Below are 230,686 nucleotides of genomic sequence, written 5' to 3'. Positions count from 1 at the left end.
GGGCACCCACAAATGGCACGGAGTTGCACCCAACGATGAACAATTGGCACGTGCCTTGGAACAGTTGGAGGAAACTCTTGGTGACTATTGATTAACTACGTGCGAATAGCAAAGACATATTTTTTACTGATAATAGGACTCTTTATCCTGAGTTCTTCTCATGCCCAATCGGGTGATGAGCCACTTACGCGGCTGCTGTTTATTTACGATGCGTCCAATTCCATGAACGGATCCTGGAACAACGGTCAAAAACACAATGTGGCTCAGCGCTTATTGGCTCAGGCTGTTGACAGTCTAAAAAAGACGCCTAACCTGCAAATGGCTTTGCGGGTGTATGGACACCAGAAGTATTACCGCAACGGACAAGATTGTAACGACACCAAGCTGGAGGTTCCTTTTTCGGCCAATAGCGGTGAGAATATCAAAAAGCGACTTTCAGAAATACGGCCTAAGGGAACTACTCCCATTGCCATGACCCTCGAAAAGGCTGCCGGAGACTTTCCTCCTTGTGCCAGTTGCAGAAACATCATTATCCTTATTACCGATGGTATAGAAGAATGTGGTGGTGATCCCTGTACGATTTCCATGAAATTGCAGCGCCAGGGCATCATTCTAAAACCTTTTGTGATTGGTATTGGTATGGACATGGGATTTACCAAGTCCTTTGAGTGTATGGGAACCTTCTACAACGCGACCGATGAGGCTTCCTTCCAAAATGTATTGGGTGTGGTTATTTCTCAAGCCTTAAATAAAACCACGGCCCAGGTAAACCTGATTGATGCAGGAGGGCACGCTTCAGAAACTGAAGTTGGTGTTACGCTATACGATCATTTTACCGGGAACATCCTTTACAATTTCGTTCATACGATGAACGCTAAAGGTGTACCGGACACATTGGATATTGAGCCTTCTTTTACCTATGATTTGGTGGCCCATACGATTCCTCCAGCTCGAGCGGATAGCTTAATTATGTTGCCAGGTAAGCATAATATTTTGGCCGTTGACGCGCCACAAGGTTTCCTGGAAATTAAAGCCAAAGGATTCTCTAACAAGACACCGATTCAAGCCATTGTCAGAAAGCATGGAGAAAACAAAACCTTGCACGTTCAGAACTTGAACACCAAGGTGAAATACCTAACCGGGTTCTATGATATTGAACTCTTAACCACTCCCAGAATTTACCTCAACGACATTGCCATAAGCCAGAGCCACACCACCACTCTTGACATACCTAATCCAGGACTATTTTCCCTTACCCTAAATTCCAGAATTTACGGGGCCATTTACCAAGACAAAGACGGCGAAATGGTTTGGGTAAAAAACCTCGATTCCGATCAAACCCGACAAAGTTTTTACCTCCAACCCGGTGATTACGTCGTGCTATACCGACCATCAGAAGCCAGAAGTACCTGGTTTACTAAAGAGAAAAAATTTACTATCAAAATCGGAAGTTCTACATCCCTTAATCTTTGACCATGATCAAATACGTTAATACTGGAAACAAAGACACCCGATCCGGATTCGGAGCCGGACTTTCTGCCCTGGGCAAATCCAATCCTAATGTGGTAGCCTTGTGTGCTGACCTTACCGGATCTCTAAAAATGGACGCCTTTGCTGCAGATCACCCCGATCGTTTTTACGAAGTGGGTATTGCTGAGGCCAACATGATGGGGATCGCTGCGGGCCTTACCGTAGGTGGCAAAATTCCATTTACCGGAACCTTTGCTAACTTCTCTACCGGACGGGTTTATGATCAGATTCGTCAAAGTATTGCTTACTCCGGAAAGAATGTAAAAATCTGCGCTTCACACGCCGGACTTACTTTGGGAGAAGATGGGGCTACCCACCAAATTTTGGAAGACATTGGTTTGATGCGTATGCTTCCGGGCATGACGGTAATCAATCCATGTGACTTTAACCAAACGAAGGCTGCCACTGAAGCTATTGCTGAAATGGAAGGCCCGGTATACTTGCGATTTGGTCGCCCAAAGGTGCCAAACTTTACTCCGGAAGATCAAAAATTTGAAATTGGAAAAGCGGTGATGCTTAATCCGGGTAGAGATGTTACCATCATCGCTACTGGCCATTTGGTATGGAAAGCATTGGAAGCTGGTGAGTACTTAGCTCAGAATGGTGTAGATGCTGAAATCATCAACATTCACACGATTAAACCATTGGACGAGGCTGCCATTTTGGAATCGGTTAGAAAAACCCGCTGTGTAGTGACTGCCGAAGAGCATCAACTAAATGGTGGATTGGGAGATGCTGTTGCTCAGCTTCTATCTCGTAAAAATCCTGTTCCATTAGAAATGGTTGGTGTGAACGATAGCTTTGGAGAAAGCGGAAAACCAGAAGAATTGATGGTGAAGTACGGATGTGATACCAAAGACGTAATTCAAGCCGCACAAAACGTATTGGAGCGCAAATAGATCGCTTCACATAACCCAAATAAAAAAGCCCTGGATGCAAATGCAAACAGGGCTTTTTTTATGCTGTAAACTTTGGAATCTTATTCCGCCGTAGTCGTTTCGGTGTTACCTTCCATTTCAGTTTCTTCAGAACCCATTTCGGTTTCTTCGCCTTCCGAAGATTCGGTTTCTGATTTGCTTGGTGTGTAGTCAGAAAGCAATACGCCATTAGCCATAAACAAGTAGCTTACTTCTGGCTCAGTAATAGCGGCAATTTCTTCTTCGCTTTTTCCTGCATCCTCAGCGTAGTGACGCAATTCCTCAACAGGAACTGTCTTTTTGTATGCGCGACCTTGCATCAAGGCAGTGCTTCCTTCGCTATCCAATGGAACGAAAAATCCGTAATCCTTGAACTTAACGAAGATCTCTTGGTCATCACCCAGATCTACTTTCATCCAGCAGCCTTTCTTTTGGCAGCAAGAGTTGATCTTTCCTGAAATCAAAACGTCTTCCACGGTATCCATTTCAGCCAATTGGCTCATTAGATCACCACCAGCAGTCACTTGATCGATTACAATCTCTTCTCCAAAGGAAGCTGGAGTAGGCTCAGCAGTGGCCGTTTCAGTTTGTGTTTCAGGGGTAGTTGTAGCTTCTTGTTCGGCTTGTTGGTTTCCGCTGCAGTTCCAGAACAGCACTACCAAAAGCAATAAACCGGTAATTCTCATTGTTTTCATTTTTAGGATTACAAAGGTAATTTTTCTAAGGAGTTCCTACAGTGACTTGTCTCACGCTAAAAAGCAAGGATCACAAACTCCGTTCTTCTGTTCTTAGAGCGTCCTTGCTCGGTTTGATTCGAAGCCACGGGTTTGGTATCTCCAAAGCCCTTAAAAGTGAGGCGTTGGGGAGTTACTCCTTTTTCCTCCAGGTATTCTTTTACCGAAAAGGCACGGTCTGCGGATAGAGCGAGATTATCGGAGGATGCACCCACGTTGTCAGTGTGACCATGGATGGCAATTTTTACCTGCTTGTTTTCTATGAGGTATTCCGCAAAATCATCCAAAATGACCATGGATCGTTCTGAAATATCGGAGGAGTTGGTTTCGTAATGAAGGTCTTTTAGAGGATAGGTTCCTCCTTTCTTGTTCTTGTCAACCGGTACATCCATTTTTTGAACCACAGGTTCCCCTGGTTCTTTAACGAGCTCCTCTTCCTGCTCTTCCGGAGTTTCAATAATTCTGGAGTTGTAGGCTACATTTTCTCCTTCCACCTTCATGATCACCTTGTCGCCTGGCTTCACCGTCATTACAGCTGCAAAGGACCCATCATTAGAATCCAATTCGAATTCGTTGACATCACGGCTGGTCATGTTCTTTAACTGGATCTTCGTAGGGTGAGAATCCGATGACTTTTGATCCACCTTTCCCTTTACCAAAACCACCTGATCGGGCTGGGCTTCTTTATACAGCTCAAAGGAGAGTACATTCAGACGAGTTCGTTTGTTTTCTAAATGATCGGAGGCGAAGTATACCTTCTTACCATCCGTGCTTACCACCAAGCCGTGTTCATCCTCATCGGTGTTGATCGGATGTCCCAGATTTTTGGGCTGTTCCCATTTACCATCGTCGCCTTGACGGACGTAATAGATATCGTATCCACCAAATCCGAGGTGTCCTTGAGAAGAGAAATAAAGTGTTTTAGAATCCGTGTGAATGAAGGGCGATTTGTCGTTTCCTTCTGTATTAATAGGAGCACCAAGGTTCGTGGCCATACCCCAAGTTCCGTCCGCCTTACGTTCCGATTGATAGATGTCAATCTGCTGGCTTCCTTCCCGCCAGGAGGCAAAATACAGGTGTCGGCCATCGGCACTAATCGAAGGTTGCGATTCCCAGCCGTCAGGTGTATTGATATTGGGGCCCATGTTTTCGGGTTCCGTCCAATACCACTCCTCTTTATGCGTCTCCGGGTTCATACCCAACACGTAGTTCGACTGGTAGATGTCGCAGTTTTTCACCATTTTCTGCTGAGTCTTGCTAAAGTAAGGCGTACAGATGGTGATGTAGATATGACGGTTGTTCAAGGAGATACTTACTCCACCGTAATTGATGTTTTCATCGGTATTAAAGGGCGCCGGCATCGGTTCTCCCTTGTTGTATTTCCCATCGCTCACATATTCTGAACGGGTAAAACGTTCGATTTGCTTAATGGATTCGCTCTGGTAAATCTGATTCTTATCCTTGGTGTGATCCTCCCATCTACGCGTAAAGAATAACCACTCGTTGTCGGGTGACAACAGCGGTAAATACTCGTCCGCCTCATTGGTAGAAATATCTCGTACTACCTTCGGGTCAAAGGGAACGGGATTGGCGTATGCTTCTTTGTAAAAACGAGCCGTCTTCAGATCTTCCTGACAGAGTTCAACCAGTTCTTCATGATCCCTGGAATAAGCCTTATCGTCTTCAGAAGAAAAATTGACAAAACCTTCGTAATAGGTTACCGCTTTGTCGTACTTCTTATTGGAGTAGTAGATCTGCCCCAATTCGTAGTAGATTTTGGCTTTGTATTCCGGGCAAAGCTCCACCACCTTTTCGTAGTAGGGTGCCACTGCCATATAGCCTCCACCCCGTTGCTTGGCACGGCCCATGGCCAACTTACCCATAAGCATATTCGCAGCAGCGTAATCTTCGTCAATTTCCAGGGCTTCCCTGAGGTAAGCCATTCTTTTTTGTTCGGGGAGTTTTCGGTCCTTGGCCTTATCAAAAAGTTTCTTGGCCTTATCACTCACATCCTGGTCACAGTCTTCTTGAGCAGATAGGGATAGCGTACAAATTACTAATCCAATCCAACACAAATACTTGATATTCCTCTTAGCCATAATCCTCTTCCAACCTCAAAAAGTCGGGCAAATTAGATCAAAACGATTACCTGAAGAAAATTATTTCCCAAATAATTTCTTGAGTTCCTTACCTGCTTTTTTCTTCGCCTCTTCTTCGGCTTGTTTCTTCAATTTGTCTGCTTCTTCCTGAGCCTTTTTCTCAGCTTCCTTTTTCAGTTTATCGGCTTCTTCCTGAGCCTTTTTCTCAGCCTCTTCTTTGAGCTTATCCGCTTCCTCACGAGCTCGCTTTTCGGCTTCTTTCTTGGCTTCCTCTTTCAGCTTATTCAGCTCTTCTTTGGCCTGTTGTTTCAGCTGATCTGATACCTTATCGCTTCCGGCTCCTTCCATATCACCAAACTTGGGCAACACTTTAGGTTTGTCTACCGTACCGGTGATGGCCAAATCTACCTTGATGGTCTCACCCATACTCAAATTCGATCCCGTTCCTTGATTGATGGATGCCAAGGCACTGTTTAAAGCTCCGGCTCCAGCTCCCAAAGAAGAAGTAGGGATTTCGGTTTTCACGACATAATCCAAGGTCTGATCAAACCCATTGGATCCGCTCACATTGGCTTGCAGGTCACCCAATTTCACATCGAAGGGCTCTACAAAGACACGACCATCGCGAAACTCGTAGCTGATGTTTACGTCTTCCAAGACCAAGTCCTTTAGGTCCTCATTCTTCAACAAATCTGCCGCCTTGGTCAATACATCCGAATCTTTGATACGAACACCATGGGTTTGCAAATCTCCCCCACCGGTTATCGTTTCATCGATAGGCTCCATTTTCTGATCCAATGCACATACCAATTTCATCTTAGTACTAATCGCTCCAGTCGCATTCTCAGCAATTGGCGCCATCTTCTCCACCGTATTGAAGGTGTTGAACGTTTGGGGCAAATCAAAACGACGTATGCCCAGGAAGAAATCAACGGTAGGACGCGTAGGATTCGTGGTCTCGTAATACCCATTCATGGTCAACTCGCCACCCAACATTTTCATATCCAGGTTATCCATCGATAGCTTTTGATCGCGTAGGGTAATTTTTCCGTTCATGTCCTCCATCACAAGGTTGTCATAAAGTACTTTCTTAAAGTTTGACACCAACTCAAAATCAAGGTTGGCCGGAATTTCTTCTACCTGATTAGAAGTATCAGCAGCCATACTCTCCGCTACATCGTCATTCTCAGCAGAACCATCCTCTCCCGCAGGCTCTCGGGACTCACCATCGCCTTGGTTCTCATCCTCCGGTCCAGACAATTCATCCAAATCCAAAAGATTCGAATTAACCGTAAGTCCACCACTCAAAAGCGACTCGTTGAAGTAATAAGGCAAGTAATTACCTACCCAACCGCTGGCCAGGATATCACTCTTACCCAATTGGCAATCGAAGGTTTCCAGAGTCAACTTTTGGGGAGTGAACTCCAAATCCGTGTGATTGATTTTTACGGGATAACCAAGGGTAGGGTCGTTGTATACAATCCCTTCCATGATCAAAGCACCTTTGGCATCAAAGTTTTCGTAATCCTCAGCCTCGAGCGTAGACATCTTTCCAGCGAAATGGATGTCGGCGTCTATCTTTCCTTCGTACGACATTCCTGAATCAGCAGGCATCACATCCTTCAAAGTAGCCAAATCCACATGAGCCATCAAGTTTCCCTTGACATCGGCATCGCTTATCGGGGTAACCACCCGAGCATTCAAATCGATCGGGTTTCCACCTAAGTCCACATAAAACTGGCGTAGGTCAATTTCCAAATCATCCATTACACCGGTTGGATTAGCGGCATGAAGATCTATAGCAATGTTTTCGGCGGATTTGGGAAGATCAGGATACTTAAAACGGCCATCCGTCACCTTAAGGTCAACCAAGAAGGCAGGAAGTTGCTCGCCTTTCATGGCTCCTTTTGCATAACCACCCAAGGCCAGGTTACCCGAAGTTTCCACCTGCTCAAAATCGGTTAGGTATACTGCTGGGACCAAGGAAAGAAGACTTCTAAAGCTTGTTTTTTCCGTGTTAAAGGTCAGGTCCATTTCCACCGTTTCAGAATCAGGTAGTGCTACGTACCCATCAAAGTGGAGCATCAAGTCGTTGATTCCAAAGTGGTTTTCCTGAAACGTGTATTTGTTATTGGCTTGGTCGATTTCAGAATCGAATTTGATATCCAGATTCGCCTTCTTTAAGTAGCGCACTCCACCAGCCTTAGCCGTAAGTTCCTTAATGGTAGTTGTGGTTGCCAAAGAAATCAAGTCTCCATTGATGGCAGCACTTCCCTCATGGGTCAAGTTTACTATTTCCGCGTAAACATCGCCAGGTTTATCATCGTAAATCACATTTATATTGCGCAAATAGTAACTCTGAACAGAAAGAGCAAAAGGCTCTCCCCCTTCCGATGATTCCTCTTCTTCCACTTCTTCTTCCTCCTGTGCTTCGGTAGGAGCAGACGAAGGCTTGGCAATATCATAGTTGGCCAGAGTATCTTCATTCACCTTCACATGGAAGTAAGCATCCGAAATACCGAAAGACTTCACTTCTATCTGATCTCCGCTGATCACCTTCATAAAATCCAGGCGAGTTTCAATTTGTCCGATTTCCACCAAAGTGATTCCATCAAACTCACCTTTGCCGGACACTTTAATGCCGTTTAGCTCCAACTTAAAATCCGGAAACGTACTGATCAAGGAAAGGTCCAGATCCGCCAATTCCACCTTGGCGTCTACATTTTCATCAATTTGTTCTTGGATAATCTCCGCAATCTTCCCTTTGAAGATAAAAGGCAAGAGGATCAATAAGAGGAGTAAAATGAATAGGGTAGCTCCGGTAATTTTGAGCAGCTTTTTCATGAATAAGCGGGTATTTCAATTTTGACTAATAACTACAAAAACTGAACCGATAAAATTAGGCTTTACAGCAGAAGTAAACGAATGTTTTTTAGAAACATTACGTCGCTTTTGGAAGATCTTTAAAATCATCCATTTTCTCTACGAATTTGAGGGCAATTGGTTTGGGTTTTCAAATCGGAATCCCAATTTACACCTTCACCATCCTTCCTAAATACATTAACCCATCAACTTCCATACAGATCAGTCGATAACTGATTTCCTCTCCGTCACAATCAAATACAACTAAAGCCATGTAACCAGTGAGGTTGGGTTGGGAGATGTCCCTTTTGAAGTCGTGTTTTTTAATGACCACAGACTCGTATTTATTCATGGCTCTGATAAAAGCATAAACGGTCTGATTCCAATTATTTAATCGCATCTCAATAAGGGGAAGATCTTGAGATAAGGACTCTCTTTCTTTTTCCGGTATTGTGGAAAGAAAAATTTCAGCATTAATTAGAATGTCTTTCAACTTCTCTTCGACCTTTATTCCCAAGGTCAATGTACTCAGGAAATTATCTATAATGGCCTTATCATTTTTTAAAGTCGGTTCACCTATATAAGATATCCTATTTAGGACTTTACAAAGGAAATTTAGCGGCTCATGATTTTGGGTAGGCCCGAATGTCTGAAATGTATAATACTGGTTTTCGTAGAATCCAATGGCCGCAGACAGAGCCAATGTATCCCTCTTTTCATTTTCAAAAATCCAGTTAACCAAATAAAACTGGTTACCTCCTGCTCCAAGAACACTGTCCTGTCGACTTATCTCCCTAAGCCCGTTAATTGGTTTATTGGAAAATTGATTTTCCAATATTTCTTTAGCGCTTCTATTTTCATAATTGTAATCCAAGGTGATGGACAATCGGCGTGTCGATTTCCCTTGATCAGAAGTTTCGTACTGCATAATTTGCAACTCAAACTCATCACTTGAGTTCACTCCCATCATAGTGTCGATACAAATGGAAAGGTTCCAATCACTTTTTTTTATCACATGAAAACAATCGTTGTTTACCTGACCTGCACAATCAAAGAATAACAGCGCAAATAGGAACAGAAAAAGTCCTTTCATTGTTTTATTTAGGGTATTTAGACTGATCGATTTTCACCGAATGTTTGACCTTTAGTAACCAAATAAGATGGCCATGCCCCATCGTCAATTGGGTCGGAAGTAGTTGATCTAATCCTCCACCGGATTCAATTCACCTTCGCCTTTGGCGATAACCGTACACACAGTAGCATCTCCGGTTACATTAACCACCGTGCGGCACATATCCAGAATACGGTCTACGGGAAGGATGATGGCAATCCAGGCGGGATTCAAGCCAACGGATGATAATACCACCATCAGCATGATGACACCGGCACTGGGAACGGCAGCGGAACCAATGGAAGCCAAGGTGGCGGTAAGAATGATAGTTAATTGTTGTACGAAATCAAGCTCTACCATGTGAATTTGGGCCAGGAACAATACGGCTATGGTCTGGTACAAACTGGTGCCATCCATGTTAACGGTAGCCCCAATCGGAAGAACAAAGCTGGATACGTTTTTAGATACTCCTACCCTTTCTTCTACACATTCCATGGTAACGGGTAAGGTTGCGGCACTGGAACTGGTGGAAAAGGCCAGGAATTGCGCCGGGCTAATTTTTCGAAGAAATTCGGTGTACTTGGCGATTCCAAGTAGCTTGATGATTACCGGATAAAAGCCAAATATCATAAGAACCAAGGCTACAAATACGGTTAAGGAATAACTTCCTAAACTGATAAAGAGCTCGGCAACCTCAGCTGGTGTCTCAGCCATTTTGGTGATCACACCAGCCATAAGGGCAAACACAAAAAAGGGAGCAGCCTGCATAACGAGATCAACCATTTTAAGGAAGACCTGATTTAATCCTTCAAAAAAGTTGATGACGGGCTTGGCCGTGTTTTCCGGAATCATCACCAAACAGATTCCAAAAAAGATCGCAAAAAAGATCACCTGGAGCATCAGGCGATTGTCGGAAATGGAGATGACGATATTGGATGGCACCATGTCTACCAAAAAACGAAGTGGTCCTTCGTCCTTACGGCTTTTCAGGCTTTCCATCTTGCCTTCCACCTTTTTATCCATATCCGTTGCCATGGAGGCCCGATCAGCATCGCTAAGAAGGTGGCTATATTGGGGATCGTTCAAGTAACTTTTACCGTCGAGAATGGCGACGTTATTTTCAGTGGCCCATTGCTCATAGCTAATTCGGTTTTTGACGCGTTGTTCCTCATCCATGAACTTACCCGGCTGCACAATATTCCCGAACAACAAACCAACGACCACGGCGGTAACCGTTGTGATTAAGTAAATTCCCAATGTTCGACCACCAATGCGTCCCAAACGCCCAACATCCTTCAATCCTGACACCCCGCTAATGATGGAAAACAGCACCAGAGGAACGGCGATGAACTTGAGCATTCGAATGAAGATATCACCAAATGGACTAATCCAATCCCGAGTAAGCCAGTTCAAACCCAAGGAGCTTGATATAAAGGACCAAATAATACCGACAACTAAGCCGATGATAATCTTAACGTATAGTGGTAAATTCTTCATGCTTCAAGTTTATTGGTTCGGGCCATTAAGCTAAAATCGGCCAGTACGAGCGCTGCCATGGCTTCTACAATGGGAACGGCTCTCGGAACTACACAAGGGTCATGGCGTCCTTGAATTTCCAAGGTTTTGCTTTCTCCCTGAGCGTTGACGGTTTGTTGTTGTTTTTTGATGGAGGCCGTAGGTTTAAAGGCTACTCGAGCCAATAGGTCCATTCCATTGGACAAGCCACCTTGAACTCCGCCAGAATGATTGGTCTTGGTACTCACCTGACCATCTTCCATTACGAAAGCATCGTTGTGCTCGGACCCTTTAATGGATGCTGCGGAAAAACCACTACCAAATTCAACACCTTTAGTGGCATTGATTGAGAATAAGGCCTGTCCCAATACAGCGTGTAGCTTTTCAAAAACGGGCTCTCCCCATCCGGTAGGGAGTCCTTCCACGACCAATGAGATGATTCCTCCAAGAGAATCTCCCGCATCACGAGCTGCTTCAATTTCAGCTTCCATTAAGGCCGAAGACTTGGCATCTGGGCAACGAGAGAGGAAATGATCAACTTCTTCCAGGTTTAATTCGGAATGGTTTTTAGACAGGCTCACGCTTCCAATTTGAGAAACATAGGCCCGAATCCGAACTCCATGATGCTGTAGCAATTGACGAGCAATGGCTCCACCTACCACCCAATTGGCAGTCTCACGGGCCGAAGACCTTCCTCCACCGCGGTGATCGCGAATACCAAATTTTTGATCGTAGGTATAATCAGCATGCGATGGGCGGTAAACCTTTTCCAGATCACTGTAATCTTTGGAGCGCTTGTCTTCATTGCGAAGTATGAAGCCAATAGGTGTACCCAGGGTTGTTCCATCCATGATTCCGGACAGAAATTCTACTTGATCCGATTCCTTTCTGGGAGTGGTTAATGCCGATTGTCCAGGCTTTCGTCGATCGAGCTCTTTTTGAATGGCATCCATATCCAAAACCAATCCGGAAGGGCAACCGTCAATTACTCCTCCAATGGCTTTTCCGTGCGATTCTCCAAACGTGCTCAACCGGAATAACTTACCTAAACTATTACCAGCCATGCGGACAAAAGTAATTTTCTTGACCATTGAATCACCCAACTTTTTAGAAACGCTCAACGTTTATATAGCAAACAACCAAGATTTGAGAGAAGATAAAGGAAGTAGTTGGAGCCGGAAAATCGTTAAGACGGTGTTGTATTATGACGCTTTGAACCTCATGGTTCCTTTGCGCATGCTGGCCTTGGAGTGGTCCGATCACAAGTCGATGGATCCGGAACTGTTGCAAGCCTTGAAGCAGCTGACCAAAGAAAAGATCTTGTTTCATGAAAACGATCAGTACGGTTTATACGGCCGTCAAGAGGAATTACTGCCCGCACCCGAAGATTCTTACCCTCGATTTTTGAACTTTCATCGGATAGTTTGGAAGTTCGTCGCAGGTTTCGGATTTACGGATGCCATCTATTACCTCCCTTCCTGGTTTAAAGGAGCCGGTGAAGAAGATGCGGTAATCATCCAATTCTCGGAAGGTACTCACCCTAAAAAAGCGCGTCGCATTTGTCGCTACCTACACTCCATAACCGGAGTAAATTACCTTGGGTATTACCGCAACGAGCCATTCCGTGAAAATGCGCTGAGCGCTTTTGTATTGAATGCCTTGATTCCTGTGTTTAGCCCCGAAAAATTGCAGCTTTTGCGTCAAAACAATTTCTGGCACCGGGAATACCAGACCCAAATTCCTGGGGACGATAAACTGTTGATCAAACCTTGGCTCGGCGATCGGAGCAAAACCGATGACAACCTCTTCAAAGGACGATTCATGTCCGATCATTCATTCCTGACTTTTGTGGAAAGTCTGCATCACCGTCTTCGCTTCGAAGAAATGTTCGAAAAGCGAATGGACTACTATAACCAGTGGTTAAAACGACGAATTGATGACGCTCAGCAGAAGAATCGGATTGTTTAATCCAGTAAGCTTTATTTCCATTCGATTTTTCTGAATTGATTTAATAGCTGAATCCTTTATGGATTTAAAAAATCAATAGGGTTTAGATAAAACATCTTTTTCCAGCCCTGTCTATCACCATCCCATCTCCATATATAAGGCACTGGTGTCACAATGGAGTAATGCAAATGAGCAGGCTTACCTTTTGCATTGCCACTTGAGCCCACCGATCCAATGGTTTCCCCATTTTTTACTAAACCCCATTTCCGGGTTTGGATGTCCTTTAAATGCGCATAGTAATGGAGCCTCCATTTAGGGCCGAGAATTAAAACCACATTACCTCCCATTTTTATCTTTCCGGTGTACAATACAATTCCACTGGTTGAAGAATTCAACACCGTTCCCTCGGAAGCAAAAATGTCCACTCCTTTATGGGTTACAGATTTCCCCCAAGGGTAATACCAAAAAGAATCTTTGTGGTAGTCTGATTTGGTAGCGCCTTCAACAGGCATCGATAAATTTTGCGGAATCAAATATCCGATCAACAAAACAGCGAGGAATACTAAACCCGCTTTGTATCTTTTTTTCATTGGCCTTACAGTTAGTTAGCGGCTTCTTTGAATAAATGACGAATTGTCAAATTCAAATTAAACCATCCACTAAATTAATCAGAAGGAAAACAATATTTTTGGGCACACTTCGTATTGAGGTCAACTATGCGCATTCTGTTTGTATTTCTGATGTTTTTTGCCACCACGGCACACGCCCAAATAGGCGGAAATTCAGCGGCGGCCTTTCTTTCCATTCCTGTTGCTGCACGTCCTGCTGCGATGGGTGGTTCGGCCATTGGCTTTAAAGACACCGACGTCAACCTGGTTTATGATAATCCGGCTAATCTGGATACGCTTTTAGACAATCAGCTGGCTCTTAATTACATCAACTTTATTGGAGATATCAATGCCGGAAACGTTTACTATGCCCGTCGCATGGGCAATGGTGCCTTAGGGGTTGGCCTCCAGTTTATGAGTTACGGAAAATTTGATCACACGGAAGCCAATGGTCAGGTTGTGGGTCAGTTCACCGCAGGAGATTATGCCCTTAATGTGGGCTGGGGTCGTTCTTTTGACTCCATTTGGTCGGTTGGAGCCAACGTAAAAATGATCTACTCCACCTACGCCGACTACCGTCAATTTGGAGTGGGTGTGGATGTGGGTGGTAGCTATTGGAGCCGCGACCGAAACTTTAGCGCCGGAATCGTCATGAAGGATTTGGGAACGATGTTGACCAAAAACGATGCTGGAAATCGCGAAAATCTTCCCTGGAACGTTTCCATTGGAATTAGCGAGAAAATCCCGAAGGCTCCCCTCCGTTTTTTCTTTCAATACCACCACTTAGAAAAATGGGATTTAGGTTCTAATGATCCGGACTACCGGGGGAAAGAAAAAATAGATCCGAAAACGGGTGAAACCAGCAAACGTAAATTTTCGACGGACAACTTCTTTAGACACGTGGTTTTTGGAGGCGAAATCATTCCCCACAAAAACATGTACGTCACCATCGCTTACAATTTCCGCCGCCATAGAGAGCTGTCACCAACTGCCCGAAGCGGATTAAGCGGAATGTCTTTTGGTGCCGGTATTAAGATTAAGCGGTTGCGCTTTCAATACACCCTGGCCTCCTATCATTTGGGAGGAAATTCACACCACATTGGTGTCTCTACCAGTCTCAATGAGTACCTTCGCAAACTATAATGGATGCGAAAATTAATATTGCCGTTGACGGATTCTCTTCCTGCGGTAAAAGTACCCTGGCCAAAGCCTTGGCCAAAGAGTTAAACTACGCTTTTATTGATACCGGAGCTATGTATCGTGCGGTTACGTTGTATGCCTACCGCCAAGGTTGGTTTGATAACGATACCCTAAATCGCGATGCTCTGGTAGCTGCGTTGGACGAAATTCAGATTCGATTTGCTTTTAATCCAGAGCGTGGTGCTTCGGATGTGCTGCTGAATGGCGAAGACGTAGAGCAAGAGATTCGGACCATGGAAGTATCCAAACGAGTGAGTCCGGTAGCCACGGTAAAAGAAGTTCGCCAAAAGCTGGTAGCGCTGCAACAGGAAATGGGTCGAGAAAAAGGCGTGGTAATGGATGGCCGTGATATTGGGACGGTCGTTTTTCCGGATGCTGAATTGAAGATTTTCATGACGGCAAACAAAGAGGTTCGCGTACAAAGAAGATTCCAGGAATTAACCCGTAAAGGCCTCTCTCCTACTCGCGAAGAAGTAAGAGAAAACCTGGAGGAACGTGACCGAATCGATACAACCAGAAAGGAAGATCCTTTACGCCAGGCTGAAGATGCTTTGGTATTGGACAATTCAGCGCTTACTCCAGACGAACAATTGAAGCTTGCCCTCAATTGGGCCCATGAAAGAATGGGAGTAGCTGAGCCCGAATAGGATCAGGCTCTCAATTTTTTGAAGGTGTAATTGGAAAATTCTTATTCGCTGAATAGCGAATCCACAAACTCGGTGCGATTGAAAACCTGGAGATCATCCATTTTCTCTCCAATCCCGATGTATTTCACCGGAATCTTAAACTGATCGCTAATTCCGATTACTACACCACCCTTTGCCGTTCCGTCTAACTTGGTCAAAGCAAGAGCACTCACTTCAGTGGCTTTGGTAAATTGCTTGGCCTGTTCAATGGCATTTTGCCCGGTAGAAGCATCCAAAACCAAAAGGATTTCGTGAGGCGCATCCGGCACCACTTTAGTCATAACCTTTTTAATCTTGGTAAGCTCGTTCATAAGATTCACCTTGTTGTGCAATCTTCCGGCAGTATCTACGATCACCACGTCAGCGTCACTGGATACCGCACTCTGTAAGGTATCGAAGGCCACCGAAGCGGGATCTGATCCCATTCCCTGGCTTACTACAGGAACATCTACCCGGTCACCCCAGATTTTGATTTGATCCACAGCTGCGGCCCGGAAAGTATCCGAGGCACCTAAAACTACTTTCTTACCTGACTTCTTAAACTGATAGGCCAGTTTTCCGATAGTTGTGGTTTTACCTACCCCATTTACACCAACCACCATAATGACATAGGGTGATTTGTTTTCAGGAATGGTAAACTCCGTAGCGTCAGCGTTGTTGCTGTCTTCAAGGAGGCCAGCGATCTCTTCTTTAAGAATGCGGTTGAGTTCGTTTGCATTGAGGTATTTATCCCGAGCAACCCGCTCTTCAATCCGCTCAATGATCCGAATGGTGGTATTAACTCCTACATCAGAGGTAACGAGAATCTCTTCCAGATTATCAAGTACCTCATCGTCCACCTTGGATTTACCAACAACAGCACGAGAAATCTTGGAGAAAACACTTTGTCTCGATTTCTCCAATCCCTTGTCGAGATCTTCCTTTTTCTTCTTCGAAAACAGTCCAAAAATTCCCATAGGCCGAAATTTGTGAAAGAGGCGCTAAATTAATTCAATCTTTTAATCTGGAATGGGTTAAAAAAGCACAATGCTCAAAGTTGGTACTGTAACCCATAAAAAAACCCATATGCCGACGAATCATGCATATGGGTTTAACGTATCGTTAGAAAGAGTTCCTTACTTCTTCAGGAAATCTTGTACTTTATCTTTAGGTACGATTTCTTCTTTAAATGCGTAGGCACCGGTTTTATCCGATTTAACCATTTTAATCACTTTGGTAAAATCCTTAGCACCTTTCTTTTGCAGACCTGCAACCGTTTTCTTTGCCATGACTTATCGTATTACTTAATTTCTTTGTGTACGGTGTATTTTTTCAAAATCGGGTTGTACTTTTTCAATTCAATCCGATCTGGAGTATTCTTGCGGTTCTTGGTTGTAATGTAACGAGACGTTCCTGGCATACCGCTGTTCTTGTGCTCAGTACACTCCATAATTACCTGAACTCTATTTCCTTTCTTTGCCATCTTATTTCCTTTTCGTTTCTTCTAAAAAACGGTTTGCAAAAGTAGAAAAAAATATCAATCTACTCCCTACAAATTATCAATTTTCCAAAAGTATCTTTTCAATCTCGAGCATTTTGTCTTCCGTAAAGTGCCCTGACTCGCTCAATACAACCTTTCCATTAGGATCGATAAGGAATATGTAGGGTTTGGACGGATCCTTCAAATGCAGTGCTTTTTCGTAGGGCTCCAAGTCTCCTTTGTAGAACAATACGTAAGGAAAGATCTCTTCATCACTTTCTGCTTCCATTCTCTTCATCACATTGTCCATCGCCCCTTTTTTGGTTCCGGTGAACATGGGAATGAAATAGACATTGATATCATACAAACCATCCATCATTCCAGATTTCAGGATAAACTTGTTGTAACAAGGGTTCACCCAGGTTTCAAAAGCCTCTTCTGCCTTTCGACTCCAGGACATTCCTACGAGCGCATATTTCCCTTGAAGGGCTTTAGGCAACTCAATTACCTTTCCTTTAACGGTTTGTCCTGTTAATTCAGGGAATTGACTTCCTTCCTGTGCTCCTGCAAAGAGGGTACACATCAATAATCCGAATATTCCAATGGTTTTTCTCATCCTGTCTATTTACCCTATTGAAACGAGCAAAGTGCTCTTGAATTATAGCTCAGCTTCAGCCATTTTTTTTTCAGTGCGCCCTGGATAAACTTGAAGAGCTGCGGCCAAAGTTTCAACTGCATTCACCAAGTGATCTTTTTCCAAAACGTAGGCCAATCGAACTTGCTGGCGTCCAGGTTCCGGATCCGAGTAAAAACCGGTGGCTGGAGCCATCATTACCGTTTGCCCGTTGTGATCGAAGCTCTCCAAAATCCACTGACAAAAACGATCTACATCATCCACTGGCAATTCAGCAATGGCGTAGAAGGCGCCTTTGGGCATTGGACAGCGAACTCCTGGAATTTCATTCAAAGCGTTTACCATCACATTACGACGCTCCACGTATTCGCTAATCACATCGTCAAAATAGGACTGAGGAGTATTCAATGCTTCTTCACTGGCCACCTGTCCGTAGGTTGGAGGACTTAGCCGAGCCTGAGCAAACTTCATCACGGTATCCAATACCTCTTGATTGCGGGTAACCAAAGCTCCCACTCGAGCTCCACACATGCTGTAGCGCTTAGAAACAGAGTCTACCATTATCGCGTTCTGCTCTAACCCTTCCAAATTCATGATGGAATGGTGCTCGGCACCATCATAGCAGAATTCACGGTATACCTCATCGGCAAACAAGAACAAGTCATGCTCAAGAACAATTTTTCTCAAATGCTCCAACTCTTCTTTCGAGTATAGATAACCCGTTGGGTTTCCAGGGTTACAAATCAAAATACCCTTGGTGCGTGGAGTAATTTTCTTTTCGAATTCGCTGATCGGAGGAAGAGCAAATCCACTTTCTATATCCGCCGTAATAGGAACAACCTTTACCCCTGCACCGGTGGAAAAACCGTTGTAGTTGGCGTAGAAAGGTTCTGGAATAATGACCTCATCACCTGGGTCAAAACAACTCATAAAACCAAATAGAAGGGCTTCAGAGCCCCCTGTTGTTACGATAACCTGGTTGTGATCGATGCCGATACCCAAGTTGTTGTAATAGTTTGCCAATCCTTTACGGTAGGATTCAAACCCAGCTGAGTGGGAATACTCCACTACCTTCAATTCGGTTTCCCGCATTTTTTTCCTGACATTTTCAGGAGTTTCAATATCGGGCTGACCGATGTTCAGGTGATAAACTGTTTTTCCAGCTGACTTCGCTGCTTCGGCGAAGGGAACCAACTTCCTGATCGGTGAAGCCGGCATGTTCTGACCTTTATTCGAAATATGTGGCATCGAGCAAAAAAATTTTGGGCGTCAAAGGTAGCGATAAATGTCGTTTTTCCTTTACTCCAATATCCTATTCACTCTCAGGGAATTCGGCAGTAGCAGAAAAGGTAAAAATCTCGTTTTGGGCAACTCCTTCAAACTCAAAATCAACCTTCAGTTTACCAGTCACTTGGTAGGTATTACCTTCGGTTCTATTGATTTTTAAACCCAGCACATCACAGGGGTTATGTCTCCAGCCAAGGTAAATTGAGCACTCTATTTCCGGATGAGATTGCTGGCTAAGCTCACAACCATCCAGATCTCGGGGATTGGATAGTTGAAGGTTTAATTGATCTATATGCAGTTCGGTTTCCTCGGGTTGTTCCACATAGTCGATTCCTGAGTCAAAGGCCTCGATCGGAAAAGTGAGGTGATGGTACAAGGTTTTGGGTAGATTAATACTTTCATTTTCAAACCAGTTCATTTGCACCGTCCCCTTCCCTATCCGGGCTTTCTTTTGTAGGCCTACTTTAGGCAGTTCTTCCTCGGAATTTCCGAATAGCTTTTTGAAAAAAGAAAACTTCATGGGTGCGCTTCTTAGTACATGGTGTTGGGGTTTGCCGACTTTTCTGGAATTTGCTGAATTGCATCCCAGTGCTCACAAATCTTGCCCTGATCATCGAATCGGAAAAAATCCATCGTCACATATTGGTCATTACCTGGCCAGGTTTGATGGGTATGTAACGCTACCAAATCCCCTTCAGCAATGCACCGAACAAATTCAATGGACTTTTCCGGGTACTCTCGCTGCATCCGATCAAAGTAGTCGATAAAACCCTGCAACCCATCTGCTACGTCCGGGTTGTGCTGAATATACTGATCACCTACATAGAGCTCAACGGCCCTGGCCGGGTTTCCTTCATAGGCCATTTGATAAAAGGCAATGGCATTCTTTTTATTCTTTGATAAATCCATCATCATTTCAGTTTCTTAGTGGCATTGCAAGCAGAATTCTACCCGCTCGTTTTGCTCATCGTAAAAGGCATAGATCAAACCTACATCACCCCACATGAAACCGGCATTGTCATCTGAGTCTATTTGAAAAAGTAATTTCATCGGCTTACCCTCAGAATCTTTGGGCGTGCTTTCTCCTTGCACCCAATTGGGGTAACCGCCTAATTGACTTTGGTAGTCCGTATCGCCTATTAACTTTTCTACGGTATCCTGATAAGCTTGCCAAGGTTCATCATCGTTAATCTGGCAAGAAAGATCCGAAGCCTTTGGCCCAAACACATCAATGCCCTCCCAATCGGGTAAAGTTTGAACTGTTTCAAACTTGAGGGCACAATAATGAGGGGCTTCTTTTCCAGCTGGAACGGCCTGTTCGATTTCCTTTTCCGGATTGATCTCCCTATAGATCCTAACCAACCACCCGTCATTATCTGTATCCCAAGGAAATTCCTCCCAATCGTAAAAAAACTGAATCAACTTAACGCTCTTCGGAAGTTCCAATCCATCCTCATTCCAAATCTGAAATATGAATTGAAGGGGTTCTCCTTTTTTAGTTTCAGGCCATTCCCGACCTTGTTCAAAATAGGGATGTCCACCAACATGAGACAGGTGTCTGGAGTCTTGGGGAGGTCGAGAGGGTTTCTGAATATCGATACGAGTGGTGCGACGAATGAGCGGTTTTATCCATTCTTCCAATTGCGCCAATTGCGCCTGTTTTTCCTCGTTAGTCGAAGCTCCGGAAGGCTTCGGGCGCTGGGTCGATTTGAATAGTCTTTTCCAAATGCTCATATTGGTTTTTCGAAGTTAGAATTTTAATGCCATGGTCCTTCATTTTACTTCTAAATAATCAGGGATAAAAAAGTGATTTTATTTCAGAACGATCATTCCAATATTTTTCTACATTTGTTCCGGAACGATCATTCCAAAATAAATTAAAACGAAAAAACATGAGAAACTTAAATGGAAAAATCGCTGTTGTAACCGGAGGAAACAGCGGTATTGGTTATGCCTCCGCTCAGGAGTTAAAAGAAAATGGAGCAACCGTTATCATCACCGGACGCTCTCCGGAAAAAGTAGCCACTGCAGCTAACGATTTAGGTGTTGAAGGCCTGGTGGCCGATGTAAGTGATTTGAAAGCCATCGATCAACTGGTGGAGCAAGTTCAAAACAAGCACGGAAAAATTGACATCCTTTTTGTGAATGCAGGGGTTTTCATTCCCACACCGGTAGGAGCTATTTCTGAAGACATATACGACCACCAAATGAGCATTAACCTGAAGGGTGCCATCTTTACAACGGAAAAGTTTCTGCCCATTATCAATGATGGAGGTGCCATCATCAACCTTTCTTCGGTTAATGCTTATACTGGGATGCCTAACACAGCCGTTTACGCAGCTACCAAAGCCGCTCTAAATTCTTATACGCGCACCGCTGCCACCGAATTAGCTCCACGTCACATCCGGATCAATTCGGTTAACCCGGGTCCGGTTACCACTCCCATTTTTGGTAAAACGGGCATGGCGGAAGACCAGCTCAACGGATTTGCTGAAGCCATTCAAAATCGAGTTCCGCTCAAGCGTTTTGGACAACCTACCGACATTGCTAAACTGGTGGCTTTTCTGGCCTCAGAAGATGCGTCTTTCATCACGGGTAGTGAGTACAATATTGATGGTGGAATTAACGTCAATCCATTGTTGGCTTAAACTTCGCCCTTGTAGCGCGGTATAGTATGAATATATTTGGGGGTTGGTTTCGGTCAACCCTCATTTTTATTGCATGCCAAGAGTAAAGACATTTAACGAAGAAGATGTTCTGGAAAGAGCCATGATTCTTTTTTGGGAAAAGGGCTATTACGCCACGTCCATGCAAGAACTGGTGCTACGCACGGGAATTAACCGGGCGAGTCTCTACGACACTTTTGGCGGCAAGGAAGAACTGTTTAATCGGGTTTTTAATCGCTACCGTGAATCCAGTCGAGTCCGGGTCATCGAACACCTCAAGCGTTTTCCGACGGTGAAAGAAGGATTCCTTCAATTGTTCGAAAATGCGGTAGATGAAACTTTGGCCGATGAAAAGAAGAAGGGCTGTTTTGCAGTCAACACGGCTTCAGGACTATTACCTGGAGATGAAAAAATGCGAGACGTTTTAAAGGAAAACAAACTTCAGTTTGAAGAAGTCTTTTACAACCATTTGAAAACCGGTGTTGACAGTGGAGAAATAGCCCCTGAAAAAGATCTCCATGAAATGGCCTCGCTCATCTTCATATTATACAGCGGCATTCGGGTTACCGCCAAAATGAATCCGGATAAAGAATCCATGATGGCAGCCATTCGCAAGGGACTGGAATTTCTAGATTAAGCCCCCCTTTCAATTTAAGTTTCAACCCCGCCTTGTTAAAGCATAATTCAACCTTTTCCATTCCCCAATCACCGTACATTTTATTGTTTACAATCTAAATCGGGCAGTTCGCAAAGAATCTCAAGCTTCTCGGAAAAATCCAAAGTGGGATAAATTTTAAAAACTGATTTTTAAGCTATTATCAACTAATAATAGCATTTATGATCAATTTAAAAACTTTTTTGACGGGAGTTCTTGGGCTGTTAGCCACTAGTGGATTTGCCCAATGGAATATTAATGGTAACACTGTTAGCCCAGGTGATTACATCGGAACCAACAACAACGAACCTTTTCTTTTTTATACCTGGGATCCAGGTGCAGGCTCTGCGGTAGAAAGAGCACGAATAGACAACAACGGTAAACTCGGGGTGGCAACTACATCCCCGCGATCGCAAGTAGAATCTGTTTCGGGTGAATTTATCGGTGTTACCGGTGAAATGAATGGCGGAAAAATCGAGTCAACCGATTATCCGGATAACGAGAGAATTACCTCTTCCGGCTTCGGTGATCCCGCTGCTGGAATGATCGGAGTTTATGGTAGAGGAATTGAAAATCACATGGACGCCGAAGGAACTCCCATTGGGGTTTACGGATTTTCCAGAACCAATACAGGAGAGCGACCATCAACCATTGGAGTGGTGGGCTATTCGCGCGGTGGAAGTGTTTTCAGCATTGGCGTTAAGGGGTTGACTTTTCCCGGAGCCGATTACAACACCAACCGAATGGGTGTTTTGGGCCAATCGATTACCAACAGCGGATTCGGAATTCAGATTGGAGTTCGCGGAGATGCTTCAGGAGCAGCTCAAAACATTGGCGTGCATGGTGAATCCAGCACCGGACCAAACGATTGGGCGGGCCACTTCATTGGCCGGGTTTTAGGAACAGGTGGTTTCCATACCGTATCCGATGCTCGTTTAAAAAACAACTATTCGGAGCTTACTAACATGTCGGAATTATTGATGGCTCTCACCCCTATGCAATACGACTACCGCACGGATGAGTATCCTAACCTTCATTTAAAAGAAGGCCGCCAATATGGTTTCATCGCTCAAGACCTGCAAGAAGTATTTCCTGAAATGGTGACTACCACAAAGATTTTGACAAGTGACAACCATTCAGATAAAGTAACCCCATCCGAAGAGGAATTTCTTACCGTTGACTATTTGAGTATGGTACCTGTATTGGTAAAAGCCTTTCAAGAACAACAAAAGGAAATTGAAGAACTGAAAACAGAAATAGCTCAAAAAACAAGCGAGATCGAAGCGTTGCAAGATGCCTCCAAGAGCACCGATGAATCACAACTTCTTCAAATATCTTCACCAAATACGCAATCAGAAGTTCTGGTTTATCCTAATCCAGCAAATGACTATTTGGTGATTGAATGGGAAGAAAATGAAGTTTCCAAGGTGGTTCTTCATACACTTTCTGGAAAAATTTTGATGACCGAAACCGTTTCCGGATTGCAGCATGAGTTAAACACCTCTTCCCTATCCAACGGTGTTTATGCCATTTCTTTGTTTGCTAAGGACCAATCTGCCGGCACTCAAATGATTATGATTCAGCACTAAGGTTGAATAGAACTCTATCAAAAAAAGGCTCCTCATAGATGTGTGGAGCCTTTTTTATTCGGTCAAAAGGTCTGTTTTCCAAACCTCACTTCGTACTTTCAAACTGAAATATTAAAGCACAAAAAAACCGCCCCAAAACCTAAAAGGTTTGCGAAGGGCGGTTTCGTTCTAATTAAAATTATTGCTCCTTAGTTCGTAGGAGCCATGCTGCCGCTATTATTGACGGGGCCGCATTTTGTGGCTTAGGAGAAATATTTCCCTTAATCCGAATTACGATACTACCGTTATTGATGTTGGTAGCGTTACAAGTAATGGTCACAGACTTGTTAATTGGACCAATACGGTTTGAGTCATATTTTACACGGATAGTAGAAGACTTTCCAGGAGCGATTGGCTCACGTGGCCAGCTTGGTACAGTACATCCACAAGATCCTCTTGAGTTAGAGATAATCAAAGGTTCGTTACCTGTGTTGGTGAATACAAATTCGTAAACTGCAGGGTCACCTTGAACGAGCTCACCAAAATCGTGCACTTCTTTTTCAAATTCTACTTTGGGTCCGCTCTCGAGGTTGAGTTGCGCCTGTGCTCCGAAGAAGGTAGCCAACATAAGCGCTAAGGTCATTGTAATACTTTTCATTGTTCGTCTTTTTAGATTCGCTAACAAATGTAGGAATACCTCTCGGTTGTTAAGCAGCTTTAACAAATCATTAACGGCGCTTCCTAAAAAGGACCAAATCCCCTGTGCGTAAGGCGAGAACGAGGACGGAAGTCAGAACGAAGACGGGGACGAGGACGAAGAAATCGGACTCGAGTATACCTCGTTCTCGAATCTCGTCCTCGAACCTGACCTCTAGGTTTTAACCAGTAAATAAATAAGCTACTTTTGCACCCTTTAATTCAAGAACCGAAACAGTTAAAAAACCATGAATATACCGAGTGTTTACGACCCGAAGCAGGTGGAGGAAAAATGGTACGAACATTGGGAAAAGGAAGGATTCTTTCATTCCGAACCCGATCAACGTGAAGCTTATAGCATCGTCATACCCCCTCCAAACGTCACCGGTGTATTGCACATGGGACACATGCTGAACAACACGATTCAGGATGTTTTGATTCGTCGCGCACGTATGCAAGGCAAAAATGCCTGCTGGGTGCCTGGAACTGACCATGCTTCTATTGCTACCGAAAACAAGGTAATCGGCATGTTGGCTGAACAAGGTATTCGCAAAGAGGATATTGGTCGTGAAAAATTCCTGGAGCACGCCTGGGAATGGAAGGAAAAATACGGGGGTATCATCCTGAAGCAGTTGCGCAAATTAGGTGCTTCCTGCGATTGGGAACGTACCCGCTTTACCATGGAAGAGGACTTGAGCCAGGCGGTTCAGGAAACCTTTGTGGAGCTTTACAACAAAGGATTGATTTACCGCGGAGCCCGTATGGTAAACTGGGATCCGGAGCGATTGACGGCGGTAAGCGATGAAGAGGTAATCTACGAAGAGGTGGAGTCTAAACTCTACCACGTTCGCTATCCTATTCAAGGAACGGATGAATTTGTAACGATTGCAACGACTCGTCCAGAGACCATTTTGGCGGATACGGCCATCTGCGTTAACCCGGAAGATGAGCGCTACCAGCACCTAATTGGTAAAACGGCTGTGGTACCGATGGTGAATCGTGAGATTCCAATCATTGCCGACGAGTACGTAACCATGGAGTTTGGAACAGGTTGCTTGAAGGTAACTCCTGCCCATGATGAAAATGACTACAACCTCGGAATTAAGCACAATCTCGAGGTAATCGATATTATTGATGATCACGGAAAGCTGAATGAAAAAGCAGGTTTCTTCATTGGAGAAGATCGCTTTGACGCCCGTGACCTGATGGCCAAGGAACTGGATAAACTGGGCTTGCTTGCCAAAGTGGAAGGCTACCAAAACAAGGTGGGTCTTTCTGAGCGTTCGAAAGCGGTTATTGAGCCTAAGCTCTCTACCCAGTGGTTCTGTAAAATGAAAGACCTGGCTGGTCCTGCATTGGAATCGGTACTTAGCGGAGATATCCAATTCCACCCTAAGAAGTTTGAAAACGTTTACCGCCACTGGTTGGAAAATGTTCAGGACTGGTGTATTTCCCGTCAACTTTGGTGGGGACAACAAATCCCGGCTTATTACGCACCTGATGGAAGTTACGCCGTAGCCTTGACGGCTGAAGAAGCACTGACTAAACTTCAGGAGAAAAATCCTGAGTTAACCCTTGATCAAATCCGTCAGGATGATGATGTGGTGGATACCTGGTTCTCATCCTGGTTGTGGCCGATCAGTGTATTCGATGGATTTAAAGATCCAAACAACGCCGATTACAACTACTACTACCCTACTTCTACTCTGGTTACGGGTCACGATATCATCTTTTTCTGGGTGGCTCGTATGATCATGGCCGGAATCGAATTCAAAGGCAAAATTCCATTCAAGGATGTGTACTTCACCGGAATGGTTCGCGATAAGCAACGCCGCAAAATGTCCAAATCTTTGGGTAATTCACCTGATGCTCTTGAACTGATTGAGAAATACGGTGCCGATGGAGTTCGCGTTGGTCTATTGATGTCTTCTCCAGCTGGAGGAGATCTTCTGTTTGACAACTCTTTGTGTGAGCAAGGAAGCAAGTTCGCCAATAAAATCTGGAACGCCCTCCGCCTGATTCGCGGATGGGAAGTAACGGACGAAAGAGAACAAAGCGTAGCCGTTAAGCAGGCTAACGAATGGTTTGATAGCCGCTTCAACGAAGTATTGAACGAAGTAAATCAGCAGTTTGACCAGTTCCGTTTGTCTGAAGCATTAACGGCCATCTACCGTTTGATTTGGACCGATTTCTGTTCCTGGTACCTGGAGTGTATCAAACCAGGCTATCAGCAGCCCATTGATCGCGCATCCTACAACCAGGCTATCGAACAACTGGAGAAATGTATGCGTTTGCTCCACCCGTTTATGCCTTTCTTAACGGAAGAAGTATGGCATCAAATCACTGATCGTGAGAACCAGGATTGTGTGGTTATCAATGCCTGGCCAGAAGCAGGACCGGTAAATGAAGAGCTCAACAAGCACTTCGCTGCCATGACGGATGTAACCTCTGAAATCCGGACTTTCCGCAAAAAACAAAACCTGGCATCGCACAAACCACTTTCCTTGTTTGTTAAGGCAGACAAATTGCCTGAAGTGAACGAATTGCTGGCTAAGCTCAATAACCTCGAAACGATGGAAGCCCAATCAGAATCTCCTGAAAAGGCCTTCACCTTTGTATCCGGTGCCTTGGAATACGCCATCCCGATGGAAGGAGCCGTAGACCTGGAAGCTGAATTAGCCAAAATTGAAAGCGAACTCGGCTATGCCCGTGGATTCTTGAAATCGGTGGAGAAGAAATTGAGCAACGAACGCTTTGTTCAAAACGCTCCCGAGCAAGTAGTGGCCAGCGAACGCAAAAAGCAGGCCGATGCTCAAGCAAAAATTGAAGCATTGGAAGCCCAGATGGCTTCCCTAAAGAAATAAACTTAACCTCCCATGCAAAAGGAAGACATTCTCAACCGGGCTCAGAAATGGCTGGCACCGGAATTTGACGAAAATACACGTACCGAAGTTCAACAACTGATCGATCAAGACCCAAGTGGATTGGCCGAAGCCTTTCACCAGGATCTGGAATTTGGAACAGGTGGACTTCGTGGCATTATGGGTGTTGGCACCAATCGGATCAATCAATACACGATTGGAATGGCTACCCAAGGCCTGGCTAACTATCTACTCGAAGTATTTGGTGGCCGTGACTCGATCAAAGTGGCTATTGCCCACGATTCGAGAAACCGAAGCGAAGAATTTGCGCGGACCGCTGCCGAGATTATGGCCGCCAACGGCATTCATGCTTACCTCTACGATTCATTGCGCCCTACTCCTCAGTTATCATTTACCATTCGTGAATACGAATGTGTATCTGGAATTGTAATCACAGCGTCTCACAATCCGAAAGAATACAACGGCTACAAAGTATACTTTGATGACGGTGGTCAATTAGTACCTCCTCATGATAAAAAGGTGATTGAAGAGGTTCGGAAGATTGATTCTCCGGAACAAGTGAAGACTGATTTTGACGATTCTAAAATCGAATACCTGGGCGAAGAAGCCGATCAGCGCTACCACAATCAAATCATCAAACGGGCCATTAATCAAGAAGACTCTGATCTGAAAATCGTCTATACTCCAATCCACGGAACAGGAATTAAAGGAGTACCTGAAATTTTGGATCAATTGGGCTACCAGCATGTGTTCGTACCTGCTGAACAAGCCGTACCAGACGGGAACTTCCCTACGGTTCAATCTCCGAATCCGGAAGAACCTGCTGCCTTGGCCCTGGCCCTCGAATTGGCCGAAAAACAAGGAGCTGACTTGGTTCTTGGAACGGATCCTGATAGCGACCGGGTAGGTATTGCAGTTAGAAACGACAAAGGAGAGTTTATCCTGCTCAACGGTAACCAGACTGCAGCTCTGTTAACCGAGTACATGATCAGTTTGTACAAAGGTCTGGAAGAAGAACAATTGCCGCTCTACATTGCCAAAACCATTGTGACTTCTGAATTACTTCGCTCTATCGCCGATGCTCACGAGGTAAATTGCTACGACACGCTAACTGGATTTAAGTGGATCGCTGAAATGATTCGCCAGAAAGAAGGCAAAGAATTCTTCGTATTTGGTGGAGAGGAAAGCTACGGTTACCTCATGGGTGACTTTGTTCGCGATAAGGATGCTGTAGTTTCTGTAGTCATGATTTGCGAGATGGCTGCTCAAGCCCGCAAAAAAGGAAGTTCCCTCTACCAGGAATTGATTCGTATCTACCAGGATTACGACTTCTACAAAGAGCGCCTGCTTTCCATTACGCGAAAAGGTATTTCGGGAGCTGAAGAAATTCGCCAGATGATGAGCAACTTTCGGGACAACACTCCATCTGATTTGGGTGGACTAAAAGTAGCCGAAGTTCGGGATTACCAATCCTCTACGGCTCGTAAAGTTGACTCCGGTGAGGAGAATAGCATTGATTTACCCGCTTCCAACGTAATGCAATTTGTATTGGAAGATGGTAGTTTGGTTACGGCCCGTCCATCCGGTACTGAGCCCAAAATCAAATTTTACATCAGCGTAAAAGGCTCCCTGAGCAAAAACGATAACTTTGAGGAAGTGAACGGTAAACTGGAGGAAAAACTGGACTCCATACTGAGCGATCTGAAAAGCCGATGAAAAAAGTGAAACGCATTCTCCTCTTGGTACTTCTGGTAGTACTGAGCATTTCGATCTACGTCGTTTTCTTTTATAACTACAGTGAGGGTTACCGCGTGGGAACCGTCATTAAAATGAGTAAAAGAGGAATGATTTTTAAGACCATCGAAGGGCAATTGCACACCGGAGGAATCACCTCTGGACAAGAAGGTGACCCAGCGAGTTCCATTTGGGATTTTTCAGTTCATAAATCCGATACAGCGGTCATTGGAAAAATTGAGAGCGCTGTGGATAATGGTAAGCCAGTGAAACTCTACTACCGAGAAAAACTGTATCAATGGGCATTTTTTGGCGACACCAAATACTTCATCGAAAAAGTGGAACCCATCGAGGCTTCGCACTAATTCTATTCCTCCTACTGAGTTTTAGCGCCTGGTCGCAATCTCCGAGTGAGGTGACCCGCTTCAACCAGCAACGCATTCTGATCAATCAGGGTGGTATGGGTGTTTTGGGCGGATGGTCTCTGGCCAATTTTGCCATTGGCGGTTATGGAATGGCAACTACCACAGGAAAGGAACAATACTTTCACGGAATGAATGTGTTTTGGAATGTGGTCAATGCAACGATTTCATTCCCAGCTTTAATTCGGCACACCCGAATGGATTTGAACCAGGAAAACTGGGCCGAGGCTCAAGCGGCTAACCGAAAAAATGAGCGGGTCTTTTTAATCAATGGTGGCCTCGATATCCTTTACATGGGAAGCGGTGCCTTGATGGTTGGATTAGCGGATCAGACCCAAAACCAGGACCTGTTTCAGGGTTTTGGAGAATCCTTTATTCTACAGGGCGCCTTCCTATTCGTATTTGATTTGGGGATGTGGGCCATCCTGCGTGGGCACCGCAAGGGACACGAGAACAAATGGAGTCAACGCCTGGGGTTATTTCCGGGTGGCATAAGGTATCGTATAGGTTAGACAGGTTTCCTGGTACTTCAATTGTCCATTCTAACTTGGAATGGAATGAACCCGACCCAAAATCCAAGCCTGTTTGCTTGCCGGAATTTTGAGTGTACTCATTAATGTCGTTGGGGCTTTTGATTTGGCCTACATTTGGGAAAACCTTCGTGGATTGCAAGTTGGCTATGAAATCTTGGAAGACTTCATTTTGTGAATTAAGTTTAAGAAATATTGGACTTCTCCCAATTGTTTTTTGCTGGCTTCTATTTCCCTTCACTGCACACCCTCAAGGCGAACAAAACCTTTCACCAAAAGCCAAGAAATACCTACAGGAATTCTTCGAAATAGCCGAACAAAACTCCCTGCTACGCGATTCGGTCAACTGGCCTGAATTCAGAGAGTTTGTGTATTCCAAGGCAGTTAATGCGCAGAGTCTAAAAGACTGTTACAAACCCATTGAATGGGGACTGGCCTATATTCAGGATGGACATAGTTTTTTTCTGGGCGCCGAAAGGAGTAAAGAGGTCTTGGGCCTAAGCACCGATTCCTTGAAAGAAACCACCGGCCCGATTCGTATTCCCGGCCCTTCTCCAACCGGTGAAGTGAAGGACGAAATTGGGATCATCAAAATTCCCTGGTTTATCAGCGGAGATCGCCGCATCTGCCAGCATTTTGCCGATACGCTTCAAGAAGTAGTAAAAAGCCTCGATAGCCACAGCTTGAAGGGATGGATCATTGATTTAAGAGAAAACGGTGGTGGGTATAATTGGCCAATGCATGCTGGAATAAGCGCTCTATACGAAGAAGACACGGTGGGTTATTACCTGTATCCCGATGGGCATTCCACTCCCTGGATTCTAAAAAACGGAGTTTACGATCAAGGTGATCCCGAAGATGGTGGAGTGAGTCATCCCTATCGCTTGAAAAACCAATACCTGCCAATCGCCATTTTGCTCAGCGCTGAAACAGCCAGCTCTGGAGAAACGCTGGTGGTTTCTTTTCTCGGATCCCATCGGGTGAAAACTTTTGGAGAAGCTACCAAAGGCGCCACCACAGGAAACGATGTCTTTATCCTGTCGGATGGCTCTCACCTTTTTCTCTCTACCTGTCGATTTGCGGATCGAAATGGCCGAGCTTACTTCGGACCTATTCAGCCCGACATCCCAACAGATGACTCTGCCGAATTTGATTCAATCAATAGCTTGGAGCGAGCCGTTGAATGGGTTCAAAGCCTTAATTAACAGGCTGGTGTAGTTCTTGCATATCGCATTCAAAAAAACAATCATGAAACGTGATCTACGCACCCTGGGTCATCCTCTTTTCCTAATCAGCTTGTCTCTTTTGATCTTAAATGATTGGGTTTTAAAAACAGCCTGGTCTCATCCCATCACCGGGAAACTCTCCGATTTTGCCGGACTCTTTGCCTTTCCCTTTTTCTTCAGTGCACTGTTTCCCGCCTACCGCAAAGGAGTTCACCTTGCAAGCGTACTTCTTTTTGTGTGGTGGAAATCGCCGTTGGCGGATTCATTTATTGCCACCTTTCAGGCCTGGAGCATTCCAATGCACCGAACACCGGATTATACCGATTTGATAGCTCTTCTAAGTGTGGGTTTTTCTTATTATTTGTTTCGATCGGAATGGCGAGTCGTTCTTCCCAAACTGGCCTTAGGTATTCTTTTAGCCGTCAGTAGTTTTTCTTTTTTGGCCACTTCGGTTGCGCCCCATTACAGGTACATGGCAATGGTTCCGATGTTGCAGATTTACCATTTCAACTTTTCGAAACGGGAGTTGATCTATCGGTTAAATATGGTTCAATTGAAACGGGTACAACGCCTGGAATATGGCCACCTCGATTTTAACCAAGAAAAAAATGGATTCTATTACCCGGATACTTCTCAAACTATGGTCGTTCTGATTGATTACGAATCTGTAAAAGATCAAGACTCGGTGAAGTATGAATCAGCTGCTTCCAAGTTTCTTATTGTGGGCGATAGCCTTCATTCTCAAATTGTGTTACAAGAGATTAAACTGGATGTTGTCCCTCTCCATCAAGGCAAAGCCGAAGAATGGTCGGTAACCCAATTTGAAAAACAGATCATTCGAAAAATCGAGAAGTACTAAGACCTTCTTATTCAATCTTTAAAAAAAACTTGCCTTCGTAAAGTTGTATATACAACTCTTGATTATATTTGAACCATGGAAAAGCAAGAAGACTACCCCTTGTTGGCTGATTTGGATCCAACGATTTGTCTTTCCAACAAAATGAGGAAGTGCAACAGAATCGTGGCCAACTTGTTTCGAAAGCATCTTCAGCCCTTTGGTTTAAGCAATAGCCAACTCACCCTTCTCTTTGTCATTCACAAAGCCCCAGAAGTCAACCAGAAGAAGCTGGCGGACGTGTTGATCATGGAAAAGTCGACCGTGAATCGCAACCTGCAGCGATTGCTCGACCATAATTGGGTGGCCAAGCAGAGCGATCAAACCTTTGAACTCACCGAAACCGGAAAGGCCCTGGTGGAAGAGATCATTCCACACTGGCAGGCAGCCATGACAGAAATACGAGCCATATTGCAAGAAGATGGAGAAAGTGCGCTGGATTTGGTTCTAAAAAAGTTGACCCCCTAGAAAACACAACTTCATGATACTTTCATTTATCTCTCGACACGACTTCCTCGAACTCGCCTTTTACGGATTGTTTGTATTCCTGCTCTGGCTTATTGTTAAAAACGCGTTGCTCGCCTTCGACAATGTAGGATATGACGGAATCGAAAAAAGAAAACGCATTCTGCGATTCCTCGGAGTCCTTGCTATGTGGCTTATTTACATTGGATTACTTAGCGCCTCAGGATTCCTAAACAACCTCGAATTACCTCCCCGTTTCCCCTTGCTCATAATACTGCCCTTGTTTATCGCCTCGGGAGTTTTTCTTTGGAAGTACAAAAGGCATCCTGCCCTTCATGCTTTGCCCATTCATCATGCGGTAGGCTACCAGTCCTTCCGAATATTCATTGAGGTGGTTTTCTATGGCATGTTTCTGGAAGGCGTCCTCCCCATAGTAGTAACCTTTGAAGGATACAATATGGACATCCTGATCGGTATAAGTGCTCCAATCGTGGCCCTTTTGGTCCACAAAAAATGGATTTCCCGCCCTCTATTAATTCTATGGAACATCGCTGGGATTGCCGTGGTTTTAAATGCAGCATTCACCTTTGTCACTTCGTTTTACTTCCCATCTGTTTGGGGCGAAGAACAATCCATGATTTCCAGCGAATTTGCGACCTTTCCGTATCTATTGCTTCCTGGATTCTTTATGCCTTCTGCCATATTCGTACACCTGTTTTCACTGGTTCAATTGACGTCATCACCTCGAAATTAGACGGTATCAAAACCTTAACTTTGGGCTATGCTACAAGCCCAATTTGAAGAACTAATCAGTCCCTACACTCAGTCTCAATCGCTGAAGGATCAGCTTTGGATGGAAATAGATGCTGCCTGCGGATCCTCCAAAAGGCACTACCATAACCTAAGTCATTTGGAGCAACTTATGAGTCAGTTACAGCCCATTCGCGAACAGATTCACGACTGGCCCACCCTGCTCTTCACCTTGTTTTACCATGACTTGGTTTATCGAACACACCGGAAAGACAACGAAGAGCAAAGCGCCTTGATGGCCGAAAAAAGAATGCATTCCCTGGGCGTTTCGTTTGAGAGTATTGAAAAATGTAAGCATCAAATTCGATGCACACAATCTCACGAGCCCAGTGATTCGGACACCAACTTCTTCACCGATGCAGACTTAAGTATTTTGGGTAGTTCCCTGGAACGATATGAACTCTATACCCAACAGATTCGAAAAGAGTATCAGCTCTACCCTGATTTGCTCTACAAGCCCGGACGTAAAAAGGTGTTGGCGCATTTTTTGGAAATGGACAGAATCTACAAAACAGACTATTTTTACCAAAAATTCGAGGATCGGTGCCGTCAAAATTTAAAATGGGAGTTGGATTCGCTAAGCTGATAAGCCGTAAAGCGCTTTTAGGAATTACCGGTGTGTGCCTATTGTTGGCATCTGCCCTATTTCAACCCGTTAAGGCTCAAGAACAAAACGCTCCATTCCAGCAGGATTTTTGGGAAAAGTACGTACGTCCCTTTGTGGATGGCGATCGGCAAGAACTGGACACCCTGATCCATTTTCCCCTGGAAGGAGATTGGGGCTATATCATGAAATTGGAGAAGGATCCACCCGAGTGGAATAAGGAAGATTTTTACTCAAATTACTCCTTGCTTTTCAACGAGCGGATCAAAGAAATAATACTCAAAAAGGGCTACGACGAAGTGCATATCCACGATTGGAAAAACGGCCCTCAAGAAGTGGTTTATTCCATTGGCTGGCACGACTATGGCTTCGAATCGCAAATACTACTCCGCTATCGAAAAGTGGATCACAAATGGCTATTGACCCAGATTCAGGGAGCGGGCTAACGGACAACAGGCATTGAACGAAATACCAGGCTTGTTGTACGGATAAGAAACTCAACACATTTCCGATATGATAAGACTTTCGATTATTCTCGCCCTGTTCTCTCCCCTACTATTGACCGGACAAAAAACCGCCCCGGAGAACTATCCCGAATACCAACTGGTAGCAGAAAAATTCTACAGCAAATATTCCATCAAGGAGTACCCGGAACATTCTGCAGCTCGATTTGAAAAAAGACCAACGGGCTGGCAAGTAGCCATTCTGGATCACTCCAATCAATCTCAGGTGGTGGATGAATTCCTTTTTTGGAGTCGAAAATCAGGCAAGTTTCAAAAACTTAAACTGCCCAAAGTGGAAGATGAATCTGAGAACGAAAAAGCCCTACAGCAATCCTTAGCCTCCTGGGGGAATCGTTACTACTCCATCTGCCCATTTTACGGCTACCCGGGCTGGGACATGGATATGATACTGCATTACGGAAACCTCACTACCATTCAAGACACCACCCGTTATGCCTTGGGAAGAGCCTATTCTTCCTATGCCAGCAACTTACTCAACAGCAACACGGGAATGGCCATTCCAGAAAAGCAGTTTAAACTAAAGGATGGCCCCAACAGCCTCTCTCCTGAGCAACTGGCAGAATACCGCAAATACCAACACAAAGCGGTGGAGCATTTTGAAATATTGGCCCAAAAGAATCCAGATTTTAAAACCATTGTTGGCCCTATTGGAGTGAAGGCTTCTAATGAACGGTTAACGGCCTACCTCGATTTAAGTATCTATCAAAATGAAGAAGAGGCTAAGAAGGAAATTAAATCAGGACTGTATTCAGACTTCTACATTTCCATGGCCAAAAACTACCTCAACTCCTGTGCGCCCAACGCCATCCTTCTCACCAACGGAGACAACGACACCTACCCTCTACTCTACGTTCAAGCTCAGTATGGTATTCGTACCGATGTAATGGTGGCCAACTTGAGTCTTTTGAACACCAACCGCTATATAGAGCATTTGCGACGAGGAGTGATGGATGCCCCCGGTCTTGCTCTTAATCTGAAGAAAGAAGAATTGGAAGGGACTAAGCGTCAGGTCGTGATGTTAAAGAGCGAATCCGACGAACCTATGAGCGCTGACGAAGCCCTGGCCTTTATTCGCGACGATAGTCATACCATAGGAGAAGGAAGTTTTAAATACGCCTACCTTCCTACAAAGCAGCTTTATCTGAATACCCCAGAAGGCAAAATAAACTGGGAAGTGGACCAGCGCTATTTCTTGAGAAACCATTTGATACTCTTAGATCTATTGGCTCAAGGCAATCAGAACCGTCCTATCTACTTTGGAGTGACGAATAATTCGAAAAGCTTCTTCGGCCTCGACGACTACTTGAAAATGGAAGGCATGGCCTACCGTCTGAGTCATTCTAAAGCAGACATCGACGATAAACAAACCGGTGCGGTTGATCTGGATGTGATGTACAACAACGTCACCGAAAAATTTGATTGGAACTGGGAAACCGATTTTGGAATTAACGAAAAAATGATGGGTATGAATTACCGCTATCACTTCATCCGGCTTTCTAGCGAACTAATCGCTGCAGAGCAAGATGATAAAGCTTTGGAGATATTGGATCTATCTCTGGCCGTATTGCCTGATGCGTCTATGCCATACGATGTTTATCAAATCCCTTTAATCGCCAACTACTATCGAATTGGTGAATTTGACAAAGGAAATAAAGTGGCGCTCAAGCTCATCGACAACCTGAACAACTCGATTGACAACTTTGACGATATACCGAACAAAAGGCCAGAAAACTATTCCCAAATTTCAAAAGATCAGTTGCGGGAATTGGCCGAAAAATACGATCAGCAGGAAGTGCTGTCCGCTCTTTAGTAGCAACCATTCATCGTAAAGAATTCCCATCTCAAGGTTTAAATATCTTGGATGGGAATTTTCATTTTCACCCAGTTCATGGAATTGTTTACTTTTCAATTTCAAAGTACACTACCATGAAGATTAACCAATTAGTTTCCACCAGCCTTTTTCTTGGAATCATGCTCGTATTCGTTTCTTGTCAATCCGATGAGGACACATCGAATCAGCGCAAAATGGATTATACGGACTATACCCGGCATCAATTCAAAAAAATGGGCCTGGAGATTAAACTCCCGAAGACTTACACGTCCTTCGAATACGGAGATGAAATGCTCGATTCGCTCAACCAGGCCAATGCCCAGGAAGGGAAAAGAGATCCAATGCGAGCCTATTTACTTGCGAGCATCTATGCTCAAAAAGAAAACAAATTGGAAATGTTCGTCAATCACGAAAGTGAGAACCAACTGGCCATTACCGAATTGCCTTATACACCAATCGAACCCAAATTAGGCGGACAACTGGTGGGTTATTACAAATCCAATTTAGAGGCCATCAACCGCCAATCCGGTCAGCAATTTGAACTGGTGGAAAAGAACATGATCGTCGGAGGCAAAATAAACTACATGCGATTTGTAGTCACCGGCAACGACTTCTCGATACAAACTTACCTGATCACCCGGGGTATGAAAACCTGGAGAATGGAACACCTGGGTACAGACGATTTGGATTACGAAGCCGTATTGAGTAGCATTCGAATCGTAAAATCTCCTTAAATGCCAGGCACCACTCCTCTCTACCGCAAATTGGGCATTAAACCCAATATGGTTCTGCAACTGCTTAATGCCCCGAAGGAGTACTGGCTCTTTTTTGAGGATGTACCCGAAGGAATTGCTCAGGAAGATGAGGATGCCCCAGGCCTATTTGAAATGGTTCACTTGTTCTGCCAAACTGAAGCTGAATTGCTCCAATGGGGAAAAGTTGGTATGGATAGAATCACCAAGCATGGAATGCTTTGGGTAAGTTGGCCCAAGAAAACATCAACCCTGTTTCAAGGCCTCAATCCAAATCAGGTTAGGGGACATTTAAGGGGCCTAGGGTTAATCGATGTTAAAGTTTGCGCTTTAACCGAAGATTGGACGGCTGTAAAGTTCATGTACCGCAAAGAAAACCGATAAGGAATACTACCTTTGAAGCAGTCAGGACAGCAACATTTTATGAAGTACCCTTTTATTGCGCTCGTTGCGAGCCTTTTGTTATTTGCATCCTGTTCCAACTCCGAACCTGAGGCATCCGCACCGGTTCTGCCAGAACCTTTACCCAATTCTTTCCAAAGCGATTATCTCATCATTGAGCCTTTATCGGAAAACTGCTGGTTGCATACCTCGTACATCGACCTGGAGAATATAGGTCCCTTTCCTTGTAATGGCCTGATCTACATCCATGAGGAAGAAGCCCTTGTTTTTGATACGCCTTTGGATGATTCAGCTGCCGTTCAACTAATTAGGTGGGTTGAGACTGCCCGGAAGGCTCAAATTAAACACGTAGTCGCTACGCATCACCATGAAGACTGTTTGGGAAGTTTAGACGTTTTCCATCAAGCAGGCATTCCGTCATACGGACATGTAAAATGCCTGGCACTGGCCGAAAAGGATAGCGCTACTCCACCTCAACTCGGAATCGGGAAACAACACTTTTTAGTCATAGGAGGAGATTCCGTTGAAATTCGCTTTCCTGGTGAAGGACATTCCATAGACAATTTGGTGGGCTGGGTTCCCTCTCAGAAAGTTCTATTTGGCGGCTGTTTGGTAAAATCGGATGAAGCTTCAAAAGGCTATCTCGGCGATGCCAATCTCGATACTTGGTCAAACACCATTAAATGGGTGAAAAAGGAATTTCCGGAAGCCGAAATCGTGGTTCCTGGCCACGGCGAACCAGGCGGGCCAAAGCTACTGGACTATACCGCAAGCCTCTTTCAACAGGATACCTTGTCCTTAGACGACCGATGGGGCCCCGAGGCCACAAGTGACAGAACCGTTATGGATTTTGGAACATTTACGGTGAAACTCGAAGGAAAATTCGAAAAAGCGCCTTACACATTTAAAGACACGGTTGAGCTGTGGGAAGATGTGGGCTGGTACATTACCTCCCGCCGCCTGTGGGCTGAATCGAACGATCCGAATGACCGATTTGAATTTAGAGCACTGGTTCGTCATTCTCTTATTGAGCAGTATCAATACATTCCTGGAGACTACCCATCAACTAAGGAATACTATGCCTGGGAGAAAAACCGGGTAAAATGGGAAGGGTTCTCTGACTATGCTTTTATGAAAGATAGCTTACCAGGCGTGTGGGTTATTCCTTACATCAATTGCATTCCGTACAAGGGCAGAGATCACGGCCCCTTTAGCCTTGCACTCAAGGAACAGAAAAACCTGAGAGACACCTTTGTTCACTATAGCGACGAAGGAGGAATGAATACCTCAACCTTTGTCTACAAGGAGAAACCCTGTTACTACCAGATTCCCTACTCGATTCTTAAGGTAACCCGAATCCAAGGCGACATCCGAGAGCATAAGTACATCCGGGTTGTGCACAGTTACGGATGCTAAACATCTGATAAGCAGCTAAAAAATTCTAACTTTCTCCTGCGATGATTCTCAAAAAGCGATTCATTCAGGTTGTTGTGCTGGCTCTGACTTCAGGGGCTATCCTCACCTTTACAGGAGATTTTTCATGGCACCACTGGCCCATTCTGATCTTGCTGTTGATCGTGGGCATTCCCTATTACTTTGACCTTGGCAAAGGATTGATCATTGCTCCCATTACCGCCAGCATTACGCTACTTGCCATAATATTCAAGTTTATGCATTGGCCAGGTGCAGGACCCGCTGGAATTGTGGCTACGTTTTTATTCGGCTTTGTCTATTCCCCCCTTTTCTACCTAAAAGCACAGCGATCTGCTCCATTGTGGCTTCGGTTACTGGGTTTGTTGTGCCTACCCATTCTTTCCGCCGGATGGATATTCAAAGTTCAACATTGGGTTGGAGCTTCTATTCTACTTGTGGCAGCATTGTGTACAGGTGCTCTTTTTCTCATAATTCTGTTCATAGCCGGGTACCACAAGCAGCTCAAATTTACCCGGAATGACATCATGGTTCACCTGATTTTTTTCTCGCTGGCATCCATTGTACTTATCAATACCAATGTTTGGATCAAGGTGGCTCCAAACTATTTTAAGCTTTACGATCACAGTCTTCAGGAATTGCACGAATCCAGGGAGGAAGCTGAACTGCTTAGTCGAATTTACAAGGAACCACTTCAAAACAGTCACTACTATTCCAGGTATGTTGACATCACTGAAGTCATTCAAAATTTGAAAAAAGAATACACTCGAGCCCTTTCCTCTGAGCTTGGTGTTAAGCCCATTCAGTTAGACAGCATGTTGCGCAACGATTGGATGTATTCGCCGAATACCTACAAAACTATTTCCCACGGCTTCTATTACAGTTCCTTTGATCCATCAGAAATGGAATGGCACCAACCCGATTTCAGCCTACAATTGTCTAATTGGGTTGAAAATGAATCGAAGTCTTCCTGGAATGATTTTGCCAGCCAAAGTCAGGTCCTTAATCCCAACAATCGGGTCACCTTTCCTAAAGTAGATGCGGAGAAAGAATGGGAAGATGCCTGGTTCGCTCATGCTAGTCCCTTTGAAACCTACGCGTTTTTGAATACGCTGGAATCCTTTCACCACGAATGGTTTATGCTAAGATTGCTTCGGGAACAAATCAATCATGATGAGAAAATGGGTATTCAGGAATTAATAAAAAGGGAGAAGGATTTGAAGGCATCCCTAATTCATGCCGGGCGTTCCTACTACTTTTACAACGATCCCTTTATGGCCGTCCTCGTAGTCCTTCTATTGCTTTTTGTAATCTACCTATCGGCTGCTCCTAAAATTGTTTCAGATCGCTGGTTTCATGCCATCACCTTTATGCTCTTTGTCCTCATATTTGAGTACATCCTGTTTCTCACCATGCCTTATTGGGAAAGTAAGTTTGGCAATCAAATATTAATCTTATTCGCCCTCAACGCCATCATGGCTTTGCTCCTTGTTCCGGTCCACAATTACTTCGAAGATGTTCTTAGAAAGCGAGTTACCCGTGAAAAAGATGATTTTGCTCAAGTTTCGCCCAATAACTCGTCTTCGGATGATGGAAATAGCGAGGAGAAAACCTAATTTTATTCCCAGCACCGTCCGCCTAACGGCATGAACTACAAAGCCATCAATCTATGGGAGAGCATCTTCAGAGGAATCTAAACAGCAAAGAACAACGAGGTCGATTCATCAAACATTTGCTCTACGATATTGAGGCCCTGGAACACATGCTTAATGAGGGACTCATTGAAAACGACAAAATCAGAATTGGTGCTGAACAGGAATTTTGCCTTGTCACCCGCAACTGGAGGCCTTCCAAAGCCGCTGACAAGGTTTTACAATCGTTAAATGATCCCCACTTCACAACAGAGCTTGCCCGGTATAACCTGGAAATCAATCTGGACCCCATTGAACTCAAAGGCGATAGTTTTAGAAAGGTAGAGAATCAATTAAATTCCCTTCTTCACCAAGCCCGAAAAGTGGCTAAGAAGCACAATACAAGGGTAGTATTGACAGGCATTCTACCTACGATCAGCAAGAATGAATTGGCCTTGGATTACATGACACCGCTTCTTCGCTACCAGGCGATCAATGAGCGGATGAAGGAACTACGGGGCAAAGATTTTGAATTACACCTTCGGGGAGTGGATGAATTGACCATCAAACACGACTCCGTACTTTTCGAGGCTTGTAATACGAGTTTTCAGATGCACCTTCAGGTCACTCCAGAAGACTTTATTTCCAGCTACAACTGGGCTCAGGCCATTTCTGGACCTGTTTTGGGAATTTCCACCAATTCCCCCTACTTCTGGGTCGGGAACTCTGGAGCGAAACCCGCATTGCTCTTTTCCAACAAAGTATTGATACCCGGAGTTCTTCTTATGCGCTTAAAGACCAGCAAGCCCGGGTAACCTTTGGGCAGAACTGGGCCCAGGGAAGCATTGCTGAAATCTTTAAAAACGACATTTCACAATACCCCGTCATACTAGCCAAAGACATCGAAGTGGATTCCATGGAAGTCATTCGCAATGGTGAAGTACCCAAACTACCCGCCTTATCGCTGTATAACGGAACCGTGTACCATTGGAACCGTGCTTGCTATGGAGTGGGTGGAGGAAAACCTCACTTAAGAATTGAGAATCGTTACATTCCTTCAGGCCCAACAACGCTTGATGAGATGGCCAATTTTGCCTTTTGGGTTGGATTGATGAAAGGCCGCCCGGCTGAAATGGACGACCTAACCACTCAAATGGACTTTCGAGAGGCCAAATCCAATTTTATCAAAGCCGCACGAACCGGAAAGAACTCTGTACTCCACTGGATGGGGAAACCCATATCCGTAAGAGACCTTGTTATGCGAGAACTGCTGCCCATTGCCCATGCCGGATTGGGTAAAATGGAAATTGATCGCGAAGACCGAGAGCGATTGCTTCGAATTATAGAAAGCAGGGCTCAACATCAAACAGGTAGTCAATGGATAGTGAAGAGCTACGCGGGACTTTGTAAGAAAATGAAACAGGATGATGCACTACTCACCCTGACCCGCAACCTGTATGAAAATGAGAATAGCGGTAAGCCCATTCACGAGTGGGAACCCCTGGAAGAATCTCCTCAGATCAATCCTGCGGCTCGCCGGGTTGGACACATCATGTCTACCCAACTATTTACGGTTAATCAGGGCGATCATGCAGAATTAGCGACGAGCATCATGAAATGGAAGGATATTCATCACGTGCCAGTTGAAGATAACTCCCGAAATTTGTGTGGTCTACTCACGTGGACGCACATGAAAAAATTTCAGGCCCAAGATTCGGAAACCCCTACTATTGTAGCCGATATTATGGCCAAGAAATTGATCACCGTTCAACCTGAAACGGAAATTAAAAAGGCAATTCGACTCATGAAAAAACACGAGATCGGTTGCTTGCCAGTAGTTCATGAAGAACACCTGGTTGGAATCATCACGATTGAGGATGTAATTCCATTTGACCATGAATAAAGTGATAGAGGAACCCATTCAGGAATTGACAACACAGCAAGATCGCATCATAGGCCACATACAGGGAAAGAAACCTGGCCCTACCCTACTTTTTTTTGGTGGAATTCACGGCAATGAGCCCAGTGGAGTACTCGCCCTTCAAACGGTGCTCAAAGAGCTCCAAAACTCTTCCATCGAATTTGCAGGAAACAGTTATGCCATAGCTGGAAATCTCTGGGCCCTTCAACAAAATGTTCGATACGACAAAGAAGATCTAAACCGCTTGTGGACGGCAGAAAACATTGCTCACATTGAGCGGGGCGACTGGCCTATGATCAACAATGATCGAAAGGAATTGGTCGATATTTACCGTTTGATTCAATCGATTTTAGAGCAAGAAGAAGGGCCGTTCTACTTCATCGACCTACATACTACATCAAGTGAAACGATCCCCTTCATTACCATTAACGATAGTTTACTCAACCGAAAATTTACCGGAGAGTTTCCCGTACCTGTAATATTGGGAATTGAAGAATACCTGGATGGTCCCCTGTTAAGTTATATCAATGAACTGGGCTATGTAGCCTTTGCCTTTGAAGCTGGGAAACACGAGGACCCGGTATCCGTTGAGCGTCATAAAGCTTTTGTTTACCTCTCGATGGTAAGAGCTGGATTTCTGGAAGAAAAAGATATCGATTTTCGTCACTACTTCGAGCTATTGGCCGGTGTATCGGTTGGATCCCGAAATATGTATGAAATCTTCTTTCGGTATTGGATTCAAGATGACGAGCAGTTTACCATGCAACCTGGATTTGTAAATTTTCAGCGGATCTCTAAAGGCACCCTATTAGCCCAAAGCAATGGTCAACCGATTCATGCCAGTTATTCAGCCCGGGTATTTATGCCCTTGTACCAAAGCCAAGGTCGCGACGGATTTTTTGCCATACGTCCCATACCTGCTTTGTTTTTAAAGGCCTCGATCTACCTGCGTAAATTTAAGTTTGATCAATTCTTGACATGGCTGCCGGGTATTCGGTGGTCCAATGACAAGAAGGACACCCTCATCGTGAATAAACGTATCACCCGATTTCTGGCTCGTGAAATCTTTCACTTATTGGGCTATCGAAGCAGACGAAGAGATCGGGATCATTGGATTATGAGTGCTCGGGAAGCCGCCTCCAGAGATGATGAATACCGAGGTTCCAGATGGATGAAATAGTTTCCTACTTTCGAAGGCCAGAACAAACTACTTACATCCTATAGTCCAAACATGATAATCAACTCTATTCATTGGAACCTTGACCCTGAATTGATCAACCTTTTCGGGATTTCCATCCGTTATTATGGATTGTTTTTTGCCAGTGGAATCATTCTCTGTCTTTATCTATTGGGCAAGCTATTCAAGGCCGAGGGTATTCCCGCCGGGAATTTGGATAAACTGGCCATCTATGGCATTTTAGGAGTTATCCTAGGAGCACGACTGGGGCATTGTTTGTTCTACGAAGCATCCTATTATTTATCCCATCCAATTGAAATGCTCCTTCCTATTCGATTCACTCCGGATGGAGCCATCCAATTTACCGGCTATCGCGGACTGGCCAGTCACGGTGGTGTATTAGGTGTATTAATTGCTCTTTACATCTATTCCCGAAAGACCAAACATGCCATGATCGACGCCCTCGATCTGATTGCGGTGACGGCAGGATTCACCCTGGGCTTTATTCGCCTTGGAAACTTTATGAATTCTGAAATTATAGGTATGCCTACTAACCTGCCTTGGGGTGTTGTTTTTGAGCGAATAGACGAAATACCCAGACACCCAGCCCAGTTATACGAGGCCTTTTCTTACCTGCTCATCGGTACTTTAATGCTGATGCTGTACACTAAAAAACGGGATAAACTTAAAAATGGCTTTCTATTTGGACTAACCACCGTCCTGTTTTTCACCGCCCGATTCCTGATCGAATTCGTAAAAGAAAATCAAGTTGGATTCGAGCAAAACCTCACCTTCAATATGGGTCAATTGCTTAGCCTCCCCTACATCGCAATAGGCGTTGGATTTATGATCTACGGGTTATGGAAAACCAACAAGAGCCAATCCTCTTCAGAAAAAACGATTTAAGGCTTTTGCCCTAATTCAAATGCGAAGTGAGTTATTCGAAAAACTGCTGATAAGTACCTAAATGGTGGACCAACTTTTTTCCTGCCTCCTCGCGTTCTTCCACCTCTTCTGATTGCATCCGTTTCAGCAAATCCTTCATAGGGATTAAGTAGTTGTGCAACTGATTGTGGGCTTCACCCGTCATGGTGCAATTCTTAAAAATACCGGTAAATTCTTCCTCAAGCGAAGCGTTCAATTCCGAGCAGGCTTCTGTATTCTCCCAATCTGCGAAATCGGCGATAAGGGCATTCATGTTGGCAATTCCAGAAGTCGTTTCAGCATTTGCCGACCAGCGAGCTCCATCGTTTAGTTGTACTCCAGATTCTGCTGAGTGCTCATGGGAAGATTCATGATGCTCGTGGCCATGAGCTGCTTCTTTATTGGCATCATGAGAATGACCATGATCGTTGTGTCCGTCACCACAAGAGCTAAGAAAAAAAACGGCTACCAAAACACTTGCCGAAAGAGATAAGGGCTTAAACATATTTGTCGATTTAGAAGGCAAAGCTAAACTCTGTAGCTGAATGAACCTTCTATTCGCTGGGAGTTATTTTAAGGAATGAAAAAGCGTTCCCTTAAAACCTACCTGTACGCAGTAACCTTATCCATTTTTACGCTGGTGAATGTCGTGGCCTTCAACCAGGCTTGGCACTTTACCCACTTCCAACCCAAGGCCACGAAAAAAACGAAAAAGCCGGAAGAACTATCCACCGTTCAAAAAGTAGCCGTGCTCCTCACTGGAATAGAAAACCCGAAGCCTACGAATGATCGTTTTCCAGATCTTCCGTATGAAACAATCACTTATTCCTCCCACGAGCATCAGTTATCCGCTTGGATTATTCCTCACGAAGAATCTTCACCGGTTGTCGTTCTCTTTCATGGATACACAGGCAAAAAATCAGACCTACTGGACGAAGCTCTGGAGTTCTACAAATTGGGCTATACCACTGTGTTGGTCGACTTTTTTGGTTCGGGTAATTCGGATGGCGAGCGATGCACACTAGGTTATCTGGAGGCTGAGGATGTCAAGAACACGTGCATCACTTTGGATTCCCTGGGTTTTCCCGCTCCCATTCTATACGGTCAATCCATGGGCGCTGTCGCCATTATGAGGGCCGTTGCCGAATGCGAAGTAAAGCCTCAAGCTCTCATTCTGGAAAGTCCCTATCACACCCTTCGCAACACGGTAAAAAGCCGATTTGAAATTATGGGGGCTCCCACATTCGTATTACCCGAGTTATTGGTCTTCTGGGGTGGAGTTCAAAATAGGTTTAATGGATTTAAGTTGAACACGGAGGAATATGCCATATCCATATCCTGCCCCACCTTGATCCTTCAAGGTACCAAAGATCACCGCGCAGGAATAAAAACGGGCCATATCATTCAGCAGAATATTCAAGGCCATTCCCGGCTGGTGGAATTGGAAGCGGCCCATCAATCGCTGCTCAACCTACAGGGTAACCGCTGGAGAAATGAAGTTGATCTCTTTTTGAACCCCCTATTCAAAACTGATAAAACTCAAGCCCAAAGCTCACATCCGTCTTAGTTTTTGCCTCTTGACCCTTGTAATTTTGCTTCGCAAAATGCCTCTGAAGGGAACACGGCAGGCAAACCAAAAGCTCTAAGGAGCAAACTAAATGGTACGCTCCCTTCAAATCATTTAAAAGAGTAGTTGATGATGTACGCTTATTGGAAGAAACTGTCTCAGGAAACATTGAGAAACAGAGTGTTTGAAGGATTAAAGCAAAACGTAAATTACAGCGAGGAAAACATTTTGGGAATCCCCGCTTCCTTTTTGGATAGTAAGGTCTTCTCCCAAGATGAATTCTTTTTGAAGGACGCCCCTTTTATCTCCACCCTGGTTCAAAATCCCAACCACATCGGCTGCCACACTCTGGAGGCCTCCGAAAACTACTTTAGCGGTACTCAGGCCATCGAACAAGAACTGATTGAATTATGTGCAATCGATATTCTTCAGGCCGAGCCCAACTCAGTAGACGGTTATGTAGCATCAGGAGGAACAGAAGCCAACATTCAGGCTCTTTGGATTTACCGCAACTACTTTTTAAGAGAATCCAAGGCCGACCCCAAGGAAATTGCCATTCTGTGCAGTACCGATAGTCACTATTCGATGAACAAAGGGGGCAACTTGCTTTCACTGGATTTAATTCAGGTACAACCCGATGATGAAACTCGTCTCATTACCCGTGAAGGATTAAGAGCTGCTTTGAAGAGTGCCCAAGCTCAAGGGAAATCAAAGTTTATCGTAGTTTGCAATATGATGACTACCATGTTTGGATCCGTTGACCCAGTGGACCTTTATGTGGAAGAGTTAGAAGCCATTGGAGCAGAATTCAAAATACATGTTGACGGAGCTTTCGGCGGGTTTTACTATCCTTTTTCCCACGAAAGCTCTTCGTTAACCTTTGCGCATCCCCACATCACCTCCTTTACCCTCGATGCCCACAAAATGGCTCAGGCACCTTATGGCACAGGGATATTCCTCGTTCGGAAAAACCATATGAATTATGCCAACACCCAAGCCAGTTATGTGCATGGGGATGATTGCACCCTCATCGGAAGTAGATCCGGTGCCAATGCCATTGCAGTATGGATGATTTTGATGAAAAATGGGCCCTTTGGCTGGAAGGAAAAAATATTCCTCCTTCAAAAAAGAACAGAGTGGATGTCCAAGCAACTGGATGAACTCCAGGTTTCGTACTACCGTAACCCCTACTCCAATATCATCACCATACGTCAGGAATATGTGCCTGCTGATATTGCTCACAAATTTGGGTTAGTACCTGATAATCATGCCGACCCAAAATGGTTTAAGATTGTGATTATGGAACATGTCACCATTGAAAAACTCATTCCATTGGTAGAAGATTTGAAGACCATATTACCCGTCCCTTCTTAATTCATACCCCTTAGTGCCAACAACTTAAGGTCCATCAAACCGAATCATGGTCAATCAGGCACAAAAGTTGCTTGATGGAAAGCAATTCTTGGTCACACCCAAAGCAATTGACCCATGGTTCGAGTTTCATTCAGCGCCCTTTTTGTAGGAATTGCCCTTCTATTTGGAGGCTGCGACAGACCCCAACTGAATGGGCATTACCATCTGATTTGGAACAAGAACAGTGAGGTTTTCCAAACCTGGAATATTCAGCATAACCGGGTTGTATTTAACCAGGACTTTTGCGACCCTGAAACCGAGGGTTGTTCGGCCTCGCATATCCAGTTTGATGGGGATAGTATTCTGGTGAATCCTTGGGTGGACATGGCCTACAATTGGCGGTACGAACGTCAACAAGACGGTTCTCTTTGGATGATCCATAAGGACGACACCTTCTATCTGCATCCCCACGGCAACTGCCAATCTGTAGAAACCTATTTCCAAGAAAGAACGGCTCCTTATCTGGATTCCTTTCAACTACCGGATACAACAGCCATGGGTGCTGCAGCCTTACCCGGTACTTTTGAAACAGAAGTTATTGTAGGAATAAAAGAAAACCATCCGGTTATCCTTTATAACGGGCACCCTGTGCAAACCGATGAAAGAGGCTTAATTCGCCTGCCCAAAGTCAATGAGGCCCCCATTTGGCTCCATGTCGATCAGCGCCTCCCTATCCATCAAGTCATTCCAATTCTGAGGGAAATGTACTTCCAGAATTTCGCCATTCAAATAAGCTCCAGTCGAGTGATTGATAACAACGAGCAAATTCAGCTCTTCCCGAGACATCTTCGTGGATTTACGCAAGGTGCAGATGGTATCCATCACATGATGATATGTGACTACTGCGACTCAACTTCTTCCTTGCTTCCGGATACGTCGCTAATCCTTTCCTGGATTCGCCCCAATTACTACAGTATCCAGGGAAGAGAACTCAACTTAGGAAAGGTTAGAAACCAAATAATCGATTTCTTAAGCGCTTCAGAACCGGAGAAAACCTGCGGAATTCAAGTTGAGTTTCCAGGTGAACTTTCCTGGAATCAATACCTAAAGTGGGTAGATGAATGGTTCTGGATTCAACAGGAAATTCAGGATATCGCTCACTACCGGGGAGAAGACCTTCCGCCTAAAGAACGCCTCAAGCATCAACGAGAACTTCGACCTCCGGGATCGGCAGGGGAGCGTCTTGCAGTAATCGTGGAGGAAATCATTTTGCCTCCCACTCAACAACAGTCTAAAACACCCTAAATCATGAAATACAGATTAATCGTACTCCTGGCATTGTTACCTTATCTCGGATTAGCTGATTGCACCGGAGACGGATTCTGGGTATATCCAGCCGATGGAATTCTGCGTGAAGATGGTTGGATAATGATCGAAGGATATGCTGAGTCGCGAAGAATGATCGACTCCATAAACGCCAGTTATCAACTCACTTTAGAAAGCGAAGGGCACCAGGTGAAGATGCAAGTCATGGCCCATTACAGGGGTCAATATTCTCTGGATCAGGTTTTGGTAAAACCCATGGAGAAATTGAAAGTGAATGAGACCTATACCTTGCATATTGCCACGAGTAAGGGTGAAAAGATTCGCAACCTATCCCATTTTAATCCGAGAACCGATGAATACGAGCCCTTGCAATGGACGGTAGAAAAATCTCCGGTAAATCGAATGCCATCGTGGCCGCAGAAACCCAAATGGGCGAAGCATGAAGTGAACTGGTATGGCTGCGGTCCTGCTGTATACACCGTTTTTGATTTAGGCTACTTAAATAAAGGGACCTGGGTGAAGGTGGAATTGGTAGAACTGGAAACCCAAACCAAGAGCGAATTCTACCTACGTGTAAATCCACGCGATGGCCTCCTATATATAGGTCACGGAATGTGTTCCGGAGCCTTTAACTTTAAACAAAAGCATGGCTATAAGGTCCGTTTTGGACTTTTGAGCTACTCGGGAGTTGCCCACGACAAACGATCGAGGTGGATTACTTTCAGCAGTCCCTTTGACCAGGTGGGTTCGGAGTTTTAGTGAGAACTTCGGTGGTTCGGGTCAAGCAGATTCATTACCGTTTTCACCGGATTGAAAGTGCTTTCTGGCACCTCAACAAATCGCGTCAACCAGCCATCCATAGAACCATTCCATAGGCCCGGTAATTCCATGGCACGAATGGGTTCGCCCGCATGTGATTTTTCGGCGATAAATCCGGTTTCGTCATTTCTAAAGGCAAACAAGTCAAAAGGGTTGCCGTCAACATCCCGAATCCAGCATACCAAGTCAACCGGGTTAAAATGCGTAGAACTTTCCAGAATGCTTTTTTGAGCCGGATTCGATAAATCAATTTGAGATTTTTCTACAATTTGGAGATTAGCAACTCCGTCTTTGTTTTTCACCCAAAATGGGCCTCCGCCTGGAGCACCGGTATTCACCACCATTCCACCAATTCGGATTGGACGATTCAAAAATTGAATAGCCTCTTCTACCGACTTTACCTCATGCCCAAACTCCGTTCGGATATACTCCGCCGCCGTTTCGAGAGTTCCCTCCTGCTTCAAGGCCTTGAGTTGTTCGTGGATTTGAGTTTTCCATTCGATAAGTAAACCGGCCAAGGCTTCTTTATACGTCAGAATTTGACAAGCCTCCGGATCTGCAGCCACATTATCGATGTTTTTGATGAACACCAATTCTGCTTCCAGATTATTCAGGTTTTGTAAAAGCGCTCCGTGTCCGGCCGGACGATACAATTCGTTTCCACTGGCTAAAATAACCGGTGTATTATCAGGATTTACCGCCAGCAAGTCCGTTGACTTGTCCTGGGTAGAAAATTCGAGTTGAAATTGATGCGTATCTCCCAACCGATTGGAAATAACTTGAGTGATCTCCTGAATGGATTGTTGATGTTCTGGAGAAATAGTAAAGTGAAGACGTACCGAAGGATTCGAGCCAGCATATTCAATTCCTTCCTTGAAATGTTCTTCCAACGCCGTTACCGCCTGATTCTCGTTTCGGTGAAAGGTGATCAAGGCCTTAGGCAAAGATCCATAGTTCAAGCCCTCCTTGTCTAAAACCAACTCCAATACTGCCAATTCTGCCGCTCCATCCTTAGCTATTGGCCAATCGAGCCCCTGTTCCTGCAGGAGTGACTGCAATTCCGGGTAAAAGGGAAACTCAACCAATTTATCCAAGAAGACTCGGGCATCGTTTTGTGCATCCAACGATTGTCCCGGGTGATCCTGAAGAAATTGCATGCCTTCAAAAAGAGCTTTAAACATACGGGAGGCCGCCCCAGATGCCGGAGTAAACTTGATCCAGTCCAAGGCTGAACGTTCGGCCGCAAATACTTGCGCCAACCGTGCTCTTTCCTGCTCATCCAATTGTTCAATTCCATCACCAGGAATAGCCGCTCTATCCAATTGGATGGCGGGAATTCCATTCCTATACCATTTCAGTTGTTCTTCTCGATTCATTCGGTTTGATACACGCAGTTGGGTCATCATTTTTTCAGGTGGCCAAAAATAAGGATTCAAGCATGCGTTTGATTTTTTTCGGGTTAAAGTGCTATTATATTATTTGAATATTGGGGTTATCGACTCATTATTATACATTAGCCGCGTTTTATTTCAATTGCCAAATGGCCATTAAGGCCGGATTCCGAAAGAACCTATGAAAAAATCATTCCTGTTTTTAGGTGGATTGTTTGCCCTTTTTTCTTGCACCAGTCCAACGGATAATTCAGATCAGACAGATGTTTCCGATAACACAACAGATAGTACTATGATTCGCTTCGATGATGTTCACTCCTTCTCCAAACCGGAAGAAGCCAAAATTACCCACCTTCAATGGACGGCAGAGGTGAATTTCGACCAAGAAATTATTTCAGGGGTAGCCCAATACAAAGTTGACCTGGCTCCAAATGCCTCAGAGATCATTTTGGATACCAAAAATGATATGAAGGTTTTGAAAACCTGGCTAAATGAAAACGAAGAAGTTGAGTTTACTCTCAAGGAAGCTCAACCCTTTTTAGGTAGAGCCTTGCACATTCCGGTAAAAGCTGGAACTCAAACGGTAAGCATCCAATACGAAACATCGCCAGACGCTGAGGCTTTGCAATGGCTAAACGCTCAACAAACGGCCGATAAAAAAGCGCCCTTCCTGTTCACGCAGTCTCAAGCCATTTTGGCCCGTTCCTGGATTCCAATTCAGGATGGCCCTGGTATTCGTTTTACTTATTCAGCTGATGTAACTGTTCCGAACAATCTATTGGCTTTGATGAGTGCTGAGAATCCACGCGAAAAGAGTGCGAATGGTAAGTACCATTTTGAAATGAAACAACCTGTTCCGGCTTATTTGATGGCCTTGACCGTTGGTGATTTCGAATACCGTCAAATCGGACCTCACACAGGGATCTATGCCGAGAACTCTATTCTGGAAAAAGCCGCTTGGGAGTTTGCCGAAATGGAAGACATGCTCGTAGCTGCTGAAGAGCTTTATGGAAAATACCAGTGGGAGATCTACGATATGATTGTATTGCCTCCATCGTTTCCTTTTGGAGGTATGGAAAACCCACGGTTGACTTTTGCGACCCCAACCATTTTAGCAGGTGACCGTTCTTTGACCGCCTTGGTCGCTCACGAACTGGCTCATAGCTGGAGTGGAAACCTGGTAACCAATGCCACCTGGGATGACTTCTGGCTTAACGAAGGATTTACGGTTTACTTCGAGCGTCGAATTATGGAAGCGCTTTACGGCGAAGCTTACGCCGAAATGCTGGCCGAACTGGGTTACCAGGACCTACAACACACGGTTGAAACCTTTATCAAGGAAGAAAATAAACCTGAAGACACACACCTTAAATTGAATCTAAAAGGTCGTAATCCGGATGATGGAATGTCAGACATTGCCTACGAAAAGGGCTACTTTCTCCTTCGATTGATTGAAAAAAGTGTAGGTCGCGAAAAATGGGACACTTTCCTGAAGAACTATTTCCAGGAAAACGCTTTCCAGGTAATGACAACGGAAGTCTTTTTGGATCATTTGAAAAAGAACCTTTTAGGTGAAGAGTTTTACGAAGAACTTAAAATTGATGCTTGGGTTTATGCCCCCGGAATTCCGGCTAACTGCCCAGCTCCGGAAAGCGATAAGTTTGAAAAGGTAGAAGCCCAAATTGCCGCTTGGCAAAATGGAAGTAAGGCCGCTGAATTGGATACCGCCAATTGGTCTTCCCATGAGTGGTTGCATTTTATCCGCAACCTGCCTACTGGACTAAGCTATTTCCAAATGAAAGAGTTGGATGAAGCCTTTGGATTTACCCAAAGCGGCAACTCCGAAGTTTTGGCAGCCTGGTTTCAGCACACTATTCGCAACGATTACAAAGATGCAGACGATCGCATGAAGGCCTTTTTGATTGAAGTAGGAAGACGTAAGTTCCTCACTCCCACCTATAAGGCCTTGGTAGAAAGTAACAAACTGGAACAAGCCAGATCCATCTATCAGGAGGCCCGTCCTAATTATCATTCCGTGAGCACAGCGACCATGGATGCATTGTTGATGGATAAAGCCGAATAAGAGGGAAAAATCCCTCTTCATGGATTAATTTTGCCTTTTTAATTTTCGCTGATGTCAAAAGTGCATACCGCCCCTTCGTTTGACGATACTGCCGTAGCCTTCAAACATAAATCCAATGGTGAATTACGCCTTACCTGGTTGGTTTTCTATTTAATGAAAAGACCTTCCTGGGTAAAGCTTTCCACCGGAATGACGCTATTTGCTCTCCGTCTTAGACTGCCCATTGAAGGCATGATTAAGGCCACCATTTTTAAGCAGTTTTGTGGTGGAGAAAGTATCGCCGATGCTTCTGACACTTACAACATGCTGAAGGCAAACGGCATTGAAGCCATTCTGGATTACTCCGTTGAAGGTCAGGAAAACGAGGAAACGTTTGATCACGTTCGGGATGAGTTGTTGCGTCTGATTGACAACGCCAAGAAAAACTCCAAGGTGCCTACTACCTGTATGAAGGTAACCGGGGTTGCCCGATTTGCACTGCTCGAAAAAGTATCCGCGGATCAAGAGTTATCCGATTCTGAAAAGCAAGAATACAACCGTGTAGTTTCACGCCTCGATCAGCTGTGCAAGAAGGCCCACAATTTGGGAGTGAAACTGTACATTGATGCTGAGGAGAGCTGGATTCAAATCGCCATCGACCGCCTGGCGGAAGTGATGATGCAGAAATACAACGGTGAGCAGGCCATTGTTTACACCACACTTCAACTGTATCGCCACGACAAGGTGGCTTATCTGAATGAACTGATTGAGAAGGCGAAAAATCAATCCTTTAAGCTCGGAGTTAAACTTGTTAGGGGCGCTTATTTGGAGAAAGAAAACTTGCGTGCAGCCAAGATGGGTTATGCCACGCCGATCCAACCCAACAAGGAATCAACCGACCGGGATTACAACGAAGCTCTAAAGCGGGTTGTCGAAAATATTAACACCGTAGAAGTTTGCGCTGGAACGCATAACGAGCGAAGCGCTGCCTATTTGTGCGAATTGATGGCCGAAAAAGGACTGCCCAATAATCATCCATCCATCTTCTTTTCGCAGCTCTTTGGAATGTCTGACAACATCAGCTTTATATTGGCCAATTCTGGCTACAATGTCTCTAAGTACCTGCCTTATGGCCCCGTTCGGTATACCATGCCCTACCTGATCCGTCGTGCCGAAGAAAACACCTCGGTTTCAGGACAAATGGGAAAGGAATTGCAACTGGTGCTCAACGAGATGGATCGAAGAAAAAGATCCTAAACGGCAAACCGTCTGATTTCATTTACGTTAAAGTACTGTGTCCCCAACATTCGAGGGATGGATATTGTATTATATTTACGATAAGACAATTTTTGAAAATGAGATTTTACAAACACCTGGCCTCATTAAGTATATCACTGGCTATCACTACATTAAGCTACGCTCAATACTGCACCCCAACAGGAAACTGTACCCGAAACGACTTCATCAACGAATTCAGCATGCATACCATTTCGAACCTGAATACTCAGGGATCGAATTGTGGAACCTTCCAAAATCCAGGAACGGCATACTCGAATACCGGATTAAGTGCTTCTGTGGAACAAGGTAAATCCTATTTCATGAGCGTTCGCGGAAATTCTGGATTTGCTCAACCTCAGGGATTCGGTATCTGGATCGACTTTAACCAAGACATGGATTTTGACGATGCAGGAGAGTTTGTATCCTCTTCTCCTTTTCCAACGAATCAAGATTTTACAGACAGCATCAAAATTCCACTTACAGCCAAAATAGGAACGACTCGAATGCGGGTTAGATCGCTACGAGCCAATATTGTGAGTTCGACTCAATCGTGCTCTACTTTCAACACCGGAGAAACCGAAGACTATACGCTCGTCATTACGGCAGCTCCTATTCCACCCGTTACCGATTTTGAAGCCAAATCCACTTTTTCATGCAATGGTACCGTTGAGTTTTTTGATTTGACACCCAATCAGGTTACCTCCAGACTGTGGGAATTTGGCGATGGAACAACCGACACAACAAAAAATCCAGTGCACAATTACTCCAGTGGAGGAACGTACACGGTTAAACTAACTTGTATCAACAGCTTTGGTTCTAAAACAGAAACTAAAATCAACTACATTACAGTAAGTGCTACTTCTGGTCCGATTAATCCGAATTGTACACCAAAAACGATTTCGTCAGCTGCTGGCTTTGGAATTCGCTCGGTGCAGTTTGGTTCAATCTCTCAATCCAGTCAAGATGCAACGGTTGGCTACGAAGACTTTTCCTGTGTTCAAACGAACGTAACGCAGGGAAGCACCTACACCATGACACTTAGCGCAAACGGTGCTCCGGCTAATCAAAACTACAGAGCCTGGATCGACTTTAATGGTGATGGCGTATTTACTTCTCAAGAAAGTGTTCTTTCCGTTGACAATGCGACCAGTGCCAGTGCCCCAGTGACTATTCCTCCAGGAAGCGTACTCAACAAACCGCTTCGCATGCGGGTGGCCGCTGTCTATTATTTGACAGCACCTTCAGGAGCTAGTTATACTTCCTGCTCCGACTTGACCAATGGACAAATGGAAGACTACAGTGTTTTGGTTGCTCCTAATACCTTACCAGCTGTAGCTGATTTCAAGACTGATCAAACGAAGAGTTGTGATGGTGAAGTTCAGTTTGACGACCTATCTCAAAATGTTCCCACCTCCTGGAACTGGGATTTCGGAGATGGAAATTCAAGTACTCAGCAGGATCCAAAACACACCTACTCTGCCAGCGGAACTTACACCGTTAAACTTTCAGTAAGTAATCAATTTGGAACCGATTCCATCACCAAAACCGGATACATTACAGTAGATCTTTCTTCCAATGTAAAAGCCGCTTGTGTTCCTAAGTCCCTTTCTCATCGTGACGATTATGGAATTCACTACGTGTTGTTCAACTCGATCAACAACATTACCCAGGATGGCCGCGAAGGATACCAAGACTACTCTTGTAATTTCCAGGATACGGTAGAGCCCGGAATAAGCTATAACATCGAAGTAAAAACGGGTGGATTAAACAAGGAAGATGTAACCGTTTGGATTGATTTCAATAATGACGGAGCATTCAACGAAACCTCTGAAAAAGTATTTACCTCAGTAAATGATACCATTCACAAAGGAACCATTTCCATTGTTTCGGCTGCCACGACCAACACTCCTCTTCGAATGCGAATCACTTCTGATGTAGTAGGAACTCAATTGAAATCCTGTGACGATGCGACTTATGGTCAATCTGAAGACTACGCGGTTTACGTAAAGCAATCGGGATCAGGTCCACAAGCACCTACTGCCAGTTTCTCAGCGGACAGCACCAAGGTATGTAAGGGTAAAGTGAAATTTACAGATGGTTCTTCCAACTCGCCTACCTCTTGGTTGTGGGAATTTGGTGATGGAAGTACCAGCGTATTGAAAGACCCTACCCACCAGTACACCGCTCCGGGTATCTACACGGTGAAATTGACTTCATCCAACACCCATGGAAGCGATACTGAAACCAAAACAGCCTTTATCGACTTTGATGAAGTGTACTGTGGTGGTAACCCAGATGGTATTGAAGAACTTAGTGAAAATCCTTTCCATATTTATCCGAATCCGACCCAAGGTCAACTGAACCTGTCTATTGATAAATCGGATGTTCAAAAGTTCAGTATCCGCATCCTATCGGTACAAGGACAAATTATATATTTGGGAAGCATGGAGCTGGAATCCGGTTCTATCCAAACCCTTGATCTAAGCGGAGAGCAACGAGGGTTGTACTTTGTTGAAATTCAAGCAGGAGAAGAGGTTTACCTGCACAAAATTATGCTGAATTAAAAGGCTTCGATTGTTGAAAAAGAGACTTTTCATACTGGGCCTATTTATAGCCCTTTTGTTCGGAGCTAATCGCTCCCAAGCTACCCACATTTATGGGGGTGATATTTCATATGCTTACTTAGGTGACACCTTAGGAAATCAGCACGCATACGGCATTTTGATGACCTTGTATCTGGACTGTAACAGTCCAAACTGGTTGCGGCCCGGTGGTGGTGGATTTCCAAGTGCTACGGTAACCATGAATGTATTTGAAGGTGCGGTAAACGTAACCTCTCTTCCCTTATCCTCTCAAGTCGGGGCTTTTACCCTGTTTTTGAATGATTCGGTGGAAGTAAAGAGTAACCTGCCCAATGGTTGCCAGAACACCAACAATGTTTGTGTGTACAAGGTTACCTATACCGGTGTGGTGGTGGTGCCAACCTCATTTGTAGGTTATCACTTCATTTACGATCGATGCTGCCGAACTACCTTGACCAATATTAACGTACAAGGCCAGAGTACAGGAACGCTCCTTCACGCCTGGACGGCCTCAACAAGTATCAAAAACACCTCACCCAAATTCCGGGATTTAGATTTTCCCTTTTTGTGTCAAGGCGATACCAACACGGTATTGAACCTGGCTCAGGATATTGATGGACACCAATTGAACTACTCTTTCTACGAGCCATTTGATGGTGAGTCAGGAGGTCCAAACCCGCCCGGACCTTACACGGGTGCCTATGCAGCCTGGCCTCCGGCACCGGTTAATTACCAAACCGGATTTAGCTTGAATCAGCCCTTTGGAAATGGTGGCTTCGCCTCGGTAAACGGACTTACTGGGTTTACAACGCTCTACTCCCCCATTACAGGAACCTTTGTTGTGGGCGTGGAGGTCAAAGAAATTGATCAGAATGGATTTACCGTTGGTGTCATTCACCGGGAATATCAGTTCCCCGTATTGGCCTGTAACGATACCAATACTACGGCACCCGTTCTTCAAACGGCACAAACCGATTATGTTATTGATGCCGGAGACTCCCTATGTTTTGACATTGTTTACCACGATGCGAATGGAACATTGGGATGGATTTACTCGGTAGATGGAGCCGTATTTAACCCTCAGTTTACCAATCCTGCAGCAACGCTTTCTACCCCAACGATTACTGGAGATAGTTCTCGTCAATCTTTCTGCTGGAATACTTCATGTGCTCAAGGGAGATCAACGAAATACTACTTCTCAGTAACTGCGGCTGATTCGGCTTGTTTGCCTGGAGTGACCAACTCCATCTTTTCCATCGAAGTAAAACCCTTTGACGGCCCCAACAGATTACGGGAACCTCCAGCCTTTGTGCCGGAACTGCCAGTGTAACCTACACCACCGATTCCATTGCTGGCGCAACCTATACCTGGAATGTTACGGGTGGAACTGTTGTAGGTGGTGGCACCGGAAATACGGTTACCGTAGACTGGGGTAATGGCCCCGGTGGGAACGTGCAGGTATTTGCTACGAATAAGTTTGGATGTGTAAGCCCCCCTGTCGATTTACCGGTATTTGTCTCCACTTTTGATGTGAGACCCGGTGCGGATCGAAGCATTTGTTTGGGCGACACCACCACATTGGGTTCAACTGGTGCGCTTCCTACGGCTCCTGCTGGATTTGGTATAAAATGGTCACCCAGTTCGAGTTTGAGCGCTGATACGGTTCAAAATCCACGAGCATTCCCGACCAAAACAACGACCTACATCATTACGGTAACTGATACTACTGGCCTATGTAAAGTAGTTGATTCTGTAACCGTTACCGTTCAACAGAATCAAAACGTAACGGTGAGCAACGACACGACGATTTGTGAAGGTAATCAGGTTCAACTGAATGCTTCCGGTGGGGTGCAATACCTCTGGTCACCGGCTGGATCGGTGAGTAATCCGAACATTGCTAACCCGATGACCAACATTACTTCGACTACGAAATTCTTTGTAACGGTTACGGATACCGCTGGAGGAACTTGTCCTTCTGTAGATTCCGTATTGGTAACCGTACATTCTCAAAATACCATAGATGCGGGGCTGGATTCCAGCATTTGCCAAGGCGATACGCTGATTATTGGCGGCAGTCCAACTGGACCCGTAGGTTCGACGTTTAGCTGGTCACCGGCCACTAACCTGAACTCTACCACCATCGCCAATCCTAAGGTAACGGGTGCTACAACAGGTGCTGTTCGGTATAAGGTTCAAGTAACTACTTCGGCCAATTGTACGTTTACCGACTCGGTGTTGATAACCGTAGATACGGTGCCCGTGGTCAATCTAACGTCTTCGAGAAATCCAATTTGTTTGGGAGATACGGCTACGCTCACGGCAACAGGTGCGGCTACCTATAGCTGGGTGCCCAATTCTTTACCCAATGGACCGACTCATCGGGTGAGCCCATCAGACACCATGATGTACATCGTATTTGGAACGGATGGAAACTTCTGTATGGCTTCGGATACTTTGACTTTGAATGTCAATCCTCGTCCGGAGATCAACATTCCTTTTGATTCGGTTTTCTTGTGCCTCGGTGATACTTTGACCATGACCGCCACTAAGGGAGCTGCCTCATATACCTGGACTCCAAACAGCACTATCCTTCCAAACAACACCGTGGATTCTGTCCGTGTTTTCCCAAGTTCAAACACCACCTACCGAGTGGCTATTGTGAACTTGAACGGCTGTGATAACATCGATTCAATTTTTGTAGAAGTAGACGATACCGTACCTACCGAGGCCGGTCCTAATCTGGATATCTGTTTTCCAGACACCGTTGCCTTGGGCGGAAATCCTACCTCTCCTCTATTCAACACTACATTTAGCTGGACTCCGATTGCTGATCTGGATAATGCCAATTCTGCCAATCCAAGAACATTTACTTCAACGGACCGCCAGTATATGGTAACAGCTACCAACGGATCTTGTATTGGTCGTGACTCTGTTATGGTTACGGTAAAACCTAAACCCACTATTACTTTCACGCAACCGCGTTACGAGATTTGTGCCGGCGATAGTATCCAGATAGATACGACAAGTACTACAGGTGGAATTACTTCTTATAGCTGGTCGCCAGCCACGAACATTTCCAGTCCTTTTATTGCTAATCCTTTCGTATTCCCAAGTACTTCTACTGTTTATACAGTTACGATTACGGGAGGAAATAACTGTCAGGATACTGCTCAGGTTGAAATTGATGTGACCACTCGATTGAATGTAGATGCTGGAGTGGATACCTCAGCTTGTAAGGGTGATTTGATTCAATTACAGGCTACAGGTGCGGTAAACTATACATGGACTCCATCCGCTGGATTGAATGACCATCAAATTGCAAATCCCGTAGCTACGATCGATTCCACCATCAAATATGTGGTAATGGGTACAGACAATAAGGGCTGTCAGGGTAGCGATTCTTTGATCATTACGATGAACTCTTCTCCAACTGCAGATGCTGGGGGACCATTCATTATTTGTACCGATACGGTGACTTCGATTCAGTTGGGCGGAAATCCATCAGGTCCTGCCACAGGAAGATATTCCTGGTCTTCTCCAGAGGTATTGAACAATCCGAGCTCACCAAATCCGATTACGACCTTTACTCAAAATCGCACTTACTACATGTTAGTTGTGGATACGGTGAGCAACTGTTCTGCCTCTGACTCAACCGAAGTCGTGATCTATGGATTCTCAGTAACGGCTGAAGACATTGAATGTAACGGAGATTCGTCACAACTTAAAGTGACCAAACAACGTGGTACTGCTCCATATACTTACCTCTGGACTCCAAGTACCAATTTGAGCAACGATACTATTGCTAATCCCGTTGCACGCCCCTCCTCTACCACCTCTTACCAAGTTGTGGTAACGGACCAAAACGGATGTAAGGATTCGACAAGCGCTACTGTGTTCATCAATAACGCGGTTATCGCCGATTTTGATGTCGTTGTTCATGCAAATTGCGATCAGGCCTTGGCGGTTACTAATAACCGCTCCAGCAATGCCGATAACTACCTTTGGTATGTCGATGGAAGCAGATTTAGCACCGACTATGATGTTCAGGTACCGATGAGCTTTAATGGTGTGCATACCATTACTCTCGTGGCCAGTAATAATGGAAGCTGCCGCGATTCATCGAGTCAAACCCAGAATGTGCTGGCCTTTGACGACTATTTCAATGGTAACATCCCTAACGTATTTACTCCGGACGGAGATGGAATCAACGATGTGTTCGACATTCAATTGGGTCAACGCCTGGAGCAATGTTCTAACATATCTATCTATAACCGATGGGGTGAATTGCTATTCGAATCGGTTGAGAACCACCATACTTGGGACGGTAGAACCTTTACCGGAGAAGAGTGTGTTTCGGGTACCTACTTTTATGTTTTGGAGATTAACGGCACCAAATACCAGGGAAGTCTGACTTTGCTGCGTTAGAATCAAGGAAGCCTTCTTCCTTTCATAACTTATTATAAATCAACCATCCAGCATTTACAAAGTCCCTCCAAAGGCTTTACAATATTTTTGTTAGATTTGTTGTAGTGGGCTCAAATCCCTCAGCAAAATACGGGAAAGGAAGATGGAAGAGAAAGATAGTTTTGACGGATCCAGACAGGAGGAAATTTACGAAAAGGTAGTACGTGCAGGAAAGCGAACCTATTTTTTTGATGTGCGGGCAACCCGCAAAAAAGATTACTACCTGACGATTACAGAGAGTAAAAGAAAGTACGATCAAGACGGTTCGCACTTCTACCAAAAACACAAGATATTTCTTTACAAAGAGGATTTTGAAAAATTCGCTGAAGCCTTAGGTGAGGCGGTCAAAAAGATCATCAAACTCAATCAGGAGTCGAGCCACCAAATTGAGGATAACGTAACCAGTCAGTTTACGGATATCAATTTTGAGGATTTAGATTCGGCTGAAGCAACTGAACCCGCTGCCGCCGAAAACGATTAAGAAGCCTGATAGTCATTAGGCCATCGATTGCCTACGACAAATCCCCTGCTTACTTCTTGCCACTTACCAGATGAGTAATTCATTTCTGCTATCATAAATGAGAGCGATGATGAAGCGTATTCGTCCAGGTAGTTTTGCTTTAACTCTACCCCATCCCAAATATCTTCGTCAGTCGCTTCTTGCGGGGAAAACCAGTCTTTCTTTTGAATCGGTAACCAATACCTGTTTCTACCACCATGATCGAAACGGTCCATATAACTCCACCACCCTTTTTGATGATAAGGATTGATTTCCGGGAACTGGGGAGTGGACTTCCAATTATAATGGAGGGGATAGAACAGCATCCCTTTAAGCAGCATTTTAGGGCTAACCTCGTGCAAGCCGATCTGATGCAAGGCCCTTAAACCTTCCGGCGTTTCTCCCAACTTCAATTGCCGCCCACGCATTTTGACCAGCTTTTCCTCCAAGGTGTCTTTTGGAAAAGTGCCTTTCCACCCGTTCAGGCCTTCATCAGGTTGAAAAAGCAGGTAGAACTTAACAGCCACTTCCCAATGTTCATCTCTTCCACTAAGTTGATTGTAAACAATGAAATCAAACTCTCCAAGGGTGGTTTTACCCGATTTCACCTGGAGTCCGGATGCTTTTAATTGAACCATGGGATCATGTTTCAACCAGATGGCCATTAACCGTTCAAAATAGAAGCCTAATCGCGGAGGAGCATTCTGCTCCAGGCTGGCTAAGTCCTTCTCCAATTCCTGAGGATTACTGCTCCAGATGGCCTCCATTCGCTTGGCGGAATCCTGTAGAAATTTATCCTCCAAGATCAACGAATCACCCTGCAAGAGAGAACTGGATTCAAGCATCCAAAAGAAATCACGGGCCACCTTAGACGGCAATAAAGTATGAAACATGGACTAAAAAAATACGACAAAAAAAACCGGAAGTGGTGTGCTTCCGGTTTTCCTTTTTATTCTTTTTTTTCTCTATTAGTATTCATTTACGTCAATTCCATAATCCATAGGAGCCACATTAAAAAAGCCGATGGCATTGTTGCTCATGTTGGTTGGAATATTGGCAGGAGGACCATCAAAAAGGCCTCCTCTATTCGTTTGCTGAGACATGGCCGAAAGGAATTCGTAGTACTCTTTAGAGATGCTGTACATCTCCATTTTCACCAATGAACCAGTGGGTATCTCAGCGGTATCGATAAATCCGAAGATCTCCCATCCTTCAGCTGGACTGCGCCCATCTACAAAGTCATCCGCCGCATACGACCAATCGTTAAAACGAGGAGTCATATCTCTCCAGGCCGTATCAGGCTTCTTTACATAGTACTTCCAAAGGTAGTGGTCACCCAATCCCGGGTTTTCCTGGGCGAACAATACCACAGAATATTCAGGAATATCCTCGCCAGTTTCGAAATCAGGATTCTCTACCAATCTCAGCACCACGCTATCCACTTTTACCTTAATCGGTGCAGAATCGGTTCCTTCGTATACTTCGCCGTCTTTTTCAATACGCAAGGTGTACGTCTTGCTCGGCTCAATGCCCATCTCTGGAGTGTAATAAAGACCATCCCCTTCCTGGATAACAGGCCAGGTAGTTGTTCCATCCGTAATAGTTACTGTAGCACCATCCACCATTGTTGCCGATTGAGTTTCGTAATAACTCGTAGTCATCGTCAATTTGACCGGATGCTTCATCACCGAATCCGTCAATGTAGCTTCCACCACAATTCTGGATTTCTCGGAATTCAATTCAAAATCGATGTTCTCCTGACATCCGGTTAGTACCAGTGTCAATACGGCTAAAAATCCAATTAATCTTTTCATTTTCATTAGAATTTGAAGTTCCAGGTAATAGATGGAATAATGGAGAATAAATAAGTCTTACGGGCCACTGGCTCTTTTGTATCAGGATCTTCAACAAAGCTCACCGTAAAGGCATTCTTACGTGCGTAAACGTTGTAGATGGAGAAGTTCAGGCTGTTTTGCCAGCGTTTCTTCTCATCCTTAGTTAACTTCCAGTTCATCCCAACATCCATACGGTGATAGTCAGGCATGGTGGCATCGTTTCGGTTCGAGTAAACTGGAGCAATTTCTCCAGCGTATCCAAATTTTCCGGTAGGAGCCGTAACCGGTGTTCCGGTATTGTATACCCATGTTGCGGAGAAATCAATTCTCTTGTTTAGCGCGTAGTTCATCACAATGGAGGCACTGTGTGGACGGTGATAACTGGCTACATAAGTTTCCCCGTTGTTGATTCCTGGAGTTTCTCTTACCGCTCTGGATAAGGTGTAGGAAATCCATCCGGTCAGTTTTCCTTTTTGCTTTTTCACAAAAACTTCCAAACCGTAAGAACGCCCCTTACCTTGTCTGATCTCTCCTTCGATGTATCGATTCAGGAGAATCTCTGCATTATCCACAAAGTCTACCTGGTTGTCCATCCACTTGTAGTAAACTTCAACCGAGGTTTCAAACATGTTTTTATTCAGGTTTCGGAAATACCCTAAGGCCACCTGATCAGCAATCCCTTGCTTTAGGTTCGGGCTACTGGGCATCCAGATATCCAATGGAGCTCCACCAGCCGTATTGGTTGCTAAGTGCAGGTATTGGTTCATACGGTTATAAGAAGCCTTAACCGAACTCACATCATCCAACGAATACTTCACTGCCAAACGTGGCTCTAAACCCGTGTAGGTGTTGTAGATTTTTCCACTGCCATAAGCATTGTAACCTGTTCGGTTCAAATCTTGGTCAAACGTGTACACCGTATCCTTACCCACGTTACTAAAGGTTGAGAACCTCAAGCCATAAAGTACCGATACACGGCTTCCGATTCGTTGCTCATTACTTACATACACTCCATTCTCCCAAGCATAGCGGTCAAAGAACTTGATCTCATTGAAGGAGTCATTATCCTTACCGGGAACAATTTCGGCTGGCTTGAAATGGTGGTAAGTACTGATGAATCCAAAACGAACCGTGTTCTTGGAGTTTAAGTACCAGGTGTAATCATTCTTTAAACTGTAGTCAATAATTTTTGAAGTCCAATCAAAGGCACCAGTACCGGAAGGAACTCCCAGGCTGTAGTCAAAGTTGGAGTAAATCATCGTCAAGTTAGAGAATACCTTTTTGGAGAAGATGTGGTTCCAACGAGCCGTAACGGTTCGGTTACCCCATCCCATTTTGAAAAGATCCGCAGCTCCCAGAACGTCGCGACCCATGTAGGCTGAAACGAATACCCGGTTGTTGTCGTTGATCCTCCAGTTTACCTTACCATTCAAATCGTAGAAATACAATTGACTTTGGCTTCGGATATCACTACTTGGATAAAGTACTTTTAAGAAAAGGTCACCATAGGTCCGTCTACCAGACACAATGAAGGAAACTTTATCCTTTACGATTGGGCCTTCAACGGTAAGGCGGCTTGAGATCAACCCAATTCCACCACTTACGGATAAACGCTTGGAGTTCCCATCCTTCATGCGCACATCCAGTACCGATGACAAACGACCTCCGTAGCGAGCAGGAATCCCTCCTTTAAAGAGCTCTGCATTTTTGATCGCATCCTGATTAAATACTGAAAAGAAACCAAACAGGTGAGCCGCATTGTACACCGGAGCCTCATCCAAAAGGATCAGGTTTTGGTCCAGTCCACCACCGCGTACGAAGAATCCTACGGATCCTTCACCACCGGATTGAACCCGGGAAGCAGCTGTATCGCACGGATAACATCCACTTCACCCATCAGGGCTGGAATCTTTTTAATCGTCTCCATTTTCATGTTGACGGTACTCATTTGAATCCTTTCTACGTTTTTGTTTTCGGCTTCACCGATAACTTCAACTTCCTTTAAGCTTTCCGCATTAGGAGCTAATTCAACGTTTAAGGTCATGTCCTCCTTCAATTCCACCGTTTGGGAGTTGGTCACAAATCCCAAAAATGAATATTCAAGTGTGTAAGTTCCGGGGGAAGAGATACCGAGTAAAATCCGTAAATATTGGCTGCAGTTCCCGTTCCCTTTTCTTTGACAAAAACAGTGGCTCCAATTAATTCCTCTCCAGTTTCGCCGGATCGGATGTAACCACTTAACGTGACTTTTTGTGCGAGGGTAGTTAGTGAGATGAGCATTAGCCCAAGCAGGCTAAGCACTTTGAAAAATTTCATTTCTGATCTATAAATTTTGGCCAAAAGTAATGGCAAATTAGTTGCCGATTAGGCCTTTAACATAAAAATCCATTGATGTTGTTCGCCGGTCATTTAACCGGATAAACGGCAGAAAATTGCCAGGTGGGATAGAAAAATTTTCGGGTGTCATTTTTTCTGGTTTTTGGAATTGTTTAACCAAAAGACAACCGAGAAGCACCATCCCCCTATTGGGGGATCATTTTTTTATAAATTCTTTTCGAATCCACCCGTCTTGAGATTCAATAATAAGAAAGTAACTGCCAGTTGGCAAGGCGGTTACATCCCATTCTATTCGGGTAGAAGTTTTTTTAGAATTCAACTGAAATTGCTTACCAGAAGCATCCAAAATCTGAACATTTTTAATCTCTTTTTCCGATTCCAACACCAAAGTCTCAGTGGTCGGATTGGGGTATAAAATCAGTCCATTTTCAGCCTCTTCAATTCCATAAACGGTAGAAGGCTTGTCCTTAATTTCTACATCTTCAAACGCGGATGCAGATACACAACCGGTTCTGGCCTCAAGATCGATGCGGTGGTTTCCAGAAGTGGTGTATATGTGAACCGGATTAACATCCTGGCTGGTGGTTCCATCATTAAAATCCCAGAATAACGAATCGTATCGACTTCCTGCTGAAAAGCACTTCACGGTATCGCCGCTTACCTGTACGGTGAAAGTTGCTTCTGCTGTATCGTGAATGATATTCCAGGTCGGAATGCTGTCGAATACGGTAAGAAAAGCGGCTTTTTGAAGACTATCCGCATCGTGTACTTGCATACCTGCAGGATAACTCGCTCCAATGGGACTTTTGTTGAACAGTACCGCATAAAAGGTACAAGCCGCCAAATAGCTTCCTTCTAAATTTGGGTGACTTTCATCCTGGGTATAGAGTTCCAAGGCGGGCCAGTTGTCTCGTGCATATTTCCACGCCATGCCCACAGGAGCAACCCAAGCATCGTTGTCCAAGGCCATTTTCACATAGTTTTTACGAAGCTCCATTTGCATCCCATCATAGGTACAAAGTGGAGGATAGAATTGGCAGTTTTGAGCATCCCCATTCTTACGTCCCCAGGTCATAAAGAATACGGTCTTTGCGCAAGGACCGGAATTGTGGATCGAATCAGCCAGTTGTTTAGCGTAGGGAAATACCTCCGATTGTACCTGAGAGGCGGGAAAAGAAGGCTCTTGACTCTGCGCCTGAACGATAACATAGTCCCAAGGTCGGGCCGAAATCTTACCCAGGCCAGTAGCATCACCAGCATGTTGCCTTAAGCGATACCCTCCGGGTGTATGAGAATCGTGAATAAAGGTGTCGCCCTTCGACTGGGCGATATCTTCAATAAGTTGAGGTAAGTTATTTCCGAAGGTATAGCTGTTCCCTAAGAACAATGCTTCCTTTTTATCCTGAGCAAAGCCACTAAACGCAACTAGGCATAGGAATACTAAACCAAAATGTTTCATCTTAAAATCGTGCAAATCCAATGCGAAGGTAATCAGGACGTTTGAGCTGGTACCCGTCGATTTGCGAATGGGTTAACAGAATTTACCAAAAGTGGAATGGGCGGCACAGGGCTGGGCACAAAGCTTGCTATATTTGCTGATTACATTCCTGATAGATTATGAAATTGATTTTCCGTTTCAGCGTCTTTTCGCTGTTCCTCCTTCTTTCTCATGCTTCTTTTGCCCAAGATCGGGCTTCGGAGGCTTTGGGAAAATTTAATACCATGCTTTCCATCATTTCTCAAACCTATGTGGATTCTGTCGACGAAATGGAATTGGTGGATGATGCCATTAAAAAGATGTTGGAGGATTTGGATCCTCATTCGATGTATATCTCGAAGGAGGACAAACAAAAAATGAATGAACCTTTAAGAGGGAATTTTGAAGGTGTAGGTATTCAATTCAACATTATCCGCGACACAATTTTGGTAGTGGCTCCCATCGTTGGAGGCCCCTCTGAAAAACTGGGTATCCTGGCAGGAGATAAAATCATCACCATTGAAGGTGATACGGTAGCCGGCGTTGGGTTTAAAAACTCTGATGTGGTAAAAAGCCTACGCGGTAAAAAAGGAACGATGGTTAATGTAGGAATCTATCGTCATGGAGAAGATGACCTGCTTGAATTTCGCATCAAGCGAGACAAAATTCCGATTTACAGTGTGGACGAAGGTTACATGGTCAACAAAACGACCGGTTATGTCCGCGTTACCCGATTTGCAAGAAACAGTACGGAAGAACTGATTGCTCAAATCAAAAAACTCGAACAAGAAGGAATGAAAAACCTGGTGGTTGATCTTCGTGGCAACCGTGGTGGTTACCTAAGTACAGCTCAAAGCATGGCTGATCAGTTTATTGATGGTCGAAAGCTTTTGGTGTATACCCAGGGGCGAGCATTTCCAAGAAGTGACTTGAACGCTACACCAGGTGGACAATTCAAAACGGGGAAATTAGTCGTTTTGGTAGACGAAGGTTCTGCCTCAGCAAGTGAGATCGTTTCCGGTGCCATTCAGGATTGGGATAGAGGGCTTATCGTTGGTCGCAGAACTTTTGGAAAAGGATTGGTTCAAAAACCCTTCCCCTACCCGATGGTTCTGAAGTGAGAATGACCATTCAGCGCTACTACACTCCTTCGGGACGTTGTATTCAAAGACCGTATGATGAAGGTGTAAAGGAATACCACAAAGACCTTAGCAAACGATTGTCTGGCGGCGAGCTGATGTCAGCGGACAGCATTGATTTTCCTGATTCCCTGAAATTTGAAACCCGCATTAACAAACGTACCGTATACGGTGGCGGTGGAATTATGCCCGACATTTTTGTTCCCGCTGATACGACAGGACGTTCTGACTACTACTTCAAGCTGTTGCGCAAAGGTGTTTTCAACCAATTCTCCCTCACCTACCTGGATCAAAACAGAGATCAGCTGGCTGCTGCTTATCCAGACAAATACGGATTTGTAAATGATTTTCAGGTGGATTCGAACCTCATCAAACAATTGGTGGCCTACGGAGAAAAACAAGGTGTGGAATACGTTGAAGAAGACTACAACACCTCTGAAAAGCAAATTAAAAACCTGCTTAAGGCCTACCTCGGTAGAGGTTTGTTCAACAGCGGTGTTTACATTCAGGTATTGAACCAAAATGACCCTACACTTAACCAGGCTATTGAGGCCATTGAAGGCAAAACCTTCAACAAATTGAAACTGGAATACAAGTAACCTTTTTATACATTTACATTCGAAATAACAGAACAGACATCATGAAAGAAACACTGGAATACATCAAGATCGGCCTGCTCGCGGTGATTGCTGTGGGCGTTGTATATTCTTCTTTTATCAAAAGCCCTTCCAAGGGTAAAAGAAAATTAAGACCGGCAGCCGCAGCCGTCAAAAATGACAATTTTACTCCTCCATCGCCAGCTAATGACCTAAGCGTAAAGGTGGATCCTAATCAAGAAAGCGGAAGTTCCAGTACATTCAACAGTACCTCGGTTTCCTGGGATGGTGACATGCACGATTTTGGAACGGTTAAGCAGCACACAGAAAACGTTCATATTTTCAATTTTACCAACACGGGTTCTACTCCATTGGTGATTGAAGATGCCAAAGGTTCTTGTGGTTGTACTGTTCCAGAATACCCAAGAGAACCGATTGCTCCAGGTGCTACAGGTGAGATTTTGGTTAAATACTCTCCTGGAAACCAGATTGGGCAGCAAACGAAGACAGTTGTAATTACGGCCAATACCGAGCCTAAAGTGACCAATTTGTACATCAATGCGGTTGTAGAAGAAGCTCCAGACCCTGCGCTGTAAGATTAACATACACTCATTTATTCCCCGCTCCAACTGGATGACTTCAGGTTGGGCGGGGATTTTTTTTGCTCTGCTGTTTAACTCAGCGGTTGCACAACAACTGTTACCTCCTGACTCCGTTTTTGAACCCGGCGAACGAATCGATTATCGAATTGCTTATCACTGGGGATTTGTATGGGTTGACGCTGGAGAAGTGAGTTTTACGGTAGATTCCATTCAATACAACCAACAGCCTGCCTACCTACTTACCGGAAAAGGGAAAACCCTGGCCAAGTGGGATTGGTTCTACAAAGTTCGCGACTTGTACCAATCGACCACAACCATGGGAGACACCATGGCTCCGCTTGAATTTATCCGAAAAGTGGAAGAAGGAAAAACCTTTATCGACTACGAATACCATTTTAATCACGAAGAGCAACTGGCCTACAGTAAAAGGACTTTTAAGGATGGTAGCCTTAAAAGGGATACCCTCAAATGCACACTGGACGTATCTGATGTGCTCTCCATGATATATGTGGCCAGACGAATCGATTTCTCCCAGTTTAAGGACGGAGACAAAATTCCAATCCGGGTACTGTTAGACAATGAGGTCAACGACTCCTACATCCGTTTTTTAGGAGAAGAGGAAATTGAAGTAGACGAAATGGGCCTGATCCGTTGTTTTAAGTTTCGTCCCTTGCTCATTGAGGGCACCATATTTAAAGGAGGGGAAGATATGTTGGTCTATGTCTCAGCAGACCAAAACCGAGTACCGGTTATGATTGAGACACCCATTCTGGTGGGCTCTATAAAGGCCATTGTGGCTAAAACGGAAGGAACCCGAAGTCCTTTAAAATTCACTCCTGAAGATTAGGACTCCACCTTGATTATTGAGGCGGTATAAGCATACCGAATCAATTCAGCCGGAGTTTTGAATTGGAGCTTATTCATGATGTTTTTCCGGTGGGTATTAACGGTGTGAACGCTTAGGTTCAATTGTTCCGCTATTTGAACGGTTTTCAATCCATCACAAATCAATTGGATTATCTCCAATTCCCGTTTAGTGAGCGAAGTGGGATCACAAGACTCTGAAGCGGGAGAGCGGTCTACGATCTCGTTCAACACCTTGTTGCAAAAGAACTTTTCTCCATCCAGCGTAGATAGAATCGCTTGTTCAATTTCGTCAGCGCTGCACCCCTTGGTCAAAAAGGATTGAACTCCATTCTCGATAACCGAAAGAATGTATTCTTTTTTCGGACGATCGGAGATGGCCAAAAGATGCGCTTCAGGAGCAAGGTTCCTGATTTTCCGGTACTGGGCAGGCTTGGTCAACTCCAGTGATTCAGGATCAAAAACCAGAACATCGGGGGCTCCCTTTTGGAGAGTAACAGTCAGATTATCCAAAGAGTCGACGGTTTCGATATGACTCTCCGGAAAATACCGTTCAATTAATACTTCGATTCCCTCACGTGATACTGGGTGCGCGTCCGCAATAAGTAAATTCAAATTCTTCCTCAAAATCTCAACAAATATAGAAGGACATTTCCACTCTTCATTTCTCAAACTATTAAGAAGTCTAAATACCCAGTTGTCCGTATCTTGGTTCTCTATAGAATCGAACGTTCATGGAAAAATCCTATTACCACAATCCAGAAACAGTTGAGGAGTACATTCGTTTAACGGAGAATATAAATGGGGGTGAGCTTATTGCGAAATTGGGCACCTTCCTTCCTGAAAAATCAGCCGTCTTGGAATTGGGATCAGGCCCAGGCAACGACTGGGCGATTTTGAGCGAACATTTCAACGTGACGGGATCAGATCAATCGGTGGAATTTATCAAACATCTTCATGCCCGGTATCCGGAGAGCTCTTTTTTGAACCTCGACGCTCGAACGCTCGACACCAATCTACCTTTTGACGCCATTTACTCCAATAAGGTACTGCATCATTTAACCGATGCCGAGTTAAATCAATCCCTAAGCCGACAGTGGGAAATTCTGGAGGACCAGGGAATCATTTGCCACAGTTTTTGGAATGGTGAAGGAGAAGATGACTTCAAGGGACTCTATGTGAATTATCACCATGAAGTTGGGCTTAAGGAAAAGTTGGAACCCCAATTCGAAATCATTCACCTTGAACTTTACGCTGAATTTGAGGATAACGATTCCCTGTTTTTGATCGCTCGTAAAAGGGCTTGATTTAACCATCCGAGTTATTTTTGAAAAAATCCTTGTAACATGCCAGCAAACAAGTATGCCTTGCTCCGCTACCGTATCCTAGATAAGCGCATCAGAAATAAGTACAAACCCTACCCTACCAAGGAAGATCTACGTCAGGCTTGTGAAGATCACTTATACAATAGTTTTGGAGAGCGCGTCTCAGAATCAACCATTGAGAAGGACCTATTTGCCATGCGCAACGAAGAAGGTTTAGGTTACCTGGCACCCATTAAATACTCTCGAGAATACGGAGGATATTACTACACCGATCCGGACTACTCTATTGACGATTTGCCACTCAATGAGGAGGATATGGAAGCTTTGAAATTTGCGGCCACCACCCTGTCTCAGTTTAAAGAGATTCGCATGTTTGACCGATTTGGCTCAGCGATTGACAAACTCATGGGTCGATTGTCGATGGCCGTTGAAAGTGAACAAGAATCGGTGGATCAATTTGTACAATTTGAAAATACACCCACGGCCCGGGGAACAGAATACTTGTCCAGTTTATTGGAAGCCGCGCATCAGCAGGCTGCGGTTAGAATGAAATACCAAAGCTTTACGCATCAGCAAGAAAGTTCTCGGATATTCCATCCATACCTGCTTAAAGAGTTTCGCCATCGCTGGTATGTAGTGGGCTTTGATGCCGATGGTGAAAAGATAAAAACCTTTGGCCTGGACCGGATAACAGGTATAGAACCTATGGGATCCAAGTTTGAGGTACGTGAGGCTTTTGAACGTGACAATTTCTTTAAGCATACCCTGGGCATTACCACAGGAACCGAATCACCTGAGCGTGTTCGCTTGTCCTTTACTCCTTCTCAGGCTCATTACCTGAAAACTCAGCCCCTCCATGAATCTCAGCAGATTTTAGTGGATAATGACAAGGAAATGCAGATTGAACTGCAGGTAGTGGTATCCCACGAACTGATTATGCAACTGCTATCCTTTGGAAAACAGGTACAAGTAATGGAACCCAGCTCACTGGTCCAGAAAATTCAAAAAATACTACAGGAAACCTTAAACCAGTACTCGGCTTAAGCTACAACACGAGAAGCGCCAAAAGCAGGAACTTTTCCTTCGCGAATCAAACGAGCCACTTTTCTCTTATGCTCTTCAAACTCACCAAAGCAAAGTGCATCCAAAGCTTCTTCACGAGTCAATTCGTTGTTACCAAGAGCGGTACGAATTTCACCCAAGCAACGGTCAACGTACATTTCAAAGCGCTCAGGAGCCCAGATGTAATCGAACTTATGCCAATCAGCAACTGTTCTATCAATCTGAAATTCTTCGGGCATGTCACCAACAATTCGTTTCTTAACAGTAAGCCCCTCAAACTTTTTAGGGATCAAACGATTGTCAAACAGGAAAGGCTTACTTACCGAAATAGCATTTTGCCTACGAGCATGATCCACAACGACCATACCTTCGATAATCAATCCCTTTTTCGTCAGATGCTTGTACTTTCCCTGAAACCTGTCCAGAATTTGTAACATGGCCATAATTTTAATGCAACATTTTAAACCTTACCGCGAAGCGAAGACTACAAATTTATTAACATTGCCCTAGCAGCCAAATAGAAAAAGGTCTTTATTGTTAAAATTCTGTTATAAATAGATGTCAATTCTCAAGCAAGATGCGTTCGGAACCCCACTGATGGTCAAGCGATTACTGATCATTATTTTTGGCATGATTGCCTTTCCGAGACTCTTTATTTTTAATCGTTCTGTGGTGAAGGGAATGGAGAATTTGCGCAATCTCCCCGATCACAACGTGCTTTTCGTCTGCAACCATCAAACTTATTTTATGGATGTGGTTTTGATGTATGCGGTGTTTAGCGCGAACAAAAATCGGACGAAAAATCTCAATCTTTTCTACTACGCTCTCAATCCGATTCTCAATTTCTATTATGTGGCCGCCCTGGAAACCATGCGATCAGGAATATTGCCCAAATTGATGTCGTATACCGGAGCTGTTACCATTAAAAGAACCTGGAGGGAAGCGGGCAAATCCATTAAGCGTAAAGTAGACCCCAAAGACCTGGAGAGCATTTTTAAGGCCCTCGACTCTGGGTGGGTAACCACCTTTCCCCAGGGAACTACTAAACCTTATTCTCCGGGAAGACGCGGTACCGCCTTTTTGATCAAGCATCAAAAACCGATCGTAGTACCTCTGGAAATCAATGGATTCCGTAGAGCCTTCAACAAAAGTGGATTGTTCATGAAAAAGCGCCGAACAGAGCTTACCATGGTAATCAAAGAGCCCTTGGAACTGACCTATGAAGAGTCTTCAGAAGAGATCATGGAGAAGATCATGAACCAAATCGGTCAATCTGAAGAATTCTACCCCGGAGGCGTAGAAGTGGAACCCAAAAAAAATTAGCTCTGACGCCGATTTTTTCGAATAATTTAAGCCCATCGTATTAGGATAAAGCTGAAATTTGCAATAACAAGCTTAGTAGAAAATGAGTATTCCCGGAGAACGGATTCCGAACACGAGAGAGAAAGCCTTAAAAATCAACCTCAGAAGAGACATTTTTGGTTCATTTGGTGAAATTGGTGCAGGTCAGGAAGTGGCTAACCATTTTTACCGGGCTGGTGGAGCAAGTGGAACGATCGCTTTTAGTCTTTCTGCTTACGATATGAAAATATCGGATTTCATCTATGGTGAATCGGAGCGCTATGTGTGCGAACCACGTTTGGTTCAAATGCTCAACTTCGAATACAAGCTTACTACCCGAAAACTGGAACACCGTGCGGATCAAACCCGCTTCTTTACGTTTTCGAATACAGTAGAGGTTTTAAACTTTAAGAAAACGAACCAAGGCCATGGCTGGATTGGAATCCGTTTTCAGTTGAATCCACGCACCGCACCTAACGAATGTGTGATTCACGTTAACCTCCACGACAACGATCAAAAACTGCAACAAAATGCTTTGGGTATTTTAGGAGTAAACTTGATTTATGCCTGTTACTTCTACAACCATGACCCTAAGCTTATGCTTAAATCCTTGATGGATAATCTCTCTCGAAATCGAGTTGAGATTAATACCTTCCGCCTTACAGGTCCAGACTTCGGCCACATCGATAATCGATTGATGGCACTGAGACTGGTAAAATTTGGGATGACTGAAGTAGCCATTTTCGGACCTTCCGGAGATGTGATGCAACCTTCTGAAGCTTTCTACAAGAAAAATGTAATGATGCTTCGAGGGCGGTTTAGACCTGTTACCCATGTCAACATCGATATGCTCAACACGGGGCTTTCTATGTTTAAGAAAGAGGAAGATGTGGACGAGGATAAACTGCGAGTGGTCTTTGAATTGACCCTCAAAGATTTAAGTGCCGATGGTACGATCCGAGACAAGGACTTCCTTGATCGGGTGGACATTCTCTCCAGACTGGGACATACCGTAATGATTTCCAACTACGTGAAGTACTACAAAGTGGTTCAGTACATGTCTCGTTTTACAGCGGGTCGAAAAATTGGAATGATCCTGGGTATCTCCAACTTGCAAACCATTTTTGATGAGAAGTACTACGAGAATCTACCGGGTGGTATTTTCGAAGCCTTCGGAACCGGATTTGGTACCAATGTGAAGATGTACGTCTACCCTGCCCGATTGGCCAATAGTGAGGAATTGACGACTTCCGTGAACATGGATTTGATCCCCAGACTTCAAGGACTATTAAATTACCTACGAGACAACAACAAATTGTCGGACATTGAAAACGTCAATACCGACATTCTTCATATTGTTTCTGACCGGGTACTTGAGATGATCCGAAATGGTGAATCCGGATGGGAAGAACTCGTCCCTGAAAAGGTGGCAGATTCCATCAAGACCCAAGAACTTTTTGACTACAAGCCGAGCTTGGTGCAATAGGGTTTTACGAAACCAACAATTGCCTTTGCATATCTCCCCAACCGCCTGTTTCTTTGGGGAGTAAATATGGGTATATTAGCTCAGTTACATTATGCGCTATATTCTTACCTCCATATTAGCGATTGCAGCCCTGTTGCTTTGGTGGCAGCAGACCGAACTCATGCTCCAGGCCGATCCTGTGCCAGAAGCCCGAGAAGGAACCGTTGTTGTTTCGCACGAAAAGAGCTCCTTTAACCGAATCATGCGTGAGCAATGGATTGAATCCATGCATCGCGCTGAACCAGGAACAGATTGGAGAAATCAAGACCTCACTTTTCGCATTCGTCAATCGTTTAACACGGCTTCAAGATCTGCATCTTCTTTAGATACGGTACACGACGGAGAATGGTTTGAGCGAGGTAGCAACAATCAATCCGGGCGGATGGTGTATGCCCTATTCAGTCCAGATAGCCAACTTATCACGGCTGCTTCGGCGGGTGGAATCATTTGGGAAGCCGACATTGACTTACTCAACTGGCAACCTTTAAATGATCAATTTCGGATCAACAACATTGTGTCCATGGCCCATGTGCAGGTAAATGGTCAACCGCGTTTGGTAGCCGCATCCGGAGACCGGGCCGTATACTACTCCGACGATCACGGAAAAACCTGGAGCCAGTCCAGAGGATTGGAAAATCTATCCAATTGGGGGTCGGTTCATCAAATGACGGCCTGCTACAACAAGTCTCTTTTTATGGTTTGTAACGAATGGGACTATACCAATTGGGTAAGCATCAATAGCCTTTACTACTCCCCAGATGGCGGAGAAAACTTCCAGTTGGTTTCGAGTTATGATCCCAACCGATATGGCCCGATCAACTATTTTGACTTACATACCATTGCCCAATCCGATACCTTTTCCCTGTTTTTGTTTCGGGATTCCATTTCGGTTTTGGATGGAAAAACCGGAGCTATTCGTCCACACGACAGAGTGCCTATTCGGGCCTTTGGTCAAGGCATGCTCACCGGAACCCGGAACAACGATTCCCTAAAGCTCTTTGCCTTTATTGGAGGATACTTCTACTCTTCCAATGGTAGCGGTAAACAATGGGCTTTCAGAGGAAATACAACCCAAACTCCATTTCGGGTAAACAGTTTTAGCTCCAGCCAGGTGGACACAAGTGCGTTGTTTTTCGGTGCTGTAGAATGTTTCCGCTCTACCAACGGTGGTCTGGATTTACAGAAAATCAACTCCTGGCAGAACTACTACGATCATGTAGAAGATTCTCTTCACGCGGATATTCCTTTTATTGGAAGGTTTGAAGATGATCAGGGCAACGAATTTCATCTGATTGGAACGGATGGTGGGTTGTACATTTCTCGAGATCAATTGCAATCGGTAAAGAACCTGAGCTTGCAATACCTCAATGTTTCCCAATATTATTCAACCTATTCTACCCAAAACGGAGAACCCTGGATTTATGCAGGATCTCAAGATCAAGGATTTCAGCGCAGCAAACAAAAGGAACAGTCTATTCTCAATTATGATCAGGTAATAAGTGGAGACTATGGGCACCTCGGAAGTAATGACGGAGGAAAGTCTATCTGGATTGTTTATCCCGGCTTTGTAGGATTCTACAAAGATGCGCGCCAAGACAACCATTTGGCCGCCAGTTGGAGCTTCAATCAGCAAATGGAAAGTTCGTTGTGGCTTCCACCCTTGGTTGCTGATCCTGACGTAGCCAATAAGGCTTACCTCATTGGAGTTCATGACAAAAATGACCCGGATAAGAAGTCAAACATCATTGAAATGACTTTTAGTGGAAGCTCCATTACAACCACAACCCGAACGTATAATTTCAATCTTTCTCCGCAAAAGGATGAATACCTCACGGCTCTTGCTATTTCACCTATAGAAAGCAAAAATTGGTATGCGCTAACGAATAAGGGCAACTTCTTTTTCTCTATTGATGGAGGTAAACAATGGAGTCGATCGGCCTTCTTTACAGGACCAGACCCCCATTACTTCTATGGAGCGTCTATTTACGCTTCCCGATATAAGGATCAAGAAGTATGGGTGGCAGGAAGTGGTTATTCCAACCCTCCTGTTTATCGGTCTTTAAATGGTGGCCGTGATTTTACTCCGGTAATTGATAGCCTTCCTCGTACCTTGGTTTATGACATTACAGGAGGTGGCCAGGACAGCGTCATGTATGCGGCAACGGAAGTGGGTCCCTATGTGTGGCACTCCAGAACGAATCGCTGGTATGAAATGAGTAAGAACCAAGCTCCCGATCAGGTGTATTGGTCGGTTGAATTTGTGGAAAGTGAAAAATTGGCCCGCTTTGGAACTTATGGTCGTGGAATTTGGGATTTCCAAATTGATACTCCGGTGATTAACTTTATCCCTACTCCAATTGCCGTTTCCAAAACCTGGAAATTATACCCCAATCCGGCTGATCAATACATCCACATCACCACGGAAAATCCGGAAGATGGTTTGACCATTTCCCTTTTCGATCAACAAGGAAAAAGAGTGCTTGAACAAACACTCCCCTCTGGTCAAGAGAAAATGGTAGATGTAAGTGGCGTGTCACCAGGAAACTACTTGTTGCATTCGCCCGGATATGCCACTCAAAAGGTTTTAATTCAACGGTAAGGAATTCTCTTTCTGTAGAAAATCAGTGCTCGTATAAGGGCTTAGTTGGTCTGCTTCAAACTGGTTATGAATCCACTATTCACACGAACCGAGTCGTTGGTGGTAATGCTGTAACCTGTGAAATAGAAATTACCGGAAACCTGGTATTTATCATTCACCAATTCCACATCGGTTAACTCCAGCCGACCAAACGTAACCGCGTATGGGTTCTCCTGAAAATCGAGGTATTCAATGTGGTTGTTATCCAAAGGGTCGTAGGCCTTGGGAGAAGTTGCCAGATCATAGAATCGGGTTCGTGCACCGTTGTTGCCGAAAATGGTAATTCTAAGCGTGTTTCCATTGACACGAGTACCTGATACCACCTCCAAGTTCACTTCAGCAATATCATAGGGCACCTGATTCACGTTCATCGCCACAGCCTGGTCGTTGACCTGATCGTCCTTCTTACAGGCCGAACATCCCAGCAAAAGAATTAATCCAGAAAGGGCGAAAAACTTCATTTATGACAATTGAACTTTGCACTCCTTTAACGCATCTACGCACAATTGGTTCTCTTCTGGCAATCCAATCGTGATTCGAAGGCAATGAGGTAGACCAAAAGCGGGCAATGGACGAACAAATACTCCCTTCTTCAACAATTCATGAAAGTAAGCCTGGACCTGATCTGCTGAATCCATTTCAAGCATCACAAAATTTCCATAACTCGGCACATGACGAAATCCCATTTCATCCAATGAAGCGCAAAACTTCTCCATTTCCTGGGTATTGTTGTCTATGGTTTTTGCGAGAAAAGCTTCATCCTGAATAGCTCCATTACCGGCAGCCTGGGCCAAATTGGAAGGAGCAAAAGTCAGCTTCACTTTAGCCAAAGCTTCAATCAAAGCTGGCTTAGCCAAGGCATAACCAATTCGGATCGCTGCAATTCCATACGCTTTGGAAAAGGTTCTCAAGGTGATTAAGTTATCGTAATCCCAACCAGAAGTATCCGGATACTTGGGGCTTATGTCTCGGGCAAATTCAAAATAAGCCTCATCTACCACCACAATGATGTGGGAAGGAATCTTATCCAAAAAGCTGCGTAGCTCATCTTCTTCAATGATTGCACCAGTTGGGTTATTTGGGTTAGCGAGGTAAATCGCCTTGGTTTTAGGTGTAATGGCCTGGTAAAGCGCATCGGGATCAAAACGGTAATCGCTAGTAAGTGGTACCGTATGTACGGGCACCTTATTGGCCTTGGCCCAAATGTACACAGCCACAAAGGTTCCGGTACAGGTCAACAATTCTTCTCCAGGTTTGAAAAAGGCATTGAAGAGGTTATTAAAAATCTCCTCAGATCCATTTCCTACAACCACCTCATCAACCTGACGCTGGTTTAGTTCAGCAATACGCTTCCTAAGCTCCAAACTTACCGGATCAGGGTATACATGCGAGTTTCCAAGAACTTTTGACACTTCCTCCAAGGCCATGGGTGAAGGGCCAAAATTGTTTTCATTGTTCCATAAAACCGCGGTTTTATCCAATCCCAAATCGGCGATAATTTCTTGAATGGGTTTTCCGGGTTTGTAACTCTTTAGTTCGGTAATGTTCTCAGGAATTTCGATCATTTTGAATGCCGTATTTTGGGTACCAAAGATAGTTCAGAAAGCCCAATTCTACGGGCACTGCACCCAATTAGCCAGTGATATGAAGCTCAAGAAGATAAATTTTGATTCCTTTGTTCTATGAACGACCCCTTCGAAAAAATCCGCAACAACAAGAAATCCTTACTCGCCCTCTTTATCAGGCTCGCCAAAGCTGACCAAAATGTGGACGATACAGAGCATTTTTTCATCGAGAATATGCGGCAGCGTTTAGGTATCGATGAAGCGGAAATGAAAGAGATTTGGTCCAGTTCTGAAGATTTTGAATTTGACCCGCCCCAACTTGAAAAGCACCGAATGACCATCCTATATCAAATCCTTTACCTGACCAAGATCGATGGAGTAGTGACTAAAGAGGAAGAGGAATTTGTCCGCCAAATTGGCTTTAAATTGGGCATTCATCCGAATCTCACCGAGGAATTGATCGGAGTCATTAAAAAGTACCTGGATCAAGACTTGCCTACCGAAGAGTTATTAGGAAGGGTGAAGAAGTACATGAATTAGTATTTTCATGCCCAAAATTTCATAATCCCTTTTCGGAATGAATGCAGTTTGGCGTAATCCCCTTTATTCCTTTTTTATTGTAGTGATCACCTGCTGGTTGGTATATGCCAACTCATTGGGCAACCAATTTGCGCTGGATGATCTTTCGGCAATAACAGGCAATTCACTCGTTCAAAAAGGAGTAGGCGGAATTGGCGAGATTTGGTCCCATGCCTACCTCTATGGTTTTAGCGGTGCGGATGATGAGTCCTACCGTCCCCTGCCCCTAACCCTTCATGCGCTGGTTTATGGATTAACCAACAACTCCCCTTTTGCCCATCATTTTCTTCAGGTATTGTTATACAGCCTGTTTTGTGGAATAGGCTATCTCCTGCTCCGCAAATGGATGCCTGACAAACCCGTTTTGGTATTGCTCTTAGCCTTGGTCTTTGCTGTCCATCCCTTGCATACGGAAGTGGTGGCTAACATCAAAAGTTTGGACGAACTGCTCTCATTTGGCTTGGGAATTTCGGCCCTCTTTCTGTTTTCCAAGTACCTTGAAAATTCAAACCTTTCAACGCTAATCGCATCGCTTGGCGTATACCTTTTGGCCCTGCTCAGTAAGGAGAATGCAGTCACTTTTGTCCTACTATTTCCACTTGCCGCCTGGTTCTTTGGATCAGGAAATGTACGGAAATCCCTCCCAAAAGCTTTGCTTTTTGTGGCCCCCGTTCTCGTTTATTTCTTGTTGCGTTCCTCCGTGCTATCCACTCAAACCTTTGATGGGGATTCAGAAAAACTATCGGCGATTAACAATGCCTTATTGCTAACTAACGGATTTGGAGAATACCTGGCAACGGCCTTCGCGATTTTGCTCTACTACTTGAAGTTGCTCATATTCCCTTCTCCATTGACCTACGATTACTCGCTCAGCTTTTTTGAAATCATCGATCTAAGTTCACCCCAATTCTGGATTTCGGCTTTGCTTTATATCTCCATTCTTGCCTTAGCCATTTGGGGGTTATTAAAAAAGCAAGTTCAGGCCTTGGGCTGGTTGTGGTTTCTGATCACCTTGAGCATCTACTCCAACCTGGTTGTGTCCATCGCTTCTTCTGCCGGCGAACGGTTTCTACTTACTCCTTCCTTTGGTTTTATTTTAGGCCTTGTTTGCTTAATCCATATCCAGCTTTTGAAGGAAAAAAAGCCGGCCGTCATCTATGGAATTTTGGGCTTGGTTATCCTTATTTTTTCGGTTCTCACTATTCAGCGAAATCCAGTTTGGGAAAACAACGACACCTTGCTCTTGACGGATGTGAAAACATCCCAAAACTCCTTCCGGGCAAATTGGTTTGCCGGTCAGCAACTGAAGCGTCAAGCCCTTGCTTCTACCCAGCAGGATGAGCGTTCAAGACTTTTGCAGTCCTCTTTGAACTACCTGACCAAAAGTTACTCCATTTACTCCGAGTACATCGACATCTACCAGGAAATGGCCGATGTACTAAAAAATCAAGGTAAATGGGACAAAATGTTGAAGGTAAGCAAGGAAGGTTCCCAGAAGTTTCCTGAGGATGAGCAAATCAGTTTACAGCTTGGCGAGGCTTATTTGAATTTGGGACAGTTTGCCCAGGCTCGCACCCCTTTTGCCCAGTTACATCATTCCAGCGATACCAATTTTCAATACCTCAGTCTGTTCAACACCGGAGCGACATTCCTGAACGAACGTCGCTTTGACTCTTCACGGGTTTACTTTGACCGGGCTCGAAGCATTCGTCCAGAATTCGAAGAGGTGAATTACTACCTGGCCATGTCTCAATTCCAATTGGAGGAATACGATAACGCCATTCGGGGATTCCTAAAAGTTACTCCTGAGAATCCGGCTTTTGCTCATTCTCAATCCTCCATCGGAACCATTTACTTAATTCAGGGCCAATTTGAAAATGCCCTTACGCACCTGAAAACAGCTCTTGTTTATGTGCCCGGAGATGCCAACATTTTGAACAACATGGCGGCTGCATATCACCAATTGGGAAATGACGAAAAAGCTCAGGAATGCATAGAATTAATCGGTCAGAACAGCTCGCCTCAATAAAGGCGTTTTAACCGATTCCCAGGCCCTATTTCAAGACGTCCGTCACCGTGAAGCCATTGGACTGTCTCTATCAGCTGGTTCTCTTCAATAAGCGAGAAATCCTTGATCAAATCGGATAATGCTACAGGTCCTATCTCCAGTTTTTGCATAATCAGCTGCATGAGTTCCTCCCTGGAATACGAGGTATGATTGGATTGTCTTTGCTGACATCGATTACACTGTCCGCATTCAGGGGCATCATCCTCTCCAAAATACTGCAGTAGAATTTGAGACGTACATTGCTCGGATCGCACATACTCCAGCATCGCCTCCATTTTTTGCCCTCCGGTCTTTTTCCGATCCTCGTAGTTGATCTTGGAGAGAAACACATTTTCATCCTGAAGTCTTTCCTTGAGAAAGGTAATTCTCGGAGTTTCCGAGGATGGTTGATAATCGATCACTCTTTGCCGATGCAGGTGCTGCAGTTTTTTCCTCAATTCACCCGTGGTTATATTGAGACGTTGGGCCAACAACTTCTCCCTGACCGGAGTAGGATGATCAAACATTCCCGAATAAGACCGGAGTAAAGTCAAGAGAATTTGACTTCTGGCCGGCTGAGAAACTTCCAGGTTATACAATTCCGATTTAGACAACAGCACCTGAATCTTAGACGGCTGATAAACCGCATCCGACAGGTGAATATAGCCCTCTCGTTCGAGAAGCTTTAGAGCGTGAAAAGTTTCCGTTGGATTGAACCGATACCGGTTGGAAAAATCAATCAAATCAAAGGGAAATATCCGGCCTTCTCCCGACCCAATGGCCAGTTGAAGGTAATTCCCCAAACCGGTGTATACCCGCTTTATGAACGGTTTTTCCGGAAAAGAGGTCAACCAATTTTCCCGAAGTTTCTCAATATCTCCTTCATCAAACAGGAGCACCGCCCAGGATTTTTTCCCATCTCTTCCAGCCCTACCCGCCTCTTGGAAATAGGCTTCTGGCGATTCCGGCAAGTCCAGATGGACCACCCAGCGAACGTCAGGTTTATCGATTCCCATTCCAAAGGCATTGGTCGCCACTATGATCTGGGTTTCTCCTTTTATCCAAGAATGCTGTCGGGCATCTCTTTCGGTGATTCCCATACCCGCATGATAGGCCTCAGCAGAGTAGCCCAATTGCTTCAATTGCCGAGCCAAATCCATGGTTCGCCTGCGGTTTCGAACATAAACGATTCCCGAACCACCCACCTTGTCGATCAGTCGACGTAGTTTTCCAAACTTATCTGGTTCGCGGTATACCAAATACACCAAATTGGATCGCTCAAAACTTTTCTGAAAGACACAAGGCTTGGCAAATTGTAGTTTTTCCTGAATGTCGACCACCACTTCGGGTGTAGCCGTGGCTGTCAAGGCAATCATTCGTACCCCAGGTGCCCATTCGCGCAGTTGGGCAATTTCAAGGTAATCGGGTCTAAAATCATAACCCCATTGCGAAATACAGTGCGCTTCGTCCACCGCAATCAGAGATAAATTCATCTGCTGTACCCGGCTGCGAAACAACTCCGATCTCAACCTCTCGGGCGATACGTAAAGAAACTTGATCGATCCATAAATACAGTTGTCAAGGGCTACATCAATCTCACGTCTACTCATCCCCGAAGTCAGGGCCTGGGCCTTAATTCCTTTTTCCTGAAGGTTTTGTACTTGATCCTTCATGAGGGCGATGAGCGGAGAAATGACCAGACATAGCCCCTCACTCATTAAAGCAGGTACTTGAAAACAAATCGATTTTCCTCCACCGGTGGGCAACAAAGCCAAAGTATCCGTACCCACTAAAACAGACTCAATGATGTCTTGTTGAAGCGGACGAAAAGCGTCATAACCCCAGTATTTCTTAAGGATTTCCGTATGTTTTGTCGTGGCCATGGGTCGGGGTAAAATTACAGTATTGTTCTGAACAGCGATTGGCACAAGAACTATTCAAACCGTTCTCTATTTTTGGCCCATGATTTCCTCAAACCGGATCACCATAGGCTTGTTTTGGTTGGTCGTTTTTCCAACGGCGGCTGTACTCCGGTTTTTCAGGGCTTCGGAAATCTCCTTTACCTTGGATGAATTAAGCGTCCTGCACCGCACCGGCTATGGGAGTTTTGAAGAATTGATCCGCGAAGGAATTTGGAATGACGTGCATCCCGCAGGTATCCAGATCATGATGCACTACTACACTCAGTTGGTGGGCTATGAAACGGCCTTGGTCAAGTTGCCTTTTCTACTCATGGGATTGGGATCCGTGGTCATTACCTTCTACCTGGGCAAACGTTGGTTTAGCCCTACCACTGGATTATTGAGTTCTGCTCTTCTGGCATCGGTACAGTTTTCGGTGATGTATAGCCAAATCATTCGGCCGTATGCTAGCGGGATGTTTTTCGCTCTTGCCGCGGCTTGGTTCTTTACGCGATACGTGTTTGATGAAAAACGAAGTATTGGCGTTCAGGTAGGATGGTTGATTTCTACATCTCTGGCCATGTACAACCATTATTTCAGCTTTATGATGGCTGGCATTATTTGGGCTTCAGCCCTCCTGTTTTTACGAAAAAGCGAATGGAAGCAGTACATCCTGTTATCCCTGGCTTTAGGTGCTTTGTACTTGCCCCATCTTCCACTCTTTGTTAAGCAATTGGCCTATGGATCACCGGGTGGATGGTTGCCGCCACCCGAAGATGATTTCCTGTGGCAATGGCTGAATTTTCTGTTTCATTTTTCTGATGTATTTACGGTTTGCATACTTGCCGTTATCGGGATTGGAATACTTACTTCGGGCAAAAATCTATTCCAGTTCTGGGGTCGAAGGTTGTTGAGTCTAAGTTGGTTTGCACTACCTTTTCTCATTGGCTATTTGTATTCCATTTGGAGAACCCCAATGCTACAGTATTCGGGACTACTTTTCGGTTTTCCCTTTCTGCTGCTCGCTGCCTTTTCACTGATACGTACCGAAAAAACCTCTTACCAGATCGCCTTTTTGTTATTGGTCTTAATCCCCTCGGTTTATTCCTTGATATACGGGCGTGAGTACTACGAACGCTTTTATGAAGACGGCTATGAGAAACCCGTTATCGCTTGGGAAAAAGCCAAACTCCAACTTAAGGATTCTAATGTACCCCTGCTCTACCGAGGTTCTACCTCGATGACCCACTTTTTTGACCTGCAATGGCCCAATAAGGAAAGAGCGCCATATCGCTTAATCGAATGGACCGACAGTGCTTCACTGTACCAGGCAGAAAACTTTGTCCAGGAAACGGGATCCGATCGTATAGCAGTATCGGCGGCCTGGCAACCGGGTCGCGATTGGATTGGTAGACTACGCAAAGAATATCCATATCTGCTTGAACGTGGCAATTACTACCTGCTGGATTACTTCCTATTAAGCAAGGATTTTAGAGATACGCTGAACTACAAAAACATTCAGGACACCGCATTTTATGAATCCGTGTTTTACCCTTCGGGACAGGGTTCCTGGAACATTCACGATGGCTGTCGTTTACAAGAAGATTCAAACTTTGTTCCTTCTGTAAAAATTGATTCAGCCTGTGAGTTTGCCCTTGAATACCGGATTCCGTTTAACGACCTCATCCAACATCCTCAGCAAGTAGCCGATTTCTATTTGCAATCCTCCTCTCAAAGACAAAATCAATTCCTGGTTCTTGCCATCGTAAAAGGAGATTCCACTCTTCATTATGAAACCCGAAATCTTGCTCAGTACCTCGGTTACCACAACTCATGGACAGTGCTAAGCTTTGAACCTGGCCCTGCCCTTTACAACAAGAGTCAAGGTGGAGAATTGGTCGTTTACTTCTGGAACAAAGCCAAAACTTCTGTTGAATTAGATGCCTTCGAAATTTTGGTTAGAAAGGAGAATCCTTACTGCTTTTGGTTGAAGCATGAGTTTTAAGGAAATGGTTTAAAACCCACAAATCAATTCAAACTCTGCCGGTATTCCTTAGGGCTCATTGTCGTTTTCTTCTTGAACATTTTACTGAAATACTGGGGATATTCGAAGCCGAGGTAATAAGAGATTTCACTGGTATTATCATTCGAATTGAGCAACCTCGTTTTGGCTTTTTCAATAATGAAATGATATATATGATCCTGCGTCCCCCTGCCCGTTTCTTTTCGCAATAGATCACTCAGATAGCGTGGAGACATACCCATTTCTTCTGCACAATACTGAACCGAAGGCACTCCCATTTCCAATTGCTTTTCTTCGACATAGTAGGATTTTAAGAGCTGTTCAAAATCGCTGGCAACGCCTTGATTGAAATTGGTTCGGGTATAAAACTGTCGGTCGTAAAACCGGACGCAGTAATTCAGCAGCAATTCGAGGTTCGAAATAATGAGCGTTTGGCTGTGCGCATCAATGTTGTTATCGTACTCTCGTTCTATTTTTTGGCTTATTTCTGAAACCGTTTTCCTTTCCTCAGCGGATAAATGGAGAGCCTCATTGGAGGCATAAGAAAAGAAGGAATAGTCATCTATTCGTTTGCCCAAATCAGCCACCCGTATCAAATCCGGATGAAAGACCAAGGTCCAACAGTCATCATCGTTTGGCTTGTAGTTTCTATTAAACTCCAGTACTTGATTGGGTGCCGTAAAAATCATAGAACATTCCTGAAAATCATAGGAGTTTCTGCCGTACTTAGAAATGGTAAAAGGGCAATTTCCCTTGAGGCTAATCTGATAGAGCTCAAAGGAGTACCTAAAATTCTCGACTGCATTATCGTAGTGTTCTTTTCCGAAAGTAAAAACAGAAATCAAGGGGTGTTTGGGTTTGTCCAGGCCCAGCAGATCGTGTAGCTGCGTAATACTTTGGATTCGAAGAATATCGTCCATAAAGGGATGCTAAGATTTGGAAAACCGAAGTTCCGCTTCTTTTTTCAATTGACGGTTAAATGCTTGGTATCCCTTCACATAGATTTTAGAAAGATATCCTCCCAATAGCCAAGTAGCTCCTTTGGTCAATTCATCCTTCTGAATGAATCGGGACGTTTTGTGATCAATGGCTTCAATGATAAAATGGTGATTATCACAGATTCCCATGGGGCCCTTTTCTGCCCAGAAAAAAGATTTTCCATCCTCCACCTGAATATGGTGATCAATCGTATTGAATTTTTCCTTGGCTGGATCCAATTGAAATTTCGCGGTAATCTTATTCCCGTCTTTTAAATCTCCTTCAATGGCGACCATAAAAGCAGCCCAATTCTTATAGGAGCTGGTATCGCTTAGTACTTCCCAAGCCTTTTCTGCCGGGGCCTTGATGATAATGTCGGTATAAATTTTTCGATGAGATAATTTGACCTTTTCTACGTTTACTGTCTCTTGCATAATGTTTGTTTGGGGTTATCCATTTAGCAGAACTAAAGTAGAATCAGCCCAACAGGAGATGCGTAGACAAAATGCCGAATTACGTATGTTTTTTGACGAACAAAAACGGAATGGGAATCATCGCAAGACTACCAAAGGGTCAAATAAGAAGAGCGTCAAAATTTAGAATTCAAAATTTTGGAATCCGAATTCTTCCAATGACCATGGGATTCTAAACCTGCTCCTTAGCTTTCAACTCTTCGTATTCATCGGCTGGAACCATACGAGATTTGATTTGGTCCGTGGCTGTGATACCATCGAGAATTTCCACCTTGATTCCATCGGAAAGACCCGTTTTGATAAAGCGTTTTTCAAACTCTTGAGGACCTATCTCAACTTCCACATAAGGTTTGTCTTCTTCAAACTTGAGTAGGCTTTCGTTGATACAAAGTACACTATCCACCCGGTCTAAAACAATATCCGCATTGGCACTGTAACCAGCTCTAACAAAATTGGAATCCTGAAGATTTACCTGGGCTTTGATATCAAATTGGATAGCGCCATTTTCTTCTTTTCCTTTCGGTGCTATATAGCTCAGGCGAGCATCAAACTGTTCTCCTTCGATCGCTCCGATTTTGAGAATAAGTGGCATTTCCAGGCGAAGTTTTCCCACTTCTGATTCATCCACTTTTCCTTCAAAAATCATATCACTCATGTCGGCAATAAAGGCAATGGTAGTCCCCTCATTAAAGTTGTTGGCTTCGATCACCGAGTTTCCCTCTTTCACTGGCACGTCCAACACCATTCCACCAGCCGTGGCCCGAATGAGCGTATTGGTGGTTGCACTCGACTTGCGGGTGGCACCTTCACGAATAATGTCCAGGTTATCCTTAGCAGCTTCCAACTCTTGTTTCGAATTTTTGAGGGCCAATTCAAACGGTTGCAAAGTAGCCGCTGAAATTACCTTTTGCTCGTACAACTTCTGGTTTCGGTCGTAGTCCAATTGGGCATTTTCCAACGAGATGTTGGCTCTTTCCAATCGGGCTTCTGCGGCATTCAAGCGTTCCAAATCTGGGATGATACGCACCTTGGCCAAAACCGTTCCCACCTCAACCAAATCGCCAGCTTCGATATAGAGTTCCTGAATAATTCCTGAAATATTGGGTTTAATCTCCACCTCTTTTCGCGGAACCACCGATCCGGTAGCCACAGTTTTTCGAATCACATTATCGGTAAATGGCTTTTCTGTTAGTGCCATTTTAGGCGACTCCTGAGACTTTTGGTACAGGTAATAAATCGTGTATCCAAAGGTTCCTACCAGGGCAATAACTAACAATAGGGTAAGGGCTCGTTTCATGATTATCCTTCACTTTTTAGGGCAATCACCGGGTTAATACGGGAAGCTACACTCGCAGGAATGAAGCCCGCCACAGCGCCGGCAAAAATAATGACAACGGTAGCGGTGATCGCTACTCCAAAATCAACTTCAGGGTTTCTAAACATCTCTCCACTCAATCCATAGGTTTCCATCGCACTGTTCAGCGATTCCATGGCAAAAACGCCAACCACCAATCCTACATATCCTGCAACGGAAGTGAGTATCAAGGTTTCTGCTACAATTTGACTAACGATGGATAAAGGCGGGGCTCCAATGGCTTTCCGAATTCCAATTTCCTTCGTTCTTTCTTTCACCACAATCAACATGATGTTGCTAATTCCAATCACACCAGCCAACAGGGTACCTATACCAACCAACCAAATCAAAAACCGAATTCCAATGAACAGGTTCTGCATTTTGAGGAATCCTTCTTCCATGTTGTAGTGACCAAAGGCACGTTTATCTTCCGGAGATACCAAATGTCTTTCGGCCAAAACCTTAAACACCTTGTCTTCTATGGAACTCACGTTTACCCCATCTACCGTATTGATGGATAGCCAACCAATATTATCTCCAATATTAAAGGCCTGCTGATAGGTAGATATAGGCGTGTATATGGTTTCCAAGTCTCCGTCATCGGCCTTGTTGTCGTTCATGTTTTGAAAAACGCCAATTACCCGAAACCAAACCCCACTGATCAAAATGTATTCACCAATAGCTTCTTCGTCTCGCTCAAAAAGAACGTCGCGTACCCGTTGACCAATGACCACGACCTTTCGCTTTTCATCCACATCCATGGGGTTGAGAAAGCGTCCTTCGGTAACCCTTCGGGGATTGATCAAAATGAGTTCAGGCACATCACCCATCACCTGAAAACTACCGGCAATATTGTTTCGGGAAACACTTACTGTTCCCCATAGCCATTATACTGACAGCGAGGCGCAATGATTTTGATCTCAGGAATTCTATCCTTTAATACCGGGATGTCGTCATTCTTTAAGTTGAAGGTCCGGTTCCGGGGCATGCCTTTGTAGGGAATCGAAGTGCGATTGGTCCAAACAAAAAGACTGTTCGTAGCAAAGGTTCCGAAATCATCCTGCACTCCATTTTCCAATCCTTTACCCGAGCCCAGCATAATGATCAGCATGAAAATCCCCCAGAACACCCCAAACGCAGTAAGGAGGGTCCGAATCGGATTGCGGCTTAACACCACCCATATTTCATACCATTTATCGCGATCAAACATACCTACCTACTCTTCTCTTAAAGCTACTACAGGTTCAATTCGTGCTGCACGCTGAGCGGGAATCAAGCCCGCCAACAATCCAGCTACAATTAATACTAAAGTGGCCATAATGGCTACTTGAAAATCGATTTCAGGTTGCTTAAAAACTTCCACACTATCCCCAATGGCTCCAGAAAGACTCTCCAGCGTAACCACGCCCAATAGGAGGCCCAAATATCCAGCAACCGAGGTGATGAAAATGGCCTCTGAAAGAATGAGCGAAATAATGGAAAACGGAGAAGCTCCAAGCGCCTTTCGTATTCCTATTTCCTTGGTTCGTTCTTTCACTACAATGGTCATAATATTCCCAATTCCCACAATGCCCGCGAAAATGGTGCCCATCCCCACAAACCAGATAAAAAGTTCGATGTTGTTAAACAGGTTCATCACCTTCTCGTAACTCTCCACATTGTTTCCTATCCGAACAGCTCTCAAATCCCGAGGATTGTAGTTGTATTTCTGAGCCATATAGGTATTGATGTCCCAAGCAATCTTGTAGCTTTCTATCACCGATGCATCTCCTACAGTGGTCATAATTCGATTAAGCCGATTAGGATCGTTTTGAATCAATTGCAGGGTGGAAACCGGAACGTAAATATTCCTCAATTCCCAATCAGATCCTTCATCGTGGTAGAGTCCTACAATTTTGTAATTACTCCCAGACAATTTAAAATATTCACCAACCGGCGACTTCCCATCAAACAATTCATCGCGAACCAGGGTGCTCACTACTGCAACCTTTCTCCGTTCGGTCAAATCATCCTGATTGAGAAATCGCCCTTCCAAAACGATCGTATTCTCGAGCAAGCGATGCTCAGGAGTCGTACCACGCATGTGATAGCTCCCGGACTCCTTTTGGTAGTTGGCTACCTGACTCCACATCACGTAGCGGTTGGTGACAAATTCAGTTCCTTCTATTCGATTTTTTACGTATTCGTAATCTTCGTTGTCAAATTGTAAGCGCCTTCCTACACGGTGGCCTTCATAGGGCATACTGGTTACTCCGGGTGTAATCCAGAGACTGTTTACCGCATCATCGTTAAACTGAGTCTTCACCCCGTTTTCCAGCCCCTTTCCAGCACCTAAGAGAATAACCAACATAAAAATTCCCCAAGCCACAGCAAATCCTGTGAGGAAGGTCCGCAATTTGTTTTTGCGGATGGCACTGAGAATTTCATGAAGATTATCGAGGCTAAACATGTTATTCCTGGTTGGCTATAATTCCGTCGGTCAATCGAATCAAACGATCGGTGCGATTGGCAATGTCATCTTCGTGCGTTACAATCAATACGGTAATGTTTTCCTTGTTTACTTCCTTAAACAGGTTCATCACGTCGTGCGAAGTTTGGGTATCCAAAGCTCCCGTAGGTTCATCCGCCAGAATAACCTTAGGCTTGGTAATCAGGGCCCGGGCAATGGCAACCCGCTGTTGCTGTCCACCGGATAATTCCGAAGGCAAGTGATCAGCTCGATCATACAAGCCCACCTTATCTAAGTATTCCAAAGCAAGCTTGTTGCGTTTCTTACGCGAAACGCCCTGATAATAAAGAGGAAGAGCCACATTTTCAACCGCATTCTTATAACTCAAGAGGTTAAACGATTGGAAAATAAACCCCAATAAATGGTTGCGAAATTTGGCGGCTTTTCGCTGAGAAAGAAATCGAATTCGTTCTCCATCCAAACGATATTCTCCGGAATCATATTTATCCAGAATTCCGAGAATATTCAATAAAGTCGATTTGCCTGAACCCGAGGACCCCATAACGGAAACCAGCTCTCCCGGACCAATATGAAGGTTGACGTTCTTAAGCACGTGCAACTCGTTCTTACCAATGCGGTAATACTTGTTCAGGTTTTCTAGTTCAATCATCCCTACAAGTATACGAGGCTTTTAGTCACCATTTCTCAAATTGTCATACATGTACTTTAGCAGGGATAAAGGGAAATAAGCGAGGATGAAAGGAGCTTTTGAATATCCAATCTTGAATTTCGAATTTTCAATCTTGAATCTTCAGGGATGATTGGATTGGTGACTAATGGGAATACTAAATAATATCACCTGATTTTATCGAAATTGAAAATTCAGCATTCAGCATTCAGAATTAACCAAGTCTTCAACCGGCACCGGGCCCGTAAGGTGGTTGAGCGAAGGGAACGGACCCGGTGCTTTTGAGGTAGGTGGTTGAAGATCGGCCGAGGCGCGGATATTTTGAATCTTGAATTTCGAATTCTGAACGCTGAATTTTGAAATGTTAGATAAGCACCCGAGTATCAAAATTCAAGATTGAAAATTCAACATTCAAAATTCCAAATAGCCCCGTGTGGTGAATGCTTCCGCAAGGGGTTGGATTCGGAAGCATTCACCTGGGGTTGGTCGGTTGGTCACTGGTTGATTATTGGCTGGTAGGTTGGTAGATCGGTCTTGTATCTTTTAAAAAATGAACGATTATTAGGCTGCGTTTTGAATACCCAAATCGCTTCCAGGGTAGAACCAATCCAATAGGTATTTTTCAGCCAATGGATGACCCAAAGAACGAGCGAGAATCAAATCATCTTCAGCACTGGCAACTTCAATATCGCATTCCACTTTGATCAGAGCTCTTCTGAAAATGGCTTCTATATTGAAGGGATCTTCGGCCAAAATTTGACGGTAGATCTTATAAGCCATTGGCAATTTATTCATGGCCAGGTAAATAGCTGCTTGCATCAATTTAAACTCTTGGTTAGCAGGGTTTAGCTTAAGCGCTTGGTCGATTTCTTTCAAGGCATCAACGAACTGCTGACGAGATTGAAAGATGACGGCACGGGCCGCAAAGGCACTGGCCAGGCGGCGGTTGAGCAGCAGAGCAAAGTTCAAATCGTCCAAGGCCTTCTCATCCTGATCGAGGAATGAGTAAACCTGAGCGCGGCCTTCATAGTAGGATGCTTCTTTGGGTGCTCTCATTAGGGCGTGGTTCCAGTTGGTTAGTGCGCTGCGCCATTGACCGGTAGCACTTTCGCATTCGGCAAGCTTGGCATAGCCTGAAGCAGAATCAGGATCCATCATCAAGTGCAATTGCAACTTATTAATGGCCAATTCATATTCTCGGTTGTGCATTAGATTAAGACCTTCCATCAACAACTCATTCGACCAATTTCGGATGTGGGCATTGTTGGCAAAACGGAGCAATTCAGATTTGCTTAAAATCAATTTTCCCTGGTCGTCCAAAAGAAGTTGGTAGAATTCCTTACAGCTGATCAGAACTTTGTTTTTCCAATCGGAACCGTTTTCATGACTGGCCCAAATATCGCGGGCAATTTTGATCATGTAGTTCCAGGCGTGAGGACTTAAGTTGTCTGGCTTTGGCCATTTTCCGGTGTCGTTTTGAGTTGTCATGTTCATTCTTTTTAAAAGATTACAGGACCAAAGTACCGGGGCAAACCGTAAACTATTTACGTTCTCAAAAAAGGTGAATTTTTTAACAGATTTTCAGGCGGTTGTGGTGAATTTGTTGGCTTGGTTCAACAAGAATAAACAAAAAAAATAACCCCGGAATTGAGGAGTCAATTCGGGGTCATCATCCCTCTTTATGAAGAGCGAATTATAATCCTTGATTAGGGCCACATAGAAAGGCAAGTTGGCGCATAATCCACCACAACCATAATAGCCACATCTCCTGCAGGTGCAACACTGGGAGACCATTCAAATCGGTATGCAACAGGATTCATCCAACCGCTCTGGCAAGGAATAACCACCTGGCTTTGGGCGTAACTCTCTACTCTACTAATGAAAGCCTGCTGTTCGGCCGGGGTTAGTTTTCCATCAGACAAGTAGGAATAGGTGGACGGTCCGGTTCCCCAAAATTCAAACGCCAAAGGGAAATAGGAGTACCCTGGAGAACCATTGATATCCAAATACACCGTTTGCGGCGAGCAGCAATTTCCTCCATTAACAGCAGCCGGATATTTGCATTCCATATAACTGTCTAATACTCCCGTTGGAGAAATCACAGTTCCAAAAAGCTCATCCGCCAGGGTGAAATAATTGGAAGAATAGTGAGTAACCAGTTCACATGAGAAACCGGATTTGAGCTGTTTCTGTTGTTCCTGATTCTCGGAAGATTCCTGGTTCTCTACAGATGCCTTTACCTCTTCGGCAATTTCATCCTGTTCGGTCTTCTGACAACCCACGGCCAGAAAAATCATAAGCACAGCAGCGCTTATTTGAATACATTTTCTTGTAATCATAATTAGTTTAATTAAAGTTGGCCTACTCTATTAAAGCTTTTCGGCAAACGCTTGGAGTAAAGCTATGAAATCATGCTGAGTTCTATGAAAGCTTTACATAACCAAGCGGTTTGGCTACAAAACCCAGGTATTCTAACCCATAACCGTTGAGGCGGTTGCATCCAACTCATCGGAATGAGTTCTTACCACTTTGTAAAATACAATGGGCATTCCTTATACTTGCATGCAATACAAGCGGTTTTGTATTGTTATAATCACCATAGCCCTAAACCTATTCCCCTCTAATTCAACTATGCGACTTTCTCAAATTCTAAGCTTTGTTCTGGTTGTTACATCAATCGGATTTAATTGTACACCATCCAACGCTCAAATCCCATCCGTAAAATTGAAACACTACAACCGCGATAATGGACTTACCGGTGATGTGACCTTTGATGTGGTTCCAGATGACCACGGGATGCTTTGGATAAATGTGGCCAACTATGTGGTTCGGTTCGATGGGGAAGATTTCATGTTTCCTCTTTTCGGGAATTTTGATCAAAGAGCCATTCCGAGATTGTACAAAGGGGAGTCGGGCAAAATCTGGGTTCAAAGTTTATCGGGAGACTTGGGTTGGTTTAGAACCCTTGGCAGGCCCCGATTAATGGCTTATGCCTATAATGATTCCATCAAGCACCTAACCGCCGAGAATCAGGTCCAATCGATGAAAATATTGAAGGATGAAACCTTGCTTATCGGAACAAAAACAAAAGGATTATTCGAGGTCTCACCCGAAGGTCGCGTAAAGGAAGTTATTGGGCTACAATCGGGGTATCACGGTTATGTTATTATGGAGCTTGAAAAAGATGCCCCCCTGGTTTTTAGCATCTTTGATTCAACTCGCCAGGGAACTCCCTTTCAGGTAAGCTACTTGAACAATACCGGTGACCTGCGCTTTCAATTTTCAATTCCGGATATCACTTTCGGCAACCGGTCCATCCTCCTAAAACGAAATGACTCTACCTTCCTTTTTTCAACGGGAGGTGAACAAAAAACGATAGCTGAATTCACTTCCTCTGGCTTACTCCAAACCTACCAAGCTCCAACTCAGGTAAATGGAATATTACAAGATGGTAAAGGAGGACTTTGGGTAGGAAGTATGGATAACGGCTTGACCCATTATCCTGGAGGAAAAATCGACGAATCTCTTGGATACCGGTATTTAAATGACATCAAAGCGGCTTATCCGGCCCATGAGGACCACGAGGGAGGAATTTGGGTTACCACGTACGGTCATGGACTGTATCATATTCCTCACCCCAGTTATGTCTCATTTGATTGGCGAAAGGAAGAGGTGAATACACGAGTCAATCTACCTCGGGTAACCAGCGATGGAAAACGTATCATTTTCATGGATTCGGAAAACCATCTGGGCGTTTTTGAGCCCCACTCATCGCCTCAGGTCAGGTACTTATATTTTGATGAGAGTCCCGTTTTTCCGCATACTATTGAGGACATTTATTACGACACACATTTCCAAAACTGCTGGGTAGGAACAAGCGATGGACTTTTCTTAATGGATCCGGACAAACAAGAATACTCACTACCCGTTAAAGGTCTACCAGCTAATTTGGAAACCCCGATTTTGATGAAACAGGGCTCCCAGGATAGCACCATTATATTAATCACTAAGCACCAGTATTTCGTCCTTATTAAGGATAGTGTAGTTTTTAAATCACGGCAATTCCCAACCGATATCACAGACGTTATTCACCTCTCCCCTGATCAGGCCTGGATAAGCGATAAAGAAGACACTTGGTTTTTCGATGGGCAAAACTTAAACTCTCTAAATGAGCAATTTCCTGACGAAGCTCCTTTAGAAAACGCCTCTTTAGAATACGAAAATGGTCGTCTCTGGATTGCTCCCGAGGGACTCAAATTAAGGATGGTGGAAAATGGCAAAATCAGTACTATTTGGGCAAAAGACGGTTATGCAGTGTCTTATGTTCGTTCCCTATTTAAAGACGACTTGGGTCAAATAAATGGAATCAGTATGGACGGCCATTATGTCATTCAAACCGATAAAAAGGGATCCACAAATTTTCCAGTCAAAATGTACATGCAAGATTTTGAAGTGGTTATGCCATTCCAATGGCGCGGAACAGAACTCGAAGAATATTATTACTCCGGCACGCCCACCGGGCTCACTCGTTTTGAAAAAATAAAATACGATCAAGATGAAAAACAACTGCCCAAGGTCCTCATTAACCGCATCAGGATCAATGAGCGGGATACAATCGTTAAGGGCAACTACGAATTGGAATACGATCAAAATTTTATCGGAATCGACTTTTCGGGACTCACCTTCCAACAATTGAACTATTCCCCTATGTACATAACCTATATGATGGAGGGGGTTGACAAGGATTGGAAGGACACGAAAAAAAGAACCTTAGAATATACAACCCTTCCTCCAGGAACGTATCAGTTCAAGATAAAAGCCAGATTGGGCAGTGCCCCCTATAGCGATCCGGAAATCATCCAATTCGTCATCTCACCTCCCTATTGGGAAACTTGGTGGTTTAGATCTATTTGGGTAATAGTCGGCCTATTGATCATCTACGTACTGTTTACCTATCGCTTGCGACAATTAAAGGAAAAGGAACGCCTAAAAACAGCTCGAGAGGTGGAAGTCACCCGGCTCGAATTAAGAGCATTGAAGGCGCAGTTGAATCCTCATTTTATTTTTAACAGCATCACTTCTGCACAATACTATTTATCCAAAAACCAGCCCAAGGAGGCCGAAAACTATTTGCTCCGATTCTCTCAGCTTATGCGAAAGGTGCTTAACCATTCTGAGGCGACGCAAGTTTCCTTAAAAGATGAGATTTCCCTCATGCAGGAGTACATATCCATTGAATCGGAAAGATTTTCGGGTGAACCTATTCAATTCGAAGTGAATTCAAATCGACTGGATCTATCGAGCTGTATGATACTTCCGGCCTTGTTTCAACCTTACATTGAAAATGCCATTTGGCACGGACTGCGTCTAAAACAGGGCGAGCGAAAAATCACGTTAGACCTGGAGACTCAAGACGAGCACCTCATCATTAAAATATCGGATAATGGTATAGGTCGTGAAATTGCCAAAAGTCGAAAAACATCATCCGGCGAAAGCAAATCTTTCGGAATGCTCATTGCTTCTCGGAGGGTTAAGCTGATGAATAATAACTTGAGTGAAGCCAACACCGTTCAAATCATCGATTTAAAAGATGTTCATGGAAATGCCATCGGAACGCAGGTTTGTCTGACCCTGCCCCTTCATTTCCAAACGGCTTGATTGCTTTAAATCTCCGGCAGAAAAGTGTCTTCGAAAAACAAACTCGAACCTATTACTCTACCACAAACTGAAGTGCTTTACTCCGCTGTCCATTAGAAAAGTGAACGTAATAAAGACCAGGAAGTAAATTCATATTCAAATCCCATTCCTGCATGCCAGGCTGAAGTTCCTGAGGTTTGCGGTAAATGGTTTTGCCCATTACATCAATCAATCTCCACTCTACTCGGGTTGCCTCCAACACGCTGGCCCGAATGGTAAACTGACCGTTGTTGGGATTAGGATAAAGTTCAAACTGAGATTGATACCAATTCTGATTCACTACTGTATTCAATGTATCTGTTGTGTCAGTAGCCGTGTCTTGAGGGAATACAAAAGCGGAGTCTAACAACTCTGCCGACCAAACTCCACGTCCAAAGGTGGTACAGTATATCCGTCTTTCTTTGGGTTGAATTTCCAGTTCACTCACAATTACATTGGGCAAGTTTTTGCTGTACAAATTCCAACCATTAATGCTGTCATTGGTGTAGTAGATTCCCACATCAGTTGCTACATAAAGTGCATTATCACGAGACTCTACGTCCTCAATTACACAGTTCACTGGAATGTTGGGCAAGTTTTGGGAAATATTGGTCCAATTCTTACCGCCATCCGAAGTTTCAAAAACCTTTACTCCTGGTGCAAATCCACCAACGCTTACCCACATTTTATCCGGATCGCGATCATCCATGAATAGGTAAGTGAGGTAAAGACTATCCGGTAATCCGGCCGTACGATTCTGCCAGTTGTTTCCTTCGTCTTCCGTTACCCATAATTCAGAGTTATTGAAGTTCTGGTAGTTGATTCTACGTGTGAGAGCCAGGTGCTCAGGATGCTTTCCTGAAATATGGAGAGCATTGATGTATTCTCCGCTACCCGGTGTATTGATTCGGCTACCGAAGTTGTTTTCAACTTTATAGAGGTTTACAAAACCAGAATAGAAAATGTCTGGATCATCTGGATGCTGAACAAAAGGAGTAGTCCAGGCACCGTTTTCCGAAATTCCATTTCCCCAGTAGTTCGAAGTTCGTCCACCGTTGCGGGTTCGGTAAAAGTTTCCGTACTGAGAAGAGGTGTAAACAATCTCAGGATCATCTGGATCGATTATGCACTCCATTCCGTCTCCACCAGAGATGTTGATCCAGGTTCCAGCTGAATCGCGGTAAAATGTTCCGTTATCTTGAGCACCTGTTACGATATAGCCAGGGTTATTTTTAGAAAGGCCAAGACGGTAAAATGAAGTAATCTGCATACCACTGGATACATCTTCCCATTGCGTTGGAAATTGGTATCCCGGCACCGTATCGGTCGCTCTCCAGGAACCAATCATAAGGGTATCGGTTCTAAAGATTCCTCCGTCATTACACAGGTAGTACTTCTCGTCCAAAGGATTGTATTTAAATTGGTGCTGGTCGGCGTGCGGGGTGAATCCATAGTAGCGTAACCAATAGGAGGCTCCATCCCAGGTAGCACCACCATCATCCGATCCCCAAACATTGATTCCACCGGTAAATACCTTATCCGGATCATTGGCATCAGTGATTAAAGCCAGGTCGTAGGTTCCTTGTCCTCCTGAAGAGGTTCCTTCACCCCAGTGCAAAAGATTTGGACCGGATGCAGCCATCATTTTGCGGTTCCAGGTTCTCCCTCCATCTCTACTTTCATAAAATCCATACAAGCCACGATCTACTCCACAGGCCAAGGCATAAACCCGGGTGGTATCTGCCCGAGCAAACAACACTTCCATTCGCTGAATAGAATCGGTAGGAGGAATTGGCGCTGAAGCCTGAGTCCAGGTATCCCCAAAATCATGTGAAAGCCAAATAGCAGCACGACCAATGCCGAGATTAAGTACATATCCGCTTGAAGCAATCAAAGTTTGCGGGCGATCGGGATTACTTTCCAAATCCCACATCATTTCGTTGTTAATAGCTGTCCAGTTAGCGCCTCCGTCATAGGACTTCCAGGTACCTGCTACACCTACTGCTACCAACTCCTGACTGTTTGCCGGATTAATCAATACCCTTCTAACCAGAGACTGATCCAAGTCTGTTAATTGGTAAGACAATCCCGTAGGATTCCAACTTTTACCTCCATCAGTCGATTTATAAACTCCTAATCCGTAGTGGGTATTTCGTTTTCTTCCATCCGTTTGAAGGGCTACACTCATGTATGCGTAATCTCCAATGGAAGCATACATGATCTCTGGATTGTTAGGATCAATGGCAATGTCGTTAATTCGAATTACCGGTAGACCATTGTTCATCGGCGTGTAGGATTTACCGGAATTGGTGGTTTTCCAGATTCCTCCTTGGGCCACTCCAACAAAATAGGTAAAGGTATCTGTCGGGTGAAAAGCGATACAATTTACCCTTGCCACACCATGGCTCGAAGCATTGTTGTAAGAAAAAACCAAAGTATCGGGTCCTTCAGGAATCCAGGTTGAATCAGAGGCACGAGATGCACTGCTGTGGTTTTGGATCCGGGCATTTTGAATAGCCGCATCCAAAAAATAGGAATTGGGTGCCAGGGCACCTTGACCGGTGGTTCGCGATTCATTAAAATGCAACCAACGTTCTAGCCATTTACTGCCTTTGGTGTTTTCTCCAGCTTTATCTTTCCAAGCTGCCCATTGTTCCTGGTATTGGGTAAAATCAGAGGCCTGAGAGCCCGATTTACCAATCATTTCCTGTGCATGTAGCGCGCCTGCTGCGATGAAACTCACAACCAGCAACCCAATATTCTTTATCATTTTGTTGTCTGTGTATAGAAGCGGTTAAATATACCCCGTTTTCTGATTCCTAATTTGATTCCCCTGGAATCGAACTGGCTAAATACTGTAATCGGCAGCCAGCATACATTTTACAACGGAATGGCACCAAGGGTTTGGAAAATGGAAAAGAAGCCCTTTAAAACTTCTTCACGACCGGTTAACAACTTTTTGGATGTCAAGGGCCTACCTAAAGGGAAATAACCCGTCTATATATACAGCGCCTTATGAATATGATACACGATAGAATTATAAATCATCCCTGGATTCGGTTTTTTACCGTTCGGTTCGAGCGTTTTGAAAACTGGTTCAATGCAAATTTTGGTTGGTTCTTTACCAATGGGAATAAGATCAATCGGTTTGATACAAGTTCTTCATATGGTCATTCCGAGGAAAATCCTTGGGATTAATCCGTTGAAATTTGCATTCCTGAATCCTGGTAAATGAACTTCCGGTTTTTCCGGTCGAAGTAGGCTCTTTTGTCTCCTTGTTCAAGTACCCAGGTTTCTTCGTTCCAGTCCGAAATGCGATCGAATAGTGTGGGCAAGATCGAATTGTTATTCCGGTCAATGACTCCCCATTTGCCGTCCAATTGTACCCAAAGAATTCCATGATCGAGTTCTTTGATCTTGTCGTATTGGATAGGTATTACGGGAGCTCCGTCGGGGTTAATCATCCCTTGCTTACCATCTTTTTGAACCCGGGCTAATCCGAATTCAAAAGGGCCGGCATACTCGTAGATGTATTTGATTACCAATTTTACATCACGATTTGCATATCCCCATTTGCCGTACCGTTTAACCGCCGTCAATTCATTTTGAAGTCCGGAATAGCGACCAACATCCTCGAAAATTGCTGGGTACACTTTCTCACCCACCGTGTCGATTAGTCCATATTTCTTTTTGACCGAATAATACTTCGCAGCTCCATTTTCAAACTGAGCGTAATTATCTACACCAGGGCGGTCGTTATACTTGGCCGGAATAATGGGATGACCCAAGGAATCCAGGTAACCATATTTCCCTTCCTCAACAAATAATATGCGGCCCTCACTCTCTGCACCTAACCGCTCATACTTGGGAGCAATTAAGGTATCACCAGACCAGGAGAATAATCCAAACAAATTGTCTTTCTTGACCTTGATAACCGACTTTTCAACCTGAAGTTCGAGCCAGTCAAACTCAGCTGATATTATCCATTTCCCTTCCTGATCCACAACTCCATACAGTTCATTCAGTTGAACCATAGCTCGTTCATTTTCAAAATGGGTGACATATTTGAATTGATGTGGAATGGCTATACGTAAGGAATCATCGTAAAAACCATAAAGTCCTTCTTTCTGCACGTAAACCCGCTGATCGTAAAAGGTTCCAACGTCCTCATAGTTTAGGGGTAATACTTCATTTCCAAGGTGATCGGCCAAACCATAAGATCCATTTTTTTCAACCCAAACAAAACCTTCATGGTATTCTCCTGCATCATCATATTGGGTCGGAAGTACGGCCTGCCCCTTTTTATTGATGAAGCCCACCTTTTCTCCCATACCCACCTGGGCTGCTCCTTCGTAAAAAGCATCTACAAAATCGTATTGGTAGTCGATTACCAACTTGCCTTTGTCGTCCACGAAGCCCCATTTACCTAATTTTTCAACCGGGAAGAAAGGAGTGTTCGACAAATTGTAATCCATCAGGGCATCGTTGCGGTAGGGATAATCGGGATAGTCCAGGATGAATTCTGCAATTTCTTTGGGATCATTTCTTTTTACACTTAACCGATAAATCGCCATCCAGGCATGATTCACATTTCGATTTTCCGGGTAAGACAGGATAAAGTTGTGGTAGGCGTTTACGGTTTCATCCTCGGTCGTCAGGCGGTAAATCTGATCTTCGGCTTCACCCAAAAAAGGACTCATGCGGTAGTCCTGGATAAACTTCAGGTAAACTGCTAAACTTCCTTCTTCCGTATGATCCTCATAGAACAAACGGTCATAGCGGTTACGAGCTTCCACTACCTGGGTTGCATACGGATAGCGCATAAAAAAGGCTTGGTAGGCTTGCCAGTTGTCGGCCTCTTCCGCTTCATCAAAAGCCAACGAATCGCGCAGAGTTTCCACTTCCTTCATTCCGGAAAACCAGGGGTAATCTTGCATAAACTGATTCAAGCTATCCGATTGACCTGTTTCCTTCACCTTTAGGTAAAACCAGGAAATGATGCGCTGTTTCTGCTCAGCGATTTCAGCCGAATCGATGCCGTATTGAAAAAGAACCGTTTTTTCCTTTTCTTCCATCTTTTGAAACAACGTATCTGCGTTTAAGATGTACTTAAGGGCAGAATCAGGTTGGTAGAATGGATTATCGTCCCGAGAATAGATCTGACTTAATCCAAATGAGGCGCCAACAGGTTCTTTTTCGAGGGCAGATTCAAACTGACTCTTAGCCTCGAAATAATTGAAAACCCGGAGGGCCTCAAAGCCCTTATCAAGTTTACCTGCCCACATTAAAAGGGGCGCTAACAAAAAGAAACTACTAATCAGAATACGCATGGACGCCAAAAATAAACCAGTTGGTCTACGGAATGACAACAGACCTCTCCAGAAACCAACAATTTCTTCCGAATAACCCAAATCTCAGGCCAAATTTTACCTTCTTTTGCAAGGCATTTCCAATGGAACAAAATCAGTCTTTCTACACCCTTCAATTCTGGCTTCTTTGTGCAAGTTCTGTACTCTTCATGGCCAGTTTCAACATGATTGTACCCGAGCTCAACGCTTTCATTGAAACACTGGGCGGAGGAGGATATAAAGGAGCTATTATTTACCTATTTGCCTTTGCGGCTCTTTTGGCCCGGCCGTTTAGTGGTCAGTTGGCCGATCAAATGGGGCGAATTCCGGTTATGATTATTGGCCCCTTGGTGTGTGTCATTCTTGGAATTCTTTATCCCTGGGCAACCACGGTTTGGGGCTTTCTGATTCTTCGATTTTTTCACGGATTTTCAACCGGTTTTAAGCCAACGGGCACCTCAGCCTATTTAGGCGACATTGTTCCGGCCAACAAACGTGGCGAAGCCATGGGAATTTTGGGAGTTGCCGGTGGTATTGGAATGGCTGGAGGACCTCTCATTGGAGGTTGGCTTTCCAAAGCCGTTTCGCTGGATGCGGTTTTCTATGCTTCCTCTGGGGTCGCCATGCTATCCATTCTGGTATTAGCAGGAATGAAAGAGTCTCTACCTAAGACCAAAACGGCCATGGAAAGTTTGAGGGGCATACGCTTCGAAAACTTGATCGACCTTTCCGCATTGCGACCATCCATTATCATGTTCCTGCTCATTTTCGCCTTTGGTGTAGTACTTACCACCACTTCTGATTTCTGCGATCACTTAGGCATTGAAAACCGAGGCATGTACTTAGGCATCACTCTTTTTGCTTCTATCATAAGTCGACTATTCTCTGGTAAGTGGTCAGACCGTTGGGGGCGAAAAAAGGTGCTACTTATTGGAACTTCTATTCTAACCATTGGAATTATTGTCACCGGATTAAGTACCACGGTTAACCAGTTCTATATAGGTGCCTTCATTTATGGTGTTTCAGCAGGTATCAACTCACCTACGATTTTTGCCTGGACCATTGATTTGGCCAACGATCAAAACCGAGGTAAAGCCATGGCCACCATGTTCATTGCTTTGGAATCAGGAATTATCGCAGGCTCACAGCAGGGCTACTTCTGGTACAACAATCAACCCGATCGCCTACCCATTCCCTATTTCCTGGCTGCGGTGTTAACCATCATAGCCTTCGGACTGCTGGTTAAGTGGATTCGAAACCCGATTAAGAAGAGCTAAATCGCCTTTTACATGTTTCGGCGATACTGACCGCCTACTTCAAACAAAGAGCTTGTAATCTGTCCCAAAGAGCAATACTTGGCTGCATCCATCAGAACTTCAAAGATGTTCTCATTCTTAATGGCCGCTTGCTGAATTTGCCCCAGGTATTCTTTTCCTTCGGCTTCGTTTCGCTTGTGCAGACCTTCCAGCATCGTGATTTGGTATTCCTTCTCCTCAGTAGTCGCCCGAATAACTTCTTGCGGAACAACAGTAGGTGATCCTTTAGAGCTCAAGAAAGTGTTTACCCCAATAATTGGGAAATCTCCATTATGCTTCAAGGTTTCGTAGTACAAAGATTCTTCTTGAATTTTGGAACGCTGATACATAGTTTCCATTGCACCCAATACGCCACCTCTTTCTGTAATTCGGTCAAACTCGGTCAATACCGCTTCTTCCACCAAATCGGTCAACTCTTCGATAATGAAGGCTCCTTGAATCGGGTTTTCATTCTTAGCTAATCCGAGCTCTTTGTTGATAATCAACTGAATCGCCATGGCACGACGTACCGATTCTTCTGTCGGTGTAGTAATGGCTTCATCGTAGGCATTGGTGTGCAAGGAGTTACAGTTATCGTAAATCGCATATAATGCCTGAAGCGTAGTTCGGATATCGTTGAAGTCAATCTCTTGAGCGTGCAAAGATCTTCCTGAAGTTTGAATGTGGTACTTCAGCATTTGAGCTCTTGGTCCTGCTCCGTACTTCAATTTCATTGCCTTGGCCCAAATTCTTCGAGCTACACGACCGATCACCGCATATTCAGGGTCAATACCGTTACTAAAGAAGAAAGACAGGTTTGGACCAAACTTGTTGATGTCCATTCCGCGACTCAAGTAGTATTCAACGTAGGTAAATCCATTGGCCAGTGTAAGCGCCAACTGAGTAATTGGATTAGCCCCGGCTTCTGCGATGTGGTATCCTGAAATCGATACCGAGTAGAAGTTTCTTACGTTGTGATCAATGAAGTATTCCTGAACATCTCCCATCAATCGAAGGGCGAATTCAGTAGAGAAAATACAGGTATTTTGTGCTTGATCCTCCTTAAGAATATCAGCCTGAACCGTACCCCTTACTTTAGATAGGGTGTCTTTCTTGATCTCAGCATAAACATCTGCTGGCAACACTTTATCACCGGTGGTTCCTAAAAGCATGAGTCCCAATCCGTCGTTTCCTTCAGGAAGGTCGCCTTGGTATTTGGGCTGCTCAACACCTTTGTCAGCAAAAATCTTTTTCAGCTTGGTTTGTACTTCTTTTTCCAAACCATTGGCCTTGATGTATTTCTCACATTGTTGATCAATGGCTGCATTCATAAAGAAGCCGAGCAACATGGCTGCAGGACCATTAATGGTCATGGAAACCGAAGTTTTCGGATCTGCCAGATCAAAACCAGAGTAAAGCTTTTTAGCATCGTCGAGGCAGCAGATGGATACACCGGCATTACCAATCTTTCCGTAGATATCCGGACGATAATCCGGGTCATTTCCATATAGGGTTACCGAGTCAAATGCGGTAGACAAACGCTTGGCAGGCATAGCCAAACTCACGTAATGGAAACGCTTATTGGTACGTTCTGGACCACCTTCTCCCGCAAACATTCGGGTTGGATCCTCCCCTTCCCTCTTGAATGGGAATAGACCTGCCGTGTAAGGAAATTCCCCGGGAACATTTTCCTGAAGACTCCATTTCAACACATCCTGCCAACCTTTGTAGGAAGGAAGGGCAACCTTAGGAATTTGAGTATGCGAAAGGGATTCAGAGTGCGTCTGAATAGCAATTTCACGATCTCTCACCTTAAATTTAAATACAGGCTCCTTGTAGCGGGTTACTTTGTCGCCCCACTCTTCCAAAAGCTTCTTGTTTCTTGGATCCAGATCCAACAATACCTTTTCATAAGTTTCCTGAAGTCCTTTTACCAATCGATCCTTGTCCTCGATATCGGTGGCTCCCAAGGTCTTTATACTTTGATCAAGGGCATACAGTTTTCCAGCAATTTCGCTCTGAAGAGAAGCCCAATCGTCGTAGTTTCTATTGTTTTCCGAAATCTCAGATAGGTAGCGAGTTCGGTTCGGTGGAATGATGTAAATCTTTTCCGACATTTCCGAAGAGATCGCAAACTCACTTTTTAGATCAGCTCCGGTTTTCTCAGCCACCTTATCAATAATGGCTTTGTACAAGGTGTTCGTTCCCGGATCGTTGAACTGAGATGCAATCGATCCAAATACCGGCATATCATCAATAGACTGATCCCACAAATTGTGGTTACGCTGGTATTGCTTTTTCACATCGCGTAATGCATCCAAGGCGCCACGCTTGTCAAATTTGTTCAAAGCAATGATGTCAGCAAAATCGAGCATGTCGATTTTTTCCAGCTGAGTAGCTGCTCCATATTCAGGAGTCATTACATACAAGGAAACGTCAGAATGATCCAAAATCTCCGTATCGGACTGACCGATACCAGAGGTTTCCAAAATGATAAGGTCGTAGTTAGCCGCTTTCAAAATTTGTAGAGCTTCGCTTACGTGTTTAGAAAGAGCCAGGTTAGATTGGCGAGTAGCCAAAGAACGCATGTACACCCGATTGTTGCGGATGGAATTCATGCGAATCCGGTCTCCCAATAAAGCTCCTCCTGTTTTACGCTTAGAGGGATCCACGGAAACTACAGCAATGTTTTTGTCTTTAAAATCGAGTAAGAATCGGCGTACCAATTCATCCACCAAAGAGGATTTTCCAGAACCTCCCGTGCCCGTAATACCCAGAACTGGAATATTACGTTGGCCAGCCATTTGGTGAACTTTATCCAGCATGTCTTTCGACTTCTCCGGAAAGTTTTCGGCCGCACTAATCAATCTGGAAATCGATCCCACTTGCTGTTCTTCCAGCTTGTTTATTTCGCCATTCAAATGATCTCCAATAGGAAAATCACTTCTTTGAACCAAGTCATTGATCATTCCCTGAAGACCGAGTTCACGGCCATCATCAGGAGAATAGATACGGGTAATTCCATAATCCTGCAATTCTTTGATTTCTTCAGGAAGAATAACTCCTCCACCTCCACCAAAAATGCGGATGTGTTCGGCTCCCTTCTCTTTCAGCAGGTCGTACATGTACTTAAAATACTCCATATGTCCTCCCTGGTAAGAGGTCATGGCAATGGCGTTTGCATCTTCTTGGATGGCGCAATTAACCACTTCTTCCACACTTCTATCATGCCCCAGGTGAATCACTTCCACTCCAGTAGACTGGATGATTCTGCGCATAATATTGATCGCCGCGTCGTGACCATCAAACAGCGATGCTGCCGTTACTACGCGTACCTTATTCTTGGGGGTGTATTGTTTTACCTGCTCCATATTCTCGAAGATTTCAGAATGCAAAAGTACCTATTTCCGAAGCTCTTGTCAATCCCCCCATGGGCTCAATTTTTCACAAATCCCAAAACCTGTTTTATAAAACGGCACCCTTTATTAGTCGATCGGAGTCAGAATGGGCGGTCTGAGCCTTGGTTAGCGCTGAAGAAAGCCTTAATTTAGCGGGATATTATGCGAAGAAGTCTGTCTTTTCTGTTTCTAACTCTTGGGCTTGGTTTATCCACAAGCACCTTTGCACAGCTGCAAAACGGTGAGGTCCAAGCGGTTCAAGAGCAAGTTCAACAACCTGTTGTCATCCAGGCAGACCAAACTTTATCGTGCAACGGTAAAGCCATTCAACTCTCCGCTACCCATCTTTTGCCCAACGAAAAATTTCAATGGTCGCCCACTGAAGGTCTTTCTGATCCTTCCAGTCCAAACCCGACTGTTGTTCCAGCCCAAACGACGACTTACTACCTTTCCTACGTCAGAAATGGTCGCTCTATGACGAGCAGCATTACTTTGAAGCGGGAAGATGTTCAAGCTTCTTTTGTGGCAGACCCTTTGCGTGGAGCTGCTCCGTTAACGGTTCAATTTACCAATACGAGCAACAACGCTTTTGAATTCAATTGGGATTTTGGCATGCAGGAATCTGTGGAAGAAAGTCCAAGTATCTCCTTTCGTGAAGCAGGTGAATATCCTGTGCAACTAATCGTTGCTGGTGAATTGGGTTGCCGCGATACAGCTATCGGTGAGCCTATCACTACTTTTGAAGAAGCCAAGTTTTTTATTCCAACTACGTTTACACCGAACTACGACGGACTGAACGAAACCTTCGAAATTGTTTCTCAAAATGTGGCTGAGTTTGTTTGTATCATTTACAACAACCACGGAGAAAAGGTGATTGAGTTGCGTAATTCAGACGAATATTGGGATGGTGAGTACAACGGTTACCCTGCACCATCATCCTCTTACACCTACCACATTTTCTACACCGACCTGGCTGGAAACCAAAAGAAGTTGAAAGGCTCTGTTGACCTTCAGCGTTAATTCGAATTCAACGTATTTTCCCGGTAATCCTCAAGTTCCTCTGAACCTTTGGTTATGGTTTCTTCTATCTGTTGAACCGTTGTTTCAAGATCAGTCCATACCTCTGCATCCAGATTATCTTCACCCGGAAGGTTTTCCAGGTAATCCAACTTGCCATCAATAGCCGTAATCCCTACTATATTCAAAGGGGATTTCATTTTATGAGCCATCTTGCCTAAAAGGGAAATATCCTTCGCATGAAAGGCTGATTTAAACTCGCTTAGGTATACCGGCATATCATCGAAATAGGCTTCGATCATTTCCTGAATAAAGTCCAGATCTCCTCTCGAAATGGCTAACAGACCTTTAAGGTTTATCGTGGTGTAATCGGAATCGTTAGAGTTATCCGTGGTAGAAGTTTCAAACTCCGGTGTTTGGTTCGGATCAGATTTCAGGTTGAGCATAGTGGCGATTAGTTCTCCTTTTTTTAAGGGTTTGTTGATAACGGCATTCATGCCTACTTTTTGATAAGAATCGATTTCATCCTTGAGTACGTGGGCGGTTAACGCGATAATAGGCACCTGACTCATTACCCCAGGCATTTTTCGAATAAGCTTAGTGGCTTCTATACCATCCATTTCAGGCATTTGAATATCCATCAGGATGAAATCGTAATTGTGCTCCCGTACCTTTCCTATGGCCTGAATACCGTTGAGGGCCTCATCGGATTTCATGCCTAAATCATTGAGGAATTTCTGGGCCAACAGGCGATTGTTTCGGTTGTCTTCTACCAACAGTACCCGAAGTCCTTCCAGTTGTTTCGCTGCTTCATCGCCATCCTCATAAGGACCTACAATCTGTTCTGGATCACCGTGAAGCATGGGAATTTCCAAAATAAACTCAGAACCTTCCCACGGCTCACTTTTAACCGATATGGTTCCATTGAGTAGTCGGATCAATCGCCTAACGATGGACAATCCCAATCCGGCACCTTCGTAGCGTCGGGAAATGGAACTATCTGCCTGTTTGAACGATTCAAAGATTTCTTGAATGGCTTCCTTCGAAATTCCAATTCCGGTATCCTTTACAATAAAGCAGGCGACAAATCCTTCTGGGGTATTGCGCAACGCTTTCGCCGAAATCCGGATTTTACCCTCATCGGTAAACTTAATGGCATTGTCCAAAAGGTTAGACAGTACCTGAAAAACCCGGACATGATCGGTAAGCATCACTTCAGGGAAATCGGAATCAAGTACCAATTCCAAGGTCAAGCCCTTTTCTCTGGCTTTCCGCTCATGAAGCTTTTGCAGAGACGCAATAAAATCATTAGATCGAATGTGATGCCTATCCAAGGTTAAATCACTGGATTCCAAGCGGGCAACATTCAATATTTCATCCAGCACAATGTGGAGTTTCTCCGCAGATTCGTATATGGCTTGAGCAAATTCGGTAAACTCCGGATTGAGCTGCTGAGATCGCAACATCAATCGGGAGAATCCCAAGATGGAATTCATCGGTGTGCGAATTTCATGGCTCATGTTGGCCAGAAATTCCTGTTTTACCCGAGCACTTTCTTCGGCCTTGAGGAGGGCTTGCTCCAATTTACTTTTGGCTTCTTCCAGCTCGGTTACATCTTCCAGAGTTCCTAACAAGAACAATCGATTGTCCTTTTTCTCGAGGCTTAAATTGACCATCAAGTTCAGGATCTCACCATCGGGAAGTGTATAGTTAAGGTGAAAGTGTTGTTGCTCTGCATTATCAAGTGTTCGTTGCAAAGCTTCTGCCCAAACGCATTTTTCCCCATCTTCCAGTAGTTTGCTAAAATCATCCAGACTATTTAATTGCTTGGGCTCCAGCTCCAACAACTTAATCAAGGTGTCAGACCAGTAGGTTTTCTGGGATTTAACATCAAATTCAAACTCGCCCAATTTGGCCAATTGCTGGGCTCTTTTTAATCGTTGTTGGTGCAGGCTCAGATTATGTTCAGCTTCCTTAATTTGGGAAATATCCCGAAGCATTAGGATAAAATGAATAAGCTCCTTGTCATCGTTATAAGCTGGACTTATGTCCAGGGAATACCAACAAGGTTCTTCCTGGTTCGAATCGGGCTCCAACTCCAACTGAACCGCATTTCCGGATTCCTTTACGGTTTTTATTCCGCGATCTAATACTCCCCTATTGTGATCATTAAAAGCAACGATGTCAAAAATCGTTTTGCCGATTAGTTCCGTGTTTACGGGGTTGAATTTGCGATGAAATTGGCTGTTGTTCCAAAGGATGACCAATTCCGTATCCACCAGTAAAATACTCGATAAACTCTGGCTGGCAGACAGGGAGAGTTTTCTTAATTCTTCCAGGTATCCCTGCTTTTGACGGGATTCATGAAAACGCAGCAATACCAGGCGATTCTTCTGATCTGGGAAAAGGTATTGCGGACTTACGACAAAGGTACTGCTGATTGGTTCATTGATGGGGCGAACTTCAAAAGGTGTGTCAAAACGGATGAGCTGTTCCAAGGATTCTTCTGTCGGTGTGAGCACCGTGAACCAGGAATCCACTTTGAGCCCAGACCAATCTGAATGACTTCGACCGGTTAGTTGCACGAAAGCATTGTTCATGCCCAGCACCTGACCTTGTTCATTGCAAATGGCCGTAGGAACGAGGGCCGAAGAAATGACCTGCTCTATGAGCTCAATTTTTTCCTGAATATCCACCTTTTGCATCCAATTTCGACAAACGAATGTTCGCTACCATGCAAATTAGGGCAAATGAATATATTTTTGGCTAAATACGATAGCAAACTATGAACTGTGTAGTAGTAGACGACGAACACCTGTCCAGAAAGGTTTTGGAAAAGTGCATTAGCCAAACAGATTTTCTGAATTTGGTTGGGTATTACACCAATGCACTGGAGCTCAAAAAGGGCCTGGACGAGAAAAAGATTGACTTGATATTCCTGGATATTCAAATGCCAGAAATGACGGGTATTGAGTTCATTAGAACCATCAAAGACATTCCTCAGGTTATTTTAGTTACCTCCCGCACCAATTACGCCATTGAAGCTTTTGAAAATGATGTAACGGACTATTTGGTTAAACCGATTTCCTACGAGCGTTTTCTGAAAGCCGCTGAGAAAGCCCAAAAAATTCATGAAGCTTTTGGGAATAATGACGCTGAAGAAAACATCATTTACGTCAAAAGTGACTCGCGTTTGATCAAAGTGGACCTTTTATCGGTCACTTTTATCGAGGCTTTGGGCGATTATGTGAGAATTCACACCAAAAGCGGAAAATATACGGTGCTATCAACGATGAAGGCTATGGAAGCCAAATTGCCTTCGGATGACTTTATGAGAATTCATAAATCCTTTATCGTCCGTATTGACAAGATTTTGAAAATTGAGAAGAATACGGTTTACCTGGAAAAAGATCGAATTCCAGTAAGTCGTACTTACAAAGACTCCTTGAAGAGTAGACTAAATATTCTTTAAGAATGTTGTTTGAGGTAAACTTCGACCTCCACTAAGGAGCGTCGGAGTATTTCCTCCAGTCGATCCAGATTGGTTTTGATCAGGACAGCATCTTTAACCTCCACATTTTTTTGAGATTCTATCAGCCCAACGCACTTGTTGGCTTCGTCCATGTGAAAGAGTAAAATGGGAGAGGTCATTTTATGCAACATAAAAAAGAGGCGATCGTAGTCCTTTTTTTCAAGTGCTTCCGACAAGTGGTAGATGTACGACAATATTTCCTGCTGATAGATAACCAGCGTATCGTGAATGAGTTCCTGGTCACCGTGCAACCATTCATCCATTTTAGAAAAATCAATAATAGACTCTCTCATGTCCTCCTCTCCCTGGGGTCAAAAATAACGTACTGAGGAGAATTTCATCCTATTTCTAAAGTCCATTCATCGGGAAAAAATAACTTAGCACCAGTTTTTTAGGAAATTCAGCAGGAATTTCGAATAAAGGGATCGTCTACCATGGAATTACGCAAATGGCTCGTAGGATTGATTTTTCTCATTTTGGCAAGCTTGCCTGTGATAAGTATCGTAGTGTGGTATTTCAGTCCAGAGTACCCGATCAATATCCTGGTTATTGACAAAACTGTATTGACTGAAGAAGGAAATGAGCACCGGAGTTTCAACTGGATCCTAAAACACCACAAATTCGTTAAGCCCAGCAACGAGTTCTATGAAGTAAGCGACTACCTCGGTTTCTTTCCGCTTGACAGTGATCAGTACTACATCTCAGATCTTGAATTGATGGAACCCGAAACGCTGGATAGCCTGGCGGATACGCTCGACATGATGTATTATACGGACTCTTACGGGGTGTATTCAAATGAATGGTACCACTACCGGGAAGTATCGGATCATGTGAAATTGATTTACGGTAGAACTTCGGAACAGGATTATCAATTGCTCGAGCGAATGCACGAACGGCAGAAGCTCATCATGATGGAGTTCAATACCATCGCCTCGCCCACAAACTATAAAATCCGGAAAAAGATTGAAGATGAATTTGGTATTCTTTGGTCGGGATGGATTGGACGGTATTTCTTTTCATTGGATACGAATAAAAACAAGGAGCTACCCCGATGGATTATTCGACTCTATCTGGAACAAAATGAAGGTGATTGGCCCTACAAGGATGCTGGAATTGTCATGGTGCATGAATCGGATAAGATTGTTATTCTGGAAAAGGAAAACGATTTGATTCACGAGGTACCCATCATCAATACCGATGTGTATTACCGGGAGTTTTTTGACGTCCCCCAGTACATTCGTTACCCTTTCTGGTTCGATATTTCTTATCTGCAGTACGATGATCTGGTCGTCTCTACCTTCAAGATACACACCAACCATCGAGGGGACTCGATACTCAAAGCGAACAAAATTCCCAAGGAATTCCCGGCGGTGCTCGGTGACCATATTATTAACCGCTTCTATTATTTCGCCGGAGATTTTGCGGATAATCCCATCCCCTTCACCGCTGTGTATAGTCGAGGAATTGAAAACTTAGACTTCTTCCTCTATAACAACCGAGACCTAAGTGACCGCAAAAAATTCTTCTGGAGATACTACCGACCCATGGTTTCCAAAATCATGCATGACTACTACAAGATGCTCCACTTTGATGAGTATGAGGATGATTTTGAGGATGACCTTTAGAATCTTCAATATTCAATCTTGAATCTTGAATCTTGAGGAGCTAGTCAAATTAAGGGTTTGCAATCCAGAATTCAAGGTTTAATCCTGAATCTTGAGGTGCTCTCCAATTTAATAAATGTTCAAATCCGGAAATCAAGGTTTAATCTTGAATCTCGAGGCGCTCTCCAATTTAAGTGTTCACAATCCAGAATTCAAGATTCAAGATTGAAGATTGAAGATTGAAATTTGAACCCAGCCTATCCTCGAACTCCTCGTAACATCCACGCACCTTCGTTTTCCTCGGCTCGTAGCGTTTTCAGATTTTCAAGAGCTTCTTCTTCGTCGTAGTATTTAACGAAAGTTACCCGGTAAACTTCTCCGTTGGTGTATACCTGGGCTCCTTTGAATCCCTTGCGGCGAAGTTCATTTCTGCGTTTGAAGGCGTTTTTCTCTTCTTTATAGCTTCCTGCAACCAAATAGAATACCCGATTATCCGTTGGCTTCTTTTTAGCCCTGTATTTGGCTTGAATCGCTCGACGAGCTTCTCTGGAATTGGGAGCTGGTGGAGTTGCCGAAGCGGTATTATCTTCTTCCTTTTTAGCCGGAGTAGTTTCCTGCTTTTCAGGCTTTGTGGATGCCACCTGATCGGGTGGAGTTGAGCTTGATGAAGTTGTTTCCCGATTTGAGTTATCGGAATCTGCATCTTGTTCTCTTTGCGTTTGGGCCATAGACTTAGCCAGAGATCGTTGGATACTCTTGGCCAGAATCTCCTTTTCCTTCCGCATGATGGTTTCGGTAGCGGTTTCTTTTTTGACGAATACATTCCTCAACTTCGGATTCATCGCCAGTTCATCTTTGGTCAACAGTTTGTCTAAGTCAACAATGTAGTAAAGGAAAATGGCCATTAAAGCAATAGAAACTGCTGTCCAGGTAGCATAAGAGGCACGAACTGCCGCCTTCTTCGGACCTTCGGTAATAATGCTTTTTACTACCTGAATCCGTTTCGGCTTACCATCTCCATCAAAACCTTTCCTCGCCATTTCTCCCCAGGATGAGGTTCCCAATAAGAAATCGAGATTCCCCATTACAGCTGAATAAACGAGGTGCAAGTGATAGAACAAGGGCTCCAACATACCTACCTGAAGCAAGCGAAGGATATCCCGTTTTCGTTTGTAGTTGTGGTAGGTAATCTCTTCAATAAGCAGGGATAATACGGAAAAGGTAATCGTGAATCCGAAGATCAATAGGATCATTAAACCAAAGAAACTCCAGTTGACCAATCCGGCTACTGCAAGTAGGGCAAACAGCATAAGTCCCATGGCCTCTAAGAGCGGGGCTGCCCATTCAAAGAAAAGCCAGAAAGGGTAGCTCAGCATTCCAATCAACTTATACTTTGGATTGAAAAGCATGCCACGGTGCTGCCATAGGGTTTCTATGGTTCCACGGGTCCATCGGTTACGCTGACGCCCCAATTGACTCCAGGTTTCAGGACTTTCGGTCCAGCACAAAGGATCGGGAATCAAGGCTACGGTATACTGCCGTTTGGTATCGATCATGTGCCGTCTCATACGTACGATGAGCTCCATGTCCTCCCCTACGGTTTTGTTGTCATAGCCACCTACTTCAACAACGATATCTTTTTTAAAGACCCCCAGCGCTCCGGAAATCAAAATCAGTCCATCGAGGAGAGACCAAGCCATACGCCCTAAGAGGAAAGCTCGGATGTATTCCAGTGTTTGAGAACGGGCAACAAAGTTTTTCGGCACCTTCACCTCCACCAACTGGCCGTTTTCAATCACACAGCTATTGGCAATACGAATTACTCCACCCGTGGCAATTACTTCCTTCTTGTTCTCATCCATGAAGGGTTTCATGAGTTTCAAGAGGGCATCCTGTTCCAAAACACAATCCACGTCGATACAGGTCACATAATCGTAGGAAGCAATATTGATGGCCACATTTAAGGCGTCGGATTTACCTCCATTAACCTTGTCCACTACCACCAGCTGGTTAAAAACCTTGTTACGGGATTTGTAAACCGCCCGAACGTCCTTAGTCTTCAGTTTATCGTCAATCGCATAATCTACCGGAACGAGGTCGTATTCTTCAATACAAAGCTCCAGGGTATTGTCTTTACTCCCATCATTAACGATGATTACTTCATAGTTGGAATAATGAATAGATAATAGCGAACGGATATTGTCGATGATGGTAGCCGCCTCGTTGTAGGCTGGAGCAAGGATACTTACCGAGGGAGCAAAATCCGTATTCAGAATATCCTTGTAGTCTACAAAGCTGTTTTTGTGCAAGTATTTGCGAACGGAGATGAAAGAAATAATCGCCAACACCAAGTAGGTAACCATGATGGATACCGAATAGATGTAGAGGATGTTGTAAAACAACTCCACCACGATGTCCCAGAACGAGTTGTCCAGGTCAAATTCTTTCGTCAAGAGCGTGAGTAACAATCTTCCTCCTTTGTTCAGTTAATTCTTTCCGATCCAATTGTTGTAGGATGGATCTCCCTCCTAAGTTTCGCAGGGCCATTCCTGCTCGAAGACCAATTTCGAAATCATCTTGATCTTCAACTAATTCTCTAAAGAAGCTGCGATCTCCGGAGTCTCCCAACTCTGAGAGTGCATCGATGATCTGCAGTTTTATGCTTTTCGGGGAATCCGAATAAATTCTTCTCAAAAAAGGGCAAGCCGATTTGAATTGAAGGCGCACCAAGCTTTGGATATCTTGCTTTACCACTCTCGGATTTTTATGCACCAAAAGTTCAATCACCTGCTTTTCGGCATTGAACTGCTGAAACTGGGCAATCACTTTCAATCCGAAAATGACGACTGAATCATTGTCAGAACTCAACCAGTGCCTTACGTCCGGAATTTCTTCGGGTAGGTAACGCGCCAATTTTTCCAGCATGACCAGCTGCTGCCATTCAGACATCGGATACTTGAGCGATTCTACAAAATGCAAGGCATTCACCCCTTTTAGCGATACAGCCGCATATTGAGCTTCTGCCCGAAGGGTTTTGTTATCGTGGTCAACGTATTTCAGAATCAAGTCGTACTGACTGACTGCCTTAAACTCGGACAGCTCTCTAAAGGCTCCTGCTTTTTCCCACCATTTGCCATCCTTCACTCGTTCAACGGCATAAGGAATTAGACCTACGTCATGGTAGAAGGCTTCCAGTTTTTCAGAGGTTTCCCCAGCCACGTTTTTATGCAGAACATCCATCTCACCAATCAATGCCTTCTGCTGAACAGCATTCAATTTATCGGCGTGGTATTTTTTAATGAGACGTTTGTAATCATCGGTGCCGGGCTCATACTTGGCATCAAACAGAATATTGACGAGAAGGGCTTGAAATTTTTCGTGCCACAAGTCGCTTTCCCTTTCCTTCTTGTTTTTGATGGTTCGGCTCACCAAAATTCCCAATAGAAGAACGATGGAGGAAAAGAACAGAATCACAATGATTACCGTAACAAAACGGTGCGCAAAGTCCTGCTCCATCAGGTAGGTCCATATGTTGCTTAAAACATCCACCAGATTCCTATATTGCTACTGTATATGGTAAAGTTCGGAATTTCTTCGGGTTGATAGTGATCGTAGATAAACCAAGCCCGGCCGTAAAATTGTCTTCCTAATTTTTTCTGAAAAGTGAGCCCGATGTTATAGGACCTGGACTCTACAAATTGGGTAAATGCCGGATCCAAATAGGCATTATCCGGACTGGACCCTGTTCCTGCATTCAATTCCAGATAAGTCAGATTAGATTCCGGAAAGAAGTAACGTGCTTTAACGTTGTACGACTGAAAAACACCACTATCCTTTACGCTAATAAAAGGCCTGAAGGCAAAATAAAAGTTTCCAGGGTAGGCTCCAATACTTCCCGTGTATATGAGTACTTCCTCAGTCGGGTAATTCATGTAGCGCAGTCCAGCTGAAAGCTCTAAGGTCAATGGTAAACGAACATAGGGTTCTATCGCTGCCCTAAAATCTGGAAAAAGAACTCCATTGGACACCCCGGCATTGAGGTATAAATACATCCAATCCGTTAGAACTGGGTAAGCGTCAATTTCGAATTGATATCCGGTAGCTCCTGCCCGATCGGCCATAGTAAGACGTCCCAGAATAACATGGCGTTGAATGCGACGCAGGTATTCAATGGTCAAAGCATGACGATGAAACTCCGAATTATCGTAATAATCGAAAGAATAGTAAGCTCCTAAATTGTTGAGGAAAATATTTTCAGCCTTTTCGGTTAAAGCAGGAATATTAGGGTTGTTGGTATCCCTTACTGCCACCGAATCAATACTTTCAAAGGCCTTCTTTTTTTCGAAGCGTGAAATATGAAGTTGGGTTTTAAGCAAGTATAAATCCACCGATTCCGGGTGACTCTCCAAGAAAGACTCTACCAGTTTTAGGGCTTTTGAGTTTTCCTTGTTCCAATAATGAAGCTTGGCGTAAAGAACCTTGCTGCTCACTTCTAAGTTTTCAGCTTCTTCATCATCTTTGGCTAATACCTCTTTGGCGGGATTGTATTTCTTTTTGCCCGCATAGGCCAGGGCAATAATCCGCTCGACTTCCTCATCACCTGTAAAGTGATGCATCACATAATCAGATACATCTATTATGGTATCATAATTCTCAAGTGCCAACCAGGCATTCAAAGCAATGTTCCAGGCATCGTAGTCCAGGGAATCTTCTTCAATGATAGCAGTCGCTGTATCCACGGCCAATTGGAACGAATCCGTATACAAATAAGACTTGGCTAATTGAGTATGCAGGTTTTTGTCGCGAGGAAAGCGTTCCAGTCCCTTTTGAGCCACGGTTAAAGCCGAATCGGGTTGCTGATCCCACAACAACACATTGACCATCAAATGCCAGGCATCCAGTTTGTTGGAATCGGTTCGAATAACCGTATCCAATTCATCTGAAGCTTGCTTGTAAATTTCCTGACGAGCGTAAATATCAGATCGAAAAACCCGGTAATCCAAATCTTCGGGCTGCAGTTCGTGCATGCTATCACATTGCTGCAAGGCATAGTCGAGTGAATCTTCCCATATAAGAAGACGCAACCGATATTTAACGGCGGGAACGTAATCTGGATAGGTATGTATTTCGGCACCTACGGTGTCCAATGCCGCCAGGTACTCGTCGTTTTCGTAAGTGGCCATGGCGTAGTCGAGCCAAATGCCTTTGTCTTGCGGAAAGTGAACCAAACCATCCGTACTCACGTCCTGAGCTTTTCCCGGCTTTCCAGACCAACGAAGTACGGTGCTCCAAAGGCGGATCACGTCATAATTTTCGGGCTGTTCGTCATAAACCTTTCTACCCTCTTTTTGGGCTCGTTCCAGCTGACCATCCCAGGCCAATACTCGGGTAAGAAGAATACGGGTGTCGAAATGTTCAGGGTAAACGGTAAGGAGGCTGTCGCATTCCGTTATGGCGCTATCAAAATGATTCGCAAAAGCTGTCTCCCTTATTTCCTTGATCCATTGATCCGGATCCCGGCTTTCTTGAGCGTATCCGCCCATAGCGATAGCTGCGAATACCAGTATGGTTATTATTTTCCGCACCATATTAACTCGGTTCCCCTTCATAACCCAGTTGATTTCAGCTCTCCAAACTGAAATTTGTGGGCACAAAAGAAACCTTTTCCATTGAATACAAATATAAGATTAGCAAATTCCCAAGATTTATCGATGTACCGGAGAATAATTCGGTCTACAATAGGATGTTCAGAACTCGGGCTCATTTCCCCGTTGATCCCAAAATAGTATATTCGCGTTAGCGAAGAACAGGCCATTATCGGGGGTAAAAGGCGGTAACGCTTAGTATCGGAAAGCCCTGTTTTCTTTAGGAAAAAGCCTTCAATGAGTTCAAAAATACTGATCGTAGAGGATGAGCGAATGCTGTTAAAAACAGTGGAATTTCGCTTAAAAAAGGAGGGTTACGAAACCTATACCGCAGAGAATGGAAAAGCGGCCATGGACTTATTGGACGAGGTTCTTCCCGATTTGGTGGTGTCAGATATCATGATGCCTTACATCACAGGTCTGGAGTTGGTTAAGTACATCAAAGACATTAAGGAAAAGAGAATTCCGGTGATCATGCTTACTACGCTGCGTCAGGAAAAAAATGTACTCAAAGCCTTTGAATTAGGCGCCGATGAATTCATGACGAAGCCGTTTAGTCCTAACGAACTGGTGATTCGCATCAAACGCTTGTTAATTCAGTATGGCTACTACAAGCCTTGAGGAATTTTCAATGGTCAGCAACAATATTCAATTTTAAGGTTTGGGAATTAAGCTTATTTCGGATGGAGGGTCAACCAAGGCTGATTGGGTAGCTCTAAATGAACAGGGAGAAACGGTTACTTCTTTTGAAACACAAGGTTACAATCCCTTTTACATGGATTCCGATTCGATTGCTTCGAATTTTAAGGAGCAACCTGCACTTTCTTCCTTGGGCTCACAGATTAGTGAAATCTACTTCTATGGATCGGGCTGCTCGAACGATTTGAATAATTCCATCGTCACCCAAGGGTTTCAGCAGGTAATTCCGCAAGCCACCATTTATGTGGAGCACGATTTAAAAGGAGCCGCCTTCGCCACCTGGCAGGGTAAACCGGGCATCACCTGCATTTTGGGAACGGGATCTAATTCTTGTTTTTTCGATGGGCAGGAGGTTTCTGAGGAAATCCCCAGTTTGGGTATGATTCCTGGAGACGAAGCAGGTGGCGGCTACTATGGTAAGTTTTTGGTACGTGATTTCTTTTATCGCCAGATGCCTCCGGAAATCCATCAGGATTTCGAAGCTACTTACCAATTGGAAAAAGATGAAGTGCTCAATCGCCTGTATCAGCAACCTCGACCAAGCGCCTTTTTAGCCCAGTTTATGCCATTTATGGCCAATCATCGCAAGGATCCGTACATCCGAAAGCTGCTGCTTTTTGGGATGCAGGAATTCTTCAAGTACCACATAAGTTGCTATCCGGAATACAAGCAATATCCGGTTCATTTTATTGGATCGATAGCCTGGTACTTTTTAGATGAATTGAAAGAAGTGGCTGAGGAATTTGAGTCTGAAATCGGTAAGGTGATCAAACGGCCAATTGATGGACTCATTGACTACCATCGGCAGTATTCGCTTTAATTCCCTTCAGGAACAAAAATAAATTCCACCCGTCTATTCCGGGATCTTCCGTTATCGTCATCGTTCGATGCAATCGGCTCGGAAGCACCTTTTCCCTCCCATTGAACCCGTGAGATTTGAACCCCTCTGGAAATCAAAAATTCAGCTACTTTTTGAGCCCGCCGTTCTGATAAATCTTGGTTATAAGCGTCAGTACCTACCCGGTCGGTATGGCCTACTACCCGCAATTTAGAATCGGGTTGATCAAGCAAAACCTGAACAATTTGCTTGAGGTAATCCATCGATTGGTCGTCGCTAATTTGATCGGAATTGGTGCGAAAAAGAATGGGTAAACTAATCGAAACCTGATCCGAATCGGCTTGAATTTCTCCTGGCAATCCGCTGAATTTTTCAGCCAAATCCGCAGCGAGGCGATTTTCCAACTTTTGCTGACTTTCTTCACTGGGTTGACTTCTTAATGAATAGGCCTCCAACATGACTGCTGAATCGTAGCGACGATCTCCCACATCAGCAATAGCTATTTTTAGGTGGTAGGTCTCTCCGGGAACTACCCGCGTTTGTGCCTTGAGCAGCCGGGTAAAACCATCGTATTGAAAAGCATAAGCCAGCTCGCCCAAGGTTTTGTTGTTTTCCCATTTCCGGATGTTGTCTTCTTCCCATATCCCATTTTGAATAAAGAGTTCGGGGTGTTTTTCAGCATTGATGTTGTCCACCATTACGGGCTCATTATCGGGTTGCAATAGAGCCAGGTTTCGCTTGAATCCGGTTTCTCGATTGGTAATCCAAAAGGCAAAAATGTCGTTCACTCCTTTGTTGACGTATTCCGGATACTCTTCGGAGGCAAATACAAATCCAAAGGATAGACTATCGTATTGAGCGACCAAATCAAATTCCAATACAGCGGCATCAAAAACTTCTCCGGTTGCAATTTTCTGAAGGTCTCGGTCGGGAAAAGGATAGATTACCGAACTCATTTTTGGATTATCATTGGGTCCAGCAGCTCCCATCACATCTCCAGAAGAAATGATGATGCCTTCGGGCATGACCAAAGAGGTCCACTTATTTTTAAATGAGCCGAGACTTTGTTTGGCTCCTTTGAAATGAACTTTACTTACCTCTACTCCGCTTTCCTCTGCGAGCAAGACCTGCTTTACCCAATAGGCCGCGTTATGCGAAGTATCGATTTGAACCTGAGCCAAAACCTTGTTCGGCAATACGATCATTGCAGTTAAAACCAGAAAAAAAGAGTGCAGATGGTTCATGAAAGGGTAACTCTTGGGGGCTAAGATATTGTTTCGGAAACTTTCGACAAACACGGATATAAAATCCCATTCCCGTATTCTGAACTTAGGTTAGTGCGATTTTAATGGAATTGAAAAATGGTAAATAGGTCTGATTTTGTAGGTTTTCTGGGTTCCATGGAAATAGGTCTTTGAAACCTCTTTTTTTCTCTTCCCTCCTGAGTAAGACAAAACATGAATGTCTGTTTGCCAATCAAGTTTCCCTTGCACGTGCCAAGGCCCAACGGATAAACGTGGAACCTGATCCTCAAGTAACTGCCAGGCAAGATCTTTGCTTTTTTGGGTAACCGCTTTCTGTTTAACAGGACCTTCCAATTCTCCATCTATGACTTTAAAATGGCTTTGTGAAATTCGACAAGAATCTTTGTAGGTTATTGACTGAATCGTAATGTTATGCAAATACAAAGTGTCCCAGGTAAAGTCCAATTCGCCTTCAATTTGAAGGTTTACATCCTGATCTCCGATGATGATGGAAAAGGTATCTTCTACCATCGCTTTTTGAAGGTTAAGGGAATAAAGTAGCCTTCCCTGATCAGTTCGCTTCAATAAAAACTCCTGATTGTCCCACCCTCCGTGATACCTTAATTGGGGAATGGCTTGTTTTTTAGAATGGGGCATTTGAATGGAAACTTCAATGCACAAGGAATCCGATTGGGCAAGGCTCTGATTGGTCCACATAAAAGCGAGCCATACAAGAACCGCAAATCGAAGGAATGAAGATTTTAGAACCGCTTCCATCTTACCGTACCCTTACCCTCCGGTTCATTCTATAGCCGTGTATTTTCCGAGTATGAGATAGACCTTTCACGTCCTTTAAGATATTAACTAACCTACACTCAAGGGTTCTTCCTATTTAAAGGAAATTGGATCAATAAGAATGGGCTATTCTGAGGAAGTCAATAGTTGTTTTCAATCGGGCCTTCATCTTTCTTCGAAGTTCTGATCTTCAATAACTTTTCCTTCTTCATCAAACTTTTCCCATCGACCAACCTTCTCTCCAGATTTGTATTGCCCCTTTCTACGAAGACGACCATTGGAATAATATTCCACAAAAGGACCTTCCAATTTGCCCTGATCCATGAAATACTTTTGTTGGAGCTGTCCATTTTCATGGTAGAAATAAGCCGTGTCTACCATAACGCCTTGTTGCCAGGAGCTTATTTGCTGGTAATTTCCGTTTTGCCAATACCATTTACATACGCCATGGGGCTTTCCTCTGAGATAAATGACTTCCTGCTTTAGCGAATCGTTGGTATATTGAATCGTCTTGTAGAGCGTATCGCAGCGCTTATTGTAGGTTTCCTTTTCACCATTGGATTTATACTTCACCGAAAGCTGAATGGGACAAGGATCAGCCGAATTATCCTGAGCAGAGACCGACAATGTCATTACCCAAATCAAAATGAAAAGGATCCATGGAGCTGATTTCGGTTTCAATCTCATCACTTCAAAAAGACCTTTCCCGGATTTAAAATTCCCTTAGGATCAAACACCTGTTTGATTTGACGTTGAATTTGGAGCTCGGCGTCGCTAAAGACAATATCGAGATAGCCTTTCTGAACATAACCGATTCCATGCTCTCCAGAAATGGTACCACCTAAGGACTTGGTCAGGTGGAAAACTTCCCGAATTCCTTCGGTTAATTTGTTGTTCCAGTCATCTTCGCTCATATCTCCCTTAATGATGTTCACGTGCAGGTTTCCATCGCCCACGTGACCATAGCAAACGGATTTAAACCCATAGCGCTGACCAATTTCTTTTACTCCCCGAAGCAGCTTAGGCATTTCATAGCGTGGTACAACGGTATCTTCTTCTTTGTAAATGGAGTTCTTTTTGACGGCCTCTCCCACTCTTCTCCGCAATTTCCAAAGCGCTTCTTTTTGCGCCTGATCATCGGCAAACAAAACATCCTCGCAACCATGCTCTTCCATAATCGCTGTAATTTGTTCACACTCCTTGTAGAGCACATCCACATCGTTTCCATCTACTTCGATCAGCAAGTGAGCTCCGATGTTTTCGGCTACGGGAATATTAAAATCGTCTACATAGGGAATGGTCCAATCGAGTGCGTCACGTTCCATAAACTCCATTGCACAGGGAGTTAAACCTGACCGAAACACGGAAGAAACGGCTTCGCAGGCCTTCTCAGGGCTTTCAAAAGCCACCAATAAGGTAAGAATATGCTTGGGGTAAGGAATGAGTCTAAAAACGGCTTTGGTGATAATTCCAAGGGTACCTTCACTACCGACCATAAGTTGAGTAAGGTTGTAGCCGGTAGAATTTTTGAGCACATTGGCTCCGGTCCAGATGATATCGCCATTGGGCAATACCACTTCGAGATTAAGCACATAATCCTTGGTCACTCCATACTTTACGGCTTTCGGTCCACCTGAATTGTAGGCCAGATTTCCGCCTATGTAACAGGATCCCCAGCTTGAAGGATCGGGAGGATAGAACAAACCTTTCGAACGTGCTTCATCATGAAATACTTGAGTAATGACCCCAGGTTCCACGGTAGCCTGAAGGTTCTTCTCATCTATTTCAATGATTTGATTCAACCGCTCCATGCTGAGTCCGATTCCCCCATGAATACTCAAGGCACCGCCACTCAATCCTGTTCGCGCACCGATTGGGGTAACTGGAATAGCATGTTCATTGGCCAGTTTCATAATGGCCGAAATCTCCTCCGGATTAGCAGGCTTCACCAATACTTCGGGTGGATAAGAAAGATCCTCGGTTTCATCATGCCCATATTCTATACGGGTTTCCTCATCGATGAAGAGGTAGTTCTCCCCAACAATTTGCTTTAAGGATTCAACGATTTCTGCTGTCAAGGTATTCCAATTCATAGATCACCAAATTACCATATTAATCCGAGACGGTTTGGAACACTGGCCTCAGACTCGAGGGGAATTTCCCGCTCTAACTTTAAGTCAAAAAAAAGACCCGCCGAAGCAGGTCTCTGAACTCTGAATTTGCAAGGATTAACCTTGTCCAATCTTTTTATAAATGCGCTCAATCATTTCAACCACTTTCATCCCTTCAAGGGCATTGGTTGAAATCTCAGCCTTTCCGGTAAGCACATCTACCACGTTTTGAATCACGTAGTGGTGGTTAGCGGCACTTCCTTTATACGTTCCGTAATCGTTTGGTGGATTCGCTGGAGGAAGTTCCGGCATAACGTAATCTTCCACATGGCAGTACTCTACTTTATCCATGTATTGTCCGCTTACTTTAACGCTTCCTTTTTCTCCAATGATAATGATGCTGCTCTCCAAATTCTGCCCCCAAACGGAAGTAGAAAAGTTGAGTGATCCCATCCCTCCATTAACGAAGTCAAAGTTCACGATTCCGGTATCTTCAAATTCGGTAGAAGGGTGATTGTTGTTTATGCTGCGTCCAGAGATGTTTTCGATGTCTCCAAACAACCAATACATGATGTCGATGAAGTGGCTAAACTGGGTAAACAGTGTTCCCCCATCCATTTCTTTCGTCCCTTTCCATCCACCGGGTTTGTAGTAGCGATCATCTCGGTTCCAGTAGCAATTCAACTGAACCATAAAGATTTCGCCAAAACGATTTTCATCCATTAAGGACTTCAACCAGGCTGATGAAGGACTGTATCGATTCTGCTTAACGAGAAATACCTGTCTGGAAACCTGCAAGGCTTTGTAAATCACCTCTTCGGTTTTGTGCTTGGTCAATCCCATGGGCTTTTCAATAACCACGTGACAGCGGTTGCTCAAGGCCTCAATAGCTTGATCGGAATGCACGCCATTTGGGGTACATACATTTACTACATCGATCTCCATCCCAGAAGCATAAAGCTCATCGGAGGAGGCAAACACCTGACAACCGTGATCTTCCTGAGCCAATTTTCTGCGCTCCTCTACCGGATCTACTACTGCGGCTACCTGAGCCAATTCATTTCCGGCAACCATGGCAGCGTGGCGGCGACCAATGTGACCATATCCTACAACGGCGAACTTAAGTTTTCCCTTAGGCATATTTCTCTGCTTTAAAATAATTCCAATACCAATCTATGGCTTCCACCAACCCATCTTTAATGGAATGCTGGGGCGCATAGTTTAATTTTTGCTTCGCTTTTTCGATGGAAGCCAAGGAGTGACGCACATCACCCACCCTCTCCGGACCATAGTTTACTTCTACTCCTGCAATGTCGGAGTCGTAGTCACTCAAAAGGGATTTTAATACATCCATCAACTCATTTAAGGTGGTACTTTCTCCAAATGCTACGTTGTATACTTCGTTTACCGCATCTTGAGACGTGGTTCCTCCAGCTAAATGATTTGCTTGGATAACATTATCGATGTAAGTAAAGTCTCTGGACTGTTTTCCATCACCGTAAATCTCAGGTGACTGATGGTGAATCAAGGCACGAATAAAACGCGGAATGGCTGCTGCATAGGCTCCATTAGGATCCTGATGACGTCCAAATACATTGAAGTAGCGAAGTCCGATTGTTTCGATTCCATAGAGCTTGGAAAACACCTCTGCATACAGTTCATTCACATACTTGCTCACGGCATAAGGTGAAAGGGGCTTACCAATGCGATCTTCTACTTTAGGCAATCCTGGATGGTCACCATAAGTAGAGGAACTGGCTGCATAAACAAAACGATTGACCTTGGCCTTTACCGCTTCATTCATGATGTTTAGAAAGCCATCCACATTTACTGAATTAGTCAGCGTTGGATTGTTAATGGATCTGGGTACAGAGCCTAATGCGGCTTGATGAAGTACTACATCTACTCCAAATAACGCTTCAGCACAGGTTTCTTTATCGCGAATGTCGCCTTCGATAAACCGAAAGTTGGAATGCTGCATCAAAGGCACAATGTTTTCCTTCTTTCCGGTAAGCAGGTTATCCAGACAAATCACTTCATTGTCGTGAATCAGATCTGCACAAAGGTTAGAACCGATAAAACCAGCACCGCCGGTCACCAGAATGCGTTTATTCTCGAGTCTGTTCATCTATTTAGCGTAGGAAATAGCTCGGGTTTCCCGAATCAAGGTCACTTTTACCTGGCCTGGATAGGTCATCTCTTCCTGAATCTTTTGGGAGATCTGGAAGGACAACTCTGAAGCTGCTTTATCATCCACCTTGTCACAATCTACCATAACGCGGAGTTCACGTCCGGCCTGGATAGCGAAGGCTTTGGTTACCCCATCCTGGCTCATGGCCAAGTTCTCGAGGTCTTGCAAACGCTGAATATAGGATTCAACAATCTCTCGACGAGCACCAGGACGTGCACCAGAAATGGCATCACATACCTGAACCAATGGAGAAATCATTGAGGTCATTTCAATTTCATCGTGGTGAGCACCAATGGCGTTGCATACCTGAGGTTTTTCACCGTACTTCTCAGCCAACTTCATACCCAGAATGGCGTGTGGCATATCGGGCTCATCATCGGGCACTTTACCGATATCGTGCAACAATCCAGCTCTTTTGGCCAACTTGGAATTCAGTCCTAATTCGGAAGCCATGGTCGCACACAAATTGGCAACCTCACGGGAGTGTTGCAATAGGTTTTGACCGTAAGAAGAACGGTACTTCATCCGTCCTACCATACGAATCAATTCGGGGTGCAGTCCGTGGATTCCTAAATCAATACAGGTACGCTTACCAGTCTCAATAATTTCTTCTTCCAGTCGCTTACGGGTCTTCGAAACTACTTCTTCAATCCGAGCTGGGTGAATACGTCCATCGGTCACCAACTGGTGAAGAGCCAAACGGGCAATCTCACGACGAACTGGATCAAAGCAGCTTAGGATAATGGCTTCAGGCGTATCGTCCACCACAATTTCTACTCCCGTAGCAGCCTCAATGGCACGAATGTTACGACCTTCCCGACCAATAATCCGACCTTTTACGTCGTCACTTTCAATGTTGAATACGGAAACCGAATTCTCAATGGCGTGCTCGGTAGCAACCCTTTGAATGGTTTGAATGACAATACGTTTGGCTTCCTTATTGGCGTTGATTCGAGCTTCTTCCGTAATTTCCTGAATCACGGTCATCGCTTCGGTACGCGCCTCTTCTTTGAGGGCTTCAGTCAAATCTTTGCGGGCTTCTTCGGCCGTAAGACCGGAAACACCTTCCAATTTCTTGACGTGCTCTGAGTGGATTTTCTCCACTTCATTTTGGCGATTATTCACCAACCTAAGCTTCTCGTCAAGCTTCTTTTGCCGACGATTGTTTTCGTTTTCCTGCTGGCTGGCGTTTTTAATCTTTTGGTTAAGGGTATTTTCTTTTTGCTTGATTCGGTTTTCGGCTTGAGCCACCTTTCCGTTTCTCTCGTTGATCACTTTCTCGTGCTTTTCTTTCAACTGAAGAAACTTCTCCTTCGCCTGCAATATCTTATCCTTCTTGATCACTTCGGCTTCACTTTTGGCCTCATCCAAAAACTGCTGGGCTTGCTTCTCCACATTTTTGCGGAGTAAGAAGTATACGATCAAACTTCCGATCGCCAAACCAGCAACAACACCGAGTGAAATGCTCATCATATCCATTTCTGTTGTTTTTAGGTTAAAAAAAAGCCCGCACAATTCTGTAAACTCCGAAAAGTTAAAGAACGGATTGATCAATGCGAAGGGCAAGGTTCCAGCGTCTTTCGAACAAGTCGAAAAATCTCCACTTCCGATTGGAAGGGATCAACAGGCCTCCTTTTCCATGTTATCTAACCAACCCCAACGATTATAATGTTGAGTTTACAAAACGATGTGTGCGGGCATGCTTTTATACCAGTATTCCTACTGGCACATCATAATATTTTAAAGAACGTTATTCAGTTGCCAGGCAGGAATCGATCTTGTTTGCTATTTGATCCATTTCCTGCTCGACTACAGCTTGTATCGCAGAGTCTTTGTAGCCTTCTACATCCGAGGATTGAGTCGCAAATTCCAAAGCGGTCATTGCCAACAAATCCACATAATCGGATACTACATAATTGCCTTTCAGCTTGTTAATATTCTCATTGATTAGCTGTACAGCCAATTTTATCTTTTGCTCTTCCCCTTCCTCGACTTGCAGTGGATATTCCCGATTCGCTATTTTAACAGTAATGTTTTTTTCCGCCATTACTTCTTCAGAATTTCAATGCATTTATCCACTTCCTTAACCAACTCATCGATTCGATATCGAACTCGATCTTTGTGATTGGAGTCTACTCCGCTTGGCGCCATTTGCCCGCCACGTAGCTCTTCAATCTGTTGCTTAAGTAATTCGTTTTCTTTCCTGAGCAACTTATTTTCTGACAAACGGGTCTGGTAAGCCTCGATCAAAAGATCCACTTTTTGTTTCAAATTGCCGATGCCTGCCTCAGTTGCCATGCCCATTTTAAAATTTAACGCACAAATTTATTGGGGTCATGAGTATAATCCAAGTTTTTAAATCGTTTTTGTGCAAATTAGTTTTCCCGCCAGTCATGCGGCATTTCCGACCGGTATAGTTTTGGATCAGATTGCTGGATATGAAAGTTCTGATTATTACCTCTCTGATTGGTTTTACAACCTGTTTTTCCCTGTGGGGACAAAGCCCAAAATTTCAATCTCCTGTGGATGTTCCGATTTCCCTGGCGGGCAATTTTGGTGAGCTTAGAGGGGGACATTTTCATGCCGGACTCGATATTCGAACCCAAGGAAGAGAAGGTTTAGCGATAAAAGCGGCTGCACCGGGTTACATTTCTCGCATTGGAATTTCGCTTTATGGGTATGGAAAGGTGCTTTACCTAACCCATCCTAATGGCTACACTACCGTGTACGCTCACCTCCAAAAATTCAATCCTGAAATTGAGAAATACATCAAGGATATTCAATACCGAGACCGGAAATTCACCTTGGATATCCAAGTAGATTCTTCTTTGTTTACCTATCAGGCCGGGGATGTGATTGGCGTTTCGGGCAACAGGGGTGGGTCGGGTGGGCCTCATCTGCATTTTGAAATACGGAATACAGGTACTGAACGTCCGCTTAATCCTTACCTGTATGGATTTAAGGTGGCCGATCATAAATCACCTGTGATTAAGACCTTTTCGATTTACCCGCTTAATGATCAAAGTGAAGTCAATGGCCGAAACGAAGCGCTGCACCTTCCGGTTACGGGCGGTGGTGGCAAATACCGGTTGAAAGTTCCAACCTCCCTTAAGCTCCATGGTAAAATTGGCTTTGGCGTGGAAACGGAGGACTTTACGGATTCCAGTCCTTTTAGAAATGGCGTGTATAGCATCGAACTTCTCAAAAATGGGCACCGGGTCTACTTCCACCAAATGGATAGTTTCTCCTTCGATGAAACCCGATACATCCAAGCCCACATGGATTTTTACCAAGCCAAGAAATACAAAAAACGAATCCAGCGTTCCTACCTGCTCGATGGCAACGAACTATCCATTTACCAGGACTTGGTGAATCGTGGAAAGCTGTTTTTTATCACCGATACCAGCTATTCGATCACTTATAAGATTAAAGACTTCTTTGGCAATACTTCTCAAATTGAAGTGGATGTAAACAGCCTTGCCCAAAAACAAACTGCACCCCAAGTTCTTGAAGCCTCTACCCATCAATTGATTTTAGGCCAATCGGGAGATTATTCCGATGATCATGTGCATTTGCATTGGGACGAACATGCTGTGTATGAAAACACCCCGCTAAGAATCAGTGAGAAAAAAGCCATCGGTCGGTGTCAAACTCCTCGCTATGGAATCAACACGCTTTACGATCCGCTTCATGAATACGTGGAATTATCCATTCGAATTGACAGCATTCCTGAACGACTCCATTCAAAGCTCATTGTGGTTTCCCTGGACAAGAATTCAAAAATCCTAGCTGCTGAAGGGGGAGAAATCGAAGGAGACTTTATAAAAGTAAAAACACGCAGTTTCGGTCCCTATACCGTCATGGCTGATACTACAGCTCCGGTTGCTAACTTCACCGGCTTCAAATCTGGTAAGCGATTCCAATCTCCCGGTAAAATTCGATTCTCAGTCAAAGACGATATTTCAGGACTTCATCATTACGAAGCCTACATTGACGATCAATGGACTTTAGTGGAATATGAACGAAACAAAAAAAGTGGCTTCCTGGAAATAGATCGGGTACAAGCCACCGGCGGCCGTCACGATTTTACCATCGAACTAACCGACTGGCGAGGAAACCAAAAGGTTCTTAAAGGCCATTTCATTTATTGAATCTTGAATCTCCAATCCTGAATTTTCAAAAAACTCCGCTCCACCCTTTACCGAAAGCTTCAGGGAACTCGTCCTCGTACTCGCTTCTCCCATCTCGCCTCTCGCCTCCCAAATCTTCCAACGTTTTTTAAGAATCTGAGCACTAATTTTCTGGGTTTCCGTTTTTAGAGGCGTATTTTTGAGGCGTTGAAGAAGATTTTACTCATTGTTTTTGTTGGCCTTTTAGCCTTTTCAGGGAGCGCCCAGATTAAGGATAGCCTTATTCAATTTTCGGGAGTGTTTCTGGATGCTGATAGCCTAACACCCGTTCCCTTTGTGAATATTGCGGTGGTAAATCGCCATCGGGGTACTTCTACAGATTATCGGGGTACATTTTCTTTTGTGGCCAATCGTGGTGACACAGTTCGGTTTACTTGTATTGGTTACCGTCCCTTTCAATGTATCATTCCCGATACGCTCACTACCCAGCGCTATACCTTGGTTCAATTGTTTTCAAGGGATACCTTTAACCTACCCGAAGCGGTAATATTTCCCTGGCCGAGTAAAGAAGAATTCAGAGAAGCATTCTTGAACTTAAACATTCCGGATGATGATCTGGAACGAGCGCGAAAAAACCTCGAACGAGAAGAGCGAAGGGCTCAAATGGAAGGATACGACACTTGGGGAAGTATCAATTACAAGTTATCCAACCAAGCCTATACCGAAAGACTCTATTATGCCGGACAGTCTCCACCCATCTCGGTTTTCAATCCATTCGCCTGGGCGGAATTCTTTCAGGCTCTCAAAAACGGAGACCTCAAAGACCCCCGAAAAAAAGAGAAAGACGATTAGTTGAAGCGCACCTTATGGATACGCTCAACCGGTATACGGATACCATTCTTTAGCAAAATGCTGCGCTTGTCTCGACCCCAAATGGTGGTTTCCACCTCTTTCAGACCATCAAGATCTTCAAATACGATGAGTACTTTGAATTGAGCAAAGTTCCCGGCATCAATCGCTTGATCGATGATGACAGACCTCTTTGAACGCGCATCATCTTCCTGCAGAACATCACCTTTTGGAAACTGAAGAGAATTGATCTTTTCCTTCTCGATGTAGGCAATATGTGCAAAGGATGTTGCCATTTATAGCGTGTTAAAATTTTCGTCTTAACCAGCCTTTCTTAAAGGGTAGGCTCAAGAAAGGCCTTGAATACCCCGGCGCCCTCTTATCCACTGCTCCTCTCAAAGGTAAAAAATAAGGGCAATCATCTGACGTTCAACCCCTTCATTTTTTAGCCCTCCATTTCCCCTTCTAAATCGTTCTATCCTGCTGATCTTCCGAGCTCTCCTAATTTCATTTAAAATTCGACCTTTGCTCTGAATGAAGACTCCGGTTAAACAAATCGAACTACTCACTTTGGATCAAGGTGTCCAAGAATCGAAAAGAGACATTCTGGCAACGGAGGAACCGATGGAAATACGGGTTCGTTTTGGCCCTCGAACGGAACGTGAGGAACGTAACCTCTCGGTGACGATGAGAACGCCAGGAAATGACTTTGAACTTGCCTTGGGTTTTATGTATAACGAAGGCATCATCTCCAGTTATGATCAGGTAGCCCTCATTCGATATTGTGAAACCATTAAGGATGAAGCTGAAAAAGGCAATGTGGTCATTGTGGAATTGAGCGATTCGGTTGAGCTAGATTGGTCAAAACTGGAAAGGCACTTCTACACCACCTCAAGTTGCGGCGTTTGCGGAAAATCGAGCTTAGAAGCGGTTGAAGTCCAATGCCCTGCACCTTTAAATGCATCCCTTCGAATTCAAGCAGAAACCCTCATTCAATTGCCGGAAACACTGAGAGAACAACAACACTTGTTTGAATACACTGGAGGTATTCATGCCTCTGCCCTTTTTAGTCCATCGGGCGAACTGCGGATGCTTCGAGAAGACGTGGGCAGGCACAATGCCCTGGACAAAATAACCGGAGCGGGGCTCTTCGAGAGTCAACTTCCCTTGTCAGATTCAGTTCTTCTCGTAAGCGGTCGAGCAAGCTTTGAACTGGTGCAAAAGGCTATTGTCAGTGGTATTCCAGTGTTAGCTGCTGTGGGAGCTCCATCGAGTCTCGCCGTTGATCTGGCCGAAAAACAAGGACTAACTCTCGTGGGCTTTCTGCGAGGTGAACGATTTAATATTTACACGCACCCAGAACGTATAATTCTCCCCTCATGAAACTAAGAATTCAAGGTCAATCGGTACGACTCCGATTAAAAAAATCAGAAGTGGATCAATTCGCCAACACGGGGTCCTGCCAAGAAAAATTGAACTTTCCTGACAGCGGTGCACTCTCTTATTCCTTGATTCGGTTTGAAGGAGAAAATGTGTCAGCCGAATGGGAAAACCAAGAACTCAAGGTACTGGTACCAGGAGAAGTAGCGCAAAAATGGGCCTCAACGGAACGGGTAGGATTTCGGGGTAAATGTAAATTACCGGATGGAAGTTCTCTCGACATCTTGGTCGAAAAAGACTTCAAGTGTCTCACGGGTGAGGATAAGGGTGATGATTTTTATGATAACCCCTACCTCACGAAGAAGGCAGGGGAATAATCAAGAATTATTAGGCATGAGACCTTACCATGGTTTCCAATTCCATGGCTACTCCCATGTTGTATTCCATGGCCAGTTTTTCATGATTTACCAAATCCACAATGGTTCCGATAAAACACAATCCTCCGGTCAGCAAATAAAGGATTCCCATACCCACTTGTCCCATCAGAAATCGATGAATTCCGGCTACCCAGATCAATCCGATAAGAGCAGTGATTAGAATAATTTGAGGATCTTTCCTGCGAGTTCGGTAGGCCATGGCAAATGTGCGGGCCTGATTAGCAGTTAACTTGTCCAAGACACCTTGAACAAAAATCATTTCTTCGCCTTTTAATTCAGGCAGGAGATCCAAAACCTTATTCGGCTCTCCGGGTTCGTCAACTCTTTCCATAATTGTGAGAATGTTTTGATTGTTTTATTTCCTGGAATGCCAGGTGCACAGTACGGTAAACCAAAATTCCTAATGCCGGTGCTCCAAACCAATGAGCCGACCAACTGGATGCCCAGTCTCCGTGAAGCAGAAAAGAGATCGAGTGTCCCAATCCGCAACCTAAGCAAGGAAGATCGAGATGGTGGAAAAGGCAAAGGCTAAAATACCCTTCACCATGGCCATAGGGATTGTAGAAAAACAACGCCAAAAGTGCAGCCGGCCAAAGAATAAGTTCGAGGTGAAAGCTTTTTCGTAAAACCGATATGGAAGGCATGTTTTTCATGGTAACGTACTGAATCAAAGATAATTCAAGACTTCCCCATTCCCCACCTCATTAGGATTAGCGGTTAAATTGCCCCTTTTTTGCCAAAAGAACGATTGGTGTACGGTAAAAGGAACCTACAGAACCAACAAAGGTTTTCCCTTAAACAACTCTTCCAGCTCGGGTGGTCCGCCGAGATAGGTGTTTTTGAAGTCATCCATTTCATCTTTGGTTTCTTCCGAAAGCAATTCAGAAATCTCATCCATGGCTTCAAAACTGATCATGTAGGGAAACTCACGAACCAAAAGTTTGTTTCCCCTAAAATAACCACACAGGGTATACTCGCCCACTTCTTCCTTGGGGGTTCCTTTTATCAAGCAGGATCCGGCCTTTTCTTTCCAATCCCCATTCCCCTCCATTCTTTGCTGTAGCATCATGGGATTGGCCTGCATCCACATGTATCGCTTAATGGCCAGCCGGGATTCTTCAGACATTTTTTCTTGAAGCGTTTCAGCACAACTGGTACATAGGGCGTACTCATATACCACGTATTCCGTAGTTGAGTTTACCCTTTTCATCGCCTTTTCGATAAAGTAATCTTCATTGGAATGCAAAAGCTCTTTTTCACAGACCTGGCATTGATGAAAAGGTCCTTCCTCGGAATAGCTATGAAAATCCGCCGGGATATCGACCTCCTGAGGCTGGGGTAGTTTAAAGTCGTCGGATTCGTTTTCGGGAAAATTTTCGTCGTTCAAAATGAGTCGATAGCGGGGCCAGAGACCGTTTATAAATAGGGGCTCAAGTTAGTAAAAATGCCATTTGCCGAAGTAATAAGTCATATTTCGTACATTTACCCAAATGGAATCCTTGAGCCTGCTCTTGGATAACAATACTAACAACCTCTTCAAAAATGCTGTAACCCTAAATAGAAGATCAATTTTCGGTTTTTGGTTACAAAAAAGTGCTCCTTATGCGAATGAAAAAATTTCTACTACTTCCCTTCCTACTTCTCCCTTTAAGCTTGCTTTTTGCGCAAGGATCAGGAAAAAATCTAACATTTAACGGTAGCTCCAGTTACGTAAACTGTGGTACCATCAATCTGAATGGATCCGCCGTAACCCTCCAAGGGTGGGTTTATGTAAGTTCTTTTAAAACGGGTCACCCCTATATTTCCTCCTTGTGGGGAACTGAAACCAATGGAAACCAATGTATGCTCCGATTAGGAGATGGTGGATTGGCCGCGGAAAAAGTTCAATTCGTTCTCTACAACGGGTCCACTCACTACAAGCTGGATGGAAGCAAATCATTAACCGTTAATCAGTGGTACCATATTGCTGGAACCTACGATGGTACAACGATGAGAATCTACATCAATGGTAAACTGGACGCTAGCCGTACTCAAACCATGACGATTCGTTCTAACAGCACCTTTGAAATTGGGCGCGCCTATGCTCACTCCCGAATTTTGGATGGAAAAATTGATGAGGTAAGCGTTTTTAAAGCAGCCCTGTCTCAAAACACGATTCGCGATTGGATGTGTCAGTCCATCAATAGTAGCCACCCTAATTACAATCAGTTAGAGGATACTGGAAACTGGATGATGGAACGGGAACCTCTGCCACAGACAACTCAGGTAAAAACCATACGGGTTCTCTAATTAGTAGCCCCACCTGGACTACCTCATCAGCACCAATTGGTAATGCCAGTGCCCATGATTTTAGCTCACCTTATGCGGTCAAATTAACCCACCCTGATGGTGACTCCCTCATGGTGGATAGCGTTCAAGGAACGGTGGGCTCGGTTCACATTTATCGGGTAGACAGCCTTGTGCCTAATTCAACCAATGGAATTCCATCAACGATTACTTCCATAGATACCATTCGGTATTGGGGAGTTTTCTACGCTGAAGGTCCTTCTGCTACCAGCCGCGTTACTTATTATTACGATAAAAACAAAAGCTACCTCAATGCCACTGGATGTGTATTGGAATGGATGCAACGCGACGACAATGCTGACTTAACCTGGGCGTCTACAGGTGCCCCCGAACGGCTACTACCTTGATTAAATCAAAAGCCAAAAGATCGGAGTTTCTACTTGGATTTAGTGGTACCTCCTCTATTCACGCCAACAGCGGAGGAACCATTTGTATGGGAGACAGTATTCTACTTAAGCACCCTACTACCGGTCTATCGTATAGCTGGTTGCGAAATGGAGCCAATATCGCTGGAAGTAGTCACGAATTGCAGGCCAAAGTACCGGGTACTTATCAAGTCATTAGTACGATTAACAATTGCTCGGATACCAGTGCCCCTTTTGCCCTTACGGTTAACAACTTACCCAGTGTAAGCTTTTCTCCGCTGAACGCGGTTTGTGCCCACATTCTTTTTGATACGCTTAATGGAGGTATGCCAGCTGGAGGAACGTACAAGCATCAGTTTGTTTCAGGAAATCTATTTGTAGTTCAGAATGCAGGTCCTGGTGACCACCGCATTGTATACGAATACACAGATGGAAATGGATGTAAAGACACCTCTTCTCAGGTGTTGAAAGTTCACGCCTTGCCTACCATCAATTTGAGCCTGATCTCTCCCTTATGTGAGGATTCTGCAGGTTTTACTTTGTCTAACGGTAGTCCAATGGGCGGCAGCTACAGCGTAAATGGCTCAGCGTCCACCCAGTTTGACGCATCCGCATTGGGAGCGGGTACGCATACTGTAAAATATGAGTATACGGATAGCAACCAGTGTCCTAATTCGGATTCGATTGACGTGGTCGTTAATGCCCTTCCCATGGTTCGCTTAAACTTGATCAACGATAAGTACTGTGAATATGACGCAGCTAAATTGATGGATGGTCAGAATCCTCGTGGCGGTTCCTTTAGTGGAGCTGGAGTTGTGGGAAATACTTGGGAACCGCAAAATTCTGGACCTGGAAATCACGTGGTGACCTATTTCTATACCGACCCTAGCACAGGTTGTAGCAATCAGGCGGTGGATACGATGTACATCTACCCTCGTCCTACAAAACCTACAGCTTCTCAAGCGGCAGATTCCGTTGTTTCTACCCCAGGAAACGCCTATCAGTGGTATAACCTACAGCGGAAAATTAACGGAGCTACGGACAGGTCTTATCATCCAAAAATTGATGATCGCTATTTTGTAATTATTACCAGTGCTGAAGGATGTACCTCTCTACCGAGCGATACAGTTGATTTCAAAAAACCAAATAGCGTAACGGAATACGCGAATGCATCCGGAATGCGTGTCTACCCAAATCCAGCGGACCAACAAGTGTATCTCGATTTTGAAGGAAAGGTCCTTCCTCAGGGATTAGAGCTTCTCGATATGCAGGGCAAACGAATTTCTATTCAAACCGTTTCTTCAACCTCCACTTCTATTTCACTCGGTGATTTGGAGCCAGGAGTTTATCTGATTAGAGCTTGGTTTGAAGATCAAATGGTTCCGGTTCGCATCCAAAAGCGATAGGAGTTATATCAAAAAGAATTATCAAAAAAGCCCGCCTAATGGATAGGACGGGGCTTTTTCATTTCTAATTGTTAAAGGTTGGAATCTATTGAAGAATGAGCGAGTGAACTTCAGTAAGCGATTCTGACTCTACCCGAATGGTGTAAACACCTTTGGAGTGATCGGTCATATCGGGAAGATTCTCGCCCGGAGAGAGCATTCCTTGATGTACCATTCTTCCGGCAGGATCAAATACCATGAAACTGGCTTCCAAAATGGAATCATCTAATTGCAGCGTAATCGGACCTGAACTTGGATTGGGATATAACTTAAAGTGAGACTCCTGTTCCAAACTCTCTTCAACTTGGCTCAGCGTAGCTCCTGTTTTAAAGGCATTTCCATAAGCCGCATCATTTCTAAACAAATAATACCCACTGCTCGCACTGGTGTGATTCAGACCGGAAGAAGGAGGAAGAGTCATAATACCTTGCGTTACCTTTCCTGTGCTGTAGGCCTCGTTATCAGCACCCGCTACTCCGCCGGCCAGGTAATTGCCAGGGCCATAAGCTACCGTTCCCCAATCTACTCCACCGGAAGGATTAATATTGGCTACGAATACGTCTTCGGAAGTCCCGGTACCACCATTATTATTCGGCACATAGCCGGGGAAAAAGATTCCGTATCCACGGTAATTCCCGGTTAGGTAGACATTTCCGTATCCCGTAGGAGCAATGGCCAAACCTTTAGCCATTTGCAGGTAACCAGGATAGGCATTCTCATCCATTTTAGTTACCCAAAGGCAATTGCTGTTATCATCGAGCTTAGCCACATAAAAGTTGTTGATCAAGCTACTCTGGTTGATAGCACTTCCAAAGGCCCCAGAAAGCTGACCAAAGTAGCCACCGGTTACATATACATCTCCGTTGATAAAGGCTACCCCATTTCCTTCGCCACTCGAACCTGTAGTCGCTCCGGCTTTTTTGATCCATTGGGAGGTCCCGGAGGTGTTCATCTTGCAGAGAAAGGCATCACCATTCGCGGTGGTGGTAGAAGATTGGCCGGAAAGATTGAGTGTTCCAAAAAAGGTACCGGTAACATAGATTCCGCTGGCATTTTCAACCACATCGTTGGCTATATCTCCGACGGATCCACCGGTAGAAATTTTAGGCCATCCCGCCAAAGCAGAACCGGTGGTCGGTGAGCATTTCATAACGAACACCTGATCTTGAGAGGTTCCACTTCCCCCACAAACCAAAATATCGCCATTGGGTGAAACATTCACGGATTGAGGCCTTGGAGCAACCAAAGAGGAGTAAACGGTTTGCACAAAGTCAAAGCTGCCATCTGTACGATCCAGCTTGGCCACAAACATGGAACTGGATGGAACAGTAATCATGTTGACATCGGAAATGAAGTTTACATTTCCTGCGGTTCCATTGAATTGCCCGGTTATATAAAGATCATTTCCATCACGAGCAATGCTCACACCAGTAACTCCCGTGGCTGCCACCGAATTGGATACGGAAACCCATTCCGGCTGACCGCAGTAACCGTATTTCATCACATAAAGTCCCTGAGGTCCGCTACCGCTGCTAACCGTGAAACCATCGAGATTGGAGTTTTGTCCGAAGGTTCCCACCACGTACACATCTCCGTTTTCATCCGACACAATGTCGTTTCCCTGATCTCCACTAAAAGATAAAGAAGAAGCCGTAGGAAATCTTTGCGTATTGGAATTATCCACGGGAATGGCATCGGTATAAGTACAGCCGTTATCATCGGTTATGGTTAACGAATAGGTAGCTGCATGCAACTCGTCAATGAGTGCGGTCGTTTCTCCATTGGACCATTGATAAGAATAGGGGGCAGTTCCAGAATTGCCCGAGGCCAATACTGAACCGTCTCCAGAATGGGTACAAGACTCATCCACCACATTAATGGTGGCATCTACATCATAATCCGCTGGCAGGTAATGGGAAAAGGTAAAATCACAAGCATTGTCAACTGTGACGGTTACATCGTAGTTTCCAGAACATTTGCTGGAAATAACTAAAGAATTGTCCCCGGTGCTCCACTGATAACTTCGGTTGTATGGATAGCTTGCCGCTTGATGAGCAATAAAACCATTGCAGTTACCTTGGCTACACTCAGAAGGGTATACGAGCCAGTTGGTCCCATTCAAATCATAGGAGTCCATGGTGTGGCTGTAATCAAACTGACAGCCGGCCGCATTGGTAATGGTTAAGGCTAAGTTTGGATTACAAATGTTGGTGCGTGGATTGCTGGTACTGTTGTCCGACCATAGGTAAGTATATGGAGCATGGCCTCCATTGGGGTAGACCATTACCTCACCAGAACAACCGGTTGGACAAGCTGGATTTACCTCTTGAAAGTAAGGATTGGGATGATCCAAATTAACCCCGGAAACATTGGTGAAAAATGGAGTGGATCCGAAGGTATATATCGGACTGGCCCCACCAGCAATTATATCATAAGCCCACAGCGAACTGCTGGTAGCTGTTCCCGTAAAATTAGTTACATCCACATCTACGTGGTACTGACCTTCAGGAAGGTTACAGGGAATGGTAAAATCTATCTCCCCTGGTGAATTCCACCAAAAGGTGGTTCCACTACCCGGATAGTAAAGCGTAAAATCATAATCGAGATCACCTAATGGAATGGAATTTCCCTGATTATCCCTTAAGTAAACGTCAAATTTAAGGTTGGCCATTAAAGCTGGATCATACTCCCCACCCGAGGCGGTGACATCAATGGAAATCGTTTCCCCTGGTTCCACGTTGTCGTAAGGCGAAAACGTGTAGAAAATAACGACGTAAAAATTGGCTGAGGCTTGGCCTGCAAAAAGCAACAGAAAAGCTGAGAGCAGTAGTGCATTCCACTTTGGAACGCGTTTTCTTGAAGAGTTCATAGAATTAGTTTTGGTTAGGGTCCAATGCCAGGCACAGGGTGTTTTGGGGTTGACCAGGCAAGGTGCTTGAAATTGAACGGATAATTTAGTTTTTGGGTCAACCGAAAGTCAGGACAAGGATAGCCAAAAAGGATTCCAAAATTTTGGTTTGCCCATAAAATCTGGTGTTAGATTATCTATACCAAAATCCACAAAACACTGAAATACAAAAGATTAAACTGCAAGTTCAGCTACCACACTGAAACCTATTGAAAATGGAATGGAAGACTTAATCTAATCTACGAAGTACCAAACGCGGTAGATTTTCCCGTCTTTGTATTGGTAAATTCCCATGGAGGTTTGCGAACGGGTTCCCTTTGAAGTATTCCAGGAAACCTTCTCCTGAAAACTGATTCGATTTCCATCTACTACCCACTTTACAATTTCAGAGTCCACCAATTCAATGGAAGCGAAATAGCCGGTCATGGATTTTTTGAACTCCTTTTTCCCGGAAACCTCCAGCAAAATGGTATCCGCAGTTACATAAAACCACTTGAATTCATCGTGTACATTTTCGGTCATTCGATCCACATCTCCGGCTTTAAAAGCCTCCACCTGGTCCATGAGTTGCTGTACAAGCATTTGATCCTTAGAGGGCGGTATTTGAGCCCAGGAAAAAGAAACCAAAAGAGAAAACAACAAAGTGAATAGAAAAGCTCTCATAGCGTTAGGAGTTCAAAAGTGTTTGTATGTCATTCATTAAATCCTGAAGGTGGGCTTTCCAGGTATACCGATCTCTTGCCAATTGCCGGGAAACTTGGCTCATCTCATTCCATTTCTCCGTGTCTTCCAAGAGCAAGAGACACGCTTCGGCAAACTGAACTGGGTCGGCGGTAATCATGGCTTCCTTTTCGTGACGCACTTCAAGTCCTTCAGCTCCAACCGGGGTGCTAACCACAGGAATTCCACGGTACATAGCATCCAAAAACTTCACCTTCATTCCACTCCCAAATCTCAGTGGTAAAACAAACACCCTGGCCTTCGATAACCAAGGTTCCAGTTCTGGAACAAAACCTGTAAACACTACCTGATTACCATAAGGACTTGCCGCCTTCTTCAATCGACTATCGGCATCCTTACCGATAATGGTAAATGTGGTTTCTGGTTTCTTATCGAGAATTTTTGGGAAGATGTTCTTCAAAAAATGAATAACCCCATCGATGTTGGCTTCCCAGCTCAACGTTCCAATAAATGCAAGATTTAGCTCAGTTTGCTTAAAAATCAAATCAGGCTCCTGGAGTAGGGCGTCATTGCCCAAATGATAGGTTGTTGCAAATTTTTGAGCGGGAATACCCAGTTTTTGGAGTGCCTGCTGATCATTAGGTGCTGCCCATATTCGATCGGCTCGCCGGCAATACTGCTTTTCGGCATTCTTAATTCTTCGGCTCTCGAGGAACAATACATTCTTGCGGAGTAAGTTGTTTTCGACCGAAGCAAAACGATCCCACATTACATATTCCGCATTGTGTTCATGCAGAATGACACGCCCTTTGAAATTGGCCGGAACGTACTGAAACATCTCGTAATGATCAGCAATCAATAGATCGTAGCTTGCCGCCAATTGTTCAATTCCCGCTTTGGCTTGGGGAGAGTAATTGCGGTAAATATTCAACGTCCTACTCCTGAGGTAGGAGTTTACCACAGTTTTAAGATTCCTGGGATTGTCGCAAGGGTAGGATTGATAATCCCGAATTTCTACTTGCTTTCGAAACTCAGCCTCGTGCCGTTCATCCTTTCCCTTGAGCAGCGTAACCATACCGAGCTCATGGTGGGCCGCCAAGGCCTTCACCAGATTCCAACTTTTTAGCACTCCTCCACTCTCTGGTGGAAAAGGCAATTGTGTGGTCAGAAAAAGAACTTTTGCCATCTACCGATCAAGTTACAAAATCCCTCGGTAAAGGTATTTTACTTGCTCGGTTGAGCCCGCTGCATCGGGTTCATTTTTTTTCGGTTGCCGCTTTTGTAAAGCTCAAAACGAGTAGGTACGGGCTTAGGAGGCCAATAGTGGTTTCCGGTATCCACATCAGCCGTTTCCAGGAATGGATCCAACTCCATTTCGGCCACCTCTTTTTCAAAGAAGAATACCTTTTTCACTTTCTCGTTGTTCCGTCTCCAGATTTCGGCAGGAATTCGAACTACCTCAGAACTACCGTCGGTAAAGGTGAATCGCATAATGATAGGCATCACCAATCCACCTTGGTTGCTGTAGTGTACTTCGTAAAAGTTCATGCCTGAAGCTTTTTGAAGCAATTCTTTTTCACGATCGCTCAATCGTTCCAAGTAACGCTCGTAATCTTTCCGATCCATCTCGGTTACCTGGTAGCGGAAATCACTATCGTAGAAGTCTGCCAATTCAGGCTTTTGATCCAAAAGGCGAACCAAGGCTGTATCGTTACGGATATCTCCAATGAATTGGCGACGTTGCTCATCGGCCATTTTCTGGAAGTTCTTTTCAATCTCTGGGTCTTGGGTATTCAACTGATACCAATTCACACGATCGAGAGAAATATCAACGTTGTCTGTGGTGTAAAACCAGCCTCTCCAAAACCAATCAAGATCTACAGCCGAGGCATCTTCCATGGTGCGGAAAAAGTCAGCAGGAGTCGGATGTTTAAACATCCATCGCTGGCAGTATTCTTTGAAAGCATAGTCGAACAACTCTCTTCCCATAACGGTTTCACGCAAGATGTTGAGAGCCGTTGCTGGCTTGCCATAGGCATTGTTTCCAAATTGCCAAATGGACTCGGAATTGGTCATGATGGGAGAAATGTATTGTGGATCTCCTTTCATGTAATCTACAATCTTGTAGGCTGGTCCTCTTCTCGAAGGGTAATGATCGCTCCACTCACATTCGGTCAAGTACTGAACGAAGGTGTTTAAGCCCTCATCCATCCAGGTCCATTGACGCTCATCAGAATTTACAATCATCGGAAAGTAGTTGTGCCCCACTTCGTGAATGATTACTCCGATCATACCGTATTTAGTTTGCTCAGAATAGGTTCCGTCTTTTTCCGGACGACCTCCATTGAAACAAATCATTGGGTACTCCATTCCAATGTGATTGGCATGGATAGACTGAGCCACAGGATAAGGATAATCGAAGGTAAATTTGCTATAAGTTCTCAAGGTATGAGCTACCACCTCGGTGGAATACTGTTCCCACAGTGGATTTCCTTCTTTCGGGTAAAAAGACATGGCCATCACCGTGCGATCACCCATTTTTACACCCATTGCATCCCAAATAAACTTACGAGATGAAGCGAATCCAAAGTCCCGAACGTTTTTAGCTTTAAAGGTCCAGGTCTTGGTACCGGAGGCTTTCTCTTTTTCGTTTTCCTCAGCTTCCGCTTGAGTTACAATAAGGACAGGCTTATCGGCGGTTTTGGATTCTGCGAATCGGCTTCTTTGTTCTGAGGTAAGTACTGTAGAGGCGTTCTGAAGTTCCCCTGTAGCAGCCACAATATGGTCTTCGGGAACGGTAATACTTACTTCATAATCTCCGAAAGGCAAGGTAAATTCACCTCTTCCGAGAAACTGCTTATTCTGCCAACCTTCCACATCGTTGTATACGCACATTCTTGGAAAAAACTGAGCGATGGTGTAGAGGTAGTTATCGTCTTCCTTGAAGTACTCATACCCTGATCTTCCGCCAATTTGCATCCGATCGTTGATGTTGTACCACCATTTGACTTTGAACGAAAAACTTGATCCTGGAGTCAACGGAGTGGGCAGATCAATACGCATCATGGTTTTGTTGATGGTGTGATCAAGATCCTTTCCGTTGGTCAAGGTAACCGACTCAATTTTAAATCCTCCATCAAAATCAGATAGCATCCGGGATACTCCATAAAAGGAGTTTCTTTTCTTGATGCCGTCGTCACTGATCAAGCGTGTATCACTATCCTCGGCTCGCATGTTTTGATCCAGCTGAAGCCACAGGTAAGTGAGTGTTGTTTTGGATTTGTTGTAATACGTGATGGTTTCTTCTCCTGTGATGGTTTGTTTGGCATCATCCAGGGTAATAGCCATTTTATAGTTCGCCTGCTGCTGGTAGTACCAAGGTCCCGGTGCACCGGAAGCTGTGCGGTACGCATTTGGCGTAGGTAGCTCTTCTTTCAGCTGTTTGAACTTATTTTGGCTCTGGGATTGTCCCCCTATCCCCCAAGCCAATGCCAAACAGATCAGCGCAAATTTTCTCATACAAGTCAGAATTAAGAAAGCGAAAATACAACTCTCAACCTATCTGTTAAACAAATAGTGATAAGCGGGTTATCTCCTGTACTTTTCCCGACCAACTGTCCTATTTATGAGGGATTCGGTAAATTCGTCCCCATGAAATTGATTTTAACCATCGCCCTTTCTTTGCTTAGTATGACGTCTCTAAAGGCTCATCCCTTGCATTTTTCCATTACCAGCGTAGATTACAGCGATGATTCGAAATCCTTGCAGATTTCAGCCAAATTGTTCTCAGACGATCTGCTCGATGCGTTGAAGAAGGATGGGCATAAGGAAGTTAACGAAGAGGCCTTACTGGATTACTTTTCCAAAAACTTTCAGGTCAAATTAAATGAGAAGGATTCGCCCTGGGCTTTTATTGGATTTGAAACGGAAGAGGATGTCACTTTTGTTTACCTGGAAATTGCCAGCAAAAAACCGCCCAAATCCATTTCCATCATGAATACCCTAATCCTGAATTTGTTTGAAGATCAAACCAATGTAATGCACCTGGATTTAGGCACCAACAAGTACACCTTTACCACCAATTTGGAATCCCCGGAAGGATTCTACCCGGCTAATTAGTGTTTTCTTCAGCCAATCCGGTCATAAACAAATCCTGAATCTCCCCTTCCTTGGTAAACCGATAACACTTGAGGTGTAAGTTCATTGTACTTGGTTTAATAATGGATTTGCCAAGTAGCATACGAGCGCATTCCTGAAGTCCTTCAGTGATGGCAGGATGAGGAAAAATCAAATTGGCCAGGTCGTGCACGCTTCGATCCAGGGCAATCATCAAACCAACAGACTCGATGGTAGATGAGGCTTGATCTCCAATGGCACGCATTCCGAGAATCTTCATGTCCTCGTCATCGGTGACCAGAATTTTGAAGAAGCCTTGTGTTTTCCTCTTGGCAATGGCTCTATTTACGTAACGGTAACTCATCAAAGCCATTTTATAGGGAGTGCCCTCTTGCCTGCATTGTTGTTCATTTTTTCCAACTCCTGCAACCTCAGGATTGAGGAACATGATCGTACAAATGTTGTTGTAATGCATGGGCGAGGTAATATTACCCGCAATCCGCTCGGCGGCATACCGCCCTTCCATTTCAGCAATGTTTACCAAAGCAATATCAGCGGTAAAGTCACCTACTGCATAGATGTTGGGAATGGAAGTCTGGGTGTCCTCGTCTTCTGCAAATCCACGACCGTCCAATTTCATTCCAACTTCCTTTAGACCCAGATTCTCGACATTGGGAATCCGTCCAACCGATATAAGTGCTTTTTCTACAGTGCGGGTTTCGGTCCGACCGTCCTTGTACTCCAGTACATATTGCACTTTTCCATCCACAATCTCCATGGACTTCAAACTGCTGTTGCGGTGTACACGAACGCCATTTTCTTCCAGATTACTCGTAACCATGGAAGCAATATCATCATCTTCAAATGGCAGGATTCGATCCGCTTTATCAATGAGATAGACTTTCGTTTTTCCAAAGTTGGAGAAGATGGTAGCAAATTCACATCCAATCACACCGGCACCCAAAATCACGATACTCTTTGGGAAATCTTCCAAAGAGCTGATCCCGTCACTGGTCATGATGGTTTTTTCATCAATCGGAATGTTAGGAAGGTATCTGGGTCTGCTACCCACAGCGAGAATGATGTTGTCGGCTTCATACTCTACGATGATCCCATCTTTCAACTCAACCTGTACGGTATTCCGGTCAAGAAGCTTGGCTGTGCCCCGGATAAATCGAATGGCCTCCATTTTTTCGAGGTCCTCAATTTGCTCCATTATCTGGGTATGCTTTTCGTTCTCCGCTTTGTGCATTTCGCCAATAACGGTGCGAAAATCAAGCTCGCTGTCAAATACGTAGTACCCGTATTTATTGGATTTGGCAATTTTGTAATTCTCGGATAGTTCCCATAGGGTTTTGGAAGAAAGGGCTCCGTTAAAAACTCCGGCACCACCCACTTTGTGTTTCTCAATGAGTAGTACTTTTTTTCCTAAATCGATGGATCGCATGGCTGCTGCGATGCCCGAAGGTCCTCCCCCAATAACGCAAACATCGTATCGCATAGTTCTCTGTTATTTGTCACTAAGGTATTCAAATCGAGGACAAGAAAAAAATGAAGTCAGGCAATTCTCAGCTTAACGATACAAAGTTACCTGGCCGGTTTGATGAATGAGTTGGTCGTCAAAATCGTTGCGGAAGGAAAGCTTCCATACGTATACACCATCAGGGCAATGAGTTTCATTATCCTGGCGAATCCCATCCCACCCTTGTTCAGTTTCATAGCTTTCAAAAACAACCTCATTCCAACGGTTCAATACCGTGAGGTGATAATCATACCCACCGGTTAAATAAACCTTGAAAGTGGGATTATGAGGATCACTATTGGGTGTAAAAGCACTGGGAGAATAGAATTGGTAGGGACAGTCTACCAATTCTAACGAAAACTCTTGTTGACATCCGTGATTATCCACCAAAGTATAGCGATAGCTTCGAAGTTCATCAGCGATGGAATCTCCATTATGAAACCAGTAGTAGCGATGCCCTTCAGGATGCCAGGTGGGTAGAATTATTTCTTCGCATCGTCCGGTGTCTTCTGGCAAATGAGGGTGAATAGGATCGAAGTAGCTCAATACCATGGTGTCTCGGGCAGTTCCACAGCGGTTGGTAGCTTCCAGGAAGTGTTCTCCGGATTCAGCAGCCACCCATTCCTTGTTGGCGTAAGATCCATTCCATACCAGATCAGTATATTTCATATCTGCCATAGAAAGGCCGCTTTTCAAAAGCAATGATTTTCCAAAACAGAGAATGGTATCGGCCCCAATTTCAATAACAGGTTTGTAATATGGATCTACTCGGCGGTGGGCCGTATAAGGTCCGCAGGCATTGCTAATGGTAACGGAATAAACCCCTTCAGAAGCCACCTGAATGTGGGAGCTTGTTTCACCCGTATTCCAGAGGTATCCAGGATTATTCGGGAATTGGAATCCCATGGAAAACTGCTGACCTTCACACAGCGTGGTATCTGAGCCTAGGGTAGGTTTTAACGGAACGTCTACATAAACCTGAAGGCTATCAGAGGCTATACCGCATTCGTTTGCTGTTTTCCCCCAATACAACCCGGGGTTTTGAACATAAATAGAATACCCGGTATCACCTGTACTCCAGGCAAATGCCGTTGACGGACTGTCCAGAGAAAGGGTAAGCCCCTCCCCCATACACAGAACGGTATCTGACGGGAATACCACCTCCGGGGCCGATTCGTTACGAAAGTGGATCGTATCGGAACGGGAACCACAAAGGTTAGTGACTTGTAGCCACCAGGTGCCGGGTTTCTTAATTTGTATCGTTTTCTCGGAGGACGAATCGCTCCAAAGGATGTTTCCAAATCCAATAAAGGGTTTCAAGTGAATACTATCTCCCTCGCAAAGCACACTATCCGGACCCAAATCAAAAAACAAGGGGTGATGTACCTCAATATAAGCGCTATCTGAGGCCACACCGCAGGCATTGGTTACCTCTACCCATTTAAGTCCAGTAGTTCGAGCCCAGTGGCGGTAATTGTGTCGGTTTCCATCGTGCCACAAATAACTTGAACCAGGCCAATGAGCATCCAATACGTACCAGGTTCCTCCGCAAAATGCAGTATCGCCGCCTAAATCTACTTCGGGAGGATCCAAATCATAAACTCGAATCGTATCACTTTTCAATCCACATTGATTGTTGCTCAGCGCCCAATAAGTTCCCGCTTGTGTGATCTGAATCAACGAGTCGGTTTCCTGGGTACTCCACAAATAGTTTCCCATGGTATCTCGTATCACGAGTTCCACCGTGTCAGATGGACACAGGGGAAGATCCGGTCCTAAGTCCAGTGAGCGCTGAAAAAGACTATCCACATGCACCGTATCGCGGCTCACACCACACTCGTTGATGGCTTCTACCCAATAGGCCCCAGCCGTATCAATGGTTAAGCAGGACGAGGTAGAGCTATCCATCCATAAAACAGAATACGCCGATGTGTTCAACACCGAAATGCAAATCGAATCTTCGCGGCAAAAGAGCGTGTCTTGAGTAACATTTAGTTGAGGGATGGGCGTTATCTGAACCATTTGCCGAAAAGTATCTACCACTACTTGGCCATTGACCGTATACCAGGCAATGGCGGTGATTAAATACGGTCCGGCTTGATTGTATTGATGAGAATCGATGGCATGAGTAGAGTAATTATTAACTCCCGAAAGCGTGTCACCGTAGTCGTAATAAACCGAATCAGCGGAATTTGGATTAACGATAGAAACAGTGGTAAACCCATTTTCACAGGCACCTTTTATCAGAATCTCCGGTACGTCAAGGAAAGACTGAACAAAAGTGGGCAAACCGTATTGACTCTGAGCCGTGCCGGGAATGCTCACTCCATTGGGACTAAAAGTACAAGCCAAACCCAAGCGATCCGGAAAATGAATAACTCCCAACTGTCGCGAAGTCATTTGAGCTAAATAAATTTTACGATCAAGGCCCAATTGAAGCTGGCCAATGCTTACGCTTCCTGGTCCTGGAATCTTGACCCTGCTCGCCCAGATTTGAGATGCCGTTCCGGCTTGAGTATCAAATTGATAAATATCCTGGGTATTTCCTGCATAGAGAACACGGGAATTGGCTGAAAATTCAATTCCATAACCGGTACCAGGAACTCCTTGGTTATGACGAATTTGAGTAAAGGTACCTGTGCCGGCATTAAAGTTGGCCAGGGTGAGCACACGATTGGAACTAAAGGTAGCAAGCTGGCTTCCATCGGGTGAAAACTTAATACATCCGATGTGCCCCACAGGTCCCAATACGGGAGCAGAAATAGGAGTTATAACGGGCGTTGTTGAAACACCTCTTGAATCGATAAGATAGGCGTACAAATCCCAAGTGGTATTGTGCTGAATCACCACCCAAAAGTCGCGGCCATTGGCATGCCTCACTGCCGCGATTTTATCGGGAACAGGAATACTGCTCAAAGGTCTGTTTTTGCTATTAATCACTACGTCACCCAATCCTCCGGCGAAGGACATGTCTACGATGGAATAACGTGCTCCACCGCTGGGCATAGTAGGAACGGTGAATAAATAATAGCGATTGGGATTAGAGGGAAAAGGAACAATGATGGCGGAGTGAGAGGAAGAAGAATGTCCCATCAAACCGGTTCCATTCGGCATTAAAGTGTGATTTCGATTCCAAACCGAAGTACCATCCGTATAAAATTGAAGTTGGCCCGTATTGGGGTCAGAAATGGTGGCGCATCCTTCGGTGGTTCGTAGTGCACCATTGGCCACACCTGTAGCAGAGCCCAAGGTAAAATCCAACCCAGCGTGATTTCCAAAATACCACCAGTTTGCTTGCCTTTGGCCATACGCAGTTACCATGCCTCCTACAAGCAGTAGGAAACAAAAAAACCTAACCCATACTTGATACGTTTTGTGCATGAATGCTGACTATCCCATTATTCACACCGCGATGCTATTAGTATATACCTGATAACCACGACTTTGGTTTGGTGTAATATCCGAATTTTCGAGCAAAAAACCGCCGGTTATCGAATTAAATATACCTGGCCAGTTAAAACTTGGGTTTGATGGTTGTAATCTTCCTTAAACTCTACCTTCCACAAGTACTGTCCCACGGGGCATTCAGTACCATTATCCATACGGGTCCCGTCCCAACCTTCCTCTATGTCACCCGATTCATAAATGAGTTCATTCCAGCGGTTAAATATCTGAATATCAAAATTTATCAAGTCCGCTTTAAAAACCCGAAAACGATCATTTACCTGATCCCGATTGGGTGTAAAGCTATTCGGGAAATAGAATTCATTCGGGCATCTCTTGATATTCAAGGGAAGGTAATTTTCACAGCCATGGTCATCTCGAACCAACAGCTGATAATCTCCGTGTTGATCAATCCAACGCATGTTATCGTTCGAACCATCTTCCCATTCCAGATAATACGGGTAGGAAGTCAAATCAATGTAAAATGGTTCGTCACAATACAGGGTATCCAGCGGCAACCGAACCTTGGGGAGTGGCTCAACATGGAGGTTGAAGGTGTCATAACCTATTCCGCAATAGTTTTGAACCTCCACTATCCAATCCTTGGATTCGTTGACCCTAAAGGTCTCTTGAACGTGTTTGTGTTGCCAGGTAACGGTTGAGTACAACAGCTCGCTTTCGGTCATTCCAGTGGTAAGTTCCCATTCCTCTCCTGCACAAATGAGTTGATCCGGCCCCAAGTACGGGTCTGGAGAATATTGCATGGTAACGTTTCGCTCCGAACGGTAGGACCCGCAACTATTGGTAACAGTTAGTCTATAAGTTCCGGCAGCGTTCACTTGAATCTTGGCAGATTTGGCTCCTGTACTCCAATGATACTTCGGTCGATTTGGAAAATTCTGACCCAATTCGATAAAGGCATCGTCGCACAGAATGGTATCTCCACCCAGATTGAGGGATAAGGAAATATCTAATGCAAAATTGACCTGCCCCTGATCAACCCCACAAAGGTTTGTTGCCTGTCCCCAATAGGTACTAGGCTTGAATAAGGCGAAGGTCGGGTTGGTGCTTCCATCACTCCAGGCATAGGTGGAAAGTGGATTAGAGATATCTAACCAGAGGGTGTCGCCTTGGCAAATAGCCGTATCCGAAGGGAGATCAACCACAGGTGGTTTAAGCACTGTAAGATTGAGTGTATCCCAGGCAAATCCACAAGTATTCATTACCTCCACGGAGTAGGTCTTGGTTTCAAACGCCAGGTATCTGGAGGTTGTCGCTCCATCTTGCCAGGTAACAGTTGCCGGTGAATCCGGAATGTGGAAATGAAGGGTATCTCCAAAACAAATGAGCGTATCATTACCCAGGTTGAGTTGAAGTGAATCTTGAACAATGATTCGTACCGAATCCCGATGAGCACCACAAAGGGTGGATTTTTCCAACCAATACCATCCCGATTTGTTGGCTATCACTTGTGATGTATCCACTTGTCCGGTATGCCATACATAAGACATCCAGGGTTCACGGGAGCTGCCCAACACAAAATTTGAATAGATGCAAACGGCCGTATCCGATCCCAAATCGGTATGAGGCATTGGGACACGTTCAACGAGAATAGTATCCCGTTTTACGCCACAAAAATTGGACACTTCTGCCCAAATCGTTTCGGTGGTATCGGCTTCGTATAAAGGGGTCGTAGATCCATCGGACCAAAGGTAGGTGGCCAGCGTATCGGAAAGATCCCATCGAAGGGTATCGCCCACACAAAACAAGGTATCCGGACCTAAATCAATATGGCGTAGGAGAAGGCTATCCACCTCAACGGTATCAGATGATTGACCGCAATGATTCCGTGCAGTTACCCAATAGGTTCCTGCAGAATCAATTGGCAAAAAGTTGCCCGTACTACTATCTCCCCAGAGCAAGGAATAATTCGTGGTTTGACTAATCTTGGCCTCAATGGAATCCCAGGCACATAGAATGGTATCTCCCGGTAAACTGACTATTGGAGGAAGTTTAATGTCTATGGAATCGTAAAGGGTATCGATGTAGACTCTTCCAAATCCATCGGTGTAGTAAGCGTGTGCAGTAATCTTAAACTTCCCTGCCCTGGAAAAGAAGTGGCTATCCAGCGGATTCCAGGAATTGTTCAATGCTCCGGTACTTGGATCGCCATAATCATAGTAGACCGAATCGACTAAATTGGCATCCTTTAGGGCAATCTTAACATACTGCCCATCGCAGGCATTTTGAACGTCGAAGTCGGTGGTTTCGAAAAAGGATTGAATGAATGTAGGTAAACCATATTCACAATAGGCTCCTGAGGGAAGAGTTGCCGCGTTGCTCACGTAATTACATGCTGTTCCAGCAGAATCCGGAAAATCTATTCGAGAAAGGAAATTTTTTCCCGGCCGGGCGATGTAGATCTTTTTGTCTGGAGCCAACTGCATCTGAGCAAATAATCCTGAACCTGATATGGTTCCAATAATTGTTCGGGAATTTTGTATCGCAGCGCTATTCGAAAGCGTCAAGTCAAATTGGTAGATGCGGCCAGGAATGGAGATGTATAATAATTTGGAATTGGGCGAAAATTCCACCCCGTAGATAAAATCGTAATGCAATGAACTTGTCACATCCACCAAGGGTAGAGCCTTTCCAGTTAAACTATTAAAGGACATTATTTTCAAGTTATCATTACTACCTGCGACGGCACATAGAAATTTTCCATCTGGGGAAAACTTCATACAGCCATAATGCCCTACTCCTCCCCAACCGCTTCTCGAAGCAGTGGAAATCACCGGTGTTGTGGAAACCCCAGCACTGGTGACCAAATAGGCATAAAAATCCCAGGTCATTTCGTTTTGTATAACTACCCAAACATCCCTTCCATTGGCATGACTAACGGCACTTAATTTATCGGAAACCTGAAAATTTGGAGTAGGATTTATAATTGTGTTTTTACCTATTGCCACCACATCCCCAAGGCCATTATTCAAGGTCATATCCACAATCGAATAATGAGCACCGATGGTAGGGTTGGCCGGTACGGTAAACACATAATATTTATTGGGGTTTCCAATAAAAGGAACAATTACGGCAGAATGAGAGGCGGAAGAATGTCCTAAAAGCCCAAATCCATTACCCATTTGCTGATGATTGCGATTAAATACCTGGATTCCATCGGTATAAAAAAGAAGAGCTCCGGTAAGGGGGTTGGAGATGGAAGCGCAACCTTCCAGAGGAGACATCGCCCCATTGTTTTGGCCAATAGGCGCTGCATTACCGTTGAAATGCAAACCGGCTTTTTTTCCAAAATACCACCAGTCAGCCTCCCTTTGGCCGTACAGATTTGCCGTGCTACCCCCTATTAATAAAAGAAAGCAAAGGCACTTTATCCAAAATTGAATCGCTCTTTGCATGAATGCTGGTTAACCGATATTACTATTGGCTATTAGGATACACCTGAAAATCAACCTTTTGGTTGGGTAACCCCCATTCACAAATAAAACTAAAGTCTATCGAATCAGTAATAGGCTTCCTGTAAAAACCTGAGTTTGTTCGTTAGCCTCTTCCCGAAATTCGATTTTAAAGACATACTGCCCTACCGGGCAATCGGTTTCGTTGTCACCTCGGGTTCCATCCCAGCCTTCTTCGATGTCAGGAGATTCGTAGACCAATTCATTCCAGCGATTGTAGATCCGAATATGGAAATGAGAAAGATCGGTTTTAAAGACCCGGAAACGGTCGTTGAGCTGATCGTCGTTGGGTGAAAAGGAATTGGGGAAATAGAATTTTCCAGGACATTCTTTCACGGTCATTCGCTCGATGTTCTCACAGCCGTTTTCGTCTTCTATGAATAAGATGTAGTCTCCAGCTTCATAAATAGACCGTTGTTCATCCAAAGAGCCGTTCTCCCATTCGACCTGGTAGTTAAACCGGGATAGATCTATTAAAAATTGACCGTCGCAATAAGTCGTATCCTTTGGCAACCCAACATGGGGTAGAGAATTCACCTCCAATCGCATGGTGTCCCGGCCCACTCCACAATGATTGGCTACTTCCACAAACCATTGGTTTTGCTCAGATACCGCAAACTCGGTTCGCTGGTAACGATTTTGCCATTTCACCCTGGATTGATTCAATTCGGCTTCGGTCATTCCGGTTCTAAGGATTATTTCATCACCCAAGCAAATGGCCTGATCTGCACCTAAATCAGGGTCGGGAGTGTAATCCATGTGAATCACTTTGTCAGTAGTGGTAGAACCACAAGTATTTGAAATGGTTACCCGGTAAATACCAGCGGAGTTAACCTGGATTCGAGGAGTTTGGGCTCCATTGTCCCATAAGTAACTTGGCCCATTGGGGTATATGACTCCAATGGTTGTCATTTGATCATCACACAGGGTAGTATCGGGACCTAAATCGGCTCGAAGGGTATCATCATAACTCAAGGTAAATTGATCCTGATCGAAACCGCAAATATTCGTAGCTCTCCCCCAATACACTCCAGGTTTGGACACCCTTAAAAAATGTCGTGTACTTCCATCACTCCATACGTAGGTGGATACGGGATTAGGCATTTGCACCATCAAGGAATCACCTTGACAAAGAATCGTGTCGGATGGCAATTTAACGACGGGTGATTTGAGTATATCCAGCTCGATTGAATCCCTGGCACTTCCACAGCTATTGGTAATATTCGCCCAATAGGTCTTTTTTTCAAAGGCTTTTTGCATGGAGTCCGAAGTTCCGTTTTGCCAGTTAATCGTAATATGAGAATCAGGGATATGTAGATTTAGCGTGTCACCCAAACAAATCAAGGTATCCGGCCCTAAATTTACCACAGGAGGGTGCTGAACAATAAGGTAAACTGAGTCTCTATGAACCCCACAATCGGTTTCTTTTTCCAACCACTTTAACCCGCTTGATTTGGCCGATATCTGCGGAACATTAACCCAACCATTGTACCAGGTATATCGAGTATAATCCTCTCGAATATCACCCAAAATGTAGTTGGAGGATAAACAAACAACGGTATCCGGACCTAGGTCTACCTGCGGAACATCGATGGTATCCACCTGAATAGAATCTCGTTTTATACCGCAAACATTGGTAACCTGAGCCCAGAACAACCCACCAGAATCAATTTCAAAATAAGGTCCTGTGGAACTATCTGACCACAGATAGGTCGCTAAGGTATCGGAGACATCGAGAAAAATCGTGTCTCCTACACAGAGAGTGGTATCCGGACCCAGATTGATCGATCGAAGGAATAAACTGTCCACTGTAGTCGTATCTGTTGAACTTCCACATCGATTAGTAGCTTTAAGCCAAACAGTAGCTGGGGTATCAACTTTGTAATAGTTTACGATACTGCTGTCACTCCACAACAGATTATAGTCCTTGGTTTGGGTGATTTTGGCAAAAAGCGTATCCCCAGAGCAAACCATCGTATCACTGGCCAAATAGATCATGGGGGGACGTTCAATATGAATCGTATCGGAGAGGGTGTCCACCACAACTTGTCCTTGTTTATCCGTAAAGTAGGCAAAGGCCGTCACCAAGAATTTACCATAAGTCGAAAACCTGTGACTATCCAACACATTCCAGGAGTAATTCGCAGAACCAGTGGAAGGATCCCCATAGTTGTAGAAAACTGAGTCAAGGCCAGAGGTATCACTAATCGAAATCTTGACATATTGGCTATCACAGGCATCTTCTATATCAAAGACTGGTGCAAAAAACGATTGAATAAAGGTTGGAAGTCCCCACCTACAAACTGCTCCAGAAGGCAGTGAACTGCCGATACCGGTAAAATTGCAAGCCAGACCTAAGGAATCAGGGTCATCAATTGCCGATAAATAAGATTGAGCGGGTCTGGATATATAAATCTTGCGGTTGGAAGCCAGTTGCATTTGAGTAAAATGCGGAACATTTGTAGTTGCAATTGTTTTCCGTGAAGCGAGAATAGCAGCGCTGGTAGAAAGGGATGCATCAAATTGATAGATTTTAGTGCGAGTGCTTATGTACAATACCTCAGAATTGGGCGAAAACTCTACCCCATCCACCAGGAAATAATCCAAGGAATCGGTAACATTCACTAAGTTGGTCAAGACTCCAGTTGAATTATCAAAATGGAACAACATCAGGTTAGCACGGATACCAGCTGTAGCACAAAGGAGCTTTCCATCTGGGGCAAACTTTATACAACCGTGATTACCTGCATGAGGTGTTGGTACACCCGTGACTGGTGAAATGACGGGAACATTTGAGACACCAGTACTGGTTATCAAAAAGGAATGAAAAGACCAATTATTAGCATCCTGGACGGTTAACCAAATGTCCTTCCCATTTTTGTGTCTAACTGCACTGAGTCTACAAGGTCCCAAAATTGTGCCCAAGGGCGTACTCTTTGAAGTCGCAACAACATCACCCAAACCTGAGTTTAATGTCATATCCACCACGGAATAATCTAACCCTGAAACAGTGCCAGTGCCGCCAATGGTAAATAAATAGTACTTATTGGGGTTTCCAACAAAAGGAACAATTATTACGGTCTGGGAGATGCTTGTACTTGCTCGCAGTCCGTATCCATTAGCCATTTGTGCGTGGTTTCGATTCCAAACACTTCGACCATCTGTATAAAACTGGAGCACTCCCGTTTTTGGATGAGAAATAGAGGCACATCCAAGAATAGCGTGCATAGCTCCATTGTTCTGGCCAATGGGTGCCGATGAGCCATTAAAATGCAAGCCTGCTTTGGACCCAAAATACCACCAGTCTGCCTCCCTTTGGCCGTTCAGATTTGCCGTGCTACCCCCTATTAATAAAAGAAAGCAAAGGCACTTTATCCAAAATTGAATCGCTCTTTGCATGAATGCTGGTTAACCGATATTACTATTGGTTAATAGAATACACCTGAAAGTCAACACTTTGGTTGGGTACCTCCTAAAAGATTATTCTAAATTCTACCGAACAAGAAAAACGGTACCGGTGAAAATCTGTGTTTGTTCGTTGGCCTCTTCCCGGAATTCGATTTTAAAGACATACTGCCCCACCGGACAATCGGTTTGATTGTCGCCTCGGGTTCCATCCCAGCCTTCTTCGATGTCAGGAGATTCGTAGACCAACTCATTCCACCGGTTGTAGATCCGAATATGGAAATGAGAAAGATCGGTTTTAAAGACCCGGAAGCGATCGTTGAGCTGATCGTCGTTGGGTGAAAAGGCATTAGGGAAATAGAATTTTCCCGGGCATTCTTTCACGGTCATTCGCTCGATGTTCTTACAGCCGTTTTCGTCTTCCATGATCAACATGTAGTCACCAGGTTCCTGAATGACGCGTTGGTCTTCGGAGGATCCATCTTCCCACTCCAATACGTAGTTGTGACGAGTTAGATCAATGAGAAATTGACCATCGCAGTATGTTGTATCCAGAGGAAGTCCAACTCGTGGTAGTGGATGCACCCCAAGTCTCATGGTATCGCGACCTACTCCACAATGATTGGCCACTTCCACAAACCATTGATTTTCTTCCGAAACACCAAATTCCGTTCGCTTATAGCGGTTTTGCCATTTTACGGTAGATTGATCTAAATCTGCTTCGGTAATTCCTGTCCGAAGGATAACCTCTTCCCCATTACAAATGAACTGGTCTGGTCCTAAATCGGGTTCAGGAGTATAGTCCATGTAAATGATCTTTTCAGAAGTAGAAGAGCCGCAAGAATTAGAGATGGTTACCCGATAAGTACCCGCCGCATTCACCTGAATTCTGGGGGTAGTAGCTCCGTCGTCCCACAAATAGTTTGGACCATTTGGATAGACCACACCAATGGTGGTCATCTGATCATCACACAGGATTGTATCTGGTCCTAAATCGGCTCGGAGCGTATCGTCGTAACTCACGGTAAACTGATCCTGGGCAAAACCACACAAGTTGGTTGCTCGTCCCCAATAAATGCCGGGTTTTGAGATTCTCAAGAAGTGCTTCGTACTGCCATCACTCCAGGCATAGGTAGATTGAGGATTAGGCATTTCTACCATAAGCGAATCGCCTTGGCAGAGTACGGTATCGGATGGTAGTTTCACCACCGGAGATTTGAGAACATCTACCTCAATGGTATCGCTCGCACTGCCACAGGAATTAGTAATGTCCACCCAATAGGTTTTCTTCTCAAAGGCCTTTTGAATCGAATCAGAAGATCCGTTTTGCCAGGCAATGGTGATGTGTGAATCCAGAACGGCAAGCGTTAAGGTATCTCCAAAACAAAGAAGGGTATCCGCACCCAAATCTACCTTAGGTGGTTTTTGTACCACCACGAAGGCCGAATCCCGATGAATTCCACAATCGGTTTCTTTTTCCAACCACTTTAAGCCGGTCGAATTGGCCCAAATTTGAGGTATGTTAACCCAGCCGTTGTGCCAGGTGTATCGGGTATAGTCCTCCCGAATATCACCCAAAATGTAGTTGGAGGATAAACAAACAACGGTATCCGGGCCCAGGTCTACATGGGGAACATCAATCCTATCCACTTTAATGGAATCCCGTTTTATACCACACACATTTGTGATCTGTGCCCAAACCAATCCACCCGTATCTATGGCAAAATAGGGAGAGGTGGAACTATCCGACCAGAGGTAACTGGCCAGGGTATCAGAAACGTCCAGGAATATGGTATCACCGACACATAAAGTTGTATCGGGCCCAAGATCTATGGATCGAAGGAATAGACTATCAATCGTGGCTGTATCTACCGAACTTCCGCATCGATTGGTCGCCGTGACCCAAAGGGTTCCGGTTGTATCAATTTTGTAATAATTCTCGGTACTGCTATCGCTCCAGAGGAGATCAAAATCACTCGTTTGTGTGACTTTGGCAAATAAGGAGTCCCATATACACACCATGGTATCGCTGGCCAGATAAACCACCGGTGGGCGTTCCACATGAATGGTATCCAGAAGCGTATCGACAACTACCTTTCCTTGTTTATCGGTATAATATGCAAAGGCGGTAACTAAGAATTTGCCGTAGGTGGAAAACTGGTGACTATCCAGCAGGTTCCAGGAATAGTTGGCTGAGCCCGAAGCGGGGTCTCCATAATCGTAGTAAACGGAATCTGGGGCACTGGTGTCTTTTACGGAGATCTTTACGTATTGGCTATCACAAGCATCTTCTACTGACAGGACTGTAGTTTCGAAAAACGATTGGATAAAAGTTGGCAACCCATAACGACAAGAAGCCCCAGAAGGTAAATTGAAACCGATGGCGGAGTAGTTACAAGCTGTACCCAAGGAATCCGGCGCATTGATTAAGGACAAATAGGATTGACCAGGTCGGGAAATGTAGATTTTTTGATCCGGAGCCAACTGCATTTGGGCAAAAACCGGAGTGGAAATACTGGCAATCGTTACTCTGGAAGCCAGAATAGCCGCACTCGTTGGAAGAGAAACATCAAATTGATAAACCTTGGAACGAGTGGAGATATACAACCTTTCTGAATTGGGAGAGAACTCTACCCCGTAAATCAAATCGTAATCAATGTTGTTGGACACATTTACCAAATTGGTCAATACTCCAGTGGCATTGTCGAAATTGAAAATCATGAGGTTGTCGCGATTCCCGGCCACGGTACATAGCAATTTTCCATTGGGGGAATACTTCATACAGCCATAATGCCCCACGGTGGTAGCAGGAACTCCGGAAACCGTAGAAATTACCGGAGTAGTAGAAACCCCTGTACTGGTAATTAAGAAGGAATGAAGAGACCAATTGCCATCATCTTGGATGGTTACCCAAATATCCTTTCCGTTTTTATGCCCAATAGCGCTGAGCTTATCGGCAACGGGAATGGTACTCAAAGAGGTATTCTTGGAAGTGATTACCACATCGCCTAAACCTGAATTTAGGGTCATGTCCACTATCGAGTACTTCGCCCCAATCGACGGTCCGGCAGGAACAGTGAACAAGTAGTACTTGTTTGGATTTCCCACGAATGGAACAATTACTCCGGAGTGAGAGGACGAGGCATTTCCTTGCAATCCAAATCCATTGGCCATTTGGACATGGTTTCGATTCCAAACACTAATTCCATCGGAATAAAATTGAAGTACACCCGTAGTTGGGTGAGAAATTGAGGCGCAACCTTCCAAAGGTGTCATAGCCCCATTACTGTATCCAGTGGGTGGTGATCCGGGATTAAAATCGAGTCCGGCGTTCATGCCAAAGTACCACCAATTCGCTTCTTTTTGAGCAAGCAAATTGGTGTGACAAGCGGTCCAGGCCAAAAGCACAACCAGAGTCCAGGTAAACTTCCAGTTTTTCATAGTCATTTTCAAGATTCCTCGAGTATCCGAATCAAACCGTTAAATTTATCAAATTGATGGATAACCACTTACATCTAAAAAGGTGTTTTATAAACTCGTACTCTATTTTTGTGCGAAAAATTCATGAATCCATTTCTGGCCCCCTTTAAAACTCCCTTCGGATCGGTTCCCTTTAACCTCATCCAAAATGATCACTTTATTCCTGCTCTCGAAAAGGCTATTTCCGAGGCTGAAAACCGAATAGAAGAACTCAAGTCGATTGAGAATCCCACGTTCGAAAATTTCTTGGTAGAACTGGAAAAAAGCGGCCGTCAGGTCGGAGTTGTAGCGGGGACGTTTTTTAATCTGAATTCAGCTGAAACCAGCGACGAATTGCAACAACTGGCTCATGAATTTTCACCCCGATTAACGGCCTACCAAAACAAAATAACCCTGGACGAAAAACTATTCGACCAGGTCAAGAAAGTATATGACTCCACGGATTTGGAATCCCTGGATACCTTCGATCGTATGCTGCTCGAAAAAACGTACAAGCAGTTTAAACGAAACGGTGCAGAAGCCTCGACCGAAGCGAAGGAGGCCATCAAAAAAATAGATGAAGAACTGGCTACGCTCAAAGTGACTTTTGGGCAGCATGTATTGGCCGCAACCAATGCCTTTGAACTTTTAATTACGGATGAAAAAGACTTAGCTGGAATTCCGGATAGTGTAGTTCAAGGTGCTCGGGAAACGGCCCAAAGCCAGGAAAAAGAAGGCTGGATGTTTACCCTGCAATATCCAAGTTACGTTCCTTTTATGACCTATGCCGAAAACCGGGAGCTCCGGGAAAAATTGTTTCGTGCATTTGCTTCCAGGGCTTACGGAAATCCAGAGCAAGACAACCGGGAAATAGTTACCCGAATTGCCGAATTGAGAGCCAAGAGAGCAGCATTATTAGGTTATAAGTCTCACGCCGAATACGTGTTGGAAGAGCGTATGGCCAAGACTCCTGCCCAGGTTCAGTCCTTTTTGGACGAGCTATTGGATCTGGCTCTGCCTGTAGCTAAGGAACAGATAAATGAGGTATCCTTATTTGCAGCCGAAAAAGGGGCTGAGTTGCCCCTGCAGCGCTGGGACTTTTCCTTTTGGAGTGAAAAACTAAAGAAGAGCAAGTACGATTTTGACGACGAGCTGCTCAAGCCTTACTTCCCGTTGGAACAAGTCATTGATGGTGTATTTGAAACCGCCAATCGCCTGTATGGGCTAACCTTTAAGCCTAATCAGGAAGTGGCGCTTTACCACCCAGAGGTTATGGTCTATGAAGTTTATGGAAGAAATGAGGAATTCATTTCCCTCTTCTATGCCGACTTTTTCCCAAGAGCGGGGAAGCGTCCTGGAGCTTGGATGACTTCCTACCGGGATCAATACCGCGAAGGCACGGAGGATTTTCGTCCGCACATTTCCATCGTGTGCAACTTCAACAAACCTACATCTGATAAACCCTCGCTTCTTACGTTTAATGAGGTAAAGACCTTGTTCCACGAGTTTGGCCATGCCCTCCATGGCATGCTGAGTCAGGGAAAATATCAATCCCTGTCTGGAACCAATGTGTACTGGGATTTTGTAGAGCTGCCTTCTCAAATTTTGGAAAATTGGTGTTACGAAAAAGAGTGTTTAGACCTCTTTGCCCGCCACTATGAAACCGGAGAAGCTTTGCCTGAAGAACTGCTGGAAAAAGTAAAACAGAGCGCTACTTTTCTTGAAGGATACCAAACTATCCGTCAGCTCAGTTTTGGCCTCCTCGATATGGCCTGGCATCACCGTAATGATGAACCTGTGGCAGACGTGGCGCAATTTGAACAACAAGCCGTTGAGCGCACTGCCCTGCTACCCGGTGTGGAAGGCACCAACTCTTCCTGTGCTTTTGCCCACATTTTTAGTGGTGGATACAGCTCCGGATACTACAGCTACAAATGGGCTGAAGTGTTGGACGCTGATGCTTTCGAAGCTTTTCAGGAAAAAGGAATCTTTAATGCCGAAGTGGCTGATCGCTTTCGCGAAAACATATTGGAAAAAGGAGGCTCCGAGCATCCATCCGTTCTCTACAAAAGATTTAGAGGTAAAGATCCGGCCTTAAAGCCGCTGTTAAAAAGAGCTGGTTTGGTTTAGAGCCGACGCTTGTAGCAGAAAGTTCGAATGGGAATTCTCCACAATTTTAACTTTGAATTGTCTTGAAAAGAAAACGACAATGAAAATTTCACTTATTCTATCTTTTATCCTCTTAAATCTATCGATTATGGCTCAGGAGTCCATTCATGAATTTAGCGCACCCGGCCTGGCTGGTGATAAAATCAATTTTGCCGATTACAAAGGCAAGAAGATTTTGATTGTCAATACCGCTTCGGAATGTGGCTTTACTCCCCAGTATAAGCAGTTGCAAGAACTTTGGGAAGCTTACGGTGAGAAGCTGGTAATCATAGGATTTCCTGCCAACAATTTTGGCGCACAAGAACCTGGAAGTAACGACGAGATCAAAAGCTTTTGCCAGAAAAACTATGGTGTATCCTTCCCTATGGCCGCCAAAGTTTCGGTTAAAGGTGATGATCAAGATGCTTTATTCACCTGGTTGAATGCTCAGGAAAACCCTGATTTCACAGGCGATATCAAATGGAACTTTGAAAAATACCTTTTGGACGAGAATGGCAAACTCATTCACCGTTACCGCTCATCGGTATCCCCGTTGGATGAAGAAATAACAGGCTTGCTATAGCCCTTGTTCATAGCACTAAGATTTGGCCCGTTCATCGTTGGATGAAGGGATTTAAGGAGATGGGAAGTTACCTATCTCCTTTTTTTACGTCTTATTTTGTAAAAAGCACTTTCGAATTGACCGAAATCTGGTCTCCGTTTTTTGAAGTGAAGTAACTTTCATAGTTAGAAGCCGTAAAAACTGGGCGATCAATTTTCAATATAAAAATCTGAAATACAAGCAATTAACGTCATTATTTGTATTTCATGGAATAAATTGAAAACTGGCCCAACATTTTAAATGCAGTCGTTGTAGTGGTAAGCAAGACGGAAATGGATATAAGTGGTCACCTGATACAGCAGTGTATTGAGGGAGACAAGCGGGCGCACGAAGAACTTTTCAAAAAAAGCTTTAGGTACCTAATGTCTCTGTGTATCCGCTATTATCCTAACGAAGAGGATGCTCGCTTTATGCTCAACGACATTTTCTACAAGATTCTGCTCAATCTGGAGAAGAAAAAAGAGGAAGTGCCGTACAAAGCCTGGATCCGAAAAATTGCGGTGAATACCATTATTAATGAATACAAAAAACAGCAGACCAAGAAGAATACCGCTAATCGGGAAGCTGTTGAAATGAAACCCAATTTAGTTAGTGGATCAGTTAACGACGTTATGCAACAGTTTGACGCAGAAGAAATTCTGCACTTGGTCCGCAAACTTCCCCCAATGAGTAACAAGGTCTTTAACCTCTACGTCATTGAAGGGTATAAACACGAAGAAATTGCCGAAATGCTCGACATTTCGGAAGGAACATCACGTTGGCATTTGAACAATGCCCGGAATAAATTAAAGGAAATGCTCAGCAAGATTCTTTAACTATGGAAAAAGAGCAAAATTTTAACCTGGATGATCTGTTTCGTACGGCTGCCGAAGCGTACGATCCGCCCTACCAAGATCAATATTGGCAGGATGCAGCAGATCATATCCAGAAGAAAAAAGGGAACAACAGGAGATTCTTCCTGTACCTCTTTTGGGGAGCGATGCTCTCCTCTACAATGGCTTTGGCTGGTTACTATTGGATGGATTCGAATCAGCCTTTGCTTGCTGAGCAATCGATGGAATCTGGTAGTGATCGAATTATTGAGGATCTACCGATTACAGCTTCTTCGGCCACACCCGTTTTTACTTCGGCTAAGGGTGTTGCTGCCGGAACTTCGGATGCAGGAATAACAGGAAATCCAAATCCGGTTACTCCCCCAGCCTCCAAGAATGCCCTGGCGAAAACTCAGGATGAAACAGAAATGAATCATTCGGATGAAACGAATGTCGCAGCACCAGAAGAATTCAATACGACGCAGCCTGAAAGATCAGTCTCATCAGTGCCTTCACCGTCATCTTCGTCCTCGTCTTCAACTTCACCATCAACCCCTGTGGCTATTGCAGCTGTTGAGAGTGACGAAACGGACCATGAGGAATCTATCGTCGCGGCAAACGATCGAGCGGGTAAGTCTACCTTTATGATCTCACCGGACCGGATATTCCTACTTCAATCTCGTGGACCTGGATTGTTCCCGGAAAATGGAATCCAGCAGCCTGAGTTTGATGACGCTAATAGTAGCTTCGGTCGCGCGGACCGGGCAAGAAAGCCTGCTGACTGGAATTGGGGAATTGGAATCAAGTTTGGGGCGAGTTATAACCTTCCCGCCATCACCCAATCCCTCAATCCAAATATTCGGGTATCCGAGGAGCCCATTATTACCAAGAATGGTGGACTCGATCTTGTTCTGTATCGAAATCAGTTTTTCGTAAACACAGGAATGCTTTACCAGAGCTATCACACCGATCTGGATTACACCTACGAGCAGTATGAGACGCTCCAGAAATCCATTGTGGTAGATCAGGGTAAATGGATTATTCGTGAGGTGATTGTAGAAGTACATGACTCCATATTTATCGATGATCCAAGTGGACCCATTTTAAGAATTGACACCATTAGCCATCGCATTGAGGACTCCACCTACATTCCCAACACCGATACATTACTGGTAGAATTTGAGGATACCAATCAATTGGATCATCGGGTTAGTCTAAACCATTCTTACGTTGAGATTCCACTCATGGTAGGATATGAGTTCGGTAAAAAGCGATTCACATTTGGTGTGATGACAGGTGTTTCTGTGGGCCTACTTACCCGCAATCAAACCATGCCATCGATCTACAACGGAACCGAGGTCCCTACTCCGATAGCGGGCAGCTACCGCAAGGTATTGCTTAACTACCAGGTTCAGGGTCGAATAAAGTACCAATGGAATCGACTTGGATTATACTCTGATCTGTTCTGGAAAACCAACTTAAACTACCTCTATGAAGACAACGAAATCATCAATCTTAAGTACGATGCACTGGGTGCACAAATAGGTTTGTTTTACCGATTTTGATAGAAATGACATTGAAAAGAAGTCCAAAATATAAACCGTTTTCCAACTTTAATTTGGAAAACCCAACATCGGGAGAAGAAGGCTTGTATAAGTCGATAGCTTCACCAAAAATGATGTGGTTCAAAAACATATATGTCTGGTTCATCGCCTTGCTGGTTATCGGAACTATGGATGCTCAAGCCCAATGTTCGGCTCTTTATAGCACCGTGGTTAATGGCCCTACGGTGACCATTAACAATTTGTCTAATAACTACAACAAATTGAGCTGGGACTATGGGGATAGCACCACGAGTAACACTTTTGCTACCACCCATACACACACTTATATGGCATCGGGCACCTATACGATCTGCCTGACTGTGGAAGATACTTCCATATCCTGTGTTACCTCCTACTGCGACACAGTAGTGGTTACAGTAGCACCACCTCCCCCACCTTGTAATGCAGCATTTACTCATTCAGTAAATGGAGCATCAGTGAGCTTTACCAATAACTCTACCAGTGCCTTTAGCTATTTCTGGAACTTTGGTGATGCCTCTCCGCTTAACTATACACACAGCCCAACGCATACCTATTCCAATCCAGGTACCTATACGGCTTGCTTGTACATCTCAGATAGTACCCAAAGCTGTATGGATTCCGTTTGTCACACGATTACTGTAGCAGTGGGCAGTTGTAATGCCCAATTCAATTACGTGGACACTGGCCTCACCGTTTATTTCTCCAATTCATCCACCCCCTTTCAGCCTACGCAATGGTATTGGGATTTTGGTGATGGAAATACGAGTTTTCAAAAAACACCTCAGCACACCTACCAATCGTCAGGTACTTATATGATTTGTTTAACGGTGATTGACACCAATTCTTTGTGCTCAGATTCAATTTGTAAAAGTGTTACGGTTCAAGCTCCATGTAATACGACAGCCTCTTTTACCCATCAAATTCAAGGACCTTCTGTTCAATTCAGCAATACGTCCATTGCGGATAGTTTGGCTCTTTATACCTGGGTATTTGGAGATGGTACACAATCTTCGAAAAAGCATCCTAATCATACTTATTCCAATCCAGGTAGCTATATCGTTTGTTTAACCGTTGTTGACTCGGCCAAAGGATGTACGGATACCTTTTGCGACACCCTGGTTATCACTTCAGGAGGACCTTGTGCAGCTGGATTTAGCTATCAAGTATCCGGAAACTCGGTGACCTTTGTAAACACCTCCTCTCCTACCACTCGTCTATTCGATTGGGATTTTGGAGATCAGAGCACGAGCCGCTTAAAAAATCCGCAGCATACCTACTCCAGTCCAGGATTGTATACCGTATGCCTTATTGCCTATGATTCTATTCTGGCTTGTGTGGATACCATTTGCGATACCGTGCGCATTCACCCATCCAACTGTCAGGCAAGCTTTTCGATTTTTCCTGACACCCTGACCCCAGGAAGGTTCGATTTCATTAATACTTCTACCCCAAGCGGACCTTCCATGAGTTATCTCTGGCTGATGAGCGACGGAAGCGTTTTTGGAACTCAGAATGTATCCCATACAGTTACGTCATCAGGCACCTACACCATGTGCCTCACCATTTTTGATTCTCTAACAGGATGCTCTGATAGCATTTGTCACAGTTTCACCTATACCGTTCCTACTCCTTGTGGAGCCGGATTTACCTATGTAACCAATGGGCAGTCCGTACAATTTGTAAATACCTCCGCGGTTACAAGTCCCGGGGTAGATTGGAAATGGGATTTTGGTGATAATTCCATCGGCTCAAACTTGTACAACACTCAGCATGTATACGCTTCTCCAGGAACCTACACGGTTTGCTTGATTCTTAGCGATTCCATCGTAAACTGTACCGATACTTTTTGCGATACCGTTTTAATTCAATCTCAACCAGGTTGTTTGGCCAATTTCTCTTCTCAGGATTCTATTGGGAACTTGGTACAATTCTTCAACCACAGCATTGCCTCTTCTGCGAGCATAGGCTACATCTGGGATTTTGGTGATGGAACCAAAAGTTGGGCAAGCCATCCACTCCATTTGTTTCCAAAAGCAGGTGCTTACGATGTGTGCTTAACGGTTATTGACTCAAGCTCGACTGGATATTGTGCAGACTCCGTTTGCCAAACGGTTTATGCTGGAACGCTGCTATCCGAAGAACTGATTAACCTTCAAAAAGAAGATTTACGGGTATATCCAAACCCTTTTAATCAAGAACTGATTCTGGAGCTGCCCGCTTCGGGAATGAATCACTTGATCACGAACTTAGAACTCTATGACATGACTGGTCGTACGCTGGCTCGTTTTGAACTTCCGAATACAGATCAGGAACCGCAAATTCATTTGGATTTGACAAACTATGCGGTAAAGCCTGGAATGTATTACCTACAGGTAGTCTTGGGAGATCAAAATCTGGTTTACCCGGTGATGAAAAAATAACATGTTTTCCCTGGGAAAACATCATTGACTCGGCGACATTCCGATTCAGTCGGAATGACATTCAAGCTCTTTCTTCAGGCTCCCCGCCAGAAGTTGGAGCTTTTTTTTGTATCTACCTGACAATCAATTAAATATTTCTCAAAAAAAATTTCATTTTAACCCAACATTCCTAGAAAACGCCTTGTAGGGGTGGGAAAGATTTATAAAACCCAAATTATGAGACGCATTAAAACAACTTTACTCTTACTGGTGTTGCTGGGTGGATTAATCCCTGTGATTTCCAACGCCCAGTGTTTGGCGTCGTTCAGTACATCCGTTTCGGGATCTACGGTGACGATCACCAACAGTTCATCCAGTTACAACTCGTTGACTTGGTCATACGGGGACAACACTTACGGCTACTCTTACGCCAACACTCACACAAAAACTTACAACACTGCAGGTACTTACCTGATCTGCTTGACAGTAAGTGATTCTTCTCAATCTTGTACCCATACCTACTGTGACACGGTAGTGATTGCCGGTACTCCTGGTGGTGGCTGTACCGCCGACTTTTCCAGTTCTACATCAGGACTTACAGCTTATTTCATTGACTCTTCCTATGCTACGTTTGGATACAGTCTATACTGGGATTTCGGAGATGGTAACACATCTACTGCTTATTACCCCAATCACACCTACTCTTCAGCAGGTAACTACATGGTTTGTTTGACGGTGGTTGATACCGTAAACAACTGTAGCGATTCTATTTGTAAGTCGGTAACTGTAGCCGGTTCAAGTGGATCTAACTGTAGCGCTAACTTTAGCTACAGCGCTTCCGGTACTACTGCTACTTTCAGCAACAGTTCAAGCAACAACGTATACAACACTTGGTATTTTGGTGATGGATCAAGCTCTATGGCTACCAATCCTACCTACACTTACTCTTCTGCAGGTACTTACACAGTGTGTCTAATTATTCAAGATTCCCTACAAAACTGTACAGACTCGATTTGTAAATCTGTAACGGTTACCAGTTCTTCAACCGGTTGTTCTGCCAATTTCAATTACACGAACAACAATGGAACGGTAACTTTCACCAATACCTCAAACAACAACATTTCTAATACCTGGACTTTTGGAGATGGATCTAACTCTTCTCTTGTAAATCCAGTTCACACTTACACAACAAACGGTAACTACCTGGCATGTTTGACTATTGTAGATAGCTCTCAAAACTGCTTTGATTCCATTTGTAAGGTAATCACCATTACTGGTGCTGCTCCTTGTGCAGCAAGCTTTACACACACCACTACTGGTCTTACTGTGGTTACTAGTAACACTTCTGCAGGTGGATCTACCTTTGGAACCACTTACTCCTGGAACATGGGTAACGGTGTTACTATGAACGGTTACAACACTGCTTACTCTTACCCACAAGCTGGTACTTACGTTGTTTGTTTGACCATGACCGATACCAGCAGCAACTGCTTCAGCACTTTCTGTGATACAGTAACGGTTGGAGGTACTACACCTTGTCAAGCTTCTTTCAACTACAACATTAGTGGTCTATCTGCAAGCTTCTTTAACTCTTCTACAGGAACTACTCCAGGAACCAGTTACTTCTGGAACTTCGGTGATGGAAATTACGCTTACAGCGCTAACCCTTCTCACGGATATGCCGTTTCTGGTAGCTACGTAGTTTGCTTGACTATTACCGATTCTTTGAACAACTGCTCAAGCACTCGTTGTGATACCATCTCTGTTCAAGGCGGTGGAAGTGGAAACTGTAAAGCTTCCTTCACTTACTCAGGATCTTCTTTGTTGTACTTCTTCACCAACACATCTACTCCAAATAACGGTGCCATTACCTGGATTTGGGATATGGGTGACGGTACTACTCTGTGGAACAAAAATCCTCAGCACCACTACCAAAATCCTGGTACTTACGTAGTTTGCTTAACTATGTATGACTCTCTTAACAACTGTAACAATTCTTTCTGCGACACATTAGTAGTGACCAGTACGAATCCATGTCAAGCGAGCTTCAACATTATTCCAGATTCTTTGAATCCGAATAACCTGTCATTCGTGAACACTTCTACTCCACAGTTTGGAGTTACCTATCAGTGGGTATTTAGCGACGGTACCGTATACGGAACTCGTCACGTAAACAGAACGTTCACCACTCCTGGAACTTACACCGTGTGTCTGCACATTCAGGACTCCCTGAACCAGTGTTCAGACTCTACTTGTCAAACGTTTACCATCTCCGCTCCGGTTACTTGTGATGCTAAATTCACTCCAGTACCAAACGGAAAGAACGTTATATTCATGAACCAGTCTATTCCTAACTCAGGTTCCGTGACTTACAGCTGGAACTTTGGTGATGGAACTCCTGGATCTTCTGTGAAGAACCCAACTCACAACTACGCAAACTATGGAACGTATGTTGTATGCTTGACCATTGTTGATTCCTTGACCAATTGCTGGGATACGCATTGCGATACATTGGTTCTTTCTGCACCAGTTGCTTGTGCAGCAGACTTCAACATTATTGATTCTAACGGAACCTTCGTATTTATCAATACTTCTACCTCTGCTCAGCCATTGACTTACACTTACTGGACTTTCGGAGATGGAAATCACGCTTACACTTACGATGCAGCCCATACTTATGCCGCTCCTGGAACCTACACTGTATGTCTATACGTAGAGGATTCTACCCGCAGCTGTATGGATAGCGTTTGTAAAAGCGTAACCGTTAACTCTCTAAGTGCACAAAATGTAAACTTGGAAGCTTCATCGGTAAGCGTTTACCCTAACCCATTTGATAATCAAATTAACATCAGCTGGTCACAAGACATTGATCAAGTGAGCATTCGTTTGTACGACCTGACTGGAAAGGCTATGCTATTGGAAACCTCCTTATCTGCTGAGCGAGGACTGACGCATACGTTGGATTTGACCTCTCAATCGTTGTCCTCTGGAGTATACTACCTAGAGATTTCAACGGGACAGAACAAAGCAACATACCCTATTTACAAAAGATAATGGTGGTTATATCATAGCACTATTTCCCCGATAGTCAGAAAGGGTTGCTTCTTAGGAAGCAGCCCTTTTTTTATGCCCTTAGGGCTGCCTTAAAGAAAAGGAGATTAAGAAGCCGTTTTAGGCCTGAATTGAGCGATAATAGCAAGCCCCACGAAGGTGATTAGTCCATTGATAATTAAGAGCTCAAAACCTATGGCAAATTGAAGCGTGAGCAGCCAACAAATAACGGGGGCCAGAATGCAAACAATGGGAACCAACTTATCCGGAACCCGATTGGGCATAAACAAGCCAAAAGAATAAAGTCCTAATAGCGGCCCGTAGGTATATCCAGCCAATTCAAAGAGCTTCTTGATGACGGCATCATCTGTAAAGTTCTCAAAAGTGACGATCACCAAAAGTAGGACTATGGAAATGGTAAGGTGAACCAATTTTCGGGTTTGCTCCGGATTTTCGACCTTCTTCCGATTGAATCCTAAAATATCCACACAAAAGCTCGTCGTCAAAGCCGTTAAAGCCGAATCGGCGGAAGAGTAGGCCGCAGCGATGAGTCCGAGGACAAATAGCAATCCAACAATGGGTCCAAGGTAACCCTCGGTGGCCAGCATGGGGTAAAGCTTATCGGTCATTTCAGGGATAGCAATATTGTTGGTAGCGGCAAACAAATACAACAACGCTCCAAGGCTTAAAAACAAAAGATTGACCACAACCAGAATCAAGCTGAACCAAAACATGTTTTTCTGGGCATCTCCAAGGCTCTTACAACTGAGGTTCTTTTGCATCATATCCTGATCGAGACCCGTCATACAAATAGCAATGAAGGCCCCGGCGAGAAACTGCTTTGGAAAAAATAGCTTAGACTCCCAGTCCCAGAAAAAGACCTGGCTGTATTCACTAGATTTCACCGCTCCAAACATTCCGGTGAAACTGAGGTCCAATTGATTGGCTACCACCCAAAGAGTGATCACCACAGCGAGGAGCATAAAAAGAGTTTGAAGGGTATCCGTCCAGATAATGGTTTTAATTCCGCCTCGGTGCGTATAAACCCAGATTAGCGCAATGGTGATGAGAACCGTAACTGAAAAAGGAACGTCCTTCCCCATTTGTTTGAATACGGCTTCCTGAAAAACCATAGCCACCAAATACAATCGAAAAGAAGCACCTATTACCCGACTGATCAAAAAATACCACGCCCCGGTTTTGTAAGTATTTAAACCAAAACGCTCCTCGAGGTAGGTATAAATCGATGTGAGATTGAGTCGATAGTATAGCGGCATGAGAATAAGGCCAATGACTAAATAGCCCGCCAAATAGCCCAGCACCATTTGCATGTAGGAAAACGAACTGGTAGCCACCCAGCCCGGAACGGAGATAAAGGTAACCCCGGATAAAGAGGTACCAATCATTCCAAAGGCCACGATAAACCAAGGTGATTGTTTATTTCCAGTAAAAAAAGCTTCGTTGGAGCTGCTGGCTCTTGTGGTATACCAGGATATACCGGCCAGAAAGAGAAAATAGCCAAAAACGGCTACAATGATCATTTCAGGTGACATACCGCAAATAAAAGCAAACGGGTCGCCGTTCCTTGGAATTGTAGTGAAAATCATCCACATTCTGACGTTGAATTAGCTAATTTTGCCCCATGGATTTACCTTCCAAATACCTACAGGAAGCGGTAGATGAAATTGCCTCATTACCCGGAATTGGCAAAAAAACAGCCCTTCGATTGGCTCTTCATCTCCTTCGACGTGATGAGAATGAAGTGCTCGGTTTTTCGAAGGCCATTGCCGCCATGAAGCAAAACATTCGGCATTGTCATAAATGCGGAAACCTGTCTGATCAGGAGTTGTGCGGTATTTGTAGTAATCCAGCCCGCAACCAAAAGATCATTTGCCTGGTGGAAGATCTTCGGGATGTAATCGCCATAGAAGCTACGCGACAATACGGCGGATTGTACCACGTATTGGGTGGGGTAATTTCGCCCATGGATGGAATCGGACCTGGCGACTTGAACCTGGGGACTCTGCTCGATCGCATTAAGGAGGAGGGAACGGAAGAAGTGATCATGGCCCTCAATGCAACGATGGAAGGAGATACAACCGGCTTTTACCTCTACAAAAAGATTCAACCTCTGGGAATAAAAATCACCACCATTGCCCGTGGAGTGAGCGTGGGTGACGAGTTGCACTATGCCGATGAAATCACCCTGGGCAGCAGTATTCAGCACCGAACACTATTTGAAGGATCCTTTAACCGGTAGTGCACAATTTACGCAACCTTAAGAGATTTTTACATTTTACATGTACATACATTAAATGCAAATGAATATATTTGCCCCGTCATGAGAATTGAAGACGAAATCAAGCAAAAGCAATTTAAATCCGATTTACAACGGGCGTTGGTCAATCTGCATTATACCTACCTCTTTTTGAATCGGACACACAGTGAACGCTTAAAGCCTTATGGTATCTCTTCTCAGCAGTTCAACATTCTCCGTATTCTAAGAGGTCAATACCCTAATCCTGCATCGATCAAACTCCTTACCGAGCGTATGATGGATAAGATGAGCAATGCTTCTCGCCTGGTGGATAAGTTACTGGCCAAAAAATTAGTGGAACGTACGAGTTGCCCGGAAGATAGAAGACGTGTAGATGTGGTAATCACCGAAAAAGGGTTGGAACTAATTGAAAAAGCTTCCAACGAATTGGACGGTGCCGCTGAGAAATTTAAGCTGACCAGCGAAGAGGCTATTGAACTAAGCCGGCTTTTGGACAAAATGAGAGAATAAAAAATTTTATTCTATTACATGTATATACACTTAATGTTTTAACACTCAATAAAAGTAAAATGAAAGCAAAAATTACAATGGTCCTGAGAATCTTACTCGGACTAATGATGGTCTTCTTTGGCCTCAACGGATTTTTTCACTTTATGCCCTTGCCACCTGCTCCAGAAGCAGCGGCAAATTTCATGGGCGCCCTGGTCAATTCAGGATACCTCATGGTATTGGTAAAGGGATTAGAGGTGATAGCAGGTTTGCTACTGATCTTTAACCTTTACACCAGAGCCGCATTAACCATTCTTGCTCCCATTATGCTGAATGCCTTCCTCTTCCACCTATTTCTGGACCCAGCCGGAGTTGGAGGAGCAACCTTAGCTTTTGGTCTTGTGATCTACTTGATCATCTCCGATTGGAGCCACTTTAAAATTCTTGTAAGCAAATAATCATTAACTCAAATACGACATCATTATGAAAATTACCAAATGGATTGCCGCTGCCGCTTTAACCTTAATCGCAGCCGCCCCGATGAACAGCATGGCCGGAGACGGCGACTCATACACCGTAAACACCAAAAACAGCACCGTTAAATGGAAGGGAACCAAAGTAGGCGGTGAGCACGTTGGAATGATTCAATTCAAATCAGGATCGCTGCAAATGGACGATGGAAACATCAAAGGTGGAAACATTGTTATGGACATGAATTCCATCACTTGTACCGATATCGAAAATGCGGAATACAATGGAAAATTGGTAGGCCATCTAAAATCTGATGATTTCTTTGGTGTAAGCCAATTCCCAGAGGCAAAAATGGTAATCAAGTCCATCAAACCTGCCGGTGGAAATAAAGCGAATGTAGTTGCTTCTGTAACGATTAAAGGAATTACAAAAGACGTAAACTTCGAATTAGAGTCTACTGAAAGCAACGGTACTCTAACAGCAACTGGAACCGTGGTTATCGATCGTTCTGATTTCAATGTAAAATACGCCTCTGGAAGCTTCTTTGAAGGCTTGGGTGATAAAATGATCTACGACGATTTCACGCTTGACTTTAAATTGGTCGCTTCCAAATAAGGAATTTGCGAATCACGTCAAGAAAAGTCTGCCTTCGGGCGGACTTTTTTTGTTTTATCCCCTTCCTATTCGTTCTTGTAGAGGATAATCTCAACCCTTCTGTTTTGAGCCTTCCCTTTTTGAGTGGCATTATCTCCCACGGCATGAGTATAGTTTAACCCCCGGTAGGTCATCCGTGAAAAATGAATACCCTGATCCACGAGAAATCGCTGTACCGATTTGGCTCTCTTTTCAGAAAGTTTTTGGTTGTGATTTACCCCGCCATCGGCGTCGGTGTATCCCCATATTTCGGCTTTCCAATCGGTTTCTTTTTTCAAGTATTCCGCCAATTGAGTTAGGTATGATTTTGCCGTGTCCACCAAGCGATACTCATCACTATCGAAGTAGATGGTGGTGAGCTGAAAGGGTGAAGGATTTTCGATCAACTCGGTATCGGGAAAAATGCCGAAGATGCTATCGAAATTGAGGATCTGGCTCAAATCGGGGTAATCGACAAAGTCCTCCGGCATGGTGTCTTTGAACGAAGAAAAGGAGCCCGCTTCGATGAAAACACCGGAATCAAAAATGGCATCTCCTACGTCACCTACCGCAATTTTGAGGTGGTATTTCTGAAAAGGCTCCACGAGCCAGGTACATTGCATTTTGGTCGTAAATCCGTCGTACTCAAATCCATCAACAAGCACTTGGTTTAATTTCTCCTTTCTCCCCTCATCGATGTAGTAGGGTTGTTCTTCAGTTTTAGATTTTCCTCCCAAAAGGTTAATCCGAATCCACTGCCAGAAGTTCAAATGCGGTTTCTCGGGTATCCCCTTAAGCAATCCATAATTGATGAAGTAGTCGTTGGAAATGTAGTATTCGGGATACTTGCGTTGGTTCACATTGTTGATGGCAATAGGTATATCCGTACCTGTAAGCAGTGCGATATTGGTTTTTCGAACACCCGGTCCGGATAAAAAGAAGCCAAACACATCGTTGTATTTGGAACCTACATATTCTTCAAACTCTTCAGATCCAAAGGAATAATTGAACGTAATCCGATTGTGGAAGGGCACAAAATCAAACTCGATGATGTTGACATCGTAGGTTCGGCCTTTAGCCAGCCGGTTCAAATCACGGTCTCCCCTTCGGGGCTTGCGTTCTTTAGTGGCTGTTCCGTAGCTGTATAGAACACCAGATTGCCCAGGTGTTTCATTTAAATCTTCGGCGTCAAACACACTGCCTGTGGCCAGGAGCAATCCTTCATTCATTCCAATGACCGCTGAATCACTTTGAAAATGCCCCAGACCAATTCGGTGCCCTTTGAGCACGATATTACCAACACGCATTCCATTGCCCACCAGAATTTGGTCCACGAGTTGCTCTGCGGTGTAGTTTGTATCCACTACCAATTGAGCAAAACCCAGCCAATGGGAAAATAGAAAAAGAAAGATCAGAGCTGGTTTTTGGCTAATTCTCATTCCTGAAATCCTTTAGAACCAACAAGTAAAGGATTTTTATCGAAATGAAACCCGCCTAAAACCGATTAAATCTGGGATACCTTGATAATGTTCATCGGGCAAACCTCGGCTGCCTTCTTGTTTTCTTCAAGCTCTTCATCTCCTACCCGAGCCGTGTGAAAACCTTTTTTGTTCTTACCGCCAATCAAGGTAACCTTGCCGTCTTTTTTACTCATACGCCAACGCTGAAAAGCCAGCTCCACGCAGTAGTTGCAGCCAATACACTTTTCACGTTGATGGGTAATGATAACCATTAGGCGGGGATATACTTGTACAACTTATCCGAAGAACGAATGGTACGATCCAATTTGATGGCGCAATCCACCCCTTTATCCGCTTTTTCTACAGCTTCATTGTCCACGTGAATCTCCTGGATTGTGGTCTCCAATACTCCAGTCGTAGGACCGATAATGGCCACCTCATCACCCACTTTCAAGCTATGGGCTTCCAGGCGAAAAACACCTACTCCCAATTTGGTGTAATAGTGCAATCCTTTACCCAGGTACATTTTTTTCTGGGTAGCAGAAGATCCGCTAACGTCACTCCACTCTCCCATTTTTTGTCCCAGGAAGTATCCTCCCCAAAAACCCCGGTTGTATACTTTTTCGAGTCTACCCATCCATTCGGCCACTTTCTCTGGTGTATAGGTACCCTCCTGAATAGCATCGATCGCCTCACGGTAACAGCGAATGGTCGTTGCCACATATTCAGGAGCTCTTCCCCGGCCTTCAATCTTTAGAACCGAAACTCCAGTATCGAGTAACTGATCCAGAAAATCGACGGTGCAAAGGTCCTTGGGTGACATGATGTATTCATTGTCGATTTCCAGTTCCACTCCGTCTTCCATGTCAATCACCTTGTAGCTTCTACGGCAATTTTGAATGCAAGCACCTCGGTTAGCCGATGAATTCTGGTTGTGCAATGACAAATAACACTTACCAGAAACAGCCATACACAGAGCTCCATGGGCAAACACCTCTATTTCTACAGGTCTACCTGATGGTCCGCAGATGTTTTCTTTTTTCACACCGTCACAGATGTCTTTCACTTGTCTTAAACTCAATTCCCGTGAAAGAACCATCACATCGGCAAAGTGACTGTAAAAACGAACGGTTTCCAAATTGGTCACATTCAACTGAGTAGAAATATGCACTTCCACTCCTTGCTGAGAAGCATAACCAATGACTGCCTGATCAGAGGCAATCACCGCATCAATTCCAGATTCCTTTACCCGATTAACCACCTTTTTGATAATGGATAAATCGTGATCGTAAATAATGGTATTTAAGGTTAGGTAGGTTCTTACATTGGCCGCACGACAGCGCTGGGCAATTTCTTCTAAATCGTCCAGGGTAAAGTTCATCGTTGCACGTGCGCGCATATTCAACTGGTCCACACCAAAGTAGACCGCATTAGCTCCGTTATCAATAGCAGCCTGCATAGCTGCAAAGGATCCCGCCGGAGCCATTAATTCTACCTGCTTTTGTTTCATGCTGCAAAAGTAAGATTCCCTTTTGAATCTGAGAATGGTTCTAAATAAGGAGAAATGGAATAGGAAAAAGGTTCTTTGCTTATCCCTATTTGCGGTAAAGCTTGTGATGAGTCAACCCAAGATCGACTTCTTGATAGCCATCGGGAGCCGGTTCTTCTGCTTTGGTCAGGAAATAAGTATGATCACCGGTGCGCGGATTTAAACTAATGTGGTAGTAACGCTGCAGGTACACCTGGACTCTCCAGTCTTCCCAAATGTCAGGGTAAATAGACAAGGTGCTTCCAAAGGGCACTTCTTCTCCTACTCGATGCATATCGGGCAAAACGTCCTGATCGCGACTGGTGCCGTGAAACAAAAAGGCAGCAACTCCAATGGCGGCAATAATCACAACGGATGAAAAAGTGGTGACAATGGCTTTACCGGTTTTGCTCATTTTTTTGATCCATACCTGAAGTCCGGGAGCCGTAATTAAGGCAAATGCGATAGCATAAAACGGATAGGACGGAACCATGTAAAATCCCTTCTGCACCATGGTAAGTACCAAAGGAGCGGATCCACTCAAAGCCAATAGGAAAAAGAAGGACACCCATTTTTTCCGTTGACTCCATCCGGCCAGCCAATCCACTTTGCGCCATAGAAACAATCCTATCAACACGGCGGTGATGGCCATGGTGTAGATCATCTCATTAAAGATTCGAATCCAAATTCGGTAGCGGTGATCCACGGTTGGAGCGGAATCTAAGCGATGTAGAAAACGGCCTTCAAACCATCCCATCAAATTGTCATAAGCCGGTCCATAAGACAGAAGCAAGCCGTAAATGGCAAACACAATAACCAACAAAATGAGGGTATCGCGAACTACTCGTCCAAATCCAACCCGGGCATAATGCCATTGATATGGGATCGGATTGTCTGGGTTGTTGTCTTTCCGACCTACCGTCCAACTCCAGAATACAATGGCCCCCAGAGGAAACAATCCGGTGACTCCCTTACTGAAAGAAGCCAAAAAGAGACTAACCCCACATCCGATAAGAAGCATGAGTCGGCCCGAATCGAGGTAGCGCATTAGAAACCAAACGGAACTAAGCACAAATATGCCCATGGTATTTTCCTGTACGTTGTTCTGAAAACACCAATAAGTGAGTGGCAAAAGAATCCAAAGTAGCAGGGCCCACCAGCTCATTCCTCTTAGTCGATGATCCTTCTTCTCAAGCTCTTTCCAAATCAAATGGATAAGGCCAGCATTGAGAATTGCAGTGAGCAAGGAGTAGATGCGTTCGGTTAGAAATCCATTCCCCAGTATCTTATAAAAGATGGCCTGAATACCAAAATTTAAGGGTGGATGCTCATGAAATATAGGAGAGTTGGCAATGCCGTATTCGCTAAAACGAGGTGCCCAAAAAGTACCGTAGCCATTGGCCAAATTCTTTCCAACACTGCTGTACAATACTCCATCGAGAAACATACCATCCTGAGCCAGAATAGGTAACAGAAGAATCAATATGACTCCCCAGGTTAAAAGGTAGAAAGGCCTGCTCGATTGTTCCATAGTTTCCAGTTTTCAACCCTCACCTGGAGGATGAAAACGGCAACAAATATGCAGAATTCTTGCGGTTAGCGGACCAATTTATAGGTCTCGGTTCCTGTGTTGCTATAAACTGTGATCAGGTAAATACCGCTGGCCTCACCGCTCAAATCGATGGGTAATTGATACAACCCTTCACCGATGGTCAACTTTTGACGTTGCAATTGACGCCCCAGTTTGTCTGTGATTTGGATTTCCAATTCATCTTGCCCAAAGCTTTCGATTCTCAGCTCGCTCAACCCGTTAATGGCGGGGTTTGGCACCAACTGGTATTTCATGTTTACGGCAAGACTCTCTTCGCCCAGAAAGAACTTCTCAGCTGTAACCAAGGCATAATAACCTTCATTCATCAGGTTAGTATGCAATTCCCAGTTACCATCGCCTCCAACATTCCATTCAACCAAACTCAGGTTGCTCGAGAAATCTTCGGTAGAGGAATAAAGCAATCCCAATTTCGCTTTGCCGGTTGGAACATCATCCTTATTCAAACGGATCAATACTTGTCCCAGATCTCCTCCGGTTTCATCTACACGCCAGGTTCGAGCCAATCGTTCCATACCGTCTGGCAACTGTCCGGCAATCCAGGTGTCCACGGAAGCGGTATCTGAACCCCAGAGCAAGAATTCGCCATTCTCCATATCATCCGGATCAGAAACCCTGAAGGCGCTAAGCCCTTTAGCATCCTGGTGCCAGTCTTCTGCACTTACTCGCCCAATTCCAGCCACTCGTTCACCGTACTTTTCTCCATAATCGTAACGATTGCTTTCTTGAAGATCTACTCCGAACTTGGCAGCGAGGTAGTTACTTACAATCAATCGACGAGCATCTTGAAGATCTTCGCTGTAGTAAATAAACTCTCCTAATTTTCCATTACCATAGCGCTCATCGTAGTCTTTACCCAATCGGATATTGATCGTATCGGTACCGTCGCGGAAATGGTCGCCATACAGTTCATCGTAACCCACTTGATTGTCCAAGTGGATAGCATTCTTCCACATTCTTTCGTTGTAGGTCAATCCAAAAACATGCGGCTCGGTCACATCTTTAACCTCCACACTGGGAGAGCCTAAGTACTTTTTGTTTTCATCCACCGTAACCGCATAAATGGACTTGCGGTTGTTTGAATTGTGCATCAGGAAGCCGTTGTTCATGCGGCTGTTGGCTATCCAGCTATGTCCTTCCCAATTCTCTGTATTCGATTGCGCCACAGCAAATACCGAAAGATTTTTTCCAACCGGTCCAAAATCATTGACCATGAAATAACGGTTTGGAGGATTGTATTCCACAGCGGGGTGACCATTGATACCAGCTGTATCTACACGAAAGAAAGGTCGACTGCTATCGGTAGCTTGAACGGCTACATAACCCTTTCCTGAGAAATCCTGCCATTGATCTATCCGGGTCATATCCGTGGAAATTGCCTGGCCATTGGCATCCAATAATCCATGATCGGCTTTTAACCAGAGCAATAAATGAGAGGAATCACCTACTCCACCTGGACCATAAGGACCAATTTCAGGATGATCGTCCAGGTAGTCAATTCTCCAGGTCGTTAAGGAGTCATTTGGAAGTCCATGGGCCAAATCAGTAGCTACGCCTTGTGGTATGTCTACGTATACATGCCCAGACTGAGTCGCTTCAACGGTAATCTCAAAATAATCACCTTGATCCGTAAATTGTGTAATCCGACCATTTCTGACCTGAATATCGCTTTGATCAAATCCATTGACCTTCTCGGTATGAATGTGGTGTTTAAATTCAATTCTCAAGTCGAAAGTTTGATCGTAGGTATACGTTTTGGCTTCAGAAAAAACAACCGGATAAACCGGAGATGGATCAAAACCTGTGTTACCATACAACTCAGATTCCCACATACCACGACCATAGGTAGCCGCCTTCAATCGACTCTGGTTGTGATCAGTGGGGTGGTAATACAGATCCATATCACGAACCCGGGCATTTCGACTTAAACCATCTCTAAAAGAGACCCAATCCGATTGGCCTGCACCCCGGTAAAACACACCAGCATCGCAACCTACATACAATCCACCGGTTACCGTATCCAAGGTCAAACAATGCATGGGTACATCCGGCAAGGTTCCTGAAAAATCGGTCCAGTTTTGCCCCATATCAGTAGTGATCCAAACTTCGTTGTCGGCCAACATGTAAATCGTGGAGCTATCCCGATTGTCTGTTTCAAAATCAGAGGATAACGTTACCAAGGGGTAATTCAGCCCTAAGTTGTACCAAACTGGAATGGAATCGTAAATATTGTCGCAGGCAATCAATTGGGTACGAGAACGATTCTCTGCCCTTTTCAAAGCATACATCCTTTTGGAATTGGTGCGGTGCTGCTTGATTTTAATGAAGGTTCCCAAAGGATATTGGGCAATACCTGTACTGATGGTATCCCATTTAATGTTTTTGGTTTTGCTCTCGAAAATGTTGGTCGACTTCCAAATTTTTTGACGTCCCATGTACATCGTTTCCGGATCGTTAACATCCAAAATGTACGGCGTTACCCAAGGTCCTTCATCATCGGGTTGCGGCATCACTTGGTTGGAACCAATATGATTAAGGTGTCGAACAATACGCCCATATTGGTAAGACGTGTAAAAGCGGTTACTATCTGTAGGATCAAACAGGGCTTGCATACCATCAGCTCCATAAACGCTGGTCCAGGTGCGGCCATCGTAATATTTGGATCCACAATCCTGATAACCATTCAAAGCATGGTCAGCATTAAAGGGGCTTTGCGCTACCGAATAAATAGCAGAAATACCTAAGTCAGTGAGATCAGTAAAAGTCAGTCCACCGTCGGTACTTCGGTGAATACCTCCGTCGTCCAATACCCACAAGGATCCGTCATGAGGAGAGAAACTAATAAAGTGGTTATCGGCGTGAGTGTGATTCAATCGAATCCAACTTTCCCCACCATCATAGGATTTGTAGAGGTAGCGATTTCCACAGTAAATTACATTCGGATTGTTGGGATCGGCATCAAGCGAAGCATTGTACCAGGCCTGGTTGTCGTTGCTCAGCAAAAAGCCACCTTCTTGTGTTACTGTTCTAAAGGTATCTCCTGAATTCTCAGAAATCATCATTCTCAAACCTCCGGCACAGTAAAGCAATTCAGGGTTAGCCGGAGTCACCGCCAATTCGTAGCGATAATCAGGAATGAATCCTTCTGTGATAATACGTCTCTTCCAGTTTCGTCCACCGTCTTTCGAAACGAACACCCAGCTCGTAGTCGTGTTGTAGGACCAAGTGGCAGAATAGGCAACCTTAGGATCACCTGGCTTAAATTCAATGTCTCTAAAGTCGTAGTTGGAAATACGCTGTTGCCAGCTTTTCCCCCCATCCATCGATTGGTACAGTCCAGTCTTGGTAGCGGCCAATACCTCGTCCACTGAATCTGGATTAAACATTACCTTAGATACCGTTTTGTCCCAAATTCCAAGGTTGGACTCGTTCCAGGTTTCTCCACCATCTTCACTTCTCCAAACACCTACTCCGTAGGATTCATTGGCCGGAGCATCACCCGTCCCGATCAACATGATATCCGGGTTAGTCGGGTGAAAGGCTATGGAGGTAACTCCAAAATTCTGAAGGCTTTCATCCGGATTTCTCCAGGTATGTCCACCGTCATCAGAGATCCAAATTCCTCCTGAGGGGCTTCCTACATAAATCTTATTGGGATTGGTCGGGTGAAATCCTATGCAGTTCATTCGGCCTACCCCTCTGGAAACACGTTGTGCCGTCCAAGGGCCAATTTCTACCCAGTTCCCTTGAACCGATCTCGAAGGGTGACTTTGGTAATACGATTCAATGGATTGTTGAATCTCCTTATAGGGTCTTATGCTCCCATCTTTTTGAATGTAGGGGTCGATAAAGTAGCGCCATCTTTCGAACTGCTTGTGTCCGGAGCCCTTTACTTTTTCGTGGGTCTGCCAGTACTGCTGGTAGCTTTCATTGACCTCAAAATAATTCATTTGAGGATCATACATTCCCTCAATCCAATCTTGGCCATATACCGACGCACTGATTCCCAACAAACTAAGAATCAACAAATAAACTTTCCCCCTCATAGTCATCATTTGCAAAGAAAAACGTTCAAATGTACGGAATAAATGATGGTTTTCTTTGTCGTGCAATCTGCATTCGGTAAATTGGACCAACCATTACTCCTTGATATGGAAGAGCTTAAGATTCAAACAGCCACTGCCGCAGACCTCGAGGCGGTTACCGCATTGTGGTTAGAAGTAATTGCAGAGCACGAAGATCATCATCCCATATTTCAATTGGACAATCAAAAGCGGGGTGAAGTTCAGCAGGTTCTACTTCAACGGATCAATGCAGAGAATACAGCGATACTCTTAGCAATGAACGAGAACATTCCTGTGGGCATGACCATTCTAAAAATGGAAACGCTACCCAATGTTTCACCCTACAGCAAAAAAGGATACATCGCGGAAACCGTGATTCAAAAAGAACACCGCAGTTTGGGTATTGGAACTTTTCTGGTGAATGCGGCTAAAGACTGGATTTTCTCTCAGGGAGGTGATTATATTGAGCTCCAGGTTTCGGTAAAAAACGAAGGAGCCAAACGATTTTGGGAGAGCCAGGGATTTTTTCCTTCCACCCTTCACCTCATTCATCTTCCAGAGGACTAAAGGTTCCCATGCTTTGGCGAAATTCTTTCATTGAACGATGAGCTTGTAGGTGTGGATTTCACCTTTTAACTCGACGTTTACAAAATAACTTCCCGGAGCCAGCTTCTGAGTCATTTCTATGGAAACCAAGGAAAAATCACCCTGGTGATAAATCGAAAAATCGGAATAAACCTCTACTCCCAGAAAGTTGTTTATCAACACATTGATATCTTCTTCCTGGCTATCTGGAACCTTCACAAAGAGGGTCTGCCCATTATTCGGATTTGGGTAGACCTGAATATCCACTTTTTTAGAAGACTCCATATCGTATAGCACCTTCTCCAGGTCAAAGTAGGTTTGCTTTCCATCAAAATCGGTTTGGCTTAACCGGTAGTAGCTGATCCCCTTTTCCGGATTCAAATCTCGCTCATGGTATTCCGTTCTTTCGTTCGTTGTTCCTTGTCCAGGTACCGTAATTACCTCAATAAATTCTTTCATATCGATGGTCCTTTCTACTTCGAAGTAATCATTGTTAAGTTCACTTGCCGTAATCCAGATCAGCTCAACAACTTCTTCATCTGGGTTGGGGACGGCCTTAAAGGAAACCAACTCTACGGGTAAGGGATTATTGGTGGTACTACTGCCCAAGGTAAATGGACTAAAACTACTTTGAGCATCCGACGTCACAGTTCCTCCGGCATTGTTGCCAGTTAATGAATTGTTACCGGCATCAATCCACTGTCCTCCGGTGTAGTGCGAAACCATCAATTCCGAATAATTGTTGATTTCACCACTTCGAGTTGCATCCCAATACAAGGTAACCGTGGCACTATTGGTGGTATTGGTTCTAACAACATTCCAATATTCATTTTGACTAATGTTGTTGATACCGGTACCCAAAACATCGGAGTTTGATGGAGCTGAATTCACATACTCGCAACGAAAAGCCGTAGTAGTACCGCTCGTCGGATCCACCCCGATGGGAGCAAAAATGTCTCCATCGCCGGTTGGGAAAATAAAGAGCTCATCTCCTACTTTTCGGATAGGACCATCTACATAACTGTCCGCGTCGGCTCCGGAAGCATTGGCATTATCGTTCAACACCAAAATATTGGCTTCTGTAGAAGCCAGAATGCCATCGGTAAAAGTGATGGTAGCACTCGTTGGAATAGTGGCTAAACCTTCCATGGTGAGTTGGGGTGCCGTTCCGAAACTATTATTAATGATCACATTAAAGTATTCGAAATCATCCGTCCCTGAACCCGCATCCTGGGCGAATGTCTGGGTTGAATTTCCGTTATATTCCACCGTTGAGGTTCCATTGCAATCGAGTTCTCCGAATCCACCTGTTCGAACAAAATTTCCCCCAATTTCGATTTTGGAACTACTGTTCAACTCCAATTCAATCCGGTTGCTTGTTGCCGCACTGGATAAATCGATATTCCCATCTACATTAAGCACGGATGAGGAACCATCCAGACGCACATAATACTCATCGGAATTCTTATTGTTATCAATATCCAGATTGCCAGTGATATTGAGTCGTGCAGCACTTCCTGATCCTCGATTCAAACCAATATCGGCCGGTTGGTTGCTGTTGGTCAAAACAGATTGTAGGCTTCCATTCACATTCCACACACTGTTATCATCCAGGCGATACCGCATTCTATAGCCGTTAACCAGGGTAATCACATGGTTATCGGTAACCTGCGAGCCAATAGAAAAAACCGTGTTATCTTCCAGGTCAATGCGAAGGCTATTTTCTTGGGCAAGAGTCGTCATGGTAAAATTGAAAAGACCGTCCACATCCATCGTAGCATCATCACGAAGGGAAATGAACTCATCGTCCCACCAACCTGTTTTGTGATTGGTACCGGTGTAGGTAAAGTTTCCTCCAATATCGATATCAGAGTGGTTATAAGCTCTCAACCTAAATTGGTAACCATCTGATTTTACCAATGCCCAATTCCCATCGATTCTCAACTGGCCATCGGAGGCCGAGCCGTTGTTGTTTGAATTCAAATCAAAATTGGCATGCGTCCCTGCGGCAAAAGAGAAATCAAAGTTTCCATAAACATCTAATCGTGAGTCCCTGTCCAGGTCAAATTCGAAGGTGTAGCCATCCAGCATATTGATGGTCAATGATTCGGCCAAGGCTCCATTATCATTTCCAATTGTAATCACTGCGTTGTCATCAAAATCCAGGATCAAATCGTTTTGCTCCTGGCCTGGGTTAAAGGTCCATGACATACTTCCGTCTACATCCAGGGTGGCATCATCCTCTACCCGAAGAGTCGCATCTCCCCAGATACCGGCATCGAAGCCCGAATTATTAAAGGTGAGATCTCTACCAACGTCAATATCAGAATGATTGAGAATTCGAATATTGAACTGATCCCCATCGGTGGAAGTCACGGACCAGTTTCCGTCGATTTTTAGCTGTCCATCCGTGGTACTTCCGTCATCGTTTGCATTCAAGTGAATGTGACAATACTCATCTCCTGCAAAGGTTTGAGTCAAGTTACCATAAACAGTAAAAGCCGCATCCCGATCCAGGTCGAAATAATACCCATATCCATCTGTAAAAAAAATGGATGCCGATTTAGTCAATGCACCATCGTTCACCCCTACTGTAATAGAAGCATTATCATCCAAATCAAGGTATAGCGAGTTGTTGTTGGTCACATTATGCGTAATGGAAAGATTTCCATCGATGTCCATCGTAACATCATCATCCAGATTGATTTCGGCATCCTGAAACGTGCCGTCATATCCGGTAACAGTTATGGTCAAGTCTCCGGCAATGTCAATGTCAGAATGGTTTCTGGCTCTTAGCTGTAATTCGTCCCCATCATCTTTGCTGATGATCATGTTTCCGTCAACGCGTAGCTGTCCATCAGCTGCGCTACCATCGTCATTATCATTCAAATGAAGGTCCATGTCGCCATCTCCACTTTGGGAGAAGGTTAGATTACCATAAACTTCAAACTTAGAGTCCCGATCCAAATCGAGGTGAAAATAGTCTCCATCAACAATCCTTATCGAAGCCGATTCAGCAAGTCCTCCGTTGTTTACGCCAACATACCAGGCACCATTATAATCCATATCGATGAGTAGGTCGCAGTAATCTCTTGTGGTTTCATTCAGATTAATATCCAAAGACCCGTCGACATCGACTAATGCATTGTCCGAAATATTTAAATCAATATCACTGTCATTGGCATCAGAGGCATCCCAATCGATGGTAAAATCGCCATTCACATCTATCTCAGCCGAATTGGTCAATTCCAGATCAATATCCTGGCCCCCATCGTGATCTACCAAGAAATCATCGGTAACCAAAAAATGATCGGACCCGGAATTATTGCTCATCAAAAACTGCAAATCTTCCCCACCATCCATGTCAAAGGTGATGTCGTCGCCAACCTGAAAAGAACTTCCCTCGCTGAGTAAAAATTCGATATCATCTCCCCCATCTACATCAAAATCTACGTCTTGTGAAACTGTAATCCTTGAGGTACCAGATAAATTGAAGTCAGTATGGTCACCACCGTTTAGATCGAAGTCCATGTCTCCATCGATTACCCAGGAAGAAGAATTATTAAGATCAAAAAGTAAATCACCACCGGCATCCTGTCGAACAGAAACTCCTCCATTGCAGGTTAAAGTAGCTTGATCATTAAGCTCAATTTCCTCCTTGTTTTGACTCGATGAAGAAGATTGATTGTAAATGGTAAACAATCCGGTTACGGTTAAATCCGAATTATTGGACATATCCACCGTTAGATTGCGGTTTTGAGTATTGCCAGATGCTCGAGTCATGGTAAAGGTACCCGTAACGTTCATGGTGGTGTTATCGTCCTCCAAAACCAAATCGACATGCTTGTTTCGATTGTTGGCCGTGTACATCTGAAAATTGCTGGTTACGGATAAGGTTACCCCACCTTCAATTTTCAATTGAGCATTGGTATTTCTGGAATTGGTCAACGATATATTGGCAACGGACACATTGCCTGTACCCGCATCAATGTCTATATCATAGCCATCAATAATAACGGTTGATCCTACTGTTGGGGTACAAGAACAAGAAGATCCACCTACCCCGGAAGTGGACCATTTATCGGTTTCATCCCAATCTCCATCACCGCGTGCATAGTAAGTTTGACTTAATACGCTTGAGGGCATAAAAAAGATAGCAAGGAGCAATAAACTCCCATAAAAGTATTTCATTTAAAGCCAATTAGTTGTTTGTCTCTCTCAAAACTGTAAGGTCAGTTTTACGAAACAATATATAAAAAGGTTGTCATTTAGCTCAAATGAGCTAAAAATATTTCTTATCCTCATTTACTCAAATTAACCATTTGGCTTAATTCTCATGGCCGTGGAATAGCGCGAAGAACTAATTTTGCCGAATTCTATGCCCGATCAGAGATATTTTGTTGAATTAGCCTACGACGGCAGCCCCTTTCATGGATGGCAAATTCAGCCTAATGCAGCCACCGTTCAAGAGGAATTGGAAAAGGCTTTGGGCTTACTGCTACGCCACCCTGCACCGGTTACCGGATGTGGGCGTACGGATACAGGAGTTCATGCCAAGCAGTATTTTGCTCATTTCAACAGCCCTAACTCTATCGACACCGAAAAACTGGTTTTCAAATTGAATCGTTTGCTTCCTCCTGGCATTGGAATCATGCGAATTGATCCGGTGGCAGAATCGGCACATGCCCGCTTCAATGCCGAGCATCGAACGTATCGATACTTTATCCATTACCAAAAAAACCCTTTTCGTAGGGAACATTCCTGGCATCTTTACGGCAAGCGATTAGACCTTGGGTTTATGAACCGAATGTGCGAAATTCTCATTGAAACAGAGGATTTTGCGGCCTTTGCCAAAACGGGATCAGATGTGACTCACACGCGGTGTCTGGTACACAGTGCAGCCTGGTATTGGGATGAGGATCAAACTGGAATTTATTTCGAAATTCGGGCCAATCGTTTTCTTCGCAACATGGTACGAGCAGTGGTTGGTACCTTGGTGGAAGCAGGCGAAGGAAAATTGAGCGAAGAAGATTTTAGAAACATCATAAAATCGGGAAATCGATCGGAAGCGGGAACTTCTGCACCAGCCCAAGGGTTGTTTTTATGGGACATTGGCTATCCGGAATGGATTTGGGAGCGAGAATTGAATGAAGGCGAATAGCCTCAAGCAGGGATTGACATGAGTAAAGTAAGTGGTAAAATATTTGATTTTGGGATCCTTTCACGGACGTTGAAATACGTACGCCCTTACCGTTCGCTATTTACCATTACAGGAACCCTCGTTCTTGTGTTAGCCCTTTTGGGTCCGGTCCGTCCCGTGCTTATTCAATATACGCTGGACAATACCATTATTGACCCTAATCCTGATCAATTGCTGATCATGACTATGGTGATGATTGGGTTGCTGCTTTTAGAAACGCTGCTCCAATTTTTTCAAACCTACCTGGCCAACTGGGTCGGGCAGTCCGTGATTAAGGATCTTCGGATGCAGGTTTACCAAAAGATTTCTGCCTTTAAGCTCAAGTATTTTGACAACAACGCCATCGGAACTCTGGTTACCCGGGTAATTTCCGATATCGAAACCATTGCCGACGTATTTTCCAATGGGATTCTCATCATCATTGGCGATCTCTTAAAACTGATTGCGGTGATTTTTGTGATGTTCTACACCGACTGGTTTCTGGCCCTTTTGAGTTTAGCCTCCATCCCACTCCTGATTCTGGTTACGCGAATGTTTAACAAGGCGATTAAGTCAGCTTTTACAGATGTTCGAACCCAGGTAGCCCGACTCAATGCCTTTGTGCAGGAACACATTACCGGAATGAATGTGGTGCAGATATTTAGTCGGGAAGTACGGGAAATGGAAAAATTTAAGGCCATTAACCGAGAACACCGGAATGCCCACATTCGCACAGTTTGGGCCAACGCCATTTTCTTTCCGGCAGTAGAGCTTTTGAGCGCCACCTCTATGGCCTTGCTGGTTTGGTTTGGATCAAAAGGGGTGATCGAACACCAAGTGTCGTTTGGAAATTTGGTAGCCTTCATTCTCTACATCAATATGCTCTTCCGCCCTATTCGCCAATTGGCAGATCGTTTCAATACTCTTCAAATGGGCATTGTAAGTTCTGATCGGGTCTTTAAGGTAATCGATACCGATTCGGTGATTGAGGACAAGGGCGAGTTCACGGCAGACGAACTGAGAGGCAACATTGATGTTGAAGGAGTTTGGTTGGCTTATAAAGAAGAGAATTACATCCTCCGGGATTTGAACTTTTCGGTAAAGGCCGGACAGACTGTAGCCTTTGTGGGAGCCACCGGAGCTGGAAAAACCTCTGTGATTAATCTCTTGTGCCGGACCTATGAATTCCAGAAAGGTCAAATCCTTTTAGACGGAAAGGACATTCGATCCTACAGTCTTGAATTCCTAAGAAGTCGTGTGGGCGTGGTGCTTCAAGATGTATTTTTATTTAGCGACTCCATTCTCAACAACATCACTCTGGGCAACCCTGATATAAGCCTGGAGGAAGTTCGAGAGGCTGCACGCAAAGTTGGCGCAGATCAATTTATCATGAATCTGCCAGGAGGTTATTCCTTCAATCCTGGCGAGCGAGGTGCAACTCTTTCCGTTGGGCAACGTCAGCTGTTGGCCTTTATCCGGGCCTACGTCTACAATCCAGACATTCTGATTTTGGACGAAGCCACTTCTTCCATCGACACTGAATCCGAAGAAATGATTCAGAAAGCGACCGAAGAATTGACCCGTGATCGAACTTCCATAATCATTGCCCACAGACTGGCGACTATTCAAAATGCAGACACTATTTTTGTCATGGATCAAGGACGCATGGTGGAGTCTGGAAATCACCAGGAGTTGCTCGATCAAAACGGATTATATAAAAATCTGTACGAGGTGCAGTTTAAAGAAGAAATGCAGGAATGAAAAACCTAGCTTGGATTGTCCTTTTTTCCTTTTCCTTCCTAAACTGTATTGCCCAAAATCAAAACCTTTCTGCCAACGAATATGAGGCCGATCAATTGGCAAAAGAAGCAGCCGCCATGGTGCTATACCACATCGGACTTCCTCAGAATTTTTCCATTGTTCAAAAGGATGTGCCTAACGTTGTAGCCTACACCAAGGGTTCCAAGCGCTACATTGGCTACAACCCCAATTTTATTCTGCGGTTGCGTAATCAAGCTCAAACCGACTGGTCGGCCTACAGTGTGTTGGCCCATGAAATTGGTCACCACCTTGCAGGACATACCGTGAAACCCGGAAAAACCAATCCGGGATATGAGTTGGAGGCAGACCATTTTAGTGGCTACATTCTCCATTTGATGGGCGCCACTTTGGAAGAGGCACAATCTGCCCTGAGAAATCTCCGGCAAATTGATGGTGTGGCGGATACCATTCTTCATCCCATGATCGAATCTCGAATTCAGGCCTTAACCGAAGGTTGGATGCAGTCGGCTGGACTTCGTAAACTAAAAATGAACGAACGGCACCAAGCCCGAACCGATTACCTGACTCAACACAAAATCATCTATCGTTTTCAATTCAAAGGCGATGAAAATGTGTATTACCTCAATAAAGAAGATCAACTCATTTGGTTCAGTAGTTTAGGAAGTCCACTCGTGGTAGGAAAAAAAGAAGCCAGTGAGGCCAAAGGATACCTGTGGATGATTACGATGCAAGATGAATCTTACGGAGTAGATAAACGAGGCAATATTTGGGCTGAAACCAATCTGGGTCTTAAACTCAAAGCGGGCAAGCTAAGTGAATTGGCTTCCAACTAAAGGAACTTCGCCGTCCACTCTGGTCGGGGAATCCAGCAACTCTCTTTTTTACCAAACCACCGGTAGCGATTTCGAGCCACGGTATTGTAAACGGCATCCCGAATAACCCTGGGAACCATCAGAAAAACACCTAACATAGGCCATAATCCAGGCATGGCTTGAGCCACCTTTAATGCCGCAGTAGAGCGTTCATAAAAACGACCATTTTGAACCAAAACGAAGGAATCGAAATCCGTGGTATTTTTGCCCTGTTCGGTTAAGATTCGCTGACCAATTTCGCCCTGAAGAGGAGCAAAATGAAAGCGATTGTGTTTATCCCTTTCCAAAACAAACTGAACCGCCCCGCTACAGAGGTGACATAATCCATCGAAAAGGATCAGATTATCAGGGAGTTCTTTGTGTTCCACGAAACAAAGTTAACCCATAAAAAAGGATGGAAGTGTTATTCAATCATAAAGAAAATAATCCGATATTTGCCGCCCAATTATTAACGGCGGTTTCGTACCGCATCAATAATAGATAATGGCAACAAAAATTAGATTACAAAGACACGGAAAGAAAAGACGTCCTTACTACCACATCGTAGTAGCTGACAGCCGTGCAAAGAGAGATGGTCGTTTTATTGAGCGTATTGGTTCTTATAACCCCAATACAAATCCTGCTACCATCGAGATGGAATTTGACCGTGCATTGCACTGGGTAAAGGTTGGTGCTCAGCCTACAGACACTGCTCGTGCTATTTTGTCTTACAAAGGTGTAATGATGAAAAATCACCTGGACAAAGGAGTTACAAAAGGTGCTCATACTCAAGAGCAAGCAGATGCTAAATTCGACAAGTGGTTGGCCGAGAAAGAAGGCAAGATTGCTGCTAAGGCAGACAAAGTGACCCAAGAGAAAGTAGCTCAAGCTGAAGCCCAATTGAAAGTTGAGCGTGAATTCACAGAAGCTCGTTTAGCTGAATTGGCTGCTGCTGAAGCCCCTGTTGTAGAGGAAGAAGTAAGCGAAGAAGCTGCTGCTGAGGAAGCTCCTGCTGCTGAGGCCACTGAAGAGGCTCCTGCTGCTGAAGCTACAGAAGAAGCTCCTGCCGCTGAAGCTGCTGAGGAAGCTCCTGCTGCTGAGGCTCCTGCTGAAGAAGAGAAAAAAGAGGACTAATCCATTAGGATTACTGCTACATGACGCAGATTGACGATTGTTACTACCTTGGTTATGTCGTCAAGCCCAAGGGACTGAAAGGAGAATTCTATGTTTTCCTGGACGTTACCAATCCTCATGAATACATTGAAATGGAATCAGTGTTTGTTGAAATCAACAAACAACTGGTTCCATTTTTTATTGAAGACCTTCGACCTGGGCACAACAATAAAGTTGTCATTCAATTCGAAGGCATTGAAACTCCCGACGACGCTCGAGAACTCGTTGGAAAATCCCTCTACCTCCCGTTAGACATTCTTCCCAAACTAACGGGCAATCATTTCTATTACCATGAAATTCCGGGATTTCAGATCATTGATGAAAAACACGGAAAACTGGGCGTTCTGCGCAAGGTTCAGGAATCTACGGCTCAAGACCTATTGGTAGTGGATCATGAAAAAGGAGAAATCCTTATTCCAATGTTAGATGACACGGTGGTGAAATTGAACCGTGAAACCAAGGAGCTGACTGTAACTACTCCGGAAGGACTCATCGAAATGTACATCGATTAATGGCTACCCGGCCTTTTCGGTTCAAACAATTTTCCATCCATCAAGACCAAGCTCCCTTTAAAGTAGGAACAGATGGTGCTTTGCTCGGGGCTTGGGCAGCAGTGCAAAATGAGCATCGAATTCTGGATATTGGAACGGGTACAGGACTAATCGCCCTTATGCTTAAACAACGAGCTCCTAAAGCCCAAGTTGTTGCTCTTGAATACCAGAAGGAAGCCGCCGATCAGGCTCGAATCAATTTTGAAGAATCACCTTGGGACATCGGTTTGGTAGAACAGGATCTTCAAAGTTTCATTCCCCAATCTAACTTTGACCGAATCGTTTGTAACCCGCCTTATTTTAAGCCCTCTACCCTATCTGATAACAAGGGTAAAAACCTTTCTCGTCAAAACCTAAGCCTCGATCTGGATGACCTTTTTCGTTTCGCTGATCAACACCTGAGTGCCAGCGGGCAGCTTTCTATGGTAATCCCCAAGGACAGAGAGAATGATTACCGAAAGTGGATGGATCAATTCAACTTTCATCCCCTACGAGAATGGTCCATGCATCCAACGCCTGTGCACGAGGTAAAACGAATGCTTTTAACCTGTGGTCGAGTGGCTCAAGAAACCGAAGTAAAATCCTTTATCCTCGAATCCGAAGGACGGCACCATTATTCGCTTGAGGTAAAAGAACTGCTTCGTGACTTCTACTTGTTTTTGTAATCTGGCCCTAAAAGGGTACTATGGCAGGCCTCTAAAATTGCGATGGCCCGTTCAGGTGTTTTACCCTCCGCATAGGTTCTCAAAACAGGTTCCGTTCCCGAAGGACGAATCATCACCCATTCATCTTCATTGAGGAAATATTTCCAACCGTCTAAATCTTCCCGGTTTTGAACCTTAAAATCACCAAAGGCTTGATAAGCATCCTGCTTGCAGCGTTCTACAATTTCCTGCTTAAGCTCCTCCGGAATCTTAAGATCTATCCGACGGTAGGCAAAGGGTCCCACAATTTCGCGTACCTCATCCATCAACTCACCGATCGACTTTCCGGTTTCAGTCATCCATTGAAACAACAGTAATCCATTCCAAATACCATCACGTTCTGGAATATGCCCCTGAACAGCGATTCCGCCAGACTCTTCTCCTCCAACCAATACATCCTCATGCAACATGCGATCGCAGATATGCTTAAATCCGATTGGAACCACTTCCAAATCCAAACCATGCTGCTTGCAATACTGAGCAATCTTCACCGAGGAGCTAAAGCCGCATACTACTTTACCCGACTTTCCTTTATAGCGATGTAGATAATGAATAAGAAGCAGGAGAAGCATGTGCGAATCGATGTAGTTTCCATCTCCATCTAACAAACCTATGCGGTCGGCATCCCCATCATTGACCAAAGCGATATCCGCATTTTGACCTTTGAGGTAATCCTGAAACTCACCTAAGTTTTTCTCTACCGGCTCCGGATTGATTCCATAGAAATGGGGATTCCATTCACAACGGAACAAAAGAGCATCAGGCAACAACTCACGAACCACAAACTGACCGGATCCATACATGGCATCATAAGCCACTTGAAACGGAGCATTGCGAATCGCATCCAAGTCAAACTGACGGCGAACTTCTTCCAGGTAGAGTGCGGTTAAATCCTCTTTGCGGCTAATTTTTTGATCCAAAGACCAATAGTTTACTTCAATCTCTTCAGGCACATGGGCTTCTACTTCAGCAATCTGCGCCGGAAGCAAGGGGCCGCCATAACCGCCCTTTAGCTTGTATCCGTTGTAATCCGGGGGATTGTGAGAAGCCGTCAGAATGATGCCCAAAGAGGCCTCGTATTTTTTCGCCGCATAGGAAATTACAGGAGTCGTTACAGGATGGGTATCGTAAATAACCTGTACGCCATGAAAGTCCAATACATTGGCTACAATCTCGGCAAAACGAGCCCCACCAAAGCGGCAATCGAAACCAACCACCACCCGTGGATTTGGAAAGTATTCCTTTAACCAATAAGCAACACCTGTGGTAAGACGAGCTACATTATCCTCGGTATATTCCCGGCCAATGACGGCTCTCCAGCCATCGGTTCCAAATTTGATTTTCATTTCTTCTATGCTTTATTAGCCAACGATTTTTAGATCCCTCTTTTGTTCAAGGCTGAATGATAACGTCTGGCGTTTTTTAAATGTTCATTGTACGTCTTCGCAAAATCATGGTATCCGCTAAAATCACTTTTTGCGCAGAAATAGAGGTACCCATGCTTTTCGGCATTCAAGACAGCATCAATGGAGTGTTGATCCGGAATGCGAATAGGACCTGGTGGCAATCCGGTGTATTTATAGGTATTGTAAGGAGAATCTATAGCCTTGTGCTTGTTCAGCACCCGCTTAATCGTAAAATCTCCTGCTGCAAATTTTAGGGTAGGGTCGGCTTGTAACAACATTCCCCTATTCAAACGATTTAGGTACACTCCGGCAACCCTGCTCCGCTCATCCCTCATTTGAGTTTCTTCTTCTACAATGGAGGCCAGGGTTGCTACCTCAGATTGAGATAAACCCAAACCTGCTGCCAACTTTTTGCGCTCCGGAGTCCAAAAGGTCTTAAACTCCCGAGCCATACGGTCCAGCAACTCTTCTGGTGTTGTGGTCCAATAAATCTGATAGGTATTGGGAATAAACATGGCCGGAAATTGCTCGGGCTGAAATCCGTAACGGTGAGCTGTACTGTCTTGACCAAGAATCGCATCCAAGGAAGCTGAATCCACCTCTAAATGTCGGGTGAGTTTCCCTGCCAATTGACTCATGGTTCTTGCATTATTGAAGGTCACCTTTACCGCGGCCTGCGACCCCAATCGCAAACTATTAACCAGTTCATTATTGCTCATACCGTGTTCAAGTAAGTAGCGCCCCGGCTTAACCTTTTGGTCGTATTCTTTTAGTCCAGCCACCCATTTGAAAGACGATGTGTTTTTCAACCAACCTTCTTCTTCAATGATTTGAACCAATTGGTTAAAGTCGCTCCCTGTAGGAATATAGAGATAGAGCGGCTCTTCTTTTTTCCATTTTACATTGGGTCCGTAAATATCATGGTAATACTTCCACCCCAATCCTGATACCAATCCCAATACCAGAAGCATAGCAATGGCTACAATTCTAATTTTCTTCAAGCCCTAAAATCTTTTGATACAGCAGTTCATTCACGTAGGTGTCTCCTTGACGAACCCAATCTTTTTTGGTTCCCGCCAGCACAAATCCAGCCTTTTCAAACAAGTAAACACTGGCTTTATTCTCCTCCATGATGTTGCAATACACCTGGTGGCAATCCAGATACTCACGGCAATAGTCCAACAAACAATTCAATGCATCTGCTGCAAAACCCTTTTGTCGTTGTTCCTCATCCGCAATTAAAATGCCAATTCCCACCCGGTGATTTATCGGGTCGAAATCGAACAAATCCACACATCCAATGGCTTGATCTTGAATACAAATGACCAAACGCAGTTGTTTGTGAGCAAAAATGTCGTGGTTACTCGTGATGTATTGCTCCAAGGTAAACCGGCTAAATGGGGTAATGGTATTCGAGATTTTCCATACCTCGGTATTGTTCTCCCATTCGAACAACAGATCAATGTCTGTGGGCTCCAGAGCCCTTAGTGAAACCTTATGTCCCTGTAAGACCGGCATAGTGACAAATATGAGACTTTCAACAAGATTATCCAAAGAAGATTGGGTCGAGGGAGAGCTGAAAAATCCCATTTTTGTGGTATGAGACCTCGAAATCCAAGAATTGTAAATACCCCATTCCCTGATTCCGAATTGGTACTTAACCCAGACGGATCTATCTACCACCTTCATTTAAAGCCTGAACATCTGGCAGACACCATTATTCTGGTGGGCGACCAAGGGCGTGTGGATCAAGTGAGTAGCTTCTTTGAGCGGGTTGACTTTGAGGTTCAAAACCGGGAATTCAAAACCAAAACCGGAGTATTCAACGGAAAACGAATCACCGTGATGTCTACTGGAATTGGACCGGACAATATGGACATTGCCATCAACGAATTGGACGCGGCCGTAAATATTGATCTTCAAACCCGTTTGCCCAAGGAGTCGCTTAAATCGCTGAATCTGGTACGAATTGGCACCTGTGGATCTCTGCAGGAAGATATTCCAGTTGACTCATTTGCGATCAGCACTTTCGGAATGGGAATGGATGGTGTACTTCACTACTACGATTTTGAATACGACGAAGAAGAACAGTCCATCCAGCAGGAAATTGTTCGTCAATTGGATTGGAATCCGGCCGCTGCAGAACCTTATTTGGTACGTAGCTCAACCCAACTTTTCGATACTTTGAAGGAGGGAATGTATGGTGGAATCACGGCAACGGCAGGCGGGTTTTATGGCCCTCAAGGGCGTCAATTAAGACTAAGCGCACATCGTCCGGAATTGAATGAGCAGCTCAACCAATTTAACCACAACGGCCATCGAATCATTAACTTCGAAATGGAGACAGCAGCCCTTTATGGCTTAGGCGGAATGCTCGGGCATCAATGTTGCACCGTATGCGCAGTTATAGCCAATCGCTTTACCAAAAGCTACTCAAAAGACTACAAAACAACCGTTAACAAGCTCATTGAAAGCACCTTAAACCGATTAACAGCCTAAATTGTAAAACTTCGGATAGGGCCTTGCCGAGTTAGGGGTCTCTACAAGATATTTTTGTAGGGATGCCTCTTACAGACAAAGAACTGAATGCCCTGATTCATTTGCTGGACGATCCTGATGAACAAATTTTTGATCAGGTAAGCAAAAAATTGCAGTCTCTCGGTACCGATGCTATACCTGCATTGGAAGAGGCATGGGAGCATCAAGCTTACGGCATTTTGTTTCAAAGTAGGGTTGAATCCTTGATTCACCAAATCCAATTGGACCTGGTTACCACCCGTCTTTCTGAATGGTCGGAGAATGCAAATAAGCCACTCCTTGATGGACTAATTCTCATTGCACGGTATCAATACCCGATATTGATGTGGAAGCTATCCATACCTTTTTTAATCAACTGGAAAAGGACATCTGGATCGAACTTCATGATGGCTTAACGGCCCTGGAGAAATTGAAGGTCATCAATCACATCATTTTTGATGTATACCACTTCAAAGGAAACGTGGAGAAATACCACGCGGCTGACAACTCTTACATTAATAGGGTGATAGAAACCCGTACGGGAAATCCTATTTCCATGGCCATTCTTTACATTATTATGGCCGAGCGATTGGAATTACCGATTCACGGTGTAAATCTACCACGTCACTTCATCCTGGCCTGGGCCGATGAAATGAGTCAAATGACCAATAAGGATCACAACGATCCTGATATTTTGTTCTACATCAACCCATTCTCAGGCGGAGCTGTATTCTCTCGACAGGATATCCAGGCATTTCTCACTGAAATCAAACTCAAGCCTAATCCGATGTTCTTTCAGCCGTGCACTAACCATGACATCATGATGCGGACCTTAAACAACCTGGCCAATTCCTACATTCAGAACAAGCAACCTGAAAAAGTCGAAGAGATTCGACAAATGCAGCGAGCTATGCTCAGAAACAAGGAAGATTAAATTTTTAGAAACTTGTTTTAGTAAACGATGGAGTTGATCGCGTAGAGGATTTCTCTAAGAACGTGAGATACCTCTGTAGAAATGGGATCGTTGGAGCTTCGTCCGATAACGTAGAGCAGGAACATGGCGTAGAGGAACAACAAGAAGAAAGCCTTCTTTTTCCCCACATGTTTTCCCAAGTAAAAGATGAAGAAAACAACCACCGTAATGAGTAATAGTAGTACTCGCAACTCACCACTCAAATCATTGATCTCCGGAGTCATGGTAATAGGTCCGTGGATAATGGTGTACAAGAAAAGTGGCAATCCCAATGCGAAGCAGATGTCAAACATGTTACTTCCCATAGCATTGGAAACCGCGTCATCGTAGTTCCCTTTTTGGGCATCCTTCATGGAGATAATAGTATCAGGGATAGAGGAAGCCATGGAAGCGATTATCAGAGCCACAAACAGAATGGGAATATCCAACCCTTCGAAAGTTCCCAAATAAGGCACATCGTAAGATTTGGCTCCTAACCATTCGCAGGCCAATACAAGAAGGTAACAGCTAACAGCAATGGTGATAGTAGAAATGATCAACAAAGGCCAGGCATTAGCACCAGTAATTTGCCGATTTCCAATAACGAGTGATTCCAAATCCAAACGCAATCCATGTTCGATCATGGTACGTTTTCGACCACTTTCATCGTCGTCATCATCCTTTCCGTCGGCCATTTGTTGGTTGTAGGCATGTGAATCTACATGCTCACTTTTGGACATGGTGCTAAGCATATACGTGATGTAGATGGCGTAAATCACCATCAATACCATTCCATGCCACCACTCCAGGCGGTTGCCCGAGATAAGAACGATCAGAACAAGTTCACAGAGAATCAAAGCGATACCATCTCGTCGAATTACCTTTTTCGAGACGTTCACGTATTGGGTTATTCCAGAATAGATAACAGCCAGAATGGCCAAAGCAGGAATAATCATGGCGTTAAAGATGGCCGAACCTGCTGTGGTTCCAATCCCGCCACTAAAACCGTCTACGTCATTCAGAAAGAAAAGAAAGAATATGGTGGTAAACAGTTCGGGCATAGAACTCGCAATCGCATTTATGGTTGCGCCCTTTACCCCGTCAGACAGGTTTCTTCCTAAATAATCCGAAGCGGTGGCAAAGCCGTCCACACTTCTCCAGATTACCACGGAACAAAACGTCACGAGGATGATTGGAATGATTATACCCATATAAAACTGCTAATATAAGTCAATATCCACCTTCTTCCGTATGGAAAATCTTCTCAATTTTTCTCGATGCTCCACCATTCATAATCATAATGAGGTAATCACCTACATCAATAATAGTATCATTAGGTGGGTTTTTCAACAACACCCGTTCATCTTCAATTATCTTGGTCAAACCGATCAATATAACATTGGCCTCTTTCTTCAGTTCGAAGAACAACTCGCCATAAGTCCGCCCCAACAAAGGGTTATCGTTTGAAATCCGGTACTCTTTTATATCGTAATCCTCGTCCGTTTCGGCAAAGGATAAAATATCTTCACTGTAGCGGGCCACATCTGGTTCAAAGATGTAGCTGGCCAGCAACTTAGAGGTTATTTCATTTTTTGAAACCGTGTAAGTTACACCGGCACTAAGGAAGGTTTTTTTCAGGTTTGAATTGTCCAAGGTAACGATGTACTTCAGATCGTTGTAGTGCTTTTTCAGGTTAAGAATATGAACCAATTTATCCGTATCGTCCTGAAAATTGACATACACTATGGCGGACTTTTTGATATTGGCCTTTTCGAGCATTTCCATTTTATTGTAATCCGCCAAGAGCGTGAATACCAAATTATTGGAATAACTCTCTCGAATGAGATCAATATCGTCTCGTTTGTTGGTGATGATGGCCACTTGTTTTCCCACTCCGATAAGTTGTTCGAGCACATCGTATCCGGAAGCATTCCAACCAATGATCACTGCGTGATTCGTAAAGTTTGTTCCCTGATAACCGAGTTTTCGCTCTTCTAACTGTTCCGCCATGTAGTTGGAAATCTGACCTATGAGAAACCCAAAAATACTAAAACTGCCCAATATGAAAATAAAGCCAATTAGCTTACCTCCAAGGGTATGCGGATACATATCTCCATAGCCTACTGTAGTAAGAGTTACAATCGAATACCAGAGGGCGTCAAAGAAGTCTCGAATGGGACTTTCGCGGCTATAACCTTCGAAGTAAAGAAGTAGAAAAAGTAGGAATACATAGGTCACGACAACCGTTGAAACAACAGTAATCCTCCGGCGATGGTGGGCATGATACTTTTTGTTACCAATAATTGCCACAGTAGTCAAGTTTGAGTTCAGCCGTGGAACTGACCTTCTCAAATGTATCAAAAAAGGAGAAAGTTGCCCAATTTTGACTTGAAAGCAATTTGGGCTTGCCTTCTGGCAAAGCAATTTATATATTTGCAGCCCGAAATTATCAGGATCCCTAAAAAGCTCCGATAAAATTGGAAGACGCGACCGTCTGCTTAGAAGGCAGCCGGTCAGAAAAAAAAGAAAAAAATTCATTTTAAATATCTCCGGATATTTAAAGGGTCGCGTAGCTCAGCTGGATAGAGCATCTGCCTTCTAAGCAGACGGTCATAGGTTCGAATCCTATCGCGATCACCGAAAGCCTTTCACGAAAGTGAAGGGCTTTTTTTATTCCCCGAGCCAAGCAAGCTTGAGCGAAAGGGAATAAAAAAAGACCATTGAGCAAAGCGAAATAGGGCGTCGGTGTAACCCTTAAGCCCAAATCAGGATCACAAAGTAATCCTCCAAAAAAGCAACCCAATCCCCCCGAGCCAAGCAAGCTTGAGCGAAAGGGAATAAAAAAGACCGCTGAGCGAAGCGAAACAGGGCGTCGGTGTAACCCTTAAGCTCACATCAGGATCACAAAGTAATCCTCTAAAAAAGCAACCCAATCCCCTCGAGCCAAGCAAGCTTGAGCGAAAGAGAATAAAAAAAAGACCATTGAGCAAAGCGAAATAGGGCGTCGGTGTAACCCTTAAAGCCCAAATCAGGATCACAAACTGGAGAACCACAAACATTTTCAAAAAAACGGCGTATACCTCATCATTCAAATTGGCTCCTTATTTCAATGAGGGAATAGTCAGTTAACCAAAACCTCAGGGAAAAGATCCGTTGTTAAAACCAACCAATTCTATTATCTTTATTTCAGATAACACCCACAATGCTCACTCTAAAAAACCTTCTGTTTGCAACCCTTTTCGGAATTCTGCTGTGCCCGGACCATTCCTTTGCCCAAGGCTTCGAATTCAATGATCAATTCAAAGTAGTACGCGTTGCTATAGGTGGATTCAAATACCCCGATGATCCCAATCTGGATGAGCGGGTTTATATCTTCGAAATGGAATTCAATTTGCAGAAGCAATCCATTCGCTACCGCAAAAATGCCAACCGTTCTTTTAAGTCATTTAGAGATACCATTGACTACTCCTACTTCGATCAAGTGGAGTTTTATCAGCGACTGGAATATATTTTGTCCATTGGCCATCAAGAAAATTCTACCCGATCGCTATGCCAATTCTGGGATGGTCGTTTCTTCCGAATCGAATTACGTGCCGGTTCAGAAGGCTCGGATTTCTCTATGAAAACCTACGAATTTGGACATCCTAAAAACTGCACCTATCCTTCAGATAAACATGCTCTGGATGAGTTTATTCAGCAATACATAAACATTGCTGATCAAGTGTTTCCGGAATTTTCCAATTACCTCAAACGGAAATAATTACTTGGATTTAGCGACTGGAACGCAGTGCTCCTTTTCCTGCCTTTCGCTCACCGGCCAAATAAAGGCTGATGATTGCTGACGCCAACCCAATTTTTCATAGAATCCATTTTTCTCAGGTGCCGCCGAAAGAGTAATAAAGAGGTAGCCTTCCAATTTTTCACGCAGGAGCTTCACAATTTTGGTCCCCAATCCTTGCCCCTGGTAATCGGGATGGATCATAACGTCGACCAAAACGGCGTAATAGCATCCATCATCCATGGTTCTCCCAAAACCTATTATCCGGTCCTGGTCTTTAATCACGACTACCCAGGAACTCATTCGGGTGGCCTTTTCCAAATCCTTTCTTTCACGAGCTTGCCATTCCACCGCTATATATAAGGCCTGCAGCTCGCTCCAATCTTTTTCTTCCCAATCGGGGTTAATCAGAATTTCCATGGTTTGATTTTTCCCAAATATCCGAAAGAGTTTTTGGTTCGTTGGGAAAGAAGTGCATTTTTAGAAAGCTATGTATCTTTCAACCACCATTTCATGCTTCGATTTCTATTTTCCACCACGCTTATTATTCTGCTTACCATCCTCACTCAGGTAGGTGGATTGCTCTTTTTCGTTTTTCGATTTGTACTCTACCCAGGGTTCCCGAAAAGTTGGAAAAGCTGGTGGATATCGACTCCCCTCTTTGTATTGTTCTACGCCCTCAATTGCGCCTTTTTGGTTCCCCAATTAGCATCGCTTTGGAATCGTGAACCTCTTCCTCTAATAGACGATCAAGTGGCTCCCGGGACCTGGCTAACCACCTTGTGCAACCGACAGTATGTGGATCAAGAAATGGCCGCTGTTGTATACAGAACTGCCGAAGAATTTCAAAAGGAATATCCCGGTGGAAAAATCATTTATTTAGACGCCAACTTCCCTTTGATTGATGGTTTTCCACTTTTTCCCCACCTCAGTCATAATGATGGCAAAAAACTGGATTTGGCCTTTGTGTATAGCACACCCAATGGTCAAATTCTGAATCAAGGTACCACCTGGAGTGGCTATGGTCATTACGAAGGCCCAAACGAGGGAGAGGTTGACCAAGTAACTCCTTGTTTGGAAGAAAATCCACTCTATTCCTTTATGGAATACCTCAGCCTATTTCCGTTAAGAGGTGGCTACACGCTTGATGAGGCTAAAACCAGTTGGATCATTGAATACCTGGTTAAGCAAGATCAGGTGGAGAAAATCTTTATTGAACCTCATCTTAAAACCCGACTTCGGGTTCGCTACGAAAAAGTGCGTTTTCATGGCTGTCATTCCGTTAGACACGACGACCACATTCACTTTCAACTTCGTTAGGCCTAAAAATACCCAACTCTAAGTCCAAAATACCCTCCATTAGGGATTGATGCCGCTTAGCCCCCTTCTAATTTTGCGCCCTGAATTGAACCATTCGATAACACGAATTGAAATTTGACATGAAAAAGTATTCTATTTTAATGCTCCTTATCGGAGCCCTTGCGGTTTTCTCTACCGGTTGTAAAAAAGAGGGATGTACAGATCCAACTGCTGAAAACTATGACTCCGACGCGAAAGATGACGATGGGTCTTGTACTTATGCCAGTAAAGGTGATCCACATGCTGCTACCAAAAGCGCCATCAAAACGACCTATGCTGATATCGTTTTTGCAGGATATGAAGATTCTTACAACGAGGCCATGAAGCTAAAAACAGCGATCGATGCTTTCGTTGCAAACCCGACTCAATCCGGATTGGACGATTGTAAAGCTGCCTGGAAAAAGGCTCGTGAACCTTACGGGCAAACCGAAGCTTTCCGTTTTGCCTCAGGTCCTATCGATGCTGAAGATGGACCAGAAGGTTTGTTGAATGCATGGCCATTGGATGAAAGCTACGTAGACTATATCCGTGGAAACACAACAGCTGGTATTATCAACGATGCTACAACCTACCCTACTCTTGATGCTTCTACTTTGGAAGGATTGAACGAGAAAGGTGGAGAAAAGAACATTTCCATTGGTTACCACGCTATCGAATTCCTTCTTTGGGGACAAGACAGCACCGACGTAAACCCAAAAACTCCAGGTCAGCGTCCATACACCGACTTTTTGACTACAGGTGGAACGGCTGATAACCAAGCTCGTCGTGGTGATTACTTGAAACTATGCGTAGACATGTTGTTGGATCACTTGAAATTGATGAAGGATGCTTGGGATCCAGGAAAAAGCGGGAACTACCGTTCTACTTTCCTAGCCTTGGATAACAATGTTGCCTTGAAAAATATGATGACTGGAATCGGAACATTGAGCAAATCAGAATTGGCTGGTGAGCGTATGTTCGTTGCTTTAGACAACCAGGATCAAGAAGATGAGCACTCTTGCTTCAGCGATAACACACACCGTGACATTATCACCAATGCACAGGGAATTAGAAACGTATACATCGGTGAGTACACCCGTGTAGATGGAAGTAAAGTAAATGGTACTTCTATTCAGGATTTGATCACCACCGTTAACCCTACATTGGCTGGTGAAATGAATGCACTTTCTACATCCAGCATGGCTGGTGTGAACGCCATTCCGGTGCCTTTTGATTACGCTCTTACTCTTGAGAATACAAGTGGAAATGGTCCGATTATGACGGCTGTTACTGCCCTGCAATCTCAAGGCGACAAAATCACAGAGGTAGCCACCGCGCTCGGTATCACAATCTCCACTGAGCTGCCGGAATAAATGATGGTAATCCATCCTCAGCAAGGAAATCTTGCTGGCTTTTGATAATCTGTATTACACACACAAAGCGGTTGGGGAGTTTCCCCCACTGCTTTTTTTGGTTTTATGAAACATCTTCGAAACATCGCACCCAGACAAATAAGAAACTCCCAATTAGCGATTGCCCTTTTGGTCGGAATGGGCCTCGCCATGAGCTCTTGTAAAAAGGAGGAAGACCCTCCTGTGGAAGAGGAGCCCGGGTTTAAAGTGGAACAAGACGAACAATACTCCGGAGGACGGTTGAATACGGTTTTCGATGTTTCAGAAAATGCATTTGCCTTCAAACCTCCTGCTCTCGGCAGTCGCGATGAGCTCTTGTTTTTTGTAGGTAATTCCTTTTTTAACCAGAATTGGGTGAGTTCTCCTTCATCCACCACAGCAAGAGACGGACTTGGCCCCACTTTTAATGCCCGCACTTGCTCCGGATGTCACTTTAAAGATGGACGAGGTGCTCCTCCTTCATTTACCGGAGAAATATCTACCGGTTTCTTACTAAGGCTGAGCGTACCCGGAACAGATGCACACGGAGGACCATTGGCAGATCCTAACTATGGTGGACAACTTCAGGATCAATCCTTACCAGGAGTTCCTAAGGAAGGAGACTTTGAAATCATCTACTCCGAAGTGCCAGGAACCTTCCCCGATGGAGAAACTTACAGCTTAAGAAAGCCAACCTACGTTATCTCGGGTTTGAATTATGGATCGTTGGGAGCTGGATATCAAGTATCTCCCCGAATTGGACAACAAATGATTGGATTGGGACTTCTGGAGGCCATAGATGAGGCCACCCTAATCGAATGGGCTGATGAAAGCGACAGCGATGGCGATGGTGTTTCCGGAAGGATCAACTACGTTTGGGACGAAACGAAAAAGCAAATCTCTGTGGGACGATTTGGTTGGAAGTCAAATCAACCTAACCTAAAACAACAAACCGCCGGGGCTTTTAATGGAGACATGGGAATTACCACCAGTTTATTCCCCGATCAAAACTGCCCAAGTCCTCAAAAAGATTGCCAGCAAGCCCCACATGGAGGCGAACCTGAAATTACTGATGACGATCTGGACAAGGTAGTACTATACGTATCGAATCTGGCTGTTCCTGCACGCCGTGATTATGCTAAAGAGCAAGTGCTGCAAGGACGAGAAATCTTTAAAAACATTGGCTGTGCCTCCTGCCATAAGCCAAAGGTAACCACAGGCACTCACCCCGTATTTGACCATTTATCCAATCAAACCATTCGCCCCTACACCGATCTACTGCTTCACGACATGGGACCCGAATTGGCGGATAACCGACCGGACTACGGAGCCTCAGGTTCAGAGTGGAGAACTCAGCCCCTTTGGGGAATTGGGCTCATTGAAAGCGTGAACCACCACACTTTGTTTTTACACGATGGTCGTGCCCGGAATGTACAAGAAGCCATCCTTTGGCATGGTGGTGAAGCAGAAGCTATCCGAGAAAAATTCAAAAACCTGAGTGCCGCTCAGCGTCAAGCATTAATTGCCTTCGTAAATTCTTTGTAAGCATGAAGAAGTCATCATTTTTAAAAATGCTCATTCTACCTGTATTTGCCGGGATGATATTGGGTTGTAACAAGGATAAATCAGAGCCCGATCCGGAACCCACACCAGCTTCTTTTGATCAAGGCATTTTATTGACCGACATGATTGATGGGGTTATCATTCCTTCTCATGAATCCTTTTTACTGGAAGCCAGGAACCTCAACGTAGCCATTAACGACTTTATCAATCAACCGGATAATACCACCTTGGAACTTGCTCAAAAACAATGGATCTCGGCCGCACAAATATGGAGGCGTTGCGAACCCTTCAATTTTGGTCCTATCCGGAGCAATTACCTGCATAATAAGATTAACACCTGGCCCACCAATCGAGATTTTATCCAAGGGTTTATCGAGGGTTCAGACTCTCTGAATAGTGACTTCATTAACTCCAAGGGCTCGAGTTCCAAAGGGCTGGCAGCCATGGAATGGTTACTCTTTGACCCTGACTCGGGCAACACCGTCATTCTCGCTCAACTTACGCAGGGAACGCATTCTTATCGCCGTAGAAAATACCTTCAAGCTTTGGGAGAAAACATGTACGAAAAAGCCCAACAGATACAAGAGCTATGGACCGGAGATTACCGCCAGGAATTTATTGATAATCAAGGTACCGACCTCTATTCTTCGCTGGGTTCGTTAACCAACCAAATGATTTCTCTCAACGAAAAGATCATTAAATCGAAAATGGGTAAGCCCCTGGGAAAAAGCTCAGACAATCAGGCCCATCCTGACCTCCTTGAATCCGGATTAAGCGGGCGATCGTTGGCTCACATTCAATACAATTTGATCATTCTGGAGAATATCTTTCTGGCCAAGAGTGACGAAAAGGGGAACCTAACCGGGTACGACGATTACTTGAATTTTCTCAATGCTCGCCACGGCGATGAATTGCTTTCCGCAAAGATCCTCGACCAGATGGAGATCACCGAGAACTCATTAAAGAACATTACCCCACCTTTGAGAACCGCCATAATCAATCAAAAAGCTGAGGTTGAAACGGCTTATGAGGAATTCAAAAGTCTACTTACCCTGCTTAAGGCCGATATGGCATCGAGCATGGGAGTGACCATAACCTTCAATGACAACGACGGTGATTAGTTTGAAATAAACTAAATTGGCTGGTAGTTCTTGTTAACTATGGCAGCCATAACCAAATACGACCACTGCACCCTTTGTGAACACCGAAGGCTTGATTTTAGCCGTGGAATGGTTTGCGGGTTAACCGATGAAAAACCCAGTTTTCAAGCTTACTGCCCCACTTTTAAATACCGAAGCGATTTGGTTGACTACAATGCTCAGATGCTGCATTCTGTGGATGCTCCTGAAGTGAACTTGCTCAATTTCACCAGTAAATCGGTGGGTCAAATCCTAGGAGGGATCGTAACTCTTATCGCCGGAATTTTAGCCACCTTAATGCTCTGGGGAATGGGCTGGGTTTGGGGATTAACCTTCGGTGTGATTGGCTTTGGAGTCACTTCTTTGGCCAATGGCTTAAGGCTATTTATCAGGAGCTTAAAGGATAGAAAAGAAGCTCAAGAAAAGTATGAGCTTTTTGTAAGCTTGATTGAACTGTATCAAAGACATGGACACCCCGTTGAGTGGATTGAAGGTCAGGGATCTCGCCGGATAAGCACCAAACAAAATCGGCCTATCCGTTAAAATTCAAAAACAAGGGGTGAGCCCTATTCGGCTATTGGCAGCCCTTTCTTTTGCCCCTCTTCTTTTTCCAGTGACAAGATGGCTTCCTTGTGGGTAATGAATTCGTGCCCCTCTTCCTTCAAATAGTTGACGACCCATTTATACCATTGAGACCAGGTATGGAAACTTGCTGAGAAGTAACAATCATGAAACAATATACTCAAGTACTCCAGCCCTTCCTTTTCGGCCTTTTTAAATTCATTCAGGGTGAAAGTTTTACACTCTTCAAGATTTCTAAGCTGATACCGTTTTTTGCCATTAACCACCCAGCCATCCATGATTTGAATCGGAAAATTCCAAAAACCATTTTCTCGATAAGGGTTGCGGTAACCAATCTGAGTTGCATCATAAAGGTATCCGGCTTGGGATAAATTTTTGAACGTATCGTCCGTTTTTCTCAGGTAGTGCATCCTAATTCCAAATGAATCCAGACCTGAAATGCCTTTAAACCGATCGTACTCTTCCTGAATACCCTCCAGGGTTTCGTAATTGATTCCATGAACTCCAACTTCAAAACCTGAACTTATGATTTTGGGTATCCATTTTTCAGCGTAATGAATGGGATAGTTTAGCCCCACACCATTGTTCATTCCCAGAAAAAAGGTGGACTTGAAGCCCATACTTGAATTGTAGTCAATGATTTCCTGAATATGCTGCCATTGGTTATGAAACAAGGCAGCATGACGGTACCCTAACTCTTTGACGGATATTTTACCCTTGACCAATTCGAGCCAAGAGCGAACAAAATACTTGGGAAGGATCAAATCTCCGGTGTGTTCCCAATAGGACATGTGATCAACGTCGTGCGAAATAAGAATTTTCATTAGAACAGTTCTGGGTTTCTAAATTTCAACAAGGTCTCCATTGCCTTCGAACTTCCATGCACCAAATAATACGGGGTAATCTCCCCTCCAAACCCTCTGAAATACCGCTCCACTTCTGGCAGCATACTCCCTTCAAAGTCAAAGGTCTTTATTCCCCTTTCCCGACAGGCCTTGATCGCTTCCCAAAGGGTCAATGCGCCTGCTCCCGAATGGGTAGTTTCACTATCGTAACCGCCGAAAATGTAGTAGGCAATATTTGAATTGAAAATTATAAACGAGGTGGCACAAAAACAACCTTTGTATTTGGCTATGAATGCGATGGAGTTTCCCTCATTAGCAAATTCCTGCAACACTTTTGAGACAAAGGATTGGTCAAAACTCTTTCCCTTTCTATCAAAAGTTTTCTGAATAAGAATCTCAACTTGGTTAATATCCGAAACAGCCTCGACTTCCACTCCGTCTTTGGTGGCCCGTTTCAAATCGTTTCTGCGTTCAGGGCTCATCCCCTTTTCAAGCTCCGCTACTTCCTTCGACAAATCAAGCCTGTAAGTATACTGCGGGGTAACCTTAAGTCCCTCCCACAAAAAAGGCTGAAAATCAATATACTCAGGAGGAAATGCCAGAAAGACGATCGACTTCGAGTGCTCTTTCAAAAAAGCCGCAATTTCCTTCATCCATTTCTTTTCCTTGGAGAGTCTTTTTACCCGATTCTGGCCCGGGTTGTTCATCACCAAATGGCACGTGGAGGCATAAGGTGGTGTTTTCAGCATTTTGACCGGCCCCTTTTTGTCAGGATAGGCTAAAAATGCAGCTTTGGGAAAGTCCTCCTTTTCGAACAAACCAAAAACCTTCAGCCTGCCCCATAAAGAGCAATCCATTCCTGTGAGTTAAAGACAGATACCCGGTAATCTTTGGGGAGTCTTTCTAGAAAATTCAGGTACTGTTCGTTGGAGATTTCTTTAATCAAATCGCAATCAATTCTACTAACAAAGATTGCACAACTCTCCGTGGTGACAATGGATGAATTCCAAGAACTGTAGTCCAGCTGATAAAAAAATGTGCCGTCAATCCCAGGAAGTCATCATCACTTTCAAAGACAACAGTTGAGGTTAGTTCGAATTAATTTATAATTGGCTCGTAGTTCTTGTTTCCAATGATAACCACTACCAGCAAATGAGCAACGCCCCTAAAATAGATCACTGTGCACTTTGTCATTACCGGTTAAAGGATTTTGAACATGGATTGCTCTGTAAGAAGACCTACACCCAAACCCCATTTGAACAGTTCTGCCCCAACTTTAAATTCAGAGAAGATATTTATTGGTGGAATAAAGAAAAGATCAGCGAAATTGAATCCAAGGACATCAAGGTGGGTTACATCTGGTACAATTCCATTGGGCAATTGCTTGCCGGGTCAATCATTTTAAGCATTGTAATCTTTTATACCAGCTATGGTGTTTTTATTGCCCTATCGATTTTGATCTATATGCTCGGAATAGCCTTAATTGGCTTCGGCATTAGTACCTTGTACCATGGTTTCAAATCCAGAAAAAGGACCAAGATCAGGTATGAAAACTACCTCAAACTAATTCAGCACTACATGACTAAGGACAGGTCCGTTCAGTTGGAAGTTTCCGATTTGTATACCTACAAGATCAACCCGGCAGAGTCGAAATCAAATTAGCTAAAGGGCTTCCAGCTGGGTGATAAAATCATCCAATAGGCTCTGGGTTTTCGCATCCTGGATAGTGCGACTGTCCAGATCAATCAGGTGATTGCAATGGGCAATGGCAGGCTTAAAAGGCAACACGATCATATTGAGGTAATTGAGCACTCCCGTCAAGTGATCCATACCTCGTAGGTTTCCAGCACGACCCGAGGAAACACCTACCAAGGCAGCCTTTTTCCCACGGATACGAGCCGGGAGAAAGCTATCGATAAAAGTCTTGGTGATTCCTGGAAAGCTCCCGTTGTATTCCGGGGTAACAAACACAAACTTGTCAGAAGAAGAAATACTTCGATCCAGCAGCGCTGTGAACTCCGGAGTAGGATTTCCGTAGACCTCGTTGTTGACATAAAAGTCCATGGGCAGCTCAGACACATCCACCAATTCGCAAGGAATACCCTTCATTTTCAGCATCTTCTGCAGGTGCTCGCACACCACTCGGGTATAGCTGTTATTTCGGTTCGTTCCGCAAATTACCGTAATCATACCTTGTCAACAGATTCGTGTTTATACTTTGTTTATAAAAGCAAATGTAGCCAGAGGCCCATTGGATGCAAAAGAAGTACTTTTAGCCTTTGTGTAATCTCCCGTTCCCGTGTTTTTTCATTTCACTACAAACTACTGGACGTGAGACAGTTAATTCAGATCATCACGAATCATTATAAAAGATTTCCGGAATGGGAAAAATAATTGCAATTGCCAATCAGAAAGGTGGAGTAGGAAAAACGACCACGGCTATCAATTTGGGAGCTAGCCTGGGTGTTTTGGAGAAGAAGGTATTAATTGTAGACGCCGACCCGCAGGCTAACGCCACTTCCGGGGTAGGTTTTGATCCCAAAAACATTAAAACCAGCATTTACGAATGCATCATCAACAATGTCAATCCCAAAGACATCATTCTACACACGGAGAGCCCAAATCTTGACGTGTTGCCGGGTCACATTGATCTGGTTGGTGCTGAGATTGAAATGATCAATCTTCCAAACCGGGAAAAAATGATGCGGATGGCTTTGAATCCCATCAAAGACGATTACGACTTTATCATCATTGATTGCTCTCCATCCTTAGGACTGGTTACGGTTAATGCTTTGACCGCTGCTGATTCTGTTTTGGTTCCGATCCAATGTGAATACTTCGCTTTGGAAGGATTGGGCAAATTGCTCAATACAATCAAAATTGTACAGAACTTACTCAACAAGGACCTGGAAGTGGAAGGCATGCTGCTGACCATGTACGACCAGCGTTTACGATTGGCAAATCAGGTGGTGGAAGAGGTGAAAACGCACTTCCAACAGTTGGTGTTCAATACCATCGTATTCCGAAATACAAAATTGGGTGAAGCTCCAAGTTACGGGGAAACTGCCATCATGTTTGACGCTAACTGCAAGGGTTCGGTAAACTACCTGAACCTGGCTCGCGAAATTTTGCAGAAGAACAACTTGACTCGATTGTCGGACGAAGAGAAAATAATTGAGGTAAAGGATGGCGAATAAGAAAAGAGCATTAGGAAGAGGCCTGAGTGCCTTACTGGAGAACTCGGAGACGGATATTACGTCCAATCGATTTACCCCCTCTTCGTCTTCCGCCCCATCATCAGGTCCGGTTGCTGGTTCTATAGCCACCATCGCAGTAGCTGATATTGAGGCAAACCCTTTTCAGCCAAGAACGCAGTTTTCCAAAGAAGCATTGAACGAGTTGGCTCAATCCATTCGTGTTCATGGCTTGATTCAGCCGGTTACGGTTCGAAAAATGGGGAACGACAAATTCCAGCTCATTTCTGGAGAGCGTCGTTTTAGAGCCTCGCAAGAAGCAGGATTGACCGAAGTTCCAGCGTACGTCCGCATTGCAGACGATCAGGCTATGCTCGAAATGGCCTTGATTGAAAACATTCAGCGGGAAAATCTGGATGCTATTGAAGTTGCCATTTCATACCAGCGCCTTATCGAAGAGTGCGAATTAACTCAAGAAGCCCTGGCGGAGCGAGTCGGTAAACGCCGAAGTACGGTGACCAATTACCTGCGTCTTCTAAAATTACCAGGTGCCGTTCAATTGGGCATTCGTGACAAATCCATTTCCATGGGACATGCTCGTGCCCTTTTGGGAATTGATGATCCGGACTTACAACTCCTTATTTTTGAAAAAATCGTCAACGAAAATCTTTCCGTTCGTAAAGTGGAAGATTTGGTTCGGGTAAATTCCCGAGAAGAAGGCGGTGAAAAGGAGAGTAAATCTCGTGGTGGCCGCAATCCTTTGAACAGTAAAGAAAAGATTTGGTTGGATCAACTTACTGAAAACTATGAAAGTAAGATCCAAATCCAAAAAGGCCAGGAAGGAAAAGGAAAGATCGTTTTCCACTTCAATGACGAGAAAGAATTGAAGGGCCTCATTAAGAAATTAAAACATTAACTTCCAGGGCAATTCGGCCCCTACCACTTAGTTTCCTTAAATTCGCAGCGATGCGGAAAAAGTGCCTTCTTCTGGGTTTGTTTTTATGTGTTTTGTCTCCCGTCCTTTGGGGGCAAAATGATGATGATGTGGCCATACGTGCCGAAGCAACGGATACCGTTCACCTGGCTATTTCTGACAGTGCCCTTATGAGGCAGCACTCGCCTAAAAAGGCGGCCATTTTATCGGCTGTTATTCCAGGCGGTGGCCAGATTTACAACCAGAAATATTGGAAGGTACCGCTTATCTATGCTGTGGGCGGTGGATTGGTCTACCTATCCATAAACAGTTACAACCAATACAACCGTTACCGCGATTCTTACATTGCTACCATAGATAGCACCTCGGATAAAACCAATCACTTTCCCAATATCAATGCCAGTGGTTTGGAATCGGAAATGCGTCGTCATCAGCGAAACATGGAATTGGCCATTGCCGGTGTAGCCTTGGTTTACTTACTTCAAATTGTGGACGCTACCGTAGATGCCCACCTCAAGTATTTTGATGTAAGCGACAACCTTAGCCTTTCTTTTCGCCCTTCCGTCACGATGCCCGATCTTTACCGGATGCAACCTCCCGGACTGGGCTTGAAAATCAAACTTCGTTTTAAATGAATATTGCCCTCATCGGATATGGAAAAATGGGCCGTGAGATCGAAGCAATTGCTTTGGATCGCGGACACCAGATTAGCTTGAAAGTGACTCGGGAAAATGCCGATTTCACCCCAGGAGATCTTGCTGGAACGGATGTGGCTATCGAATTTAGCCGCCCTGAAGCTGCCGTGAACAATATTCAAAAATGCGTTTCAGCGGGTGTTCCCGTTGTGGTTGGAACTACCGGTTGGTATGATGAATTTGATGCCGTGGTGCAGCAAGTGAATGACAACAAGGGCTGTCTATTTTATGCCTCAAATTTTAGTTTGGGAGTCAACATCTTCTTTAAGGTTAACGAATACCTGGCTGAAATCATGAATCGTTATCCAGAGTACCAAGTGAGTATGGAAGAAATTCATCATACTCAAAAGCTGGATGCCCCCAGTGGTACCGCCATTACCGCGGCTGAAAAAATTCTGGGACAGATCGACCGCAAAGAATCCTGGAAATTGGACGAAAGTGAAGAAGACAAAGATTTGGTGATCACCGCCAAAAGACTTCCAGAGGTTCCCGGAACCCATGAGGTTTTCTATTCTTCCTCTATTGATACCCTCTCCTTTAAACACGAAGCCCACAACCGCAAAGGATTTGCTCTGGGCTCTGTATTAGCCGCTGAATTTTGTCACGGTAAAACTGGAGTGTATAACATGAACAATCTACTCGGACTTTAACTTATAAACCATGACAATCGCAATCTATCTCATCATTACCCTTGCCATGCATTTCGGACTCTATTTGCTGTTCGAAAAAGCGGGTCGCAAAGGATGGGAAGCCCTCGTACCTGTATACAACCTGGTGATCTGGCTTCAAATCATGAAAAAACCTTGGTGGTGGTTGTTACTCTTGATTTTCCCAGGGGTAAACATTTTGATGATCATGGTTATGAGTTTTAACCTAGCCGTTGGTTTCGGAAAACGCGGCGACATACCTGCCCTACTCTCTTTCTTCGTGCCCTTCGTTTATTTACCGATGATTGGAATGGACAAGAAAACCACCTTTCAAGGGTACTCCGACACGCCAACCAAAAGAACCGCGGCTGTGGAGTGGAGAGATGCCATCATTTTTGCGATCGTGGCCGCCAGCATTATTCGTACTTATGTGTTTGAAGCCTATACCATTCCTTCTTCCTCTATGGAGAAATCTCTTTTGGTGGGAGACTACCTATTTGTAAGTAAGGTAGCCTATGGGCCCAAATCACCAAAAACGCCTTTGGCTATTCCATTTGTTCACCACTCGATTCCATTTACCAATGCTCCATCTTACCTGGAGTGGATGAAATTGCCTCACTTCCGTTTACCTGGATTGGGAGACGTGGAGCGGAACGACGTGGTGGTGTTTAACTTCCCAGCTGGAGATACCGTTTGCCTGGAACAACAAAACCGGAGCTACTACGACATCCTTAGCGAGTATCAACAACTCTTTGGAAAAGAACAGGGACGGGATTACTTGTACAATGGAATGCCGAGAAAATACTGGAACGACGGAGTTCGTATGATGATGCAGCAAGGAATGCCCCGAGGAATGGCTTCTAAAGTGGTTCAGGAAGGTTACAGCATAACCGCTCGCCCAGTAGACAAACGGGAAAACTATGTGAAGCGCTGTGTGGCTATTGCTGGAGATACACTACAGATCAAAAATGGAATTCTTTATATCAATGGAGAAGAAGGTTATGTTCCTCCCTTGATGCAGTACAAGTATTTTGTAAACGCTCCACACCTCAACAAGAGAACGCTGAAAAGTGACTTTGGAATTAGCTTCGAAGATTACGATGGAGGTTTTTCCAATGATCTCGGCAAGGTATTACCCATGCCTCTTCACGTAAAAGAGAAAATGGACAAGTTGAGTTCCATTAAAGGAATTGAACCTCAAATCAAAGAGCCTGGAACCGGAATTCAAGGTTCTCGAATCTTTCCTAATGATCCGGCCTTCCCTTGGAACGAGGATAATTTTGGTCCTCTTTGGATACCTAAGAAAGGTGAAACCATTGCTCTTACTTTAAAAGAACTACCGAAGTACCGTAGAATCATCGGTGTTTTTGAAGAAAATGATCTCTCTGTTGCCGATGGCAAAATTTACATCAATGGTGAAGAAGCCACAGAGTACACCTTCAAAATGAACTACTACTACCTCATCGGAGACAACCGTCACAACTCCTTGGATAGTCGTTTCTGGGGTTTTGTTCCCGAAGATCACGTGGTTGGAAAAGCTTCCTTCATTTGGATGTCTTTGGATAAAGATCTGGGTTGGTTTGATGGCAAGGTGAGAACCGAACGTATTTTCCGCTGGATTGAGTAATTCCCCTGAACACGATTCCAAAGTACTGGCTCCGATTTGCCTTTTCGGGCCGATCAGCTGGTACGGGCAACTCCTGAACCGGGAAAACTGGTTTGAAGTTCACGAGCATTTTCTAAAGCAAACTTACCGCAGCAGGTATGTGATTTATGGCAACCATGGCCCATTGACTCTTTCGGTGTTGCTGGGTGGGAGAAGTTCCAAAACCAAGACCAGAGACATCAAGATTTCTTACCAGGAGAATTGGCCTCAAACCCATTGGCGAGCCTTAAAAGCAGCTTACTCATCCTCCCCTTTTTTTGAATATTACGAAGAGGACATCCACACGCTCCTGCACGGACAAGAGACCTTTCTTCTCGATTTGAATCTAAAAGTGCACGATTGGATCCTTGATACCTTGGAACTGGAAAAGGATTATCAATTGACCGACGAATACCAAACCGAATGGGCGGGCATTGACATTCGAGGTGGAAAGAAAAATGACTTCAACGCTCCCCATCCATTTCCTTCCTACCATCAGGTATTCATGGACAACGGAGCCCCCTTTCTACCGAACTTAAGTGTTTTGGACCTGATCTTTAATCTCGGTAACGAAGCGCGCCCTTTTATTAAGAAGAACTTCTATTCTTCAAATCGGATATAGGCCAGTTTGTAGTTTTTCTTCTTATAGGTATACAGGAAGAATCCCCCTCTGGGATCCACCGTTCCTAAATTCACTAAGGTGAAAATAGCCTCATCCTCCACATTGTAAAGAAAGTCTCGGGTTAAGTCACCATCGAGGTCAATTTTGGCCACCGCCGTAACCGACTCGTCTCCGCCGGAAGGACAGGTATAAATCTTCTTCGGATTGTACTCCGTATGGTTTCTCAGGTGATCGTTGTATACGAATACCAAATCATCTCCAATTCGGGTAAAGAGGTGCGAACCACGAGGTGAGCGACCGTTATTGGTGGTAATGTGATGTTTCGGAATTCGGGTCATCCATTCGATGTTGCCGTCGCTATCAAAACGGGTAACCATAGCATCTTCCTGGTGGTAGTAATAGGTAGTGTACATATTTCCATTGGCATCGTATCGGGTAGACTCCACCACGTAATCCATTTCACCCACCATAAAAACACTTCCTTTAAATTCATGAACTTCCAATACGTCATAATCCGGGAGTTCCAACTCCTTTCCTTTTTCTTCTTTCTTTTTGGCCTTCTTCTCCCCTTTTTCAGATAAGAATCGACCGATTTCTTCAATGCTGTATTCATGGAAACTAACCGGAGTCATGTCCCCATTCTCCTCTCGGGTAATGAAACTTCCATTTACTCGGTTGGGGCGAATACCAGAATAGTACCCCGCCACGATCACTTCGCTATTGGCATCAAAACCAATTCCGGCACCCGAAATCCAGTTTTCGCCAAAGTCAATTTTATTGGTAATCGGTTCGTCGTCGCCATCACGAAGCACCCCTACGGTGTAGTAGAAACTTGACTCTCCCTTTACACGCTCCTGTTTTTCCTTGGCTCGATAAGCCAGTAACGCCACATCACCCTTTTCATTAAAGGCCACATCACGGGTATACAACGCTTCACCTTCTCCCATTTCAACTTGACGTTCAAAGGCTACTTCCATATTCTGGTCAAACAGATAAATCTGGTAGTACAAATCATCTTCTCCCGATTCGGCAGAATTATATCCAAAGAACAAATGCTTACCCGTTTTATCAGGAATCACATCAAACAATTCCTTACCGTAGGAACGAAGAAATTTCTGTTTTCCAATTAAAAAATGATCCTTCTCAACCGTTAAAGTGGCCGGATCAATGACCATCGCGTACAGGTAAAATTGCTCTTCACTTTTTACCTTCTGACGGGTAAAAATGACGATCTTCTCTCCAAACTGCCACATATCAATCAGGAAACACTTTCCTTTCACCGATTGGTGGGGCCACTCCACCTGAAAGCTTTTCTTAAGCTCCAGATCTGCATCATACTGCACGAAGTTGAAGGTTTCGCCATCCAACCAACTGCAGACATGGGTCCCATTTTCAAAAACATAGGCCTCGTAGAAGTAGCCCTTTCCTTTTTTCATCAATGGAGTCCAACTAACGGAGGCCATTTTTTCGCGGGCTTGGGCGTAAACAGATGAGCCTACGAAAGAAGTAATTAAAATTATAATTAGTGTGATGAAAATAATCCTCTTAGCTATCATGGTTTTAGTAAGAATTTTGATTGACAATTATTTCTTTGAATTGACCTTGGGTTTTCTGTAATTCAGAAATTGTAACAAACTGGAAATGTTACCAAAATCAGTGAATGTATCAACCGTATTATCTCCTAATTGATGAACATATTCGACAATCTCAAGGTCTGAATTCAATTTTGCAATAATAATAGCATTATTCCCATTCAATTGATAAATATGCCACCCCTCATCTGAAACAACAATATCTCCCAAACTAAATCTAAGAGTTACATAATTTCTATCTCCCGTATACGCGGCAATTTGATTCCCAGTTACTCCTCCATGAAACTTATAAGAGTTGCCTATGAATTCCATAACAATACTTTTCCTCAAATAATAATTGACTTGTAAATGAGACGCGTGGCCTCCTGTGGAAGTATTTCTGGTTACAAGTGAAGGAATAATATCCCCTACACGAAAACATCCAATTAGTTTCCCATTCAAATAATCGAAGTGAGCAGGTAATAAATCATGGGCTGTAGATACCATCGCCCCCACCGATTCTTCAAATTCTGGTTCATATCTGGACTTAAGAGTTTCATTCTGATCCCGATTGGAAAATTCATGCTCATGAGTTTTCTTCCAATCGTTTATTAATTGTCCTTCGCTTAAATCTTCAATCCTAACCCTATTAGTTCTCTCCAATTCTAATTGATCTCCTTTAAATAAATAATATTCTACTCCATGAACTCCTTGAGTTTTGTAATTTTCAGGTACAACATTTCTATATGTACCCACTACCCCAACGTCGCCATTAGATAGAATGAAAGGGCTCATCAATTTCACAAAAGCGCTTGAAGATTCAAATTTTACCGATAGATTATTTTTTAAGTTTTCCTTCCAAGTATAAAGTGTATATATTTCTTCAGTATCAAAATAAAAATACTCGCGAAGATGCCTTTTTATGAGATTTTTCTTCTGTCTTAGCAATATTGCAAAATCACCTTCAAGATTATCATGATATTCCGCAGGAAAGATTTGAGCGCCGAATTTATAATCGGTTTTTAATGAATCGATAGAATTCAGATTTTTATCAAAGAACAGCACTTCATATCTCATTCTCAATACATTTCCACCATCATTATTGTTAGCACCGAAGAATAAATATTTTTCATTTTGGAAAACATGGATATCATAAAACTCCAATTCACCGGAACGTAATTGATTTTGCACGAACAGCAATTTTGCATCCGAATGAAACTGTCCAGTATTTATTTCATAAACCTTGGAAAATATCTCCCATTTTTTATTCTTATCTGATTCAAATCGAAAAAAGAAATAAATACAATCACCCCACACCTTGGCACTGATGAACCTGCCACCTTTTCGCTGAAATAATGACTTCTCTTTTTTTGAATAAAACGGGTACTTTAAATTCTCTGAAGAGTTTGATTGGCGATCATATGTTTCAATTTCAATTTGCTCCCCTAAATCCCTCACTCCTATACATTTGCCTTTCAAGCATATAATATTTTCAAAATCTGACGATTTAAATTCTTCGCAAAGTGAAAAGTTGGCTATAAAAAGGAAGAATATTGTTACTGAGAATTGGACTTTCATTAGAGTGATTGATTTGTTCCTTAATATTTAGGCCCAAACAATAAATACTTCGACCAAAGAATTAAAAATTCAAATTAATGTATTTTTTCTTCGATTATTATGAGCCTATTCTCTATTACATTTGTCCTCCCCGAATCGGAATACTTTTATGAAGCAAGATCTCGAGTTTAACCGCAACGAAGATGTAATGCGCCTTTCCCTATCCAAGCTAAAGAAGAAGCTGGAAAAAATTCATTTGGGAGGCGGTCAGAAAAAAATTGACAAGCTCCACGGCAAGGGTAAAATGACAGCCCGTGAGCGTATAGAATATTTGGTAGACGATAATTCCCGTACCATCGAAATCGGTGCTTTCGCCGGTTATGAGATGTACCCTGAGTATGGCGGCTGTCCAGCTGGTGGTGTAGTCACGGTTATCGGTTACGTGGCCGGACGGCAGTGTATGATTGTGGCTAATGACGCCACGGTAAAAGCTGGTGCCTGGTTCCCTATTACCGGAAAGAAAAACCTAAGGGCTCAGGAAATTGCCATGGAAAACAACCTACCCATTATTTACCTGGTAGATAGTGCGGGTGTTTTCTTGCCGATGCAGGATGAGATTTTCCCAGACAAAGAACACTTTGGGCGAATTTTCCGCAACAATGCTCAAATGTCCTCCCAAGGCATTCTTCAAATCGCTGCGGTGATGGGAAGCTGTGTGGCTGGTGGGGCTTACCTTCCTATTATGTCTGACGAATCGTTGATCGTAGACAAAACAGGAACCATTTTCCTGGCTGGATCTTATTTGGTGAAAGCGGCAATCGGTGAATCGATCGATAATGAAACGCTTGGTGGTGCCACTACGCACTGTGAAATCTCGGGTGTTACCGACTACAAGGCCAAAGACGACAAAGACTGTCTGGACCGCATCAAAAAACTGATGGACAAAGTCGGGCACATGGATGAAGCGGGATTTGACCGCAAGGAGATCAAGGAGCCCAAAAAGCCATCGACTGATCTCTATGGCATTATGCCCGAGTCAAGAGCGAAGCCTTACGACGTTAGAAACATTATTGAATGCCTGGTCGATAATTCAGAATACGAAGAGTATAAAGAACTGTACGGACAAACCATAGTTTGCGCCTATGCCCGCATCGAAGGATGGAGCGTGGGAATTGTGGCCAATCAGCGGGAACTGGTTAAGTCTAAAAAAGGCGAAATGCAATTTGGAGGCGTTATCTACAACGACTCTGCCGATAAAGCTGCTCGCTTTATTATGAATTGCAACCAGAAGAAAATTCCATTGGTGTTCCTACAAGATGTTACTGGTTTTATGGTTGGATCCAAATCCGAACATGCTGGAATCATTAAAGACGGCGCCAAATTGGTAAATGCTGTTTCAAATAGCGTTGTTCCTAAGTTCACCATCATTATGGGGAATTCCTACGGAGCTGGAAACTACGCCATGTGTGGAAAGGCATACGACCCTCGATTGATCGTAGGGTGGCCTACTGCTCAAGTAGCTGTGATGGGTGGTGCTCAAGCTGCCAAAACGCTGCTTCAAATCCAAGTAGCTGGTCTTAAGGCCAAAGGGGAAGAAATCTCCAAAGAAAAAGAAGAAGAGTTGCTCAAAACCATCACTGAGCGATACGATAAGCAGACCACTCCCTACTATGCGGCAAGTCGCCTTTGGTTGGATGCAATCATCGATCCAACAGATACGCGTACCTGGATTGGCATGGGAATAGAAGCGGCAAACAAAAAACCGATTGAAAAACCCTTTAACGTAGGTGTTCTTCAAACCTGATAAGCTTCATGGAATTTCACAGCAACAAAACCTGGTACTTTAATACCCAACTTCAGAATTGCGTAGAGTACGTGATTCCATTTATTGAAAAAGGAATGGAAATCACATCGGAAACCCGTGTTCTGGAAATCGGGTGCGCCGAAGGAGGTGTGCTCAAAGGCTTTTTGGACCGCGGATGCCAGGGTGTAGGAGTTGAACTTCAACATTCACGCTACGAATTGGCCATGAAATTCTTAGAGCCTGAAGTCAAAGAAGGGCGGGCTCATTTGGTTTCTAAAAACATTTACGATACCGACTTTGCCGAAGAATTAGGAACCTTTGACCTGATTGTATTGAAAGATGTGATCGAACACATCCATGATCAGGACAAGTTGATGAAGAAACTGAAGGACATTCTAAAACCTGATGGTAAGGTATTCTTTGGTTTCCCTCCCTGGCAAATGCCATTCGGCGGTCATCAACAAGTGGCTAAGAACAAATGGGCTGCTCGTCTTCCCTATTATCACTTACTTCCCTATGGTCTTTACCGAAGCGTCTTAAAAGCTTTTGGAGAAAGCGAAAAGACTATTGAAGGATTGATAGAAGTTAAGGATACCCGAATTTCCCTGGGTCAGTTTGAACATTTGTGCAAGAGTAATCAGTACAAGATTTTGGTGAAAACCTTGTTTCTGTTCAACCCCATCTATAAATTCAAATTCGGATTGAAACCCAGGAAGCAATTTCCCTTGGTTGGCAGCATTCCCTACTTGCGCAATTTCTACACCACTTGTGGTTATTATTTGATTGGGAACCGCTAAGTCAGGCGATTGAATCAAGCGGTATCCAAGATACCTTTCTCCACCAAGTAATAAGCTGGTTCCACCATACTTAACCATTTACTGTAGTGCTCGGTATTTTGATATTTGGCTCGAGCCGGAAGCCAAATATTATCGAGTTTAACCTTACTTTCTTCAAAGAATTGGTGTAAATGTTCTTTCTCCTTTTTTCCTAAATTCCCGGCCTTTACCCTTTCATAGACTAAGTCAAGGTCTTCCACAAATCGCTTGGTATCGGCTTCAACGGAGTCAAAATCATCTTTAGACTTAGGTTCCTGAATTTTCTGGGCCAACGCATCCAGCATTTTCACCGTTCCTCCCCGGCGGATTTCGGCTACGTGAAGTCGCTTTCCCTTCCAAACTTGTCCCATCTGAACCTTTTGTGGATCCAGGTAGGTGTCGGGCCGTGCTCCGATATTGAGGTTACTGGTTTCGTGCATTTCTTTTTTGACGTATCGATCTTGTTCTGTGGTTCGTTGACCTTTAACCTTCTTGTCCACAAAAAGCTTAAATGAAGCCAGTGATTGCTTCACCTTAGTTTCGTAATCCTTCCATTTTGCCTTTACAAACTTACCTTCGCTCGACTGTGGATTGGCTAAATTGGAGGGCAGCGGAATATTCATTTTCTCCACCCGGTTCACCAAAGCCCAAAGAGCGACCCAATCTCCCCCTTTAAGCATGCCTTCAGCCAAACTGGCCAAATGGTCCTTCGCCCAAGTTCCAGTTACATCTTTTACGTAACTACTAAAATTGGCATGCATAATAAACTCATTCTTGTCGGTAATAGGGTGAACCGAGTTAGAATTTCGTTGGGACTGTGCATATGTTTTGGTTGCCCTTTGTTTAGCAAGTGCATAATCATGAGAAAATTCGGCCATAAGTCCGGATAACTTACGCCGAAAGAGAACTCCGAAAGATTTCATTTCCGATGATTCATAGCTTGGAGCAACAAAGAGTTGCTTGAGATGCATATCGATTTCAACCAAAACCTTTGAAGCCATGGGATCCTGGAACGGGTGATTGTTATAACCATGAATTCGATCCATATCCACTATGGATTGAGCATCGGTGGCAAAGTTGAGCTGAGAGGAAGTAACTCCATAACCACCTTTAGTGATTTGCTCGACCTGAATATTATTTACCGTTGCCTTATCTACCTGACTCTGCGGAAATTTATCTACGTCGGTGATGTGGCTGTAATGATGAGTCTCCAAGGGCATTACATCTTTCATATGTGGTTTTATGCCCAAGTCCGCCCCCACTCGAGCGATAAAATCTTTCATCGATGCGCTAAATGTCGTCGTGTTAAACGGGTTATAGGACGTTCGCACTCCAATTTTCAAGGCCTTTTTTGAGGCGTCCAAAGACTGAGTTAGTAACTTATCAATTTCCACTACCGGACCACTTAGAGGAACTGGCTTACCAGGCAAAGAAGCCACAATAAAAGGTGGGCTCACCAACTCCAAAGCATTGGCTGCATCGGTTTCCAGAATAAATTTAATTCCGGTCAGAGGCATCGCGGGTGAAAATTCGGCTAACTCCAAATGAGACACTCCTCTTAATGGACCATCCCTCATCTGTGCGAATTCGTGCTCATATCCAGCGGTGGTAAAAAGTCCGGTGTAAAAGTGCCGGAATACTTTGACCTTGTTCTGTAATTCAATTTGATCGGCTATAAATTTCTTGGCTGAACCCGCTCCCTTAGGATTCAATAACATCTCATAGTCTTGCAGCACTATCCAGGCGTCAAAATAGACATCGTCTATGTCGTCAAATTTTCTTCCATCAGCACTAAAAGCGGGTAACAAATGAGCCTTAAGAATCTTCTCATTTTTCTCAGCAAAATTCTTTTTGTGGTTCACCAAATCTGCGTAAGCCTGACCTTCATCTGTTGGATTTCCACCTACTTTCATTACTCGTTGTACCACTGGTTCTGCAGCTACCGTTTGAGCCACCGGTCCAACAGAACCACGATCAGAATGAGATGCAGCAGCGGGTTTAGCATTAGATTGGGCTGGGGCTTTTCCAGAATAGTTAGGCATAACTGAAGCAAGGTATTACGATGGCATCTGATTAACAACAAGTAGTTTTACGTGTTTTGACCAACAACCATTCATCCAGTCAAGCTGAACTTCATACCTAGAATCTGCCCCTTTCCTGTAGTTTTACTTCCATCTGAATAGTGAACGGTTATTTTTGGAAGATGGAGATTCGGCGCTTATATATCCTGTGTCAACTGATCGGCTGGTCGGCCTACATTGTAGTGGTCTACTTTATGAATCTGCTGGCCGATGCTCCCACCGGAATGGATTTGGTCACTACGATGCTGGTGGCCTACATTTTGGGCTTGACGCTATCTCACCTCTATCGAGAAATCATTGTTAGAAATCACTGGTTGGAGCTTTCCATCAGCGACATGATTCCCCGGTTCTTTTTGGGTTCGTTTGCAGTTGCCGCTTTATTTGAAATCAGTTATTCAGGAATTAACATCTTGATTTTGGGGCTTCCCCGAAATTACTATTGGAGCGGCCTGGTTCAGCAATATGCCAGCTTGGTTATCCTGTTCATCCTGTGGTCCCTGATCTATTTCTTCTACCACTTCTTCAAGAACTACAAAGCGGAAGAAATCAAAAACCTGAAATGGGAAGCGAGTATTCATGAGATTAAGTTGAATAAACTCAAGTCCCAGTTAAATCCTCACTTCATCTTTAACTCGATGAACACCATTCGTGCACTGGTGGATGAGGACCCCAAAATAGCGAAACAAGCCATCACGCAACTCTCCAATATTCTGCGGAGCAACTTACTCATGGGGCGCCAAAAAACGATTCCCTTTGAAGAAGAAATTAAGCTGGTCAAGGATTACCTGGCCATTGAAAGCTACCGATACGAAGAACGACTCACCACAGAAATTGATCTCGATCCGAATAGCCAACGTTTTCAGGTTCCTCCTCTCATGGTACAAACCTTGGTGGAAAATGGAATCAAACACGGAATTTCTCACATACCCTCAGGCGGTACACTAAAGATTAACTCCAAGGTAAATGGTAGTCACCTGCATTTGTCGGTGACCAACACCGGGCAATATGATCCCAATGCCGTTCCTGAAACCGGATTTGGATTGACCAATACCCGCGAACGCCTGAAACTGTTGTTTGGCGACGAAGCCTCCCTAAGCATCCGCAACCTGAATAAGAATGAAGTGATTACCGAAATCAAGATACCAAAACAGAAAAAAGATGAAGATTAGAACCATTATCGTAGACGACGAACGCCTGGCCCGAAAAGAACTGTCCCGTCTTTTGGAAGAGCATAAGGAAATTGAAATCATTGGCGATTTTGGCGATCCGGATGAGGCTATTGCCGGAATCACTGAACTTGATCCGGATTTGGTATTTCTGGACATTCACATGCCTGGTAAAACAGGATTTGACGTACTCGAAGAATTGGAACGTGCTCCCCACGTTATCTTTGTAACAGCCTACGACGAATTTGCCATCAAAGCTTTTGAGGTAAATGCCATGGACTACATCCTGAAGCCGGTTGAGGAAGAGCGTTTTTCGGTTGCCCTAAATAAGGCCCTGAAAATCATTCAGGAAAACAAAGAACAAATGATTCGCGACAGTAAGCGGGAACAGCTTACCGGAGGCGATCAGGTGTTTATCAAAGACGGTGAGCGCTGTTGGTTTGTTCACCTAAGGGATATTAAACTCTTCGAATCGATTGGAAACTACGTAAGGGTTTACTTTGAAGACAAGAAACCGCTTATTCTTAAATCACTCAACAACCTGGATAAGCGCCTGGATGACAAAGAGTTTTTCAGGGCCAATCGAAAGCACATCATCAACCTAAAGTGGATTGACAACATTGAGCCCTGGTTTAATGGAGGATTGTTGGTTGAACTTAAAGGGGGAGACAAAATTGAGATTTCCCGCCGGCAGGCTGCCCGACTCAAAGACAAAATGAGTTTGTAATCCACCCACTTTTCCGACCCATTCAATCGGGTGGATTAATTTACTTTTGCCACCGATGAACTCCCTTACCGAAGAGAACTACCTGAAGGAGATCTACTCCTTGTTGGCCCAGAAAAAAAAGCCGGTGTCTACCAATGAACTGGCTAAACGGATGCGGACCAAGGCCTCCTCAGTGACGGATATGGTAAAAAAGCTATCCTCCAAGGACCTGGTTCACTATAAGCCCTACCATGGTGTCACCCTCAGTGATTCCGGAAAAAGAACGGCGCTTAATATCATTCGTAAACACCGAATCTGGGAAACCTTTTTGGTGGAAAAGCTGCATTTTAACTGGGATGAAGTTCACGAAATAGCCGAACAGCTGGAGCATATTCAAAGCCCTGAGCTCATTCGAAGACTTCATGCCTACATCGGCTCTCCCGACTACGATCCTCATGGATCCCCTATTCCGAGTGAAGATGGCGAGATCATCGCGGAAAACCGCAAGGTGTTAGGTGATTTGGCTGAAGGAGAATCGGCTGTGATCGTTGGCGTAAAAAACTCATCGAAAGAATTTCTTAAACACCTGGACAAGCTGAATCTGCATTTGGGTACAACGGTAACCGTGAAAGAAGTAAACACGTTCGACTATTCGATGCAGGTGAATACCCAGCAAAAAGACCTGGTATTATCCGATCAGGTGTGCTCCAACCTCTTTATTAAACCCATGAATACCCAAAATGGCTAATCAGCGCTTTAAGAACGACATACGCATAAAAAACAAACGTGCTAGCTTCGAGTATCAATTGATGGATCGTTTTGTAGCTGGCATTCAACTTCGTGGAACCGAAATTAAGTCGCTGAGAGAGGGTAAGGCCCAGATCAATGAGTCCTTTATTCAGGTAAAAGATGGAGAGGTTTTTGCCGTGAATATGTACATCGAGGAGTATACCCAGGGTACGTACAGCAACCATGTACCTCGACGTGAACGCAAGCTTTTGCTTCAAAAAAGAGAGATCAAGAAGATCGAAAAAAACCTGACTACCAAAGGACTCACGGCTGTTCCGCTTCAGTTGTTTATCAATGAAAATGGATTGGCCAAATTGGAGTTTGCTTTGGCCCAGGGTAAAAAACTCTACGACAAACGCGAAGATCTAAAGAAGAAGGACGTCAAAAGACAACTTGACAGAGGATCAATCGATTAACCGGATTTTAGCGGCGTTCATCGAAGCTACAAATTTAGCATCGGTGCAACGGATGAATTAATCGTCAAAGTTTCCCCCCTAATTTTGCTTACTATCAGCACTTGCTTATATTTGATTTTCGCATTCAAAAAGTTTAAGCGAACCAAGACCTGATTAAATGAGTGAAGAGCTCTTAAAAGCACTGATGAAGTTGTTTGCACTCGCCTCTGATGTGGACGACCTCACCCACCAGAGCCGAGTAATTGTTTCCAATTACCTGAATCAAGAGCTCAATGCACAGCTGGTACCCAAGTACCTTTCCCTATACGACAAATACATCCAGGAAATTCACCACTCCGCTCAGGATTCGAGTGATGCCCTTAGCCAGGAAAACGTTCAAGAGATTTGTTCTCAGATAAACGCTGTACTGGAACAAAAGCAGAAGATCGTTATTTTGATCCGTCTGCTGGAGTACATCCTGGCTGATGAAAATATTTCGGAGCACGAATTTCAATTCTTGCTCACGGCTGCTAAAACCTTCAAGATTCCGGTTCAGGAATTTGAAGATTGCCTGAAGTTTATTGAAGCAGAAGGCAGCAGTATTCCTGATTTGGAGAACATCCTGATCATTAACTCGGAAGAGACCCATAAATCTGAACACAACAAGCATAGCTTCAAGCCGAAAATTGATGGAAACCTGGCTTTCCTCAAGTTTCCAAGCGTGGACATGTTTGTGATGCGTTATTTCGGAA

The 230,686-nt window shown here is 44.3% G+C and carries 188 protein-coding genes, 1 tRNA gene and 5 pseudogenes (2 of these 194 only partly in view); 106 read left to right on the top strand and 88 right to left on the bottom strand.

Going from position 1 to position 230,686, the window contains the following annotated elements; genetic code table 11:
• The 3 genes in view from KFE98_13510 to KFE98_13500 are tightly spaced (at most 8 nt apart) and all read left to right on the top strand, a layout consistent with a single transcriptional unit that may run on beyond the window.
• Nucleotides 1-91: the final stretch of a transketolase gene (locus KFE98_13510; protein ID UTW61031.1), read on the top strand. It extends 755 nt beyond the left edge of the window; only the last 91 of its 846 coding nucleotides appear in the window; the start codon falls outside the window, past its left edge; its stop codon occupies nt 89-91.
• A gap of 8 nt (nt 92-99) precedes the next feature.
• Complete coding sequence (locus KFE98_13505; protein ID UTW61030.1) at nt 100-1,473, top strand: VWA domain-containing protein; 1,374 nt, start codon at nt 100-102, stop codon at nt 1,471-1,473.
• A 2-nt stretch (nt 1,474-1,475) separates the two neighbouring features.
• On the top strand, nt 1,476-2,429 hold the full coding sequence (locus KFE98_13500) for a transketolase family protein (GenBank protein ID UTW61029.1): 954 nt from the start codon (nt 1,476-1,478) through the stop codon (nt 2,427-2,429).
• Nucleotides 2,430-2,509: 80 nt separating this feature from the next.
• On the opposite strand, the gene KFE98_13495 is transcribed toward KFE98_13500, so the two are convergent.
• The 6 genes from KFE98_13495 to aroC form a co-directional block, all read right to left on the bottom strand.
• Nucleotides 2,510-3,142: a DUF4920 domain-containing protein gene (locus KFE98_13495; GenBank protein ID UTW61028.1), complete on the bottom strand. Its 633-nt coding sequence runs from the start codon at nt 3,140-3,142 to the stop codon at nt 2,510-2,512.
• Between the two features lie 56 nt (nt 3,143-3,198).
• Complete coding sequence (locus KFE98_13490) at nt 3,199-5,280, bottom strand: PD40 domain-containing protein (protein ID UTW61027.1); 2,082 nt, start codon at nt 5,278-5,280, stop codon at nt 3,199-3,201.
• A gap of 60 nt (nt 5,281-5,340) precedes the next feature.
• Nucleotides 5,341-8,124 (bottom strand): AsmA-like C-terminal region-containing protein, encoded by a 2,784-nt coding sequence (locus tag KFE98_13485; protein UTW61026.1) that lies wholly within the window; start codon nt 8,122-8,124, stop codon nt 5,341-5,343.
• 187 nt (nt 8,125-8,311) lie between these two features.
• Complete coding sequence (locus tag KFE98_13480; protein ID UTW61025.1) at nt 8,312-9,235, bottom strand: hypothetical protein; 924 nt, start codon at nt 9,233-9,235, stop codon at nt 8,312-8,314.
• Between the two features lie 108 nt (nt 9,236-9,343).
• Nucleotides 9,344-10,750 carry a dicarboxylate/amino acid:cation symporter gene (locus tag KFE98_13475; protein UTW61024.1) on the bottom strand — a complete coding sequence of 469 codons (1,407 nt, stop codon included), beginning with the start codon at nt 10,748-10,750 and terminating at the stop codon, nt 9,344-9,346.
• Nucleotides 10,747-11,832, bottom strand: a complete 1,086-nt coding sequence (aroC, locus tag KFE98_13470; GenBank protein ID UTW61023.1) for a chorismate synthase — start codon at nt 11,830-11,832, stop codon at nt 10,747-10,749. The genes KFE98_13475 and aroC overlap by 4 nt, the downstream gene beginning before the upstream one ends.
• Here aroC and KFE98_13465 point away from each other — a divergent pair.
• Complete coding sequence (locus KFE98_13465; GenBank protein UTW61022.1) at nt 11,831-12,736, top strand: hypothetical protein; 906 nt, start codon at nt 11,831-11,833, stop codon at nt 12,734-12,736. The genes aroC and KFE98_13465 overlap by 2 nt on opposite strands.
• A gap of 56 nt (nt 12,737-12,792) precedes the next feature.
• On the opposite strand, the gene KFE98_13460 is transcribed toward KFE98_13465, so the two are convergent.
• On the bottom strand, nt 12,793-13,305 hold the full coding sequence (locus tag KFE98_13460; GenBank protein UTW61021.1) for a M23 family metallopeptidase: 513 nt from the start codon (nt 13,303-13,305) through the stop codon (nt 12,793-12,795).
• Between the two features lie 126 nt (nt 13,306-13,431).
• On the opposite strand from KFE98_13460, the gene porQ reads away from it, so the two are divergent.
• Both porQ and KFE98_13450 read left to right on the top strand, forming a co-directional pair.
• On the top strand, nt 13,432-14,466 hold the full coding sequence (porQ, locus tag KFE98_13455) for a type IX secretion system protein PorQ (protein ID UTW61020.1): 1,035 nt from the start codon (nt 13,432-13,434) through the stop codon (nt 14,464-14,466).
• On the top strand, nt 14,466-15,170 hold the full coding sequence (locus KFE98_13450) for a (d)CMP kinase (protein UTW61019.1): 705 nt from the start codon (nt 14,466-14,468) through the stop codon (nt 15,168-15,170). Before porQ ends, KFE98_13450 begins: the two co-directional genes overlap by 1 nt.
• Nucleotides 15,171-15,211: 41 nt before the next feature.
• Here the strand turns inward: KFE98_13450 and ftsY are convergent, their stop codons facing one another.
• From ftsY to KFE98_13410, 8 genes are all read right to left on the bottom strand, one after another.
• Nucleotides 15,212-16,165, bottom strand: coding sequence for a signal recognition particle-docking protein FtsY (gene ftsY / locus KFE98_13445; protein ID UTW61018.1), 954 nt, complete (start codon nt 16,163-16,165; stop codon nt 15,212-15,214).
• 159 nt (nt 16,166-16,324) lie between these two features.
• Complete coding sequence (locus tag KFE98_13440; GenBank protein UTW61017.1) at nt 16,325-16,477, bottom strand: DUF4295 domain-containing protein; 153 nt, start codon at nt 16,475-16,477, stop codon at nt 16,325-16,327.
• 11 nt (nt 16,478-16,488) lie between these two features.
• Nucleotides 16,489-16,671 carry a 50S ribosomal protein L33 gene (gene rpmG / locus KFE98_13435; protein UTW61016.1) on the bottom strand — a complete coding sequence of 61 codons (183 nt, stop codon included), beginning with the start codon at nt 16,669-16,671 and terminating at the stop codon, nt 16,489-16,491.
• A 76-nt stretch (nt 16,672-16,747) separates the two neighbouring features.
• A complete protein-coding gene (locus KFE98_13430) occupies nt 16,748-17,284 on the bottom strand; it encodes a hypothetical protein (protein UTW61015.1) in 537 nt (178 codons plus the stop codon).
• A 42-nt stretch (nt 17,285-17,326) separates the two neighbouring features.
• Nucleotides 17,327-18,550 carry a pyridoxal phosphate-dependent aminotransferase gene (locus tag KFE98_13425; GenBank protein ID UTW61014.1) on the bottom strand — a complete coding sequence of 408 codons (1,224 nt, stop codon included), beginning with the start codon at nt 18,548-18,550 and terminating at the stop codon, nt 17,327-17,329.
• Nucleotides 18,551-18,614: 64 nt separating this feature from the next.
• Nucleotides 18,615-19,109: a hypothetical protein gene (locus tag KFE98_13420; protein UTW61013.1), complete on the bottom strand. Its 495-nt coding sequence runs from the start codon at nt 19,107-19,109 to the stop codon at nt 18,615-18,617.
• An 11-nt stretch (nt 19,110-19,120) separates the two neighbouring features.
• Entirely contained in the window at nt 19,121-19,498 is a 378-nt protein-coding gene (locus tag KFE98_13415; GenBank protein UTW64709.1) for a nuclear transport factor 2 family protein, read from the bottom strand.
• Between the two features lie 15 nt (nt 19,499-19,513).
• A complete protein-coding gene (locus tag KFE98_13410) occupies nt 19,514-20,323 on the bottom strand; it encodes a DUF1963 domain-containing protein (GenBank protein ID UTW61012.1) in 810 nt (269 codons plus the stop codon).
• Between the two features lie 158 nt (nt 20,324-20,481).
• Between KFE98_13410 and KFE98_13405 the strand changes: the two genes are divergently transcribed.
• From KFE98_13405 to KFE98_13395, 3 genes are all read left to right on the top strand, one after another.
• The gene (locus KFE98_13405) at nt 20,482-21,237 is read left to right on the top strand and encodes an SDR family oxidoreductase (protein ID UTW61011.1); all 756 of its coding nucleotides are present in this window, start codon (nt 20,482-20,484) and stop codon (nt 21,235-21,237) included.
• 73 nt (nt 21,238-21,310) lie between these two features.
• Nucleotides 21,311-21,892 (top strand): TetR/AcrR family transcriptional regulator, encoded by a 582-nt coding sequence (locus KFE98_13400; GenBank protein UTW61010.1) that lies wholly within the window; start codon nt 21,311-21,313, stop codon nt 21,890-21,892.
• A gap of 200 nt (nt 21,893-22,092) precedes the next feature.
• Nucleotides 22,093-23,499: a tail fiber domain-containing protein gene (locus tag KFE98_13395; protein ID UTW61009.1), complete on the top strand. Its 1,407-nt coding sequence runs from the start codon at nt 22,093-22,095 to the stop codon at nt 23,497-23,499.
• 178 nt (nt 23,500-23,677) lie between these two features.
• Here KFE98_13395 and KFE98_13390 read toward each other — a convergent pair whose 3' ends face one another.
• Nucleotides 23,678-24,106, bottom strand: a complete 429-nt coding sequence (locus KFE98_13390) for a DUF1573 domain-containing protein (GenBank protein ID UTW64708.1) — start codon at nt 24,104-24,106, stop codon at nt 23,678-23,680.
• Between the two features lie 316 nt (nt 24,107-24,422).
• Here KFE98_13390 and KFE98_13385 point away from each other — a divergent pair, with 316 nt between their 5' ends.
• From KFE98_13385 to lgt, 18 genes and pseudogenes are all read left to right on the top strand, one after another.
• Entirely contained in the window at nt 24,423-27,038 is a 2,616-nt protein-coding gene (locus KFE98_13385) for a valine--tRNA ligase (protein UTW61008.1), read from the top strand.
• A 12-nt stretch (nt 27,039-27,050) separates the two neighbouring features.
• Nucleotides 27,051-28,772 carry a phospho-sugar mutase gene (locus KFE98_13380; GenBank protein ID UTW61007.1) on the top strand — a complete coding sequence of 574 codons (1,722 nt, stop codon included), beginning with the start codon at nt 27,051-27,053 and terminating at the stop codon, nt 28,770-28,772.
• A complete protein-coding gene (locus tag KFE98_13375) occupies nt 28,769-29,155 on the top strand; it encodes a hypothetical protein (GenBank protein ID UTW61006.1) in 387 nt (128 codons plus the stop codon). Before KFE98_13380 ends, KFE98_13375 begins: the two co-directional genes overlap by 4 nt.
• Nucleotides 29,156-29,205: 50 nt before the next feature.
• Nucleotides 29,206-29,724 carry a hypothetical protein gene (locus tag KFE98_13370; protein ID UTW61005.1) on the top strand — a complete coding sequence of 173 codons (519 nt, stop codon included), beginning with the start codon at nt 29,206-29,208 and terminating at the stop codon, nt 29,722-29,724.
• A 167-nt stretch (nt 29,725-29,891) separates the two neighbouring features.
• Nucleotides 29,892-30,947: a S41 family peptidase gene (locus KFE98_13365; protein ID UTW61004.1), complete on the top strand. Its 1,056-nt coding sequence runs from the start codon at nt 29,892-29,894 to the stop codon at nt 30,945-30,947.
• A 43-nt stretch (nt 30,948-30,990) separates the two neighbouring features.
• Complete coding sequence (locus KFE98_13360) at nt 30,991-31,827, top strand: hypothetical protein (protein UTW61003.1); 837 nt, start codon at nt 30,991-30,993, stop codon at nt 31,825-31,827.
• A 75-nt stretch (nt 31,828-31,902) separates the two neighbouring features.
• On the top strand, nt 31,903-32,331 hold the full coding sequence (locus KFE98_13355; protein ID UTW61002.1) for a MarR family transcriptional regulator: 429 nt from the start codon (nt 31,903-31,905) through the stop codon (nt 32,329-32,331).
• Nucleotides 32,332-32,344: 13 nt separating this feature from the next.
• Nucleotides 32,345-33,082 (top strand): hypothetical protein, encoded by a 738-nt coding sequence (locus KFE98_13350; protein ID UTW61001.1) that lies wholly within the window; start codon nt 32,345-32,347, stop codon nt 33,080-33,082.
• Nucleotides 33,083-33,109: 27 nt separating this feature from the next.
• Nucleotides 33,110-33,724 carry a hypothetical protein gene (locus KFE98_13345; protein ID UTW61000.1) on the top strand — a complete coding sequence of 205 codons (615 nt, stop codon included), beginning with the start codon at nt 33,110-33,112 and terminating at the stop codon, nt 33,722-33,724.
• Nucleotides 33,700-34,188, top strand: a complete 489-nt coding sequence (locus tag KFE98_13340; protein ID UTW60999.1) for a hypothetical protein — start codon at nt 33,700-33,702, stop codon at nt 34,186-34,188. Before KFE98_13345 ends, KFE98_13340 begins: the two co-directional genes overlap by 25 nt.
• A gap of 67 nt (nt 34,189-34,255) precedes the next feature.
• Nucleotides 34,256-36,076 carry a hypothetical protein gene (locus tag KFE98_13335; GenBank protein UTW60998.1) on the top strand — a complete coding sequence of 607 codons (1,821 nt, stop codon included), beginning with the start codon at nt 34,256-34,258 and terminating at the stop codon, nt 36,074-36,076.
• Nucleotides 36,077-36,192: 116 nt separating this feature from the next.
• Nucleotides 36,193-36,831 (top strand): hypothetical protein, encoded by a 639-nt coding sequence (locus KFE98_13330; GenBank protein UTW60997.1) that lies wholly within the window; start codon nt 36,193-36,195, stop codon nt 36,829-36,831.
• Entirely contained in the window at nt 36,832-37,233 is a 402-nt protein-coding gene (locus KFE98_13325; protein ID UTW60996.1) for a DUF3052 domain-containing protein, read from the top strand. It abuts the gene before it with no gap.
• A gap of 39 nt (nt 37,234-37,272) precedes the next feature.
• Entirely contained in the window at nt 37,273-38,667 is a 1,395-nt protein-coding gene (gene bla, locus KFE98_13320; protein ID UTW60995.1) for a subclass B1 metallo-beta-lactamase, read from the top strand.
• A 41-nt stretch (nt 38,668-38,708) separates the two neighbouring features.
• Entirely contained in the window at nt 38,709-40,298 is a 1,590-nt protein-coding gene (locus KFE98_13315) for a hypothetical protein (GenBank protein ID UTW60994.1), read from the top strand.
• 53 nt (nt 40,299-40,351) lie between these two features.
• Nucleotides 40,352-42,216 (top strand): annotated as a pseudogene (locus KFE98_13310) (CBS domain-containing protein).
• On the top strand, nt 42,209-43,414 hold the full coding sequence (locus tag KFE98_13305) for a succinylglutamate desuccinylase/aspartoacylase family protein (protein UTW60993.1): 1,206 nt from the start codon (nt 42,209-42,211) through the stop codon (nt 43,412-43,414). The pseudogene KFE98_13310 and the gene KFE98_13305 overlap by 8 nt, the downstream one beginning before the upstream one ends.
• Before the next feature lie 51 nt (nt 43,415-43,465).
• Nucleotides 43,466-44,317 (top strand): prolipoprotein diacylglyceryl transferase, encoded by an 852-nt coding sequence (gene lgt / locus KFE98_13300; GenBank protein UTW60992.1) that lies wholly within the window; start codon nt 43,466-43,468, stop codon nt 44,315-44,317.
• A gap of 31 nt (nt 44,318-44,348) precedes the next feature.
• Here the strand turns inward: lgt and KFE98_13295 are convergent, their stop codons facing one another.
• Nucleotides 44,349-44,840, bottom strand: a complete 492-nt coding sequence (locus KFE98_13295) for a hypothetical protein (GenBank protein UTW60991.1) — start codon at nt 44,838-44,840, stop codon at nt 44,349-44,351.
• A gap of 75 nt (nt 44,841-44,915) precedes the next feature.
• On the opposite strand from KFE98_13295, the gene KFE98_13290 reads away from it, so the two are divergent.
• From KFE98_13290 to KFE98_13275, 4 genes are all read left to right on the top strand, one after another.
• Nucleotides 44,916-45,902, top strand: a complete 987-nt coding sequence (locus KFE98_13290; GenBank protein ID UTW60990.1) for an alpha/beta hydrolase — start codon at nt 44,916-44,918, stop codon at nt 45,900-45,902.
• Nucleotides 45,903-46,034: 132 nt separating this feature from the next.
• A complete protein-coding gene (locus KFE98_13285; protein ID UTW64707.1) occupies nt 46,035-47,276 on the top strand; it encodes an aspartate aminotransferase family protein in 1,242 nt (413 codons plus the stop codon).
• A gap of 114 nt (nt 47,277-47,390) precedes the next feature.
• A complete protein-coding gene (locus tag KFE98_13280; GenBank protein UTW60989.1) occupies nt 47,391-48,560 on the top strand; it encodes a hypothetical protein in 1,170 nt (389 codons plus the stop codon).
• A gap of 3 nt (nt 48,561-48,563) precedes the next feature.
• Nucleotides 48,564-49,340, top strand: coding sequence for a hypothetical protein (locus tag KFE98_13275; protein UTW60988.1), 777 nt, complete (start codon nt 48,564-48,566; stop codon nt 49,338-49,340).
• On the opposite strand, the gene KFE98_13270 is transcribed toward KFE98_13275, so the two are convergent.
• Nucleotides 49,337-50,776, bottom strand: coding sequence for a DUF4301 family protein (locus tag KFE98_13270; protein ID UTW60987.1), 1,440 nt, complete (start codon nt 50,774-50,776; stop codon nt 49,337-49,339). The two genes, KFE98_13275 and KFE98_13270, sit on opposite strands and share 4 nt — an antisense overlap.
• A gap of 196 nt (nt 50,777-50,972) precedes the next feature.
• Here KFE98_13270 and KFE98_13265 point away from each other — a divergent pair, with 196 nt between their 5' ends.
• The 8 genes and pseudogenes from KFE98_13265 to KFE98_13230 all read left to right on the top strand — a co-directional run bounded on the left by KFE98_13265 (nt 50,973) and on the right by KFE98_13230 (nt 61,658).
• Entirely contained in the window at nt 50,973-52,874 is a 1,902-nt protein-coding gene (locus KFE98_13265) for a M1 family metallopeptidase (protein UTW60986.1), read from the top strand.
• 51 nt (nt 52,875-52,925) lie between these two features.
• Nucleotides 52,926-54,110, top strand: coding sequence for a proline dehydrogenase family protein (locus KFE98_13260; protein UTW60985.1), 1,185 nt, complete (start codon nt 52,926-52,928; stop codon nt 54,108-54,110).
• A gap of 98 nt (nt 54,111-54,208) precedes the next feature.
• Nucleotides 54,209-54,928: pseudogene (locus KFE98_13255) on the top strand (PKD domain-containing protein).
• A gap of 234 nt (nt 54,929-55,162) precedes the next feature.
• A pseudogene (locus KFE98_13250) lies at nt 55,163-55,693 on the top strand (PKD domain-containing protein).
• 354 nt (nt 55,694-56,047) lie between these two features.
• Nucleotides 56,048-56,392, top strand: a pseudogene (locus KFE98_13245) (PKD domain-containing protein).
• A 316-nt stretch (nt 56,393-56,708) separates the two neighbouring features.
• Nucleotides 56,709-58,043 (top strand): hypothetical protein, encoded by a 1,335-nt coding sequence (locus tag KFE98_13240; protein UTW60984.1) that lies wholly within the window; start codon nt 56,709-56,711, stop codon nt 58,041-58,043.
• Nucleotides 58,044-58,165: 122 nt separating this feature from the next.
• Nucleotides 58,166-61,138: a gliding motility-associated C-terminal domain-containing protein gene (locus tag KFE98_13235; protein UTW60983.1), complete on the top strand. Its 2,973-nt coding sequence runs from the start codon at nt 58,166-58,168 to the stop codon at nt 61,136-61,138.
• A 142-nt stretch (nt 61,139-61,280) separates the two neighbouring features.
• A complete protein-coding gene (locus KFE98_13230; protein UTW60982.1) occupies nt 61,281-61,658 on the top strand; it encodes a DUF3276 family protein in 378 nt (125 codons plus the stop codon).
• Here KFE98_13230 and KFE98_13225 read toward each other — a convergent pair.
• The 6 genes from KFE98_13225 to KFE98_13200 all read right to left on the bottom strand — a co-directional run bounded on the left by KFE98_13225 (nt 61,655) and on the right by KFE98_13200 (nt 67,307).
• On the bottom strand, nt 61,655-62,569 hold the full coding sequence (locus KFE98_13225; GenBank protein ID UTW60981.1) for a DUF1853 family protein: 915 nt from the start codon (nt 62,567-62,569) through the stop codon (nt 61,655-61,657). The genes KFE98_13230 and KFE98_13225 overlap by 4 nt on opposite strands.
• Nucleotides 62,570-62,644: 75 nt before the next feature.
• A complete protein-coding gene (locus KFE98_13220; GenBank protein UTW60980.1) occupies nt 62,645-63,490 on the bottom strand; it encodes a DUF4249 domain-containing protein in 846 nt (281 codons plus the stop codon).
• 5 nt (nt 63,491-63,495) lie between these two features.
• Nucleotides 63,496-65,292 (bottom strand): TonB-dependent receptor, encoded by a 1,797-nt coding sequence (locus KFE98_13215; protein ID UTW60979.1) that lies wholly within the window; start codon nt 65,290-65,292, stop codon nt 63,496-63,498.
• A gap of 44 nt (nt 65,293-65,336) precedes the next feature.
• Nucleotides 65,337-65,591: a hypothetical protein gene (locus KFE98_13210; GenBank protein ID UTW60978.1), complete on the bottom strand. Its 255-nt coding sequence runs from the start codon at nt 65,589-65,591 to the stop codon at nt 65,337-65,339.
• Entirely contained in the window at nt 65,588-65,827 is a 240-nt protein-coding gene (locus tag KFE98_13205) for a carboxypeptidase-like regulatory domain-containing protein (protein UTW60977.1), read from the bottom strand. The genes KFE98_13210 and KFE98_13205 overlap by 4 nt, the downstream gene beginning before the upstream one ends.
• Nucleotides 65,828-66,044: 217 nt before the next feature.
• A complete protein-coding gene (locus tag KFE98_13200; GenBank protein UTW60976.1) occupies nt 66,045-67,307 on the bottom strand; it encodes a T9SS type A sorting domain-containing protein in 1,263 nt (420 codons plus the stop codon).
• Between the two features lie 158 nt (nt 67,308-67,465).
• On the opposite strand from KFE98_13200, the pseudogene KFE98_13195 reads away from it, so the two are divergent.
• The 3 genes and pseudogenes from KFE98_13195 (at nt 67,466) to KFE98_13185 (ending at nt 70,509) form a co-directional block, all read left to right on the top strand.
• Nucleotides 67,466-69,063, top strand: a pseudogene (locus KFE98_13195) (S41 family peptidase).
• 290 nt (nt 69,064-69,353) lie between these two features.
• Nucleotides 69,354-69,656 (top strand): DUF1573 domain-containing protein, encoded by a 303-nt coding sequence (locus KFE98_13190; protein UTW64706.1) that lies wholly within the window; start codon nt 69,354-69,356, stop codon nt 69,654-69,656.
• 37 nt (nt 69,657-69,693) lie between these two features.
• Nucleotides 69,694-70,509, top strand: coding sequence for a DUF3108 domain-containing protein (locus tag KFE98_13185; GenBank protein ID UTW60975.1), 816 nt, complete (start codon nt 69,694-69,696; stop codon nt 70,507-70,509).
• Here KFE98_13185 and KFE98_13180 read toward each other — a convergent pair.
• Entirely contained in the window at nt 70,506-71,141 is a 636-nt protein-coding gene (locus KFE98_13180; protein UTW60974.1) for a response regulator transcription factor, read from the bottom strand. The two genes, KFE98_13185 and KFE98_13180, sit on opposite strands and share 4 nt — an antisense overlap.
• 119 nt (nt 71,142-71,260) lie before the next feature.
• Here KFE98_13180 and KFE98_13175 point away from each other — a divergent pair, with 119 nt between their 5' ends.
• Both KFE98_13175 and KFE98_13170 read left to right on the top strand, forming a co-directional pair.
• On the top strand, nt 71,261-71,833 hold the full coding sequence (locus KFE98_13175; protein UTW60973.1) for a class I SAM-dependent methyltransferase: 573 nt from the start codon (nt 71,261-71,263) through the stop codon (nt 71,831-71,833).
• 39 nt (nt 71,834-71,872) lie between these two features.
• On the top strand, nt 71,873-72,895 hold the full coding sequence (locus KFE98_13170; GenBank protein ID UTW60972.1) for a WYL domain-containing protein: 1,023 nt from the start codon (nt 71,873-71,875) through the stop codon (nt 72,893-72,895).
• Here KFE98_13170 and KFE98_13165 read toward each other — a convergent pair.
• Nucleotides 72,892-73,350: a hypothetical protein gene (locus tag KFE98_13165; GenBank protein ID UTW60971.1), complete on the bottom strand. Its 459-nt coding sequence runs from the start codon at nt 73,348-73,350 to the stop codon at nt 72,892-72,894. The two genes, KFE98_13170 and KFE98_13165, sit on opposite strands and share 4 nt — an antisense overlap.
• Before the next feature lie 121 nt (nt 73,351-73,471).
• Here KFE98_13165 and KFE98_13160 point away from each other — a divergent pair, with 121 nt between their 5' ends.
• The 3 genes from KFE98_13160 (at nt 73,472) to KFE98_13150 (ending at nt 78,378) form a co-directional block, all read left to right on the top strand.
• On the top strand, nt 73,472-74,236 hold the full coding sequence (locus tag KFE98_13160) for a 1-acyl-sn-glycerol-3-phosphate acyltransferase (GenBank protein ID UTW60970.1): 765 nt from the start codon (nt 73,472-73,474) through the stop codon (nt 74,234-74,236).
• An 82-nt stretch (nt 74,237-74,318) separates the two neighbouring features.
• Complete coding sequence (locus KFE98_13155) at nt 74,319-75,740, top strand: TonB-dependent receptor (GenBank protein UTW60969.1); 1,422 nt, start codon at nt 74,319-74,321, stop codon at nt 75,738-75,740.
• A 91-nt stretch (nt 75,741-75,831) separates the two neighbouring features.
• Complete coding sequence (locus KFE98_13150) at nt 75,832-78,378, top strand: T9SS type A sorting domain-containing protein (GenBank protein UTW60968.1); 2,547 nt, start codon at nt 75,832-75,834, stop codon at nt 78,376-78,378.
• Between the two features lie 41 nt (nt 78,379-78,419).
• Here the strand turns inward: KFE98_13150 and KFE98_13145 are convergent, their stop codons facing one another.
• Nucleotides 78,420-78,878: a hypothetical protein gene (locus tag KFE98_13145; protein UTW60967.1), complete on the bottom strand. Its 459-nt coding sequence runs from the start codon at nt 78,876-78,878 to the stop codon at nt 78,420-78,422.
• Nucleotides 78,879-79,982, bottom strand: a complete 1,104-nt coding sequence (hisC, locus tag KFE98_13140) for a histidinol-phosphate transaminase (protein ID UTW60966.1) — start codon at nt 79,980-79,982, stop codon at nt 78,879-78,881.
• Between the two features lie 117 nt (nt 79,983-80,099).
• On the opposite strand from hisC, the gene KFE98_13135 reads away from it, so the two are divergent.
• Nucleotides 80,100-80,522 carry a hypothetical protein gene (locus KFE98_13135; GenBank protein ID UTW60965.1) on the top strand — a complete coding sequence of 141 codons (423 nt, stop codon included), beginning with the start codon at nt 80,100-80,102 and terminating at the stop codon, nt 80,520-80,522.
• A 37-nt stretch (nt 80,523-80,559) separates the two neighbouring features.
• The gene (locus KFE98_13130; protein UTW60964.1) at nt 80,560-82,590 is read left to right on the top strand and encodes a tetratricopeptide repeat protein; all 2,031 of its coding nucleotides are present in this window, start codon (nt 80,560-80,562) and stop codon (nt 82,588-82,590) included.
• On the opposite strand, the gene KFE98_13125 is transcribed toward KFE98_13130, so the two are convergent.
• Entirely contained in the window at nt 82,584-84,491 is a 1,908-nt protein-coding gene (locus tag KFE98_13125) for a RecQ family ATP-dependent DNA helicase (GenBank protein UTW60963.1), read from the bottom strand. The two genes, KFE98_13130 and KFE98_13125, sit on opposite strands and share 7 nt — an antisense overlap.
• Before the next feature lie 79 nt (nt 84,492-84,570).
• On the opposite strand from KFE98_13125, the gene KFE98_13120 reads away from it, so the two are divergent.
• Complete coding sequence (locus KFE98_13120; GenBank protein ID UTW60962.1) at nt 84,571-86,514, top strand: glycosyltransferase family 39 protein; 1,944 nt, start codon at nt 84,571-84,573, stop codon at nt 86,512-86,514.
• 23 nt (nt 86,515-86,537) lie between these two features.
• On the opposite strand, the gene KFE98_13115 is transcribed toward KFE98_13120, so the two are convergent.
• From KFE98_13115 to KFE98_13075, 9 genes are all read right to left on the bottom strand, one after another.
• The gene (locus KFE98_13115; protein UTW60961.1) at nt 86,538-87,452 is read right to left on the bottom strand and encodes an AraC family transcriptional regulator; all 915 of its coding nucleotides are present in this window, start codon (nt 87,450-87,452) and stop codon (nt 86,538-86,540) included.
• A 9-nt stretch (nt 87,453-87,461) separates the two neighbouring features.
• Nucleotides 87,462-87,944, bottom strand: coding sequence for an SRPBCC domain-containing protein (locus KFE98_13110; protein UTW60960.1), 483 nt, complete (start codon nt 87,942-87,944; stop codon nt 87,462-87,464).
• Nucleotides 87,945-88,155: 211 nt separating this feature from the next.
• A complete protein-coding gene (locus KFE98_13105; protein UTW60959.1) occupies nt 88,156-89,280 on the bottom strand; it encodes an efflux RND transporter periplasmic adaptor subunit in 1,125 nt (374 codons plus the stop codon).
• A 2-nt stretch (nt 89,281-89,282) separates the two neighbouring features.
• The gene (locus KFE98_13100; GenBank protein UTW60958.1) at nt 89,283-90,167 is read right to left on the bottom strand and encodes an ABC transporter permease; all 885 of its coding nucleotides are present in this window, start codon (nt 90,165-90,167) and stop codon (nt 89,283-89,285) included.
• A gap of 38 nt (nt 90,168-90,205) precedes the next feature.
• A complete protein-coding gene (locus KFE98_13095; protein UTW60957.1) occupies nt 90,206-90,547 on the bottom strand; it encodes an ABC transporter permease in 342 nt (113 codons plus the stop codon).
• Between the two features lie 6 nt (nt 90,548-90,553).
• The gene (locus tag KFE98_13090; GenBank protein ID UTW60956.1) at nt 90,554-91,786 is read right to left on the bottom strand and encodes an ABC transporter permease; all 1,233 of its coding nucleotides are present in this window, start codon (nt 91,784-91,786) and stop codon (nt 90,554-90,556) included.
• A 1-nt stretch (nt 91,787) separates the two neighbouring features.
• Nucleotides 91,788-92,456, bottom strand: coding sequence for an ABC transporter ATP-binding protein (locus tag KFE98_13085; protein ID UTW60955.1), 669 nt, complete (start codon nt 92,454-92,456; stop codon nt 91,788-91,790).
• Between the two features lie 579 nt (nt 92,457-93,035).
• Nucleotides 93,036-93,962 carry a hypothetical protein gene (locus KFE98_13080; protein UTW60954.1) on the bottom strand — a complete coding sequence of 309 codons (927 nt, stop codon included), beginning with the start codon at nt 93,960-93,962 and terminating at the stop codon, nt 93,036-93,038.
• Nucleotides 93,963-94,180: 218 nt separating this feature from the next.
• Nucleotides 94,181-94,813 (bottom strand): hypothetical protein, encoded by a 633-nt coding sequence (locus KFE98_13075; GenBank protein ID UTW60953.1) that lies wholly within the window; start codon nt 94,811-94,813, stop codon nt 94,181-94,183.
• 385 nt (nt 94,814-95,198) lie between these two features.
• Between KFE98_13075 and KFE98_13070 the strand changes: the two genes are divergently transcribed.
• Nucleotides 95,199-98,132 (top strand): histidine kinase, encoded by a 2,934-nt coding sequence (locus tag KFE98_13070; GenBank protein UTW60952.1) that lies wholly within the window; start codon nt 95,199-95,201, stop codon nt 98,130-98,132.
• A gap of 52 nt (nt 98,133-98,184) precedes the next feature.
• Here KFE98_13070 and KFE98_13065 read toward each other — a convergent pair whose 3' ends face one another.
• A complete protein-coding gene (locus KFE98_13065; protein UTW60951.1) occupies nt 98,185-100,920 on the bottom strand; it encodes a T9SS type A sorting domain-containing protein in 2,736 nt (911 codons plus the stop codon).
• A 424-nt stretch (nt 100,921-101,344) separates the two neighbouring features.
• Entirely contained in the window at nt 101,345-103,480 is a 2,136-nt protein-coding gene (locus tag KFE98_13060) for a WG repeat-containing protein (protein UTW60950.1), read from the bottom strand.
• A gap of 122 nt (nt 103,481-103,602) precedes the next feature.
• Between KFE98_13060 and KFE98_13055 the strand changes: the two genes are divergently transcribed.
• On the top strand, nt 103,603-104,775 hold the full coding sequence (locus KFE98_13055) for an MFS transporter (protein ID UTW64705.1): 1,173 nt from the start codon (nt 103,603-103,605) through the stop codon (nt 104,773-104,775).
• Between the two features lie 8 nt (nt 104,776-104,783).
• Here KFE98_13055 and KFE98_13050 read toward each other — a convergent pair whose 3' ends face one another.
• Entirely contained in the window at nt 104,784-108,164 is a 3,381-nt protein-coding gene (locus KFE98_13050) for a methylmalonyl-CoA mutase family protein (protein UTW60949.1), read from the bottom strand.
• 189 nt (nt 108,165-108,353) lie between these two features.
• On the opposite strand from KFE98_13050, the gene KFE98_13045 reads away from it, so the two are divergent.
• Nucleotides 108,354-109,211 carry a gliding motility-associated C-terminal domain-containing protein gene (locus tag KFE98_13045; GenBank protein UTW60948.1) on the top strand — a complete coding sequence of 286 codons (858 nt, stop codon included), beginning with the start codon at nt 108,354-108,356 and terminating at the stop codon, nt 109,209-109,211.
• Here the strand turns inward: KFE98_13045 and KFE98_13040 are convergent.
• Nucleotides 109,208-111,913 carry a response regulator gene (locus tag KFE98_13040; protein ID UTW60947.1) on the bottom strand — a complete coding sequence of 902 codons (2,706 nt, stop codon included), beginning with the start codon at nt 111,911-111,913 and terminating at the stop codon, nt 109,208-109,210. The genes KFE98_13045 and KFE98_13040 overlap by 4 nt on opposite strands.
• 80 nt (nt 111,914-111,993) lie before the next feature.
• Between KFE98_13040 and KFE98_13035 the strand changes: the two genes are divergently transcribed.
• On the top strand, nt 111,994-112,680 hold the full coding sequence (locus KFE98_13035; GenBank protein UTW60946.1) for a response regulator transcription factor: 687 nt from the start codon (nt 111,994-111,996) through the stop codon (nt 112,678-112,680).
• Here the strand turns inward: KFE98_13035 and KFE98_13030 are convergent.
• Complete coding sequence (locus tag KFE98_13030) at nt 112,677-113,003, bottom strand: hypothetical protein (protein UTW60945.1); 327 nt, start codon at nt 113,001-113,003, stop codon at nt 112,677-112,679. The genes KFE98_13035 and KFE98_13030 overlap by 4 nt on opposite strands.
• A gap of 171 nt (nt 113,004-113,174) precedes the next feature.
• On the opposite strand from KFE98_13030, the gene KFE98_13025 reads away from it, so the two are divergent.
• Entirely contained in the window at nt 113,175-114,365 is a 1,191-nt protein-coding gene (locus KFE98_13025; protein UTW60944.1) for a hypothetical protein, read from the top strand.
• A 236-nt stretch (nt 114,366-114,601) separates the two neighbouring features.
• Here KFE98_13025 and KFE98_13020 read toward each other — a convergent pair whose 3' ends face one another.
• From KFE98_13020 to KFE98_13010, 3 genes are read right to left on the bottom strand one after another with little or no spacing between them, the layout of a single operon-like run.
• Nucleotides 114,602-116,797 carry a glycosyltransferase gene (locus KFE98_13020; GenBank protein UTW60943.1) on the bottom strand — a complete coding sequence of 732 codons (2,196 nt, stop codon included), beginning with the start codon at nt 116,795-116,797 and terminating at the stop codon, nt 114,602-114,604.
• The gene (locus tag KFE98_13015) at nt 116,781-117,893 is read right to left on the bottom strand and encodes a HEAT repeat domain-containing protein (GenBank protein UTW60942.1); all 1,113 of its coding nucleotides are present in this window, start codon (nt 117,891-117,893) and stop codon (nt 116,781-116,783) included. Before KFE98_13015 ends, KFE98_13020 begins: the two co-directional genes overlap by 17 nt.
• Nucleotides 117,881-119,953 (bottom strand): YaiO family outer membrane beta-barrel protein, encoded by a 2,073-nt coding sequence (locus tag KFE98_13010; GenBank protein ID UTW60941.1) that lies wholly within the window; start codon nt 119,951-119,953, stop codon nt 117,881-117,883. Before KFE98_13010 ends, KFE98_13015 begins: the two co-directional genes overlap by 13 nt.
• Nucleotides 119,954-120,226: 273 nt before the next feature.
• Between KFE98_13010 and KFE98_13005 the strand changes: the two genes are divergently transcribed.
• Nucleotides 120,227-120,610: a response regulator transcription factor gene (locus KFE98_13005; GenBank protein ID UTW60940.1), complete on the top strand. Its 384-nt coding sequence runs from the start codon at nt 120,227-120,229 to the stop codon at nt 120,608-120,610.
• A 40-nt stretch (nt 120,611-120,650) separates the two neighbouring features.
• Nucleotides 120,651-121,508, top strand: coding sequence for an ATPase (locus KFE98_13000; protein UTW60939.1), 858 nt, complete (start codon nt 120,651-120,653; stop codon nt 121,506-121,508).
• Here the strand turns inward: KFE98_13000 and KFE98_12995 are convergent.
• From KFE98_12995 to KFE98_12955, 9 genes are all read right to left on the bottom strand, one after another.
• Nucleotides 121,505-122,770, bottom strand: a complete 1,266-nt coding sequence (locus KFE98_12995) for an OmpA family protein (protein UTW60938.1) — start codon at nt 122,768-122,770, stop codon at nt 121,505-121,507. The two genes, KFE98_13000 and KFE98_12995, sit on opposite strands and share 4 nt — an antisense overlap.
• Nucleotides 122,771-122,860: 90 nt before the next feature.
• On the bottom strand, nt 122,861-123,547 hold the full coding sequence (locus tag KFE98_12990) for a hypothetical protein (GenBank protein UTW60937.1): 687 nt from the start codon (nt 123,545-123,547) through the stop codon (nt 122,861-122,863).
• Nucleotides 123,548-123,730: 183 nt separating this feature from the next.
• Nucleotides 123,731-124,198 carry a hypothetical protein gene (locus KFE98_12985; protein ID UTW60936.1) on the bottom strand — a complete coding sequence of 156 codons (468 nt, stop codon included), beginning with the start codon at nt 124,196-124,198 and terminating at the stop codon, nt 123,731-123,733.
• A 53-nt stretch (nt 124,199-124,251) separates the two neighbouring features.
• Nucleotides 124,252-125,658: an FAD-binding protein gene (locus tag KFE98_12980; GenBank protein ID UTW60935.1), complete on the bottom strand. Its 1,407-nt coding sequence runs from the start codon at nt 125,656-125,658 to the stop codon at nt 124,252-124,254.
• Between the two features lie 135 nt (nt 125,659-125,793).
• Entirely contained in the window at nt 125,794-126,816 is a 1,023-nt protein-coding gene (locus KFE98_12975) for a Gfo/Idh/MocA family oxidoreductase (protein UTW60934.1), read from the bottom strand.
• Nucleotides 126,809-127,804, bottom strand: a complete 996-nt coding sequence (locus KFE98_12970) for an SDR family oxidoreductase (GenBank protein UTW60933.1) — start codon at nt 127,802-127,804, stop codon at nt 126,809-126,811. The genes KFE98_12975 and KFE98_12970 overlap by 8 nt, the downstream gene beginning before the upstream one ends.
• Nucleotides 127,805-129,346, bottom strand: coding sequence for a ribonuclease Y (gene rny, locus KFE98_12965; GenBank protein ID UTW60932.1), 1,542 nt, complete (start codon nt 129,344-129,346; stop codon nt 127,805-127,807).
• Between the two features lie 271 nt (nt 129,347-129,617).
• Nucleotides 129,618-129,914, bottom strand: a complete 297-nt coding sequence (locus KFE98_12960; GenBank protein ID UTW60931.1) for a cell division protein ZapA — start codon at nt 129,912-129,914, stop codon at nt 129,618-129,620.
• Complete coding sequence (locus KFE98_12955) at nt 129,914-130,165, bottom strand: hypothetical protein (protein UTW60930.1); 252 nt, start codon at nt 130,163-130,165, stop codon at nt 129,914-129,916. Before KFE98_12955 ends, KFE98_12960 begins: the two co-directional genes overlap by 1 nt.
• 140 nt (nt 130,166-130,305) lie before the next feature.
• On the opposite strand from KFE98_12955, the gene KFE98_12950 reads away from it, so the two are divergent.
• Both KFE98_12950 and KFE98_12945 read left to right on the top strand, forming a co-directional pair.
• Nucleotides 130,306-132,018, top strand: a complete 1,713-nt coding sequence (locus tag KFE98_12950) for a M23 family metallopeptidase (GenBank protein UTW60929.1) — start codon at nt 130,306-130,308, stop codon at nt 132,016-132,018.
• A gap of 186 nt (nt 132,019-132,204) precedes the next feature.
• On the top strand, nt 132,205-132,849 hold the full coding sequence (locus KFE98_12945) for a carboxypeptidase-like regulatory domain-containing protein (protein UTW60928.1): 645 nt from the start codon (nt 132,205-132,207) through the stop codon (nt 132,847-132,849).
• Here KFE98_12945 and KFE98_12940 read toward each other — a convergent pair.
• Nucleotides 132,846-133,142, bottom strand: a complete 297-nt coding sequence (locus KFE98_12940) for a hypothetical protein (GenBank protein UTW60927.1) — start codon at nt 133,140-133,142, stop codon at nt 132,846-132,848. The genes KFE98_12945 and KFE98_12940 overlap by 4 nt on opposite strands.
• 238 nt (nt 133,143-133,380) lie before the next feature.
• On the opposite strand from KFE98_12940, the gene fdhD reads away from it, so the two are divergent.
• Nucleotides 133,381-134,229, top strand: a complete 849-nt coding sequence (fdhD, locus tag KFE98_12935) for a formate dehydrogenase accessory sulfurtransferase FdhD (GenBank protein ID UTW60926.1) — start codon at nt 133,381-133,383, stop codon at nt 134,227-134,229.
• Nucleotides 134,226-134,603 (top strand): hypothetical protein, encoded by a 378-nt coding sequence (locus tag KFE98_12930; protein UTW60925.1) that lies wholly within the window; start codon nt 134,226-134,228, stop codon nt 134,601-134,603. Before fdhD ends, KFE98_12930 begins: the two co-directional genes overlap by 4 nt.
• Before the next feature lie 10 nt (nt 134,604-134,613).
• Here the strand turns inward: KFE98_12930 and KFE98_12925 are convergent, their stop codons facing one another.
• The 3 genes from KFE98_12925 to KFE98_12915 form a co-directional block, all read right to left on the bottom strand.
• Nucleotides 134,614-134,994 (bottom strand): TM2 domain-containing protein, encoded by a 381-nt coding sequence (locus KFE98_12925; GenBank protein UTW60924.1) that lies wholly within the window; start codon nt 134,992-134,994, stop codon nt 134,614-134,616.
• Nucleotides 134,981-135,307 (bottom strand): DUF2752 domain-containing protein, encoded by a 327-nt coding sequence (locus tag KFE98_12920; protein ID UTW64704.1) that lies wholly within the window; start codon nt 135,305-135,307, stop codon nt 134,981-134,983. Before KFE98_12920 ends, KFE98_12925 begins: the two co-directional genes overlap by 14 nt.
• Before the next feature lie 125 nt (nt 135,308-135,432).
• Complete coding sequence (locus KFE98_12915; GenBank protein ID UTW60923.1) at nt 135,433-136,050, bottom strand: hypothetical protein; 618 nt, start codon at nt 136,048-136,050, stop codon at nt 135,433-135,435.
• A 221-nt stretch (nt 136,051-136,271) separates the two neighbouring features.
• Here KFE98_12915 and KFE98_12910 point away from each other — a divergent pair, with 221 nt between their 5' ends.
• The 3 genes from KFE98_12910 to KFE98_12900 all read left to right on the top strand — a co-directional run bounded on the left by KFE98_12910 (nt 136,272) and on the right by KFE98_12900 (nt 138,780).
• Complete coding sequence (locus tag KFE98_12910; protein UTW60922.1) at nt 136,272-136,952, top strand: LamG domain-containing protein; 681 nt, start codon at nt 136,272-136,274, stop codon at nt 136,950-136,952.
• 110 nt (nt 136,953-137,062) lie between these two features.
• A complete protein-coding gene (locus tag KFE98_12905; protein UTW60921.1) occupies nt 137,063-137,356 on the top strand; it encodes a hypothetical protein in 294 nt (97 codons plus the stop codon).
• Nucleotides 137,353-138,780, top strand: coding sequence for a T9SS type A sorting domain-containing protein (locus KFE98_12900; GenBank protein ID UTW60920.1), 1,428 nt, complete (start codon nt 137,353-137,355; stop codon nt 138,778-138,780). The genes KFE98_12905 and KFE98_12900 overlap by 4 nt, the downstream gene beginning before the upstream one ends.
• A gap of 85 nt (nt 138,781-138,865) precedes the next feature.
• Here KFE98_12900 and KFE98_12895 read toward each other — a convergent pair whose 3' ends face one another.
• From KFE98_12895 to KFE98_12880, 4 genes are all read right to left on the bottom strand, one after another.
• Nucleotides 138,866-141,688: a T9SS type A sorting domain-containing protein gene (locus KFE98_12895; protein UTW60919.1), complete on the bottom strand. Its 2,823-nt coding sequence runs from the start codon at nt 141,686-141,688 to the stop codon at nt 138,866-138,868.
• Between the two features lie 273 nt (nt 141,689-141,961).
• Entirely contained in the window at nt 141,962-142,390 is a 429-nt protein-coding gene (locus tag KFE98_12890) for a nuclear transport factor 2 family protein (protein ID UTW60918.1), read from the bottom strand.
• A gap of 4 nt (nt 142,391-142,394) precedes the next feature.
• Nucleotides 142,395-143,594 (bottom strand): glycosyltransferase, encoded by a 1,200-nt coding sequence (locus KFE98_12885; protein ID UTW60917.1) that lies wholly within the window; start codon nt 143,592-143,594, stop codon nt 142,395-142,397.
• A 38-nt stretch (nt 143,595-143,632) separates the two neighbouring features.
• Complete coding sequence (locus KFE98_12880; GenBank protein UTW60916.1) at nt 143,633-145,927, bottom strand: M1 family metallopeptidase; 2,295 nt, start codon at nt 145,925-145,927, stop codon at nt 143,633-143,635.
• A gap of 132 nt (nt 145,928-146,059) precedes the next feature.
• Between KFE98_12880 and KFE98_12875 the strand changes: the two genes are divergently transcribed.
• Complete coding sequence (locus tag KFE98_12875; GenBank protein ID UTW60915.1) at nt 146,060-146,527, top strand: hypothetical protein; 468 nt, start codon at nt 146,060-146,062, stop codon at nt 146,525-146,527.
• On the opposite strand, the gene KFE98_12870 is transcribed toward KFE98_12875, so the two are convergent.
• The 5 genes from KFE98_12870 to KFE98_12850 form a co-directional block, all read right to left on the bottom strand.
• Nucleotides 146,520-148,025, bottom strand: coding sequence for an NAD(P)/FAD-dependent oxidoreductase (locus KFE98_12870; protein UTW60914.1), 1,506 nt, complete (start codon nt 148,023-148,025; stop codon nt 146,520-146,522). The two genes, KFE98_12875 and KFE98_12870, sit on opposite strands and share 8 nt — an antisense overlap.
• Nucleotides 148,026-148,097: 72 nt before the next feature.
• Nucleotides 148,098-151,367: a gliding motility-associated C-terminal domain-containing protein gene (locus tag KFE98_12865; protein ID UTW60913.1), complete on the bottom strand. Its 3,270-nt coding sequence runs from the start codon at nt 151,365-151,367 to the stop codon at nt 148,098-148,100.
• A 167-nt stretch (nt 151,368-151,534) separates the two neighbouring features.
• Nucleotides 151,535-154,735: a gliding motility-associated C-terminal domain-containing protein gene (locus tag KFE98_12860; GenBank protein ID UTW60912.1), complete on the bottom strand. Its 3,201-nt coding sequence runs from the start codon at nt 154,733-154,735 to the stop codon at nt 151,535-151,537.
• Nucleotides 154,736-155,002: 267 nt separating this feature from the next.
• On the bottom strand, nt 155,003-158,191 hold the full coding sequence (locus KFE98_12855) for a gliding motility-associated C-terminal domain-containing protein (GenBank protein ID UTW60911.1): 3,189 nt from the start codon (nt 158,189-158,191) through the stop codon (nt 155,003-155,005).
• 264 nt (nt 158,192-158,455) lie between these two features.
• Complete coding sequence (locus KFE98_12850) at nt 158,456-161,809, bottom strand: gliding motility-associated C-terminal domain-containing protein (GenBank protein UTW60910.1); 3,354 nt, start codon at nt 161,807-161,809, stop codon at nt 158,456-158,458.
• 123 nt (nt 161,810-161,932) lie between these two features.
• Here KFE98_12850 and KFE98_12845 point away from each other — a divergent pair, with 123 nt between their 5' ends.
• The 6 genes from KFE98_12845 to KFE98_12820 all read left to right on the top strand — a co-directional run bounded on the left by KFE98_12845 (nt 161,933) and on the right by KFE98_12820 (nt 172,448).
• On the top strand, nt 161,933-163,957 hold the full coding sequence (locus tag KFE98_12845; protein ID UTW60909.1) for a M3 family metallopeptidase: 2,025 nt from the start codon (nt 161,933-161,935) through the stop codon (nt 163,955-163,957).
• Between the two features lie 79 nt (nt 163,958-164,036).
• Nucleotides 164,037-164,558: a glutathione peroxidase gene (locus KFE98_12840; GenBank protein ID UTW60908.1), complete on the top strand. Its 522-nt coding sequence runs from the start codon at nt 164,037-164,039 to the stop codon at nt 164,556-164,558.
• 293 nt (nt 164,559-164,851) lie between these two features.
• The gene (locus tag KFE98_12835) at nt 164,852-165,412 is read left to right on the top strand and encodes an RNA polymerase sigma factor (GenBank protein UTW60907.1); all 561 of its coding nucleotides are present in this window, start codon (nt 164,852-164,854) and stop codon (nt 165,410-165,412) included.
• Nucleotides 165,413-165,414: 2 nt separating this feature from the next.
• Nucleotides 165,415-166,974, top strand: a complete 1,560-nt coding sequence (locus KFE98_12830) for an outer membrane beta-barrel protein (protein ID UTW60906.1) — start codon at nt 165,415-165,417, stop codon at nt 166,972-166,974.
• A gap of 110 nt (nt 166,975-167,084) precedes the next feature.
• Nucleotides 167,085-169,415 (top strand): PKD domain-containing protein, encoded by a 2,331-nt coding sequence (locus KFE98_12825; protein UTW60905.1) that lies wholly within the window; start codon nt 167,085-167,087, stop codon nt 169,413-169,415.
• 216 nt (nt 169,416-169,631) lie between these two features.
• Nucleotides 169,632-172,448: a PKD domain-containing protein gene (locus tag KFE98_12820; protein UTW60904.1), complete on the top strand. Its 2,817-nt coding sequence runs from the start codon at nt 169,632-169,634 to the stop codon at nt 172,446-172,448.
• 104 nt (nt 172,449-172,552) lie between these two features.
• Here KFE98_12820 and KFE98_12815 read toward each other — a convergent pair whose 3' ends face one another.
• A complete protein-coding gene (locus KFE98_12815) occupies nt 172,553-173,998 on the bottom strand; it encodes a sodium:solute symporter (protein ID UTW60903.1) in 1,446 nt (481 codons plus the stop codon).
• Between the two features lie 89 nt (nt 173,999-174,087).
• Here KFE98_12815 and recR point away from each other — a divergent pair, with 89 nt between their 5' ends.
• The 4 genes from recR (at nt 174,088) to KFE98_12795 (ending at nt 176,298) form a co-directional block, all read left to right on the top strand.
• Nucleotides 174,088-174,705 carry a recombination mediator RecR gene (gene recR / locus KFE98_12810; GenBank protein UTW60902.1) on the top strand — a complete coding sequence of 206 codons (618 nt, stop codon included), beginning with the start codon at nt 174,088-174,090 and terminating at the stop codon, nt 174,703-174,705.
• An 81-nt stretch (nt 174,706-174,786) separates the two neighbouring features.
• Nucleotides 174,787-175,233 (top strand): MarR family transcriptional regulator, encoded by a 447-nt coding sequence (locus tag KFE98_12805; protein UTW60901.1) that lies wholly within the window; start codon nt 174,787-174,789, stop codon nt 175,231-175,233.
• A 59-nt stretch (nt 175,234-175,292) separates the two neighbouring features.
• On the top strand, nt 175,293-175,670 hold the full coding sequence (locus KFE98_12800) for a DoxX family membrane protein (GenBank protein UTW60900.1): 378 nt from the start codon (nt 175,293-175,295) through the stop codon (nt 175,668-175,670).
• Nucleotides 175,671-175,695: 25 nt separating this feature from the next.
• Nucleotides 175,696-176,298, top strand: coding sequence for a YceI family protein (locus KFE98_12795; GenBank protein UTW60899.1), 603 nt, complete (start codon nt 175,696-175,698; stop codon nt 176,296-176,298).
• 65 nt (nt 176,299-176,363) lie between these two features.
• Here the strand turns inward: KFE98_12795 and KFE98_12790 are convergent, their stop codons facing one another.
• From KFE98_12790 to KFE98_12770, 5 genes are all read right to left on the bottom strand, one after another.
• A complete protein-coding gene (locus tag KFE98_12790) occupies nt 176,364-177,755 on the bottom strand; it encodes an OmpA family protein (protein UTW60898.1) in 1,392 nt (463 codons plus the stop codon).
• Between the two features lie 65 nt (nt 177,756-177,820).
• On the bottom strand, nt 177,821-178,048 hold the full coding sequence (locus tag KFE98_12785; GenBank protein ID UTW60897.1) for a ferredoxin: 228 nt from the start codon (nt 178,046-178,048) through the stop codon (nt 177,821-177,823).
• A complete protein-coding gene (locus KFE98_12780) occupies nt 178,048-179,286 on the bottom strand; it encodes a U32 family peptidase (protein UTW60896.1) in 1,239 nt (412 codons plus the stop codon). Before KFE98_12780 ends, KFE98_12785 begins: the two co-directional genes overlap by 1 nt.
• 85 nt (nt 179,287-179,371) lie before the next feature.
• Complete coding sequence (locus KFE98_12775) at nt 179,372-180,835, bottom strand: glycosyltransferase family 39 protein (protein UTW60895.1); 1,464 nt, start codon at nt 180,833-180,835, stop codon at nt 179,372-179,374.
• A 65-nt stretch (nt 180,836-180,900) separates the two neighbouring features.
• The gene (locus KFE98_12770; GenBank protein ID UTW60894.1) at nt 180,901-184,959 is read right to left on the bottom strand and encodes a T9SS type A sorting domain-containing protein; all 4,059 of its coding nucleotides are present in this window, start codon (nt 184,957-184,959) and stop codon (nt 180,901-180,903) included.
• A gap of 105 nt (nt 184,960-185,064) precedes the next feature.
• Between KFE98_12770 and KFE98_12765 the strand changes: the two genes are divergently transcribed.
• Nucleotides 185,065-185,544, top strand: a complete 480-nt coding sequence (locus KFE98_12765; GenBank protein ID UTW60893.1) for a GNAT family N-acetyltransferase — start codon at nt 185,065-185,067, stop codon at nt 185,542-185,544.
• Between the two features lie 27 nt (nt 185,545-185,571).
• Here KFE98_12765 and KFE98_12760 read toward each other — a convergent pair whose 3' ends face one another.
• Nucleotides 185,572-189,753 carry a T9SS type A sorting domain-containing protein gene (locus KFE98_12760; protein UTW60892.1) on the bottom strand — a complete coding sequence of 1,394 codons (4,182 nt, stop codon included), beginning with the start codon at nt 189,751-189,753 and terminating at the stop codon, nt 185,572-185,574.
• Nucleotides 189,754-189,940: 187 nt separating this feature from the next.
• Here KFE98_12760 and truA point away from each other — a divergent pair, with 187 nt between their 5' ends.
• Genes truA through KFE98_12745 form a run of 3 tightly spaced genes read left to right on the top strand, consistent with a single transcriptional unit; the run spans nt 189,941 to nt 193,356 of the window.
• Complete coding sequence (truA, locus tag KFE98_12755) at nt 189,941-190,723, top strand: tRNA pseudouridine(38-40) synthase TruA (protein UTW60891.1); 783 nt, start codon at nt 189,941-189,943, stop codon at nt 190,721-190,723.
• A gap of 18 nt (nt 190,724-190,741) precedes the next feature.
• The gene (locus tag KFE98_12750) at nt 190,742-192,502 is read left to right on the top strand and encodes an ABC transporter ATP-binding protein (GenBank protein ID UTW60890.1); all 1,761 of its coding nucleotides are present in this window, start codon (nt 190,742-190,744) and stop codon (nt 192,500-192,502) included.
• A complete protein-coding gene (locus KFE98_12745) occupies nt 192,499-193,356 on the top strand; it encodes a M48 family metalloprotease (GenBank protein UTW60889.1) in 858 nt (285 codons plus the stop codon). Before KFE98_12750 ends, KFE98_12745 begins: the two co-directional genes overlap by 4 nt.
• On the opposite strand, the gene KFE98_12740 is transcribed toward KFE98_12745, so the two are convergent.
• Nucleotides 193,353-193,736 carry a thiol-disulfide oxidoreductase DCC family protein gene (locus tag KFE98_12740; GenBank protein UTW64703.1) on the bottom strand — a complete coding sequence of 128 codons (384 nt, stop codon included), beginning with the start codon at nt 193,734-193,736 and terminating at the stop codon, nt 193,353-193,355. The two genes, KFE98_12745 and KFE98_12740, sit on opposite strands and share 4 nt — an antisense overlap.
• Before the next feature lie 142 nt (nt 193,737-193,878).
• Here KFE98_12740 and KFE98_12735 point away from each other — a divergent pair, with 142 nt between their 5' ends.
• The 3 genes from KFE98_12735 to KFE98_12725 are packed head-to-tail and all read left to right on the top strand — an operon-like array spanning nt 193,879 to nt 195,763.
• Nucleotides 193,879-194,508 (top strand): 30S ribosomal protein S16, encoded by a 630-nt coding sequence (locus KFE98_12735; protein ID UTW60888.1) that lies wholly within the window; start codon nt 193,879-193,881, stop codon nt 194,506-194,508.
• A 20-nt stretch (nt 194,509-194,528) separates the two neighbouring features.
• Entirely contained in the window at nt 194,529-195,059 is a 531-nt protein-coding gene (rimM, locus tag KFE98_12730) for a 16S rRNA processing protein RimM (protein ID UTW60887.1), read from the top strand.
• Complete coding sequence (locus KFE98_12725; protein ID UTW60886.1) at nt 195,059-195,763, top strand: methyltransferase; 705 nt, start codon at nt 195,059-195,061, stop codon at nt 195,761-195,763. The genes rimM and KFE98_12725 overlap by 1 nt, the downstream gene beginning before the upstream one ends.
• Here KFE98_12725 and KFE98_12720 read toward each other — a convergent pair.
• From KFE98_12720 to KFE98_12710, 3 genes are read right to left on the bottom strand one after another with little or no spacing between them, the layout of a single operon-like run.
• Complete coding sequence (locus KFE98_12720; GenBank protein UTW60885.1) at nt 195,748-197,148, bottom strand: phosphoglucomutase/phosphomannomutase family protein; 1,401 nt, start codon at nt 197,146-197,148, stop codon at nt 195,748-195,750. The two genes, KFE98_12725 and KFE98_12720, sit on opposite strands and share 16 nt — an antisense overlap.
• A gap of 29 nt (nt 197,149-197,177) precedes the next feature.
• Complete coding sequence (gene mltG / locus KFE98_12715) at nt 197,178-198,179, bottom strand: endolytic transglycosylase MltG (GenBank protein UTW64702.1); 1,002 nt, start codon at nt 198,177-198,179, stop codon at nt 197,178-197,180.
• A gap of 16 nt (nt 198,180-198,195) precedes the next feature.
• Entirely contained in the window at nt 198,196-198,726 is a 531-nt protein-coding gene (locus KFE98_12710; GenBank protein ID UTW60884.1) for a GNAT family N-acetyltransferase, read from the bottom strand.
• An 81-nt stretch (nt 198,727-198,807) separates the two neighbouring features.
• Here KFE98_12710 and KFE98_12705 point away from each other — a divergent pair, with 81 nt between their 5' ends.
• The 3 genes from KFE98_12705 to KFE98_12695 all read left to right on the top strand — a co-directional run bounded on the left by KFE98_12705 (nt 198,808) and on the right by KFE98_12695 (nt 200,659).
• Nucleotides 198,808-199,707 (top strand): nucleoside phosphorylase, encoded by a 900-nt coding sequence (locus KFE98_12705; protein UTW60883.1) that lies wholly within the window; start codon nt 198,808-198,810, stop codon nt 199,705-199,707.
• Nucleotides 199,708-199,769: 62 nt separating this feature from the next.
• Complete coding sequence (locus tag KFE98_12700; protein UTW60882.1) at nt 199,770-200,141, top strand: hypothetical protein; 372 nt, start codon at nt 199,770-199,772, stop codon at nt 200,139-200,141.
• A complete protein-coding gene (locus KFE98_12695) occupies nt 200,072-200,659 on the top strand; it encodes a transglutaminase family protein (GenBank protein ID UTW60881.1) in 588 nt (195 codons plus the stop codon). Before KFE98_12700 ends, KFE98_12695 begins: the two co-directional genes overlap by 70 nt.
• Nucleotides 200,660-200,676: 17 nt before the next feature.
• Here the strand turns inward: KFE98_12695 and KFE98_12690 are convergent, their stop codons facing one another.
• Together KFE98_12690 and KFE98_12685 are read right to left on the bottom strand one after the other, a co-directional pair.
• Nucleotides 200,677-201,888, bottom strand: coding sequence for a sodium:calcium antiporter (locus KFE98_12690; protein UTW60880.1), 1,212 nt, complete (start codon nt 201,886-201,888; stop codon nt 200,677-200,679).
• A gap of 19 nt (nt 201,889-201,907) precedes the next feature.
• Entirely contained in the window at nt 201,908-203,215 is a 1,308-nt protein-coding gene (locus KFE98_12685) for a potassium channel protein (GenBank protein ID UTW60879.1), read from the bottom strand.
• Between the two features lie 25 nt (nt 203,216-203,240).
• Here KFE98_12685 and KFE98_12680 point away from each other — a divergent pair.
• A tRNA-Arg gene (locus tag KFE98_12680) sits at nt 203,241-203,314 on the top strand.
• Between the two features lie 565 nt (nt 203,315-203,879).
• On the top strand, nt 203,880-204,437 hold the full coding sequence (locus tag KFE98_12675; protein ID UTW60878.1) for a hypothetical protein: 558 nt from the start codon (nt 203,880-203,882) through the stop codon (nt 204,435-204,437).
• Here the strand turns inward: KFE98_12675 and KFE98_12670 are convergent, their stop codons facing one another.
• Nucleotides 204,438-204,875: a GNAT family N-acetyltransferase gene (locus KFE98_12670; protein ID UTW60877.1), complete on the bottom strand. Its 438-nt coding sequence runs from the start codon at nt 204,873-204,875 to the stop codon at nt 204,438-204,440.
• A 93-nt stretch (nt 204,876-204,968) separates the two neighbouring features.
• Here KFE98_12670 and KFE98_12665 point away from each other — a divergent pair, with 93 nt between their 5' ends.
• From KFE98_12665 to KFE98_12645, 5 genes are all read left to right on the top strand, one after another.
• A complete protein-coding gene (locus KFE98_12665) occupies nt 204,969-205,775 on the top strand; it encodes a hypothetical protein (GenBank protein UTW60876.1) in 807 nt (268 codons plus the stop codon).
• 119 nt (nt 205,776-205,894) lie between these two features.
• A complete protein-coding gene (locus KFE98_12660; GenBank protein UTW60875.1) occupies nt 205,895-207,166 on the top strand; it encodes a hypothetical protein in 1,272 nt (423 codons plus the stop codon).
• A gap of 105 nt (nt 207,167-207,271) precedes the next feature.
• Nucleotides 207,272-208,729 carry a c-type cytochrome gene (locus KFE98_12655; protein UTW60874.1) on the top strand — a complete coding sequence of 486 codons (1,458 nt, stop codon included), beginning with the start codon at nt 207,272-207,274 and terminating at the stop codon, nt 208,727-208,729.
• A gap of 2 nt (nt 208,730-208,731) precedes the next feature.
• Complete coding sequence (locus KFE98_12650; protein UTW60873.1) at nt 208,732-209,868, top strand: imelysin family protein; 1,137 nt, start codon at nt 208,732-208,734, stop codon at nt 209,866-209,868.
• 39 nt (nt 209,869-209,907) lie between these two features.
• Nucleotides 209,908-210,429 carry a hypothetical protein gene (locus KFE98_12645; GenBank protein UTW60872.1) on the top strand — a complete coding sequence of 174 codons (522 nt, stop codon included), beginning with the start codon at nt 209,908-209,910 and terminating at the stop codon, nt 210,427-210,429.
• 23 nt (nt 210,430-210,452) lie between these two features.
• Here the strand turns inward: KFE98_12645 and KFE98_12640 are convergent, their stop codons facing one another.
• Complete coding sequence (locus KFE98_12640; protein UTW60871.1) at nt 210,453-211,292, bottom strand: hypothetical protein; 840 nt, start codon at nt 211,290-211,292, stop codon at nt 210,453-210,455.
• The gene (locus KFE98_12635) at nt 211,292-212,170 is read right to left on the bottom strand and encodes a GNAT family N-acetyltransferase (GenBank protein UTW60870.1); all 879 of its coding nucleotides are present in this window, start codon (nt 212,168-212,170) and stop codon (nt 211,292-211,294) included. Before KFE98_12635 ends, KFE98_12640 begins: the two co-directional genes overlap by 1 nt.
• Before the next feature lie 295 nt (nt 212,171-212,465).
• On the opposite strand from KFE98_12635, the gene KFE98_12630 reads away from it, so the two are divergent.
• Nucleotides 212,466-212,975 (top strand): DUF308 domain-containing protein, encoded by a 510-nt coding sequence (locus KFE98_12630; protein UTW60869.1) that lies wholly within the window; start codon nt 212,466-212,468, stop codon nt 212,973-212,975.
• Here KFE98_12630 and KFE98_12625 read toward each other — a convergent pair whose 3' ends face one another.
• On the bottom strand, nt 212,976-213,503 hold the full coding sequence (locus tag KFE98_12625) for an NAD(P)H-dependent oxidoreductase (protein UTW60868.1): 528 nt from the start codon (nt 213,501-213,503) through the stop codon (nt 212,976-212,978).
• Between the two features lie 191 nt (nt 213,504-213,694).
• On the opposite strand from KFE98_12625, the gene KFE98_12620 reads away from it, so the two are divergent.
• Genes KFE98_12620 through KFE98_12595 form a run of 6 tightly spaced genes read left to right on the top strand, consistent with a single transcriptional unit; the run spans nt 213,695 to nt 219,050 of the window.
• Nucleotides 213,695-214,510, top strand: coding sequence for a ParA family protein (locus KFE98_12620; protein ID UTW60867.1), 816 nt, complete (start codon nt 213,695-213,697; stop codon nt 214,508-214,510).
• Nucleotides 214,500-215,423 (top strand): ParB/RepB/Spo0J family partition protein, encoded by a 924-nt coding sequence (locus tag KFE98_12615; protein UTW60866.1) that lies wholly within the window; start codon nt 214,500-214,502, stop codon nt 215,421-215,423. The genes KFE98_12620 and KFE98_12615 overlap by 11 nt, the downstream gene beginning before the upstream one ends.
• A gap of 50 nt (nt 215,424-215,473) precedes the next feature.
• Complete coding sequence (locus KFE98_12610) at nt 215,474-216,076, top strand: hypothetical protein (protein ID UTW60865.1); 603 nt, start codon at nt 215,474-215,476, stop codon at nt 216,074-216,076.
• On the top strand, nt 216,073-216,786 hold the full coding sequence (gene dapB, locus KFE98_12605; GenBank protein UTW60864.1) for a 4-hydroxy-tetrahydrodipicolinate reductase: 714 nt from the start codon (nt 216,073-216,075) through the stop codon (nt 216,784-216,786). The genes KFE98_12610 and dapB overlap by 4 nt, the downstream gene beginning before the upstream one ends.
• Before the next feature lie 10 nt (nt 216,787-216,796).
• Nucleotides 216,797-218,410 carry a S26 family signal peptidase gene (locus KFE98_12600; protein UTW60863.1) on the top strand — a complete coding sequence of 538 codons (1,614 nt, stop codon included), beginning with the start codon at nt 216,797-216,799 and terminating at the stop codon, nt 218,408-218,410.
• Nucleotides 218,403-219,050 carry a WbqC family protein gene (locus KFE98_12595; protein UTW60862.1) on the top strand — a complete coding sequence of 216 codons (648 nt, stop codon included), beginning with the start codon at nt 218,403-218,405 and terminating at the stop codon, nt 219,048-219,050. The genes KFE98_12600 and KFE98_12595 overlap by 8 nt, the downstream gene beginning before the upstream one ends.
• Here the strand turns inward: KFE98_12595 and KFE98_12590 are convergent.
• Together KFE98_12590 and KFE98_12585 are read right to left on the bottom strand one after the other, a co-directional pair.
• Entirely contained in the window at nt 219,029-220,513 is a 1,485-nt protein-coding gene (locus KFE98_12590; GenBank protein ID UTW60861.1) for a hypothetical protein, read from the bottom strand. The genes KFE98_12595 and KFE98_12590 overlap by 22 nt on opposite strands.
• A gap of 120 nt (nt 220,514-220,633) precedes the next feature.
• Nucleotides 220,634-222,199 carry a hypothetical protein gene (locus KFE98_12585; protein ID UTW60860.1) on the bottom strand — a complete coding sequence of 522 codons (1,566 nt, stop codon included), beginning with the start codon at nt 222,197-222,199 and terminating at the stop codon, nt 220,634-220,636.
• A gap of 148 nt (nt 222,200-222,347) precedes the next feature.
• Here KFE98_12585 and KFE98_12580 point away from each other — a divergent pair, with 148 nt between their 5' ends.
• Together KFE98_12580 and KFE98_12575 are read left to right on the top strand one after the other, a co-directional pair.
• Nucleotides 222,348-223,982: an acyl-CoA carboxylase subunit beta gene (locus tag KFE98_12580; GenBank protein ID UTW60859.1), complete on the top strand. Its 1,635-nt coding sequence runs from the start codon at nt 222,348-222,350 to the stop codon at nt 223,980-223,982.
• A gap of 8 nt (nt 223,983-223,990) precedes the next feature.
• On the top strand, nt 223,991-224,779 hold the full coding sequence (locus KFE98_12575) for a class I SAM-dependent methyltransferase (GenBank protein ID UTW60858.1): 789 nt from the start codon (nt 223,991-223,993) through the stop codon (nt 224,777-224,779).
• Nucleotides 224,780-224,793: 14 nt separating this feature from the next.
• Here KFE98_12575 and KFE98_12570 read toward each other — a convergent pair whose 3' ends face one another.
• Nucleotides 224,794-226,839 (bottom strand): hypothetical protein, encoded by a 2,046-nt coding sequence (locus KFE98_12570; protein ID UTW60857.1) that lies wholly within the window; start codon nt 226,837-226,839, stop codon nt 224,794-224,796.
• Between the two features lie 161 nt (nt 226,840-227,000).
• On the opposite strand from KFE98_12570, the gene KFE98_12565 reads away from it, so the two are divergent.
• The 5 genes from KFE98_12565 to KFE98_12545 form a co-directional block, all read left to right on the top strand.
• The gene (locus KFE98_12565) at nt 227,001-228,047 is read left to right on the top strand and encodes a histidine kinase (GenBank protein ID UTW60856.1); all 1,047 of its coding nucleotides are present in this window, start codon (nt 227,001-227,003) and stop codon (nt 228,045-228,047) included.
• Nucleotides 228,043-228,771: a response regulator transcription factor gene (locus KFE98_12560; GenBank protein UTW64701.1), complete on the top strand. Its 729-nt coding sequence runs from the start codon at nt 228,043-228,045 to the stop codon at nt 228,769-228,771. The genes KFE98_12565 and KFE98_12560 overlap by 5 nt, the downstream gene beginning before the upstream one ends.
• Nucleotides 228,772-228,826: 55 nt before the next feature.
• Nucleotides 228,827-229,498: a metal-dependent transcriptional regulator gene (locus tag KFE98_12555; protein UTW60855.1), complete on the top strand. Its 672-nt coding sequence runs from the start codon at nt 228,827-228,829 to the stop codon at nt 229,496-229,498.
• Nucleotides 229,491-229,955, top strand: a complete 465-nt coding sequence (gene smpB / locus KFE98_12550) for an SsrA-binding protein SmpB (GenBank protein UTW60854.1) — start codon at nt 229,491-229,493, stop codon at nt 229,953-229,955. The genes KFE98_12555 and smpB overlap by 8 nt, the downstream gene beginning before the upstream one ends.
• A 157-nt stretch (nt 229,956-230,112) precedes the next feature.
• Nucleotides 230,113-230,686, top strand: partial view of an ATP-binding cassette domain-containing protein gene (locus KFE98_12545; protein ID UTW60853.1) — the 5' end (the start) only. The gene runs 2,438 nt beyond the window's last position; 574 of the gene's 3,012 nt are visible here — the first part of the coding sequence; the start codon lies at nt 230,113-230,115; its stop codon lies beyond the right edge, outside the window.

This window comes from bacterium SCSIO 12741 (genome assembly GCA_024398055.1).
Lineage (GTDB): Bacteria > Bacteroidota > Bacteroidia > Flavobacteriales_G > Salibacteraceae > SCSIO-12741.
The sequence above is the reverse complement of the archived record's forward strand: the minus strand, read 5'-3'. Positions and strand labels throughout refer to the sequence as shown.

What these genes read in the sequence shown, in the direction of transcription:
- KFE98_13500 (UTW61029.1), top strand. Translation starts at nt 1,476, where the DNA reads ATGATCAAATACGTTAATACTGGAAACAAAGACACCCGATCCGGATTC.
- KFE98_13495 (UTW61028.1), bottom strand. Translation starts at nt 3,142, where the DNA reads ATGAAAACAATGAGAATTACCGGTTTATTGCTTTTGGTAGTGCTGTTC.
- KFE98_13490 (UTW61027.1), bottom strand. Translation starts at nt 5,280, where the DNA reads ATGGCTAAGAGGAATATCAAGTATTTGTGTTGGATTGGATTAGTAATT.
- KFE98_13485 (UTW61026.1), bottom strand. Translation starts at nt 8,124, where the DNA reads ATGAAAAAGCTGCTCAAAATTACCGGAGCTACCCTATTCATTTTACTC.
- KFE98_13480 (UTW61025.1), bottom strand. Translation starts at nt 9,235, where the DNA reads ATGAAAGGACTTTTTCTGTTCCTATTTGCGCTGTTATTCTTTGATTGT.
- KFE98_13475 (UTW61024.1), bottom strand. Translation starts at nt 10,750, where the DNA reads ATGAAGAATTTACCACTATACGTTAAGATTATCATCGGCTTAGTTGTC.
- KFE98_13465 (UTW61022.1), top strand. Translation starts at nt 11,831, where the DNA reads ATGCGGACAAAAGTAATTTTCTTGACCATTGAATCACCCAACTTTTTA.
- aroC (UTW61023.1), bottom strand. Translation starts at nt 11,832, where the DNA reads ATGGCTGGTAATAGTTTAGGTAAGTTATTCCGGTTGAGCACGTTTGGA.
- KFE98_13460 (UTW61021.1), bottom strand. Translation starts at nt 13,305, where the DNA reads ATGAAAAAAAGATACAAAGCGGGTTTAGTATTCCTCGCTGTTTTGTTG.
- porQ (UTW61020.1), top strand. Translation starts at nt 13,432, where the DNA reads ATGCGCATTCTGTTTGTATTTCTGATGTTTTTTGCCACCACGGCACAC.
- KFE98_13450 (UTW61019.1), top strand. Translation starts at nt 14,466, where the DNA reads ATGGATGCGAAAATTAATATTGCCGTTGACGGATTCTCTTCCTGCGGT.
- ftsY (UTW61018.1), bottom strand. Translation starts at nt 16,165, where the DNA reads ATGGGAATTTTTGGACTGTTTTCGAAGAAGAAAAAGGAAGATCTCGAC.
- KFE98_13440 (UTW61017.1), bottom strand. Translation starts at nt 16,477, where the DNA reads ATGGCAAAGAAAACGGTTGCAGGTCTGCAAAAGAAAGGTGCTAAGGAT.
- rpmG (UTW61016.1), bottom strand. Translation starts at nt 16,671, where the DNA reads ATGGCAAAGAAAGGAAATAGAGTTCAGGTAATTATGGAGTGTACTGAG.
- KFE98_13430 (UTW61015.1), bottom strand. Translation starts at nt 17,284, where the DNA reads ATGAGAAAAACCATTGGAATATTCGGATTATTGATGTGTACCCTCTTT.
- KFE98_13425 (UTW61014.1), bottom strand. Translation starts at nt 18,550, where the DNA reads ATGCCACATATTTCGAATAAAGGTCAGAACATGCCGGCTTCACCGATC.
- KFE98_13420 (UTW61013.1), bottom strand. Translation starts at nt 19,109, where the DNA reads ATGAAGTTTTCTTTTTTCAAAAAGCTATTCGGAAATTCCGAGGAAGAA.
- KFE98_13415 (UTW64709.1), bottom strand. Translation starts at nt 19,498, where the DNA reads ATGGATTTATCAAAGAATAAAAAGAATGCCATTGCCTTTTATCAAATG.
- KFE98_13410 (UTW61012.1), bottom strand. Translation starts at nt 20,323, where the DNA reads ATGAGCATTTGGAAAAGACTATTCAAATCGACCCAGCGCCCGAAGCCT.
- KFE98_13405 (UTW61011.1), top strand. Translation starts at nt 20,482, where the DNA reads ATGAGAAACTTAAATGGAAAAATCGCTGTTGTAACCGGAGGAAACAGC.
- KFE98_13400 (UTW61010.1), top strand. Translation starts at nt 21,311, where the DNA reads ATGCCAAGAGTAAAGACATTTAACGAAGAAGATGTTCTGGAAAGAGCC.
- KFE98_13395 (UTW61009.1), top strand. Translation starts at nt 22,093, where the DNA reads ATGATCAATTTAAAAACTTTTTTGACGGGAGTTCTTGGGCTGTTAGCC.
- KFE98_13390 (UTW64708.1), bottom strand. Translation starts at nt 24,106, where the DNA reads ATGTTGGCTACCTTCTTCGGAGCACAGGCGCAACTCAACCTCGAGAGC.
- KFE98_13385 (UTW61008.1), top strand. Translation starts at nt 24,423, where the DNA reads ATGAATATACCGAGTGTTTACGACCCGAAGCAGGTGGAGGAAAAATGG.
- KFE98_13380 (UTW61007.1), top strand. Translation starts at nt 27,051, where the DNA reads ATGCAAAAGGAAGACATTCTCAACCGGGCTCAGAAATGGCTGGCACCG.
- KFE98_13375 (UTW61006.1), top strand. Translation starts at nt 28,769, where the DNA reads ATGAAAAAAGTGAAACGCATTCTCCTCTTGGTACTTCTGGTAGTACTG.
- KFE98_13365 (UTW61004.1), top strand. Translation starts at nt 29,892, where the DNA reads ATGAAATCTTGGAAGACTTCATTTTGTGAATTAAGTTTAAGAAATATT.
- KFE98_13360 (UTW61003.1), top strand. Translation starts at nt 30,991, where the DNA reads ATGAAACGTGATCTACGCACCCTGGGTCATCCTCTTTTCCTAATCAGC.
- KFE98_13355 (UTW61002.1), top strand. Translation starts at nt 31,903, where the DNA reads ATGGAAAAGCAAGAAGACTACCCCTTGTTGGCTGATTTGGATCCAACG.
- KFE98_13350 (UTW61001.1), top strand. Translation starts at nt 32,345, where the DNA reads ATGATACTTTCATTTATCTCTCGACACGACTTCCTCGAACTCGCCTTT.
- KFE98_13345 (UTW61000.1), top strand. Translation starts at nt 33,110, where the DNA reads ATGCTACAAGCCCAATTTGAAGAACTAATCAGTCCCTACACTCAGTCT.
- KFE98_13340 (UTW60999.1), top strand. Translation starts at nt 33,700, where the DNA reads ATGGGAGTTGGATTCGCTAAGCTGATAAGCCGTAAAGCGCTTTTAGGA.
- KFE98_13335 (UTW60998.1), top strand. Translation starts at nt 34,256, where the DNA reads ATGATAAGACTTTCGATTATTCTCGCCCTGTTCTCTCCCCTACTATTG.
- KFE98_13330 (UTW60997.1), top strand. Translation starts at nt 36,193, where the DNA reads ATGAAGATTAACCAATTAGTTTCCACCAGCCTTTTTCTTGGAATCATG.
- KFE98_13325 (UTW60996.1), top strand. Translation starts at nt 36,832, where the DNA reads ATGCCAGGCACCACTCCTCTCTACCGCAAATTGGGCATTAAACCCAAT.
- bla (UTW60995.1), top strand. Translation starts at nt 37,273, where the DNA reads ATGAAGTACCCTTTTATTGCGCTCGTTGCGAGCCTTTTGTTATTTGCA.
- KFE98_13315 (UTW60994.1), top strand. Translation starts at nt 38,709, where the DNA reads ATGATTCTCAAAAAGCGATTCATTCAGGTTGTTGTGCTGGCTCTGACT.
- KFE98_13305 (UTW60993.1), top strand. Translation starts at nt 42,209, where the DNA reads ATGAATAAAGTGATAGAGGAACCCATTCAGGAATTGACAACACAGCAA.
- lgt (UTW60992.1), top strand. Translation starts at nt 43,466, where the DNA reads ATGATAATCAACTCTATTCATTGGAACCTTGACCCTGAATTGATCAAC.
- KFE98_13295 (UTW60991.1), bottom strand. Translation starts at nt 44,840, where the DNA reads ATGTTTAAGCCCTTATCTCTTTCGGCAAGTGTTTTGGTAGCCGTTTTT.
- KFE98_13290 (UTW60990.1), top strand. Translation starts at nt 44,916, where the DNA reads ATGAAAAAGCGTTCCCTTAAAACCTACCTGTACGCAGTAACCTTATCC.
- KFE98_13285 (UTW64707.1), top strand. Translation starts at nt 46,035, where the DNA reads ATGTACGCTTATTGGAAGAAACTGTCTCAGGAAACATTGAGAAACAGA.
- KFE98_13280 (UTW60989.1), top strand. Translation starts at nt 47,391, where the DNA reads ATGGTTCGAGTTTCATTCAGCGCCCTTTTTGTAGGAATTGCCCTTCTA.
- KFE98_13275 (UTW60988.1), top strand. Translation starts at nt 48,564, where the DNA reads ATGAAATACAGATTAATCGTACTCCTGGCATTGTTACCTTATCTCGGA.
- KFE98_13270 (UTW60987.1), bottom strand. Translation starts at nt 50,776, where the DNA reads ATGAATCGAGAAGAACAACTGAAATGGTATAGGAATGGAATTCCCGCC.
- KFE98_13265 (UTW60986.1), top strand. Translation starts at nt 50,973, where the DNA reads ATGAAAAAATCATTCCTGTTTTTAGGTGGATTGTTTGCCCTTTTTTCT.
- KFE98_13260 (UTW60985.1), top strand. Translation starts at nt 52,926, where the DNA reads ATGTCAAAAGTGCATACCGCCCCTTCGTTTGACGATACTGCCGTAGCC.
- KFE98_13230 (UTW60982.1), top strand. Translation starts at nt 61,281, where the DNA reads ATGGAAGAGAAAGATAGTTTTGACGGATCCAGACAGGAGGAAATTTAC.
- KFE98_13225 (UTW60981.1), bottom strand. Translation starts at nt 62,569, where the DNA reads ATGTTTCATACTTTATTGCCGTCTAAGGTGGCCCGTGATTTCTTTTGG.
- KFE98_13220 (UTW60980.1), bottom strand. Translation starts at nt 63,490, where the DNA reads ATGAAAAGATTAATTGGATTTTTAGCCGTATTGACACTGGTACTAACC.
- KFE98_13205 (UTW60977.1), bottom strand. Translation starts at nt 65,827, where the DNA reads ATGAAATTTTTCAAAGTGCTTAGCCTGCTTGGGCTAATGCTCATCTCA.
- KFE98_13200 (UTW60976.1), bottom strand. Translation starts at nt 67,307, where the DNA reads ATGAAACATTTTGGTTTAGTATTCCTATGCCTAGTTGCGTTTAGTGGC.
- KFE98_13190 (UTW64706.1), top strand. Translation starts at nt 69,354, where the DNA reads ATGCACGATTTTGGAACGGTTAAGCAGCACACAGAAAACGTTCATATT.
- KFE98_13185 (UTW60975.1), top strand. Translation starts at nt 69,694, where the DNA reads ATGACTTCAGGTTGGGCGGGGATTTTTTTTGCTCTGCTGTTTAACTCA.
- KFE98_13175 (UTW60973.1), top strand. Translation starts at nt 71,261, where the DNA reads ATGGAAAAATCCTATTACCACAATCCAGAAACAGTTGAGGAGTACATT.
- KFE98_13170 (UTW60972.1), top strand. Translation starts at nt 71,873, where the DNA reads ATGCCAGCAAACAAGTATGCCTTGCTCCGCTACCGTATCCTAGATAAG.
- KFE98_13165 (UTW60971.1), bottom strand. Translation starts at nt 73,350, where the DNA reads ATGTTACAAATTCTGGACAGGTTTCAGGGAAAGTACAAGCATCTGACG.
- KFE98_13160 (UTW60970.1), top strand. Translation starts at nt 73,472, where the DNA reads ATGTCAATTCTCAAGCAAGATGCGTTCGGAACCCCACTGATGGTCAAG.
- KFE98_13155 (UTW60969.1), top strand. Translation starts at nt 74,319, where the DNA reads ATGAGTATTCCCGGAGAACGGATTCCGAACACGAGAGAGAAAGCCTTA.
- KFE98_13150 (UTW60968.1), top strand. Translation starts at nt 75,832, where the DNA reads ATGCGCTATATTCTTACCTCCATATTAGCGATTGCAGCCCTGTTGCTT.
- KFE98_13145 (UTW60967.1), bottom strand. Translation starts at nt 78,878, where the DNA reads ATGAAGTTTTTCGCCCTTTCTGGATTAATTCTTTTGCTGGGATGTTCG.
- hisC (UTW60966.1), bottom strand. Translation starts at nt 79,982, where the DNA reads ATGATCGAAATTCCTGAGAACATTACCGAACTAAAGAGTTACAAACCC.
- KFE98_13135 (UTW60965.1), top strand. Translation starts at nt 80,100, where the DNA reads ATGAACGACCCCTTCGAAAAAATCCGCAACAACAAGAAATCCTTACTC.
- KFE98_13130 (UTW60964.1), top strand. Translation starts at nt 80,560, where the DNA reads ATGAATGCAGTTTGGCGTAATCCCCTTTATTCCTTTTTTATTGTAGTG.
- KFE98_13125 (UTW60963.1), bottom strand. Translation starts at nt 84,491, where the DNA reads ATGGCCACGACAAAACATACGGAAATCCTTAAGAAATACTGGGGTTAT.
- KFE98_13120 (UTW60962.1), top strand. Translation starts at nt 84,571, where the DNA reads ATGATTTCCTCAAACCGGATCACCATAGGCTTGTTTTGGTTGGTCGTT.
- KFE98_13115 (UTW60961.1), bottom strand. Translation starts at nt 87,452, where the DNA reads ATGGACGATATTCTTCGAATCCAAAGTATTACGCAGCTACACGATCTG.
- KFE98_13110 (UTW60960.1), bottom strand. Translation starts at nt 87,944, where the DNA reads ATGCAAGAGACAGTAAACGTAGAAAAGGTCAAATTATCTCATCGAAAA.
- KFE98_13105 (UTW60959.1), bottom strand. Translation starts at nt 89,280, where the DNA reads ATGAAACGAGCCCTTACCCTATTGTTAGTTATTGCCCTGGTAGGAACC.
- KFE98_13100 (UTW60958.1), bottom strand. Translation starts at nt 90,167, where the DNA reads ATGGGTGATGTGCCTGAACTCATTTTGATCAATCCCCGAAGGGTTACC.
- KFE98_13095 (UTW60957.1), bottom strand. Translation starts at nt 90,547, where the DNA reads ATGTTTGATCGCGATAAATGGTATGAAATATGGGTGGTGTTAAGCCGC.
- KFE98_13090 (UTW60956.1), bottom strand. Translation starts at nt 91,786, where the DNA reads ATGTTTAGCCTCGATAATCTTCATGAAATTCTCAGTGCCATCCGCAAA.
- KFE98_13085 (UTW60955.1), bottom strand. Translation starts at nt 92,456, where the DNA reads ATGATTGAACTAGAAAACCTGAACAAGTATTACCGCATTGGTAAGAAC.
- KFE98_13080 (UTW60954.1), bottom strand. Translation starts at nt 93,962, where the DNA reads ATGACAACTCAAAACGACACCGGAAAATGGCCAAAGCCAGACAACTTA.
- KFE98_13075 (UTW60953.1), bottom strand. Translation starts at nt 94,813, where the DNA reads ATGATTACAAGAAAATGTATTCAAATAAGCGCTGCTGTGCTTATGATT.
- KFE98_13065 (UTW60951.1), bottom strand. Translation starts at nt 100,920, where the DNA reads ATGATAAAGAATATTGGGTTGCTGGTTGTGAGTTTCATCGCAGCAGGC.
- KFE98_13060 (UTW60950.1), bottom strand. Translation starts at nt 103,480, where the DNA reads ATGCGTATTCTGATTAGTAGTTTCTTTTTGTTAGCGCCCCTTTTAATG.
- KFE98_13055 (UTW64705.1), top strand. Translation starts at nt 103,603, where the DNA reads ATGGAACAAAATCAGTCTTTCTACACCCTTCAATTCTGGCTTCTTTGT.
- KFE98_13050 (UTW60949.1), bottom strand. Translation starts at nt 108,164, where the DNA reads ATGGAGCAGGTAAAACAATACACCCCCAAGAATAAGGTACGCGTAGTA.
- KFE98_13045 (UTW60948.1), top strand. Translation starts at nt 108,354, where the DNA reads ATGCGAAGAAGTCTGTCTTTTCTGTTTCTAACTCTTGGGCTTGGTTTA.
- KFE98_13040 (UTW60947.1), bottom strand. Translation starts at nt 111,913, where the DNA reads ATGCAAAAGGTGGATATTCAGGAAAAAATTGAGCTCATAGAGCAGGTC.
- KFE98_13035 (UTW60946.1), top strand. Translation starts at nt 111,994, where the DNA reads ATGAACTGTGTAGTAGTAGACGACGAACACCTGTCCAGAAAGGTTTTG.
- KFE98_13030 (UTW60945.1), bottom strand. Translation starts at nt 113,003, where the DNA reads ATGGATGAATGGTTGCACGGTGACCAGGAACTCATTCACGATACGCTG.
- KFE98_13025 (UTW60944.1), top strand. Translation starts at nt 113,175, where the DNA reads ATGGAATTACGCAAATGGCTCGTAGGATTGATTTTTCTCATTTTGGCA.
- KFE98_13010 (UTW60941.1), bottom strand. Translation starts at nt 119,953, where the DNA reads ATGAAGGGGAACCGAGTTAATATGGTGCGGAAAATAATAACCATACTG.
- KFE98_13005 (UTW60940.1), top strand. Translation starts at nt 120,227, where the DNA reads ATGAGTTCAAAAATACTGATCGTAGAGGATGAGCGAATGCTGTTAAAA.
- KFE98_12995 (UTW60938.1), bottom strand. Translation starts at nt 122,770, where the DNA reads ATGAACCATCTGCACTCTTTTTTTCTGGTTTTAACTGCAATGATCGTA.
- KFE98_12990 (UTW60937.1), bottom strand. Translation starts at nt 123,547, where the DNA reads ATGGAAGCGGTTCTAAAATCTTCATTCCTTCGATTTGCGGTTCTTGTA.
- KFE98_12985 (UTW60936.1), bottom strand. Translation starts at nt 124,198, where the DNA reads ATGACATTGTCGGTCTCTGCTCAGGATAATTCGGCTGATCCTTGTCCC.
- KFE98_12980 (UTW60935.1), bottom strand. Translation starts at nt 125,658, where the DNA reads ATGAATTGGAATACCTTGACAGCAGAAATCGTTGAATCCTTAAAGCAA.
- KFE98_12975 (UTW60934.1), bottom strand. Translation starts at nt 126,816, where the DNA reads ATGCCTAAGGGAAAACTTAAGTTCGCCGTTGTAGGATATGGTCACATT.
- KFE98_12970 (UTW60933.1), bottom strand. Translation starts at nt 127,804, where the DNA reads ATGAACAGACTCGAGAATAAACGCATTCTGGTGACCGGCGGTGCTGGT.
- rny (UTW60932.1), bottom strand. Translation starts at nt 129,346, where the DNA reads ATGGATATGATGAGCATTTCACTCGGTGTTGTTGCTGGTTTGGCGATC.
- KFE98_12960 (UTW60931.1), bottom strand. Translation starts at nt 129,914, where the DNA reads ATGGCGGAAAAAAACATTACTGTTAAAATAGCGAATCGGGAATATCCA.
- KFE98_12955 (UTW60930.1), bottom strand. Translation starts at nt 130,165, where the DNA reads ATGGCAACTGAGGCAGGCATCGGCAATTTGAAACAAAAAGTGGATCTT.
- KFE98_12950 (UTW60929.1), top strand. Translation starts at nt 130,306, where the DNA reads ATGAAAGTTCTGATTATTACCTCTCTGATTGGTTTTACAACCTGTTTT.
- KFE98_12940 (UTW60927.1), bottom strand. Translation starts at nt 133,142, where the DNA reads ATGGCAACATCCTTTGCACATATTGCCTACATCGAGAAGGAAAAGATC.
- fdhD (UTW60926.1), top strand. Translation starts at nt 133,381, where the DNA reads ATGAAGACTCCGGTTAAACAAATCGAACTACTCACTTTGGATCAAGGT.
- KFE98_12930 (UTW60925.1), top strand. Translation starts at nt 134,226, where the DNA reads ATGAAACTAAGAATTCAAGGTCAATCGGTACGACTCCGATTAAAAAAA.
- KFE98_12925 (UTW60924.1), bottom strand. Translation starts at nt 134,994, where the DNA reads ATGGAAAGAGTTGACGAACCCGGAGAGCCGAATAAGGTTTTGGATCTC.
- KFE98_12920 (UTW64704.1), bottom strand. Translation starts at nt 135,307, where the DNA reads ATGCCTTCCATATCGGTTTTACGAAAAAGCTTTCACCTCGAACTTATT.
- KFE98_12910 (UTW60922.1), top strand. Translation starts at nt 136,272, where the DNA reads ATGAAAAAATTTCTACTACTTCCCTTCCTACTTCTCCCTTTAAGCTTG.
- KFE98_12905 (UTW60921.1), top strand. Translation starts at nt 137,063, where the DNA reads ATGGTGGATAGCGTTCAAGGAACGGTGGGCTCGGTTCACATTTATCGG.
- KFE98_12895 (UTW60919.1), bottom strand. Translation starts at nt 141,688, where the DNA reads ATGAACTCTTCAAGAAAACGCGTTCCAAAGTGGAATGCACTACTGCTC.
- KFE98_12890 (UTW60918.1), bottom strand. Translation starts at nt 142,390, where the DNA reads ATGAGAGCTTTTCTATTCACTTTGTTGTTTTCTCTTTTGGTTTCTTTT.
- KFE98_12885 (UTW60917.1), bottom strand. Translation starts at nt 143,594, where the DNA reads ATGGCAAAAGTTCTTTTTCTGACCACACAATTGCCTTTTCCACCAGAG.
- KFE98_12880 (UTW60916.1), bottom strand. Translation starts at nt 145,927, where the DNA reads ATGAGAAAATTTGCGCTGATCTGTTTGGCATTGGCTTGGGGGATAGGG.
- KFE98_12875 (UTW60915.1), top strand. Translation starts at nt 146,060, where the DNA reads ATGAAATTGATTTTAACCATCGCCCTTTCTTTGCTTAGTATGACGTCT.
- KFE98_12870 (UTW60914.1), bottom strand. Translation starts at nt 148,025, where the DNA reads ATGCGATACGATGTTTGCGTTATTGGGGGAGGACCTTCGGGCATCGCA.
- KFE98_12865 (UTW60913.1), bottom strand. Translation starts at nt 151,367, where the DNA reads ATGGTAACTGCGTATGGCCAAAGGCAAGCAAACTGGTGGTATTTTGGA.
- KFE98_12860 (UTW60912.1), bottom strand. Translation starts at nt 154,735, where the DNA reads ATGTCTCCTCTGGAAGGTTGCGCTTCCATCTCCAACCCCCTTACCGGA.
- KFE98_12855 (UTW60911.1), bottom strand. Translation starts at nt 158,191, where the DNA reads ATGCACGCTATTCTTGGATGTGCCTCTATTTCTCATCCAAAAACGGGA.
- KFE98_12850 (UTW60910.1), bottom strand. Translation starts at nt 161,809, where the DNA reads ATGAAAAACTGGAAGTTTACCTGGACTCTGGTTGTGCTTTTGGCCTGG.
- KFE98_12845 (UTW60909.1), top strand. Translation starts at nt 161,933, where the DNA reads ATGAATCCATTTCTGGCCCCCTTTAAAACTCCCTTCGGATCGGTTCCC.
- KFE98_12840 (UTW60908.1), top strand. Translation starts at nt 164,037, where the DNA reads ATGAAAATTTCACTTATTCTATCTTTTATCCTCTTAAATCTATCGATT.
- KFE98_12830 (UTW60906.1), top strand. Translation starts at nt 165,415, where the DNA reads ATGGAAAAAGAGCAAAATTTTAACCTGGATGATCTGTTTCGTACGGCT.
- KFE98_12825 (UTW60905.1), top strand. Translation starts at nt 167,085, where the DNA reads ATGATGTGGTTCAAAAACATATATGTCTGGTTCATCGCCTTGCTGGTT.
- KFE98_12820 (UTW60904.1), top strand. Translation starts at nt 169,632, where the DNA reads ATGAGACGCATTAAAACAACTTTACTCTTACTGGTGTTGCTGGGTGGA.
- KFE98_12815 (UTW60903.1), bottom strand. Translation starts at nt 173,998, where the DNA reads ATGTCACCTGAAATGATCATTGTAGCCGTTTTTGGCTATTTTCTCTTT.
- recR (UTW60902.1), top strand. Translation starts at nt 174,088, where the DNA reads ATGGATTTACCTTCCAAATACCTACAGGAAGCGGTAGATGAAATTGCC.
- KFE98_12805 (UTW60901.1), top strand. Translation starts at nt 174,787, where the DNA reads ATGAGAATTGAAGACGAAATCAAGCAAAAGCAATTTAAATCCGATTTA.
- KFE98_12800 (UTW60900.1), top strand. Translation starts at nt 175,293, where the DNA reads ATGAAAGCAAAAATTACAATGGTCCTGAGAATCTTACTCGGACTAATG.
- KFE98_12795 (UTW60899.1), top strand. Translation starts at nt 175,696, where the DNA reads ATGAAAATTACCAAATGGATTGCCGCTGCCGCTTTAACCTTAATCGCA.
- KFE98_12790 (UTW60898.1), bottom strand. Translation starts at nt 177,755, where the DNA reads ATGAGAATTAGCCAAAAACCAGCTCTGATCTTTCTTTTTCTATTTTCC.
- KFE98_12785 (UTW60897.1), bottom strand. Translation starts at nt 178,048, where the DNA reads ATGGTTATCATTACCCATCAACGTGAAAAGTGTATTGGCTGCAACTAC.
- KFE98_12780 (UTW60896.1), bottom strand. Translation starts at nt 179,286, where the DNA reads ATGAAACAAAAGCAGGTAGAATTAATGGCTCCGGCGGGATCCTTTGCA.
- KFE98_12775 (UTW60895.1), bottom strand. Translation starts at nt 180,835, where the DNA reads ATGGAACAATCGAGCAGGCCTTTCTACCTTTTAACCTGGGGAGTCATA.
- KFE98_12770 (UTW60894.1), bottom strand. Translation starts at nt 184,959, where the DNA reads ATGAGGGGGAAAGTTTATTTGTTGATTCTTAGTTTGTTGGGAATCAGT.
- KFE98_12765 (UTW60893.1), top strand. Translation starts at nt 185,065, where the DNA reads ATGGAAGAGCTTAAGATTCAAACAGCCACTGCCGCAGACCTCGAGGCG.
- KFE98_12760 (UTW60892.1), bottom strand. Translation starts at nt 189,753, where the DNA reads ATGAAATACTTTTATGGGAGTTTATTGCTCCTTGCTATCTTTTTTATG.
- truA (UTW60891.1), top strand. Translation starts at nt 189,941, where the DNA reads ATGCCCGATCAGAGATATTTTGTTGAATTAGCCTACGACGGCAGCCCC.
- KFE98_12750 (UTW60890.1), top strand. Translation starts at nt 190,742, where the DNA reads ATGAGTAAAGTAAGTGGTAAAATATTTGATTTTGGGATCCTTTCACGG.
- KFE98_12745 (UTW60889.1), top strand. Translation starts at nt 192,499, where the DNA reads ATGAAAAACCTAGCTTGGATTGTCCTTTTTTCCTTTTCCTTCCTAAAC.
- KFE98_12735 (UTW60888.1), top strand. Translation starts at nt 193,879, where the DNA reads ATGGCAACAAAAATTAGATTACAAAGACACGGAAAGAAAAGACGTCCT.
- rimM (UTW60887.1), top strand. Translation starts at nt 194,529, where the DNA reads ATGACGCAGATTGACGATTGTTACTACCTTGGTTATGTCGTCAAGCCC.
- KFE98_12725 (UTW60886.1), top strand. Translation starts at nt 195,059, where the DNA reads ATGGCTACCCGGCCTTTTCGGTTCAAACAATTTTCCATCCATCAAGAC.
- KFE98_12720 (UTW60885.1), bottom strand. Translation starts at nt 197,148, where the DNA reads ATGAAAATCAAATTTGGAACCGATGGCTGGAGAGCCGTCATTGGCCGG.
- mltG (UTW64702.1), bottom strand. Translation starts at nt 198,179, where the DNA reads ATGCTTCTGGTATTGGGATTGGTATCAGGATTGGGGTGGAAGTATTAC.
- KFE98_12710 (UTW60884.1), bottom strand. Translation starts at nt 198,726, where the DNA reads ATGCCGGTCTTACAGGGACATAAGGTTTCACTAAGGGCTCTGGAGCCC.
- KFE98_12705 (UTW60883.1), top strand. Translation starts at nt 198,808, where the DNA reads ATGAGACCTCGAAATCCAAGAATTGTAAATACCCCATTCCCTGATTCC.
- KFE98_12700 (UTW60882.1), top strand. Translation starts at nt 199,770, where the DNA reads ATGCCTCTTACAGACAAAGAACTGAATGCCCTGATTCATTTGCTGGAC.
- KFE98_12690 (UTW60880.1), bottom strand. Translation starts at nt 201,888, where the DNA reads ATGGGTATAATCATTCCAATCATCCTCGTGACGTTTTGTTCCGTGGTA.
- KFE98_12685 (UTW60879.1), bottom strand. Translation starts at nt 203,215, where the DNA reads ATGAATTTTTTTCTTTTTTTTCTGACCGGCTGCCTTCTAAGCAGACGG.
- KFE98_12675 (UTW60878.1), top strand. Translation starts at nt 203,880, where the DNA reads ATGCTCACTCTAAAAAACCTTCTGTTTGCAACCCTTTTCGGAATTCTG.
- KFE98_12670 (UTW60877.1), bottom strand. Translation starts at nt 204,875, where the DNA reads ATGGAAATTCTGATTAACCCCGATTGGGAAGAAAAAGATTGGAGCGAG.
- KFE98_12665 (UTW60876.1), top strand. Translation starts at nt 204,969, where the DNA reads ATGCTTCGATTTCTATTTTCCACCACGCTTATTATTCTGCTTACCATC.
- KFE98_12660 (UTW60875.1), top strand. Translation starts at nt 205,895, where the DNA reads ATGAAAAAGTATTCTATTTTAATGCTCCTTATCGGAGCCCTTGCGGTT.
- KFE98_12655 (UTW60874.1), top strand. Translation starts at nt 207,272, where the DNA reads ATGAAACATCTTCGAAACATCGCACCCAGACAAATAAGAAACTCCCAA.
- KFE98_12650 (UTW60873.1), top strand. Translation starts at nt 208,732, where the DNA reads ATGAAGAAGTCATCATTTTTAAAAATGCTCATTCTACCTGTATTTGCC.
- KFE98_12645 (UTW60872.1), top strand. Translation starts at nt 209,908, where the DNA reads ATGGCAGCCATAACCAAATACGACCACTGCACCCTTTGTGAACACCGA.
- KFE98_12640 (UTW60871.1), bottom strand. Translation starts at nt 211,292, where the DNA reads ATGAAAATTCTTATTTCGCACGACGTTGATCACATGTCCTATTGGGAA.
- KFE98_12635 (UTW60870.1), bottom strand. Translation starts at nt 212,170, where the DNA reads ATGGATTGCTCTTTATGGGGCAGGCTGAAGGTTTTTGGTTTGTTCGAA.
- KFE98_12630 (UTW60869.1), top strand. Translation starts at nt 212,466, where the DNA reads ATGAGCAACGCCCCTAAAATAGATCACTGTGCACTTTGTCATTACCGG.
- KFE98_12625 (UTW60868.1), bottom strand. Translation starts at nt 213,503, where the DNA reads ATGATTACGGTAATTTGCGGAACGAACCGAAATAACAGCTATACCCGA.
- KFE98_12620 (UTW60867.1), top strand. Translation starts at nt 213,695, where the DNA reads ATGGGAAAAATAATTGCAATTGCCAATCAGAAAGGTGGAGTAGGAAAA.
- KFE98_12615 (UTW60866.1), top strand. Translation starts at nt 214,500, where the DNA reads ATGGCGAATAAGAAAAGAGCATTAGGAAGAGGCCTGAGTGCCTTACTG.
- KFE98_12610 (UTW60865.1), top strand. Translation starts at nt 215,474, where the DNA reads ATGCGGAAAAAGTGCCTTCTTCTGGGTTTGTTTTTATGTGTTTTGTCT.
- dapB (UTW60864.1), top strand. Translation starts at nt 216,073, where the DNA reads ATGAATATTGCCCTCATCGGATATGGAAAAATGGGCCGTGAGATCGAA.
- KFE98_12600 (UTW60863.1), top strand. Translation starts at nt 216,797, where the DNA reads ATGACAATCGCAATCTATCTCATCATTACCCTTGCCATGCATTTCGGA.
- KFE98_12590 (UTW60861.1), bottom strand. Translation starts at nt 220,513, where the DNA reads ATGGCCTCCGTTAGTTGGACTCCATTGATGAAAAAAGGAAAGGGCTAC.
- KFE98_12585 (UTW60860.1), bottom strand. Translation starts at nt 222,199, where the DNA reads ATGAAAGTCCAATTCTCAGTAACAATATTCTTCCTTTTTATAGCCAAC.
- KFE98_12580 (UTW60859.1), top strand. Translation starts at nt 222,348, where the DNA reads ATGAAGCAAGATCTCGAGTTTAACCGCAACGAAGATGTAATGCGCCTT.
- KFE98_12575 (UTW60858.1), top strand. Translation starts at nt 223,991, where the DNA reads ATGGAATTTCACAGCAACAAAACCTGGTACTTTAATACCCAACTTCAG.
- KFE98_12570 (UTW60857.1), bottom strand. Translation starts at nt 226,839, where the DNA reads ATGCCTAACTATTCTGGAAAAGCCCCAGCCCAATCTAATGCTAAACCC.
- KFE98_12565 (UTW60856.1), top strand. Translation starts at nt 227,001, where the DNA reads ATGGAGATTCGGCGCTTATATATCCTGTGTCAACTGATCGGCTGGTCG.
- KFE98_12555 (UTW60855.1), top strand. Translation starts at nt 228,827, where the DNA reads ATGAACTCCCTTACCGAAGAGAACTACCTGAAGGAGATCTACTCCTTG.
- smpB (UTW60854.1), top strand. Translation starts at nt 229,491, where the DNA reads ATGGCTAATCAGCGCTTTAAGAACGACATACGCATAAAAAACAAACGT.